At 71.7% G+C, this 227,314-nt stretch carries 202 protein-coding genes, 3 rRNA genes and 2 riboswitches (1 of these 207 only partly in view); of the genes, 101 read left to right on the forward strand and 104 right to left on the reverse strand.

What is annotated here, in order from left to right; translation table 11 throughout:
* The 7 genes in view from OHU35_RS06440 to OHU35_RS06470 are tightly spaced (at most 5 nt apart) and all read left to right on the forward strand, a layout consistent with a single transcriptional unit that may run on beyond the window.
* A protein-coding gene (locus OHU35_RS06440) for an NAD(P)-dependent oxidoreductase (protein WP_189724438.1) crosses the window boundary here: on the forward strand, positions 1-196 show its 3' end. Its footprint begins 830 nt before the window's first position; the window shows 196 of its 1,026 coding nt (coding positions 831-1,026); its start codon lies beyond the left edge, outside the window; it ends in the stop codon at positions 194-196.
* Positions 193-1,467, forward strand: a complete 1,275-nt coding sequence (locus OHU35_RS06445; RefSeq protein ID WP_405504992.1) for a DUF4910 domain-containing protein — start codon at positions 193-195, stop codon at positions 1,465-1,467. Before OHU35_RS06440 ends, OHU35_RS06445 begins: the two co-directional genes overlap by 4 nt.
* A 5-nt stretch (positions 1,468-1,472) precedes the next feature.
* Positions 1,473-2,762, forward strand: coding sequence for a hypothetical protein (locus OHU35_RS06450; protein ID WP_189724440.1), 1,290 nt, complete (start codon positions 1,473-1,475; stop codon positions 2,760-2,762).
* On the forward strand, positions 2,759-3,706 hold the full coding sequence (locus OHU35_RS06455; RefSeq protein WP_189724441.1) for a glycosyltransferase family 2 protein: 948 nt from the start codon (positions 2,759-2,761) through the stop codon (positions 3,704-3,706). The genes OHU35_RS06450 and OHU35_RS06455 overlap by 4 nt, the downstream gene beginning before the upstream one ends.
* On the forward strand, positions 3,703-4,929 hold the full coding sequence (locus OHU35_RS06460; RefSeq protein ID WP_405504993.1) for a polysaccharide pyruvyl transferase family protein: 1,227 nt from the start codon (positions 3,703-3,705) through the stop codon (positions 4,927-4,929). The genes OHU35_RS06455 and OHU35_RS06460 overlap by 4 nt, the downstream gene beginning before the upstream one ends.
* A complete protein-coding gene (locus OHU35_RS06465) occupies positions 4,926-5,486 on the forward strand; it encodes a dTDP-4-dehydrorhamnose 3,5-epimerase (RefSeq protein ID WP_359894988.1) in 561 nt (186 codons plus the stop codon). The genes OHU35_RS06460 and OHU35_RS06465 overlap by 4 nt, the downstream gene beginning before the upstream one ends.
* Positions 5,483-6,817 carry a glutamate-1-semialdehyde 2,1-aminomutase gene (locus tag OHU35_RS06470; protein WP_405504994.1) on the forward strand — a complete coding sequence of 445 codons (1,335 nt, stop codon included), beginning with the start codon at positions 5,483-5,485 and terminating at the stop codon, positions 6,815-6,817. The genes OHU35_RS06465 and OHU35_RS06470 overlap by 4 nt, the downstream gene beginning before the upstream one ends.
* Positions 6,818-6,824: 7 nt before the next feature.
* On the opposite strand, the gene OHU35_RS06475 is transcribed toward OHU35_RS06470, so the two are convergent.
* Complete coding sequence (locus tag OHU35_RS06475) at positions 6,825-7,484, reverse strand: phosphatase PAP2 family protein (RefSeq protein WP_405504995.1); 660 nt, start codon at positions 7,482-7,484, stop codon at positions 6,825-6,827.
* Between the two features lie 159 nt (positions 7,485-7,643).
* On the opposite strand from OHU35_RS06475, the gene OHU35_RS06480 reads away from it, so the two are divergent.
* A complete protein-coding gene (locus OHU35_RS06480; protein ID WP_189724446.1) occupies positions 7,644-8,069 on the forward strand; it encodes a GNAT family N-acetyltransferase in 426 nt (141 codons plus the stop codon).
* Here the strand turns inward: OHU35_RS06480 and OHU35_RS06485 are convergent.
* Genes OHU35_RS06485 through OHU35_RS06495 form a run of 3 tightly spaced genes read right to left on the reverse strand, consistent with a single transcriptional unit; the run spans position 8,066 to position 10,269 of the window.
* Positions 8,066-8,623: a TetR/AcrR family transcriptional regulator gene (locus OHU35_RS06485; RefSeq protein WP_405509179.1), complete on the reverse strand. Its 558-nt coding sequence runs from the start codon at positions 8,621-8,623 to the stop codon at positions 8,066-8,068. The genes OHU35_RS06480 and OHU35_RS06485 overlap by 4 nt on opposite strands.
* Positions 8,624-8,681: 58 nt before the next feature.
* Positions 8,682-10,073 (reverse strand): amidase, encoded by a 1,392-nt coding sequence (locus OHU35_RS06490; RefSeq protein ID WP_189724447.1) that lies wholly within the window; start codon positions 10,071-10,073, stop codon positions 8,682-8,684.
* Positions 10,060-10,269: a hypothetical protein gene (locus tag OHU35_RS06495; RefSeq protein WP_184599577.1), complete on the reverse strand. Its 210-nt coding sequence runs from the start codon at positions 10,267-10,269 to the stop codon at positions 10,060-10,062. The genes OHU35_RS06490 and OHU35_RS06495 overlap by 14 nt, the downstream gene beginning before the upstream one ends.
* Positions 10,270-10,373: 104 nt before the next feature.
* Between OHU35_RS06495 and OHU35_RS06500 the strand changes: the two genes are divergently transcribed.
* The 7 genes from OHU35_RS06500 (at position 10,374) to mug (ending at position 17,027) form a co-directional block, all read left to right on the forward strand.
* On the forward strand, positions 10,374-11,255 hold the full coding sequence (locus OHU35_RS06500; RefSeq protein ID WP_189724449.1) for an MBL fold metallo-hydrolase: 882 nt from the start codon (positions 10,374-10,376) through the stop codon (positions 11,253-11,255).
* A 156-nt stretch (positions 11,256-11,411) separates the two neighbouring features.
* The gene (locus OHU35_RS06505) at positions 11,412-12,752 is read left to right on the forward strand and encodes a hemolysin family protein (RefSeq protein WP_189724450.1); all 1,341 of its coding nucleotides are present in this window, start codon (positions 11,412-11,414) and stop codon (positions 12,750-12,752) included.
* A complete protein-coding gene (locus tag OHU35_RS06510; protein ID WP_189724451.1) occupies positions 12,749-13,762 on the forward strand; it encodes a hemolysin family protein in 1,014 nt (337 codons plus the stop codon). The genes OHU35_RS06505 and OHU35_RS06510 overlap by 4 nt, the downstream gene beginning before the upstream one ends.
* Before the next feature lie 61 nt (positions 13,763-13,823).
* The gene (locus OHU35_RS06515) at positions 13,824-14,597 is read left to right on the forward strand and encodes an SGNH/GDSL hydrolase family protein (protein ID WP_405504996.1); all 774 of its coding nucleotides are present in this window, start codon (positions 13,824-13,826) and stop codon (positions 14,595-14,597) included.
* Positions 14,598-14,603: 6 nt separating this feature from the next.
* Positions 14,604-14,945, forward strand: a complete 342-nt coding sequence (locus tag OHU35_RS06520; protein WP_359894972.1) for a DUF4326 domain-containing protein — start codon at positions 14,604-14,606, stop codon at positions 14,943-14,945.
* A gap of 58 nt (positions 14,946-15,003) precedes the next feature.
* Positions 15,004-16,446, forward strand: coding sequence for an adenylosuccinate lyase (gene purB / locus OHU35_RS06525; protein WP_189724454.1), 1,443 nt, complete (start codon positions 15,004-15,006; stop codon positions 16,444-16,446).
* 8 nt (positions 16,447-16,454) lie between these two features.
* Positions 16,455-17,027 carry a G/U mismatch-specific DNA glycosylase gene (gene mug / locus OHU35_RS06530; protein WP_189724455.1) on the forward strand — a complete coding sequence of 191 codons (573 nt, stop codon included), beginning with the start codon at positions 16,455-16,457 and terminating at the stop codon, positions 17,025-17,027.
* Here mug and OHU35_RS06535 read toward each other — a convergent pair.
* The 3 genes from OHU35_RS06535 to OHU35_RS06545 all read right to left on the reverse strand — a co-directional run bounded on the left by OHU35_RS06535 (position 17,005) and on the right by OHU35_RS06545 (position 19,157).
* Positions 17,005-17,436 (reverse strand): hypothetical protein, encoded by a 432-nt coding sequence (locus tag OHU35_RS06535; protein ID WP_359894970.1) that lies wholly within the window; start codon positions 17,434-17,436, stop codon positions 17,005-17,007. The two genes, mug and OHU35_RS06535, sit on opposite strands and share 23 nt — an antisense overlap.
* A gap of 69 nt (positions 17,437-17,505) precedes the next feature.
* A complete protein-coding gene (locus OHU35_RS06540) occupies positions 17,506-18,234 on the reverse strand; it encodes an ABC transporter permease (RefSeq protein WP_405504997.1) in 729 nt (242 codons plus the stop codon).
* Positions 18,235-18,236: 2 nt separating this feature from the next.
* Positions 18,237-19,157, reverse strand: a complete 921-nt coding sequence (locus OHU35_RS06545; protein WP_359894966.1) for an ABC transporter ATP-binding protein — start codon at positions 19,155-19,157, stop codon at positions 18,237-18,239.
* Between the two features lie 108 nt (positions 19,158-19,265).
* Between OHU35_RS06545 and OHU35_RS06550 the strand changes: the two genes are divergently transcribed.
* The 3 genes from OHU35_RS06550 (at position 19,266) to OHU35_RS06560 (ending at position 22,363) form a co-directional block, all read left to right on the forward strand.
* Positions 19,266-20,441 carry a sensor histidine kinase gene (locus OHU35_RS06550; protein WP_189724459.1) on the forward strand — a complete coding sequence of 392 codons (1,176 nt, stop codon included), beginning with the start codon at positions 19,266-19,268 and terminating at the stop codon, positions 20,439-20,441.
* Positions 20,442-20,455: 14 nt separating this feature from the next.
* On the forward strand, positions 20,456-21,118 hold the full coding sequence (locus OHU35_RS06555; protein WP_189724460.1) for a response regulator transcription factor: 663 nt from the start codon (positions 20,456-20,458) through the stop codon (positions 21,116-21,118).
* A gap of 87 nt (positions 21,119-21,205) precedes the next feature.
* Positions 21,206-22,363, forward strand: coding sequence for an ROK family transcriptional regulator (locus OHU35_RS06560; protein ID WP_405504998.1), 1,158 nt, complete (start codon positions 21,206-21,208; stop codon positions 22,361-22,363).
* Between the two features lie 66 nt (positions 22,364-22,429).
* On the opposite strand, the gene OHU35_RS06565 is transcribed toward OHU35_RS06560, so the two are convergent.
* A complete protein-coding gene (locus OHU35_RS06565; RefSeq protein ID WP_189724462.1) occupies positions 22,430-23,191 on the reverse strand; it encodes a GntR family transcriptional regulator in 762 nt (253 codons plus the stop codon).
* Positions 23,192-23,359: 168 nt separating this feature from the next.
* Entirely contained in the window at positions 23,360-24,244 is an 885-nt protein-coding gene (locus tag OHU35_RS06570; RefSeq protein ID WP_405504999.1) for an RNA polymerase sigma-70 factor, read from the reverse strand.
* Between the two features lie 110 nt (positions 24,245-24,354).
* On the opposite strand from OHU35_RS06570, the gene OHU35_RS06575 reads away from it, so the two are divergent.
* The 5 genes from OHU35_RS06575 to OHU35_RS06595 all read left to right on the forward strand — a co-directional run bounded on the left by OHU35_RS06575 (position 24,355) and on the right by OHU35_RS06595 (position 30,541).
* Positions 24,355-25,008, forward strand: a complete 654-nt coding sequence (locus OHU35_RS06575; protein WP_189724464.1) for an NADPH-dependent F420 reductase — start codon at positions 24,355-24,357, stop codon at positions 25,006-25,008.
* A 107-nt stretch (positions 25,009-25,115) separates the two neighbouring features.
* A complete protein-coding gene (locus OHU35_RS06580) occupies positions 25,116-25,946 on the forward strand; it encodes an alpha/beta fold hydrolase (RefSeq protein WP_189724465.1) in 831 nt (276 codons plus the stop codon).
* Between the two features lie 48 nt (positions 25,947-25,994).
* Positions 25,995-27,434 carry a PLP-dependent aminotransferase family protein gene (locus tag OHU35_RS06585; protein ID WP_405505000.1) on the forward strand — a complete coding sequence of 480 codons (1,440 nt, stop codon included), beginning with the start codon at positions 25,995-25,997 and terminating at the stop codon, positions 27,432-27,434.
* A 138-nt stretch (positions 27,435-27,572) separates the two neighbouring features.
* Positions 27,573-29,147, forward strand: a complete 1,575-nt coding sequence (locus tag OHU35_RS06590) for an alkaline phosphatase D family protein (protein WP_405505001.1) — start codon at positions 27,573-27,575, stop codon at positions 29,145-29,147.
* A gap of 149 nt (positions 29,148-29,296) precedes the next feature.
* Positions 29,297-30,541: a GNAT family N-acetyltransferase gene (locus OHU35_RS06595; protein ID WP_405505003.1), complete on the forward strand. Its 1,245-nt coding sequence runs from the start codon at positions 29,297-29,299 to the stop codon at positions 30,539-30,541.
* Positions 30,542-30,549: 8 nt separating this feature from the next.
* Here OHU35_RS06595 and OHU35_RS06600 read toward each other — a convergent pair whose 3' ends face one another.
* Positions 30,550-31,773 carry a trans-sulfuration enzyme family protein gene (locus OHU35_RS06600; RefSeq protein WP_405505004.1) on the reverse strand — a complete coding sequence of 408 codons (1,224 nt, stop codon included), beginning with the start codon at positions 31,771-31,773 and terminating at the stop codon, positions 30,550-30,552.
* A 60-nt stretch (positions 31,774-31,833) separates the two neighbouring features.
* Here OHU35_RS06600 and OHU35_RS06605 point away from each other — a divergent pair, with 60 nt between their 5' ends.
* Both OHU35_RS06605 and OHU35_RS06610 read left to right on the forward strand, forming a co-directional pair.
* Positions 31,834-32,325 (forward strand): Lrp/AsnC family transcriptional regulator, encoded by a 492-nt coding sequence (locus OHU35_RS06605; RefSeq protein ID WP_189724470.1) that lies wholly within the window; start codon positions 31,834-31,836, stop codon positions 32,323-32,325.
* 31 nt (positions 32,326-32,356) lie between these two features.
* Positions 32,357-34,048 (forward strand): DUF885 domain-containing protein, encoded by a 1,692-nt coding sequence (locus tag OHU35_RS06610; RefSeq protein WP_405505005.1) that lies wholly within the window; start codon positions 32,357-32,359, stop codon positions 34,046-34,048.
* Here the strand turns inward: OHU35_RS06610 and OHU35_RS06615 are convergent, their stop codons facing one another.
* The 5 genes from OHU35_RS06615 to asnB all read right to left on the reverse strand — a co-directional run bounded on the left by OHU35_RS06615 (position 34,049) and on the right by asnB (position 41,809).
* Positions 34,049-34,882, reverse strand: a complete 834-nt coding sequence (locus OHU35_RS06615) for an SDR family oxidoreductase (protein ID WP_405505007.1) — start codon at positions 34,880-34,882, stop codon at positions 34,049-34,051. It lies immediately after the preceding gene.
* A gap of 148 nt (positions 34,883-35,030) precedes the next feature.
* On the reverse strand, positions 35,031-35,549 hold the full coding sequence (locus OHU35_RS06620; RefSeq protein WP_189724473.1) for an immunity 21 family protein: 519 nt from the start codon (positions 35,547-35,549) through the stop codon (positions 35,031-35,033).
* 55 nt (positions 35,550-35,604) lie between these two features.
* Positions 35,605-38,610, reverse strand: a complete 3,006-nt coding sequence (locus OHU35_RS06625; RefSeq protein WP_405505008.1) for an AAA family ATPase — start codon at positions 38,608-38,610, stop codon at positions 35,605-35,607.
* Positions 38,607-39,770, reverse strand: coding sequence for an exonuclease SbcCD subunit D (locus OHU35_RS06630; protein ID WP_359894949.1), 1,164 nt, complete (start codon positions 39,768-39,770; stop codon positions 38,607-38,609). The genes OHU35_RS06625 and OHU35_RS06630 overlap by 4 nt, the downstream gene beginning before the upstream one ends.
* 185 nt (positions 39,771-39,955) lie before the next feature.
* Positions 39,956-41,809 (reverse strand): asparagine synthase (glutamine-hydrolyzing), encoded by a 1,854-nt coding sequence (gene asnB / locus OHU35_RS06635; protein ID WP_405505010.1) that lies wholly within the window; start codon positions 41,807-41,809, stop codon positions 39,956-39,958.
* A 434-nt stretch (positions 41,810-42,243) separates the two neighbouring features.
* Here asnB and OHU35_RS06640 point away from each other — a divergent pair, with 434 nt between their 5' ends.
* The 10 genes from OHU35_RS06640 to OHU35_RS06685 all read left to right on the forward strand — a co-directional run bounded on the left by OHU35_RS06640 (position 42,244) and on the right by OHU35_RS06685 (position 53,402).
* Positions 42,244-43,599, forward strand: a complete 1,356-nt coding sequence (locus tag OHU35_RS06640; protein WP_229872950.1) for a phenylacetate--CoA ligase family protein — start codon at positions 42,244-42,246, stop codon at positions 43,597-43,599.
* Positions 43,596-45,368 carry a prenyltransferase/squalene oxidase repeat-containing protein gene (locus OHU35_RS06645; RefSeq protein ID WP_405505011.1) on the forward strand — a complete coding sequence of 591 codons (1,773 nt, stop codon included), beginning with the start codon at positions 43,596-43,598 and terminating at the stop codon, positions 45,366-45,368. The genes OHU35_RS06640 and OHU35_RS06645 overlap by 4 nt, the downstream gene beginning before the upstream one ends.
* Before the next feature lie 20 nt (positions 45,369-45,388).
* A complete protein-coding gene (locus OHU35_RS06650) occupies positions 45,389-45,823 on the forward strand; it encodes a hypothetical protein (RefSeq protein ID WP_189724478.1) in 435 nt (144 codons plus the stop codon).
* A 55-nt stretch (positions 45,824-45,878) separates the two neighbouring features.
* A complete protein-coding gene (locus OHU35_RS06655; RefSeq protein WP_405505012.1) occupies positions 45,879-46,178 on the forward strand; it encodes an acyl carrier protein in 300 nt (99 codons plus the stop codon).
* Between the two features lie 2 nt (positions 46,179-46,180).
* On the forward strand, positions 46,181-47,200 hold the full coding sequence (locus OHU35_RS06660) for an acyl-CoA synthetase (RefSeq protein WP_189724480.1): 1,020 nt from the start codon (positions 46,181-46,183) through the stop codon (positions 47,198-47,200).
* Positions 47,193-48,587 carry an amidase family protein gene (locus tag OHU35_RS06665; RefSeq protein WP_405505013.1) on the forward strand — a complete coding sequence of 465 codons (1,395 nt, stop codon included), beginning with the start codon at positions 47,193-47,195 and terminating at the stop codon, positions 48,585-48,587. Before OHU35_RS06660 ends, OHU35_RS06665 begins: the two co-directional genes overlap by 8 nt.
* Positions 48,588-48,635: 48 nt before the next feature.
* On the forward strand, positions 48,636-50,207 hold the full coding sequence (locus OHU35_RS06670; protein ID WP_405505014.1) for an aromatic amino acid lyase: 1,572 nt from the start codon (positions 48,636-48,638) through the stop codon (positions 50,205-50,207).
* A gap of 24 nt (positions 50,208-50,231) precedes the next feature.
* The gene (locus OHU35_RS06675; RefSeq protein WP_405505015.1) at positions 50,232-51,419 is read left to right on the forward strand and encodes a 3-deoxy-7-phosphoheptulonate synthase; all 1,188 of its coding nucleotides are present in this window, start codon (positions 50,232-50,234) and stop codon (positions 51,417-51,419) included.
* Between the two features lie 95 nt (positions 51,420-51,514).
* Positions 51,515-52,507, forward strand: coding sequence for an aldo/keto reductase family protein (locus OHU35_RS06680; RefSeq protein ID WP_189724484.1), 993 nt, complete (start codon positions 51,515-51,517; stop codon positions 52,505-52,507).
* A 70-nt stretch (positions 52,508-52,577) separates the two neighbouring features.
* Positions 52,578-53,402 carry an SDR family NAD(P)-dependent oxidoreductase gene (locus OHU35_RS06685; RefSeq protein ID WP_229872951.1) on the forward strand — a complete coding sequence of 275 codons (825 nt, stop codon included), beginning with the start codon at positions 52,578-52,580 and terminating at the stop codon, positions 53,400-53,402.
* A 51-nt stretch (positions 53,403-53,453) separates the two neighbouring features.
* Here OHU35_RS06685 and OHU35_RS06690 read toward each other — a convergent pair whose 3' ends face one another.
* The gene (locus OHU35_RS06690; protein ID WP_189724485.1) at positions 53,454-54,029 is read right to left on the reverse strand and encodes a MarR family winged helix-turn-helix transcriptional regulator; all 576 of its coding nucleotides are present in this window, start codon (positions 54,027-54,029) and stop codon (positions 53,454-53,456) included.
* 92 nt (positions 54,030-54,121) lie between these two features.
* Here OHU35_RS06690 and OHU35_RS06695 point away from each other — a divergent pair, with 92 nt between their 5' ends.
* Positions 54,122-55,720, forward strand: a complete 1,599-nt coding sequence (locus tag OHU35_RS06695; protein WP_229872952.1) for an MFS transporter — start codon at positions 54,122-54,124, stop codon at positions 55,718-55,720.
* Positions 55,721-55,829: 109 nt separating this feature from the next.
* On the opposite strand, the gene OHU35_RS06700 is transcribed toward OHU35_RS06695, so the two are convergent.
* The 6 genes from OHU35_RS06700 to OHU35_RS06725 form a co-directional block, all read right to left on the reverse strand.
* Positions 55,830-56,456, reverse strand: coding sequence for a YigZ family protein (locus OHU35_RS06700; protein WP_189724486.1), 627 nt, complete (start codon positions 56,454-56,456; stop codon positions 55,830-55,832).
* A gap of 48 nt (positions 56,457-56,504) precedes the next feature.
* Complete coding sequence (locus OHU35_RS06705; protein ID WP_189724487.1) at positions 56,505-57,050, reverse strand: histidine phosphatase family protein; 546 nt, start codon at positions 57,048-57,050, stop codon at positions 56,505-56,507.
* Positions 57,047-57,823, reverse strand: a complete 777-nt coding sequence (locus tag OHU35_RS06710; protein WP_405505016.1) for a hypothetical protein — start codon at positions 57,821-57,823, stop codon at positions 57,047-57,049. The genes OHU35_RS06705 and OHU35_RS06710 overlap by 4 nt, the downstream gene beginning before the upstream one ends.
* Positions 57,824-57,896: 73 nt before the next feature.
* A complete protein-coding gene (locus OHU35_RS06715) occupies positions 57,897-58,709 on the reverse strand; it encodes an ABC transporter ATP-binding protein (RefSeq protein ID WP_359894934.1) in 813 nt (270 codons plus the stop codon).
* Complete coding sequence (locus OHU35_RS06720) at positions 58,706-59,719, reverse strand: iron ABC transporter permease (protein WP_189724489.1); 1,014 nt, start codon at positions 59,717-59,719, stop codon at positions 58,706-58,708. The genes OHU35_RS06715 and OHU35_RS06720 overlap by 4 nt, the downstream gene beginning before the upstream one ends.
* Positions 59,716-60,732 (reverse strand): ABC transporter substrate-binding protein, encoded by a 1,017-nt coding sequence (locus OHU35_RS06725; RefSeq protein ID WP_405505017.1) that lies wholly within the window; start codon positions 60,730-60,732, stop codon positions 59,716-59,718. The genes OHU35_RS06720 and OHU35_RS06725 overlap by 4 nt, the downstream gene beginning before the upstream one ends.
* Positions 60,733-60,801: 69 nt before the next feature.
* A riboswitch (cobalamin riboswitch) is annotated at positions 60,802-60,990 on the reverse strand.
* 80 nt (positions 60,991-61,070) lie between these two features.
* Between OHU35_RS06725 and OHU35_RS06730 the strand changes: the two genes are divergently transcribed.
* Complete coding sequence (locus OHU35_RS06730; RefSeq protein ID WP_189724490.1) at positions 61,071-61,484, forward strand: CoA-binding protein; 414 nt, start codon at positions 61,071-61,073, stop codon at positions 61,482-61,484.
* Between the two features lie 8 nt (positions 61,485-61,492).
* Entirely contained in the window at positions 61,493-62,719 is a 1,227-nt protein-coding gene (locus OHU35_RS06735) for a 4-hydroxybenzoate 3-monooxygenase (RefSeq protein WP_405505018.1), read from the forward strand.
* A 1-nt stretch (position 62,720) separates the two neighbouring features.
* Here OHU35_RS06735 and OHU35_RS06740 read toward each other — a convergent pair whose 3' ends face one another.
* A complete protein-coding gene (locus tag OHU35_RS06740; protein ID WP_189724493.1) occupies positions 62,721-63,080 on the reverse strand; it encodes a metalloregulator ArsR/SmtB family transcription factor in 360 nt (119 codons plus the stop codon).
* 62 nt (positions 63,081-63,142) lie between these two features.
* On the opposite strand from OHU35_RS06740, the gene OHU35_RS06745 reads away from it, so the two are divergent.
* Complete coding sequence (locus tag OHU35_RS06745) at positions 63,143-64,171, forward strand: cation diffusion facilitator family transporter (protein WP_359894928.1); 1,029 nt, start codon at positions 63,143-63,145, stop codon at positions 64,169-64,171.
* Between the two features lies 1 nt (position 64,172).
* Here OHU35_RS06745 and OHU35_RS06750 read toward each other — a convergent pair whose 3' ends face one another.
* Positions 64,173-64,730 carry a YbaK/EbsC family protein gene (locus OHU35_RS06750; protein WP_189724495.1) on the reverse strand — a complete coding sequence of 186 codons (558 nt, stop codon included), beginning with the start codon at positions 64,728-64,730 and terminating at the stop codon, positions 64,173-64,175.
* Positions 64,731-64,773: 43 nt separating this feature from the next.
* Positions 64,774-65,346: an XRE family transcriptional regulator gene (locus OHU35_RS06755; protein WP_189724496.1), complete on the reverse strand. Its 573-nt coding sequence runs from the start codon at positions 65,344-65,346 to the stop codon at positions 64,774-64,776.
* 97 nt (positions 65,347-65,443) lie between these two features.
* On the opposite strand from OHU35_RS06755, the gene OHU35_RS06760 reads away from it, so the two are divergent.
* Positions 65,444-66,301 carry a DMT family transporter gene (locus OHU35_RS06760; RefSeq protein WP_359894924.1) on the forward strand — a complete coding sequence of 286 codons (858 nt, stop codon included), beginning with the start codon at positions 65,444-65,446 and terminating at the stop codon, positions 66,299-66,301.
* 2 nt (positions 66,302-66,303) lie between these two features.
* On the opposite strand, the gene OHU35_RS06765 is transcribed toward OHU35_RS06760, so the two are convergent.
* Complete coding sequence (locus tag OHU35_RS06765) at positions 66,304-67,101, reverse strand: acyltransferase (protein ID WP_189724498.1); 798 nt, start codon at positions 67,099-67,101, stop codon at positions 66,304-66,306.
* A gap of 112 nt (positions 67,102-67,213) precedes the next feature.
* Here OHU35_RS06765 and OHU35_RS06770 point away from each other — a divergent pair, with 112 nt between their 5' ends.
* Positions 67,214-67,741 (forward strand): gamma carbonic anhydrase family protein, encoded by a 528-nt coding sequence (locus OHU35_RS06770; RefSeq protein ID WP_189724595.1) that lies wholly within the window; start codon positions 67,214-67,216, stop codon positions 67,739-67,741.
* A gap of 16 nt (positions 67,742-67,757) precedes the next feature.
* On the opposite strand, the gene OHU35_RS06775 is transcribed toward OHU35_RS06770, so the two are convergent.
* The 4 genes from OHU35_RS06775 to OHU35_RS06790 form a co-directional block, all read right to left on the reverse strand.
* Positions 67,758-68,384: a DedA family protein gene (locus OHU35_RS06775; protein ID WP_189724499.1), complete on the reverse strand. Its 627-nt coding sequence runs from the start codon at positions 68,382-68,384 to the stop codon at positions 67,758-67,760.
* A gap of 71 nt (positions 68,385-68,455) precedes the next feature.
* On the reverse strand, positions 68,456-70,843 hold the full coding sequence (locus tag OHU35_RS06780; protein WP_405505019.1) for a phosphoketolase: 2,388 nt from the start codon (positions 70,841-70,843) through the stop codon (positions 68,456-68,458).
* 112 nt (positions 70,844-70,955) lie between these two features.
* On the reverse strand, positions 70,956-73,445 hold the full coding sequence (locus OHU35_RS06785; RefSeq protein ID WP_405505020.1) for a beta-glucosidase: 2,490 nt from the start codon (positions 73,443-73,445) through the stop codon (positions 70,956-70,958).
* A 125-nt stretch (positions 73,446-73,570) separates the two neighbouring features.
* Positions 73,571-75,412, reverse strand: coding sequence for a ricin-type beta-trefoil lectin domain protein (locus OHU35_RS06790; protein ID WP_405505021.1), 1,842 nt, complete (start codon positions 75,410-75,412; stop codon positions 73,571-73,573).
* Positions 75,413-75,762: 350 nt separating this feature from the next.
* Between OHU35_RS06790 and galU the strand changes: the two genes are divergently transcribed.
* Positions 75,763-76,728: a UTP--glucose-1-phosphate uridylyltransferase GalU gene (gene galU / locus OHU35_RS06795; RefSeq protein WP_189724503.1), complete on the forward strand. Its 966-nt coding sequence runs from the start codon at positions 75,763-75,765 to the stop codon at positions 76,726-76,728.
* A gap of 67 nt (positions 76,729-76,795) precedes the next feature.
* On the opposite strand, the gene OHU35_RS06800 is transcribed toward galU, so the two are convergent.
* Positions 76,796-77,248: a DUF4442 domain-containing protein gene (locus tag OHU35_RS06800; RefSeq protein WP_189724504.1), complete on the reverse strand. Its 453-nt coding sequence runs from the start codon at positions 77,246-77,248 to the stop codon at positions 76,796-76,798.
* Positions 77,249-77,411: 163 nt separating this feature from the next.
* Here OHU35_RS06800 and OHU35_RS06805 point away from each other — a divergent pair, with 163 nt between their 5' ends.
* Together OHU35_RS06805 and OHU35_RS06810 are read left to right on the forward strand one after the other, a co-directional pair.
* Positions 77,412-78,428, forward strand: a complete 1,017-nt coding sequence (locus OHU35_RS06805) for a hypothetical protein (RefSeq protein ID WP_189724505.1) — start codon at positions 77,412-77,414, stop codon at positions 78,426-78,428.
* Positions 78,429-78,488: 60 nt separating this feature from the next.
* The gene (locus OHU35_RS06810; RefSeq protein WP_189724506.1) at positions 78,489-79,775 is read left to right on the forward strand and encodes an MFS transporter; all 1,287 of its coding nucleotides are present in this window, start codon (positions 78,489-78,491) and stop codon (positions 79,773-79,775) included.
* Here the strand turns inward: OHU35_RS06810 and OHU35_RS06815 are convergent.
* The gene (locus OHU35_RS06815) at positions 79,737-80,582 is read right to left on the reverse strand and encodes a spermidine synthase (protein ID WP_189724507.1); all 846 of its coding nucleotides are present in this window, start codon (positions 80,580-80,582) and stop codon (positions 79,737-79,739) included. The two genes, OHU35_RS06810 and OHU35_RS06815, sit on opposite strands and share 39 nt — an antisense overlap.
* Before the next feature lie 86 nt (positions 80,583-80,668).
* Entirely contained in the window at positions 80,669-81,838 is a 1,170-nt protein-coding gene (tuf, locus tag OHU35_RS06820) for an elongation factor Tu (RefSeq protein ID WP_405505022.1), read from the reverse strand.
* A gap of 333 nt (positions 81,839-82,171) precedes the next feature.
* On the opposite strand from tuf, the gene OHU35_RS06825 reads away from it, so the two are divergent.
* Positions 82,172-82,963: a TVP38/TMEM64 family protein gene (locus OHU35_RS06825; protein ID WP_189724509.1), complete on the forward strand. Its 792-nt coding sequence runs from the start codon at positions 82,172-82,174 to the stop codon at positions 82,961-82,963.
* A 39-nt stretch (positions 82,964-83,002) separates the two neighbouring features.
* Here OHU35_RS06825 and OHU35_RS06830 read toward each other — a convergent pair whose 3' ends face one another.
* Positions 83,003-84,172 (reverse strand): thiolase family protein, encoded by a 1,170-nt coding sequence (locus OHU35_RS06830; protein ID WP_405505023.1) that lies wholly within the window; start codon positions 84,170-84,172, stop codon positions 83,003-83,005.
* A gap of 104 nt (positions 84,173-84,276) precedes the next feature.
* Between OHU35_RS06830 and OHU35_RS06835 the strand changes: the two genes are divergently transcribed.
* The 5 genes from OHU35_RS06835 to lnt all read left to right on the forward strand — a co-directional run bounded on the left by OHU35_RS06835 (position 84,277) and on the right by lnt (position 88,256).
* Positions 84,277-84,747 carry a helix-turn-helix domain-containing protein gene (locus OHU35_RS06835; RefSeq protein WP_189724511.1) on the forward strand — a complete coding sequence of 157 codons (471 nt, stop codon included), beginning with the start codon at positions 84,277-84,279 and terminating at the stop codon, positions 84,745-84,747.
* Between the two features lie 159 nt (positions 84,748-84,906).
* Positions 84,907-85,782 carry an undecaprenyl-diphosphate phosphatase gene (locus OHU35_RS06840; protein WP_359894910.1) on the forward strand — a complete coding sequence of 292 codons (876 nt, stop codon included), beginning with the start codon at positions 84,907-84,909 and terminating at the stop codon, positions 85,780-85,782.
* 97 nt (positions 85,783-85,879) lie between these two features.
* On the forward strand, positions 85,880-86,059 hold the full coding sequence (locus tag OHU35_RS06845; protein WP_184599516.1) for a hypothetical protein: 180 nt from the start codon (positions 85,880-85,882) through the stop codon (positions 86,057-86,059).
* Between the two features lie 82 nt (positions 86,060-86,141).
* The gene (locus tag OHU35_RS06850; RefSeq protein ID WP_189724513.1) at positions 86,142-86,612 is read left to right on the forward strand and encodes a nuclear transport factor 2 family protein; all 471 of its coding nucleotides are present in this window, start codon (positions 86,142-86,144) and stop codon (positions 86,610-86,612) included.
* A 69-nt stretch (positions 86,613-86,681) separates the two neighbouring features.
* Positions 86,682-88,256: an apolipoprotein N-acyltransferase gene (gene lnt, locus OHU35_RS06855; protein ID WP_405505024.1), complete on the forward strand. Its 1,575-nt coding sequence runs from the start codon at positions 86,682-86,684 to the stop codon at positions 88,254-88,256.
* On the opposite strand, the gene OHU35_RS06860 is transcribed toward lnt, so the two are convergent.
* Positions 88,180-89,085 carry a Gfo/Idh/MocA family protein gene (locus OHU35_RS06860; RefSeq protein ID WP_405505025.1) on the reverse strand — a complete coding sequence of 302 codons (906 nt, stop codon included), beginning with the start codon at positions 89,083-89,085 and terminating at the stop codon, positions 88,180-88,182. The two genes, lnt and OHU35_RS06860, sit on opposite strands and share 77 nt — an antisense overlap.
* Positions 89,082-90,317 carry an FAD-dependent monooxygenase gene (locus tag OHU35_RS06865; RefSeq protein ID WP_189724516.1) on the reverse strand — a complete coding sequence of 412 codons (1,236 nt, stop codon included), beginning with the start codon at positions 90,315-90,317 and terminating at the stop codon, positions 89,082-89,084. Before OHU35_RS06865 ends, OHU35_RS06860 begins: the two co-directional genes overlap by 4 nt.
* An 86-nt stretch (positions 90,318-90,403) precedes the next feature.
* Between OHU35_RS06865 and OHU35_RS06870 the strand changes: the two genes are divergently transcribed.
* The 3 genes from OHU35_RS06870 (at position 90,404) to OHU35_RS06880 (ending at position 92,171) form a co-directional block, all read left to right on the forward strand.
* Entirely contained in the window at positions 90,404-90,994 is a 591-nt protein-coding gene (locus tag OHU35_RS06870) for a TetR/AcrR family transcriptional regulator (protein ID WP_405505026.1), read from the forward strand.
* A 42-nt stretch (positions 90,995-91,036) separates the two neighbouring features.
* Positions 91,037-91,555 (forward strand): DinB family protein, encoded by a 519-nt coding sequence (locus tag OHU35_RS06875; RefSeq protein WP_359894903.1) that lies wholly within the window; start codon positions 91,037-91,039, stop codon positions 91,553-91,555.
* Between the two features lie 112 nt (positions 91,556-91,667).
* Entirely contained in the window at positions 91,668-92,171 is a 504-nt protein-coding gene (locus OHU35_RS06880) for a hypothetical protein (protein ID WP_189724519.1), read from the forward strand.
* 26 nt (positions 92,172-92,197) lie between these two features.
* Here OHU35_RS06880 and OHU35_RS06885 read toward each other — a convergent pair whose 3' ends face one another.
* From OHU35_RS06885 to OHU35_RS06915, 7 genes are all read right to left on the reverse strand, one after another.
* Positions 92,198-92,710, reverse strand: a complete 513-nt coding sequence (locus tag OHU35_RS06885; protein ID WP_189724520.1) for a hypothetical protein — start codon at positions 92,708-92,710, stop codon at positions 92,198-92,200.
* A gap of 128 nt (positions 92,711-92,838) precedes the next feature.
* Positions 92,839-93,522, reverse strand: coding sequence for a uracil-DNA glycosylase (gene ung, locus OHU35_RS06890; RefSeq protein WP_405505027.1), 684 nt, complete (start codon positions 93,520-93,522; stop codon positions 92,839-92,841).
* A gap of 95 nt (positions 93,523-93,617) precedes the next feature.
* Complete coding sequence (locus OHU35_RS06895; RefSeq protein WP_405505028.1) at positions 93,618-95,204, reverse strand: ABC transporter substrate-binding protein; 1,587 nt, start codon at positions 95,202-95,204, stop codon at positions 93,618-93,620.
* A 189-nt stretch (positions 95,205-95,393) separates the two neighbouring features.
* Complete coding sequence (locus tag OHU35_RS06900; protein WP_189724523.1) at positions 95,394-96,152, reverse strand: SDR family oxidoreductase; 759 nt, start codon at positions 96,150-96,152, stop codon at positions 95,394-95,396.
* A gap of 12 nt (positions 96,153-96,164) precedes the next feature.
* Positions 96,165-96,926 (reverse strand): 3-oxoacyl-ACP reductase FabG, encoded by a 762-nt coding sequence (gene fabG / locus OHU35_RS06905; protein ID WP_189724524.1) that lies wholly within the window; start codon positions 96,924-96,926, stop codon positions 96,165-96,167.
* A gap of 102 nt (positions 96,927-97,028) precedes the next feature.
* Complete coding sequence (locus OHU35_RS06910; protein ID WP_189724525.1) at positions 97,029-97,442, reverse strand: DUF3037 domain-containing protein; 414 nt, start codon at positions 97,440-97,442, stop codon at positions 97,029-97,031.
* Complete coding sequence (locus OHU35_RS06915; protein WP_405505029.1) at positions 97,439-98,194, reverse strand: HipA family kinase; 756 nt, start codon at positions 98,192-98,194, stop codon at positions 97,439-97,441. The genes OHU35_RS06910 and OHU35_RS06915 overlap by 4 nt, the downstream gene beginning before the upstream one ends.
* Positions 98,195-98,390: 196 nt before the next feature.
* Between OHU35_RS06915 and OHU35_RS06920 the strand changes: the two genes are divergently transcribed.
* Entirely contained in the window at positions 98,391-98,879 is a 489-nt protein-coding gene (locus tag OHU35_RS06920) for a Rieske (2Fe-2S) protein (protein ID WP_359894896.1), read from the forward strand.
* Here OHU35_RS06920 and OHU35_RS06925 read toward each other — a convergent pair.
* Positions 98,866-99,516 (reverse strand): cysteine hydrolase, encoded by a 651-nt coding sequence (locus OHU35_RS06925; protein WP_405505030.1) that lies wholly within the window; start codon positions 99,514-99,516, stop codon positions 98,866-98,868. The two genes, OHU35_RS06920 and OHU35_RS06925, sit on opposite strands and share 14 nt — an antisense overlap.
* A 137-nt stretch (positions 99,517-99,653) precedes the next feature.
* Here OHU35_RS06925 and OHU35_RS06930 point away from each other — a divergent pair, with 137 nt between their 5' ends.
* Positions 99,654-100,124, forward strand: coding sequence for a pyridoxamine 5'-phosphate oxidase family protein (locus OHU35_RS06930; protein ID WP_189724529.1), 471 nt, complete (start codon positions 99,654-99,656; stop codon positions 100,122-100,124).
* A gap of 85 nt (positions 100,125-100,209) precedes the next feature.
* On the opposite strand, the gene OHU35_RS06935 is transcribed toward OHU35_RS06930, so the two are convergent.
* Entirely contained in the window at positions 100,210-101,112 is a 903-nt protein-coding gene (locus OHU35_RS06935; RefSeq protein ID WP_359894893.1) for a LysR family transcriptional regulator, read from the reverse strand.
* Positions 101,113-101,187: 75 nt separating this feature from the next.
* On the opposite strand from OHU35_RS06935, the gene OHU35_RS06940 reads away from it, so the two are divergent.
* The gene (locus OHU35_RS06940) at positions 101,188-102,147 is read left to right on the forward strand and encodes a DMT family transporter (protein ID WP_189724531.1); all 960 of its coding nucleotides are present in this window, start codon (positions 101,188-101,190) and stop codon (positions 102,145-102,147) included.
* On the opposite strand, the gene OHU35_RS06945 is transcribed toward OHU35_RS06940, so the two are convergent.
* On the reverse strand, positions 102,138-103,499 hold the full coding sequence (locus OHU35_RS06945) for an aminotransferase class I/II-fold pyridoxal phosphate-dependent enzyme (protein ID WP_233878800.1): 1,362 nt from the start codon (positions 103,497-103,499) through the stop codon (positions 102,138-102,140). The two genes, OHU35_RS06940 and OHU35_RS06945, sit on opposite strands and share 10 nt — an antisense overlap.
* Positions 103,500-103,535: 36 nt before the next feature.
* Here OHU35_RS06945 and OHU35_RS06950 point away from each other — a divergent pair, with 36 nt between their 5' ends.
* The gene (locus tag OHU35_RS06950) at positions 103,536-104,216 is read left to right on the forward strand and encodes a pyridoxamine 5'-phosphate oxidase family protein (RefSeq protein ID WP_189724533.1); all 681 of its coding nucleotides are present in this window, start codon (positions 103,536-103,538) and stop codon (positions 104,214-104,216) included.
* 48 nt (positions 104,217-104,264) lie between these two features.
* Here OHU35_RS06950 and OHU35_RS06955 read toward each other — a convergent pair whose 3' ends face one another.
* From OHU35_RS06955 to OHU35_RS06965, 3 genes are all read right to left on the reverse strand, one after another.
* Positions 104,265-105,209 carry a DMT family transporter gene (locus OHU35_RS06955; protein ID WP_233878799.1) on the reverse strand — a complete coding sequence of 315 codons (945 nt, stop codon included), beginning with the start codon at positions 105,207-105,209 and terminating at the stop codon, positions 104,265-104,267.
* Positions 105,210-105,427: 218 nt separating this feature from the next.
* On the reverse strand, positions 105,428-106,432 hold the full coding sequence (locus OHU35_RS06960) for a DMT family transporter (RefSeq protein ID WP_189724535.1): 1,005 nt from the start codon (positions 106,430-106,432) through the stop codon (positions 105,428-105,430).
* A gap of 85 nt (positions 106,433-106,517) precedes the next feature.
* Positions 106,518-107,066: a Clp protease N-terminal domain-containing protein gene (locus OHU35_RS06965; protein WP_405505031.1), complete on the reverse strand. Its 549-nt coding sequence runs from the start codon at positions 107,064-107,066 to the stop codon at positions 106,518-106,520.
* 217 nt (positions 107,067-107,283) lie between these two features.
* Between OHU35_RS06965 and OHU35_RS06970 the strand changes: the two genes are divergently transcribed.
* Complete coding sequence (locus OHU35_RS06970) at positions 107,284-107,712, forward strand: SRPBCC family protein (protein ID WP_405505032.1); 429 nt, start codon at positions 107,284-107,286, stop codon at positions 107,710-107,712.
* A gap of 66 nt (positions 107,713-107,778) precedes the next feature.
* On the opposite strand, the gene OHU35_RS06975 is transcribed toward OHU35_RS06970, so the two are convergent.
* The 3 genes from OHU35_RS06975 to OHU35_RS06985 form a co-directional block, all read right to left on the reverse strand.
* On the reverse strand, positions 107,779-108,414 hold the full coding sequence (locus tag OHU35_RS06975; protein ID WP_359894885.1) for a PadR family transcriptional regulator: 636 nt from the start codon (positions 108,412-108,414) through the stop codon (positions 107,779-107,781).
* A gap of 95 nt (positions 108,415-108,509) precedes the next feature.
* Positions 108,510-109,514, reverse strand: coding sequence for a HEAT repeat domain-containing protein (locus OHU35_RS06980; protein WP_405505033.1), 1,005 nt, complete (start codon positions 109,512-109,514; stop codon positions 108,510-108,512).
* Positions 109,515-109,520: 6 nt separating this feature from the next.
* Positions 109,521-110,189, reverse strand: coding sequence for a HEAT repeat domain-containing protein (locus tag OHU35_RS06985; RefSeq protein WP_405509181.1), 669 nt, complete (start codon positions 110,187-110,189; stop codon positions 109,521-109,523).
* 160 nt (positions 110,190-110,349) lie between these two features.
* On the opposite strand from OHU35_RS06985, the gene OHU35_RS06990 reads away from it, so the two are divergent.
* Positions 110,350-111,168 (forward strand): PhzF family phenazine biosynthesis protein, encoded by an 819-nt coding sequence (locus OHU35_RS06990; protein WP_359894883.1) that lies wholly within the window; start codon positions 110,350-110,352, stop codon positions 111,166-111,168.
* Between the two features lie 61 nt (positions 111,169-111,229).
* Here the strand turns inward: OHU35_RS06990 and OHU35_RS06995 are convergent, their stop codons facing one another.
* Complete coding sequence (locus OHU35_RS06995) at positions 111,230-112,033, reverse strand: CPBP family intramembrane glutamic endopeptidase (protein ID WP_189724541.1); 804 nt, start codon at positions 112,031-112,033, stop codon at positions 111,230-111,232.
* Positions 112,034-112,114: 81 nt separating this feature from the next.
* Complete coding sequence (locus OHU35_RS07000; protein WP_189724542.1) at positions 112,115-113,632, reverse strand: glutamate-cysteine ligase family protein; 1,518 nt, start codon at positions 113,630-113,632, stop codon at positions 112,115-112,117.
* A 562-nt stretch (positions 113,633-114,194) separates the two neighbouring features.
* Here OHU35_RS07000 and OHU35_RS07005 point away from each other — a divergent pair.
* The 3 genes from OHU35_RS07005 to OHU35_RS07015 all read left to right on the forward strand — a co-directional run bounded on the left by OHU35_RS07005 (position 114,195) and on the right by OHU35_RS07015 (position 116,617).
* Positions 114,195-114,779 (forward strand): hypothetical protein, encoded by a 585-nt coding sequence (locus tag OHU35_RS07005; protein WP_189724543.1) that lies wholly within the window; start codon positions 114,195-114,197, stop codon positions 114,777-114,779.
* A 388-nt stretch (positions 114,780-115,167) separates the two neighbouring features.
* Positions 115,168-115,374 carry a DUF5999 family protein gene (locus OHU35_RS07010; protein ID WP_189724544.1) on the forward strand — a complete coding sequence of 69 codons (207 nt, stop codon included), beginning with the start codon at positions 115,168-115,170 and terminating at the stop codon, positions 115,372-115,374.
* Between the two features lie 211 nt (positions 115,375-115,585).
* Positions 115,586-116,617, forward strand: coding sequence for a LacI family DNA-binding transcriptional regulator (locus OHU35_RS07015; protein WP_405505034.1), 1,032 nt, complete (start codon positions 115,586-115,588; stop codon positions 116,615-116,617).
* 105 nt (positions 116,618-116,722) lie between these two features.
* On the opposite strand, the gene OHU35_RS07020 is transcribed toward OHU35_RS07015, so the two are convergent.
* From OHU35_RS07020 to OHU35_RS07035, 4 genes are all read right to left on the reverse strand, one after another.
* Positions 116,723-117,787 carry an endo-1,4-beta-xylanase gene (locus tag OHU35_RS07020; protein WP_189724546.1) on the reverse strand — a complete coding sequence of 355 codons (1,065 nt, stop codon included), beginning with the start codon at positions 117,785-117,787 and terminating at the stop codon, positions 116,723-116,725.
* Positions 117,788-117,860: 73 nt separating this feature from the next.
* A complete protein-coding gene (locus OHU35_RS07025; RefSeq protein WP_229872965.1) occupies positions 117,861-118,625 on the reverse strand; it encodes a carbohydrate ABC transporter permease in 765 nt (254 codons plus the stop codon).
* A 71-nt stretch (positions 118,626-118,696) separates the two neighbouring features.
* Positions 118,697-119,695 (reverse strand): carbohydrate ABC transporter permease, encoded by a 999-nt coding sequence (locus OHU35_RS07030; protein ID WP_405505035.1) that lies wholly within the window; start codon positions 119,693-119,695, stop codon positions 118,697-118,699.
* Between the two features lie 6 nt (positions 119,696-119,701).
* Complete coding sequence (locus tag OHU35_RS07035) at positions 119,702-120,994, reverse strand: extracellular solute-binding protein (RefSeq protein WP_189724597.1); 1,293 nt, start codon at positions 120,992-120,994, stop codon at positions 119,702-119,704.
* 445 nt (positions 120,995-121,439) lie between these two features.
* Between OHU35_RS07035 and OHU35_RS07040 the strand changes: the two genes are divergently transcribed.
* Positions 121,440-123,419: an APC family permease gene (locus tag OHU35_RS07040; RefSeq protein ID WP_405505036.1), complete on the forward strand. Its 1,980-nt coding sequence runs from the start codon at positions 121,440-121,442 to the stop codon at positions 123,417-123,419.
* Positions 123,420-123,425: 6 nt separating this feature from the next.
* On the opposite strand, the gene OHU35_RS07045 is transcribed toward OHU35_RS07040, so the two are convergent.
* Positions 123,426-123,992, reverse strand: a complete 567-nt coding sequence (locus OHU35_RS07045) for a DUF1707 domain-containing protein (RefSeq protein ID WP_372498810.1) — start codon at positions 123,990-123,992, stop codon at positions 123,426-123,428.
* A gap of 166 nt (positions 123,993-124,158) precedes the next feature.
* Here OHU35_RS07045 and OHU35_RS07050 point away from each other — a divergent pair, with 166 nt between their 5' ends.
* From OHU35_RS07050 to OHU35_RS07070, 5 genes are all read left to right on the forward strand, one after another.
* A complete protein-coding gene (locus tag OHU35_RS07050; protein ID WP_189724551.1) occupies positions 124,159-124,554 on the forward strand; it encodes a molybdopterin-binding protein in 396 nt (131 codons plus the stop codon).
* Positions 124,555-124,714: 160 nt separating this feature from the next.
* Positions 124,715-125,530, forward strand: coding sequence for a molybdate ABC transporter substrate-binding protein (modA, locus tag OHU35_RS07055; protein WP_189724552.1), 816 nt, complete (start codon positions 124,715-124,717; stop codon positions 125,528-125,530).
* Complete coding sequence (locus tag OHU35_RS07060; RefSeq protein WP_372498809.1) at positions 125,527-126,363, forward strand: ABC transporter permease; 837 nt, start codon at positions 125,527-125,529, stop codon at positions 126,361-126,363. The genes modA and OHU35_RS07060 overlap by 4 nt, the downstream gene beginning before the upstream one ends.
* A 19-nt stretch (positions 126,364-126,382) precedes the next feature.
* Positions 126,383-127,468 carry an ABC transporter ATP-binding protein gene (locus OHU35_RS07065; RefSeq protein WP_359894873.1) on the forward strand — a complete coding sequence of 362 codons (1,086 nt, stop codon included), beginning with the start codon at positions 126,383-126,385 and terminating at the stop codon, positions 127,466-127,468.
* Positions 127,469-127,494: 26 nt separating this feature from the next.
* Positions 127,495-127,914: a TOBE domain-containing protein gene (locus OHU35_RS07070; protein WP_359894871.1), complete on the forward strand. Its 420-nt coding sequence runs from the start codon at positions 127,495-127,497 to the stop codon at positions 127,912-127,914.
* 84 nt (positions 127,915-127,998) lie between these two features.
* On the opposite strand, the gene gcvP is transcribed toward OHU35_RS07070, so the two are convergent.
* The gene (gene gcvP, locus OHU35_RS07075; protein ID WP_359894869.1) at positions 127,999-130,887 is read right to left on the reverse strand and encodes an aminomethyl-transferring glycine dehydrogenase; all 2,889 of its coding nucleotides are present in this window, start codon (positions 130,885-130,887) and stop codon (positions 127,999-128,001) included.
* Between the two features lie 176 nt (positions 130,888-131,063).
* Positions 131,064-131,159, reverse strand: a riboswitch (glycine riboswitch).
* Positions 131,160-131,272: 113 nt separating this feature from the next.
* On the opposite strand from gcvP, the gene OHU35_RS07080 reads away from it, so the two are divergent.
* Complete coding sequence (locus OHU35_RS07080; protein WP_189724556.1) at positions 131,273-131,647, forward strand: PRC-barrel domain-containing protein; 375 nt, start codon at positions 131,273-131,275, stop codon at positions 131,645-131,647.
* Positions 131,648-131,664: 17 nt separating this feature from the next.
* Here OHU35_RS07080 and OHU35_RS07085 read toward each other — a convergent pair whose 3' ends face one another.
* The 13 genes from OHU35_RS07085 to OHU35_RS07145 all read right to left on the reverse strand — a co-directional run bounded on the left by OHU35_RS07085 (position 131,665) and on the right by OHU35_RS07145 (position 147,335).
* On the reverse strand, positions 131,665-133,068 hold the full coding sequence (locus OHU35_RS07085; protein ID WP_405505037.1) for a DNA polymerase IV: 1,404 nt from the start codon (positions 133,066-133,068) through the stop codon (positions 131,665-131,667).
* A gap of 134 nt (positions 133,069-133,202) precedes the next feature.
* Positions 133,203-133,886, reverse strand: coding sequence for a MerR family transcriptional regulator (locus OHU35_RS07090; protein ID WP_359894867.1), 684 nt, complete (start codon positions 133,884-133,886; stop codon positions 133,203-133,205).
* A gap of 314 nt (positions 133,887-134,200) precedes the next feature.
* Positions 134,201-134,674 carry a bifunctional nuclease family protein gene (locus tag OHU35_RS07095; RefSeq protein ID WP_003988851.1) on the reverse strand — a complete coding sequence of 158 codons (474 nt, stop codon included), beginning with the start codon at positions 134,672-134,674 and terminating at the stop codon, positions 134,201-134,203.
* Between the two features lie 85 nt (positions 134,675-134,759).
* Positions 134,760-135,500, reverse strand: coding sequence for a MerR family transcriptional regulator (locus OHU35_RS07100; protein ID WP_189724559.1), 741 nt, complete (start codon positions 135,498-135,500; stop codon positions 134,760-134,762).
* 53 nt (positions 135,501-135,553) lie between these two features.
* A complete protein-coding gene (locus tag OHU35_RS07105; protein WP_189724560.1) occupies positions 135,554-136,501 on the reverse strand; it encodes an FHA domain-containing protein in 948 nt (315 codons plus the stop codon).
* A gap of 61 nt (positions 136,502-136,562) precedes the next feature.
* Entirely contained in the window at positions 136,563-137,501 is a 939-nt protein-coding gene (locus OHU35_RS07110) for a DUF881 domain-containing protein (protein ID WP_189724561.1), read from the reverse strand.
* A 5-nt stretch (positions 137,502-137,506) separates the two neighbouring features.
* The gene (locus OHU35_RS07115) at positions 137,507-137,839 is read right to left on the reverse strand and encodes a small basic family protein (protein WP_003988855.1); all 333 of its coding nucleotides are present in this window, start codon (positions 137,837-137,839) and stop codon (positions 137,507-137,509) included.
* Positions 137,836-138,747 carry a DUF881 domain-containing protein gene (locus OHU35_RS07120; RefSeq protein WP_405505038.1) on the reverse strand — a complete coding sequence of 304 codons (912 nt, stop codon included), beginning with the start codon at positions 138,745-138,747 and terminating at the stop codon, positions 137,836-137,838. Before OHU35_RS07120 ends, OHU35_RS07115 begins: the two co-directional genes overlap by 4 nt.
* 98 nt (positions 138,748-138,845) lie before the next feature.
* On the reverse strand, positions 138,846-141,341 hold the full coding sequence (locus tag OHU35_RS07125; RefSeq protein WP_359894862.1) for a mannose-1-phosphate guanyltransferase: 2,496 nt from the start codon (positions 141,339-141,341) through the stop codon (positions 138,846-138,848).
* A 115-nt stretch (positions 141,342-141,456) separates the two neighbouring features.
* Positions 141,457-142,065: a CDP-alcohol phosphatidyltransferase family protein gene (locus OHU35_RS07130; RefSeq protein WP_184599460.1), complete on the reverse strand. Its 609-nt coding sequence runs from the start codon at positions 142,063-142,065 to the stop codon at positions 141,457-141,459.
* Between the two features lie 109 nt (positions 142,066-142,174).
* Positions 142,175-142,291 (reverse strand): 5S ribosomal RNA (rrf, locus tag OHU35_RS07135).
* Between the two features lie 91 nt (positions 142,292-142,382).
* A 23S ribosomal RNA gene (locus OHU35_RS07140) occupies positions 142,383-145,504 on the reverse strand.
* A 305-nt stretch (positions 145,505-145,809) separates the two neighbouring features.
* Positions 145,810-147,335: ribosomal RNA gene (locus tag OHU35_RS07145) — 16S ribosomal RNA — on the reverse strand.
* The 16S, 23S and 5S rRNA genes sit together here, the layout of an rRNA operon.
* Positions 147,336-147,885: 550 nt before the next feature.
* Here OHU35_RS07145 and OHU35_RS07150 point away from each other — a divergent pair.
* Both OHU35_RS07150 and ptsP read left to right on the forward strand, forming a co-directional pair.
* The gene (locus OHU35_RS07150) at positions 147,886-148,335 is read left to right on the forward strand and encodes a PTS glucose transporter subunit IIA (RefSeq protein ID WP_189726335.1); all 450 of its coding nucleotides are present in this window, start codon (positions 147,886-147,888) and stop codon (positions 148,333-148,335) included.
* A 78-nt stretch (positions 148,336-148,413) separates the two neighbouring features.
* Positions 148,414-150,084 carry a phosphoenolpyruvate--protein phosphotransferase gene (ptsP, locus tag OHU35_RS07155; RefSeq protein WP_189726336.1) on the forward strand — a complete coding sequence of 557 codons (1,671 nt, stop codon included), beginning with the start codon at positions 148,414-148,416 and terminating at the stop codon, positions 150,082-150,084.
* A 69-nt stretch (positions 150,085-150,153) separates the two neighbouring features.
* On the opposite strand, the gene OHU35_RS07160 is transcribed toward ptsP, so the two are convergent.
* Both OHU35_RS07160 and OHU35_RS07165 read right to left on the reverse strand, forming a co-directional pair.
* Positions 150,154-151,044, reverse strand: a complete 891-nt coding sequence (locus tag OHU35_RS07160; protein WP_189726337.1) for a hypothetical protein — start codon at positions 151,042-151,044, stop codon at positions 150,154-150,156.
* 192 nt (positions 151,045-151,236) lie between these two features.
* Positions 151,237-153,204 carry an acetoacetate--CoA ligase gene (locus OHU35_RS07165; protein ID WP_405505039.1) on the reverse strand — a complete coding sequence of 656 codons (1,968 nt, stop codon included), beginning with the start codon at positions 153,202-153,204 and terminating at the stop codon, positions 151,237-151,239.
* Between the two features lie 212 nt (positions 153,205-153,416).
* On the opposite strand from OHU35_RS07165, the gene OHU35_RS07170 reads away from it, so the two are divergent.
* Positions 153,417-155,783 carry a TIM-barrel domain-containing protein gene (locus tag OHU35_RS07170; RefSeq protein WP_189726339.1) on the forward strand — a complete coding sequence of 789 codons (2,367 nt, stop codon included), beginning with the start codon at positions 153,417-153,419 and terminating at the stop codon, positions 155,781-155,783.
* Positions 155,784-155,785: 2 nt separating this feature from the next.
* On the opposite strand, the gene OHU35_RS07175 is transcribed toward OHU35_RS07170, so the two are convergent.
* Positions 155,786-156,322 (reverse strand): NUDIX domain-containing protein, encoded by a 537-nt coding sequence (locus tag OHU35_RS07175; RefSeq protein ID WP_189726340.1) that lies wholly within the window; start codon positions 156,320-156,322, stop codon positions 155,786-155,788.
* Positions 156,323-156,369: 47 nt separating this feature from the next.
* Positions 156,370-157,179 carry a M15 family metallopeptidase gene (locus OHU35_RS07180; protein ID WP_189726341.1) on the reverse strand — a complete coding sequence of 270 codons (810 nt, stop codon included), beginning with the start codon at positions 157,177-157,179 and terminating at the stop codon, positions 156,370-156,372.
* Between the two features lie 129 nt (positions 157,180-157,308).
* Between OHU35_RS07180 and OHU35_RS07185 the strand changes: the two genes are divergently transcribed.
* The 5 genes from OHU35_RS07185 (at position 157,309) to glpK (ending at position 163,827) form a co-directional block, all read left to right on the forward strand.
* The gene (locus tag OHU35_RS07185) at positions 157,309-157,734 is read left to right on the forward strand and encodes a Zn-ribbon domain-containing OB-fold protein (RefSeq protein ID WP_405509182.1); all 426 of its coding nucleotides are present in this window, start codon (positions 157,309-157,311) and stop codon (positions 157,732-157,734) included.
* Positions 157,731-158,921: a lipid-transfer protein gene (locus OHU35_RS07190; RefSeq protein ID WP_405505040.1), complete on the forward strand. Its 1,191-nt coding sequence runs from the start codon at positions 157,731-157,733 to the stop codon at positions 158,919-158,921. The genes OHU35_RS07185 and OHU35_RS07190 overlap by 4 nt, the downstream gene beginning before the upstream one ends.
* Positions 158,922-159,120: 199 nt before the next feature.
* The gene (locus OHU35_RS07195) at positions 159,121-160,773 is read left to right on the forward strand and encodes an EAL domain-containing protein (protein ID WP_405505041.1); all 1,653 of its coding nucleotides are present in this window, start codon (positions 159,121-159,123) and stop codon (positions 160,771-160,773) included.
* Positions 160,774-161,492: 719 nt separating this feature from the next.
* Positions 161,493-162,287, forward strand: a complete 795-nt coding sequence (locus tag OHU35_RS07200) for an MIP/aquaporin family protein (protein WP_189726344.1) — start codon at positions 161,493-161,495, stop codon at positions 162,285-162,287.
* Between the two features lie 19 nt (positions 162,288-162,306).
* A complete protein-coding gene (glpK, locus tag OHU35_RS07205; protein ID WP_189726345.1) occupies positions 162,307-163,827 on the forward strand; it encodes a glycerol kinase GlpK in 1,521 nt (506 codons plus the stop codon).
* An 87-nt stretch (positions 163,828-163,914) separates the two neighbouring features.
* On the opposite strand, the gene OHU35_RS07210 is transcribed toward glpK, so the two are convergent.
* Genes OHU35_RS07210 through OHU35_RS07230 form a run of 5 tightly spaced genes read right to left on the reverse strand, consistent with a single transcriptional unit; the run spans position 163,915 to position 172,035 of the window.
* Positions 163,915-164,520 carry an ATP/GTP-binding protein gene (locus OHU35_RS07210; RefSeq protein ID WP_189726346.1) on the reverse strand — a complete coding sequence of 202 codons (606 nt, stop codon included), beginning with the start codon at positions 164,518-164,520 and terminating at the stop codon, positions 163,915-163,917.
* A complete protein-coding gene (locus OHU35_RS07215) occupies positions 164,501-168,151 on the reverse strand; it encodes a hydantoinase B/oxoprolinase family protein (protein ID WP_189726347.1) in 3,651 nt (1,216 codons plus the stop codon). The genes OHU35_RS07210 and OHU35_RS07215 overlap by 20 nt, the downstream gene beginning before the upstream one ends.
* 24 nt (positions 168,152-168,175) lie before the next feature.
* Positions 168,176-168,571 carry a DUF742 domain-containing protein gene (locus tag OHU35_RS07220; protein WP_189726348.1) on the reverse strand — a complete coding sequence of 132 codons (396 nt, stop codon included), beginning with the start codon at positions 168,569-168,571 and terminating at the stop codon, positions 168,176-168,178.
* A gap of 9 nt (positions 168,572-168,580) precedes the next feature.
* Positions 168,581-169,015 carry a roadblock/LC7 domain-containing protein gene (locus tag OHU35_RS07225; RefSeq protein ID WP_030247150.1) on the reverse strand — a complete coding sequence of 145 codons (435 nt, stop codon included), beginning with the start codon at positions 169,013-169,015 and terminating at the stop codon, positions 168,581-168,583.
* A complete protein-coding gene (locus OHU35_RS07230) occupies positions 169,012-172,035 on the reverse strand; it encodes a nitrate- and nitrite sensing domain-containing protein (protein ID WP_189726349.1) in 3,024 nt (1,007 codons plus the stop codon). The genes OHU35_RS07225 and OHU35_RS07230 overlap by 4 nt, the downstream gene beginning before the upstream one ends.
* A 420-nt stretch (positions 172,036-172,455) precedes the next feature.
* Between OHU35_RS07230 and OHU35_RS07235 the strand changes: the two genes are divergently transcribed.
* Positions 172,456-173,019, forward strand: coding sequence for a hypothetical protein (locus tag OHU35_RS07235; protein ID WP_359896576.1), 564 nt, complete (start codon positions 172,456-172,458; stop codon positions 173,017-173,019).
* A gap of 78 nt (positions 173,020-173,097) precedes the next feature.
* On the opposite strand, the gene OHU35_RS07240 is transcribed toward OHU35_RS07235, so the two are convergent.
* Positions 173,098-174,288: an FAD-dependent oxidoreductase gene (locus tag OHU35_RS07240; RefSeq protein WP_359896545.1), complete on the reverse strand. Its 1,191-nt coding sequence runs from the start codon at positions 174,286-174,288 to the stop codon at positions 173,098-173,100.
* 199 nt (positions 174,289-174,487) lie between these two features.
* Positions 174,488-174,811, reverse strand: coding sequence for a bifunctional 3-phenylpropionate/cinnamic acid dioxygenase ferredoxin subunit (locus OHU35_RS07245; RefSeq protein ID WP_184597050.1), 324 nt, complete (start codon positions 174,809-174,811; stop codon positions 174,488-174,490).
* A gap of 314 nt (positions 174,812-175,125) precedes the next feature.
* Here OHU35_RS07245 and OHU35_RS07250 point away from each other — a divergent pair, with 314 nt between their 5' ends.
* The 7 genes from OHU35_RS07250 to OHU35_RS07280 all read left to right on the forward strand — a co-directional run bounded on the left by OHU35_RS07250 (position 175,126) and on the right by OHU35_RS07280 (position 185,708).
* Entirely contained in the window at positions 175,126-175,968 is an 843-nt protein-coding gene (locus tag OHU35_RS07250; RefSeq protein WP_189726352.1) for an IclR family transcriptional regulator, read from the forward strand.
* A gap of 216 nt (positions 175,969-176,184) precedes the next feature.
* The gene (locus OHU35_RS07255; protein ID WP_189726353.1) at positions 176,185-177,270 is read left to right on the forward strand and encodes an S-(hydroxymethyl)mycothiol dehydrogenase; all 1,086 of its coding nucleotides are present in this window, start codon (positions 176,185-176,187) and stop codon (positions 177,268-177,270) included.
* 138 nt (positions 177,271-177,408) lie between these two features.
* A complete protein-coding gene (locus OHU35_RS07260; RefSeq protein WP_189726354.1) occupies positions 177,409-179,859 on the forward strand; it encodes an FAD-dependent oxidoreductase in 2,451 nt (816 codons plus the stop codon).
* A gap of 96 nt (positions 179,860-179,955) precedes the next feature.
* Positions 179,956-181,098, forward strand: a complete 1,143-nt coding sequence (locus OHU35_RS07265; protein WP_405505042.1) for an aromatic ring-hydroxylating dioxygenase subunit alpha — start codon at positions 179,956-179,958, stop codon at positions 181,096-181,098.
* Positions 181,079-182,545, forward strand: coding sequence for an aldehyde dehydrogenase family protein (locus tag OHU35_RS07270; RefSeq protein ID WP_189726356.1), 1,467 nt, complete (start codon positions 181,079-181,081; stop codon positions 182,543-182,545). Before OHU35_RS07265 ends, OHU35_RS07270 begins: the two co-directional genes overlap by 20 nt.
* A gap of 39 nt (positions 182,546-182,584) precedes the next feature.
* Positions 182,585-184,147 (forward strand): APC family permease, encoded by a 1,563-nt coding sequence (locus OHU35_RS07275; RefSeq protein ID WP_189726357.1) that lies wholly within the window; start codon positions 182,585-182,587, stop codon positions 184,145-184,147.
* A gap of 10 nt (positions 184,148-184,157) precedes the next feature.
* The gene (locus tag OHU35_RS07280) at positions 184,158-185,708 is read left to right on the forward strand and encodes a GMC family oxidoreductase (RefSeq protein ID WP_405505043.1); all 1,551 of its coding nucleotides are present in this window, start codon (positions 184,158-184,160) and stop codon (positions 185,706-185,708) included.
* Between the two features lie 72 nt (positions 185,709-185,780).
* Here the strand turns inward: OHU35_RS07280 and OHU35_RS07285 are convergent, their stop codons facing one another.
* The 4 genes from OHU35_RS07285 to OHU35_RS07300 form a co-directional block, all read right to left on the reverse strand.
* Positions 185,781-190,418, reverse strand: a complete 4,638-nt coding sequence (locus OHU35_RS07285) for a hypothetical protein (RefSeq protein ID WP_405505044.1) — start codon at positions 190,416-190,418, stop codon at positions 185,781-185,783.
* Between the two features lie 56 nt (positions 190,419-190,474).
* Positions 190,475-191,356 (reverse strand): hypothetical protein, encoded by an 882-nt coding sequence (locus OHU35_RS07290; protein WP_189726360.1) that lies wholly within the window; start codon positions 191,354-191,356, stop codon positions 190,475-190,477.
* A 50-nt stretch (positions 191,357-191,406) separates the two neighbouring features.
* Positions 191,407-192,933 (reverse strand): hypothetical protein, encoded by a 1,527-nt coding sequence (locus tag OHU35_RS07295; RefSeq protein WP_189726361.1) that lies wholly within the window; start codon positions 192,931-192,933, stop codon positions 191,407-191,409.
* A gap of 69 nt (positions 192,934-193,002) precedes the next feature.
* Entirely contained in the window at positions 193,003-193,698 is a 696-nt protein-coding gene (locus tag OHU35_RS07300; protein ID WP_405505045.1) for a GntR family transcriptional regulator, read from the reverse strand.
* A gap of 171 nt (positions 193,699-193,869) precedes the next feature.
* On the opposite strand from OHU35_RS07300, the gene OHU35_RS07305 reads away from it, so the two are divergent.
* From OHU35_RS07305 to OHU35_RS07325, 5 genes are read left to right on the forward strand one after another with little or no spacing between them, the layout of a single operon-like run.
* The gene (locus OHU35_RS07305) at positions 193,870-195,171 is read left to right on the forward strand and encodes an MFS transporter (RefSeq protein ID WP_359896535.1); all 1,302 of its coding nucleotides are present in this window, start codon (positions 193,870-193,872) and stop codon (positions 195,169-195,171) included.
* An 11-nt stretch (positions 195,172-195,182) separates the two neighbouring features.
* Entirely contained in the window at positions 195,183-196,004 is an 822-nt protein-coding gene (locus OHU35_RS07310) for a putative hydro-lyase (RefSeq protein ID WP_405509184.1), read from the forward strand.
* Positions 196,005-196,019: 15 nt separating this feature from the next.
* Complete coding sequence (locus OHU35_RS07315) at positions 196,020-196,778, forward strand: LamB/YcsF family protein (RefSeq protein ID WP_405505046.1); 759 nt, start codon at positions 196,020-196,022, stop codon at positions 196,776-196,778.
* Positions 196,775-197,392, forward strand: a complete 618-nt coding sequence (locus tag OHU35_RS07320) for an allophanate hydrolase subunit 1 (protein WP_189726365.1) — start codon at positions 196,775-196,777, stop codon at positions 197,390-197,392. Before OHU35_RS07315 ends, OHU35_RS07320 begins: the two co-directional genes overlap by 4 nt.
* A complete protein-coding gene (locus tag OHU35_RS07325; protein ID WP_189726366.1) occupies positions 197,389-198,258 on the forward strand; it encodes a biotin-dependent carboxyltransferase family protein in 870 nt (289 codons plus the stop codon). Before OHU35_RS07320 ends, OHU35_RS07325 begins: the two co-directional genes overlap by 4 nt.
* A gap of 33 nt (positions 198,259-198,291) precedes the next feature.
* Here the strand turns inward: OHU35_RS07325 and OHU35_RS07330 are convergent, their stop codons facing one another.
* The 5 genes from OHU35_RS07330 to OHU35_RS07350 form a co-directional block, all read right to left on the reverse strand.
* The gene (locus OHU35_RS07330; protein WP_405505047.1) at positions 198,292-199,158 is read right to left on the reverse strand and encodes an SGNH/GDSL hydrolase family protein; all 867 of its coding nucleotides are present in this window, start codon (positions 199,156-199,158) and stop codon (positions 198,292-198,294) included.
* Positions 199,155-200,345 carry a glycosyltransferase gene (locus tag OHU35_RS07335; protein ID WP_189726368.1) on the reverse strand — a complete coding sequence of 397 codons (1,191 nt, stop codon included), beginning with the start codon at positions 200,343-200,345 and terminating at the stop codon, positions 199,155-199,157. The genes OHU35_RS07330 and OHU35_RS07335 overlap by 4 nt, the downstream gene beginning before the upstream one ends.
* Positions 200,342-201,469, reverse strand: coding sequence for a glycosyltransferase family 4 protein (locus OHU35_RS07340; RefSeq protein WP_405505048.1), 1,128 nt, complete (start codon positions 201,467-201,469; stop codon positions 200,342-200,344). Before OHU35_RS07340 ends, OHU35_RS07335 begins: the two co-directional genes overlap by 4 nt.
* 187 nt (positions 201,470-201,656) lie before the next feature.
* Positions 201,657-203,075, reverse strand: a complete 1,419-nt coding sequence (locus tag OHU35_RS07345; RefSeq protein WP_405505049.1) for a HEAT repeat domain-containing protein — start codon at positions 203,073-203,075, stop codon at positions 201,657-201,659.
* A 300-nt stretch (positions 203,076-203,375) separates the two neighbouring features.
* Positions 203,376-203,768 (reverse strand): ankyrin repeat domain-containing protein, encoded by a 393-nt coding sequence (locus OHU35_RS07350; RefSeq protein ID WP_359896521.1) that lies wholly within the window; start codon positions 203,766-203,768, stop codon positions 203,376-203,378.
* Positions 203,769-204,066: 298 nt separating this feature from the next.
* Here OHU35_RS07350 and OHU35_RS07355 point away from each other — a divergent pair, with 298 nt between their 5' ends.
* Together OHU35_RS07355 and OHU35_RS07360 are read left to right on the forward strand one after the other, a co-directional pair.
* Positions 204,067-204,261, forward strand: coding sequence for a hypothetical protein (locus tag OHU35_RS07355; protein WP_030843336.1), 195 nt, complete (start codon positions 204,067-204,069; stop codon positions 204,259-204,261).
* A gap of 52 nt (positions 204,262-204,313) precedes the next feature.
* On the forward strand, positions 204,314-206,002 hold the full coding sequence (locus OHU35_RS07360) for a hypothetical protein (RefSeq protein WP_189726372.1): 1,689 nt from the start codon (positions 204,314-204,316) through the stop codon (positions 206,000-206,002).
* Positions 206,003-206,038: 36 nt separating this feature from the next.
* Here OHU35_RS07360 and OHU35_RS07365 read toward each other — a convergent pair whose 3' ends face one another.
* On the reverse strand, positions 206,039-207,538 hold the full coding sequence (locus tag OHU35_RS07365; protein ID WP_189726373.1) for a PLP-dependent aminotransferase family protein: 1,500 nt from the start codon (positions 207,536-207,538) through the stop codon (positions 206,039-206,041).
* A gap of 100 nt (positions 207,539-207,638) precedes the next feature.
* Here OHU35_RS07365 and OHU35_RS07370 point away from each other — a divergent pair, with 100 nt between their 5' ends.
* The 4 genes from OHU35_RS07370 (at position 207,639) to OHU35_RS07385 (ending at position 211,107) form a co-directional block, all read left to right on the forward strand.
* Positions 207,639-208,292, forward strand: coding sequence for a YitT family protein (locus OHU35_RS07370; RefSeq protein WP_405505050.1), 654 nt, complete (start codon positions 207,639-207,641; stop codon positions 208,290-208,292).
* A complete protein-coding gene (locus OHU35_RS07375; RefSeq protein WP_359896518.1) occupies positions 208,289-209,056 on the forward strand; it encodes a glycerophosphodiester phosphodiesterase in 768 nt (255 codons plus the stop codon). Before OHU35_RS07370 ends, OHU35_RS07375 begins: the two co-directional genes overlap by 4 nt.
* Before the next feature lie 48 nt (positions 209,057-209,104).
* The gene (locus OHU35_RS07380) at positions 209,105-210,451 is read left to right on the forward strand and encodes an MFS transporter (protein WP_405505051.1); all 1,347 of its coding nucleotides are present in this window, start codon (positions 209,105-209,107) and stop codon (positions 210,449-210,451) included.
* Between the two features lie 278 nt (positions 210,452-210,729).
* Entirely contained in the window at positions 210,730-211,107 is a 378-nt protein-coding gene (locus OHU35_RS07385; RefSeq protein WP_184597099.1) for an RNA polymerase-binding protein RbpA, read from the forward strand.
* A gap of 105 nt (positions 211,108-211,212) precedes the next feature.
* On the opposite strand, the gene fxsA is transcribed toward OHU35_RS07385, so the two are convergent.
* The 4 genes from fxsA to OHU35_RS07405 all read right to left on the reverse strand — a co-directional run bounded on the left by fxsA (position 211,213) and on the right by OHU35_RS07405 (position 215,329).
* On the reverse strand, positions 211,213-211,788 hold the full coding sequence (gene fxsA, locus OHU35_RS07390) for an FxsA family membrane protein (RefSeq protein ID WP_189726377.1): 576 nt from the start codon (positions 211,786-211,788) through the stop codon (positions 211,213-211,215).
* A 95-nt stretch (positions 211,789-211,883) separates the two neighbouring features.
* On the reverse strand, positions 211,884-212,687 hold the full coding sequence (locus tag OHU35_RS07395) for a polyprenol monophosphomannose synthase (RefSeq protein WP_184597102.1): 804 nt from the start codon (positions 212,685-212,687) through the stop codon (positions 211,884-211,886).
* Between the two features lie 533 nt (positions 212,688-213,220).
* Positions 213,221-214,822, reverse strand: a complete 1,602-nt coding sequence (locus tag OHU35_RS07400; RefSeq protein ID WP_405505052.1) for an amidohydrolase — start codon at positions 214,820-214,822, stop codon at positions 213,221-213,223.
* A gap of 66 nt (positions 214,823-214,888) precedes the next feature.
* Positions 214,889-215,329, reverse strand: a complete 441-nt coding sequence (locus OHU35_RS07405) for an Lrp/AsnC family transcriptional regulator (protein WP_039932055.1) — start codon at positions 215,327-215,329, stop codon at positions 214,889-214,891.
* Between the two features lie 268 nt (positions 215,330-215,597).
* Here OHU35_RS07405 and OHU35_RS07410 point away from each other — a divergent pair, with 268 nt between their 5' ends.
* On the forward strand, positions 215,598-216,032 hold the full coding sequence (locus tag OHU35_RS07410) for a hypothetical protein (RefSeq protein ID WP_189726379.1): 435 nt from the start codon (positions 215,598-215,600) through the stop codon (positions 216,030-216,032).
* A 206-nt stretch (positions 216,033-216,238) separates the two neighbouring features.
* A complete protein-coding gene (locus OHU35_RS07415) occupies positions 216,239-216,487 on the forward strand; it encodes a hypothetical protein (protein WP_405505053.1) in 249 nt (82 codons plus the stop codon).
* Here the strand turns inward: OHU35_RS07415 and OHU35_RS07420 are convergent.
* Positions 216,450-217,622 (reverse strand): acyl-CoA dehydrogenase family protein, encoded by a 1,173-nt coding sequence (locus OHU35_RS07420; protein WP_189726380.1) that lies wholly within the window; start codon positions 217,620-217,622, stop codon positions 216,450-216,452. The genes OHU35_RS07415 and OHU35_RS07420 overlap by 38 nt on opposite strands.
* 331 nt (positions 217,623-217,953) lie before the next feature.
* On the opposite strand from OHU35_RS07420, the gene OHU35_RS07425 reads away from it, so the two are divergent.
* On the forward strand, positions 217,954-219,222 hold the full coding sequence (locus OHU35_RS07425; RefSeq protein ID WP_405505054.1) for a glycoside hydrolase family 18 protein: 1,269 nt from the start codon (positions 217,954-217,956) through the stop codon (positions 219,220-219,222).
* A 50-nt stretch (positions 219,223-219,272) separates the two neighbouring features.
* On the opposite strand, the gene OHU35_RS07430 is transcribed toward OHU35_RS07425, so the two are convergent.
* The 3 genes from OHU35_RS07430 to OHU35_RS07440 form a co-directional block, all read right to left on the reverse strand.
* Complete coding sequence (locus OHU35_RS07430) at positions 219,273-219,932, reverse strand: TetR/AcrR family transcriptional regulator (RefSeq protein WP_189726382.1); 660 nt, start codon at positions 219,930-219,932, stop codon at positions 219,273-219,275.
* A gap of 98 nt (positions 219,933-220,030) precedes the next feature.
* On the reverse strand, positions 220,031-220,171 hold the full coding sequence (locus OHU35_RS07435) for an SCO1431 family membrane protein (RefSeq protein ID WP_189726383.1): 141 nt from the start codon (positions 220,169-220,171) through the stop codon (positions 220,031-220,033).
* 91 nt (positions 220,172-220,262) lie between these two features.
* Positions 220,263-221,648, reverse strand: coding sequence for a peptidase C39 family protein (locus OHU35_RS07440; RefSeq protein WP_359896510.1), 1,386 nt, complete (start codon positions 221,646-221,648; stop codon positions 220,263-220,265).
* 195 nt (positions 221,649-221,843) lie between these two features.
* Here OHU35_RS07440 and OHU35_RS07445 point away from each other — a divergent pair, with 195 nt between their 5' ends.
* Positions 221,844-222,500 carry a uridine kinase gene (locus OHU35_RS07445; RefSeq protein WP_189726679.1) on the forward strand — a complete coding sequence of 219 codons (657 nt, stop codon included), beginning with the start codon at positions 221,844-221,846 and terminating at the stop codon, positions 222,498-222,500.
* Between the two features lie 433 nt (positions 222,501-222,933).
* Positions 222,934-224,796: an AAA family ATPase gene (locus tag OHU35_RS07450; protein ID WP_189726680.1), complete on the forward strand. Its 1,863-nt coding sequence runs from the start codon at positions 222,934-222,936 to the stop codon at positions 224,794-224,796.
* Positions 224,797-224,819: 23 nt separating this feature from the next.
* On the opposite strand, the gene OHU35_RS07455 is transcribed toward OHU35_RS07450, so the two are convergent.
* Both OHU35_RS07455 and OHU35_RS07460 read right to left on the reverse strand, forming a co-directional pair.
* Positions 224,820-225,896: a hemolysin family protein gene (locus tag OHU35_RS07455; RefSeq protein WP_359896509.1), complete on the reverse strand. Its 1,077-nt coding sequence runs from the start codon at positions 225,894-225,896 to the stop codon at positions 224,820-224,822.
* On the reverse strand, positions 225,893-227,227 hold the full coding sequence (locus OHU35_RS07460; protein ID WP_189726386.1) for a hemolysin family protein: 1,335 nt from the start codon (positions 227,225-227,227) through the stop codon (positions 225,893-225,895). Before OHU35_RS07460 ends, OHU35_RS07455 begins: the two co-directional genes overlap by 4 nt.
* Positions 227,228-227,314: the final 87 nt, after the last annotated feature.

The following is a 227,314-nucleotide window of genomic DNA, read 5'->3' on the forward strand; positions in this document are numbered from 1 at the left end:
CTCCCGGTTCCGCGCCGCGATCCCCGGCTTCGACTGCGAGTGGACGGTGAAGCGGGGCGCGCTCGAACTCGCCGACGCCTACCGCGAACACGGGCTGACCCAGGAGGACTTCGAGCGACGCTTCACCCGGCTCGCCGTGCTGCGCGCCGCGTCCGAGGCCGGCACCGTCGACGACACCCTGCGGTGGCGCCGATGACCGCAGTCGGCGAGGAGATGCACGCACTGGTGGAGCGGCTGTACCCGCTCTGCCGGAGCATCACCGGCGACGGCGTGCGCGCCACCCTGGAGATCGTCGGCGAGTACGTCCCGCTGCGGGTGCACGAGGTGCCGACCGGGACTCAGGTGCTCGACTGGACGGTGCCGCAGGAGTGGAACATCCGGGACGCGTACATCGCCGACGCCGGCGGCAGGCGGGTCGTCGACTTCGCCGCGTCCAGCCTGCACGTGCTCGGCTACAGCGTGCCGGTGTCGGCGACCATGCCGCTGGCCGAGCTGCGTGGACACCTGCACACCCTGCCGGACCACCCGAGTTGGGTGCCGTACCGCACCAGCTACTACCAGCCGGAATGGGGTTTCTGCCTGGCCCAGGAGACCTTGGACGCGCTGCCGGACGGCGAGTACGAGGTGTGCGTCGACTCCACCCTCGCGGACGGCCACCTCACCTACGCCGAGCACGTGGTCCCCGGGCAGGTCGCCGACGAGGTGATCGTCTCCTGCCACGTCTGCCACCCGTCGCTGGCCAACGACAACCTGGCCGGCATCGCGGTGGCGACCTTCCTGGCCCGGGCGCTGGCGCGGGAGAAGCCGTACTACACCTACCGGTTCCTGTTCGCGCCCGGCACCATCGGGGCGATCACCTGGCTGGCCCGCAACGCGGAACGGATCGAGCGGGTCAAGCACGGCCTCGTGCTGGCCTGCGCCGGCGACTCGGGCCGACTGACGTACAAACAGAGCAGACGCGGCGACGCGGAGATCGACCGGGTGATGCGGCACGTCCTTGCCGCCTCCGAACGCCCGCACCACGTCAACGAGTTCACCCCGTACGGCTACGACGAGCGGCAGTTCTGCTCGCCCGGGTTCGATCTCGGCGTGGGATCGCTCAGCCGGACCCCGTACGCCGGCTACCCCGAGTACCACACCTCGGCGGACAACCCGGACTTCGTCTCCCCGGAGGCGATGGCGGACACGCTCGCCGTCTGCCGCGAGGCGTTCGCCGTGCTGGACCGCAACCGGCGGTACCTCAACCTCAGCCCCTACGGCGAACCACAGCTGGGCCGACGCGGGTTGTACGACGCGCTCGGCGGCCGCAGCGACACCAAGCAGGCCCAGCTGGCCATGCTCTGGGTGCTCAGCCTCTCCGACGGCGAGCACAGTCTGCTGGACGTCGCCGAGCGGTCCGGGCTGCCGTTCGACACCGTCGCCGCGGCGGCCGGCGCCCTGCACGGCGCCGGGCTGATCAAGGCATGAGGCGGATGACCACCGAGGAGGAGAAGGCGACGGCACCGGCGGGATCCACCCGGCGGGCCTTCGCCGGCCGGCTGTCCTGGGGACTGGCCGACCAGGCGGCCTCCAGTATCAGCAACTTCGCGGTGGGGATCTGCGTGGCACGCTCGCTGGGGGTGACCGCGTTCGGTGTGTTCAGCCTTGCCTGGGTGACCTACGGCGTCGTGCTCAACGTCTCCCGGGGCCTGGCCACCGACCCGCTCGTGGTGCGCTTCAGCGGCGTGTCGGACACGGCCTGGCGCGGGGCGGTGGCCCGGTCGTCGGGCACCGCGCTCGGCGTCGGTGCCGCGATCGGTGCGGCGTGTCTGGTGGCCGGCCTCGCTCTCGGCGGCCAGGTGGGGCCCGCGTTCGCCTGTCTCGGCGTCATGCTGCCGGGGCTGCTGCTCCAAGACGCCTGGCGGTACTCGTTCTTCGCCGCGGGCACGGGGAAGAAGGCGTTCGTCAACGACCTCGTGTGGGGCGTCGCGCTCGTCCCGGCCATGCTGGTGGCGGCCCGGGTCGGCAGCGTGGCCGCTTTCGTGCTCGCCTGGGGCGCGTCCGCCACGGTGGCCGCGGGGTACGGCTACATGCAGTCCGGCATCCTGCCCCGCACGGCCCAGGCAGGCGCGTGGCTCCGCGAGCAGCGCGACCTCGGCTACCGGTACCTCGTCGAGAACGTCAGCCTCAGCGGCGCGAGCCAGCTGCGGGCGTACGGGCTCGGCGCGATCGTCGGGGTCGGGGCGGTGGGTGCGGTCCGGGGCGCCGAGCTCCTGCTCGGCCCGTTCCTCGCCGTGCTGATGGGCCTCTCGCTGGTCACCGTCGCGGAGGCGGCACGGGTGCTGCGGCGGGCCCCGCACCGCCTGGGCAGGTTTTGCCTTCTGCTGGGAGGCGGGCAGGCCGTCGCCGCGCTGCTCTGGGGCGGGGCGCTGCTGCTGATGCCGGACCGGCTCGGCGAGCTCGTGCTCGGCGACGTCTGGCACTCCGCGGCACAGCTCATCGTGCCGGTCACCCTCGGCGTCGCGGGCGCCGGCCTCGGCACCGGCGCGGCGGCCGGGCTGCGCGCGCTCGCCGCGGCCCGGCGCAGCCTGCGCTGCCAGTTGTTCGCCTCCGCCTGCTACGTGGCAGGCGGGCTCGGCGGCGCGGCCCTGGCCGGCACGGTCGGCTCGGCCTGGGGCGTCGCCGCCGCGACCCTCGCCGCCTCCGCCGTGTGGTGGCTCCAGCTGCGCTCCGCCCTGCGCGAGCACCACCAGGACTCCATTCCCGAAGTGAGGACGCCATGACCGCCCGACCCAGGCTGAGCATCGGCCTGCCCGTGTACAACGGCGAGGAGTACCTCGCCGAGTCGCTCGACGCCCTCCTCGGCCAGACCTACGAGGACTTCGAGCTGGTCATCTCCGACAACGCCTCGACCGACGGGACCGAGGAGATCTGCCGCAAGTACGTCGCGCAGGACTCACGCGTCCGGTATCTCCGGCTGCCCCGGAACATCGGCGCCGCGCCGAACCACAACCATGTGTTCACCCAGTGCCGCGGCGAGCTGTTCAAGTGGGCCTCGCACGACGACCTCTACGCCCGCGACCTGCTGCGCCGCTGCGTGGAGGCGCTGGACGAGCGGCCGGACATCGTCCTCGCGCACAGCGACCAGGCGGTCATCGACGGCGATGGGCAGGTGAAGGTCCCGTACGAGTACGGGCTCGCCACCGACTCACGGCACGCACCGGAGCGCTTCCGCAGTTTCCTGTTCGAGCCCGGTGGCGACGACTTCTACGGGGTGATGCGTGCCGACATGCTGCGCCGGGTGCGGCCGCACGACAGCTACCACCACGCGGACCGCACGTTCGTCGCCCAGATCGTCCTCCAGGGGCCCTTCCACCAGGTGCCGGAGCTGCTGTACTTCCGTCGCGACCACCCCACCCGCGCCGAGCGGGCGAACCCGAGCAAGCGTTCCCGGTGCGTCAACCTGGACCCGCGCCGGGCAGGCCCGCTGCACCCGACGCCCCGGCTGCTCGCCGAGTACGTCCTGGGCTTCGTCTCGGCGATCCGGCGGGCGCCGTTGTCCGCGGCCGACCGGCGCGCGTGCTACCGCCACCTGGGCGAGTGGATGACGAGCCGGGTCCGGCCGGGCGCCGGCGAGCGGGTCGAGGACCGCGCCCCGGTCGACCCGGCCAAGCTCACCGTCTCCGTCGACGACCTCGTCGCAGGACGCGAGGGGCGGAAGCCATGAGATCCCCCGTACGCGTCGGGGTGTTCGGCCTGCTCGGCTCCGGCAACCTCGGCAACGACGGATCGCTGGAGGCCGTGCTCGGGTACCTCCGCGCCGAGCACCCGGATGCGGCCGTGGACGCGCTGTGCGGCGGACCCGAGGTCGTCACGGCCCGGTACGGGATCCCCGCGACGCGGCTGCACTGGTACCGCGGGGAGTACCGGACCGCGTCCCGTGCGGGCGCGATCGTGGGCAAGGGGCTGGGCAAACTCGTCGACGTCGTCCGCACCGCCGCCTGGGTGCGCCGGCACGACGTGGTGATCGTGCCGGGCATGGGCGTCCTGGAGGCCACGCTGCCGCTGCGGCCGTGGGGCTTTCCGTACGCGCTGTTCCTGCTCTGCGCGTCCGGCCGGCTGTTCGGCACCAGGGTCGCGCTGGTCGGCGTCGGCGCCGCCCCCATCGGCAACCGCCTGACCCGAACCCTGGTGCGCCGGTCGGCGCGGCTGGCCGCCTACCGCTCGTACCGTGACGCCCCATCCCGCGACGCGCTACGGGAGATGGGCGTGGACACCGCGCGCGACGAGGTCTACCCGGACCTCGCGTTCGCCCTGCCGGCACCACGGCCCGGCGCACCCTCGGTCCCGCCGGGCCCGGTCTGCGTCGGCGTCATGGACTTCCACGGCGGCGACGACGACCGCGCCCGGGCCGAGGAGATCCACCGGCGCTACCTCGACGGGACGACCCGGTTCGTCCGCGCGCTGGCCGAGGACGGCAGGCCGGTCCGGCTGCTCACCGGCGACGAGTGCGACCGGTCCGTGGTCGCCGCGATCCTCGACGCGGTGGACTCGCCGCTGGTCACCGCCGCCGAAACGGCCTCGCTGGCCGACCTGATGAAGGAGACGGCGGCCGCCGACACCGTGGTGGCGACCCGGTACCACAACCTGATCTGCGCCCTGAAGGCCGGCACCCCGACGCTCGCCCTCAGCTACGCGGCGAAGAGCGACGCGCTCATGGACCGGATGGGCCTTGCCACGTACTGCCATCCGGCTCGCGAGGTGGACGCCGACCGGCTGCTGGAGCAGTTCCGGGCGCTGGAGAAGCGATCGGCGGAGCTGCGGCGGACTCTCGCCGAGCGGAACCTGGTCGCCGCCCGGCAACTCCAGGACCAGTTCACCGCCCTGACCGCCGCCCTGTTCCCGGCAACCGACCACGCGCAGGCCCCCACCCGGCAGGAGACTCCATGAAGGCCATCGAAGTCCCGGCGATCGCCGGCGCGTACCGTTTCGAGCCGACCCCGTACGCCGACGAACGCGGCTTCTTCTGCCGCACGTTCGACGCCGACGTGGTCCGCTCGGTGGGCCTCGACCCGGACGCCTTCGTCCAGGACAGCCTGTCCCGCTCGGTCCGGGGCGTGCTGCGCGGCCTGCACCTGCGCTCCGGCGCCGGCGAGGCCAAGCTCGTGCGGTGCTCGTACGGGAGGATCTTCGACGTCGTCGTGGACCTGCGGCCGGACTCGCCGACCTACCGCAACGTGGCCTCCTTCGAGCTGTCCGGCGACACGCAGGTGACCCTGTACATCCCGGCGGGGTGCGCGCACGGCTTCCAGGCGCTGACCGAGACCGCCGACACCTCGTACCGGATCGACCGCCCGCACGATCCCGCCGAGGACGTGACGATCGCCTTCGACGACCCGGAGCTCGCCATTCCCTGGCCGCTGCCGGTCACGTCGATGTCCGGGCGGGACCGGAAGGCGCCGGGTCTCGCCGAGGTCCTGAAGCAGAGAGAGCTGAAGTCAGCGTGAACACCGAAGAGTCCGAAGAGTTCCTCCTGCCCCGGTCGCGGCTGGCGAACGAGCGGCTGCACGCCATGATCCCCGGGGGCGCGCACACGTACGCCAAGGGCGACGACCAGTACCCCGAGAACCTGGCCCCGGTCATCAGCCACGGCCGCGGTGCCCATGTGTGGGACATCGACGGCAACCGCTACATCGAGTACGGGTCAGGGCTGCGGTCGGTCAGCCTCGGCCACGCCCACCCGCGGGTGACCGAGGCGGTACGGCGGGAGATCGACCGCGGCAGCAACTTCGTCCGGCCGTCCATCGTGGAGGTCGAGGCGGCGGAACGCTTCCTGGCCACCGTGCCGACCGCCGAGATGGTGAAGTTCGCGAAGAACGGCTCCGACGCCACCACCGCCGCGGTGCGCCTCGCCCGCGCCGCCACCGGGCGCCCGCGGGTGGCCCTCTGCGCCGACCATCCGTTCTTCTCCACCGACGACTGGTTCATCGGCACCACGCCGATGTCCGCCGGCATTCCGGCGGCGACCAACGAGCTGACCGTGGCATTCCCCTACGGGGACCTGGCCGCCACGGAGGAACTGCTCACCCGGTACCGGGACGAGGTCGCCTGCCTGATCCTCGAACCCGCCACCCACACCGAGCCGCCGCCCGGATACCTGGCCGGCCTGCGCGAGCTGGCCGACCGGCACGGCTGTGTACTGATCTTCGACGAGATGATCACCGGCCTCCGCTGGTCCGAGGCGGGCGCCCAGGGCCTGTACGGCGTCGTCCCCGACCTCTCCACTTTCGGAAAGGCGCTGGGCAACGGGTTCGCCGTCTCCGCACTGGCCGGGCGCCGCGATCTGATGGAACTGGGCGGACTGCGCCACTCCGGCGAACGGGTGTTCCTGCTGTCCACCACGCACGGTGCGGAGACGCACTCGCTCGCCGCCGCGATGGCCGTGCAGACCACCTACGTCGAGGAGGGCATCACCGCGCGGCTGCACACCCTCGGCGAGCGGCTGGCCGCCGGTGTCCGCGACGCGGCGGACAGCATGGGCGTCGGCGACCACGTCGTCGTCCGGGGCCGGGCCAGCAACCTGGTCTTCGCCACCCTCGACGAGAACCGGCAGCCGTCGCAGCAGTACCGCACCCTGTTCCTGCGCCGGCTCCTCGCGGGCGGCATACTGGCCCCGTCGTTCGTGGTGAGCAGCGCGCTCGGCGACGCCGACATCGATCACACCGTCGACGTGGTGGCCCAGGCATGCGCGGTGTACCGGAAGGCACTGGACGCCGCCGACCCCACCCCCTGGCTGGCAGGGCGACCGGTGAAGCCGGTGTTCCGCCGCTTGGCGTGACGTGACGTCAGCGGCGCTGCTGCCAACGGGCGTCGGCCACCCGGTCGATCAGCCAGGCGGTCGCCGGTACCACCGCCAGAGCGGTGCACCAGCCGCCGAGGGCGTCGGTCGGGTAGTGCGCGCCGAGGGCGACCTGCGCCCAGCCCATGGCGATGCCGGCAGCGAGCGCCGTCGCGAGCACGAGTGATGTGCCGGCCGTCCTGCCGAGGCCGAGCCGGCCGGTCGCGAGCAGCGCCACCGCGAGGGCGAGCGCGGTGGCGAAGGCGGTGTGTCCGCTCGGGTAGGACAGGTGCCCGTCGTGGATGGTGCGTCCCACCAGGGGCTTGAGCAGCTTCGTCGTCCCCACGGCCAGGCCGGTGCCGGCGACGACGAGCACCGCCGCGCGAGGCTGTCGCAGGAGCAGACAGCCCGTCACGGTGGCCACGACCAGCGCCGCCGCTCCCACGGGCTCCCCCAAGAAGTCCGTGGCCAGTGCGAGGGACCGCCACGGCGGCCCCGCACCGTCCACCGTCGGCTGGATCCACCCGTCCACCGTGCCGGGCTCGCTGTGTCCGGCGTACAGGACCCCGAGCGCGACGACCACCAGCGCGGCGAGGACCGCGATCAGCCCGAGCCATCCGCGCAGCGGCGGGGGCAGCACCGCGGGCGCCGACCGGTGGGCAGCCATGACCGCTGGGCGCCAACTCCCCACGAACGAGCCCCCCGTCGTGTCCGACCCGGCCCGCGCGGGCGCCGTCGGTCTCCGGTGGCCACCCTAACCAACAGGCGGTGTCCGGGTACTGAAACCCGATCGCCGGACAGGCCGGTGTTCTGCTTGGCTCGCCCCATGAGCGATCTTCACATCCGCTGCGCGACCCTCTCGGACATCGACACCGTACTGCGGTTCTGGCGCGAGGCCGCGGAGGGAACCAGCATCAGCGACGACCACGACGGAGTGGCCCGCCTCATCGCACGAGACCCCGAGGCCCTGCTCCTCGCCGAGCGCGACGGCCTCCTCACCGGCACCGTCATAGCCGGCTTCGACGGATGGCGCTGCTCCGCCTACCGGCTCGCCGTGCACCCCGACCACCGCCGGCAGGGCATCGCCACCGCCCTCCTCGAAGCCGTCGAACAGCGCTTCGCGGCCCTGGGCGGACGACGCGTCGACGCCATGGTCCTGGAAGCCAACGAACAGGCCCACCACACCTGGGACGCGGCCGGCTACCGGCGCGAGGACCACTGGCGGCGCTGGGTCAAGCCCCTCGCCGGCTAGGGAGTGTCTCCGGCCGGTGCGAGAACCCCGGCCACGAGCCGCTGGGCGTAGGCGGCGTCGAGTCCGTCCGGGCGGAAGAGGATGCGGTACATCATGGGCGCGACGACCTGGTCGATCACCGTCTCGACGTCGGGTGTCCGCTCCCCGCGCCCGGCCGCCCGGGTGAGGACGAGGCCGATCTGCTCGGCGGCGTAGGCCGAGCACTGGCCGGCGTTGCCGCCGTCCGGGTCGCCGAGCAGGGCGTCGCGGATGTAGGCGCGGCCGGCCGGCGCGGCCATCTCGTCGAGGAACTGCTCGGCCCAGGCCGTCAGGTCGGCCGGCAGGGCGCCGTGGTCGCCGGGCGTGGTGTCGGGCCGCAGACGCTCGACCGCCACGTCCGACAGCAGTACCTGCAGGTCGCCCCAGCGGCGGTAGATCGTCGACGGTGTCACGCCCGCGCGCTGGGCGACCAGCGGCACCGTCAGGGCGTCCCGGCCCAGCTCCGAGGCGAGTTCGCGCACGGCGGCGTGCACCGATGCCTGGACCCGGGCGCTGCGCCCCCCGGGGCGCACCATCTGTCTGCTCACGGAACCCACCTTAAAGCGAACCCTTTGCGTCTGGGGCGCTGCTCATTCAGGCCGCCGGCGCGAGCTCGCGGGCGGGACGGGTCTGTTCGTAGGCGTGCCCGACCCGCAGGAGCAGCCTCTCCCCGAGCGGCCGGCCCAGGAGCTGCATGCCGATCGGCAGGCCCCCCGTGTCGTGGCCGACCGGTACGGACAGGGACGGCACCCCGGTGATGTTCGCGGGGGCGGAGAGCCGCACATAGGCGTCCGAGACGCCCTCGACGGTGCCGTCGGCCCAGGTGATCGTCTCCTGGCCGGCCTGGACCGCGGTCGCGGGGAGGGTGGGGGCGGCGATCAGGTCGACCTCCCGCAGCATGCTCGCCCACTCCTGCCGCATGAGGGTGCGGGAGCGCTGGGCCCGCAAGTAGTCCCCGGCGGGCATCAGTTCCCCGGCCTCCAGGAGGATGCGGACGTCGGCCTGGTAGAGCTCGGGGACCGTGCGCAGGGTGCTCTCGTGGTAGGCGGTGGCCTCGGGCACCATCAGGCCCCACTGGGTGGCCTGGATGTAGCGGGTCATGGGGATCTCGACGTCGACGAGCCGGGCACCGAGACTCCGGAGCCGGTCGATCGCGCTCCGGACGGCGGCTTCCACCTCCGCGTCGACGTGGTCGAAGTACCAGGTGCGCGGCACCCCGATCCGCAGTCCGCTCAGGTCGGTGCCCTCGGTCGGCCGGTAGTCAGCCGGGGGCGTGGTCAGGGAGGCGGGGTCGCGGGGGTCGTGGCCGGCCAGGGCGTCGAGGACCAGGCCCGCGTCCTCGACGGTGCGGGTGATCGGGCCGACGTGGTCCAGGGACCAGGACAGCGAGGTGACGCCGTGGCGCGGGACGAGGCCGTAGGTCGGCTTGAGGCCGACGACCCCGTTGAGCGCGGCGGGCACCCGGATGGATCCGCCGGTGTCGGTGCCCAGGGCGAAGGTGGCGGCGCCCGCGGCGACGGCGACCGCCGATCCGCCGCTGGAGCCGCCGGCGACCCGGTCGCGGTCCCAGGCGTTGCTGGTCTGCGGGGTGGTCAGCCCGTAGGCGAACTCGTGGGTGTGGGTCTTGCCGACCAGGACGGCTCCGGCGGCCGACAGACGTGCGGCGACGGTGCTGTCGGCGTGCGCGCGGTGGTCGGCCCTGACCCGTGAACTGGCCGACGTCGCCATTCCGGCGGCGTCGATCAGGTCCTTCAGGCCCATCGGGATGCCGTGCAGCGGACCGCGGTAGCGTCCGGCCGCGATGTCCTTCCCGGCCTCGCGGGCGGCCCGGCGGGTGTGCTCGGCGGTGACGGTGACATAGGCCCCGAGCCGCGGCTCGACCTCTTCGACGCGCTCCAGCACGGAGTCCGCCAGCTCGACGGGGGACAGCCGCCGCGCCCGGATCAGGTCGGCGGCGGCGCTGAGGGTCAGTTCATACGGCTGCATCGTGGGCCTCCTGTGCCGCGCGGTAGGCGGGAGCGGGCGGGGTGTCGCCGAAGTCCAGCTCGCGCAGGACGGCGACGACGGAGTGGATGTGGTCGGCGGTGGCCGCGACGGCGGCGTGACGGTCGACGGACAGGACGAGTCCGGCGCGGTGGGCCCAGCGGGCCGCTTCCGGAGGCGTGAGTTCGGTGGAGGACATGGACTCCCCTGAGCTATAAAAGCTAACTGTTTGCGTTAGTGGACTGTAGGACCTACGGTCGACTAAACGCAAACAGATTGCTTTAAGAGTGTAAGGAGAGACAGATGACCACCTGGACCGTGGGCGACGTCGCCGTCCACCGCATCGACGAGGTGGCCCTGCCGCCCGCCACCGGACCGTGGCTGCTCCCCGACGCCACACCGGACGTCGTCGCGGGGCAGGACTGGCTGCGCCCCCACTTCGCGGACGGCGAGGGTGTCCTGCGCCTCGACAGCCACAGCTTCGCGTTCACCGCCGGCGGGCTGCGTGTCCTGGTGGACACGGGCATCGGCAACGGCAAGCAGCGGGCCAATCCCGCCTGGCACGACCTCGACACCGACTATCTGCGGCGCCTCACCGCCGCCGGATTCCCCCCGGACTCGGTGGACTTGGTGATCCTCACCCATCTGCACGCCGACCACGTCGGCTGGAACACCCGGGAGGTGAACGGCGCATGGGTGCCCACCTTCCCGCACGCCCGCTACCTGACCTCCCGCGTCGAGCGGGAGTTCTGGGCCGGGTACGCCATGGACGAGGCTCGCGCGCAGATGTTCCGCGACTCCGTGCTCCCGGTGGAGGAGGCGGGGCGGCTCGACCTCGTCGAGGTCCCCGCCGCAGGCGTCGAAGTCGCCCCGGGTCTGCGCCTGATCCCGACCCCGGGGCACACCCCCGGCCACCTCGCCGTCGAACTGACCAGTCACGGACGGACGGCGCTGATCACCGGCGACTGCGTCCACCACCCCGTCCAGCTCACCCACCCCGGCATCGGCGCCTGCGTGGACATCGACCCCGGGCAGTCCGAGGCCTCGCGCCGCGGGCTGCTCGACTCGCTCGCCGGTACGGACACCCTTCTCCTGGGCACCCACTTCGCGCCGCCGACCGCCGGTAACGTCGTCGCCCACGAGGGCGCCTACCGGCTCGCACCCGTCCCCGCCGACTCGCCCTGAGCACCCCCACGGAAGGACTTTGCCCATCCTTTACCCTTGGATGGCCACTCGGTTCTGCATGAAAGGTTGTGAGCGTCCGCCCATGGGCGAGCCTCCCCGTGCGCGACACCGCGCGTTCCGCCCCGTCCTGGAGAACCATGGAACGGGGGTGAACCGATGACCGAAGTGCTCCTCCTTCTGGCGGCGATCCTGCTCTCGCTCGCCTGCGGCGCCTTCGTGGCGGCCGAGTTCTCCCTCACCACGGTCGAGCGCGCCGAGCTGGAGCAGGCGGTGGAGCGCGGCGAGCGGGGCGCGCAGGGCGCGCTGAAGGCCGTACGGAGCCTGACGTTCCAGCTGTCCGGGGCGCAGCTCGGCATCACCGTCACGAACCTGGTCGTCGGCATGCTCGCCGAGCCGTCGATCGCCGCGCTGATCGCCGGGCCGCTGGAGGACGTGGGTGTCTCGCGGTCGGCGTCGCACAGCCTCGCGCTGGTGCTCGGCACGGCCGCGTCGACGGTGTTCCTGATGGTGGTCGGCGAACTGGTTCCCAAGAACTGGGCGATCTCCTCGCCGCTGGCCGTCGCCAAGACCGTGGGCAACGCCCAGCGCTGGTTCAGCGCCGCGTTCCGGCCCTTCATCACCCACCTCAACAACACGGCGAACCGGATCGTGCGCCGGATCGGTGTGGAGCCCGCCGAGGAGCTGGCCTCGGCACGCGGACCGCAGGAGCTCGCGGCACTGGCCCGGCACTCCGCCAAGGAGGGCGCCCTGGAGGCCGACACCGCCGAGCTGTTCGTGCGGACGCTGAACCTCGCCGACCTGACCGCCGAGAACGTGATGACGCCCCGGGTGCAGGTCGTCGCCCTGGAGGTGCAGGCGACCCTGGAGGACGTGGCCAACGCGACCCGGGCGACCGGCCTGTCCCGTTTCCCCGTCTTCCGCGGGACCCTCGACTCGGTCGTGGGGACCGCGCACGTCAAGGACGTGCTGGCGGTACCGGCCGAGCGCCGGACCCGGATCTTCGTCTCCGAGCTGATGCGCGAACCGCTGCTGGTCCCGGAGACGCTCACCGTCGACCGGCTCCTGGACCGGCTCTCCGGCAAGCGCACGATGGCCGTCGTGATCGACGAGTACGGCGGTACGGCGGGCGTGGCCACCCTGGAGGACATCGTCGAGGAGGTCGTCGGCGAGGTGCGCGACGAGCACGACCCGCACGAGCTGCCGGACCTCGCCGCGGCCGGCACGGACGAGGCCGGCCACGCCCTGTACTCGGCCGACGGCTCCGCGCGCGTGGACCACCTGGAGCGGGTCGGGCTGCGCGCGCCGGAGGGGCCGTACGAGACGCTCGCCGGGCTGGTGGCGACGGTGCTGGGCCGGATACCGGCCGTCGGTGACACCCTCGAGGTCGCCGGCTGGCGGATGGAGGTCCTGGACGCGGCGGGCCGCCGGGCGGCGCGCGTCCGGCTGCGGGCGCCCCTCGACGACGAGAAGCCCGACGAGAAGGGAGCGGAGCTGTGACCGCGGTACAACTGCTGATCGGTCTGGCGACGCTCGTCGTCAACGCCTTCTTCGTCGGCGCCGAGTTCGCGCTGATCTCAGTGCGCCGCAGCCAGATCGAGCCCTACGCCGACCGGGGCGACCGGCGCGCCAAGAGCGTGCTGTGGGGCCTGGAGCACGTGTCGGCGCTGATGGCCGCCGCGCAGCTCGGCATCACGCTGTGCACGCTGGTGCTGGGTGTGGTGGCCGAACCGGCGATCGCGCACCTGCTGGAGCCGGTGTTCCACGCGGTGGGCGTGCCCGCGGGCGCGGGGCACGCGGTGTCCTTCGTGATCGCGCTGGCCCTGGCCACGTATCTGCACATGCTGCTCGGCGAGATGGTGCCGAAGAACATCGCGCTCGCCGAGCCGGTGCGCAGCGCGCTGGCGCTCGGCCCGCCCCTGGTGGCGCTGTCCCGGGCACTGCGCCCGGTGATCTTCACGGTGAACGCCTTCGCCAACACCCTGCTGAAGCTGCTGCGCGTGGAGGCCAGGGAAGAGGTCGCCGCCTCCTACTCGGACGCCCAGATAGCGCAGATCGTGAAGGACTCCAGCGAGGCCGGCCTCATCGACGACCGCGCCCAGGAGCGGCTGCACGACGCACTGGAGCTGGGCCGCCGCCCGGTGCGCGACGTGGTGCTGCCGCTGGAGAGGGTGGTGTACGCGAGCGTGGGCGTCACTCCGGACGAGCTGGAGCAGTTGACGGCGGATTCCGGGTTCTCCCGCTTCCCGGTGGTGGACGAGGGGCGGCGGATCGTCGGCTATCTGCATGTGAAGGACGCCCTGGACGCCGTGGGGCGCGATGTGCCGTTCCGGCTGCGGGACATGCGGCCCATCGCGCGCGTGCGGGAGCACACACCACTGGACGACGTCCTCACCGCGATGCGGGGAAGCCGTACGCACCTCGCGGCTGTCATCGGGGAGGACGGACGGCTGGCCGGTCTGGTGACCATGGAGGACGTACTGCGGGAGCTGTTCGGCCAGCGGACGTGAGCGGGGCCACCGGCGGCCGACCGACTGCTGGGTATGTGCACGGGATACTATTTCCGTCGCCATGCACACGAACCCCACCCACAGCAGCCTCGTCGCCGTCGGCGACTCCTTCACCGAGGGCATGTCGGACCTGTTGACCGACGGCACCTACCGCGGCTGGGCCGACCTGCTCGCCGCACGGATGGCGGCCGGCACACCCGGCTTCCGCTACGCCAACCTCGCGGTGCGAGGCAAGCTGATCCAGCAGATCGTCGACGAGCAGGTGGACGTGGCGGCGGCCATGGAGCCCGATGTGATCACCCTGGTCGGCGGGCTCAACGACACGCTGCGGCCCAAGTGCGACATGGGCCGGGTGCGCGCCCTCCTGGAGGAGGCGGTGGAGCGGCTGGCCCCGTCGTGCAAGCAGCTCGTGCTGATGCGGAGCCCGGGCCGGCGGGGTCCCGTCCTGGAGCGGTTCCGGCCGCGCATGGAGGAGCTGTTCGCCTGCGTCGACGAGCTCGCCGACCGGCACGACGCGATCGTCGTCGACCTCTACGGCGCCCCCTCGCTCGGCGACCCCCGGCTGTGGGACGTGGACCGGCTGCATCTGACGGCCGAGGGCCACCGCCGGGTCGCCGAGGCCGTGTGGCAGACGCTCGGCTACGAGCCCGAGGACACCGAGTGGCGCACGCCGATGCCGACGACGCTGCCGCCGGGCTGGGTCATGCGCCGCGCGGCGGACGTGCGGTTCGCCCGGCAGTACCTGCTGCCCTGGATCGGCCGCCGTCTGACGGGCCGCTCCTCGGGCGACGGGCTGCCGCCGAAGCGCCCCGAGCTGCTGCCGTACGAGCTGTAGGCCCTCATGGCCACGCGGGTGATCAACGTCAGGGGCCGGCTCCACGACTTCGGCCCCCGGCTGGAGCACGCGCCCTCGGACGTGGTCTACGTCGGCCGCCGCTGGACCCTCGGAGGCTGGGACCTCCCCCGGCACCCGCTGTACAACCCCTTCGCCTACGACACCCCGACGAAGAAGCGGGACGGCACGCGCGCCGAGGTGATGGCGAAATACCGGGCGTATCTGCTGGAGCGGCCGGATCTGCTCGTACTGGTGCCCGAGCTGCGCGGCAGGACGCTGGCCTGCTGGTGTGCGCCTGAGCGGTGCCATGCGGAGGTGCTGGCCGAGCTCGCCGAACTCCTCTCGTAGGTTCCGACGAAAAGGCCGGTGCGCTGGCCTGCACGAATCGCCAGTAGAATCCGTGCACGTGACTTCCGCTCCCGCCAAGCCCCGCATCCCGAACGTCCTCGCCGGACGGTACGCCTCCGCCGAGCTCGCCACGCTCTGGTCCCCCGAGCAGAAGGTGAAGCTGGAGCGGCAGCTCTGGCTCGCCGTGCTGCGCGCCCAGAAGGACCTCGGGATCGAGGTGCCGGACGCGGCGCTCGCCGACTACGAGCGTGTCCTCGACACCGTCGACCTGGCCTCCATCGCCGAGCGTGAGAAGGTCACGCGGCACGACGTGAAGGCGCGGATCGAGGAGTTCAACGACCTCGCCGGGCACGAGCACGTGCACAAGGGCATGACCTCCCGCGACCTCACCGAGAACGTCGAGCAGCTGCAGGTCCGCCTCTCGCTGGAGCTGATGCGCGACCGCGCGGTCGCCGTCCTGGCGCGTCTGGGCAAGCTGGCCGGCGAGTACGGCGAGCTGGTCATGGCCGGCCGCTCGCACAACGTCGCCGCGCAGGCCACCACCCTCGGCAAGCGCTTCGCGACCGCCACCGACGAGCTGCTCGTGGCCTACGGCCGCGTCGAGGAGCTGCTGGGCCGCTACCCGCTGCGCGGCATCAAGGGCCCGGTCGGCACCGCGCAGGACATGCTGGACCTGCTGGGCGGAGACGCCTCGAAGCTCGCGGAGCTGGAGCAGCGGATCGCCACGCACCTGGGCTTCTCGCAGGCGTTCACCTCGGTCGGCCAGGTCTACCCGCGCTCCCTGGACTACGAGGTCGTGACGGCGCTGGTGCAGCTGGCGGCGGCGCCGTCGTCGCTGGCGAAGACGGTCCGGCTGATGGCCGGGCACGAGCTGGTCACCGAGGGCTTCAAGCCGGGCCAGGTCGGCTCCTCGGCGATGCCGCACAAGATGAACACCCGCTCCTGCGAGCGCGTCAACGGCCTGATGGTGATCCTGCGCGGCTACGCCTCGATGACCGGCGAGCTGGCGGGCGACCAGTGGAACGAGGGCGACGTGTCCTGCTCGGTGGTGCGCCGGGTCGCGCTGCCGGACGCGTTCTTCGCGCTGGACGGTCTGCTGGAGACGTTCCTGACGGTGCTCGACGAGTTCGGCGCCTTCCCGGCGGTCGTCGCCCGCGAGCTGGACCGGTACCTGCCGTTCCTCGCCACCACCAAGGTGCTGATGGGTTCCGTGCGCGCGGGCGTGGGCCGGGAGCTCGCGCACGAGGCGATCAAGGAGAACGCCGTCGCCTCCGCGCTCGCGATGCGCGAACAGGGCGCCGAGCGCAACGAGCTGCTCGACAAGCTCGCCGCCGACACGCGCATTCCGCTCGACCGCGCCCAGCTGGACGCGCTGATGGCCGACAAGCTGTCCTTCACCGGTGCCGCGGGCGACCAGGTCGCCACCGTGGTCGCCCGGGTCGAGGAGATCGTGAAGCAGCACCCCCAGGCCGCGGGCTACACGCCCGGCGCGATTCTCTGACGCGCCGCATGGCGCGCTTCACCCCCGAGGAGCTGGAAGCCGCCCGCGACCGTGTCGTGCCCGACGTGGTCGCGGACGGTCTGCGGGTGCTGTTCTGCGGGATCAACCCCGGGCTGATGACGGCCGCGACGGGCCATCACTTCGCCCGCCCCGGCAACCGATTCTGGCCGGTACTGCACCGGTCCGGCTTCACGCCGCGGCTGCTGAAGCCGTCCGAACAGCAGGAGTTGCTGTCGTACGGGCTCGGCATCACCAACGTCGTGGCCCGGCCGACCGCTCGGGCGGACGAGCTGAGCGCCGAGGAGTACCGGGAGGGCGGGCGGCTGCTCGCGCTGAAGGCGGAGCGATTGCGGCCGGACTGGCTGGCGGTGGTGGGCGTGACCGCGTACCGCGCCGCGTTCGACGACCGGAAGGCTCAGGTCGGGCCGCAGTCGCGGACGTTCGGGGACACGCGTGTGTGGGTGCTGCCCAACCCGAGCGGGCTGAACGCGCACTGGACGGTCGAGACCATGGCGGAGGAGTTCGGACGGCTGCGGGAAGCCGCCGGGAGCCGATCCCCTACGGCGGGTCCGACTCCGTGACCAGGGCCAGCAGGTGAACCGCGTCCGCCTCGTCCCGGTCCGCGACCGCCACGGCGACCCAGCGGCCGGAGCCCTCCACCTCCCAGAGGTACGCCACACCGGCGCGTGCGCTGAGGTCGGCCCACGGCCGGGGTATCTCCTCGTGCTCGGTGCGCAGCAGGACCGTCCGCAGGTTGTAGGGGTCGGTGTCGCCCCAGCGCGAGGCGAGAAGCTCGTAGACGGCGTCACGGTCCTTCTCGAACTGGTCGATCGTCACCGCCCGGGTCGCGGGGCCGCCGTAGGGCCCGCTCTCTAACACCGCGACGTGGTAGCCGGGTCCCGAGCTGCCGACGTCCGACGGGCCGTGCTCCGCCGGAAAGGGGCGGTAGCACAGCTCGTCGACGAGGGCGATGTGCTGTGCGATGTTCATGGGTCCAGTAAACCCGCCCCCACCGACACTTGGCGGGGACACTCGGCGGGGCATCGACCCCGTTGTCGGTCAGGCGTCCCGGCGGCGCACGCTCCACGCTCCCGCCAGCAGCGAGGCGGCCGTCCAGAGCGTGGTCACGGCGAGCCCCGACCACGGCCCGAGGGACGCCCCGTCGTACGACTCCCGCAGGACCAACTGCCCCGCCTTGTCGGGCAGGAAGTCCGCGACGCTGCCCGTGGCGTCACCGATCACGAACCCTACGACGAGGATGAACGGGATCAACAGCGACAGTGTGGCCACGCCGCTGCGCAGCACGGCGGCCAGCCCGGCGGCGAACAGGGCCATCAGCATGAGGTAGACGCCGCAGCCCACGACACCCCGCACCTGCTCGCCGGTGCCGAGCCCGTCGGCCGCCGAGCCCAGGCTCGCCCGCGCCACGAGGAGAGCGGCGAGAGCCGTCACCAGCCCCACCAGGAGGGCCGGTACGGCGATGACGGCCGCCTTGGCCGCGAACCACCGGCCGCGCCGGGGAACCGCGGCCAGCGAGAGCCGGAGCGCTCCCGACTGGAACTCCGACGACACGGCCATGGCACCGAAGGCGACAGCCGCGATCTGGCCCGGTATGACACCCGAGAGGGACGTGAACAGCGCGTCGAACCCCGGGTCCGACGTCTCGGAGACACCGGCGATCGCGGAGAACGCCGTGGTCGCGGCGAACAGGGCCAGGAGGGCTCCCGGCAGCGAGCGGAGCGTACGGATCTTCAGCCACTCGGAGCGGATGACGGGCGTGAGTTCCATGGTCAGGCCTCCTGGGGCTGGGCGGTGAACTCGGTCTCGGCGGACGTGAGGTCGAAGTAGGCCTGCTCCAAGGTGCCCTCCTCGGCCGCGAGTTCCAGGACCGGCACACCCGCGGCGGAGGCGACGCGGCCGATGTCGTCCACGCGTGCGTGGTGCACGGTCCAGTGACCGTCCGCGTGCTCCTCGGCCTCGTGGCCGTGCCGGGCCAGGACGCCCCGCAGGGCGGCGGGGTCGCTCGTGCGGATGCGTACGCGCGGCCGCACGCGTGCGTGGATGAAGTCCCGCATCGGGGTGTCGGCCAGCAGCCGGCCCCGGCCGAGGACGACGAGGTGGTCCGCGAAGGACGCGGTCTCGTTCATCAGATGGCTGGAGACCAGGACCGTCCGCCCCTCCCCCGCGAGCCGTCGCAGCAACTGCCGGATCCACACGATGCCTTCGGGATCGAGGCCGTTGGACGGCTCGTCCAGCATGACCACCTCGGGGTCGCCCAGCAGGGCGGCGGCGATGCCGAGCCGCTGGCGCATGCCCAGGGAGTACGTCCGTACGCGGCGCCGGGCCACCGACGCCAGGCCGGTTTCCTCCAGTACCTCGTCGACGCGGCGGTCCGGGATGCGGTTGCTCGCCGCCAGGACACGGAGGTGGTCGCGGGCGGTACGGGAGCCGTGCGCCGCCTGTGCGTCGAGCAGGGCGCCGACGTGGCGCAGGGGTTCGCGCAGGGTCGGGTAGCCGCGTCCGCCGATGGTCGCTGAACCGGCGGTCGGCCGGTCCAGGCCGAGCACCAGCCGCATGGTGGTGGACTTCCCCGCGCCGTTGGGGCCGAGGAAGCCGGTGACGCGGCCGGGCAGCACGCGGAACGTGAGGTCGTCGACGGCGCGCTTGGTGCCGAACTCCTTGGTGAGGGACTGGACGTCGATGCTGGTCATGGCAGCAGCCTGGCCGGTCGTGCGGGGTGCGGGCCTCCCCCGGCGGTGGAGATCGCCTCCCCCGTGCGGGGGAGGTCCGTTGTCAGTGGTGGCTGGCACGATGACGCAATGGTCCGCATGCTGCGCCCCCTCACGCGGGCGGTGACGTACACGCGGTGGCTGCACATGTTGGTGGCCATCGTGTGGTCTTCGCTTTGGCTGTTCATCCAGGAGGCGTTGTGGACCCAGATCACGGCAGCCGTGCTGCTCGGGCTCGCGGGCCTCGTGCCCGTCACGCGGGTCGTGGAGGGGTTTCAGGCCAGGCTGCTGCTGACCGGTCATCGGCAGGACGGCGGTGACAGTGGCGAGATCGTGACCACGCCGTCGGTCACATGGGCCGATCGCGGCCGGACGGTGGTGTGGCTGGAGGCGCGGCTGGTCTTCGGCTGGGTCGTGGCCCACCTCTCCGTCCAGTTGCCCCTCCTCGCGATCGACTTGTCGACGACGGCGTTCGGCACCGAGCCCGCCGGCGATGGGTTCGTGCCCGTCAAGGGGCAGCACTGGTGGCACGCCCTGCTCGCCCCCCTGCCACTGCTGCTGCTCGCCGTGGTCGTGGTGGGGGCGGGCCGGCTCATCACCACGCTGGCCAAGCGGCTCCTCGGACCGTCACCCTCCGAGCGGATGGCGGCGCTGGAGGAACGCACCGAACAACTCCTGGAACGCACGCGCATCGCCCGCGAGTTGCACGACTCCATCGGTCACGCGCTCACGGTCGCCGTCGTACAGGCGGGGGCCGCGCGGGCGGCCGGTGACGCGGCGTTCACCGACCGTGCCCTGGTCGCCATCGAGGAGACCGGCCGGGCCGCCCTGGAGGACCTGGAGCGTGTGCTCGGCATCCTGCGCGAGTCGGAGAAGCCGGTGAGCAGCAGGCCGACGCTCGTGGACGCCGACCGTCTGCTGGAGTCCGCGCGTGCCTCCGGGGCGAAGGTCGACGCCGAGGTGACCGGCCCCGTGGACACCGTGCCGGGGCCGGTGTCCCGGGAGGGCTACCGGATCCTCCAGGAGGCACTGACCAATGTGCTGCGGCACGCGGGGGCGGTCCCGGCACAGGTACGTGTCCAGGTCACCGGCGACACCCTCGTCCTCGCGATACGCAACCCGCTGACCGAGCCGATACCCGGCCCTGCCGGACGCGGCAGCGGCCTGCGCGGCATACGCGAGCGCGCCGCCCTGCTCGGCGGACGGGCCAGAACCGGACCCGACGAAGGTGACTGGCAGGTTCATGTCGAACTACCGTTGAGTTGATCTACGCTGTCCGGATGCCGGTCACCGTTCTCCTCGTCGACGACGAACCCCTCGTACGCGCGGGTCTGCGGGCCGTGCTGGAGGCACAGCCCGACATCGAGGTCGTCGGGGAGGCCGCGGACGGGGCTGCGGTGATCCCGCTCGTGCGGCGGCTGCGGCCCGACGTGGTCGCCATGGACGTGCGCATGCCGCTGCTGGACGGTATCGAGGCCACCCGGGCGCTGCTGCGGACGGTCGACGAGCCGCCGCGGATCCTGGTGGTGACGACCTTCGAGAACGACGAGTACGTGTACGAGGCGCTGCGGGCCGGGGCCGACGGGTTTCTGCTCAAGCGGGCCCGGCCGGCCGAGATCGTGCACGCGGTGCGGCTGATCGCCGAGGGCGAGTCGCTGCTGTTCCCGGCCTCGGTGCGGCAGCTCGCCGCCGAGTACGGCGACGACGGCGGGAACCGCGCGGCGCGGGCGGTGATGGAGCGGGCCCAGCTGACCGAGCGCGAGGCCGAGGTGCTGCGGCTGATGGCACGGGGGTTGTCGAACGCGGAGATCGCCGCCCGGCTGGTCGTCGGGACGGAGACCGTGAAGTCGCATGTCAGTGCCGTGCTGGCGAAGTTGGGGGCGCGGGACCGGACCCAGGCGGTGATCGCCGCGTACGAGTCGGGGTTCGTGGCACCGGGCTGATCGGCGAGGCCGGGTCCGGACCCTCGCCGGGGCGCGCCGCGCCGAGTACGATCCGGCCAACACGCGCACGACCTGGGAGGACGGACGGTGGGGCGGCTGACCGGCGGGGATCCCTCGCTGCTGCGAAGGATCAACTCCGCGGTGGTGCTGCACGCGCTGCGTGCCACGGACTGCGCGACGCTGACCGAGATCACCCGGGTGACGGGGCTGTCCCGGCCGACCGTCGAGGGCGTCGTCGAGGGGCTCATCGAGGCCGGGCTCGTCGTCGAGAAGGCGGCCGAGGAGGGTGCCGCACGGCGGCAGGGGCGCCCGGCGCGGCGGTTCCGGTTCCGGGCGGAGGCCGGGCATCTGCTGGGTGTGGAGGTCGGGGCGCACCGGGTGGCCGCGCTGCTGGCCGACCTGGACGGCCGGGTGATCGGCGCCCAGGCCAAGGACGTGTCCGAGACGGCGGGGGCCGACGAGCGGCTGGAGCGGCTGCGCGGGGCGGTCGCCGAGCTGCTGCGGCGGGCCGGTGTCGCACGGGGCTCGCTGCGGGCCGTGGGCGTGGCGACGCCCGGGATCGTCGAGGCGGACGGCACGGTGCGGCTGGGCACCGCGCTGCCGGGGTGGACGGGGCTGCGGCTGGGCGAGCGGCTGAGCCGGTCCTTCAAGTGCCCGGTGCTGGTCGAGAACGACGCCAACGCGGCCGCCGTCGCCGAGCACTGGAAGGGCGCGGCCACCGAGTCGGACGACGTGGTGTTCGTGCTGGCGGGGCTCAGCCCGGGCGCCGGTGCGCTGATCGGGGGGCGGCTGCACCGGGGCTACGGCGGGGCGGCCGGCGAGATCGGCGCACTGCATCTGCTGGGCCGGGAGGTCACGCCGGAGACCCTGCTCTCCACCACCGACGAACCCCTGCACCCGCTCGACGAGCAGGCCGTCGCCGAGGTCTTCGCACAGGCCCGCGAGGGCGACCAGCGGGCCCGCGCGGCAGTCGACCGCTTCCTCCAGCGCCTGGTCCACGACGTGGCGGCCCTCGTCCTCGCCCTCGACCCGGAACTGGTCGTCATCGGCGGCTGGGCAGCGGGCCTCGACGGCGTCCTGGACCCTCTCCGCCAAGAACTCTCCCGCTACTGCCTGCGCCCCCCACAGGTCGCCCTCTCCCGCCTCGGCGACGCGGCAGTGGCGACCGGGGCCCTGCGCCTGGCCCTGGACCACGTGGAGGAACAACTGTTCAGCGTAGAGGGCACGACTACGGCACGCCGGTGAGACATCGCCCCTCAGGGGCACGGGGAACTGCGCGACCAGCCACGACGCACCCGCAGACCGTGACGGTCAGGAAGCCTGCCGCTGAGGCCCGTCGTGAATCTCCACCCCACCCGAGTCACCGAAAGTCAACCGGCACGTGTCAGCACGATACGTGGCCACCGAGAGCGCAGCCGTACGCCCCGCGACAACGAACCGCGTCGTCACCACGAGAACGGGCGCCCCGGGAAGCCGGTCCAGCTCCTTCGCGTCGTCCGCCCCGGCGGAGCCGAGCTCCACCGCGTTCTCCTGCCGCTCCAGCTCCAGCCGCTGCAGCTCACGCAGCACCGCACGCGCGCGTGCCGCTCCGGACGGCGCGTCGATACCGGAGAGCTCGGGCACCGAGGACCGAGGGATGTACAGCAGCTCGGCGGCCACCGGCCGGCCGTTCGACACACGGGAGCGGCGCACGACATGCACGGCCTCGTCACGGCCGGTCTCCAGCGCCTCGGCGACAGCCGCCGACGGCACCGCCGCCGCGCAGTCGACGGGCTGCCAGGCGTCCTCGGAGCCGCCGGGCCAGGTGTGCGGGCCGGTGCCGAGGGAGACGCCCATGCGCGGCGGGGCGACGGTCGTGCCGACACCGCGGCGGCGCTGCAGCCTGCCTTCCAGTTCGAGCTGCTCCAGGGCCTGGCGGAGCGTGGCACGGGCGACGCCGAAGCGGGCCGCGAGGTCGCGCTCGTTGGGCAGGATCTCCCCCACCGAGAATTCCGAGTCGAGCGCTTCACTGAGCACGGTCTTGAGATGCCAGTACTTCGGTTCCGGCACCGATTCCAGCTGCGTGGTCCCCACCCTGTCCTCCGCAATCGCCGTGGTCGGCGGCTTTTTCGCGCCCTTGTTTTTTAAAGGTTGTTTCACTTCTCTGCGACCATAGGACGGCCCTGATCCTTGGTCAAGACCAATGGCCGGGAACGTTCACGGGGCGTTCATGCGAGGCCTATGGGGCTACGGCGGCACCGGCTACTCGACGGCCAGGGACCGGAGCTTGTCGGGGTTCCGGACGATGTAGACCGCTTGGACCCGCCCGTCGGCGACGTCGACCTGGAAGACGGAGTCGGGCTTGCCGCCGGACAGGACGAGCACGGCCGGGCCGCCGTTGAGTTCCAGGAAACGCACGGCGAAGTCCGGGACGCCCTTCCGCGCGGCGCCGACGAGGAAGCGGCCGACCTTGTCCGCGGTCTGCAGGGCCCGCAGCGGCGCCCGCGCCTTGCCGCCGCTGTCGCCGACGAGACGGACGTCCGGGGCGAGGAGCGCCATCAGTCCTTCCAGGTCGCCCTCGGCCGCGGCGGCGAGGAACCGCTCGGTGAGGTCGCGGCGCTGGGCGGGGTCGACCTCGTAGCGGGGCCGCCGCTCCTCGACGTGCCTGCGGGCCCGCCCGGCCAGTTGGCGTACCGCCGGTTCGCCGCGGTCGAGCATGGCGGCGATGTCGGCGTACGGGAAGCCGAAGGCCTCGCGCAGCACGAACACGGCGCGCTCCAGCGGTGACAGCGACTCCAGCACGACGAGGACGGCGAGGGAGACGGAGTCGGCGAGCACGGCCCGCTCTGCGGTGTCCGGCACGGTGTCGCCGAAGTCGGTGACGTACGGCTCGGGCAGCCATGGGCCCACGTAGGTCTCCCCGCGGGACTTGATCTGGCGCAGCCGGTCGATGGCGAGGCGGGTCGTGATCCGTACGAGGTAGCCGCGCGGTTCGCGCACGTCGCCGCGGTCGCTGCCCGACCAGCGCAGCCAGGCCTCCTGGACCACGTCCTCCGCGTCGGCCACGCGGCCCAGCATGCGGTAGGCGACGCCCAGCAGGACGGGGCGGTGTGCTTCGAAGAGGTCGGTCGCGGTCTCGGTGGTCACGGCTCCATCCCAGCCCACCGGTGCGGCCCTGTCCAGGCGGAATCGCCCGTTCCCGGACAGAATGGCCGACAGGACGCCGGTGATCGCCGGCAGCGATCCCGGAGGTGGCGATGCGGTACGCGGTTCTGGGCACGGGAGACGTCGGGCGCACCCTCGGCGCCCGGCTGGTGGAGCTGGGGCACGAGGTACGGCTCGGCTCCCGCACGAGGGACAACCCGGCCGCCGTGGAGTGGGCCTCCGCCGCGGGCGCAGGGGCGGACGCGGGGACGTTCGCCGAGGCGGCGGCGTTCGGCGAGGTCGTGGTGAACGCGGTCGGCGGGCGGGTCGCGCTCGCGGCGCTGGACGCGGTGAGGCCGGAGGACCTCGACGGGAAGATCCTCGTGGACGTCTCCAACCCGCTGGGGTTCGAGGAGGGCGAGCTGCGGCTGTCCCCCGTCGAGTCGGACAGCGTGGGCGAGCAGATCCAGCGGGCTTTCCCGAACGCGCGCGTGGTGAAGACGCTCAACACCATCAACTGCCGGGTGATGGTGGACCCCGGGCGGGTGCCGGGCGAGCACAACGTGTTCGTCTGCGGGGACGACGCGCGCGCCAAGGAGCAGGTGACGGCCCTCCTCGGGGAGTTCGGCTGGCCTCAGGAGCGGGTGCTCGACCTCGGCGGCATCCGGGCCGCGCGCGCCGTGGAGATGTGGCTGCCGCTGTGGGTCGGCCTGATGCAGAAGTTCGGGCACGCGGACTTCAACCTGGAGCTGCGCCGGGCCCGTTGAGCGGCCCGTGGCCGTGAAGGCGGCGACAACTTGGGGCTACCCGCCGGTAGCAATTGCTGACAAGCTGTCTACAGCGTCCGTCAGCGAGTACAGCCGAGGAGCACCCCATGTCCGCCACCGTCTCCTTCAAAGTCGCCTCCGCGCACGGCGAGCAGAACGTCACCCTGTCCTACACGCGCCGGGGCAGCGGCGCCCCGTTGCTCCTGCTGCACGGCATCGGCCACCACCGGCAGGTGTGGGACCCGGTGCTCCCCGCGCTGGCGGCCGAGCGCGATGTGATCGCCGTCGACCTGCCCGGGTGCGGCGAGTCGCCGGCACTGCCGGGCGGCATGGCGCACGACCTGTCGACGATGAACACCGTCCTCACGGCGCTGTGCGAGACGCTGGAGATCGAGCGGCCGCACGTGGCGGGCAACTCACTGGGCGGTCTGCTGGCCCTGGACCTGGCCCGGGCCCGGCTCGTCCGCTCCGTCACCGCGCTGTCCCCCGCCGGGTTCTGGAACGAGGCCGAGCGCCGCTACGCCTTCGCGGTGCTGATGACGATGCGGCAGATCGCCCGGCGGATGCCGCTGCCCGTCGTCGAACGGCTGGCGCGCCCGGCGATCGGCCGGACGCTGCTGACGAGCACCATCTACGCCCGCCCGGGCCGCCGTTCGCCCGAGGCCGTGATCGCCGAGACGCTGGCCCTGGCCCGGGCCCAGGGCTTCTCCGAGACCCTCCGCTCCGGCCGGACCGTGCAGTTCACCGACGACATCGTGGGCACGCCGGTCACCGTGGCCTGGGGCAGCCGGGACCGGCTCCTCATCCCCCGCCAGGGCGTGCGGGCCAAGGGCGTCATCCCCGGGGCCCGGCTGGTACGGCTGCCGGGCTGCGGCCACGTCCCGATGAACGACGACCCGGCGCTGGTCGCCAGGGTCGTCCTCGACGGCAGCCGCTGACCCGTACCGAGGCCCGCGCGCGGCGGGGAGCCTCTAAGGTCTCCCTTCATGAAGCCACCGCAGAGCGCCCCGGGCACCGGTGCCGCGTCCGCCGCCTGGGAGCTTCTGCTCCCCGCCGCCGCGGCACCGGCACGCACGCGTGGCCGGTCCCTCCAGGCGGCGCTGCGCGAGGCGGTCCGCTCGGGTCGGCTCGCGCCGGGCACGCGGTTGCCCTCCAGCCGGGATCTCGCGGCGGACCTGGGGGTGTCGCGGGGGCTGGTCACGGAGGCGTACGAGCAGCTGACAGCGGAGGGCTATCTGCGCAGCGGCCGGGGCGCCGGGACCTGGGTGGGCGCGGCCGCACGGGCCGCCCGGCCGCGGGCGCACGACCTCGCCCCGCGCTCCCCCGGTGCCCGCGCGGACTTCGTGCCCGGCACGCCGGACCTGTCGCTGTTCCCGCGCTCGGCGTGGGCCGCCGCGCAGCGCGATGTACTGGCGGATCTGCCGCACCAGGACCTGGGGTACCCCGATCCGCGCGGGCTGCCCCGGCTGCGCACCGCGCTGGCCGGACTGCTCGCCCGGCGGCGGGGCGTGGTGGCCGACCCCGAGCGGATCGTGGTGGTCTCCGGGGTCGCCCAGGCGACGACCCTGCTCGGTTTCGCGCTGCACGCGCGGGGGGTGCGTGCCGTCGGGGTGGAGGACCCCGGCAGCCCCCAGCACGACGCGCTGTACGCCTCGGCCGGGGTGACCGCCGTGCCGCTGCCCGTGGACGGCGAGGGGGTCGCCCTGGAGCCGTTGCGGGCGTCGGGCGTACGGGCCGTGGTGACGACTCCGGCCCACCAGTTCCCCACCGGCATCGCCTACTCGGCCGACCGCCGTGCCGGGCTGCTGGACTGGGCACGGGAGGTGGACGGCATCGTCCTGGAGGACGACTACGACGGCGACTTCCGCTACGACCGCGCCCCCGTCGGCGCGCTCCAGGGACTCGACCCGGACCATGTCGCCTACACGGGCTCCGTCAGCAAGTCCCTCGCCCCCGGGCTGCGGCTGGGCTGGCTGCTGGTGCCCGAGTCCTGGGCGGAGGAGATCGTCGAACGCAAGCGCACCATGGACCTCGGGCACCCGGCCCTCGACCAGGCCCTGTTCGCCCGGTTCCTGGAACGCGGCGACTACGACCGCCAGCTGCGCCGCTGCCAGCGCGCCTACCGCGAGCGGCGTGACGCGCTGGTCGCCGCCCTGGACGAGCACTTCCCCGGCTCGGAGGTGTCCGGGATCGCCGCGGGCCTGCATGTGATCGCCACGCTGCCGGAGCGGTACGGCCCCGAGGAGCGGTTCCTCGCGCGCGTGGCGGAGGCCGGGGTGGCGGTGCGCCCGCTGTCGTCCTGCACCCACCCGCGGGCCGGGATCGCCGAGACGAAGAAGGTGCGGCTCGTCCTGGGCTACGCCCATGTGCCGCCCGCCCGGATCGCCGAAGGCGTACGCCTGATGGCGCAGGCCGCCACCGGGTGACTCCGGCGGGTTCCCCCGTGCGTGCCGGTTCCCCCGCCTCTGCGGTCAGTTGTTCACTTGGGGTTCGTGTGTGCGCTGCGGCGTGCCAGTAGTTGTGGCTCTGCACACTGGCCGGATCCCGTCCCTGGAGGCGTATCCATGTCACACCGTCCGTTCCCCGGGCGCCGTAGCGTCCTTCGGGGCTCCCTCGCCGCGTCGGCGGCCCTGTCCCTGCCCACCGCTCTCGGAGCGGCGCCGGCCTTCGCCCGGTCCGGGCGTCCGAAGGCGGGGTGGGGTGTGCAGGCGGGAGACGTGACCTGCGACTCCGGGCTGGTGTGGGTGCGGTCCGACCGGCCCGCCCGGATGATCGTCGAGACGTCGGCGACCGAGTCGTTCCGCAACCCGCGCAGATGGCACGGCCCGTTGCTGGGCCCGGGCACGGACTTCACCGGCACGACCCCGCTGCGCGGACTGCCGTCCGGCGAGCAGATCCACTACCGCGTGCTGCTCGCCGACCCGGACGACCCGCGCCGCACCGGCGAGCCGGTCACCGGCAGCTTCCGCACCGCGTCCGCCAAACGCCGCGACGGGGTGCGGTTCGTCTGGTCCGGCGACCTGGCCGGGCAGGGCTGGGGCATCAACCCGGACCTCGGCGGCTACCGGATCTACGAGGCGATGGGCGCCCTGGACCCGGACTTCTTCCTCTGCAGCGGCGACAACATCTACGCCGACGGCCCGCTCACCGGGACCGTGGCCCTGCCCGGCGGGCGGACCTGGCGGAACATCACCACGGAGGAGAAGGCGAAGGTCGCCGAGACCCTGGCGGAGTTCCGCGGCAACTTCCGCTACAACCTCCTGGACGAGAACCTGCGCGCCTTCAACGCCCGGGTCCCGTCCATCATCCAGTGGGACGACCACGAGGTCACCAACAACTGGTACCCGGGCGAGATCCTCGGCGACACCCGGTACACCGAGAAGAACGTGGACGTGCTCGCCTCCCGTGCCCGCCAGGCGTTCTCGGAGTACTTCCCGATCTCGACGCTGCGCCGCCCCGGCGGCCGGGTCCACCGCGTGCAGCACCACGGCCCGCTGCTGGACGTCTTCGTCCTGGACATGCGCACCTACCGCAACGCCAACTCGACGGACGACCAGCCCACCGACCCGCAGGGCATCCTCGGCCGCGAGCAGCTGGAGTGGCTCAAGCGCGAACTGTCCCGCTCCCGGGCGGTGTGGAAGGTGATCGCCTCCGACATGCCGATCGGTCTGGTCGTCCCGGACACCGGTGACGGCAAGCCGAACATCGAGGCCGTCGCGCAGGGCGACCCCGGCAGGCCGCTGGGCCGCGAGCTGCAGATCGCCGAACTGCTGCGGTTCATCAAGCACCGGCGGATCACGGGCACCGTGTGGCTGACGGCCGACGTGCACTACACCTCGGCGCAGCACTACCTGCCGTCGAAGGCGGCCTTCACCGACTTCGAGCCGTTCTGGGAGTTCGTGTCGGGCCCGCTCAACGCCGGCGCCTTCCCGGCGAACACGCTCGACGGCACCTTCGGTCCGGACCGGGTGTTCATCAAGGCGCCGACGACCGCCAACGTCTCGCCCGCCGACGGCTACCAGTTCTTCGGCGAGGTCGACATCGACGGCGGCAGCGGCGAGCTGACGGTCCGTCTGCGCGAGCAGGACGGCACCGTGCTCTTCACGCAGGTGCTCCAGCCGGGCCGGGTCGGCCAGTAGGTTCCCGTGGTGCTGTCCGGTCCGGTAAGTACGGAGCGCAACGTTTGAAGCGTCGACAAAGGGGGCAGACTGCCCCCTTTACCCGCCAGTCACAAAGAGTTCGCGATCACGCAACACCGTTCCGTCACAGTGGGTGCATGACGCGAAAAATGACTGGAGCGACGCACGAGAAGAACAACTGCCGCCCGGCCACCACGATGCGGCGGTTCACCACGGCGCTCCGCGCCTGGCGGACACGACGCCATGAGAACGCGCCGCCGACGGACCATACCGAGTCCCCGGCACCGGAGCCGGTGCCGGGGGCGAGCACGCTGTGGCGGATGCGGACCACGGTGCAGGACGAACCGGGGTCGCTGGCGGCGCTGTGCACGGCCCTCGCCGGGCACGGCGTCGACATCCTGAGCCTGCAGACGCATCCGCTGGCCGACGGCACGGTGGACGAGTTCCTGCTGCGGGCCCCGGGCGAGCTGCCGGCGTCCGGGATCACCACAGCGGTCCGGACGGCCGGCGGCACCGAGACCTGGATCGAGCGGGCCGACGCCCACGACCTGGTGGACGCGCCGACCCGGGTCCTGGGACTCGCCGCCCGCACCGCCCTGGACGCCGCGGAACTGCCGCTGGCCCTGCGGCAGTTGCTGGGCCGCTGCACGATCCGCTCCCAGCCCGCACCGGCCGGCGGCGACCGGGCGCCCGGCGGCGTGCCGGTGGAGGGCGCCCTCGACGACACCGTGCTGCGCCTGCGCGCCCCGGAAGGCGGGGTGATCACCGTGGAGCGGCCGTACCTGCCGTTCACCCCGACCGAGTTCGCCCGGGCCAGGGCCCTGGTGGAACTGGACGCCCGGCTCGGCCCGCGCGTCCCGCACGGCCGGGACGTACTCACCCTCGCCGAGGGCTCCGACATCACCGTGCGCCGGGCCGACACCCGTGATCTGGAGCCGGCCCGGGCCATGCACGAGCGGTGCTCGGACCGCACGCTGAGGCTTCGCTACCACGGTCCGGTCGGCGATGCCGACCGGTATCTGAACCACCTGCTCAGCCCCCGCTTCGGCCGTACGCTCGCCGTGCAGACCGCGTCGGGGCGGGTGGTCGGGCTCGGGCATCTGCTGTGGGACGGCGACGAGACCGAGGTCGCGCTGATCGTCGAGGACGCGTGGCAGCGTCGGGGTGTCGGCGCCGAGTTGCTGCGCAGGCTGGTGGCGATGGCGGTGGACGCCGGGTGCGCGAGTGTGTATGCCGTGACGCAGGCGTCCAACACGGGCATGGTCGCGGCGATGCGGGGGCTGGGGCTTCCTCTCGACTATCAGGTCGAGGAGGGGACGCTGGTGATCACGGCGCGGCTGGGTGAGCCCGTTGCGTCGCGTGCGGGTGAATTGGGGAGTGCCTCAACGCCGTAGGGATGGCGTCAGTCGGCGAGCGCGGGTGCGCTGTGGCTTGTCGCGCCCACGCGGCGGAGCCGCATATCAGCACAGCCCCGCGCCCCGGGGAGGGACCTGTCCAGGTCCCTCCAGAGGTCCTCCACGTCCTCCAAGCCCACCGACATCCTCAACAGCCGGTCGCTCACCCCGGCGTCGCGTCGGTCGTCCGCGTCCACGATGCGGTGGCTGATGGACGCCGGGTGCTGGATGAGGGTGTCGACGCTGCCGAGGCTGACGGCGGGGGTGATGAGGCGGACGCCGGCGATGACCTCGTGCGGGTCGCCGTGCACCTCGAAGGAGACCATCGCGCCGCCGATGCGCGGGTAGTGCACGCGGGCCACTCGCGGGTCGGCGGCCAGGCGGCGGGCGAGTTCGGCGGCGGTGGCGGAGGCGGCCCGGACCCGTACGGGGAGGGTGGACAGCCCGCGCAGCAGCAGGTAGCCGGCCAGCGGGTGCAGCACTCCGCCCGTGGCGAACCGCACCTGGCGCAGCCTGCCCGCGAACTCCTCGTCGCAGGCGATCACGCCTGCCAGCACGTCCCCGTGTCCGCCGAGGTACTTGGTGGCGCTGTGCAGCACCAGCCGCGCACCCTGCTCGGCGGGGCGCTGGAGGACCGGGGTGGCGAAGGTGTTGTCCACGAGCAGCGGGACCGAGCCGCAGGCGTGTGCGACGGCCCGCAGGTCGACCTCGGCCAGCGTGGGGTTGGCCGGGGACTCCACCATGACCAGCCCGGTGTCCGGGCGCAGCGCGTCGGCGATTCCGGCCGGGTCGGTCCAGGTCACCTCCGAGCCCAGCAGCCCGGCGGTCAGCAGATGGTCGCTGCATCCGTAGAGGGGACGTACGGCCACGACGTGCCGCAGCCCCATCGAGGCGCGTACGAGCAGGGCGGCGCTCAGCGCGGCCATGCCGCTGGCGAACGCGACCGCCGCCTCGGTGCCCTCCAGGCGGGCCAGCGCGGTCTCGAAGCGGGCGACGGTCGGATTGCCCAGCCGCCCGTAGACGGGCGGGCCGTCCGGCTCCGAGCCCGTGGCGGCGAACGCGTCGATCCGGGCCGCCTCGCCGCGGCTGTCGTACGACGGGTAGGTGGTGGACAGGTCGATCGGCGGGGCGTGCAGCCCCTGCCGGGCGAGGTCGTCCCGCCCGGCGTGGACGGCCTCGGTGGCGAGTGCCCTCGGTGCGGTTCCCGTGTTCATGTCCATGTCCATGTCCATGGAGGGAAGAGTGAACACTGACCGGTTCTGCTCGGAAGAATGCCGTGTTACGTTCGGCCGATGGCCGAATCTGTCGTACTGGACCCGGTGGATCTCCACCTTCTGCGGCTGTTGCAGAACGACGCCCGGGCGACGTACCGGGATCTCGCCGCGCAGGTGGGCGTGGCGCCGTCGACCTGTCTGGACCGGGTGACCCGGCTGCGCCGCTCGGGCGTGATCCTCGGGCACCGGCTGGAGCTCGATCCGGCCAAGCTCGGGCGAGGCCTGGAGGCGCTGCTGTCGGTGCAGGTCAGGCCGCACCGACGGGAGCTGGTGGGGCCGTTCGTGGAGCGGATCCGCGCACTGGCGGAGTCGCGGACCGTGTTCCACCTGACCGGCCCGGACGACTACCTCGTCCATGTCGCGGTCGCCGACATGGCCGACCTGCAGCGGCTCGTGCTGGACGAGTTCACCTCGCGGCGGGAGGTGGCGCGCGTGGAGACCCGGCTGATCTTCCAGCAGTGGGAGTGCGGACCGCTGCTGCCGCCTTCGCCCTCGGCTCAATCCGGATGACGTGCGCTTCCCGTCGTACGAGGATGGCCGCATGTCTGAGATCAAGAGCCCGCTGCCCCGTGAGGTCGCCGACGCCTATGTCGACGAACTCGTCGCCCTCGACCCGATCACCGGCACGTTCCTCGGCGTGATGGAGAGTTCGAGCAGGCTGCCCGACACCTCGCCCGCGGGCCAGGAGGCGTCCGCGGAGCTGGCGCGCCGGACGCTGGCCCGGCTGGAGGAGGCCGAGCGGCTGCCCGGCGCGGACAGTGAGATCGAACGCCGCTGCGCGCGGCTGCTGCGCGAGCGGCTCAACGCCGAACTCGCCGTGCACGACGCCGAGGAGAGCCTGCGGTCCGTCAGCAACCTGAGCTCCATCGCCCATGCGGTGCGGCAGGTGTTCACCGTGACGCCGGCGCAGACGGAGGAGGACTGGACGGCGATCGCGGAGCGGCTGCGCGCGGTCCCGGCCGCGCTGGAGGGGTACCGGGAGTCCCTGGCGCTCGGCCTGGAGCGGAAGCTGCACGCCGGGCCCCGCGCCACGGCCACGTTCGTGGAGCAGCTCGGCGAGTGGGCCGACGCGGACGGCGCGGGCCACGGCTGGTTCGAGCAGTTCGCGGCCGCGGGCCCCGAGTCCCTGCGGTCCGAGCTGGACACCGCCGCCCGCTCGGCCACCGAGGCGGTCCTGCGGCTGCGCGACTGGATGCGGGACGTGTACGCGCCGGCGATCGAGGGCGCGCCGGACGTGGTGGGCCGGGAGCGGTACGCGCGCTGGGTGCGCTACTTCAACGGCACGGACCTCGACCTGGACGAGGCGTACGCCTACGGCTGGTCCGAGTACCACCGCCTCCTCGGCGAGATGAAGACCGAGGCCGAGAAGATCCTGCCGGGCGCGGCCACGCCGTGGGTGGCGCTGGCGCACCTGGACGAGAACGGCACGCACATCGAGGGCGTCGACGAGGTCCGCGACTGGCTGCAGTCCCTCATGGACGAGGCGATGGACGCACTCGACGGCACCCACTTCGACCTGGCCGAGCGGGTACGCCGGGTGGAGTCGCGCATCGCCCCTCCGGGCAGCGCCGCGGCCCCGTACTACACACCGCCGTCGGACGACTTCTCGCGGCCTGGCTGCACCTGGCTGCCGACCATGGGCGAGACGCGCTTCCCCCTCTACGACCTGGTGTCGACCTGGTACCACGAGGGCGTCCCCGGCCACCACCTCCAGCTGGCCCAGTGGAAGCACGTGGCGCAGGACCTCTCCCGCTACCAGGCGAGCGTCGGCATGGTGAGCGCCAACGCCGAGGGCTGGGCGCTGTACGCGGAGCGGCTGATGGACGAACTGGGCTTCCTGACGGACCCGGAGCGTCGGCTGGGCTATCTGGACGCGCAGATGATGCGGGCCGTGCGCGTCATCATCGACATCGGCATGCACCTGGAGCTGACGATCCCGGACGACTCCCCCTTCCACCCCGGGGAGCGCTGGACGCCCGAGCTGGCGCAGGAGTTCTTCGGCTCGCACAGCAGCCGCCCCGCGGACTTCGTGGAGAGCGAGCTGACGCGCTATCTGTCCATGCCGGGCCAGGCCATCGGCTACAAGCTCGGCGAGCGGGCCTGGTTGCTCGGCCGCGAGAACGCCCGCGCCCGGCACGGCGACGCCTTCGACCCGAAGGCGTGGCACATGGCGGCTCTCTCGCAGGGCTCGCTGGGCCTGGACGACCTGGTGGACGAGCTGTCCGCCCTCTGATCAGCGCCGGAATCCGCCTTCGGAACTGATGACCTCACCGGTGATCCAGCCCGCCTCGTCCGTCGCGAGCCAGGCGATGAGGCGGGCCGGATCGTCGGGCATGCCCCACCGTCCGGAGGGGAATCCGGCCGCCACGGCCTCGTACGCCTCGCCGTTCAGGTAATCGGTGTCGACAGGACCGGGGTTGACGGTGTTCACCGTGATTCCCTGTTCGACGAGGGTGGTCGACAGGGAGCGGGTGATCGAGGCGAGGGCGCCCTTCTGGAGGGCGTAGGCGATCTCGCCGGGCATACCGCCCGCGATGTCCTGGCCTGACGTCATCATCACGACGCGGCCTCCGGGGCCCGGGGTCCGCAGCCGGGCGTGTGCCTGGACGAGCAGCAGGACCGAGCGGGTGTCCACCGCCCAGTGCGTGTCGAGCATCGCCGTGTCGATCTCGTCCAGAGCGCCGTCGAATCCGCTCTGCGCGTGGTTGGCGACGAGGATGTCGAGCCGCCCGCCGAGGGACTCGGCGGCCCTGCCGATCAGTTCGGCGGGCACGGCCGGGTCAGCCAGGTCACCGGGCCCGGCGACGACCCGCGCTTCGGGGTCACCGAGCGCGCCGCGCACGGATTCCAGGACGTCTTCGGGCCGGTCGGCGCCCCAGGGCAGGCCGGCATCGTGCGGCACATGATGATGCAGATAGACACTCGCCCCATAGGCGGCGAGCCGCCGCGCCACGGCATGCCCGATCCCACCGCGCCGACTGGCCCCGGTCACCAGGGCCGTACGGCCACGCAGGGGCAGGGGGTCACGGCGCAGTTCTTCGGGTTCGGGGTGAGGAAGTCGCGGCATACGGATCATCGTGGCCGGGCTTCTCGATCGACGCACACGATTTTCGCCCCTCTTTCAGGGGCGCGGGGCTGTGCTGATCTGCGGCTCCGCCGCGTGGGCGCGATCGGCCACGAACAACCCGCGCACGCCAACGGCCAAGAACCCCCGGCTACCTCGGCGCCACCAACCGAAGCTGCACCAGACCCAGCCACGTCTCGGGCCCCGGCTGCACCCGAGCCGCCCGAACCGCATAACGCCCCGGCTCCAGAACAACCCGCACACGGTCGCTCCCCGAAGGCTCGCCCCCAGGCCAGGCCGCGTCGAACAGAAGGACGGCCCCGGGCACGTCCCAGCTGACCTCCGGCTCCCACTCAGCCGAATCGACAGCCACCGGCACACTCGCCAGCAACTCGCCCTCGGAGTTGCCCGCACACCACCGCACGAACACGCCCTGGTCGGGCAGATAGGCCGTCGAGGCGGGCTCGTCGCCCAGCACCAGCGCCGTGCAGTCGCCGACCGGCAGCAACCCGACGTGTCCGTCCACCTCACAGGCCCGGTCGTAGTCGGACGCCGTCTCCTCGCCGTCCGCGCCCGCCCAGAACGGCAGAACCGTCTCGGGCACCGCTATCAGCGGTCCGCCGCCCGACTCCACCCACTCCACCGTGCCCGGCTCCGCGTATCGCACCATGAGGCAAGAACCTACAACGCTGACTCGCCGCACCGTGCCGCGGGTTAGGGCCTTCTCACAAACCCCCCTGAATGCCGCGCTGCCGCAGCACCGACCCGGACCGGCCCTTCACGACCTCCAGCTGTGCGTGGATCCGCCGTCGCAGGTCGGCCACATGGCTGACGATGCCGACGCTGCGGTCGCGTTCGCGCAGGGAGTCGAGGACGTCGAGGACCTCGTCCAGGGTCTGGTCGTCGAGGCTGCCGAAGCCCTCGTCGATGAAGAGGGTGTCCAGCCGCACGCCGCCCGCCTCGTCCGTGACGACGTCCGCGAGGCCGAGGGCGAGGGCGAGCGAGGCGAAGAACGTCTCGCCGCCCGACAGGGTCGCCGTGTCCCGCTCGCGTCCGGTCCACGCGTCGACGACATGCAGTCCGAGTCCGCTGCGCCCGCGCCCGGTGCGGTCGTCGGAGTGGACGAGGGTGTAGCGGCCGGAGGACATGCGCCGCAGCCGTACGGTCGCGGCGGCGGCGACCTGTTCCAGCCGGGCCGCGAGGACGTACGACTCCAGGCGCATCCGGCGTTCGTTGTCCGCCGAGGTGCCGGCGGTGAGGCCTGCCATGCGGGCGACCCGGTCATACTCCTCGCGCAGCGGCGCCAGTCGGTGCACGGAGGCGGTCGCCCGGGCGGACAGCCGGTCGAGTTCGGCGCAGCGCCGGGCGGCGGCGTCCTGTGCGGAGGCGGCGTCGCGGGTCCGCCGGTCCGCTGCGGAGGCGGCCCGCTCGGCGCTCTCCAGGTCGGCGGGCCGCTGCCGGGCGGCGGCCGCGGTGTCCGCCTCGGCGAGGACGGCCCGTGCGGTGGCCTCCTCGGTCTGCCAGGCGTCCAGCCGCCGTTGCAGCTCGCGGTGGACGGCGTCGTCGAGGAGGGCGTCGGCCGCGGCCTGCGGGGTCTCGAAGCCGGCGCGGAAGGCGGCGTCGGCGAGCCGGGCGTCGGCGTCCTTGAGCCGCTGGGCGGTGTCCTCGGCGGCGCGGGCGGTGTCGGCGGCGTCCGTGAGCAGCGCGGCCCGCCGCTCCAGCTGCGCGGCCCGCGCGGCGACGCTGTCCAGGGTGCCCCTCGCCCGGTCCAGTTCCTCCTCCAGGCCGGCCCGTTCCCGGTCCAGCCGCTCCCGGTGTCCGACCCGGGCGGCGGTCCGCACGGCGGCCTCCTGCCGGGCGGCGACGCGCCGTTCCTGCTCGTGCCCGGCCTGCCGCAGCCGTTCCCGCGCGGAGTGCAGCTCGGCGGCGCCACGGCGGGCCTGCTCGTACTGCTCCTCCAACTCCTCGACTTCGTCGGAGAGTTGCCCGGTGGGTGTGTCACCGGCCTCGGCGGTGGCCGCCGCCAGCGCCTCCCGTACGTCGCCCAGCCGCCGTTCGTCCGCGGTGCGCTGTTCGTCGGCGCGCTGGTAGGCGGCCAGGGCGTGTTCCTCGGCCTCGCGGTCGACGTGCCCGGCGACCTTGCGGGCGGGGGCGGGGTGTTCGGTGGCACCGCAGACGGCGCAGGGCTCGCCGTCGGTGAGGTGCGCGGCCAGTTCGGCGGCGATGCCGGTCAGGCGCTGTTCCTTGAGGTCGAGCCAGTGCTGCTTGGCGCGCAGCATCCGCTCCTGTGCGTCCCGGGCCCGGACGACGGCCTCGTCGGTGTCCTGGGTGAGCCGGTCGCGCCGCCGGGCCGCCGCCAGCCGCTGCCGCGCGGGGTCGCGCCGTACGGCGAGCTGTTCGGCGAGGGAGGCGGCCTGCTGCGCGGAGTCCACCCGGGCCTGGAGACCGGCGCTGGTCTCCTCCCAGCCGTCGAGCCACTCCTCCGCCTCCCGCAGGACGTCCGCGTCGGCGCGCTCCTCGCGGTCCAGGCCGGAGCGTTCGTCGAGGAGTTCGACCAGCCGGCGCTCGGCGCGGCGGGCCGAGTCCAGCCCGCCCAGTTCCTCGGCGGCCCGGCGTGCGGCCGTCGCGAGTCCGGCCGCGCCCGCGTCTGTGAAGCTCTCGGGCAGCAGGGCTCGCGCGCGTGCCTCGGCTGCGGCCGCCCGCCGGTGTTCGGCGTCGGCGGACTCCCGCAGGTCCAGGGCGGGCGCGACCCTCTCGGCCTTGCGGGCCCGCTCCATGCGCGCCTGCGCCTCCCGGTACGCCTCGGCGCCCTCCTCCAGGCGCGTCATCCGCTCCCGCGCCTCGGCGAACCGCCGCTGGAGCCGGGCGAGTTCGCGTACGTCGTCGAGGACGTGGCCGGCGGCGGCCCGCGCTGACTCGGCGGCGGTGAGCGTGCAGTCGGCGACGGTGAGCTGTTCCCGGGCGGTACTGCGGGCGACGGCGGCGGCGCCCAGCACGGCCTCGGCCAGCCCGGGTTCGCCAGGATCCAGGTCCGGCAGCTCCATGGCGTCGCCCGCGGCCTGCTGCATACGGTGGGCGTCGGCCAGCAGCGCGGCGTCGCCCTCCCGCACCTGGGCCTCGGTGGCACGGCGGCGCTCGGCGAGGCGCTTCTCGACGTCGGCGAAGCGCCGGGTGTCGAACAGGCGGCCGAGCAGCTTGCCCCGGGCCTCGGCGTCGGCGCGCAGGAACCGGGCGAAGTCGCCCTGGGGCAACAGCACGACCTGGCAGAACTGCTCCCGGCTCATGCCGAGCAGCTGGGTGACCTCCTCGCCGATCTCCTGGTGGGAGCGGCTGAGGTCCTTCCAGGCCGCGGCCGTCGCGTCGTACTCGTGGAGCCAGGTCTGGGCCTTGTCGAGTGTCGTGCCGGTCCCGCGTTTCTTGGGGCGCTCCCAGGGCGGCTGGCGGGTGACCTCCAACCGGCGTCCGTCGACGGTGAGTTCGAGGGCGACCTCGGTGCGGGTCGCGGGTGCGGCGTGGTCGCTGCGCAGGGTCGCGCCCTGTCCGCCGCCCTGCCGGGCGCCCGGCACCGAGCCGTACAGGGCGTAGCACACGGCGTCGAGGACGGACGTCTTGCCCGCGCCGGTCGGTCCGTGCAGCAGGAACAGCCCGGCCGTCGACAGCTCGTCGAAGTCGACGGTCTGGGTGCCTCCGAAGGGGCCGAAGGCGGTGACCGTGAGCCGGTGCAGCCTCACCGGGCCACCTCCCGTACGGTCTCGTCGGCCCGGACCGCGTCGAACGCGTCCCGCAGCACGCCCTGTTCGTGCGCGTCGGGTCCGGCGCCGCGCACATGGGCGACGAAGTCCTCCGCGATCTGCTGGTCGCTGCGGCCGGCGAGGCGCCGGGCGTACGACACGTCGGGGTCGTCCTCGGTGCGGTCGGGGTCGAAGACGAGGCTGAGCGTGTGCGGGAAGCGCTCGGTGAGCCGGGCCATCGGGTCGGCCGGGCGGACCGGGTCGGTGAGTGTCGCCTCGACCCACGACTCCTCGTGCCGTGTCTGCTCCGGGTCGGCGAGCAGGTCCTCCAGCGTGCCCCGGATCCGGGCGAGGGGGCGCGGCACCGGGCAGTCGACGCGCTCGGCGCTGACAGATCCGTCCTGGCCCAGGTCGACGAGCCACATGCTCTTGCGGTGCTGGGCCTCGGAGAAGGAGTAGGGCAAAGGAGAACCGGAATAACGGACGCGCTCGGTGAGGGTCTGGCAGCCGTGCAGATGCCCGAGCGCCACGTAGTCGACGCCGTCGAACACGCCCGCGGGCACCGCGGCCACGCCGCCGACGGTGATGTCCCGTTCGCTGTCGCTGGGCTCGCCGCCGGTGACGAAGGCGTGCGCGAGGACGACGGAGCGGGTGCCGGGCGCGCGGGTGGCGAGGTCGGCGCGGACCCGGTCCATGGCGGCGGCCAGCACGGCCTCGTGCCCGGCCCTCTCCACGCCGAACTCGTCCTTCACCAGGGCCGGTTCGAGGTACGGCAGCCCGTAGAAGGCGACCTCGCCGTGGGCGTCGGCCAGCACCACCGGGGTACCGGCGGCCGACGGATCGGTCCGCAGATGGATACCGGCCCGCCCGATCAGGCCCGCGCCGACCCCCAGACGGCGGGCCGAGTCGTGGTTCCCGGAGATCATCACGGTCGGCACGCCGAGGTCGGCGAGCCGGTGCAGGGCGTCGTCGAACAGCTCGACCGCGGCGAGCGGCGGAACCGCCCGGTCGTAGACGTCCCCGGACACGACCACCGCGTCCACGGCCCGCTCCCGCACGGTCGCGACGAGCCGGCCGATGAACTCGGCCTGGGCGCCGAGCATGTTCACCCGGTGGAACGACCGGCCGAGGTGCCAGTCGGATGTGTGCAGCAGTCTCACGACACCGCTCCGACCCGCATGCCTCTCCCCGCTACCGCTCCACGACCAGCGCGAGCCAGGACGGCTCACTGTCAGACCCACCACGCTAACGCGTGTGGGCACCTGGTCCACCACGAACCTCGGCCTGCCACTGCCTTCTTCTGCGGCGATTCAGCGGACATATCCTCATCTATGCCGCAGTACTGTCATTCCGGCGCGATGTCGTACTCGCGCATCCACCGGTCGAGGTACAGGGCGGTCTCCAGCCCGTTGCGGCGCAGCTGTGTGTCGTAGTGGCCCTGGGGGTGGTCGAGCATGCGGCCGAGCTCGGTGGCGTCGACGATGTCGAAGGCGGGAGAGGAGCGGTCGGCGAGCAGCGCCTGGGTCCGGGCCCGCAGGTCCTTCTCGTAGAGCCGGTCGGCGGTGGTCGGGTAGGGGCTCTTCCTTCGCTCCAGGACGGACCTGGGCACGATGTCCCGGGTGGCCCGCTTGAGGAGGCCCTTGGGGTCGCCGTCGGGTGTCTTGAGGTCCCAGGGCGTGTTGTGCACGTACTCGACGAGCCGGTGGTCGCAGAAGGGCACGCGGACCTCCAGTCCGGCGGCCATGCTGAGCCGGTCCTTGCGGTCGAGCAGCGCGGGCAGCCAGCGGGTGAGGTGCAGGTGGCTGATCTCACGCATGCGGCGCTCCGACGGGGAGTCGCCGGGCAGGTGCTCGACCTCCCCGAGGGCCTCCTGGTAGCGGTCCGCGCGGTACTGCTCGAAGCGGGTGGCCGCCCGGAAGGCCGGGGAGAGCAGCTCGGGTGTGATCAGCTGCATACGGCTGAGCCAGGGGAACGCCGCCGCCTCGATGACGGCCGGGTCGTGGAACCACGCGTAGCCGCCGAAGACCTCGTCGGCCGACTCGCCGGACAGGGCGACGGTGGAGTGCTCGCGTATCCCCCGGAACAGCAGGTGCAGCGAGGTGTCGACGTCGCCGAAGGTGTACGGCAGGTCATGGGCGCGCAGGACCGCGTCGCGGTTGGCGTCTCGGGTGAGCTCGTCGGCGGACAGCTCGATGAGCCGGTGGTCGGTGCCGATGTGCCGTGCGGCTTCGAGGGCATAGGGGGAGTCGCGCTCCGGCCGGAAGTCGCTGGCCTTGAAGTCGGCTTCGCTGCCGGTGAAGTCCACCGCGAAGGAGCGCACGGGCGGTTCGCCGGCGCGGGCCTGCACCCGGGCGGCCAGCGCGGTGAGCACCGTGGAGTCCAGTCCGCCGGAGAGCAGGGTGCACAGCGGCACGTCGGTGACCATCTGGCGGGAGACGGTGTCCTCCAGCAGGGCCCGCACGGTGTCCGCCGCGGTGCCGAGGTCGTCCTCGTGCGGCTGCCGCCCCAGACTCCAGTACCTCTCGGTCCGCAGCCCCTCGCGGTCGTGGACGGCGACGCAGCCCGGCGGCACTTCCTCGATGTCCCGGTAGGGGGTGACGCCCGGCGACTTCATCAAGCCGAGGAGGTCGGCGAGTCCCTGGCTGTCGAGCCGGGCACGGAAGCGCGGGTGGGCGAGGATCGCCTTCGGTTCGGAGCCGAACAGCACACCGGTCCCGAGCCGTGCGACGTAGAGGGGCTTGATGCCGAGACGGTCGCGCACCAGGAGAAGACGCTCCTCGCGCTCGTCCCACAGCGCGAAGGCGAACATGCCGTTGAGGCGCCTGACGAAGTCCTGGCCCCACTGGAGATAGGCGTGCAGGACGACCTCGGTGTCCGAGCGGGTGCGGAAGGTGTGACCGAACCCACGGAGTTCCTCCCGGAGTTCGCGGAAGTTGTACACCTCGCCGCTGTAACTGAGCACCACGGCCGGCCTGTCCCCGGCGGGCCGGTCCGGCTCGGCGGGCCCCACCATGGGCTGCCTGCCGCCTTCCGGATCGATGATCGCCAGCCGGCGATGTCCGAGGACCGCGTGCGTGCCGACGTGGATTCCGGCGGCGTCCGGCCCTCGGCAGGCCATGGTCCGCACCATCCGTTCTACGCCGTCCACCTCCCGTGTGAGGTCGAGTCCTACGTCGGCCCAGCCTGCGATTCCGCACATGAGAAAGCTCCAACCGGATTCGGATGAGGGTTGCGGACTGCCGGGTAAAACGGCGTGCGATATGCGCTCCAACAGGGCACGAAACCCGCTGTTCGGGCTCGATTAACCGCAGCTTCAAAATGACGCCGGTTTCCCCTCGACGCTCGTCGAGACTAGGCCGGAAAACCAACTCGGGCAACGTACTCGGCAGTAGCCGCTTTACAGCGCCACCAAGGTCGTCGATTTTCGGTCGCACAGGGCTAGTTGAGCCCCCCAGGGCCGGTTGCACGGCTCACCTTTAGTGCTATACGTTCGCTGTGGGTCGGGCTCCTGACCCCTGCGCCACACCCTGAGCTGTGGCTTCCCGACCCTCGCAGGGCGGCCCGTCGAGACCGACGCCACGGGCGCGTACAGCCCCTCCTTCTTCCCGGCTGTGCGCAAGCGACAAGCGATAATTGAGCGAGGTTCGTGTGATCCTGCACACCGACAAACGCCAGACAATACTTCGTGAGGCACAGGACGAGATAAGGGAGAATCAAGGCCGCATCCCGGCCGAGTACTTCTACACGGAAAAGCTCTCCGCGGCTTGGCAACGCGCGCGCGGAACAAGGGCTTACGGCGCAGGTGAGAGCCGCGCCGATATCGGGGAGTTCTCCCTCGACCGTTTCCGGGACCTGCCCGTGACGCCGCGCGAGTCACTCAAGGCGCGGCCCCTGGACTTCGCGGCGGTATCGCCGACGGAGGCCTCGAAGTACTACGAGACCACCGGCACCACGGGGCAGCCCACGCCCACCCCGCGCCGGGCCGAGGACACCATCTGGAACACCGTCTCGGTGGCCGAGGCGTGGCGCCCGCTGCTCGGCTCCGACGAGCGCGTGGTGATCCTGCTGCCGTCCGACATCGTCCCGGTGGCGGATCTGGTCGCCGGGGTCTGCGAGTACCTCGACCACGCGCACATCCGGGCCTATCCGTTCGCCACGGGCATCTCCGACTGGGACCGGCTGGAGTCGATGTGGCGCACCTACCGCCCCACCACGGTGTTCGTCGCCCCGGGCGTGGCCCTCCAGTTCACCCGGCTGCTGGCCCAGCGCGGGCAGCTGGACGAACTCAACTCCTCGGTCGAGCGGCTGATGCTGCTCGGCGAGGTCAACACCGCTCCCTTCCGCGCCCGGCTGGGCCGGTGGTGGAACGCCGATGTCTACGACGCCAGTTACGGCAGCACGGAGACCGGCACGCTGGCCGCCGCCTGCGCGCACGGCCGCCAGCACCTGCTGCCGGCCGCCACCTACTTCGAACTCGCCACGCCCGAGGGCGTCGTCCCGCTGCACGACCGGGGCGGCCACGAGCAGGGACGGCTCGTCGTCACCCCGCTCAACGCGCACGCCAGGCCGCTGCTGCGGCTCGACACCGGCGACGAGGTGTCCGTCGAGGCGGACTGCCCGTGCGGCAGCGCGGCGCCCGGGATCACCGTCCACGGACGCTCGAGCGACGGCCTGCGCGTGCGCGGCACGCCGCTGTCGGTACGTGCCGTCGAGGAGGTCGTCTACGGCGTCACCGACGCCACCGGCTACCTGCTGGAGGTGGACAGCGAGGGCACCTACGCCCGGCTGCTCCTGGAGCGCGGCATCGGCGCCGGGCGGGACGGCGAGCCCGAGGAGTGCCGGCGCGTCCAGGCCAGGTCCGAGGAGCTGCTGGGGCTGCGCTGGGACGGAGTGGTGTTCGTCAACTCCCTGCCCGCCAACACCAAGAGCGGAGCCTCGCAGAAGAGCTGGAAGCGGTCCAACATCCGGGAAGTGGAGGTCGCGCGATGACCGCCACCGTGACGACGACCGCCCCCCGCGCGCCGCGGGGCCGGGGTGTGTCAGGCGGCGAACCCGACCTGTGGTGCACCTATGCCGCCGTGCGGACGCTGGCCTGGCTGGACCGCGGCGACACCGTCACCGACCCGGACGGCACCGCCGCCTATCTGACCGGCCGGCGCAACGCCGACGGCGGTTACGCCTGGAGCCGGGGCATGCTCTCCGACGCCTGGGCCACCTTCTACTGCACCCAGGCGCTGCGCGACATGGGCCGCCCGGTGCCCGGCACCGAGGCCACCGCCCGCTGGCTGGAGCGCACCTGGTCCGGCGACGCCTACGCGATGCTCCCCGGGCAGGCCCCGGACGTGTGGGCCACCCACTTCTCCGCCCGCACGGCCGTCGAACTGTGCGGCGGCCCGGTGCCCGACCGCGCCCGGCTGCTGGACTGGCTGAGCCGGCTCCAGTGCGCCGAGGGCGGACTGAGCTGGTCCCCCGAGGACGCCCGGCGCGGCAAGGCCGACGTACGGGCCTGCTACTACGGGGTGATGGCCTGGCGGGCCGCCACGGACAACGGCGCCTCGGGAGAGCCGCCGTGGGACGTGGATGCGCTCGCCGACTGGTTGCGCGACCGCCAGGGCGAGGAGGGCGGCTTCCGGTTCGCGCCCGCCGCCGAGGTGCCCTGCCTGTGGGCGACGTACCGGGCCGTGGGCGCGCTCGCGGCGCTCGGCCGGACGCCTCGTGATCCCGACGGCTGCCAGGAGTGGGTCATGCGCCGGCGCGGGCCCTCCGGCGCCTTCGTCCGCTGGGACGGGTACGACGTCGAGGACGTCTGGGCCTCCTTCTGTGCCGTGGGCACGCTCAAGGCGCTCGGCGCGCCCCTCGCCCCCGTCGCCGACGCCGTCACCGCCCGCATCGCCGAACTGGGCTGCCCCGGGGGCGGCTACACCTACCGGGAACCCGGGGTCGCGGCAGACGCCCTGTCCACGGCCGCCGCCGTGCTCTCGGCCGGCCCCGCGGCCCCGCGCCCGGACGAGGTGCGCTGGCTGGAGGGCTGCCAACTGCCCAACGAGGGCGGCGTGATGTACATGCCGGGCCGGGGCAGTGAGGTGCGCTGCACCCTGTGGGCCCTCGCGGCCGGAGCGTTCGCCGAGGACCGGGCGGCCCGGCACCGGATCGCCGACTGGCTGGCCGAACTCCAGAACGCCGACGGCGGGTTCGGCTACTGGGAAGGGCGCGGGTCCGACCTGGTGTCCACGGCCGCCGCGGTGGAGACGGCGGCCCTGCTCGGCGGACCGGACGGGCTCGGCCTCGACCTCGCCGGCGCCCTCGCCTTCGTCGACTCCTGCCGCACCGCCGAGGGTGAGCCGTTCGCGCACGGCAACGTGCCGGGCGCCGAACCGGGCCTGCGCCCGGCCCTTCAGGCCCAGCGCGTCCGGCTGCTCCTCGGCCCCGGCCTCGCCCCGCCCGACGAGGCCCGCGAGGCCGTCGGCGTCCTGCTCGCCCGCCATCGCGTGCGCGGCGGCGGCTACGCGGGCGAGGGCAACCGGGTCCCCGACCTGCTGTCCACCTACGAGGCGGTGCTGGCGGCCGACCGGGCCGGGCTCGCTCTCGACACCGGGCACGTCTCCGCGTTCACCGACCGGGTGCGCGGCACCGACGGCACCGCCTGGAGCCCGCTGGCCCCCGGCGGCGGAGGGCCGCTCGCCGACTGTCTCGGCACCCTGCTGACCCGGCGCCTGGCCGCGGACCCCGGCGCGCTGCCGGCCCTCGCCCTGTCCTGAACCGCCGAACCGGAGACCACGTGCCCACGATCACCATCCGTACCCCCGAACTCCCCGTACCCCGCCGTCGCGCCGTCGCGCTGCGCCTCACCCGCTGGCTCACCGCCCAGGGCGTCCAGGCCGGTCACGTCGTCGTGCGTTTTGAACCCACCGAGGAGAGCACGGTCTTCTCCGGCGGGATGCCGGTCGAGGCCCTGCCGCACGACGGGGACGCCGACGGCTCCGTCCCGCGCCACGCGTCGGTGACGTGCTGTGTGGGACCCGACCGCGACGACGCCTTCCGCGACGGGCTCGCCCGTTGCGTCACCGAGGCGCTCGGCGCCGACGCCCGAACCCCCTTCTGCTACCTGGAGTTCCGGCCGACCTCGCCCTCCGACGTCTACCTCGGCGCCGGCGAGGGGCTGCGCCGGGCCGACGGCACCGCCGTGGGACCCGCGCCGGCCGCCGCCGTCTGACCGCACCGGCGCCCGCACCTCACCACCCCATGTACCACCAGCAAGGAGTACGACCATGACCACGACCCTCCCCTCCCGCGAAGAGATCCACGACCGGACCCGTGCCGTCCTGGCCACCCGCATCGGCGACGCCTTCACCGATGTCCCCTCCGACGCCGAACTCCAGACGGCGCTCGGTGAGCGCTACGACAGCCTCACCGCCATGGAGTGCATCTCCGCCATCGAGAGCGAGTTCGGGATCGAGGTGGACTTCGTCGCCGACGACGTCCGCTTCTGGTTCTCCAGCGTGGAGCGGATGGTGCGCTTCACCCACGAGCGCCTGGAGGACACGGCGGCCCTCGGGCTCGGGAGCTGACCGTGCCGGACATCGCCTTCGCCACCTCCGGCAGCACCGGCCCGCCGGTGACCTGGCTGCGCACCGAGGCCCAGTTACACGCCGAGGCGGCGCTGGTGCACGACGTGGTGCTGGGTTCCGCCCGGTTCGGCCGCATCGTGTCGTACGCGCCTCCCGGCCACCTCTACGGCCGGCTGTACGGGCGGGAGCTGCCCCGGCTCGAGGACGTCCCGGTGACCGGACTGTGGGACGAGCCCCTCACCGTGCCGCCGCTCGACGACGGCGTTCCCACTCTGCTGGTCTGTCTGCCCTCCACGTGGCAGCTGCTCGCCCGGCACACGGCGGCCCTGGCCCGGCACGGCCGGGTGACGGCCCTGCACAGCACCGGCCCGGCCACGCCTGCGGCCCACCAGGTCGCCGAACGCCTCGCGGACACCGGCTTCCGGGCGTACGAGCTGCTCGGCTCCACCGAGACCGGGGCCGTCGCCCACCGCCCGGTCGCCGGTGAGCACACGGGAGGCCTGCCCTGGCGCCTGCTGCCCGACGTGGAGGTGCTGCCCGGCGGCGTCGCGGACGGCGACGGAACGGTCCAGCGGCTGAGGGTCACCAGTCCTCGGCTGGCCCGCCGTACCGGCACCGAAGCGCCCCCGGACGACTGGGAGTTGCCCGATCTCGTCGCGCCGGTGACTCCGCGCACCTTCCACCATGTGGGGCGAGCGTCCCGGCTGGTCAAGGTGAACGGAGTGCGCTGCGACCTGGCCCGCGTGGAGGACCTGGCCCGCGCCGGCTGCCCCGGCCTCGACCTCGTCTGCGCGCCGGTCAGCGACCCGGTCCGGGGAGAGCACTACGAGGTGTTCTACGCCGGGCCCGCGTCGGTCGACCCGGCGGAGCTGCGCCGGCGGCTGGGGCGGCTCCCCTCGGGGCTGCCCGCGCCGCGCGCCGTGCACCGCGTACCCCGTATCCCCCGCAGCGCCACCGGCAAGGTCCTCACCGCCGAGCTCACCGCCACCGCACACCCCGCCCAGGAGGCCGAGCATGTCTGAAGCCCCCACACCGCAGGACGCGATCACCGACTACGCGCACAAGGCGCGCTGGAACACCGCGCCCGAGGCGCCGCGGCCGGGCGCACCGATGGCGCTGCCGTTGCCGGAGAGGGTGGCGGCCCGGACCCGGGGCGCGCTGACCGCCGAGGAGTGGCGCACCGCGGAGGCCGACTGGTCGGACCGGGCCGACGCCCGCTACCGGGCGACCGTCCAGCGCGCCCCGCTCGGCACGGACGCCCCACCGGTGCGCGTGGGGGTGAAGGACACCGTGGACGTCGCCGGTCTCCCCACCCGGCTGGGCCTGCGGGGCCACCGTCACCACGCCCGCGCCTCGAACCCGGCGATCGCCGCCCTGCCGCCCGAACTCGCGGCCGTGACCGCCAAAGTCGTCACCACCGAGCTCAACATCGGGGTGGGGTCGGAGTGCGTCAACCCGTACATTCCGCGGATCGACCCGGGCGGCTCCAGCACCGGTACGGCCGTGTCGGTGGCCGCCGGCATCTGCGACCTCGGCCTCGGCACGGACGTGCTGGGCTCGGTGCGCTGGCCCGCCGGGCAGTGCGGAACGGTGGGACTGCGGATGACGCAGCGCCCCTCCCTGCTGGAGGGGGTCTTCCCGCTCTCCCCGCCGATGGACGCCCTCGGCTGGGTCACCCGCGGCGCGGCGGACCTCGCGTACCTGTGGCCGCTCCTCGGACTCGACCGGCTCGGCTCGCAGCGCCCGGCCGGCGAGGGCCCGTACCGGATCGGTGTCGTCGCGAACGCCGAAGGGCCCGAGGGCACCTGCGGGCCCGTCATGCGCGGGGCGCTGGAGACGGCCTGTGGGCATCTGGAGGCGAGCGGTCAGAAGGTCGGCCCGGTGCGGGCCGACGACCTGTGGGCGCTGCGCGGACCCGCCTGGGAGCTGTGCGCGCGGCAGGCCTGGGACGCCTACCAGGTGTGGCGGCCCTGGGTGCCCGCCGACCTGCACGAGACCACCCGGGGCGCGCTGGAGGTGGGTGCCAAGGTCACGGACGAGCGCTACGCCTGGATCCTGGAGCGCCTGGCGCACACCCGCGCCACGGTCGAGGGCGACTTCGACGCCGCGGGCGTCGACGCCTGGCTGCTGCCCCTGGACCCGGCCGCCCCGCCGGACCTGGCCGCCGCCGACGCCCGGATGTCGACCATCCCGTCCCCCGAGGACCCCGACTACGACCTGCGCGTGGCCTACACACCGCTCGCCAGCTTCGCCGGGCTGCCCGCGCTCACCCTGCCCGTCGCCCGGGACGAGCGCGGCGCGCCGCTGTGCGTCCAGCTCATCGCCCGCCGCGACCACGAACCGCTGCTGATCCGGCTGGCCGGACTGCTGGAGGAGGCGGTCGGCCCGCTCGGCTTCCGGCCGAGCTGAGACGGCGGGCCCGCACATCCGCCCACCCCAGGACGACGGAAGGCAGTCATGCCCCTCCCCCGCTCATCCGACGACAGCCGATCGCCCGACACCCGGGTGCGTGCCCTGCTGGACCGCAGCACCGCCCCACTGGAACCGACATCCGCCGAACAGACCCGTATGGCGGCGGCCCGCCGCACCCTGGCCGGCCTCGACGGCTCCCGGCACGTCTACGGCGTCACCCACGGCTTTGGACCGCTGGTGGACCATCCCGCCGACCCGGACCCGGCCCGTCAGGGGACCGGCCTCATCTCCCACCTGGCCACCGGGCAGGGGGATCCGCTGCCGCCCGAGGTGACCCGCACCATGGTCTGGCTACGGCTGCGCGGCATGGCCCTGGGGCACTCCGCCGTCGCGCCGGAGACATGGCGGCGCCTCGCCGACCTGGTGAACGCGGGCTTCGTCCCCGTGGTGCCGAGCGAAGGCAGCCTGAGTGCGAGCGGCGACCTGGTGCCCCTGGCCCACGCCGCACTGGCGTTCGCCGCGGACGGCGCGGGACAGGCATGGTGCCAGGGCCCCGCGGACGGGTGGCGGCGTGAGGACGCGTCGGCCGTACTGGCCGCCCTGGACCTGCCGCCCGTCGAATGGGAGGCCCGGTCGGCACTCGCCTTCGTCAACGGCAGCAGCGCCTGCCTGGCCCGCGCCCTGCACACCCACCGGGAACTCGGCGCGCTCACCCGGGCCGCCGCGGTGGTCACCGGCCGTACGGCCGCCCTGCTCGGCGCCTCGGGCGAACCCTACGAGGACGCTCTCCAGCGGGTGCGCAACCAGCCCGGGCAGCGCACGGCCGCCGCGTGGATCCGGGCCGAACGCACCGCCTCCGGCGCCGGGACCGGCACGGCCCCCGGCCCGGACCGGCCGCTCCAGGAGCGCTATTCGCTGCGGTGCGCCCCGCAGGTCCTGGGGGCCGTCCTGGACCAACTGGATCTCCAGGGCTCGGTCCTGGCCGACGAGGCCGAGGGGTGCAGCGACAACCCCGTGCTCGTCGACGGCACCCTGCTGCACGGCGGCAACTTCCACGCCGCGCCCGTCGCGTTCGTCTCCGAGACGCACGCCTGCGGTGTCCACCAGGTGGCCCACCTGCTGGAGCGGCAGCTCGCCCTGGTGCTGGACCCGGCCGCCAACGGCGGTCTGCCGCCGCTGCTGACGCCGCGGCCCGGCGCCGGGAGCGGCTTCGCGGGGGTGCAGATCGCCGCGAGTTCCCATCTGAGCCGGCTGCGTCAGCTGGGCCATCCGGCGTCTATGACGGCCGTACCGACCAATCTGCACAACCAGGACCAGGTGCCGCTCGCCCTCAACAGCGCCAACGCCGTCGCTCAGATGACCGAACGGGCCTGGTGGATCCTCGGCTCACTGCTCCTCGCGGTCAACCAGCTCGCCCACCTGACGGGACACCAGGACCGGGAGGAGGGACGGCTGTGGCGGGAGCTGCGGGAGGAGTTCCCGCCCCTGGACCGGGACCGTCCGCTCGCCGAGGAGATCACCAGGGCGGCCGGGCGGGCCCGGGCCCGATTCCTGCCGCTCGCCGTCACCGACCCCGACGCCACCCACGCGGAAGCCCGTCACGCCGCGGCGGTGTGACGCCCACATCCACGGAGGAGAACCATGACCGCCACGCGCCTGCTGTTGCCGGCCCGTGCCCTGCAGCAGCCCGAATGGGCCTCGCTCGACGAACTCAAGGACGTCCTGCTCTCCCTGGAGGCCAAGCCACCCTTGGTGGACGCCACCGCCTGCGCCGACCTCACCGTCGAACTCGGACGAGCCGCCCGCGGCGAGGCCTTCGTGCTGCAGGCCGGAGAGTGCGCCGAGCGGTTCGCCGACGCCAACCCCGAGACCGTGCTCGCCAAGACGGACGAACTGCACCGGCTGGCCGACGAGTTCACCGACGCCAGCGGTCTTCCCGCCGTCCGGATGGGGCGGATCGCCGGGCAGTACGCCAAGCCGCGCTCCAGCGCGACCGAGACCCTGCCCGACGGCACCGTGCTGCCCGTCTACCGCGGGGACGCCGTCAACGCCCCCGAGCCCACCCCGGCGGCGCGCACCGCGCTGCCGTCCCGGCTGCTGCTGGCCCACCGCAACGCCGGTACGACCCTGAGCACCCTGCTCGAACGGGACCTGGGCCTGGCCGGGCGGACGGCGTCCCAGCGCACGTACGCGGGGCACGAGGCGCTGCTCCTGGAGTACGAGCAGGCCCTGGTGCGCCCCGACGCGGACGGGGGCCGCTACGGCTCCTCCGGCCACTTCCTGTGGATCGGCGACCGGACCCGTCAGCCCGACCATCAGCACGTGCAGTTCGCGGCGTCGGTCAGCAACCCGGTCGGTGTCAAGATCGGCCCCAAGGCCTCACCTGAGGACGTCCGCACGCTGGTGCGCATGCTCGGCGATCCGCGCCGTCCCGGCAGGCTCTCCCTGATCGTGCGCATGGGCCGGGACCACATCGGCCCGAAGCTGACCGCCCTGCTGGGGGCGCTCGGTGACGAGGCCGCCGGCGTGGCCTGGATCTGCGACCCGATGCACGGCAACACCCGGGTCAACGGCGCCGGGCAGAAGAGCCGCGTGGTCGGTGACGTCGTCGCGGAGATCGAGGGCTTCGTGTCGGCTCTGCACGCGCACGGCCTGCGGCCGGCCGGTCTGATGCTGGAGACGGCCCACGGCCCTGTCACCGAGTGCGTCGACACGGCGGCGGAACTGGCCTCGACCACGCCCCTGCCCCGCTACGAGTCGGCCTGCGACCCGCGGCTGAGCCCGCACCAGGCCGGCGAGGTGGTGGCCCGTACGGCGGAACTGCTGTGAGGCGGCGCGCCACCGCGCCCGCACGCGCGCCGCCGGGGCGCTCGGCGGCATCCGAATCCGAGAGAAAGAACCAGACCCAAGAAGGGGAACAGCAGATGGAGTTCCGCCGGCTCGGCCAGAGCGGCCTCGTGATCAGCGAGATCGCCTACGGCAACTGGATCACCCACGGTGCCCAGATCGACGAGGAGGCGGCGCACGCCTGCGTGCGCGCCGCGCTCGACGCGGGCATCACCACGTTCGACACGGCCGACGTGTATTCCGAGACCCGCGCCGAGACCGTGCTCGGCAAGGCGCTCGCCGGTCAGCGGCGCGAGGGTCTCGTGCTCGCCACCAAGGTGTGCCACCCGGTGGGGCCCGGCCCCAACGACCGCGGGCTGTCCCGCAAGCACGTCGTCGAGGGCTGCGAGGGGTCGCTGCGGCGGCTCGGCACCGACTACGTCGACCTCTACTACGCGCACCGCTACGACCCGGCCGTTCCGCTCGAGGAGACCATGCTGGCCTTCGCGGACCTGGTCCGCTCGGGCAAGGTCCTCTACATCGGCGTGAGCGAGTGGACCGCCGAGCAGATCAGCCGCGCCGCCGGCCTCGCCAGGGAGCTGCGCGTCCCGCTGGTGGCCAGCCAGCCGCAGTACTCCATGCTGTGGCGGGTCATCGAGTCCCAGGTCGTGCCCGCCTGCGAGCGGGAGGGACTCGGGCAGGTCGTCTGGTCGCCGCTCGCCCAGGGCATCCTGAGCGGCAAGTACCTGCCCGGCGCCGCGGCACCGGCGGGGTCCCGGGCGAGCGCCGAGGCGGGCAAGGGCTTCGTCGACATGCTGGTCGGCCACTGGATGAACGACGAGGGGGCGCTGCGGGCCGTGCAGGAACTGGGGCCGGTCGCCTCGGACCTCGGACTGACGATGAGCCAGCTCGCGGTCGCCTGGGTCCTCCAGAACCCCTCCGTATCCGCGGCCATCATCGGCGCGAGCCGTCCCGAGCAGGTCAAGGAGAACGCCGCGGCCTCCGGCGTGCGTCTGGAACCGGCTGTGCTGGACCGGATCGACGAGATCCTCTCGGCGTACATCGTGCGGGACCCGGCGAGGACGGGCTGACCTGTCGCGGGGCCGGTCGCGGGAACAAGTGGGACACACGGACGGGGGCCGACAGCGCAGGGAGAGGAGCATGAACGGCGTGGACGACACGGACGCCGCGGGCGGCGCACGGGAGGTGGGCCGTCCCGGATCCTCCGGAAGGGCGGTGATCGTGACCGGCGGCAGCCGGGGGCTCGGGCGGGAGACCACGCTCCGGCTCGCCGCGCAGGGATGCGATCTCGCCGTGTGCGGCCGCGACGCCGCCTCGCTGGAGGCGGTGGCCGAGGAGGTGCGCGCCCGGCACGGTCGCACCCTCCACACGGAGCGTCTTGACGTGCTCGACGAGTCCGCCCTCGCGGCGTTCGTACGGGAGTCGGCCGCCCGGCTCGGCCGGGTGCACGGCCTCGTGACCGTCGCGGGCGGGGCGCGCGGCACGGACCTGCGCGACACGGAGCCGTCCGACTGGGACCTGACGTGCCGGCTGAACGTCACCCATCCGGCGATCGCCCTGCGCGAGGCCGCCGACCACCTGGCCGGAACAGGGGGCAGCGCCGTGCTGGTCTCCTCCGTCTCCGGCTGGAAGCCCGCCCCGCCCGCCCAGTACGCGGCGGCGAAGGCCGCGCAGATCCACATGGCCTCCTCCCTCGCCCGTGAGCTGGGGCCGCGAGGGGTCCGGGTCAACTGCGTGTCGCCCGGCTCGATGCTGATCGAGGGCAAGGGCTGGGCCAGGCTCCGGGACGAGGACCCGCGGGCCTACCACGCGTTCGAGAAGGAGTTTCCCGGCGGCCGCCTGGTCGATCCGCGGGATGTCGCCGAGGTGATCGCCTTCCTGCTCTCGGACCGGGCCCGGGGCGTCAACGGCGCGAACATCCCGGTGGACGGCGGCCAGAACGCACCGAGCGCCTACGGCTACTGAGCCGGTCCCGGCCGGGAACAGGGCGATGTTCCCGGCCGGGACGCCCGGACCTCAGCCGTCCAGGCCCTCGTGCCCCACATGGGAAACACCCTGCACATTCAGCTGGTCCTGCACATCGTCGAGCAGTTCCCGCAGCAACTCGGCGAGCGCCTCGCGCCGCTCCGGGCCCAGGCGTTCCAGGAGCTGTGCCTCGCGGGCGAGCACCCGGTCCACGGTGCGCTCCACCAACTCGTGTCCCGCCGGGGTCAGTTCGACCAGGACGGCGCGGCTGCGGCCGGGGGCGGGGCGGCGGGTGACCAGGTCGTCGCGCTCGGCGCGCGCGACCCGCTGCGAGATGGCACCCGCGGTGACCAGGGAGTGCACGGCGAGATCCCGGGTGCTCATGGTGTAGGGCTTCCCGCTGCGGCGCAGCACGCTGAGCAGGTCGAGGGTGGCCGGGTCGACCCCCGCCTCGGCGAGCACCCGCCGGCGGTCGTCACCGAAGTGCTTGGCGAGCTGCCAGATCCTCGTGACCACGCCGATGGAACCCACCGGAGTCTGGGGCCGCTCACGGCTCCAGGCAGCCGCGATGGCGTCCGCCGGGTCTTCTCCAGCCGGCCGGCGATCGCTTTCCTCTGATGCCCTCATGAGCTCACCCTCCACACTGACCTGCTACATTTAGATCTGAATTTAGCACTAAACATGCGCGCTCCGGCGCACCGTCGAAACCGAGTGGTGATATGCGCACAGAGACACGGAAAGCGAGTCCGAAGGCCGGGACAGCGGCCGGGGCCGCCACCGCGACCGGCCCTCCCCGAGCCACCGGGCGGGACTGGGCGGGACTCACCGTGGTCCTGCTCGCGATGTTCATGAGCCAGATCGACATGTTCATCGTGAACGTCGCGGCTCCGGGGATCCAGGCCGACCTGAACGCCGGGTTCGGCCAGCTCCAGTTCGTCATCGACGGTTACGTGATCGCCTACGCAGCGGGCATGGTAACCGGCGGCCGGCTCGGCGACCGGATCGGCCGCAAGCGCACCTTCCAGTACGGGGTGGCCACCTTCACCCTGACCTCCCTGTTGTGCGCGCTCGCGCCCAGCCCGGGCACGCTGATCGCCGCCCGGGTGCTGCAGGGCCTGTCGGCCGCGGTGATGACACCGCAGGTGCTCTCCCTCATCCGGGCCGTCTTCGTGCACGAGCGCGACCGGGCCCGAGCGGTCGGGGCCTACGGTGCCTCCATCGGCGCGGGCGTCATCGCCGGCCTCGTCGGCGGCGGCCTGCTGCTCGACCTCGACGTGGCCGGTCTGGGCTGGCGCATGATCTTCCTGATCAACGTGCCGATCGGCGCGGCGATCCTGTGCGCCGCCGTGCCCGCGGTCACCGAGAGCCGCAGCGCCGATCTGCCGCGGCTCGACATCATCGGCGCCGTCTTCACCGCCGTGCTGCTGCCGCTCGTGCTCATTCCGCTGATCCTCGGCGGTGAGCACGGCTGGCCCTGGTGGACGTACGGCTGCTTCGCCCTCAGCGCGGCCGGCGCCGTGGCCTTCCTGCGCTGGGAGCGCCGGACGGAGGACCGGGGCAACGACCCGCTGCTGCCGAGCCGGCTGCTGCGGGCCAAGGGCTTCCCACTGAGCATGGGCACCGTACTGCTGTTCTTCTCCGGCAACGCCGGGCTGTTCCTGGTCCTCACGTACCACCTCCAGTCGGGCCTCCGGCTGACGCCGCTGGCCGCGAGCATGGTCTTCGTGCCGCTCGGCCTCGGCTTCATCGTCGCCTCGGCGGCCTGCCGCAGGCTCGCCGCCCGGTTCGGCATCGGGGTGTCGGTGGCGGGCGGCCTCGTCATGGCGGTCTCGCTCGCGGCCGTGCCCGCCGTCACCGGCCTGGACGGCACCAGCCAGGCGATCGGGCTCGCGGCGGTGATGGGGGTCTCCGGATTCGGGCAGGGCCTGGTCGTCGCGCCCCTGGTGGACACCGTCCTCTCCCGGGTCCACCCGGACGACGCCGGCGCCGGATCGGGTGTGCTGAACACCGTCACCCAGGCGGGCATGGCCTTCGGTGTAGCGGTCATCGGGGCCCTGTACCGCGGCTTCCTGGGGACCAATCCACAAGCGCCGGGTCCGGACACCGGCCTGGCCGACTTCGCGGAGGCCTTCGACCTCACCGCGTACGTCCTCGCGGCACTCGCCGTCGGCACCGCACTGCTCGCCGTACGGCTGGGCCGCGTTCCCGCCGGCACGCAAGCCACTGCGGGTGCGCGTGCTGAAGAAGGCGTCCAGGGCCCGGCCGACCGCTCCGCCGTATGCCCGGACGAGGCCACCGGCACCGAAACGGACCGGTGACCACCGTCCGCGGCAGGCGGCCGACACCCGCCGTCCCGCCCGCTCGGCCGGACCGGCCGAGCGGGCGGGACAGGTGCTGGTGCGCAACGGCCTCGGTGGTGACCGCGCGTCAGGCGTCGCCGTACGCCTCCCCGCCCGGTTCGAACCCGGCCGTCCCGGCGGTCGTGTCGGCGAGCCACGCCCGGAAGGCGTCCACATCGGCGTCCGGGAGGGCGAGTTCGATCGTGACCGCCTCGCCGTAGCGCACGTCCCGTACCTCGCGGCCGGTGGTGCGCAGGTCGTTCTCCAGCCTGCCCGCCCGCTGGTGGTCGACGGTGACGGTGGCCAGGCGGAACCGGCGGAGGGTGCGCGAGCCGAGGGTGTCCAGGGCCTCGCCGACCGCTCCCCCGTACGCCCGGATGAGGCCGCCGGCGCCGAGCTTGACGCCGCCGAAGTAGCGGGTGACGACGGCGACGACGTACCGCATGTCCCGGCGCAGCAGCATCTGGAGCATGGGGACGCCCGCGGTGCCGCCGGGTTCGCCGTCGTCGCTCGCCTTCTGGACCGAGGCGTCGGCGCCGATGACGTAGGCCCAGCAGTTGTGGTTGGCCGCGGCGTGCTCCTTGCGGACCGCGGCGATGAAGTCCTGGGCCTCCTGCTCGGTGGCCGCCGGGGCGAGGGCGCACAGGAAGCGGGAGCGGTTGACCTCGGTCTCGTGCACGCCCGCGCGGGCGACCGTGCGGTATTCGTCCTGCATCCGGCCAGCCTATGCGGGCGCCCGGGAGCGGCCCGGGCCGGTCCGCCGCTACTCCTTCTTCCGGCCCCGGGGCACGATCACGGACGTGAGCAGCGCGGTGCCGGGGGTGAGGGACCGCCAGGTCGCGCCGCGCCAGGACAGGACGGCGATCGCCGAGGTGGGGAACTTCGTACGGACCCGCTCCAGGGTGTCGTCGAGCCCGTCGGCGGCGAGCGCCACGACCAGTTCCTCCAGGCCGGGGTTGTGCCCGATCAGCAGCAGCGTCTCCACCTCCGCGGGCACCTCGTGCACGACGGCGAGCAGGCCGGAGGGGCCCGCGGCGTACAGCCGCCGGTCGTGGGTGACCGGCGGGGGCGTGCCCCACTGGCCGGCGGCCAGGTCCCAGGTCCGGCGCGCGCGTACGGCCGTGGAGCACAGCGCGAGGTCCGGCAGGCAGTCGGCCTCGGCCAGGGCACGCCCGGCCGCGGGGGCGTCCCGGCGGCCGCGCGGGGCGAGGGGGCGTTCGTGGTCGGCGACGTCCACGGGCCAGGCGGACTTGGCGTGCCGCAGGACGACCAGGCGGCGCAGGGGGCCGGCTCCGGCGCGCTCGATCATGACGGGGATCCCAGGTCGCGGGTGAGGTCGAGGCCGAGGAGCCGGTCGGCGTACGCGTACGTCTCGAAGCGCGCGCCGTCGGGCAGCTCCGGCTCGGTCTCGACATGGCGCAGGACATCCAGTACCCGGGGCACGTCCAGGTCATCCTCCCAGGCGTCGCGCAACCGCCGGCGCACCTCGTCGGGGACGGGCCGCGAGGGCAGCCGGGCCCACCGGGCGACCGCGCCGCGCCACCGGGCGAGGGTGCCCCGGGCCTCGTCGAGCGCGGCCGCGTCCAGCCGGGCGGGGGCACTGTGGTGCCGGGTGAGCAGGGCGAGACGCAGAACACCGGGGTCGGTGCCGGCGTCGGTGCCGTCCGGTGTGCCCGGGTTCTCGGGATGCGCGGGGGCGACATCGATCCGCACTCCGTCGGTCGCCGACCCGCCCTCGACGGCCACATGGATGACCTGGGCCTCGCCCAGCCCGGCACTCACGTCGGGGCTGTCCTCGAAGGGCCGGATGCCGAGCGCCGCGGCGCTCGCGCGCAGCTCCGCCTGTTGTCGCCCCCCGGTCAGCAGTGCCCACACCGGTGTGCCACCGAGCTCCAGGGTCCGGACGAGCAGGTCGGCGACGAGCAGTACCCGCAGGCCCGTCGTGTCGAAGCCGGGCGCGTGCACCTCGACACGGGTCAGGCCCCGGCGGGCCGGGGCGGCGTCGACCGGCTCGCCGCTACGGGCGTCGATGATGCGCAGCACGAGGCGAGCGTAGGCGGGTGGGCGGGCACACGCAGGCATGTTCGGCGTTTTCAGGCCACCGTGGCGGGAAGCACCCCACCAATGGCGTGCCCGGCGCCAGGGCCGGCAGGCCTCAGGACAGCGTGCCCAGGAAGCGCACGTGGGGCCGCTGTTCGGGTCCTTCGCGGCTGACCGCGGCCCGCACCCCGTACACCTCCGCGATGAGCTCTTCGGTGAGGACGTCACCCGGAGCACCGCCCGCGACGACCGTCCCCCCGCACAGGACGACGACCCGGTCGCAGTACATCGCCGCGAGGTTGAGGTCGTGCAGCGCGACGACGGTGGTGACCGGCAGGCCCGTGACCAGGGCGAGCAGGTCCAGCTGGTGGTGGATGTCGAGGTGGTTGGTGGGCTCGTCCAGGAGGAGCTCCCGGGGTTCCTGCGCGAGCGCGCGGGCGATCTGCACCCGCTGGCGTTCGCCGCCCGAGAGGGTGTGCCAGGGCTGGCCGGCACGGGCGGCGAGGCCGGTGCGCTCCAGGGCGGCGCGAATCGCCCGCTCGTCGTCCGCCGAGGCGGGTGCCCAGGCGCGGCGGTGCGGGACGCGGCCCAGCCGTACGACGTCCAGGACCGTCAACTCGACCTGTGTGTCGGCCTGTTGCTCGACCATGGCGAGGCGGCGGGCGACGGTACGGCGGGGCAGGTCGCCCAGCGGGGTGCCGTCGAGGGTGACGACTCCGGCGGTCGGCGTGAGCAGCCCGGCCAGCAGCCGCAGCAGCGTGGACTTGCCGGAGCCGTTGGGGCCGAGGACACCGACGGTGGAGCCGGGTTCCGGGGCGAGGGCGACGCCGTCGAGGATGAGGCGCCCGTCGGCACGGCGGCTGACCCGGTCCGCCCGGAGCCCGGCCCGCACCGGCGCCCGCGTCTCACTGGTGTGTGTCTCGGTCACCGCACCCTCCGCGTCCGGTAGAGCACCGCCACGAACGCCGGCACCCCGATCAGCGATGTCACGACCCCCACCGGCACCTCCTGCGGATCCAGGACCGTACGGGCCAGGGTGTCGACCCAGACCAGGAACACCGCACCGGCGAGGGCGGTGACCGGCAGCAGCCGGGCGTGCCCGGGTCCGGCCAGGGCCCGGGCGGCGTGCGGCAGGACCAGCCCGACGAAGCCGATCGCCCCGGCCGAGCTGACCAGCGCGGCCGTGAGCAGGGCCGTGACGCACAACAGCACCAGGCGGGTGCGGGCCACGGACACCCCGAGCGCGGCCGCCGCGTCCTGCCCGAAGGCGAAGGCGTCGAGGGTACGGGCGTACGACAGGCACACCACCAGCGCCACGGCCAGGACGGCGAAGCACAGCCACACGTCGGTCCAGCCGGCCCCGCCGAGCGAGCCCAGGAGCCAGAACAGCACGCCCCGGGTCGTCTCGGCGTCGGCGGCGGTCAGCACGACGAAGGAGGTGAGCGCGGAGAAGAGCTGCATGGCGGCGACGCCCGCGAGGACGACGCGGTCGGTGGTGTCGCCGAGGGTGTGGCTGAGCAGCAGGACCAGCGCGAAGGAGACCAGGGCGCCGAGGAACGCGCCCGCGGACACCGAGACGGCACCGCCGCCCACGCCCAGCACGACGATGACGACCGCGCCGGTGGAGGCGCCCGAGGACACCCCGAGCACGAACGGATCGGCGAGCGGGTTGCGCAGCAGCGACTGCATCACCGCCCCGCACACGGCGAGTCCCGCCCCGCACACGGCCGCGAGCAGGGTGCGCGGCAGCCGCAGCTGCCAGACGATCCCGTCCCGGATCGGCGTCAGGTCGGAGCTGCCGAGCCCGATATGCGCCGCGACGACGGACCACACGTCCCCGACCCGGATGTCGGCCGGCCCGATGGTGATCGCCAGGGCCACGGAGACCACCAGCAGCAAGGCGCCCGCGACACCGAGCGCCGGTCCGCGGACGGTCACTTCACGAGCCCGAACTCACGCAGTCCGGCCGCGACCTTCTCCACGCCCTCGACGGTGCGGATGGTCGGGTTCATGGCCTGCCCGCTGAGCAGCACGTACCGCTTGTGCTTGACGGCGTCCATGTTCTCGGTGACCGGGTTGGACTCCAGGAAGGCGATCTTCTTGGCGGCCGACTCGGCGGTCTCCGAGTTGCGGGTCAGATCGCCGATGACGAGGACGTCGGGGTTACGGTCGGCGACCGTCTCCCAGTTGACCTGCGGCCACTCCTCGTGCGTGTCGTCGAAGGCGTTCTTGGCGCCGAGGGCGCGGGTCATGATGCCGGGCGCTCCGCAGCAGCCGGCCATGTAGGGCGACTCGGAGTTGGCGAACCAGTACAGAAGGGAGACGTCGGAGGCGTCGATGCCCTGCGTGGCCTTCTTCATCCGCTGCTGGAGGGAGGCCACGAGCTTGTCGCCGCGGTCCTGCACTCCGAACACGGTCGCGAGGTCCCGCACCTCGCCGTAGACGGCGTCGATGCCCAGCGCCTTGTCGCGCTTGCCGTCGCCGCCGCCCGAGTTGTCCTTGCCGGCGCAGTCGGACGGGGAGACGTACGTGGGCACGCCGAGCTTCTCGAACTGGTCGCGGGTGGCGACGCCGCCCGTGCCGAGGGTGGAGACGAAGGACGCGGCGACGAAATCGGGCTCGGAGTCCAGGACCCGCTCGAAGGAGGGGTTGTTCTCGGCGATGCGCGACACCTTCGCGTTGGCCTTCTCCAGCCCCTTCATCACGGGGTCGGTCCAGGTGGCCGTGCCCGCTATTCGGTCGGCGAGGCCGAGGGAGAGCAGGATCTCGGTGGTGCCCTGGTTGAGGGAGACGGCGTGCCGGGGCGCCTTGTCGACCCGGACCTTCCGGCCGCAGTTGTCGAGGGTGGCGGACGCCTCGGCCGTGGGGGGCTTCGAGCCTCCGCAGCCGGTCATGATCAGGGAGCAGGCCGCGAGCAGGACGGCGGCACGGGCGGGTCGGGCGAGGGGCAAGGAAACCAGTCCTCAGACGTCGAGGGCCCGATCGCGGAGCCCGGTCGTACGGTGCTCCCCCGCCGCCGGCCGGCCGCGGGGGCCGCCAGCAGGTCTTCGGACTCGGGTTCACCCGGTGCGGGGCGCCTTCCCGTACGACACGAGCCGTTCAGTGGCAGAGGCCCCGCCCGTCCCCCTCACCGCTGCGCGTCAGTTCCGGATTCGCACCGGATTCCCTGACCCACGTACATGGGTTCGACTGGCCTCGGCAAGCTATCACGGAGGGGTCGGGGAATCACCGCGCACCCTGCGTCGTTGCCCGGACAGCAGCTCTTCCGCGACTCCCGAGGAGGCCGCCGGTGTACGGCGACGACGCAACGATCCGCAGGATCCTCACCGAGCTCGGCGACACCTGGGCCGTGGTGGGCCTTTCGTCGAACCGGCAGCGCGCGGCGTACGGCGTCGCCGCGGTGCTCCAGCGGTACGGCAAGCGCGTCGTGCCCGTGCATCCCAAGGCGGAGACCGTGCACGGCGAGCAGGGGTACGCGAGTCTGGCGGACATCCCCTTCGACGTGGACGTCGTGGACGTGTTCGTGAACAGCGACCTCGCCGGGGCGGTCGCGGATGAGGCGGTCGCGAAGGGCGCCGGGGCGGTGTGGTTCCAGCTCGGCGTCATCGACGAGGCGGCGTACGACCGCACCCGGGCCGCGGGCCTGGAGATGGTGATGGACCGCTGCCCGGCGATCGAGATCCCGCGGCTCGGGCCTTCATAATTGAACGCATGACCCACGCCGCCTCCACCCCTTCGAACTCCGATGCTCCGCAACACTTCCCCGTCGTCGTGGTGGGCGCCGGTCCCGCCGGGCTGACCGTCGGCAACATCCTGCGGGCCGCCTCCGTGGACTGCCTGGTGCTGGAGACCGAGACCCGGGAGTTCATCGAACAGCGGCCCCGGGCCGGGGTCATCGAGGAGTGGGCCGTACGCGGCCTGGAGAAGCGGGGCCTCGCCCGGAACCTGCTGGACCGCGCGGAGCTGCACACCGCGTGCGAGTTCCGCTTCGACGGGGAGCGGTACCGGTTCCACTACGGCGAGATGACGGGCAGTCATCACTTCGTCTACCCGCAGCCGTTGCTGGTGACGGACCTGGTGCGCGAGTACGCCGACGTGCGCGGCGGGGAGATCCGCTTCGGGGTCCGGGACGTCGAGGTGCACGACATCGACACCGACCGGCCGTCCGTGTCGTACACCTGCCCGGAGACGGGTGAACAGCGGGTCGTGCACGGCGACTTCGTGGCCGGCTGCGACGGGGCGCGCGGAGTGACGCGGGCCTCGCTGCCGCCGGAGCGGGTCCGGGTCGCGCGCCACGACTACGGCGTCGGCTGGCTGGCGCTGCTCGCCGAGGCCCCGCCGTCGGCCGACTGCGTGCTGTTCGGCTGTCACGAGAACGGCTTCGCGGGCCAGATGCCCCGCAGCCCGGAGGTGACCCGCTACTACCTCCAGTGCCCGCCGGGCGACGACCCGGAGAACTGGCCGCACGAGCGCGTCTGGGCGGAGCTCCAGCAGCGGCTCGGGGCGGCCGGTGTGCCTCCGCTGACGGAGGGGCGGCTGATCGAGAAGCGCGTGCTGGACATGCACGACTACGTGGTCGAGCCGATGGTGCACGGCCGGCTCCACCTCGCGGGCGACGCGGCCCATCTGGTGGCCCCCATCGCCGCCAAGGGCATGAACCTCGCCCTGCACGACGCCTTCCTGCTCGGCGACGCCCTGGTGGCCCACCTGACCATGGGTGACGACAGCGGTCTGGCCGGGTACGCGGAGGCGTGTCTGCGGCGCGTGTGGGACTACCAGGAGTTCTCGCAGTGGCTGTCCGAGGTGTACCACGGCACGGCGGCGGGCGACCCGTTCCGCGCGGGCACCACGCTCGCCCGGCTGCGCCGCCTGTTCACCTCGCCCGCGGCGGCCGCGGCCTTCGCCGAGCGGTATCTGGGGACGGCCACGCGGTACTGACTCAGTCGTGCGGGGGGCGGTCGCTCAGGCGGTGGTCGGCCACGTTCAGCGCCTCGTCCACGAGCCGGCGCAGATGGCCGTCGCGGAGTGAGTAGACCACGCGGCGGCCCTCTTTGCGTGTGTCCACCAGGCCGGCGAGCCGCAGCCGCGCCAGATGCTGACTGACGGCGGGGCGGGCCGCCCCGCACGCCTCCGTGAGGGTCGTGACATCGGCCTCTCCCCTGGTCAGTGCGTGCAGCAGGGCGAGCCGGGTCCGGTCCCCCAGGAGGGCGAGGAGTTCGGCGGCGAGCGCGAACTGTTCCTCGCCGGGGCTGCGCGGGTGCGCATCGTGCGCAGGTGACAGGTGCATGCGTGCGCTCATATGCACATAATGGCCCGGTGGGCGTGTGCACGTCCACTCCCGCGCACCGGAAGGGGACCCACGTGAGCGACCGGCACGAGCACTCCCACCCTCACCACCACCGGCACAGCCTGCGCCACCGGCTGTCCCACCTCTTCACCCCTCACTCCCACGAGACGGCCGACAAGGTCGACTCCGCCCTGGAGTCCTCGGCCCGCGGGATGCGGGCGCTCTGGGTCTCCCTCGCGGTGCTCGGTGTGACGGCCCTGGCCCAGGCGTTCGTGGTGGCCGTCTCCGGCTCGGTGGCACTGCTCGGGGACACCGTGCACAACACCGCCGACGCGCTGACCGCCGTGCCGCTCGGGATCGCCTTCGTGCTGGGCCGGCGCGCGGCCACCCGCCGCTTCACCTACGGCTACGGGCGGGCCGAGGACCTGGCGGGCCTCGTGATCGTGCTGACGATCGCCGCGTCCGCGGCCTTCGCGGGGTGGACCGCGATCGAACGCCTCCTCGACCCGCGCCCGGTCCAGCACGTCCCGGCGGTCGCCGTGGCGGCCCTCGTCGGATGCGCGGGCAACGAGTGGGTGGCCCGCTACCGCATCCGGGTCGGCCGCGCGATCGGCTCGGCCGCGCTGGTCGCCGACGGACTGCACGCCCGCACCGACGGCTTCACCTCCCTGGCCGTGCTGCTGGGCGCCGGCGGCTCGGCCCTGGGCTGGCAACTGGCCGATCCGATCGTGGGGCTGGCGATCACGGCGGCGATCGCGCTGGTGCTGCGGGACGCGGCGCGGGAGGTGTTCCGGCGGGTGATGGACGCGGTCGACCCGGCCCTGGTGGACCGGGCCGAACGGGCCCTGACCGAGGTCCCCGGAGTGCGCGGGGTGGGCGAACTGCGGCTGCGCTGGATCGGGCACCGGCTGCGCGCCGAGGTCGCGGTCGTGGTGGACGGCACCGTGACCGTACGCGAGGCCCACCGGATCGCCGTCGACGCCGAACACGCGCTGCTGCACGCCGTGCCCCGCCTCACCGCCGCCCTGGTCCACGCCGACCCGGCACCGGTCCCGGGCGAGGCCGACCCGCATCTGGCCCTGGCCCACCACACGGTGGCGTAGGTCAGGAGACCCCGAGCTCCTCCAGCACGACAGCGCCCGGCAGTTCCGCGAACGCCTTGCCCGGGACCAGCAGCTTGCCGCGCCGCCGGCCACTGCCGACCAGCACGTACGGCAGGTCGACGACGGCCGCGTCCACCAGCACGGGCCAGCCGTCCGGCAGTCCGAGCGGGGTGATGCCGCCGTACTCCATGCCGGTCTCGCCGGTCGCCGTGTCCATACTGGCGAACGAGGCCTTGCGGGCGCCCAGTTGACGGCGCACGACGCCGTTCACGTCGACCCGGGTGGTGGACAGCACGACGCAGGCGGCGAGCGTGGTCTCGCCGGCGCGCTTGCCCGCGACGACCACGCAGTTCGCGGACCGCTCCAGCAGGTCCCGTCCGTAGTGCTCCACGAAGACGGCGGTGTCGGCCCACTCCGGCTCGGTGTCGACGTAGAGGATCTGGCCGGCGGGGACGCTGCCCGGCCAGTGGCGTACGGCACCGGCGACCGGGCCGGTGAGTTCGTCGAGGCAGGCGGGGGCCGGACGGGCGTCGTCGAAGTGTCCGATGGGTGCGCGCATGACCGCACGCTAACAACAGCGGACCGGCGGCGAACCGGGCGTCTCAGGACACGGGCGGCACCGAGACGGCCATGACCATCTCCATGGGCGCGTCCCCGGTGTTGCCGTAGGTGTGCGGGACGTTGGCCTCGAAGTGGACGCTCGCACCCGCGGGCACGCGGTGCTCGACGCCGTCGACGGTGAGCGTCAGCTCCCCCGCCGTGACGTGGAGCAGTTCGGTCGTGCCGGCGGGGTGCGGGTCCGAGGGGCTGCTCTCGCCGGGCATGAGCCGCCAGTCCCACATCTCCAGCGGGCCGGGCGCCTCCGTGCCCGCGAGCAGCCGGTTGTAGCTGCCGGCCTCGGTGTGCCACAGCCGTACGGCCTGCTCGGCGGGGACGATGTGGACGTTCGGGCCCTTCTCGTAGTCGAGCAGGGTGGTGATGCTGATGCCGAGCGCGTCGCCGATCTTGACGACGGTGCCGAGGCTGGGGTTGGTGCGGGCCTGCTCGATCTGGATGAGCATGCCGCGACTGACGCCTGCCCGGGCGGCGAGCACGTCCAGGGTGAAGCCGCGCACCGCGCGCCAGTGCTTGACGCTGCGCGCCAGGGACTGGGTCAGCAGCTCGAGGTCCGACACGTTCCGTCCAATATTGTGTATGACACAGTGCAGCAGAGTGCACTATGGTGTGGTTGACCTGATCGTTCACTGAACTGTACTGCGAGGCTTCCATCCCATGACAGCGCTCTTCGCCCTGGCCACCAGCCTGCTGTGGGGGCTGGCCGACTTCGGCGGCGGACTGCTGACCCGGCGCACGCCCGCGCTGACGGTGGTCGTGGTCTCGCAGTCGATCGCTGTGGTCGTGCTCGGTGCGGTCGTGGTGGCGACCGGCGGCTGGAGCGAGGCGGGGCCGCAGCTGTGGTTCGCCGTGGCGGCCGGACTCGTCGGGCCGGTGGCGATGCTCGCCTTCTACAAGGCGCTCGCACTGGGTCCGATGGGCGTGGTCTCACCGCTGGGTTCGATCGGCGTGGCCGTGCCGGTCGGCGTCGGCCTGGTGCTGGGCGAGCGCCCCGGCCTGCTGCAGCTCGTCGGCATCCTGGTCGCCGTCGCCGGTGTCTGTCTCGCCGGCGGCCCCCAGTTCCGCGGCGCCCCCGTGCAGCGGCAGGCCATCGCCCTGACCCTCCTCGCGGCGTTCGGCTTCGGCGCGGTGATGGCCCTGATCGCCGAGGCGTCGACCACGCTCACCGGGCTCTTCCTCGCGCTGTTCGTGCAGCGGGTGACGAACGTGACCGCCGGAGGACTCGCACTGCTGGTGTCGGTGCGGCGCGGATCGCCGGCCCTCCCGGCGGACGGCTTCCCCTGGCGCTCCCTGCCCGCGCTCGCCTTCGTCGGCCTCGCGGACGTCGCCGCGAACGGCACCTACTCGATCGCCGCACAGCACGGCCCGGTCACCGTCGCCGCCGTCCTCGCCTCCCTCTACCCGGTGGTGACCGCCGTGGCCGCGCGGGGCCTCCTGCGCGAACGCCTGCGGGCTGTCCAGGCCGCGGGCGCGGGCCTGGCCCTGGTGGGGACGGTCCTCCTGGCATCGGGCTGAGGTCAGGACCCCGGTTCCAGCTCCGCGAGGCCGGCCGCCGCCTCCTCGTCCAGCTCGGCCAGCCGGGCCGCCGTTTCCTCGTCCAGGTCCGACAGCGCGCGCAACTGCTCGGGCGTGACGCCCTCCGGTATCGGCACCGGCGGCGGGGTGCGCAGCGGCGGCTGCCAGCCGTCGGCGGGGGTCCAGCGCCGTACGACGCGGGCCGGCGCGCCCGCCACCACGGCGTGGTCGGGCACCGCGCCCCGGACGACCGCGCCCGCGGCCACCACCACGTTCCGCCCGATCCGGGCGCCCGGCAGGATCACCGCGCCCGTGCCGATCCAGCAGCCGGGCCCGATCTCCACCGGCTCCATCCGCGGCCACTGCTTGCCGATGGGCTCGTGCGGATCGTCGTAGGAGTGGTTCGTGGACGTGACGTACACATACGGACCGAAGTAGCAGTCGCTGCCGATGGTGACCGTCGTGTCCGCGATGACATGGCTGCCGCGGCCCAGGACGACGCCGTCGCCGAGGCGCAGGATCGGGTCGGGGCCGAGATCGAGGTCGGGCATCAGGCCCGCCGTGAGGGTGACCTGCTCGCCGATGATGCAGTGGGCGCCGACATGGATCCAGGGTTCGCCGAAGACGGTGCCGAGCGGGAAGGCGAGCCTGGTACCGGTTCCCATCGCGCCGAAGCGGTAGCGCCCGGGGTGCTCGGCCGTGACGGAGCCCGTGCGCTGCACCCAGGCCCAGCCCGCGTGGACGGCGCGCTGCACTAGGCCTCGCCGCCAGGATGAGAACGTGTTCTTGCGCTTCGGCACGAGGTCACGGTACTCAGCGGTAGCTCACCCCGCGGCGTCGGAGGCCTGTGATCTTCGCCCCACCGGGTGTCGTACGGTTTGCGCGTTGTCTACGACGTTTCTGGAGGCGGACATGGCGCAGCGGGCGATGATCACGGGGATCGGCGGCAGGGAGCCGCAGGTCGATCCGGAGGCGTTCGTGGCGCCGACGGCCTCGGTGATCGGGGGCGTGACGCTGGGCGCGGGGGCGAGTGTCTGGTACGGGGCCGTGGTGCGGGGTGACGTCGAGTCGATCTCCGTCGGCGCCAGCAGCAACGTCCAGGACAACTGCACGCTCCACGCCGACCCGGGGTTCCCCGTGACGGTGGGTGAGCGGGTGTCCATCGGGCACAACGCCGTGGTGCACGGGGCGACCGTCGAGGACGACTGTCTGATCGGCATGGGGGCGACCGTGCTGAACGGGGCCGTGATCGGGGCCGGGTCTCTTGTCGCCGCGCAGGCCCTGGTGCCCCAGGGGATGGTCGTGCCGCCCGGGTCACTGGTGGCGGGGGTTCCCGCGAAGGTCCGGCGGGAGCTGACCGAGGAGGAGCGGCAGGGGGTCACCCTCAACGGCACGATGTATGCCGAGTTGGCCAAGGCACATCGTGAGGTGCACGCGTAGGAAGGAGAAGGACGTCCTACTCCGCGGCAGCCGTTACGGGCTGGGCCTTCTTCGCCTTGCGCTTGATCACCAGCATGGACGTGACGCCGACGAGGACCGCCGCCACCAGGCCCAGCCACGAGAAGCGCTTCAGCCAGGACTCGGCGACGATGCCGACGTAGTAGATGACCGCCGTCGTGCCGCCCGCCCAGACGATGCCGCCGAGGACGTTGGCGATGAGGAACTTCCAGTACGGCATCCGGAGCACACCGGCCAGAGGGCCCGCGAAGATGCGGAGGAGGGCGACGAAGCGGCCGAAGAAGACGGCCCACATGCCCCACTTCTCGAAGGAGCGCTCGGCGGTGGCGATATGGCCCTCGCTGAAGTGCTTGGGGAACTTCTTGCCCAGCCAGGCCAGCAGGGGCCGGCCGCCCTTGCGCCCGATGGCGTAGCCGATGGAGTCACCGATGATCGCGCCGGCCGTGGCGCAGGCGCCGAGGACGACGGGGTCGATGTCGCCGTGCTGGGAGGCGAGCAGCGCGGAGGAGACCAGGATGATCTCGCCCGGCAGCGGGATGCCCAGGCTTTCCAGGCCGATGACCACTCCCACCAGCGCGTAGACGGCGACGGCGGGTACGGTTTCGAGCCACTCCTGGACGTGCAACGCGGGTTCCTTTCCCTGAGCTTCCCTGCGGGCACGGGAAGCCTACCGGGTTGCAGGACGTGCTCCGCGGCTCAGGCGTTCCACGACCACTCGGCGACTTCGGGCAGGTCGGTGCCGTGCTCGCGGATCCAGGCGTGGTGGCGGGTGCGCGCGTCGGCCATCCGCTGGCGTACGGCCGTGGCGCGCACCGCCAGGCCCGGGACGCGGTCGATGACGTCCATCACCAGGCGGTAGCGGTCGAGGTCGTTGCGGACGACCATGTCGAAGGGCGTGGTCGTGGTGCCGGACTCCTTGTAGCCGCGCACGTGCAGGTGCTGGTGCCCGGCGCGGCGGTAGGCGAGGCGGTGGATCAGCCACGGGTAGCCGTGGTAGGCGAAGATCACCGGCTTGTCGGTGGTGAACAGGCCGTCGTACTCGAAGTCGCCCATGCCGTGCGGATGCTCCTCGCGGGGCAGCAGCCGGGCCAGATCGACGACGTTCACCACGCGGACCGCCAGGTCGGGCAGGTACCGGCGCAGCAGGTGCGCGGCGGCCAGGACCTCCTGGGTGGGGACGTCACCGGCGCACGCCAGCACCACGTCGGGTTCCCGGGAGCCGTCCTCGGTGCCCGCCCACTCCCAGCTGCCGGCGCCGCGGGCGCAGTGGACCCGGGCCTCGTCCATCGACAGCCAGTCGAAGCAGGGCTGCTTGCCCGCCACGATGACATTGACGTAATCACGGCTGCGCAAGGCGTGGTCCGCGACGGACAGCAGGGTGTTGGCGTCCGGCGGGAGGTAGACCCGGACGACCTCGGGGCTCTTGTTGAGGATGTGGTCGACGAAGCCGGGGTCCTGGTGGGAGAAGCCGTTGTGGTCCTGCCGCCACACATGCGAGGTCAGCAGGTAGTTGAGGGAGGCGATGGGGGCGCGCCACGGCAGTCGCCGGGAGGTGCGCAGCCACTTGATGTGCTGGTTGACCATCGAGTCGACGATGTGCACGAACGCCTCGTAGCAGGAGAACAGCCCGTGCCGGCCGGTGAGCAGATAGCCCTCCAGCCAGCCCTGGCAGAGGTGTTCGGAGAGGACCTCCATCACCCGGCCGTGCCGGTCCAGGTGCTCGTCGACGGGCAGCGTCCCGGCCTGCCAGGTCTTGCCGCTGGCCTCGAAGACGGCCTGGAGCCGGTTGGAGGCGGTCTCGTCCGGGCCGACGAGGCGGAAGTCACGGCGGTCGGCGGTGTCCCGCATGACCCGGGCGAGGAGGTCGCCCAGGACCCGGGTGGGCTCGTGCGTCGTCGTGCCCGGCTTGTCGACGGGGACGGCGAAGTCGTCCAGGGACGGGACCGGCAGGTCGCGGACCAGCAGTCCGCCGTTGGCGTAGGGGGTGGCGCCGAGCCGCCTGGTGCCCTCGGGGACGCAGTCGAGGACGTCCGCGACCGGGCGGCCCTGGGCGTCGAACAGTTCCTCGGGCCGGTACGAGCGCAGCCAGGCCTCCAGTTGCCGCAGGTGTTCCGGGTTGTCGCGGACGCCGGACAGCGGCACCTGGTGGGAGCGCCAGGTCCCTTCGACCGGCTCGCCGTCCACCTCGGCCGGTCCGGTCCAGCCCTTCGGGGTGCGCAGCACGATCACCGGCCAGTGCGGGCGTTCGGCCACGCCCTCCTCGCGGGCGGCGCGCTGTGCCTCGGCGATGCGGTCGAGGGCGGTGTCCAGGGCGTGGGCCATCGCGCGGTGGACGGTGGCCGGGTCGTCGCCGCTGACGTGGATCGGCTCGTGGCCGTAGCCGCGCAGGAGCGCGTCGAGTTCCGCCTCCGGGATGCGGGACAGCACGGTCGGGTTGGCGATCTTGTAGCCGTTGAGGTGCAGGATCGGCAGGACGGCACCGTCGTGGACGGGGTCGAGGAACTTGTTGGCGTGCCAGGAGCCGGCCAGGGGCCCGGTCTCCGCCTCGCCGTCGCCGATCACACAGGCGACCAGCAGGCCCGGGTTGTCGAGGGCGGCGCCGTAGGCGTGGGCGAGGGAGTAGCCGAGTTCGCCCCCCTCGTGGATCGAGCCGGGGACCTCCGGGGCGACGTGGCTGGGCACGCCGCCGGGGAACGAGAACTGCCTCATCAGCAGCTCCATGCCCGGTGCGTCCCGCGTCGCGTCCGGGTACTTCTCGGTGTAGCTGCCCTCCAGCCAGGAGTTGGCCAGCACCGAGGGCCCGCCGTGGCCCGGACCCCAGACACACAGGGCGTCGAGACCGCGCTTCTTGATCACGCGGTTGAGGTGGGTGTGGACGAGGTTCAGCCCGGGTGAGGTGCCCCAGTGCCCCAGCAGCCGCGGCTTGATGTGCTCGGGCCTGAGCGGCTCGGTCAGCAGGGGGTTCGCCAGCAGATAGATCTGACCCGCCGCCAGGTAGTTGGCGGCCCGCCAGTGGGTGTCCAGCCTGCGCAGCTCCTCGTCGGTCGGTGCGGTCCTGCTGTCCTGGCGCGGGGTCTCGGGCATGAGTGACTCCCTGGGGTTCTGCGACGGCCTCAGGAGGAGTACCAGTTTGTTCCGGTTCGATGCCAGGCGCCTGTCGGCCATGCGGCGCGCGGTGCTCGCGACGCGCCGTGTTTCAGCCGCCCACCCGTACGCTCGTCCGCAACCGCGGATCCCGTGACGACGCCCCGATCCACAGGGTGCGCGGGCCGGTGCCGAGCACCCAGTCGCGGGCCTTCGGGTCCCAGGAGGACAGCGTGCGCGGCTCGACGCGCACGGTGACGCGCCGCTGTTCCCCCGCCCGCAGGGTGAGCCGCCGGTAGCCGGCCAGTACGCGTACCGGCTGGTCGAGCCGGAGGTCAGGGGCCGGTCCCGCGTACACCTGCGGCACGGCCACGCCGTCGCGCGGGCCGGTGTTGCGGACCGTGAAGGCGACGTCCAGGCCGTCGGCCGTCCAGCGCGCGTCCGGGTCCTCGTAGCCGAAGGACGTGTACGACAGTCCGTGGCCGAAGGGGAACAGCGGCGGTACGCCCTCGGCGTCGTACCAGCGGTGGCCGACGTGGACGCCCTCCGTGTACTGCTCGGTGCCGGCCACGCCCGGGTAGCGGCGGGGGTCCCCGGCGACGGGGTGGTGCTCGTCGTCGGCGGGGAAGCTCTGGGTGAGGCGGCCGCCGGGATCGCGGTCGCCGAACAGGACGGCGGCGGTGGCGGCCGCACCCTCCTGGCCCGGGTAGTACATCTGGAGCACGGCGCCGGTGCGTTCCAGCCACGGCATCGACGTGGCGGACGAGGTGTTGAGGACGACGGTGGTGCGCGGGTTGGCCGCCGTCACGGCCTCGATGAGCCGCTCCTGGTTGCCGGGGAGGGCGATGGTCGTACGGTCCTGGCCCTCGATGGCGTCCTCGTAGGCGAACAGGACGACGTCCCGGGCCGCGCGGGCGGCCCGTACGGCCTCCGCGACGTCCTGGGCGCGGGTGGCGGCGGTGATGCGGCGCAGCCGGAACGACTGGCCGGTGTCTCCGCCCTGTGCGGTGATCGACAGCCGGTGCTTTCCCCTGGCCGGCTTCAGGGTCTTGCGGCGCACCGACAGGCCGTCGGCCGCGTGGGTGAGCAGGCCGCCCATGAAGTACTCGTCCCAGCCGGGCACCAGGGGGAACAGTTCCTCGCCGTCGAGGAGGACCTTCGGGCGGAGCGAGGGCGTGCCGGAGTAGTGGAGGACGAACGTCCAGTCGTCGCCGGCCTCGGCGTCGGTCACCGTGAGGGTGCCGTCGTACGTCCAGGTCCGGCCGGCGTCGACGCGCTGGGCCTCGGTGTCGAAGGCGGGATCGAGGGCGCTCGCCGGGAGGGGCTTGCCGAAGGCGTCCTCGCCCAGTGCGTAGGTCACCCGTGCGGCGCGCGACCGGATGGCGTCGAGAGGGCTGTCGGCGTGCTCGGGCACGACGTGGGCGCTGCCGCCGCCGCTGACCAGGGGCCGGGCGCCGGTCGGCCCGATCACCGCCACGCTCCCGCCGGCGGACAGGGGCAGGGTGCCGTGTGCGTTGCGCAGCAGGGTGGCGCCCGCCTCGGCTACCTCGCGTGCGACGGCCGCGCCGGCTTCGGCGTCACGGTCCGGGCGTTGCGGCACGGTGCCGCCGAGCAGCCCGAAGCGGTCCATGACGGTCAGGACGCGACGCACGGCCCGGTCGACGTACCGTTCGGGCACGCCGCCGTCCCGCACGGCCGCGGTGAGGGGCGTGCCGAAGTGGGTGCCGTCGGGCATCTCCATGTCGAGGCCGGCCATGAGGGCCTCGCGCGTGCTGTGCGCGGCGGACCAGTCGGTCATCACCCAGCCGGTGAAGCCCCACCGCTCGCGCAGGACGCCGGTGAGCAGTTCCTCGTTCTCGCAGGCGAAGGTGCCGTTGACCTTGTTGTACGCGCCCATCACCGCACCCGTGCCGGCCGCGACGGCCGCTTCGAAGCCGCGCAGCTCGGTCTCGTGCAGGGTCCGTTCGTCGACGCGCACATCGACGGAGGTGCGGTCGCGCTCCTGGTTGTTGAGCGCGAAGTGCTTGACGGTCGCGATGAGCCCCTCGCCCTGGATGCCCTCGATCTCGGCGGCGACCAGGTGGGCGGAGAGCAGCGGGTCCTCGCTGAAGGTCTCGAAATTGCGGCCGGCGTACGGGGTGCGGATGAGGTTGACCATCGGGGACAGCAGCACGTCCTGGCCGAGGGCGCGGCCCTCCCGTCCGATGACCTGGCCGTAGCGCCTGGCCAGGTCGGGGTCGAAGGCGGAGGCCAGCAGGACGGGGGCGGGCAGGGCGGTGGCATGCCGGGTGACGCGGACACCGGCCGGGCCGTCGGCGAGGCGCAGCGGCGGGATGCCGAGCCGTGCCACGCCGGGGACGTAGCCCGCCTGGCCGAGCGGGCGCGGGTCCGTGGCGCCGTGCAGCAGGGAGATCTTCTCGTCGAGGGTGAGCCGGGCGAGCAGCCCCTCGACCCGGGCGCCGGCGCCCGGGCCGCGTCCGTCCCGCGCGTGCGCACGGGACGCCGGGGCGAACCCGCCGGTGGCCGCCGCGACCACGGCAACCGCTCCACCGAGCAGACGAAGGGCGGACCGCCGGGGGAAACGGGAGACGGTGTCGGTCATGAACGCACTATGCGCCAGGCTCCCCTTCACTTTTCGCCGGACACCACGGTCAGGTCGGGTGAACCTCTCACCACGAACCGGCGCCGGGATCACCCAGGCGGGTGAGCAGGCCGATGCCCCCGGCCCTACGGAAGCGTCGCGGCGTGCGGCGTCAGCGCGGTCCTCGCCACGCCGGTGGTCGCCCGCCCCAGTACATCGGGGCCGGGCACTGCCGTGTCGTCGGGGCCCGGGCCCGGGTCGGGTTCGTCGCAGCAGGCCACCTGGGCGATCCGCGGCTCGTACCGATCCGGCGGGAGCTGCTGCTCGGACTTGGCCCTCGGGGACTGGGGCGGCTGCGCCGACGGGGCATCGGAGTACGGCCCCTTCTTCTCCTGGCGCTTCTCCCGCGGGACGACCTGGGAGTCCTGGGGCCGCTTCTTCCGGGACTCCCCCGCCTCCTCGCGGGCGATGGCCGGTTCCAGCGCCCAGCGTTGCGCCTCGGAACCGTCGCGCCCGGTGACGATCACGTGCCGGCCCTTTCCGGGGGCGACGGCCCGTCCCTTGCCGCCGCGCGGCAGGAGTTCGCCGCGCACGGTCAGGTCGTAGCGCACGACTCCGGCGTGCACGAGGCACCCGGCCAGGCCGACCGACCCCTCGGCCGTGTCCGAGCCGAGGCAGAGCGTCGGGTCGGCGGCGCTGCGCAGCAGGCCGTCGTCCTGGTAGGACCACTGCGGGGACCCGTCGGAGCACGCGGTCAGCACCATACGGGCGTCGGCCCGGACCCGGCCGCCCCGGACGTCGAGGCACAGTCCGGCGTCGAGGTTGCGCAGCCGCCCCCGGGCCACTTCGGCTGGCCGGCCCGCTGAGGCGGCCGACGGGACACCGGCCGGGGACGAATCCGTGGACGAGGATCCCGCGCCGCCCGGGTCGACGGAGTGGCCGCTGACCGCTCCCCAGGTGGCCTGGGGGTCGGCGGTACCGCTCTCCTCCGACCAGCCCCGCGCGGCGAGCAGGGTCGCGAGCAGCACGAGAGAGGTCAGCCCGACCGCGGCGGCCAGCGCCTTGGTGTGTTTCCTCGGAGGCCCGAGCCGGCCGCCCGCCGGCAAGGCGTGCGCCCGCAGGCGGTGGCGGCCACCGGCCGGATGTGCGGGAAGGGCGTTCGGGCCCCCGTCGCGGCCCGGCCGTGATGCGAGGTAGCGGCGGGCGCCCCAGCCGAGCACGGTCTCGACGAGCAGGTCTTCCAGACCGCCCTCGAAATGGCTGAGTTGCTCGGCGGCGTGACGGCAGTAGCGGCAGGCCATGAGATGCCGTTGCACATCCGGCAGCAGAGCCCCGCCCCGGCGCATGGGAACGTCGAGCAAGCGGTTGTAGTACCGGCATTCCTGTGTCGGCGCGAGTTCCCGGTGCGCCCGTACGCACCCCGTCCGGAATTGCTCGCGCGCCTGCTCCAGAGCGGCCGACGCGGTACGGGGGTCCACCCCCAGCAGACCGGCCGGTACGGATATGGGCTCGGCCTCGACCTCCGTGTGCCAGAGCAGGCATTGGGAAGCCCCGGGAAGGGTTCGAAACGCGCGTTCCGCGAGGCGCCGCCTTTCGGGTGTCTTGGGCCGGGCGGCGCGCAGACCTCGGGCACCGACGGGTTTGCGGAGTTCCGGCAGCACGACGGAAATGCCGTCGTCGGCAGCCCACTCCCCGACCGTGTCCCGTACGGCCGCCAGCAGGCGCGGGCGCAGCGCACCGCCGCCCGGCCCGGCGAGTTCCCGGCGGAAAGCTGCGGCGGCCGCCATGGACGCCGAATCCTCCGAGGACGCCAGACAGATCACGGCGTACTCGTAGACGGCCCGCCAGTGCCGCGAGAGCAACAGCGCGACGGCGCGCGGTCCTTCACCGGGTTCGCCGACCCGGGCGAGAAGATTGCGGTCGGACTCCGCGGGCCCTGCTCCGGGTCGCGGCGGGTACGGCGGGCGTGGGGGGTACGGGGATTGCACTGAACCATTTCCTTCCAGCCGCAGACGGCATGCGAATTGCGCGTCCGTCGGAAAGCAGGTGCGTGATTGGTGCATACCTATGCCGCGTCAGCTGCGGACTTGGGTGTGAGGCGGCTCACTTTCGCACATGCGACTCGCAGGTAACAAGGAGTTCGGATGACCCAAGTTCAAAGCGCCGGGAATTCAGATATGTTACCGGCGGTATCCGCACCGGCATTCGAAAATCGCACCGCCCGGTGGCCTCAAGTTGTGTGCACGCAAAGGCGGTTGGTCCACGAAATCTCCAACTCACAGCGCGCTCCCATGCGGCTCTCGGCGCGCTCTCATCTCCGCGGGGCAGCATGGGCCGCATGATCGCCCCCCACCCCTCCACCCCGGTCACCCCCGCCCGAACCGCGCGCACCGTCCGCAAGGCGGTCGTCCCGGCCGCCGGCCTCGGCACCCGCTTCCTGCCCGCCACGAAGGCGACGCCCAAGGAGATGCTGCCGGTCGTCGACAAGCCGGCCATCCAGTACGTCGTCGAGGAGGCGGCAGCGGCGGGACTCGACGACGTCCTGATGGTCACCGGCCGGCACAAGCGAGCCATCGAGGACCACTTCGACCACGCCTTCGAACTGGAGCAGGCCCTCGCCGCCAAGGGCGACACCGTGCGGCTGGACGCGGTGCGCGACCCGGGCCGGCTGGCGAGCATCCACCACATCCGGCAGGGCGACCCGCTCGGCCTCGGCCACGCCGTACTGTGCGCCCGCCGGCACGTCGGCGACCAGCCCTTCGCCGTACTTCTCGGCGACGACCTGATCGACCCGCGCGAGACACTGCTCAGCCGGATGCTCGACGTCCGCGACCGCCATCTCGGCAGCGTGGTCGCCCTGCTGGAGGTCCCGCCGGAGCAGATCCACCTCTACGGCTGCGCCGCCGTCGAACCGACCGGCGAGGAGGACGTCGTCCGTGTCACCGGCCTGGTCGAGAAGCCGGCCCGGCAGGACGCGCCGAGCCGTTACGCCGTCATCGGGCGCTACGTCCTCGACCCGGCCGTCTTCGGCGTCCTGGAGCGCACCCCGCCGGGCCGGGGCGGCGAGATCCAGCTGACCGACGCCCTCCAGGAGCTGGCCGCGGGCGGCACGGTGCACGGAGTCGTCTTCAAGGGCCTGCGCTACGACACCGGGGACAAGGCGGACTATCTGCGCACGGTGGTCCGGCTGGCCTGCGACCGGCCCGATCTGGGGCCGGAGTTCGTGGCGTGGCTCAAGGGCTTCGTCGCGGAGCTGGACGGCGCCCACCTTGCACCCCCCGCACACCGGCACGTCGCCGCCTGAGGCAACGCGAGGGCCCCGGCCCGGGGTTCACCCCCTCGGCCGGGACGTCGGCCACGCGACAGCGGGATCAGCCGTTGGGACGCAGCGTCCAGACGACCGTCATCTCACCGGTGACGGCACCATCGGCCCGCTGGATGGCGATGGCCACCGGAAACTCGGGACGCCCGCCCGCGTCCAGTTCGGCGACGACCTCGGCGGCCGGGCGGCCGAGGGTCGCTGTCGCCGTGACCGCGCCCATCGCCAGCTTCTTGTAGGCGATCTCGGCGCTGACGGCGAGCGGCACGGCACGCGAGAGCTGGTCCCCGAACGCGGCCAGCACGATCGCCCCGCTCGCGGACTCGCCGAGCGTGAACATCGCGCCGGCGTGCGGCCCGCCCACGTGGTTGTGGTAATCGCTCTGATCCGGCAGGGACACCACGGCCCGCTCCGGCGTGGTCTCGAGGAACTCGAGGTTCAGGGTCCGGGCCATGGGCACCGTGGCGGCGAGCATCTCGCCGATGGACATCTGGTCTGCGCTCATGCCCGCATGTTACTCACGAGTAGAGACGGCTGACCAGGCCGTGTGACGACCGCCGCATCGGTCCGCTGCGGGCCGGTTCGCGCCGCATCGTCCCCGCGTTGCTACGTCTCCGTCCACGGGCGGTGACCTAATCGTGTCCGGAGCGCGGCTAGGGTGACTGCCCATGTGGCCAGGACAGCAGCCGCCCGGGGGCGAGCAGAACCCGCAAGCGAACAACCCGTACCAGCAGCCGGGGTACCAGCAACCGAATCCGTACCAGCAGCCGGGCTATCAGCAACAGCAGCCGGGCGCCTACGGGCAGCAGCCGCAGTGGGGCGCCCCGGCGCCGGCCGGCGCGCCCCAGCCGCCGCAGGGCGGTGGCGGCGGCAACCGGACGAAGCTGGTCGCGATCATCGCGGCCACGGCGGTGGTCGTGGCGGCCGGCGTCACCGGCTTCCTGGTGCTGGGCGGCGACAAGGACGACACGGCCGACGGGAAGACGGACAAGAAGCCGACCCGGGCCGCCTCCAAGGAATCCTCCACCGAGCCGAGCGCCTCCGCTTCCGAGGGCAACCCGCGCGGTGGTGAGGAGGAGAAGGCGACCATCCCCGGCTGGAAGGTCGTCGTCAACACGCGCTTCGGCACCGAGTTCGACGTCCCCGCCGACTGGGAGATCGAGACTCCCGGTACCAGCGTGGGCTTCGAGTGGGAGAAGAAGGACGGGGAGATGGATCGCACCAGCGTCACCGCCCCCGCCTATCTGAAGTCCAAGTGGTGCACGAGCGACGACGACAAGGACGGCCGCGAGGACGAGACCGCCCTGGCCACCGTCGGCACCCGCGGTGAGGACGGCGCGAAGACCACGGACGAGGCGGCCGAGACCCGCGTGCCGTGGTGGATCTTCGGCGGCTACACCCAGCCGGACAAGAAGAGCGTGAAGTTCACCAAGCCCAAGCCGTACACCACCAAGTCGGGCATCAAGGGCAGCGTCGCCACGGCGCACTCGGAGAACACCCCCCAGAACGGCAAGTGCGACAGCGACGGCAAGGCGATCACCTTCGCCTTCAAGAACGGCGCGGGCGACTTCGTCACCTGGAACCTGTACGGCGCCAAGGGCGTCAAGGACGAACTGTCCGAGGCGACCGTCCAGAAGATCCTCGGCACCGTGCGCCTCACCAAGGAGGGCCCCCAGGGGGCGTGACCGGCCGGGGCCGCGACAAATTCGTTTGGCAGGGCGGCCGGGCCCCGCGATAGTCACGGGGTGCTGACCACCACCCGTCGCCCCGCCTGGGCCGGCCGCAACTACTCCCTGCTGACCGCCGCCGCGGTCGTCACCAACCTGGGCAGCCACGGCGCCCTGGTCGCGGCGGCGTTCGCCGTTCTCGAAACGGGCGGTGACAGCGGTGACGTCGGCCTGGTCGCGGCGGCGCGGACGCTCCCGCTGGTGCTGTTCCTGCTGATCGGCGGCGCCGTCGCGGACCGGCTGCCCCGGCACCATGTGATGGTCGCGGCCAACGCCCTGAACTGCCTTTCGCAGGCCGCCTTCGCCGCCCTCGTGCTGGCCGGGGAGCCCCTGCTGTGGCAGATGATGCTGCTCGCCGCCCTGGGCGGGACCGGCCAGGCCTTCTTCGGCCCGGCCGCCGAGGGCATGCTGATGTCCTCGGTCGACGGCGAGCAGGCGGGCCGCGCGTTCGCGGTGTTCCGGATGGCGATGCAGGGCGCGGCCCTGGGCGGTGCCGCGCTCGGCGGGGCCATGGTCGCCGCGATCGGGCCCGGCTGGGTGCTCGCGGCGGACGCCGCGGCCTTCGCGCTCGCCGGGGCGCTCCGCGCCTTCCTCGACGTCGGCCACATCGCGCCGCGGGCACCGGGCGGCGGGATGCTCGCCGATCTGCGGGAGGGCTGGCGGGAGTTCGCCGGCCGGCCGTGGCTGTGGGCGATCGTCCTTCAGTTCTCGATCGCCAACGCCGTGGTCGCCGCCGCCGAAGCGGTGTACGGCCCGCTCGTCGCCCGCGACCACCTCGGCGGCGCGGGCCCCTGGGGCCTCGCCCTGGCGGCGTTCGGGGCGGGCACGGTCGCCGGCGCCCTGCTGATGACCCGCTGGAAACCCCGCCGCCTGCTCCTCGCGGGCACCCTGTGCGTGTTCCCCCTGGCCCTGCCCGCGGCCGCACTCGCCGTCCCGGTCCCCATCGGGGTCCTGTTCGTGGTGATGTTCGTCGCGGGCGCGACCGTGGAGGTGTTCGGCGTCTCCTGGATGACGGCCCTGCACCAGGAGATCCCCGAGGACAAGCTCTCCCGCGTCTCGGCGTACGACTGGTTCGGCTCCGTCGCGCTGTCACCGCTCGCCACGGCCGGGGCGGGCCCCGCGGAGGAGGCGTTCGGCCGTACGACGGCGCTGTGGGGCTGCGCGGGCCTGGTCGTCCTGGTCACGGCGGGCGCGCTGTGCGTACCGGACGTACGTGACCTGCGACGCCGGACCACCTCGGTGGCCCAGGGCGGCGTCGAGCACGCGTCAGCCGATACCGAACGCCCCGTCGGGGGGCTCGGGTGACGGCACGGCGTCCTCGTCCCGCACCGCCACCGCGCCCCCGGTGAACTGCCGCAGAGAAACGCCGTGTTCGACCCGGGCCGGAAAGGCGTCGGCGGCCGTGAGCCGCGCGAGAGCGGTCACGTCGACCGCGTGGTGCCCCGCCACGAGCACCGCGTTCCCGAACCGCCGCCCCCGCAGCACCCCCGGCTCGGCGATCAGCACGAGCTCCTCGAACGCCGTCGCCAGGGTGGCCAGCTGGGACCGCAGGAAGGCGAACGGCGCCGCGTCGGGGAGATTGGCGAGATAGACCCCGCCGTCCCGCAGCACCCGCGCGGCCTCACGGACATAGGGAACGGACGTGAGGTGCGCAGGGACCCGCGAACCGCCGAACACGTCGGCGACGATCACATCGGCCGAATCCGCCGCGGCCTTCTCCAGCCAGTCCCGCGCGTCCGCCGCGTGCGACGCGACCCGGGCGCCCTCCGGCAACGGCAGATGCTCGGCCACCATCTCCAGCAGCCCCCTGTCCGCCTCGACGACGTCCTGCCGGGACCCCGGCCGGGTCGCGGCGACGTACCGGGGCAGCGTGAGCGCCCCACCCCCGAGATGCACGACGTCCAGCACCCGCCCCGGCTCCGCCACGACGTCCAGCACATGCCCGAGCCGCCGCGTGTACTCGAACTCCAGATGCGTCGGATCGTCCAGATCGACATACGACTGAGGCGCCCCGTCGACGGTCAGCAACCAGGCCCGCGCCCGATCGACGTCGGGCATCAGCTTGGCGAACCCGTGATCGACGGACCGGGCAACGGGAATGGCTTCCTTCACCCCTCCATTGTGCCGTTTCGCAACGTGCCTCAGGGGCGCGGGGAACTGCGCGACCAGCCACAACGGTCCCGCAGTCCCCCACCACCTCAGCCCACCACGGTCACGGTCCCGGCCCCCACAGTCCTGCCACCCTCACGAATGGCGAACCCGAGCCCCGGCTCCAACGGCACCTCCCGCCCCAACTCCACCGTCATGACAACCGTGTCACCGGGCCGCGCGACGGCGGCCTCACCGAGGTCGACGTCCCCCACCACATCCGCCGTGCGGATGTAGAACTGCGGCCGATACCCGCTGGAGACCGGAGTCGTACGCCCGCCCTCACGCGAGGACAGCACATACACCTGCGCCGTGAACCGACGCCCGGGCACCACACTCCCGGGCGCGGCGACCACATGCCCCCGCCGGACGACGTCCCGCGCCACCCCGCGCAGCAGCAACGCCACGCTGTCCCCGGCCTGCGCCTCCTCCATCGGCCTGCCGAAGGTCTCCAGCCCGGTGACCACCGTCTCGACGGAAGCCCCGAGCACCTCGACCCGGTCCCCGACCCGCACCGTGCCCCGCTCCACCGCACCGGTCACCACGGTCCCCCGCCCGGTGATGGTGAGCACGTTCTCCACGGACAGCAGGAACGGCGCGTCCAGATACCGCTCCGGCATCGGCACATACGTGTCGACCGCGTCGAGCAGCGCGTCGATGGACGCCGTCCAGCGCGGGTCCCCCTCCAGCGCCTTCAGGCCCGAGACGCGTACGACGGGTACCGAGTCACCGCCGTAGCCGTGCGCGGTGAGCAGGTCGCGTACCTCCAGCTCGACCAGGTCGGTCAGCTCCTCGTCCCCCGCGTCGGCCTTGTTGAGGGCGACGACGACGTGGTCGACGCCCACCTGCCGGGCGAGCAGCACGTGTTCGGCGGTCTGCGGCATGAGCCCGTCGAGCGCGGAGACGACGAGGATCGCTCCGTCCAGCTGCGCGGCGCCGGTGACCATGTTCTTGACGTAGTCGGCATGGCCCGGCATGTCGACGTGCGCGTAGTGCCGTGTGTCGGTCTCGTACTCCACGTGCGCGATGTTGATGGTGATGCCGCGCGCCGCCTCCTCGGGCGCCCGGTCGATCCGGTCGAACGGCACGAACGCGCCGTTGCCGCGGTCGGCGAGGACCTTGGTGATGGCAGCGGTCAGGGTGGTCTTGCCGTGGTCGACATGACCCATCGTGCCGATGTTGAGATGCGGTTTCGTACGGACGTAGGCCGTCTTGGACATGGCTGTACCTCGAAGCGTCTAGTCATGAAGTGGGACCCCGAGGACCTGCCCGACCCTCCCCTTGCGGGGTCCGACCGGACGAACCGGAGAGGGTCAGCTTCGGGCGCCGTCTGCAACGGCTGTGGGAGCTACGACGGCAGCCTTCGGGGCATCCGTGACCACGGATGCTGCGAGGGTGAAGGCCTGCCGGAACATGACGCCGATCCTTGCCGACGCTTCACCGCACGTCGAATGGTTTTCGGGGGCCGCACGCAAGACAGCGTTCAACTGCCTGTGACGCTCGTGAGACGAACCATACGGCGATCACACACATATGTCGGTTAGTGTCGCCGGATGCTCGATGCCACCACCCGCTCTGGGGGCACCGCCACGGCCTCTCCCCGGGCCAGCACCGCGGAGCTCGCCGTCGCCGCTTCCCCGGCAACGACCGCCTCGCCCGTCGTACCGACCCGTTTCACCGCACGCTGCACGAGAGCGCTGCTCTCCCCGTGGGCGCGGCTGTCCCTGCTCGTCGCCCTGCTCGCCGGGGGCGCGTGCGCGGTGCTGCTGTTCGAGCCACAGCGGCTGCTGACGGAGGGCTGGCCGCCGCAGCTCGGCGGAGCCGCGGCGGCGGTGGTGTTCGCGGTGGCGTACGGCGTGTGCACCGTCGCGTTCGTGCCGAGGCCGCTGCTGAACCTCGCGGCGGGCGCGCTGTTCGGTTCCCAGCTGGGCACCGGCACGGCTCTGGCGGGCACGGTGCTGGGTGCCGGCATCGCCTTCTGCCTGGGCCGGGCTCTCGGCCAGGACGCCTTGCGGCCGTTGCTGCGCGGGCGTTGGCTGAAGGCCGCGGACGGCCAGCTCAGCCGGCACGGCTTCCGCTCGATGCTGGCGGTGCGGCTGTTCCCCGGTGTGCCGTTCTGGGCCGCGAACTACTGCGCTTCCTTCTCCCGTATGGGCCTGCTGCCGTTCCTGGTGGCGACGGGCCTCGGCTCGATCCCGAACACCGCCGCCTACGTCGTCGCCGGCGCCCGGGCCTCCACTCCGACGTCCCCCGCCTTCCTGATCGCCCTGGCCTGCATCGCCGTGCCCGCGCTGGTGGGCGTGGTGGTGGCGTGGCGCAAGCGGCACCAGCTGCGCCGCCTCTGACGAACCGTTACACCGACTGTGACCGGGGCGCTGCCCCGGTCACACCCGTTCGAGCACGAGGGCGTTGGCGAGCCCGCCCGCCTCGCACATCGTCTGGAGCGCGTACCGGGCGCCCCGTTCCCGCATCGCGTGCACGAGCGTCGTCGTCAGACGGGTCCCGCTCGCGCCGAGGGGATGGCCGAGAGCGATGGCGCCGCCGTGCACGTTGACCCGGGAGAGGTCGGCGCCGGTCTCCTGCTGCCAGGCCAGTACGACACTGGAGAACGCCTCGTTGACCTCGAACAGGTCGATGTCGTCGAGGGTCAGCGACGCCTTGCGCAGCACCTTCTCGGTCGTCGGCACGACGCCGGTCAGCATCAGCAGCGGGTCGGAGCCGGTGACGGCGAAGCTGTGCAGCCGGGCGAGCGGGCGCAGGCCGAGCCGGGCCGCCGTCTCGCTCGACGTGATGAGCACCGCCGAGGCGCCGTCGTTGACCGGGCTGGCGTTGCCCGCCGTGACGTTCCACTCGATCTGCGGGAAGCGTTCGGCGAAACCGGGGTCGTAGTAGGCGGGCTTGAGCCCGGCGAGGATCTCCGTGGTGCTGCCGGGCCGTACGCACTCGTCGCGGGTCACGCCCTCCAGCGGCGCGATCTCGGCGTCGAAGAGCCCGCCCTCCCAGGCCGCGGCTGCCTTCCGGTGCGAGGAGAGCGCGAAGGCGTCCATCCGCTCGCGGCCGATCGACCACTTTGCGGCGATCAGCTCGGCGCTGATGCCTTGCGGGACGAGCCCCTCGGGATAACGCTCGGCGACACCGGGACCGAAGGGGTCCTTGCCCGCGGGCACGTTCGACCACATCGGCACCCGGCTCATCGACTCGACCCCGCAGGCCACGACGAGGTCGTACGCGCCCGAGAGCACGCCCTGCGCCGCGAAGTGCACGGCCTGCTGCGAGGAGCCGCACTGGCGGTCCACGGTGGTCGCGGGCACCGACTCCGGGAAGCCCGCCGAGAGGACGGCGTAGCGGGTGGTGTTCATGGCCTGCTCGCCGACCTGGTCGACGGTGCCGCCGATGACGTCGTCGATCAGCGCCGGGTCGACGCCGGACCGCTCGACGAGGGTGCGCAGGGTGTGGGCGAGCAGCTCCACGGGGTGGACGTGCGCGAGGGCGCCGTTCTCCTTGCCCTTGCCGATCGGGGTGCGTACGGCTTCGACGATGACTGCGTCACGCATGGTGCGGTCCTCCATGACCAACGGGGACTACCAGTGAGTAGGAAATCCGAACTCACCGTAGCCCGGTGGGTTTGAAAATCCAACCCTCTTCTAGACTGAGGCCCATGGCCGCCAGCAAAGACCCGCGCCCCTGCTCCATCGCCGACACCCTCGCGCTCGTGGGCGAGAAGTACTCCCTGCTCGTGCTGCGGGAGGTGTGCCTCGGCAACGGCCGTTTCGATCAGCTGGTGCGCAACATCGGCGCCCCGCGCGACATCCTCGCCACGCGGCTGCGCCGGCTCGTCGACGCCGGGATCCTGACCAAGCGGCCCTACAGCGAGCGCCCGCAGCGCTTCGAGTACCGGCCCTCGCAGGCGGGACTGGAGCTGGAGCCGGTCCTCATGACCCTCATGGCGTGGGGCGACCGCCATCTGCGGACGGCCGGCGACCGCCCGATGGTCCTCGAGCACTCCTGCGGCCGGGCACTCGCCCCGGCCGTCACATGCCGGGCCTGCGGAGACGAGGTGCGCCACGAGGACCTCACGGCCCGCCCCCAGGCGCCCGGCTGGACGGTGACCGGCCCGACGGCGGCCTGATCCGGCCCGCCGCGGACCGCCTTCCAACCCCTGTGTCCCAGGGGGTCATCCGGGGACGCTACGCTTCCCCCTCGGTACACCTGATCCCACGGTCATCTCATACGAAGGCCCGGTGTGCCCGTCGTCCGTCCCGCACCGGCACTTGGACTCCGCTACCTCATGTCTTGGTTCGAATCACTCATCCTCGGACTCGTCCAGGGGCTGACCGAGTTCCTCCCCGTCTCCTCCAGCGCGCATCTGCGGCTGACGGCGGCCTTCTCGGGCTGGGAGGACCCGGGCGCGGCCTTCACGGCGATCACCCAGATCGGCACCGAGGCCGCCGTGCTGATCTACTTCCGCAAGGACATCGGGCGGATCCTGTCCGCGTGGACGCGCTCGCTCACCAACAAGGAACTGCGCGGCGACCCCGACGCGCGGATGGGCTGGCTCGTCATCGTCGGCTCGATCCCGATCGGCGTGCTCGGCGTGACGCTGAAGGACCAGATCGAGGGCCCGTTCCGTGACCTGCGGATCACCGCGACGATGCTGATCGGCATGGGCATCGTCCTGGGCGTCGCCGACCGGCTCGCCGCCCGGGACGAGAAGAGCGGCCGCCACCGCGCGCCCAAGCAGCGCAAGGCCCTGGAGGACCTGGGCGTCCGGGACGGACTCATCTACGGCGCCTGCCAGGCCATGGCCCTGGTCCCCGGCGTCTCCCGCTCCGGCGCCACCATCAGCGGCGGCCTGTTCATGGGCTACACCCGCGAGGCCGCGGCCCGCTACTCCTTCCTGCTCGCCATCCCCGCGGTGCTCGCCTCCGGTGTGTTCGAGCTCAAGGACGCGACGGAGGGCGGCCATGTCTCGTGGGGGCCGACGATCTTCGCGACGGTCATCGCCTTCGCGGTCGGCTACGCGGTGATCGCGTGGTTCATGAAGTTCATCACGACCAAGAGCTTCATGCCGTTCGTCTACTACCGCATCGCCCTCGGCATCCTCATCATCGTCCTGGTGTCGATGGGTGCGCTGAGCCCGCACGCGGCCGAGTCGGCGGGCTGACCCGGCGGCCTGTGATCCGCGTCTCGTGACCAACCGCATAGGGATCCCGTAGCCGTCCGGTAGCGGGCTGTCAGTGGGTGCCCCTAGGCTTGCCCGCATGTCCCCCGATTTCTCGACCCCTGGTTCCGTGCGGTCCGCCGCCGAGGTCAACGAGGAGATCCGTGCGCTGTGGCGGCGCACGGGCGGCAAGCTGTCCGCCGAGGAGCGCGCGGAATACGAGTTCCTGGTCGTCGAGTGGGCGGCCGCGATCCGCGGCGAGGTCGTCGAGGCGGCCTGATCGCCCCCGGCCCCTCCCCACTCAACTGCCCTTTTTCGTCACACCTCTTGGCTCCACCCCCTCCATGGCCAACACTGAGCTGATGACGCAGCGCGTAGAGCTCGCTACCGTGAGGGACCGGCTGGCGGTCGACGAACTGATCACCGAATACGCGGTGGCGGTCGACGACGGTGACTGGGAGGCCTACCGGGGCCTGTTCGCCCCGGAGGGGCGGGCGGACTACCGCTCGGCCGGCGGCATCGAGGGAGAGGCCACGTCAGTCGCCTCCTGGCTCGCCGAGAGCATGCGGCTCTTCACCATGCGGCAGCACCTGATCGTCAACCGGCGGGTGCGCTTCGGGATCTGGGAACAGGACACCGGCGACACGGCCCAGGTCCAGGCCGACTACGTCAACCCCATGGCCACCGCGGGCCCCACTCCCGACTTCGTGTGCGGCGGCCGGTACGCCTTCACCCTGCTGCGCACGGGCGACGGCTGGCGGCTGAGCGCGGTGGTCGTCCAGGAGAAGTGGCGGCGCCTTCCCGAGCGGCGGAAGACACCTGTGATCAACTGACCCGGCGTCCTCTGTCCTAGATCGTCCGCAGGGCGCACACTGGAGGCACCCGCGGGGTAGGAGGCGCCTATGAAGACGCTCGGCCACTGGCTCGCCTCCCCGTGGCGGCGCTCCGCCGCCGCCGTGATCGCTGGCGCTCTTCCCGTACTCGCCTATCCCGCCCCGTCCCTGTGGTGGTGCGCCTACGTCGCGCTGGTCCCCTGGCTCCTGCTGCTGCGCACCGCGCCGACCGGCAAACGCGCGGCGTACGACGGCTGGTGCGGCGGCTTCGGCTTCATGCTGGCGATGCACCACTGGCTGCTGCCCTTCCTGCACGTCTTCACCTTCATCCTCGCCGCGCTGCTCGGCGCCCTGTGGGCCCTGTGGGGCCGGCTCGCACACCGGCTGCTGGCGGGCGCGCCCTCGCGGTGGCGGATCGCGGCCGCGCTCGTCGTCCTGCCGTCCGGCTGGCTGGCCGTCGAGCTGGTCCGCTCCTGGCAGGGCCTCGGCGGCCCCTGGGGCATGCTCGGCTCCAGCCAGTGGCAGGTGGAACCGGCACTGCGGCTCGCCTCGGTCGGCGGTGTATGGCTGCTGAGCTTCCTGCTCGTCGCCGTCAACGTCGCCGTCGCCGTCCTGGTGGCGGTCCGCCGGGCCCGTGTGCCCGCCGTGGCCGGCCTCGTGGCGACAGCCGCCGCCACCTCGGCGGCCTGGTCCTTCTCGCCCCGCCCGGACGTCGACGGCGAGGTCAGGATCGCCGTGGTCCAGCCGGGCGTCATCGACGGCGGCAAGAGCGCGGACCACCGCTTCGACCGGGAGGAACAGCTCACCCGCCGGCTCGCCGGGCAGGACGTCGACCTGATCGTCTGGGGCGAGAGCAGCGTCGGCTTCGACCTCGGGGACCGGCCCGACCTCGCCCGGCGGCTCGCGGCGCTGTCCCGCGCGACGGACGCCGGCATCCTGGTCAACGTCGACGCCCGGCGCTCCGACAAGCCCGGCATCTACAAGAGCTCGATCCTGATCGGCCCGGACGGCCTGACCGGCGAGCGCTACGACAAGATGCGGCTCGTGCCGTTCGGCGAGTACGTCCCGGCCCGCTCCCTGCTCGGCTGGGCCACCTCCGTCGGCAAGGCGGCGGGCGAGGACCGCAGGCGCGGCACCCAGCCGGTCGTGATGAACGTGGGGAACGGGCTGCGCGTCGGCCCGATGGTGTGCTTCGAGACCGCCTTCCCGGACATGACCCGCCACCTCACCCGGGAAGGCGCCGACGTGCTGGTAGGCCAGTCGTCGACGTCCACCTTCCAGCAGAGCTGGGCGCCCGAGCAGCACGCCTCACTGGCCGCGCTGCGTGCCGCCGAGACCGGCCGCCCGATGGTCCACGCGACGCTGACGGGTGTCTCGGCCGTCTACGGCCCGAGCGGACAGCGGGTCGGACCATGGCTCGGGACGGACGCGTCCGCCGCGCAGGTCTACGAGGTCCCCCTCGCCCACGGCACGACACCGTACGTCCGCCTCGGCGACTGGACGGTGCACGGGGCGCTGCTGATCCTCGCCGCCTGGGCCGCCGGCGAGGGTGTACGGAACCTGCGGCTCAGGCGGTCCGCTCCTGAACCGCGCGTACGACCCGCTCGCACAGTTCATGGGTCTCCAGCGCGTCCCGGGCGCTGAGCACCTTCCCCGCACGGACCGCGTCCAGGAACGCCAGGACCGCCTGCTCGATCCCGCGCTGCCGGGCCACCGGAACCCAGTCCCCGCGCCGCCGCACGGTCGGCTGCCCCTTGTGGTCGACCACCTCGGCGAGGTTGATCACCTGCCGCTTGGTGTCCTGCCCGGACACCTCGAGGATCTCCTCTGCCGAACCGCTGAGCCGGTTCATCACACCCAGCGCCGTGAAGCCGTCCCCGGCGAGCTGGAGCACCAGATGGTGCAGCAGACCGTCCCGGACGCGGGCGCGCACGGTCACGTCGTCGATCGCGCCGGGCACCAGGAACCGCAGGGTGTCGACGACGTGGATGAAGTCGTCGAGGATCATCGTGCGCGGCTCCTCCGGCAGCCCGATGCGGTTCTTCTGCATCAGGATCAGCTCGCGCGGATGGTCGGCGCACTGCGTGTAGCCGGGGGCGTGACGCCGGTTGAACCCGACGGCGAGGCTCACCTCCCGCTCCTCGGCGAGCGCCACCAGCCGCGCGGAGTTGTCGAGTTCGTAGGCCAGCGGCTTGTCGACGTACGTCGGTACGCCCGCCTGGAGCAGCCGCGTCACGATCTCCGGATGCACGAGCGTGGGCGCGTGCACGAAGGCCGCGTCGAGGCCTTGGTCCAGGAGGGAGTCGAGGGTGGTGTGCCGCCGCTCGAGCGGGACGTGGAGGCCGTCGGCGACCCGGTCGAGCGTGGCGGGCGTACGGGTCTGCAGGTGCAGTTCGAGCCCGGGCCGGAACGCGAGGACCGGGAGGTAGGCCTTCTGCGCGATGTCGCCGAGTCCGATGCAGCCGACCTTCACGGGGTGCTCTCCTCTAACGGTTGCCTGCCGGGGTCTGCTCGGAGCATACGGCCTCCCCCACTCTCGACTTCGCTCGAGCGGGCGGTGCCCCCAGGAGGCCGCCAGTCGGCGATGCCGTCGAAGCCGCGCAGGAACAGGGCGGGCCCGGCCTTCGACAGCGCGGCCAAGGCCGTGTCGCGTACGGCGATCCCGGCGCGGCTGGTCATGAGGTTGAGCCGGGCGACCTTGACGGCCTTCCGTGCGACGGCGGTCGTACGGGGCAGCCGGGCGGCGGTGTAGGCGGGCAGGTCGTCGCAGTGGTGGGCGAGGACGATCGCGTCCTCGATGGCTTGATTGCCGCCCTGGCCGAGGGTCGGGGGCATGGCGTGCGCGGCGTCGCCGACGAGGGCGACCCGGCCGCGGTGGTAGGCGGGGAGGGGCTCGGCGATGTGGTGGACGTCGTGGCGCAGGACGTCGTCGGGGCGGGCGGCGGCGAGCACGGCGGGGATCGGGTCGTGCCAGTCGCCGAAGCGGCGCAGCAGCTCGGCCTTCTCGTCGTCGGGCGCGTGTCCGCCGGCGGGTGTCATGGCGGCGGCGTAGGCGTAGACGCGGCCGTCCTTGAGCGGGTGCGTGCCCCAGATGCGACCCCTGCCCCAGGTCTCGTGCGAGGCGAACTCGGCGCCGGGGACGGGGATCACGACCCGCCAGGTGGTGAACCCCGAGTACACCGTCCCCGGGTGGCCGGGGAAGAGCGCCCGGCGGACGCCGGACCGGACTCCGTCGCCGCCCACCACCAGCTCGGCCTCCAGCTCGCCGTCCGCGGTGGTGACCCGGGCGGGCCGGTCGGTGTCGCCGCTGTCGGCGAGGGTCGCGGCGGCGTCCGTGCGGACGGCGCCCGGCGGGAGCTGTGCGGCCAGACGCTCGACGAGGGTGGCGCGGTGCAGCAGTACGAGCGGGCCGCCGAACCGCTCGGCGGCGGCGTCGGCCGAGGAGCGCGAGAGCCACCGCCCGGACGGTGTGCGCAGACCGCCGTCCCCCGACCAGGCGGCGAGACCGCGGATCTCGTCGCCGAGACCGAGGACGTCCAGCGCCCGCAGGGAGTTGGGAGCGAGGGAGATGGCGGCGCCGACCGGCTCCAGCGAGCGGGCGCGCTCCAGCACGGTGACCCGCCAGCCGCGCCGGCACAGGCCGGCCGCCGCGGTCAGGCCTCCGATACCGCCGCCGATCACGACGGCCCGCCTCGACTGTGCCATGGCTCCTCCTCGAAACCGCGTCGACTACAGCTGTAGTTCGCATTCGACCTTACTACAGCTGTAGTGAGACGGGTAGCGTGAGCCCCATGTCCGTACGCACCACCGGCCCTTCCCGCGCCGACCTCGTCGCCGACACCGCCCTCGCCCTGCTCGCCGAGCGCGGGATGCGGGGCCTCACGCACCGGGCGGTCGACGAGACGGCCGGACTCCCCCAGGGCTCCACCTCGAACCTCGCGCGGACCCGGCAGGCCCTGCTGGAACTGGCGGTGCGGCGCCTGGCCGACCGCGAGGCCCGGGTCCTGGCCCTGCACGAGATGCCGGACCCGCGGTCCGGGACCGACTCCCTCGCGAACGCCCTGGCCCTGGCGACCCACCGCGCCCTGACGAACCACCGCGCCCTCACGCTCGCCCGCTACGAACTGGCCCTGGAGGCGACCCGCCGCCCCGAGCTGCGGGCCTACTTCGACGCGACGGGCGCCCGCTTCCGTGACCAGCTCACCGCCCTGGTCACGGGGCTGGGCTCGACGGAGCCGGCCCGGCACACGCTGTCGCTGATCGCCTGGGCGGACGGGCTGATGTTCAGCTGCGTCGCGGGGTCGTTCGGTCCCGAGACGCCGAGCCTGGAGGAGGTACGGGCCGGGCTGCGGGAGCTGCTCGCGGGGATGCTCGGCGGCTGAAAACCCCTGGGCCGTCCGGGCGAGTTGGGACAGGATGCGGTCATGACCATCGAGCGCACCGAACCCGCCACCGACGCCGCCGAACGCGCCATGCTGGAAGGCTGGCTCGACTACCACCGGCAGACCCTCGCGTGGAAGTGCGAGGGCCTGAGCGACGAGCAGCTGCGTACCGCCTCCGTGGAGCCCTCTTCGCTGTCCTTGATGGGGCTGGTGCGGCACATGACCGACGTGGAGCGGAACTGGTTCCGCAGGGTGCTGGTGAACGACACCGCCGGTTTCCTCTACTGGAGCGACACCGAGGACGAACCGGACCGCGACTTCCATCTCACCGAGGCGGACACCTGGGAGGAGTCGCACGCCACCTGGCAGGCCGAGATCGAGACCGCCCGGACCAACGCCGCCCGCTTCGCCCTGGACGACCTCTCCGAGGGTAAACACCGCCGCACCGGCGAGCAGTTCAACCTGCGGTGGCTCTACACCCACATGATCGAGGAGTACGCGCGGCACAACGGCCACGCCGACCTGATCCGCGAGTGCCTCGACGGCTCGACCGGCGACTGACGTCACCCAGGACCCACCGGCGACCTCCGTACGGGGCGGGACATCACCCGTGTGGGGCATCCTCCGCCTGTCCGCTGTCCCACCAGGGGCCGGACGCACCAGAGTTGCGCGGGTGCATCGAACGACGACCACAGCGACGCTTCTGGTGACCGTGGCGGTCTCGGCCCTCTCCGGCTGTGTGACGGTCCAGGATCCCCCCGTTCCCGGACCGCCGGCGGCACCGACCCGGCCGCCGGCACCCCGGCCGGAGGAGCAGGTCGTGCAGGCACCGGCCCGGGAGGCCCTGGAACTCATCGAGGGGTCCCGCCGCCCGGAGCCGGCCGCGTCCGCGTCCCGGCACGCCACGCCCCCGGCGGCCTCGCCGCAGGAGGAGCAGCGGCGATCCGGCACCCGCGACGCCCGCCCGCACCCCGCCCGCCCTGAACACCGGCCACCGGCCCCGCGCAGCCCACAGCGGCCACCCGCCGACCTGCCCGACGTCTCGGAATCGGTACGTCAGGACGTCCACAAGAACGTCCCAAAGAACGCGGACGTGTGCGCGCTGGGCAAGCGCTTCGGGGGGTGGCGAGCGGACAGCCCGGAGGCGACCATCTGCCGTGACACGTACCGGCGTTGAACGGCGGGCCGGGCAGGACCTCGACGCTAGGGCCGCTGCCTCGGCGGAGTCCATGCCCCTCCGCCGCCTTCTCCCAGCCGGGACTCCAGCCGTTCGATGGCGGCCCGCACGCCGTCGCCGTACCTGTCGTCGGCGAGGGCGGCGGCCGTTCCCCTGGCCCGTCGCAGATGGGTGCGGGCCGCGTCGCACTGGCCGAGCTTGAGGTAGTCGTCGGCCAGGTTCAGGTGCAGGGAGGGGTAGAACGCGCGCACCGCGAGGGCGCCTTCGGGCGAGGCGGACCGCCCGTCCTCGGAGATCTCCTCCGCCGCCGTCAACGCGCGCAGGTCCCAGGCCAGTTCGTCCCCGGGGTCGTCCTGCGTGTCGGCCAGGTAGTGCGCGAGGGTGCAGCGGTGCAGGGGGTCGCCGTGCTCCCCGATCTCCGCCCAGAGGTCCAGGAACCGGTGCCGGGCCTCCTCCCGGTCCCCCGCGTGGTGCAGCATGACGACCTGCCCGATCCGCGTGAGCACGGTATCCGGCGCCGTCTGCTCCTGTCGCTCCATCGCCACGCCCTCCGCGCACTCGCCGGCTGATCTTCCGACGCTAACCGGAGACGGAGGCGATCCGGCTCAGGCCGGTCCGTACGCACGGGGCCTTCCGGGAGGAAGACCCCGCCGTCCGCCGCCCGTCCTCAGCCCAGGTTCGGGATCGTCCAGTCGATCGGCTCGTGGCCCTGTGCCGCCACCGCCGCCTCGATCTGCGTGAACGGACGTGAGCCGAAGAACTTCTTCGCCGACAGCGGCGACGGATGCGCGCCCTTGACCACCACATGCCGCGACTCGTCGATCAGCGGGAGCTTCTTCTGCGCGTAGTTCCCCCACAACACGAACACCGCCGGGTCGGGCCGCCCGGCCACCGCGCGGATCACGGCGTCCGTGAACCTCTCCCAGCCCCGGCCCTTGTGCGAGTTGGCCTCGCCGCCCCGGACCGTGAGCACCGCGTTGAGCAGCAGGACGCCCTGCTCGGCCCACGGCATCAGATAGCCGTTGTCCGGGATCGGCGCGCCCAGTTCCTCGTGCATCTCCTTGTAGATGTTCCGCAGGGACGGCGGGGTCCGCACACCGGGCCGGACCGAGAAGCACAGCCCGTGCCCCTGGCCCTCGCCGTGGTAGGGGTCCTGACCGAGGATCAGGACCTTCACCTTCTCGTACGGCGTGGCGTCCAGCGCGGCGAAGACCTCCTCGCGCGGCGGATACACCGGACCCTTCGCCCGCTCCTCCTCGACGAACTCCGTCAGCTCCTTGAAATAGGGCTGCTGCAGCTCGTCGCCCAGAACCCCGCGCCAGGACTCGGGCAGCATGGCGGTGTCGGTCACGTCAACGTCCTCACGATGTGCGGTCACTTCCAGGCCTCAGAACCTACAGGCGACCACTGACAACGTGCCGGGGAACGCCCGGTGTGCCGACCCGCCTACCAGGCGGTCTTGCGGTGCAGCTCCCACAACATCATGATCGTCGACGGGTCCAGGGCCCGTTCCGCGCCCGAGACGTCCCGGCTGGCGGCCACGTACTGCCTGCCCTGCCACAGCGGCAGCAGTCGCGCGTCGTCCACCAGGATCCGCTGGGCCTCCTCGAACTCCTTCTCCACGTTCGCGCGGTCGCTCTCCCGGCGCGACCGGGGCAGCAGGTCGCCGGTGATCTCGGGGGCCGGGTAGGGCGTACCCAGGGCGTTCTGCTCGCCGACGAACGGCGCGATGAAGTTCTCGGCGTCCGGGAAGTCGGGGAACCAGCCACGCCCGAACACCGGGTACTCGCCCTTCTGGTAGCCCTCGACGTAGGTCTTCCAGGGGCGGCTCTTCAGGCTGATCGTGAAGAGGCCGGAGTCCTCGAGCTGGCGCTTCAGCTCCTTGAACTCCTCGGCGGTCTCGGAGCCGTAGCGGTCGCTCGTGTACCAGAAGGTGAGCGGGACCCGCTGGTTGATGCCGGCGCCGCTGAGGATCTCGCGGGCCTTGTCGACGTCGGGGTCGCCGTAGTCGTCGAAGAAGCCCGTGGTGTGGCCCGTGAGGCCCTTGGGGACCATGGAGTACAGCGGGTCGACGGTGTCCTTGTAGACCTTGTGGGTGATCGCCGCCCGGTCGATGACCTGCGCGATGGCCTGGCGCACGGGCTTGCGCTTGGCCCAGGAGTCCTTCGGGTTGAACACCAGGTAGTTGATGTCCGTGCCCGAGCCCTCGACGAGCTGGATCTCCTCCTCGTTGGAGGTCTTGCTCTGGAGGTCGACGACGTCGCCGGCGGCGAGACCGCGGTAGGTCACGTCGATCTGCTCGTCGCGCAGGGCCTTGACCATGGCGCCGGAGTCCTGGAAGTAGCGGATGGTCACCGCGTCGTTCCGGCGCTCCGCGTAGCCCTTGTAGCCGTCGTTGCGGACGAGGACGGCCTCCTTGCCTTCCTCGTACGAGTCGAGCGTGTAGGGCCCGGACCCGACGGGGTCGCTGCCCTTGCGCAGGGAGTTCTCCGGGTAGGCCTGCGGGGAGACGATCGACATGGCGGGGGTGGCGAGCACGAACGGGAAGGTGGCGTCGGGCTTGTTGAGGTGGAAGATCACCTCACGCTCGTTCGGCGCCTGGACCCGTTCGAGGCTGCCCAGCAGACCGGCGGGACCGCCGTTGACGTTGATCTTGCGGATCCGGTCGATGGAGTACTTGACCGCCTGGGCGTCGAGCGCGTCGCCGTTGGAGAACTTCAGGCCCTCGCGCAGCTCGCAGCGGTACACCTGGTTCGAGGAGTCACTGAAGCCGCACTGCTCGGCGGCGTCCGGCTGGGGATCGCTCGCGCCCGTCGGATAGCTCAGCAGCGTCTGGTAGACGTTGCGGAACAGCTCCCAGGAGCTGTCCCACGACGCTGCGGGATCGAGCGTGCTGGGCGCACTGGTGGTGCCCACGACGATCGGCCCCTCGTCCTCCGGGGTGTCGGACGACAACACGCCACACCCGGCGAGAAGGGACGATATGGACGCGATGGCCGCCACCTGCCGCAGGCATCGGTTCCGGTAGAACACGCGCACGCTCCTCGATCTGCCATACCAAGGGTCGGCAGACCATACCGCAGTGCCCGGCCCGGTGCCCCTCCCGGTGCATGACTCCTTGATCGATAAACCTTTGACGACGTTGTCATCGCCCTTTGCGAGGGCTTTACGTCGGCACGGGCGCCGCCGGTGTCCACGGGCGCCCGTGCCGAGCCGCGTGGATCAGCCCGTGCCGGCGTTGAGGAAGATGCCGCCGTCCACGACGAGCGTCTGGCCGGTGACCCAGTCGGACTGCCCGGAGGTGAGGAACGCGGCCGCGCCGCCGATGTCGGAGGGCACGCCGAGCCGGCCGAGCGGGTAGGCCGCGGCGGCCTCCTCCTCCCGGCCCTCGTACAGGGCCTGCGCGAACTTGGTCTTCACGACGGCCGGGGCGATCGCGTTGACCCGCACCTTGGGCGCGTACTCGTGCGCGAGCTGCACCGTCAGGTTGATCATCGCCGCCTTGCTGATGCCGTACGCGCCGATGAACGGCGAGGGCGAGAGGCCGGCGACCGAGGCGATGTTGACGATGGCGCCGCCGTTGTCCTTCTGCCAGGCGTGCCAGGTCTTCTGGGCGAAGCCCAGCGCGGAGACCACGTTGGTCTCGAAGACCTTGCGCGCGACGTTCAGGTCGAGGTCGGCGATCGGCCCGAACACCGGGTTCGTACCGGCGTTGTTGACCAGGAAGTCGACGCGGCCGAAGGCCTCCATCGTGCGCTCGACGGCGACGGCCTGGTGGGCCTCGTCGTGCGCCTTGCCCGCGACGTAGATCGCGCGGTCGGTGCCGAGCTGTTCGACGGCCTCCTTGAGGGAGTCCTCGTTGCGGCCGGTGACGCACACGCGGTCGCCGCGCGCGACGAGCGCCTCGGCGACGCCGTAGCCGATGCCGCGGCTGCCGCCCGTGACGAGGGCGACCTTGCCGGAAAGTTCCACGGAAGTCATGTCTGTCGTCCTCTAGTCGAGCGGTCCGCCGGCCACGTACAGCACCTGGCCGGAGACGAACCCGGCCGCCTCGCCCGTGAAGAAGGCGATGGCGTTGGCGATGTCGTCCGGCTCACCGACCCGGGCCACCGGGATCTGGGTGGCGGCGGCGGCCTTGAAGTCCTCGAAGCCCATGCCGACGCGGTCGGCGGTGGCCTTGGTCATCTCGGTGGCGATGAAGCCGGGGGCGACGGCGTTGGCGGTCACGCCGAACTTGCCGAGCTCCTTGGCGAGGGTCTTGGTGAAGCCCTGCAGACCCGCCTTGGCCGCGGAGTAGTTCACCTGGCCGCGGTTGCCCAGCGCCGAGGACGACGAGAGGTTGACGATCCGGCCGAATCCCGCGTCCACCATGTGCTTCTGACAGGCCTTGGACATCAGGAAGGCGCCGCGCAGGTGCACGTTCATGACGGTGTCCCAGTCGGAGACGCTCATCTTGAACAGCAGGTTGTCGCGCAGCACGCCCGCGTTGTTGACCAGGATCGTCGGCGCGCCGAGCTCCTCGGCGACACGGGCGATCGCGGCCTCGACCTGGGCCTCGTCGGAGACGTCGGCGCCGACCGCGATGGCCTTGCCGCCCGCCGCGGTGATCTTCTCGACGGTGTCCTTGCAGGCGGCCTCGTCGAGGTCGATCACGGCGACCGCGCGGCCCTCGGCGGCCAGTCGTACGGCGGTGGCGGCACCGATACCGCGCGCGGCACCGGTGACTACGGCGACCCGCTGCTCAGTGGTGGACATGGCTGCTTCTCCTCAGGTGAGCGACCGCTTAGTACCTACAGTGGGTGTGACGCTAGAAGCCCTGGCACGCGGTGTCAACGGCCAGGCGGGGCGTGTGATCCATTACCTGACCAGCAAGTCCAGCAAACGCTCCGTCTCCGCCGCCGGATCCGTGGTCAGCCCGGTGTGTACGGGCCCGGGCTGGACGATCGTCGAGCGGGGGGCGATGAGCCAGCGGAAGCGGCGGCCGGGGTCGTCGCTCGCGGCCTGGCCGGCCGCGGGGCCGCCCGCGCAGATGTGCTCCACGGCGCGCAGCGCGGCCTGGACGCCGGCCACGTCCGCCCGGGGGTCGAGTGCCAGCAGCCGTGCCTCGTCGAGGTGGGTGCGCGCGCCGACGTAGGACTCGGCACGGCAGTAGACGAGGACCCCGGCGTTGACGCACTCGCCGCGTTCGATGCGCGGGACGACGCGCAGGACGGCGTACTCGTAGATCTGGCGGTCCCGCGTCCCGCCCCTGATGATGTGCCGGTCGCTCACTTGGTCCCCTGGATACGGTCGTGGATGACGGCGGCCCGCGCGAGCAGCGGCCGCGCGTAGGCCTGCCTCAGATCGTCCGGCGTGGCGAAGCCGGGCTCGCCGGCCAGCCAGGCGTCCGGGATCCGCGCGGTGACCTCGGCGAGCAGTTCCTCGGTGACCAGGGGCGCCAACTCGGCCGCGGCGGAGGCGACATCGGGCGCGAAGGGCGCCAGGGCATGGTCGGAGGCGTCGTAGGGGCGGGCCGCCGAGGCCTGCGCGCCGGGCCAGTTGTGGTGCCAGATCATGGTCGCGCCGTGGTCGACGAGCCACACCTCGCCCCGCCACACCAGCAGGTTGGGGTTGCGCCAGGACCGGTCGACGTTGTTGACCAGCGCGTCGAACCAGACGATCCGCCCGGCCTCCTCGGGGCTCACCCGGAATGCGAGCGGGTCGAAGCCGAGCGCGCCGGAGAGGAAGTCCATGCCGAGGTTGGTGCCGCCGCTGGACCTGAGCAGGTTCTGCACCTCCTGGTCGGGCTCGCCGAGCCCCAGCTCCGGGTCGAGCTCGACCCTGACCAGGCGGGGCACCCGCAGCCCCAGCCGGCGGGCGAGCTCCCCGCAGACCACCTCGGCGACAAGCGTCTTGCGGCCCTGTCCCGCGCCGCTGAACTTCAGGACGTACATCCCGCGGTCGTCGGCCTCGACGAGTCCCGGCAGCGAACCGCCCTCGCGCAACGGCGCGATGAAACGGGTCGCGATCACTTCCTTGAGCATCGCCCCAGGTTACTGACGCAGCCGGGAACACAGGCGACGGCCTCGCGGCGGCGGGCCGGAACCCGACAGCGAACCGACAGCTCCGCTTTACCCACGCCGTTCCGCGAACGAGTCAGGATCTCGACATTGTCTGAACAGCCGGTCCTCAAGGGCCGTACCTCTCCGCAGATCACGAATCCCCGGAAGGAACGTCAGCATGACCAGCGAATCAGTTCAGCCGATGTCCGGACCGAGCCGCCGTGCCGTCGTGGCGGCAGCTGGCGCGGCGGGGCTCACCGTCGCGCTGACGGCGTGCGGGTCGGAGGACAAGGCGTCCGACCCTGCCACCGAACAGGGCGCCGGCGGCGGGGGCGCCACGAACGAAGGCGGCGGCTCGTCACCCGAGGCCGGGGCCGGTGGCCCGGCACTCGCGAAGACCGCCGACATCCCCGAGGGAAGCGGCAAGATCTTCAAGGACGAGAAGGTCGTGGTCTCCCAGCCGGCCGCGGGCGACTACAAGGCCTTCTCGACGATCTGTACCCACCAGAACTGTCCGATGGTGGATCTCAAGGACGACATCATCTCCTGCACCTGCCACGGCAGTCAGTTCTCCGTCCTCGACGGCAGTGTGAAGAAGGGACCCGCCGTCAAGCCGCTGGAGGCGAAGCAGGTGACCGTGAACGGCGACTCCATCACACTCGCCTGACCCCACGCGCACGCCTCAGACACGCCAGCACCTCGTCCGTGGTCGCGACCGTGGCGACCAACGCGAGGGTGTGGCGGATCATCGCGGGGGTGTACTCGGACGGCACCCCCGCGATGGCGTCCGCCGGGACGACGGCGGTGTAGCCGCGGTTCACGGCGTCGAACACGGCGTTGGGAACGGCCACGTTGGCCGATACGCCGGTGACGATCAGGGTGCGGCAGCCCAGGTTGCGCAGCAGCGGGTCGACATCGGTGCCCTGGAGGGGCGACAGCCCGTGCAGGCGTCGTACGACGAGGTCCTCCTCGGCGACCTCGATCGGGGCGGCGACCCGCACCGCCGGCGTGCCGGACAACTGCTGGACGGGCAGCCGTGCGGCGGCCCGGAAGAGGCGGGCGTTGCGGTTGGCGCCGCGGCCGTCGGGGCGGCGCTCGGCGACGGCGTGCACGACCTGGACGCCGCCTTCGTGGGCGGCGTCCACCAGGCGGGCGACCTTGGCGAGCACGCCGCCGGAGCGGGCCTCGGCGGCGAGTTCGGGCAGTGCGCTGTCCGCTCCGACGACGCCCTCCTGGCACTCGACGGTGAGCAGCACGGTGGTCCGCGGATCGAGGAGTTCGCTGAGCTCTTCGTACGAGGGCACGGTTCCCCCTGGGCGCCGGCGGCGGGTCGGGCGAGCGTAGCCACCGTTGCTAACGGACGGAAGAGCACTCATTCTTTTCTGACGTGATGTCAGAGGATCTCCTCTGACACGACGTGGGAAGAAGAAGGAGGGGGAGCATGACCGTCACGCAGCAGCGCAGGGGCCGGAAGATCATGATGACGCCGGGCGAGCTGGACGATTTCCTCACCACACAGCGCACCTGCCGGGTCGCCACGATCTCGGCCGACGGCGCTCCGCACGTGAGCACGCTGTGGTTCGCCTGGGACGGCGCCTCGATGTGGCTGTACTCGGTCGTACGCAGCAAGCGGTGGACCGACCTCAGGCGCGACCCTCGGGTGGCGATCGTGGTCGACACCGGCGAGGAGTACGACGAGCTGCGCGGCGCCGAGCTGTCCGGCGCAGTCGAGTTCGTGGGCGAGATCCCGCGCACCGGCGAACTGCGCGCCGAACTCGACGTCCCGGAGACGCTGTTCGCCCGGAAGAACTTCGGCCTGGAGGAGATGCCGCACGACGGCCGGCACGCCTGGGTGCGCCTGACACCGCAGAAGATCGTCTCCTGGGACTTCCGCAAGCTCGGGCCTGTCTGACAGATCCCCGCAGGGCGGGCTCCGCGGCGTCTGGTCGCCGCCCGCAGGGCCTTGACCGCAGAACGCGGCAGTGCGCGCGGAGCGCTCAGGTGACGCTCTCCCCCGCCGCCCGCAGGGCCTCGACCGCGGCCCTGATCGACGGGCGGCGGTCGGCGTCCGCGCGCCAGACGACGTACACATGCCGCCGGACCCGCTGCCTGACCGGGACGGTCACGACGCCGTCGGGCACCGGGTGGCGGCCGAGCAGCGGGGCGATGCACACCCCGAGACCGGCGGCGACCAGCCCGAGCTGGGTGTGGGTCTCGGCGGCGCGATGGCCGACGATCGGCTCGATACCCTTCGAGCGGAGCGTGAACATCAGCCACTCGTGGCAGAACTCGCCCTCGCCCCAGGTGATCCACTCGTCGTCGGCGAAGTCGGCGAGGTCCACCTCGTCGCGCCCCGCGAGCCGGTGGTCCACCGGCATGGCGACATCGGCGGGGTCGTCCAGGATCGGCGCCTTGACCAGGCCGTCGGGCAGCGCCATCGGCTTGTTGTACCAGTCGAGCACCACGGCGAGGTCGAGGTCGCCGCGCACGACCGAGGCGATGCCGTGCTCCGGTTCCAGCTCGCAGGAGCGCAGCCGGAGCGCGGGATGCCGCTCGCGCAACGCGGAGAGCGCGTGCGGAAACAGGCCGCGGGCGGCCGTCGGGAACGCCGACAGCCGGAGCTCGCCGACGACCTCCCCGCGCTGCGCCTCCAGGTCGGACCGGGCGAGTTCGACCTGGGACAGGATGCGCGCGGCATGCTCGGCGAGCAGCCGGCCCGCGTCGGTGAGCCGCACGCCCCGGCCGTTCTTGGCGAGGAGTTGCTGGCCGACCTCCCGCTCCAGCTTGGACATCTGCTGGGAGACGGCGGAGGTCGTGATGTGCAGGGCCCCGGCCGCGCCGCTGACCGAGCCGTGCCGCGCGAGGGCGTCGAGGGTACGCAGGCGCTCCAGGTTCAACATATAAGCAATGCTACGCATTATCGGGTGCGAAATCTCGATTGTGCTACGCGGTTCCGCTCCAGCATCGTGGCTTCCATGACCACCGTCACCACCACGCCCGGCCGGGTCGCCACGGCCTCGCCCGTCCGGCCCCGGCGCCGCATCGACTGGCGTCTCCGCTTCGCCGCGCTGTCCCTGATCTGGGGCTTCAGCTTCCTGCTCATCAAGGTGGGCACCCAGGGGTACGCACCGTTCCAGGTCACGCTCGGCCGGCTGGTGTTCGGTACGGCGGTGCTGGCCGCCGCGATGGCCGTGCGCCGTGAGCGGCTGCCGCGCGGGGCGCGCACCTGGGGGCATCTGGCGGTCGCCGCGTTCCTGCTCAACGCCCTGCCGTTCTCGCTGTTCGCGTACGCCGAGCTGACCATCCCGTCCACCCTGGCGGGCATCTGCAACGCGACCTCGCCGCTGTGGGGCATGGCGCTGTCCCTGGTCGCCCTGTCGGAGGACCGCCCCACCCGGGTGCGGGTCGCGGGGCTCGGTCTGGGCTTCCTCGGGGTGCTCACGGTGCTGGGCGCCTGGCAGGGCTTCCACGGCCTGGACGCCACCGGCACGGCCCTGGCCCTGCTGGCCTCCCTCAGCTACCCGATCGGCTGGATCCACGTCCGCCGCACCCTGGCCGGCACGAGCCACTCGCACCTGTCGATGACCGGGGCGCAGCTACTGCTCGCGACGGTCCAACTGGCCGTCGTCACCCCGCTGTTCACCACCCTGCCCAGCGGTGTGCCCGTCGTGCCACTGCTGGCGATCGCCGCCCTGGGCGCCCTGGGCACGGGCCTCGCCGTGCTCCTCCAGTACGGCCTGGTCGCCGAGGTCGGCCCGACGACCGCCCAGATGGTCACCTACTTCATCCCGGTCATCGCCACGGCCGCGGGCGTCGCACTCCTCGGCGAGTCGCTCACCTGGTCGACACCGGTCGGCGCGGTGGTCGTCCTGACGGGCGCGGCCCTCACGCAGGTCCGGCCGAAGTCCCGGACACAGCCGAGGCCTCAGACGTAACTCCGCGCCGGGGCCGGGCCGAGCGCCGAGGAGATCGCGTCGGCCAGCATCTCGATCTCACTCCCCCTCCGGTCCCCGTCCCCGCTCCCGTTCTCGGCGAGCGTCGAGACGGTGACCCGGATGCCGGGCGGTGCGCTCATCCGGAAGCGGGCGCCCGGGGCGACCGCCCAGCCGGCGTGCTGCAGCCGGGCGACGGCTCCGGTCTCGTCCGGCACGGGCACCCACACATTCATGCCGCTGCGCCCGTGTGCCGCGACACCACGTCGGCGGAGCGCTTCGATCAGCGCGTCCCGGCGCCGCCCGTACGCCGCCGCCACCTCGCGCGTGTCCACCGCCCCGTCGGTCCAGAGCCGTACCAGGGCCCGCTGCATCAGCAGGCTCACCCACCCCGGCCCCAGGCGCTGCCGGCCACGGACCCGGTCGACGGTGACGGCGTCGCCGGTGAGCAGGGCGAGGCGCAGATCGGGGCCGTAGGCCTTGGCGGCCGAGCGGACGAAGGCCCAGTGCCGGGTGACGCCGGCGAGGGGGTGGAGGGGGAGGTCGACGATGCCGTGGCCGTGGTCGTCCTCGATCAGCAGGGTCTCCGGGTGTTCCCGGAGCACGGACCGCAGGGCACGCGCGCGCGTGGCGCTCACCGCGGCACCGGTCGGGTTCTGCGCCCGGTCCGTGACGATCAGGGCCCGCGCCCCGGCCTCCAACGCCCGGCGCACGTCCTCGGCGTACGGTCCGTCGTCGTCGACGCCGACGGGGACGGTCCTGAGTCCGAGCGCCGGCACGAGGTCGAGGGTGCGTCCCCAGCCGGGGTCCTCGACGGCGACGGTGTCGCCGGGCTTGAGGTGGGCCGCCAGCACGCGTTCGACACCGTCGAGCGCCCCGGAGACCACCGCGAGCGGCCCGTCCGGTACCCCGTCGGCGTCGAGGCCGGCCCGCGCGAACCGGGCCAGCTCCGGGTCCACGGGGGCCTCTCCATAGAGCACGGGCGCACGGTCGGCCTCGGCGGCCGCCGCCGCGAACGCGGCCGCGAGGGGCGGGAGCAACGCCGGGTCCGGATTACCCGCCGCCACATCACGCACGCCCTCGGGGACGTCCACCCTGATCCGGTCCCGCCCGGTCGTGGCGGGCGCCGGCCGCACCCGGCTGCCGCGCCGGCCGGCGGTCTCGATGACCCCGCGCTCACGCAGGGTCCGGTACGCGGCCGCGACGGTGTTGGGATTCACCCCCAACCGCTCCGCCAACTCCCGCATGGGCGGCAGAAGTTGACCCGGCCGCAGCTCACCGGCCCCCACCGCCCGCTCGACGCTCGCGGAAATGTCCGCTGCGCGGCGCCCACTGATCGGATACTCTCCTAGCACAAAGCCAAGTATGCACTAGTGCAATGGAGAGCGCCAATGCAGGGGACCGCACAGACGCCGTCGCAGCCCGCCACCGCCTACGCCCCGACCGACCGCACCGTCCCCACCCGCTCCCCCGACCGGGCCTCGTACGACAGGGAATTGGTGCACGCGATACTCGACGAGGCCTACGTCTGCCACCTCGGGTTCGTCCGCGACGGCGCGCCGGTCGTGCTGCCCACGCTGTTCGCCCGGGTCGGCGAGCGGCTCTACGTGCACGGCTCGACGGGCTCGCGCCCGCTGCGGGCGGCCGGCCAGGCCGACCCGGGCCTCCCGGTCTGCCTGACCGTCACGCACGTCGACGGCCTGGTCCTGGCCCGCTCGGCCTTCCACCACTCGATCAACTACCGCTCTGTGGTGGTGCACGGCGTCGCCCACGACGTGACGGACCCCGAGGAGAAGCGGCAGGCCCTGGACGCGCTCGTCGACCACGTCGTGCCGGGCCGCGCCGCCGACTCCCGCCCGGCCAACAAGAAGGAACTGGCCGCCACCGCCGTGCTCCGCCTGGACCTGGACGAGGTCTCCGCCAAGCTCCGCACGGGCGGCGTGAACGACGAACCTGAGGACCTCGCCCTCCCGCACTGGGCCGGTGTGGTTCCGGTCCAGAAGACGTACGGCACACCGATCCCCGACCCGGGTCTGGCGCCGGGCACAGAACTGCCCGGGTACCTGCCTTAGGGGCGCGGGGAACTGCGCGACGAGCCACAGATCACCCGCACCCGCCGATCACACCAGCACCCCCGGCTCCACCCGCGCACCCCTCGCCTCACCCATTGCAAGCCCCGCGACCGACCCAAGCATCAGCAGGGCCCCGGCCACCGTCGTGACGGTGAGGTGCTCCCCGAGCAGGACAACGGCCAGCCCCGCCGCGCTCACCGGCTCAAGCAACATGATCACCGAGACGGTGGCAGACCGCACCACGGCCGCCCCGGCGAAGTAGAGGCCGTAGGCAAGGGCCGTGGGCACGGCGGCGACGTACGCCAGCAGCACCAGGAGCCTCCCGGGCTCCTCGGTGTGCGGCAGCAGCCCTTCCGCCCAGGCGAACGGCAGCAGACACAGGCTCGTGACGGCGAAGGCCCCGACGGTCGTCCGGGACGCGTCGGCCTCGCCGTCGCGTCCCCAGCGACGGGTGAGCAGCGTCATCGCGCTGTACCCGCCCGCGGACAGCAGCGCGAGCAGCACACCCCACGGGCGTACGGCCGTACCCCCGCCGCCGAGGACGAGGACCGCGAGCCCCGCGAGGGCACCCGCGACGGCGACGGCTCCGCCCCGGCCCAGGCGTTCGGCCAGGGTCAGCCGGGCGCCGAGCGCGATGAGCACGGGCCCGGCGCCCAGGGTGACGACGGTGGCGACGGCCAGGCCGGTGGCGGAGACGGCCGCGAAGTAGGCCGTCTGGAAGACCGCGAGCCCGAGCCCGGTGACCCCGGTCCGCAGCGCCCGGCGGCCGAGCGGCTCGCGTACGGCCGTCCGGGCGCGCGGCCGCACGAGGCGGACGGCGAGCAGCAGCACGAGACCGGCCGCGCAGCGCCAGAAGGAGAGGGCGACGGGCCCCATGTCACTGGCCCGGTAGACCAGGGAGGCGGCCGCGCCCGCGGTGCCCCAGGCGACACCGGCGACGATCAGATAGAGGAGGCCTCGCCCGATGGGCAGGCCGGAGGCAGTGTTCGACACGTGTTCTCTCCGCAGACGCGCACGACGCGCCGCGCGGAACGAGCGGCGGCGGGTGCGCGGAAGTTCGGGAAGGACCCCGGATCAGCGGGGTCCGCGGACTTCGTCTGCGGGCAGCACCGGCCGGCCCGGCGGCGACATGCCGGGCGCGGTTTCCGGAGGGCCCGCCTCAGGCGGCCGGAGGCGGAAGAACGAGTGCGTCGGACGGCATGATCGGCACCCTAAGCCGCCGTTCCGGGCGTGGACAACTCCCTTTCCGGGCCGCCGCTGGCCACCGGCCGTTCGGAGCCCTTCGCGGGCGTCGAGGACTGCGCGATGAACGCGCCCACCAGCACGATGACGCCACCGGCGATCTGCGGCGCCGACAGGTGCTCGCCGAGCAGGACCCAAGCCAGGACGGTCGCGATGACCGCTTCGAGACAGGCCACGACACCGGCGACCTGCGGGGAGAGCCGGCGTACGGAGACCACGCCGGTGACGTACGCGACGACCGTGGCGACCAGGACGATCCAGGCCAGCAGGACGACGGCGGCGACGGGCGTGCCGTCCATGCGCGCGGTGCCCGTGAGCACGGACCAGTCCATGGTCCAGGGCCGGGCGACGACGGTCAGCACGGCCGCGCCGACGAGCAGGCCGTAGGCGATGACGCCGAGCGGGTCGGGCGCCTCGTCGCCGGCGTCGCTGCCCTGGTCGGAGAGGACGAAGTAGCCGACCTGGCAGCAGGCCGCGCCGAGCGCGAGCAACAGCCCCAGGGCGTCGAAGCCGAGGCCCGACCACACCTCGACGACGCACGCGAGTCCTCCGACCGCGAGGACGACACCGACCGCGGCGGCACGTGTCACGGGCCGCCGCTGCACGAACCGCACCCAGCCGAGCACGAGCGCGGGCGCCAGGTACTCGATGAGCAGCGCCACGCCGACGGGGATACGGGAGAGCGAGGCGAAGTAGAAGGCCTGGACACCGGCGACGGCCAGCAGCCCGAATCCGGCGAGGAGTCCGGGGCGGCGGCGCAGCAGCGCGCGGTGGCGTACGGCGAGCGGCAGCATCACCAGGGCGGCCCCGGTCACGCGCAGCCACACCACGTGCAGCGGGTCGAGGCCCGCCTCGATCAGCGGCTTGGCCGCGACTCCGGATCCGCCGAAGGCGACCGCGGACAGCAGCGCGAGACCGAGCCCCATGCCCCTGCCGCGCCTGCTCGGACTGCTCTCAGACGTACGCACCGGCACATGATGACAGGCCCTGACAGGAGCGTCACCCCCTATGGCACCTGTCTCACTGCCTGGACGGGGCGAACGCTCCGGGCAGGACCGGTCAGTGCGCGGGTTCGCCGCCTCCGGCCCACTCCCCGGGCCGGCCGTCGAGCCGGGCGAGCACCTCGTGCGGGTCGATCCCGGCGCGTCCGAGCACCTCGACCGCGCGCGCCTGCGCGTCGACGACGATCGCCGCGAGCAGGTCGATGCCGCGGGCCGGTCCGCCGCGGCGTGCGGCGCGTTCGCAGGCGTACTCCATCGACGCCGCGGCCAGCGGTGAGAAGCCCGCGCTCTCCGTCACCACGGGGACGGCGCCGGAGTCCTCGACGCCGCTCTGCCAGCGCAGGCCGTAGCCGATGCTGCGCTGGACGAGATAGCCCAGCAGTCGCGCGATCCGCGGTCCGTCACCGAAGACGGCACGCGCCTCGGGGTCGGACTCCAGCAGCGAGTGGAGCAGATGGGCCGTGTCGACCTGCCGGTCCCCGTCCCTGACCGCCCGGCGACGGGCACCACCGATCACCGACGCCAGCTCGTCACTGAGCCTGGCATCGTTCTCTGCGCGGTGGATGCCGTGCTCAGGGGCCAACTGCCGGGGGATACGGGGTTGCACATCCCCTACCCCATCAGTCCCGCGAGCCCGGGTCATCCTCGGCGGGGAGCATTTTCGCGTCCCACAGGAAGTGGACTTCGCCGGCCGGAATCTCCTCCTTACGGAGGAGATCAGGCTGTTTTGCCCGCGGACCCAGCATGTCTGACTGTTCGTCAGTATTGAACATTGCGGCCACCACCGCTACGTTCCGCGACACCCGAGACGAAGAGGTGGTCGCATGGCCGAGGTCAGCGCGGAGGCACGCATCGGGGCGCCGGCCGAGAAGGTGTGGGCCAGGCTCACGGACTGGTCCGCGTACGGCGAGTGGAACGCGACCCACACCAGCTTCCCGGCGGGCGGCCCCGAGAGCCTGGAAGTGGGCGCGACCTTCCAGGAGAACATGCGGCTGATGAACTTCCCGGCCGAGGTGGAGTGGACCGTCGAGGAACTCGAACCGGCCCGGGTGCTCGCCATCCGCGGCCAGGGCCCGATGGCCGTGACCGTCACGACGCGCTACACCCTCACTCCCGACGGCGACGCGACGACGGTCCGCATCGACGGCGAGTTCACGGGTGCGGCGGTGTCGTTGATGGCGGGCAAGCTCAGGGACTCGGCCACGGCGGCCCTGAACGAGTCGCTGCGCAAGCTGGACGGGCTGACGACCTGACACCCCGGCACGAAGAAGCGCCCCCCGGATCGCTCCAGGGGGCGCCTGCGCCACAAGGGGCGGCCCTCAGTCCTCGTCGGCGAGGATCAGGTAGAGCTTCTTACGGGCTTCGTTGATGACGCCGAGCGCCTTCTCCCGCTGCTCCTTGCTGCCGGTCTTCCAGACCTGGCCGAAGGCCTCCATCAGCCCGAAGCCGGCCTGGCGGATCTCGCCGAGGGCCTCCCAGTCGACCCCGCGGGAGGCCTCCTCCCAGGGCGCCTCGGGCCCCTCGTCGGCCGCCGTGCGGCCCGCTTCCGTGAGCGCGAACAGTTTCTTGCCGCCCTCGGACTCGCTGATGATGAGGCCCTCGTCCTCCAGCAGCTGAAGGGTGGGGTACACCGAACCCGGGCTGGGCTTCCACGCCCCGCCGCTGCGCTCGGCGATCTCCTGGATCATCTCGTAGCCGTGCATGGGCCGGTCCTTCAGCAGGGCGAGGATCGAGGCCCGCACGTCACCGCGCCGCGCCCTTCCCCTCGGCCCGCCGCGCCCTCGACCGCCCCAGGGGCCGGGACCGAAGCCCGGACCACCGGGCCCTCCCCAGCCGGGACCACCAGGACCACCGGGCCCGAAGGGACCGAAGGCCGCACGCAGCCCTTCGAAGCCGCCCCGGCCGTGACGCGATCCGCCGTGGCCATGTCCGTGCTCGTAACCGTGGGTACGCATCGCAACCACTCTCCATTCCATCGTTGATCTGTCGCGATGTCTCAACGATATATCGGTAGTGTTCTTATGGCAAGGCCCTGCCGGACCGAGCGGATTCAGCGGGCGTCGCGAATCCCGAGAATGTACGTGGCGGTCAGTGCCACGACGCGGTCTTCGTCCTGGGCCAGATCGGCGAGGGCACGGGACGCCGTGGGTCCCGGGATGTCCGCGAGCGCCTGGGTCAGCCGCCGGCGCGCGGACGGTGCGACGGTGCCGTGGGCGAGGCAGTCGACGAGCCTGGTGGCGATCCGGTCCGCGGACGCGGGGTCACTCGCCAGCGCGCTCAGCGCGTCGGCCGCGTCGACGTCGTTCGCCTCCTCGACGACCATGTCGACGAGCGTCGGGACCGCGTCGGCCACTCCGCGTGCCCCGAGCTCCAGAGCCGCGTACCTGCGGACCACGATGTCGTGATGCGCGAGAGCGTCCTTCAGCAGTGCGGTCGCCTCGCCGTTCGGCATCTCGGCGAGGGACTGGACGGCACGTTTCCTGACCTCGGCCACGGGTGAGCCGAGTCCCTCGGCGAGCAGGGCCGATCCGCCCTCGCCCGATTGCGCCAAAGCCCATCGAAGGGCTCCGGCGACGTTCGGGTCCGTCTCGCTCAACGCTGCCTCGACCAGGGCTTCCACCGGCCACGGAACCTCTTCGACCGAGGACAGGGCCGCGCGCTGGCGCGCCCCGGCGCTCTTCGATCCCAACGCGTGGAGGAGTCCGACGATCTGGAGGACGTCCTCCCAGCCGGCGGGTTCCGCGGCACCGATCCGCCGGAGTCGGGTGAGCAGCTCCGTCTCACTCGCGATGCGCTCTCGCGTCCGGTGGACGAGGTCGTCGACGAGCTCCGAGGGCCGGAAGCCGGGATCGTCCAGCGCGCGCCCGACCTCACGCAGCGACAGCCCCAATGACCGCAGGCTCTCGATGTGGAAGATCCGCCGGATGTCCTCGCCGGAGTACGCGCGATAGCCGGCGTCGGTACGGCCCGTCGGCCGCACCAGGCCGAGCGATTCGTAGTGCCTGAGCATGCGGGCGCTGACCCCGGACCGTCGTGCCACCTCACCGATCAGCACGCTCCGTCATCCTTCCTGGCCGGTCGTGCCGAGGGCGACGACGCGCTTCGCCTCCTCGATCGCGAACTCGAAACCGGCATCCGGGTCGCGCCGCAGCCGTTCCGTCGCGATCGCGTGCTGACGCACACGGGGGTCGGGATCCGTCATCGCGGCGCGCAGGGTCGGCATGACCGCCTCTCCGAGCGCGATCAACGCCCGGCTGAGGCTCGACTGCGTCTCACGCTCACCGCGTCCGAGCTGTGCCGCCAGCACGCCGGCCAGCCCGGCTTCTTCTCCTTCGGGCACGAGGACGACCGCTGCCCGCCAGGCGCTCCGCGCCACCTCGTCGTCGGGGTCGGTCAGAAGCGCCCGTGTGATCGCCGGCCACGCTCGCCGGTCCCCGATCTTGGACAGCGTGTGCAACGCCTGGCTTCGTGCCTGCGTACGCTCCGCGCGGAGTTCGCCCATGAGCTTGGGGACCGTCGTGGACGATGGGTGGCGAGTGAGCGCCCATGTCAGCATTTCGCGCACATGGAAATCGGGCTCGATCGCGCATCGTTCGATGAGCTTGTCGACGAACCGCGGATCCGGGGTCGCGCCGACCGCCAGCGCTGCCTGCAGCCGGACCGACGAGCCGCTGTTCTCCAGCCCTTGGAAAGCCCGCGTCGGGTTCGTGTCCTCTTTCGGCATGGTCATCGGAACCACCTCCTCGGCCACAGTGAAGACCTTGTCACTGTGTCAAGGTCAAGCGGAGCCACACCGAGGAAGCCGATGCGGGCCGGCCAGTCCGTGAACCGGGCCAGGACTCATGAATTGGCCTTGGTCCACGGCCTCGTCGGGCCTCTAGCGTCGGAGCATGCGGATTCGAATCGTCGATGCCTTCACCGACCGTCCCTTCACCGGCAACCCGGCCGGGGTCATGCTCCTGAACGACGCGGACGCCTTCCCGGACGACAGCCGGCTGCAGAACATCGCCCTGGAGGTCAACCACGCCGAGACGGCCTTCGCCCATCCCCTCCCCCAGGGCGGCGAGGCCGACTGGGCGCTGCGCTGGTTCACGCCGGCCGCCGAGGTCGCGATGTGCGGCCACGCGACCCTCGCCACCGCTCATGTCCTGCACACCACCGGCGCCCACGAGGGGCCGGTGCGGTTCGCGACCCGCAGTGGCGTCCTCGTCGCCACGCCCGCCGGCGACGGCTCCGTCACCATGGACTTCCCGACGGCTCCGCTCACCCCGGTCGACCCGCCCCGCGGCCTCGCCGAGGCCCTGGGAGCCGAGCCGCTGACGGTCCTCGACACCGGCCCGAACGTCGGCGATCTGCTCGTCGAGCTCGCCGACGAGAAGACGGTGCACGGCCTCGGCCCCGACCTCAAGGCCCTCGCCACCCACTCCGCCCGCGGCGTCATCGCCACGGCCCGCGCGGAAGACCCCGCCCAGGGCTACGACTTCGTCTCGCGCTGCTTCTTCCCGAACGTCGGCATCGACGAGGACCCGGTGACCGGCAGCGCCCACACCGCGCTCGCCCCGTTCTGGTCCGAGCGTCTGGGCCGCCCGGGCCTCACGGGCCTCCAGGCCTCACGCCGCTCCGGCCGCGTTCGCACGGAACTGCGCGGCGACCGCACCCTGCTGACGGGCAGGGCGGTCACCGTCATCGAGGGCGAGCTGCTGGCCTGAAACGCCGGGCCGTGGGAAACGAGGGGCGTACGACACCGTCGTACGCCCCTCCGCCGGTCGTTCACGCCGTCGGGAGCCACCCGACCTTGCCCGCCAGCAGCGCGTACCCGACGAACGCCCCGATGTCGAGCAGCGAGTGCGCCACCACGAGAGGCCCGACGCGGCCCCAGCGGCGGTACAGGTAGACGAAGACGACGCCCATGGCCAGGTTCCCGATGAAGCCGCCGATGCCCTGGTAGAGGTGGTACGAGCCGCGCAGCACCGAGCTGCCGACCAGCGCGGCCATCGGGGTCCACCCCAGTTGCCCGAGGCGGCGCAGCAGATAGCCGACGACGATCACTTCCTCCAGCACCGCGTTCTGGATCGCGGAGAGGATCAGCACCGGGTACTTCCACCACACGCCGGGCAGCGCCTCCGGCACCACGGTGAGGTTGAAGCCGAGGCCTCGCGCCGCGAGGTAGAAGGCGATGCCGGTGCTGCCGATGACCGCCGCGATCGCCGCGCCGCGGCCGAGGTCGGGCCAGGGACGGGTGCGGTCGAAGCCGATGGTGCGCAGACTCGCGCCCTCGCGCAGCAGGAAGTGCGCGACGAGCGCGACGGGCACGAGCGCCGTGGTGATCCCGAAGAGCTGCCAGGCGAGGTCGAGCCAGGGACGGCCGGGCGCGGCCGAGGCGTTCATCGTGGCCGCCTGGTCCTTGAGCCCGCCGGGCTTGGTGACCGAGCCGATGAAGCTGATCAGGGCGGAGACTCCGCTCGCCCCCAGCGAGAGCGCCAGCACGAGCAGGGTCTCGTTACGGAGCATCCGCCGCGAGAGCCCCTGCTGGGGAATGGAATCGTCGGCCACCGGGCTCGCCTCCGCCTGCACACCTGCCTCCACTTCACCGACCTGTCGGAAACGATCTGTCGGATCAGTATGAAGGCAGCAGGATGTCACCCCGGCGGCGCGTCAGCCCAGCGGCACCGGCTCCGGCAGGCCCACCGGCCAGGTGTGTACCGGATCCCCCTGGTGCATCAGCTCGCGGTAGCGCCGGGTGGTGGCGGCCAGCGCGGCCTCCCGCGTGTGGCCCGCGTCCAGCGCCTTGTGGAAGGTCGCGGCCTGCCAGCTCGCCCCGTTCACCCGGCGCCGGCACCGTTCCTCGATCACGCCCAGGTACAGGTCGCGGTCGGCCGGCTCGACACCCCACGCGTCCAGCCCGGCCTCGGCGAGCGGCAGCAGTTCGTCCCGTACGAGGCTCACCGCGTCGACCTGCGTGGTGCCGCCGTACCGGCCGCGCCGGGGCCAGGTGAAGCGGGCGTCGATGCCGTCCTGGCAGGCGGCGTCGAAGTTGGCGGCGGCCGCCTCGAACGGCAGCCGCGTCCATACCGGCCGGGGCTCCTCGGCGAGGGCACGGACGACGCCGTAGAAGAACGCCGCGTTGGCGACGACGTCGGTGACGGTGGGCCCGGCGGGCAGGACGCGGTTCTCCACACGCAGGTGGGGGACGCCGTCGGCGATGCCGTAGACCGGGCGGTTCCAGCGGTAGATCGTGCCGTTGTGCAGGACGAGCTCGGCGAGCGAGGGGGTGCCGCCCCGGTCGAGCACCTCGAGCGGATCCTCGTCGTCGCAGATCGGCAGCAGCGCCGGGTAGTAGCGGAGGTTCTCCTCGAAGAGGTCGTACGCCGAGGTGACCCAGCGCTCGCCGAACCAGGTGCGCGGCCGGACGCCCTGGGCCTGGAGTTCGGGCGGGCGGGTGTCGGTGGACTGCTGGAACAGCGGGGGCCGCGACTCGCGCCACAGCTCGCGGCCGAACAGGAAGGGCGAGTTGGCGCCGACGGCGATCTGCGCGGCGGCGACCGCCTGGGCCGCGTTCCACACGTCGGCGAACCGGCCCGGGGTGACCTGGAGGTGCAGTTGCACGGAGGTGCAGGCGGCTTCCGGCGCGATGGACTTCGAGGTGCAGGTGAGGTGCTCCACGCCGGCGATGTCGAGGGTGAACTCCTCACCCCGGGCGGCCACGATCTGGTCGTTGAGGAGGGTGTAGCGGTCGACGTCGGAGAGGTTCGACGACACCAGGTCGTCCCGGTCGAGGGTCGGCAGAATGCCGATCATCACGATTCCCGCGTCGACTTCCCCCGCTTTCCGGTCGGCATATGCCAGTGACGTACGGAGTTCCTCCCCGAGCCGGTCGAATACCCGGCCGCCCAGACGGTGTGGTGGAATGTTCACTTCCAGGTTGAACATGGCGAGTTCTGTTTGGAAGTCCCGGCTAGCGATACGTTCCAGGACTTGCGCATTCAACATTTTCGGCATGCCGTCGGTGCCCGCGAGATTCAATTCGATCTCCAGCCCCATGAGGTTCTTCGGGCGATCGAACCGCTTCTCCGCCAGGAGCCGCTCCAAGCCCGTCAGACACCGACGGAGCTTGTCGCGGTAGCGCTGGCGATCGGACAGGTCGAACCGCCCTGCCACGACCTTCTCCCCCATCGAAGCGTCCCTCCTCGGATGATGCGGGCCTCAAGATCCGGCCGCCGGGATCACGGTCAGGTGGAGGATGCCCAGCGAAAGCGATCGATAACGTCCCGGACGGGTCCGCCGACCGCTACGCTGGTCGCGTGTGACCAGTGGCACATTCACTCGGCATGTCGCACAGGACGGGTTTCGGTGTCCACTCGGTGTCCGCGAACTCGTGAAAAACGCCGACGAGAATGGGCCGACCGGTTCGCGGACATTCGCCGAGGTCATCACCTCACACCCCCGCCTGGAATCGGGATAATTCTCGCGTATCGCCGACCGAATGTACCCTTGTTCTACTCACCGGAAACGGCTAGGCGAAACCCAGTCTGATCCCGTGTCGTATAAACTCCGCGGCAAGGCAGAAGCTTGGCGCCCACGGTCGATGGGTCCTGCCGTCGAGTCGGTGATCGGCGGACCCCACCCCCCTCTCGCTCATGAGACCCGGCCCTGCCTCTGTCGACCCTCGTGAGCAGACAGCGCCGTCCGCCCCCGCCCTCGTGCCACCGTGCCTTTGAATGAGAGGCGACCCACCATGCCGCTGCATGTCCCTCCGGCTCCCGCGCCCGCACTCCGCTCCGTCCTGACTGCGCTCTCCTCGCCGACCGCGGTCCGGGAGGCCCGAACTCCCTCCCTGCTCCGCGCCCAGGGACCCGTCGCAGCCGAGCTCCCGCTGCCCGTCCACGTTCTCGACCGGGTCACGGCCGAGGGGGTATCGGCCACCCGGCTGGCCGGGTGGCGCTTCCTGATCCGCTGCGGCGAGCGTGCCGTGGCCGCGGCGGAGACCATGCTGACTCCCGACGGCTGGGCCTTCTCCCATTTCTTCGAAGGCCCGTACATCACCTCCACCGAGCGTGCCCTGCGCCAGGCCGAGACGATGCCGCAGCCGTACCAGCCCCGCCTGCTGTCGGTGCCCGGCCTGTACATGCTGACGCTCTGGCTGCACGAGGACTGCACCGCGGACGGTGCCACCGGCCACCCCGCCGCCACCGACCTGCTCGTCCCGCTGGCGCCCGCGCCTCCCGGCATCGCGGCACATCGCCCGCACCGCGTCGCCGAACTCCTCCCGGTGCTGACCCACCGGGCGACTCCGACGAGACTGCTCGGCTCACCCGCCTGAAAACGCTACGCGCGAAGCCTTCCGCACCCCGTCGCCGAATTCCCGGCGACGGGGTGCGGGCTTTTTATCGCTCGTACGAGCACCTAATAGCTCGTACGAGCCGAAAAGCCCCCCGGCCCGACCTGACTAGCCCTATCCGGCCACTGCGAACCACCCGAAGTGACAGCCCAGTTGGGATGAACCGTCCGCGCGGGTGACGCGTCCTGAATCTGTGAGAAGCGGTGCCGCGAAATCCCTGCGGAATGACGCCCGTGGGGCAACACTGGGTTCCGACGACTTATCACGGGGGGCGGCCATGAACGACACTTCTAGCCGCGGAACAGACACGACGACCGACTCAGACAACTCAGTCACCTCATCCATCACGACAGAGCGAAAGATCCCACCCATGTGCCAGCACCAGACACCATGCTCATCAGCCGAATCCGCCGACCGGGAGTCCGCCCGTCTCGTGGCGCACCACCCGGAACAGGGGTGGAGCCTGCTGTGCAACGGCGTGGTGCTCTTCGAGGACACCGGTGAGCTTCTGCCGGACGGCCGGGTCATCGACCCGCACCGTCCGCTGGCCGGCAGCCAGGTGATGACGGCTGCCTGAGGGCCGCCGGGCGGGGTGACGCCCCGCCCGCAGACATGAGGGGCCGGCCGCGGGACACCCTGCGAACCGGCCCCGACGCATGTCCGGGGGTCGTCACTCCCCGTCACCCGCCGCGACTTCCCGTTCCTGGCTCGTACGCCTTCCCACGGGTGCCCGTTTTCCGGAAGACTCCTGGAAGTTTCGCGGTCACCCGTCGACGGAGGTGGGGCAAGTGGCAGCACGTGAGGCCGACGCCGAGGGCAAGGTCACGATCACGGAGATCGCCCGGCAGGCCGGCGTGTCCGTGCCGACCGTGTCCCGGGTCGTCAACGGCCGGTCCGACGTGTCGCCGCAGACCCGGGCCCGGGTCGAGGAGCTGCTGCGCCGGCACGGCCACCGCAAGCGCCCCGCGGCCCCGGGGACCCGTGCGGCCCTGCTCGACCTGGTCTTCAACGACCTCGACAGTCCCTGGGCCGTGGAGATCATCCGCGGCGTCGAGGAGGTCGCGCACGCGGCCGGGGTCGGCACGGTGGTGTCGGCCATCCACGGGCGGTCGGGCGACGCCCGCGAGTGGATGCGCAACCTCCGGGCCCGCGCGTCCGACGGCGTCATCCTCGTCACGTCGGCGCTGGAGCCGATGCTCCACGAGGAACTGCGGATCCTCGGCGTCCCGCTGGTCGTCGTCGACCCGGCGGGCTCTCCCGCCCTGGACGCGCCCACGATCGGCGCCGCGAACTGGTCGGGCGGCATGGCGGCCACCGAGCATCTGCTGTCCCTCGGCCACCGCCGGATCGGCCTGATCGCCGGCCCACCGCGCCTGCTGTGCTCCCGGGCCCGGCTGGACGGCTACCGGGCGGCCCTCGAAGGCGCCGGTGTCGCGATGGACCCGTCCCTCGTCGTCCCCGGCGACTTCCGCCCCGAGTCCGGTTTCACCGCCTGCAACACTCTGCTCGACCTGCCCGAGCCGCCGACGGCCGTGTTCGCGGCCAGCGACCAGATGGCACTCGGCGCGATCGAGGCACTGCGGCGGCGCGGGCTGCGGGTGCCGCAGGACATGAGCGTGGTCGGTTTCGACGACCTTCCGGAAGTCCGCTGGTCGGCTCCCCCGCTGACCACGATCCGCCAGCCCCTCGCCGACATGGGCAAACTGGCCGCCCGCACGGCCCTCCGCCTGACCCGCGACGAACAACCCGACTCCCCACGGGTGGAACTGGGAACGGACCTGGTGATCCGCGCCAGCACGATGCCCCCGGGGCAAGCCTGACCCGGAGCCGGGCCCGACACCGACCGGACAGCGGCGCCGGCCCACCCCCGGCACATCCCGAACGGCGCCCCGCCGCCCCCCGACAGCAGGGCGCCACCCACCCCGCTACCTCCCCCCGAGCGCCTCACGCAGCGCGAAGTACGCCGGCTTCGGCCTGAGCTGCTCGTCCCACGGCAGGGCCGCGCCCTCGCCCGGGAAGAACGGCGGGATCCAGGAGTACTTGTCGGTGTAGTCCCAGAGGGTGATGCCGACGCACCGGCGTACCGCCAGGCACGCCTCGGTCAGGTCCCGGTACCACTCGGCCTGCTGGGCCAGCTTCTCCTCGGTCGCGGGCAGCTGCATCCGTATGTCGACCTCGGTGAGCGCCGTGTCGAGGCCGAGCCGGGAGAAGCGGCGGAGGTTGTCCTCCAGGGTGGTGGGATAGCCGTACTGGAGGGCGAGGTGGGCCTGGAGGCCGATGCCGTGCAGCGGGACGCCCTTGGCCTTCAGCTCCTTGGCGAGCTTGTGGTACGCGTCGCTCTTCGGGCCGATCCCCTCGATGTTGTAGTCGTTGAGGTAGAGCTTCACGCGCGGATCGGCCTGATGCGCCCAGCGCAGCGCGTCGGCGATGTACCCGGGCCCGAGCGTCTTGTAGAAGACCGACTCCCGGTACGTACCGTCCTCGTTGAACGCCTCGTTGACGACGTCCCAGGCGAACACCTTGCCCCGGTAGTGCCGTACCTCCGCCTGGACGTGCTTCTTCAGCACGGCCCTCAGCTCGGGCGCCGTCCACTCCCGCCCCGTGAGCCACCCGGGCAACTGGCTGTGCCAGACCAGGGTGTGGCCGCGCACCTTCTGCCGGTTGGCACGGGCGAGGTTCACGATCTCGTCGCCCTGGGAGAAGTCGAACACGCCCTGCTGCGGCTCGGTCGCGTACCACTTCATGCCGTTGCCGGGCGTGATCTGGTCGAACTCGCTGCCGAGCAGGGCCTTGTACGGCGCGTCGACGAGCTCGGGATTGTCGGTCGCGCTGCCGAAGTAGCGGCCGTGCCGCTGGGCGAGGTCCGCGAGGGTGGGTTCCTTGCCGTACTCCTCGCCGGCCTGTGCCGCCGGGCCGGTGGCGATGCCTCCGGCCACCAGCACGGCGGCCAGCGCCCCGGCGAGTCTGAGCCGTATGGCGGTCCTGCGCATGGTGCGACTCCTCACGATCAGATCGGATCAGATCAGGTGGGTGGGTGAGCCGGACGTACGTCCGCGGCGCGCGTCAGCCCTTCGTGGCGCCCGCGGTGAGGCCGCCGACGAGTTGCCGCTCGGCGACCGAGTAGAAGGCGAGTGCGGGGACCATGGCCAGCACCAGATAGGCGAAGACCTTGGCGTACTCCGCGGAGTACTGCCCCTGGAACTGCTGCACGCCGATCGGCAGCGTCCACCACTGCGCGTCGGTGAACACCAGCAGCGGCAGGAAGAAGTTGTTCCAGCTGGTGACGACGGCCAGCACCGAGACCGTGCCGAGCGCGGGCCGCGCCATGGGCAGCAGCACCCGCCAGAAGAAGCCGAACGAGCTGCATCCGTCGAGCGTCGCCGCCTCCTCCAGCTCGCCGGGGATCTGCCGGAAGAAGCCCCGCAGGATGATGATGGTCATCGGCAGCCCGAAGGCCGCCTGCGGGAGGATCACGCCGAGGGGGTTGTCCAGCAGGCCAAGGGAGCGCAGCAGCAGGAACAGTGGCAGGGCCGCCACCGCGAACGGGAACATCAGCCCCATCGTGAACAGCGTGAACAGCACCTCCCGGCCACGGAAGGCGAACCGTGCGAAGGAGAAGGCCGACAGGGCCGAGACCGCGACGACCAGGACGGTCGTGCCCACCGCGATCAGCGTGCTGTTGCCGATCAGCCGCCAGAAGTCCCCCGAGCCGAGGATCTGGGTGTAGTTGGAGGTCACCCACGACTCGGGCAGACCGACCGGGTTGCGGGACAGCTCGTCGGTGGACTTGAAGCCGGAGAGCGCGGCGTAGAGCAGGGGGACGGCCATGACCGCGCCGACGACGACCAGGACGAGGTGCAGAGGCACGCTCCCGCCCCTGCGGGACTTCCGACTGACCGTCACTTTCCGTCACCCCGCATGGTCGTGGTGGCCCCTTGCAGGTCGCGCCGGAGCACGAACCGCTGGTAGGCGAGGGCGAAGACGAGGCTGATGCCGAACATGACCACGCTGATCGCGCTGGCGTAGCCGACCTGGTAGCGCTTGAAGCCGTACTGGAACATGGTCACGGCCATGGTCTCGGAGTGGTGGTCGGGGCCGCCCGCGGTGGTCACCCACACCAGGTCGAAGAGCTGGATCGACCCGATGACCGCCAGGAACACGCTGATGCGCAGGGTGGGTGCCAGCAGCGGCAGGGTCACATTGCGGAAGCGCTGCCAGGGACCGGCCCCGTCGATGAGCGCCGCCTCGGTCAGCTCCCTGGGGACGGCCTGGAGTCCGGCCAGGTACAGCATCATGTGGAAGCCGAAGTACTTCCAGGTCATGACCAGGAACAGGGTCGCCATGACCATGGACGGGTCGGCGAACCACTCCCCGCCGAGCCCCTCCAGCCCGAGCCTGCCGAGGAGCTGGTCGGCGAAGCCGTCGTCCGGGGCGAAGATCATGCCGAACAGGACACCGGTGATCGCCTCCGACAGGACGTACGGGGCGAAGAACAGCATCCGGTACACCGCCCGGCCGCGCATGCGCTGGTTGAGCAGGACGGCCATGGCGAGCGCGAACGGCAGCTGCAGGACGAGCGACAGCGCCACGAGGACGAGACAGCGCCACAGGTCGCCCAGGAAGACCTCGTCCTGGAAGAGCCGGGTGAAGTTCTCGCCGCCGATGTAGTCGGAGGGCATGCCGAAGCCGCCCCAGCGAAAGAACGCGGCGTACAGGGCGAACAGCATCGGCAGCAGCACGAGCCCCATGAACAGCACCAGGGCGGGCAGCTGGAAGCCGGTCGCGGTCAGCCAGTTCAGCGCGCGTCGCCGGGCCCGGCTCCGTGCCCGGTCCGCGGCCGGGGGCGGAGGGCCGACATCGGGGCCGGTCCGTTTGTCCGGCAGGAACGTGGAGGTCATCGCCGGCTACTGCTCTTCCTTCGCGGTCCTGGTGATCGACTGGCCGACCTGCTCGGGAGACTTGGAACCGGCGATGAGCGCGGCGACGCTGTCGTTGACCTCCTGGCCGACGGCGGGCGCGTACGCCTGGTCGAGGTAGAGCTGGAAGCCGGTGGCCTTCTTCAACTGCTCCTGTACGGCCTTGATGTTGGGGTCGGCGATGGCGCTCTCGGCCGCCGGGACCACGGGGAGGACGCCGGTCTTCTTGACCAGTTCCAGGTCGGTGGCCTCGGACGCGAAGAACTTCAGGAAGTCGACGGCCGCCTGCGGGGCGCCCCGGCGCAGGGCGTGCCCGCCGCCTCCGCCGAACACCTCGGTGAGGGCGCCCTTGCCGCCCTCGACCTCGGGGAACGGGAAGAAGCCGAGGTCCTTGCCGAGACCCTTGCCCGCGTCGGCCTGCACCACGGGGGCCCACTGACCCATGAGCTCCATGGCGGCCTTGCCGTTGCCGACGGTGGCGGCCTGGCCGGTGGGCGTGGAGTAGGCGGCGCCGAGGTAGCCCTTCTGGAACGGCTGGAGGCCGACGAGTTCGTCGAGGTGCTCTCCCGCCTCGACGAAGGGGGCGCCGGTGAAGTCCTTGTCCTCGTAGGCCTTCTGCAGCGCGTCGGCGCCGGCGGTGCGCATCGCGAGGTAGGCCCAGTAGTACATGCCGGGCCACTTCTCCTTGCCGGCCAGGGCGAGGGGCGTGACCTTGGCGGACTTCAGCTTCCGTACGGCGTCGAGGAAGCCGGCCCACGTGGTCGGGGGCGCGCTGATGCCGGCCTTCTCGAAGAGGGCCTTGTTGTACCAGAAGCCGATCATGCCGATGTCGAACGGGATGCCGTAGACCTTGTCGTCGATCAGGTACGGCTCTCTGGCGACCGGGAGCAGGGCGTCGCCCCACGGCTTGGTGCTGTCCGTGAGGTCCTCGACGAGTCCGGCGTCGACCTGCTGCTTCAGGACTCCGCCGCCCCAGGTGTGGAAGATGTCGGGCAGCTTCCCGGAGGAGGTCAGGGCCGTCATCTTCGACTTGTAGGCGTCGTTCTCCAGCTGGACGATCTTTATCTTGACCTTGGGGTTCTGCGCCTCGAACTTGCGGGCGAGAGCAGCCCACACACTCTTCGCCGGCTCGGTGGTGGAGATGTTCCACCACTCGATCGTGGTCGTCCCCGACGACCCTCCGTCCGAGTCCCCGCCGCATGCGGTCAGGGCCGTCATTGCCAGACCGGCCGCGGCGGAGGCCGCCAGAAAGCCGCGGCGGGACAGTGCCGGGTCGCCCATCATGCTCCTCGAAAGTTTCGGATGAACTCCAGAAAGCTGCGTCGTTGCCGCACCCTAGAGACAGCCGCCAAAGGGTGACAACCCCTCGCGCACGGTGAATCTCCCCGCGAGGCAAGAGCGTGAGAGTGGGCGAAACATTCGGAATGCTTAACGAACCTTACGGAGTCCACCCGGCCTGCGATCACACAGGGTGTTCAGATAGGGACCGGCCGCGGACACCGCGTTGGCGCACGGACGGGCCGCTCGGCAGCCGCCCCACCCGCCCTCAGCTCGGGTTTCCCACTCCCGGCACCCCGACCGGCGGCACCCGACGCCGAGTCTTAACGGAAGCTTGACGCGCCCAGCGCCCACATCCCAGGGCCACGACATCACGCTCCGCTTACGCTGATCGGGCCGTCCAGTGATGGCCGGAAATACCCTGCGCCGCCTCTCGGGAGCACCTTCGATGGCCACCACTGAGCACCTGCCACCGAGCCGTACGGAGCCCGCCCCACCCGGTCGCCTGCGTGCCTGGATGCTGGAGGGCCTGTCCGACATGGGCAAGGGCGGCGGCCACACCGGACCCCACGCCGAACCGGAGCCCCCGCACAAGGGCCAGCCCTGGTGGCGGGTGATGTGCCTGACCGGCGTCGACTACTTCTCCACGCTCGGCTACCAGCCGGGCATCGCGGCCCTGGCCGCCGGACTGCTCTCCCCGATCGCGACGATCGTGCTGGTGATCGTCACGCTGGCGGGCGCCCTGCCGGTCTACCGCCGGGTGGCCGAGGAGAGCCCCCACGGCGAGGGCTCGATCGCGATGCTGGAGCGGCTGCTCTCCTTCTGGCAGGGCAAGCTGTTCGTCCTCACCCTGCTGGGCTTCGCCGCCACCGACTTCCTGATCACCATCACCCTGTCGGCCGCCGACGCCTCCACCCACCTGGTGGAGAACCCGCACCTGAACAGCGCCCTGCACGACAAGCAACTGCTCATCACGCTGATCCTGGTCGCGCTGCTCGGCGCGGTGTTCCTCAAGGGCTTCCTGGAGGCCATCGGCGTCGCGGTCGCCCTGGTGGGCGCCTACCTCGCGCTGAACGCGGTCGTGGTGGCCGTCGGCCTCTACCACGTGGCCACCGCCGGGCATGTGGTCACCGACTGGTCCAGCGCCCTCACCACGCAGCACAGCAACATATTCGCCATGATCGGCGTCGCTCTGCTCGTCTTCCCCAAGCTGGCCCTCGGTCTGTCCGGATTCGAGACCGGCGTGGCCGTGATGCCCCACGTCAAGGGCGACGACGGCGACACGGAGGAGAACCCGAAGGGTCGCATCAGGGACACGAAGAAGCTGCTCACCACGGCCGCTCTCATCATGAGCGTCTTCCTGATCACCACCAGCTTCATCACCACCCTCCTCATCCCCGAGAAGGAGTTCGAGGCGGGCGGCCAGGCCAACGGACGCGCACTGGCCTATCTGGCCCACGACTACCTGGGCAACGCCTTCGGCACCGTCTACGACGTCTCGACGATCGCCATCCTGTGGTTCGCCGGCGCCTCCGCGATGGCGGGCCTGCTCAACCTGATGCCGCGCTACCTCCCCCGCTACGGCATGGCCCCGCACTGGGCCCGCGCCGTGCGCCCGATGGTCATCGTCTTCACCCTGGTCGCGTTCCTGGTCACCTGGATCTTCGACGCCGACGTCAACGCGCAGGGCGGCGCCTACGCCACCGGTGTGCTGGTCCTCATCAGCTCCGCCGCGATCGCGGTGACCATCGCCGCCCGCAAGGCCCGGCAGCGGAACTGGACCATCGGCTTCGCGGTCATCTCCGCGGTGTTCCTCTACACGACCGTGCTCAACGTCATCGAGCGCCCGGACGGCGTGAAGATCGGTGCCTGTTTCATCGCGGGGATCATCCTCGTCTCCCTGCTGTCACGGCTGGCCCGGGCGTTCGAGCTGCGCGTGACCAGCGTGTCGCTGGACGGCATGGCGGAGCGCTTCGTCCGGGACATGGCCAGCCGCAGGATGCGGTTCATCGCCAACGAGCCCGACCGGCGCGACATCGCGGAGTACCGGGACAAGATCGAGCAGATCCGGCAGGACAACGACGTGTCCGGGCAGGAGGACTTCGTCTTCGTCGAGGTGTCGGTCACCGACCCGTCGGAGTTCGAGGCGAGCCTGACCGTACGCGGCGAGGTGCTCCACGGCCGCTACCGCGTTCTGACCCTGGAGTCCTCCTCCGTCCCCAACGCGCTGGCCGCCCTGCTCCTCCACGTGCGCGACACGACCGGCTGCACCCCGCACATCTACTTCGAGTGGACCGAGGGCGGACCCTTCACGAACCTCCTGCGCTTCTTCCTGTTCGGCCAGGGCGAGGTCGCGCCGGTGACCCGCGAGGTCCTGCGCGAGGCGGAACGCGACCGGAAGCGGCGGCCGCGGGTGCACGTCGGCTGACCGGCCTCAGACGCCCGGCCTTCTCCTGCCGAGACCTCTGCGGGGCCGGCGCACCACGACCTGTCCGAAGCTGATCTCGCCGGTGATCCGCACCCGCAGCACGACAGGCGCCTCGGCTGCCCCTCTCGCCCGGCGCGCCTTGATCTTGGAGTAGTTCAGCACCAGCGATCCGGTGTCCACCACGACACCCGGCCGGGTCACCAGCTTCAGGGCACTGCCACCCATCTCCAGGTCGATGTGCAGCGTGTCCTGGGTGATCACCGCGTCGGTGAAGTCGAGCGTCACCTCGCCGAACGACGAACGGATCTCCAGGCGCCGTGGCACCACCCAGGCGTCGCCGCGCCGGGTCGAGGCCCCCTGCTGCTCGATCCGGACGACGTCCTCGGCCTCGACGGGAGTCTCGCCCACCGCCTCGGGCAGATCCGTCGTCAGCACGGCCAGCTCGCCGACCGTACGGGCGGACAGCGCGGCCTCCAGCCGCTCGTCGAGTTCCTCCATGGTCAGCCGGCCGTCGCCCGCGGCGACGCGCAGCACGTCCACGATCCGGTCCCGGTCCGCATGCGAGGCCCTCACCTCGGGCGATCCACCGGTACGCGAGAACTCCCCCGCCATCACAGCCCCCGATCTCCCCGGGCGCGGCACCCGACCCACCCACTCGCCGACTAACGCTATATCGCGTCACACCCGACGGCCAACCCCGCATCCGCCGTTCCCCTCCCCCGCCCCTATCGTGACCGGCATGCAGTCCTACACGATCGGCCAGGCAGCGCGACTGCTCGGCGTGAGCCCGGACACCGCCCGGCGCTGGGCGGACGCGGGCCGCCTCACCACCCACCGCGACGAGGCCGGGCGACGGCTCGTCGACGGACGGGACCTGGCCGCCTTCTCGGTCGAACTCGCCAGGTCCGGCACCACCGAGGAGGACGCCCCGTACACCTCGGCCCGCAACGCCTTCCCCGGCATCGTCACCGCGATCAAACTCGGCGATGTCGCCGCCCAGGTGGAGATCCAGGCCGGCCCCCACCGGCTCGTCTCGCTGCTCACCCGCGAGGCCGTCGAGGAGCTGGGCCTGGAGGTGGGCATCGAGGCGACGGCCCGCGTGAAGTCGACGAACGTCCACATCGACCGCGTCTGAGCCTCGTACGTACGAACGCACATACACACCCGTAGGGCCACTCGCCCTCGCTCATGCGAAGTGACAGGAGACTTCTGCCTCGCAGATGCGTCAGTATGATCGACGTATCGGAAGGGCCCGGCGGGCCCTTCCTCCAGCACACAGAGGGAGTGGCCCCGAGATGACCCGTTCCGCGCACCGGACCCGCCGGATGCTCCAGGTCGCCGGTGTGTCCGCCGCGGCGCTGCTGACCCTGAGCGCCTGCTCCTCCTCCGACACCGGTTCGGACAAGGGCTCCTCGGCGTCCTCGTCGCCGAAGCTCTCCGGCGAGGTCACCGTCTTCGCCGCCGCTTCCCTCAAGGAGAGCTTCACGACGCTGGGCAAGGAGTTCGAGAAGGACCACCCGGGCACCGAGGTCACCTTCAACTTCGGCGGCAGCGACACTCTCGCCGCGAGCATCACCAGCGGCGCCCCGGCCGACGTCTTCGCCGCCGCCAGCCCCAAGACCATGGCGATCGTGACGGACAAGAAGGACGCGGCGGGCACGCCGGCCACCTTCGTCCGCAACCAGCTGGAGATCGCCACTCTGCCGGGCAACCCCGACCGGATCTCCTCCCTGAAGGACCTCACCAGGTCGGGCCTGAAGGTCGTCCTGTGCGACAAGGCGGTCCCGTGCGGTGCCGCCGCCCAGAAGGCGCTGGACGCCGGCGGCCTGAAGCTCACCCCCGTCTCGTACGAACAGGACGTCAAGAGCGCCCTGACCAAGGTCGAGCTGAAGGAGGCCGACGCCGCCGTCGTCTACAAGACCGACGTGCGCGCGGCGGGTGACAAGGTGGAGGGCGTGGAGTTCCCCGAGTCGGCCAAGGCCGTCAACGACTATCCGATCTCCCTGCTCAAGAACGCCCCCAACCCCGACACGGCGAAGGCCTTCATCGCGCTGGTGCGGTCCGCCGAGGGCCAGAAGGTGCTGTCCGGGGCCGGGTTCCTCAAGCCGTGACGAGCACCGACACCGTGGAGAGCCGGCCCCGCCGCGACCGCCCCGGCCGGCGGGGCCGCACGGTGCCGGTGCCCCTGCTGGTGCCGGCCCTGGCCGGCCTGGCCTTCCTGCTGCTGCCCCTGATCGCCCTGCTCGTCCGGGCGCCCTGGCGCAGCCTGCCCGAGCAGCTGACCAGCGCCGAGGTGTGGGAGGCGCTCCGGCTCTCCCTCGTCTGCGCGACGGCGGCGACGGGCCTGAGCCTGGTGGTCGGGGTACCCCTGGCCTGGCTGCTGGCCCGCACGCGGTTCCCCGGGCGCGGTTTCGTGCGAGCCCTGGTGACGCTGCCGCTGGTGCTGCCGCCGGTCGTGGGCGGTGTGGCCCTGCTGCTGGCCTTCGGGCGCAACGGTGTGATCGGGCAGTGGCTCGACTCCTGGTTCGGGATCACCCTGCCGTTCACCACGACGGGTGTGGTCCTCGCCGAGACCTTCGTGGCGATGCCGTTCCTCGTGATCAGCGTGGAGGGCACCCTGCGGGCCGCCGACCCGCGCTACGAGGAGGCGGCCACCACCCTGGGCGCCTCCCGCTTCACCGCGTTCCGCCGGGTCACCCTGCCGCTGATCGCGCCGGGCATCGCGGCCGGTGCCGTGCTGGCCTGGGCCCGGGCGCTCGGCGAGTTCGGCGCGACGATCACCTTCGCGGGCAACTTCCCGGGTCGCACCCAGACCATGCCGCTCGCGGTCTACCTCGCCCTTCAGAACGACCCGGCCGCCGCGATCGCCCTCAGCCTGGTGCTGCTCGCCGTGTCCATCGCGGTCCTCGCGGCCCTGCGCGACCGTTGGATGACGGCCTCCTGACACCCTGGACGTACACCTCATGACCCAGACGACCGACCGCGACGACACGGCACCCGGCCTCCTGACCGAAGGCCTCGACGCCCACCTCGTCGTGGACCGCGGCGCGTTCCGCCTCGACGTCACGCTCACCGCCGCTTCCGGTGACGTCGTCGCGCTGCTCGGGCCCAACGGTGCGGGCAAGACCACCGCCCTGCGCGCCCTCGCGGGCCTCACGCCGCTCACCTCGGGCCATCTGGCACTGGACGGTACGCGGCTGGACCGTACGCCGCCCGAGTCCCGCCCGGTCGGCGTCGTCTTCCAGGACTATCTGCTCTTCCCGCATCTGACCGCCCTGGACAACGTCGCCTTCGGGCCGCGCTGCCGGGGGGCCGGCAAGGCCGAGGCCCGTGCCCAGGCCGCCGAGTGGCTGGACCGGATGGGCCTGGCCGACCACGCCGGCGCCAAGCCCCGCCGCCTCTCCGGCGGCCAGGCCCAGCGCGTGGCCCTGGCCCGGGCCCTGGCCACCCAACCCCGCCTGCTGCTCCTGGACGAGCCTCTCGCCGCCCTCGACGCCCGCACCCGCCTGGAGGTGCGTGCCCAACTCCGGCGCCACCTCGCCGAGTTCGAGGCGGTCGCCGTCCTCGTCACCCACGATCCGCTGGACGCCATGGTGCTGGCAGACCGCCTGGTCGTCGTCGAGCACGGCCACGTCGTCCAGGAGGGCACGCCCTCCGACATCGCCCGCCACCCCCGTACGGACTACATCGCCCGGCTCGTCGGCCTCAACCTGTACCGGGGACGGGCCGAGGGCCACATGGTCCGGCTCGACACGGGCCCGGCCATCACGACCACGGAGGAACTCTCCGGCCCGGCCTTCGTCGCGTTCCCGCCCAGCGCCGTGACGCTGTACCGGGACCGCCCCACCGGCTCCAGCGCCCGCAACCTGTGGCACTGCGAGGTCGCCGGCCTGGAGACGCACGCCGACCAGGTCCGCGCGGACCTCACCGGCGAACTCCCGCTGACGGCCGACCTCACCACGGTCGCCGCGGCCGAACTCGATCTGCACCCCGGCGCACCGGTCTGGGCGGCGGTCAAGGCGACGCAGACACACGCGTACCCGGCATAAGGCACTCATCGGGCTACCGTGCACCCATGAGCCTGAGCATCCGCAACCAGCTCCCCGGCACCGTCACCGCCGTCACGCCGGGCGAGGCCATGGCGACGGTCAGGGTTCGCCTCACCGGCGGCCAGGACCTCACCGCCGCGATCACCCGCGAGGCCGCCGACGACCTCGGTCTCACGCCGGGCACCGCCGTGCGCGCCCTGGTGAAGTCGACGGAGGTCGCGCTGGCCACCGCGCCCGTCGAGGGCCTGTCCATCCGCAACCGGCTCCCCGGTACGGTCACGGGCATCGCGGCCGGCGACGCGATGGCCTCCGTAAGGATCACCGTCGAAGGCGGCGAACTGACGGCGGCAATCACCAAGGACGCCGCGGACGATCTCCGCCTGTCGGCCGGAACCCCCGTCATCGCACTGATCAAGTCGACCGAGGTGTCACTCGCCGTCGCATGACGGAGAGCCCTTGCATGACGCAGAGCCCCTGCACGACGGAGGGGCCCCGCACGGCGGAGCCCCTCCCTCTGACCGGTCGGTCGGTCAGTCCTCGTACGCGTCCAGCGGCGGGCAGGAGCACACCAGGTTCCGGTCACCGAAGGCCTGGTCGATGCGGCGCACCGGCGGCCAGTACTTGTCGGAGGCGGTGACTCCGGCCGGGAAGACGGCCTCCTCACGGCTGTAGGCGTGCTCCCACTCACCGGCGAGCGCGCCGGCGGTGTGCGGGGCGCCCCGCAGCGGGTTGTCGTCCGCGGGCCACGCGCCGGAGCCGACCTTCTCGATCTCCGCCCGGATGGCGATCATCGCCTCGCAGAACCGGTCCAGTTCGGCCAGGTCCTCCGACTCGGTCGGCTCGATCATCAGCGTCCCGGCCACCGGGAACGACATCGTCGGCGCGTGGAAGCCGTAGTCGATGAGCCGCTTGGCGACGTCGTCGACGCTCACGCCGGTCGTCTTGGTCAGCGGCCGCAGGTCGATGATGCACTCGTGCGCGACGAGCCCGCCGGGGCCGGTGTAGAGCACCGGGTAGTGCGGCTCCAGCCGCTTGGCGATGTAGTTGGCGCTGAGCACGGCCACCTGCGTGGCCCGCTTCAGCCCCTCGCCGCCCATCAGCCGAACGTACGCCCACGAGATCGGCAGGATTCCGGCCGAGCCCCACGGCGCCGCGGAGATGGGGCCGACCCCGGTCTCCGGGCCCGCCTCGGGCTGCAGCGGATGGTTCGGCAGATACGGCGCGAGGTGCTCACGCACCGCCACCGGACCGACGCCGGGCCCGCCGCCGCCGTGCGGGATGCAGAAGGTCTTGTGCAGGTTCAGGTGCGAGACGTCCCCGCCGAAGTGCCCCGGCTTGGCGAGCCCCACGAGCGCGTTGAGGTTGGCCCCGTCGACGTAGACCTGCCCGCCCGCCTCGTGCACCTGGGCGCAGATCTCGGAGACGTGCTCCTCGAACACACCGTGGGTGGACGGGTACGTGATCATCAGCACCGCCAGCTCGTCACGGTGCTGCTCGATCTTCGCCCGCAGGTCCTCGACGTCGATCTCGCCGTCCTCGGCGGTCCTGACGACGACGACCTTCATGCCCGCCATCACCGCGCTCGCGGCGTTGGTCCCGTGCGCGGACGAGGGGATCAGGCACACGGTGCGCTGCTCGTCCCCGTTGGCCCGGTGGTACCCGCGTACGGCGAGCAGACCGGCCAGCTCACCCTGCGACCCGGCGTTCGGCTGGAGGGACACCTTGTCGTACCCGGTGACCTCTGCGAGACGCTCCTCCAGCTCGTGGATGAGCGTGAGGTAGCCCTCGGCCTGGCCCGCGGGAGCGAAGGGGTGCAGCTGCCCGAACTCGGGCCAGGTGACCGGCTCCATCTCCGTGGTCGCGTTGAGCTTCATGGTGCAGGAGCCCAGCGGGATCATGCCGCGGTCGAGCGCGTAGTCGCGGTCGGCCAGCCGGCGCAGATAGCGCAGCATGGCGGTCTCGGAGCGGTACTGGTGGAAGACGGGGTGGGTCATGTACTCGTCGGACCGCAGCAGGGCACCGGGAAGGCCGTCCTCCGTGGCGGCGTCCAGCGCCTCGACGACACCCTCGACCCCGAACGCGGCCCATACGGCACGCAGCTGGGCCCGCGTCGTGGTCTCGTCGCACGAGATCGAGACGTGGTCGGCGTCGACGAGACGCAGGTTGACCCCGTTCCGCTCCGCTGCGGTGGCCACGATCTCGGCGGCCCGGCCCTCGACGCGCACGGTCAGGGTGTCGAAGTAGGCGCCGTGCACGACCTCGACACCGCCGTTCGCGAGCCCGGCGGCGAGGACCGTGGCGTACCGGTGGGTGCGCCGCGCGATGCTCCTCAGGCCCTCGGGCCCGTGGTAGACGGCGTACATGCCGGCCATGACGGCGAGCAGCACCTGCGCGGTGCAGATGTTGCTGGTGGCCTTCTCACGACGGATGTGCTGCTCACGCGTCTGCAGCGCCAGCCGGTAGGCCTTGTTCCCGTCGGCGTCCACGGACACGCCCACGAGCCGCCCGGGCAGGCTGCGCGCCATCTTCTCCCCGACGGCCATGTAACCGGCGTGCGGTCCGCCGAAGCCCATCGGCACGCCGAACCGCTGCGTCGTCCCGACCGCGATGTCCGCGCCGAGCTCACCGGGCGACTTCAGCAGGGTCAGCGCGAGCAGGTCGGCGGCGACGGTGACGAGCGCCCCGAGCGCGTGCGCCTGGTCGATGACCGGCTTGACGTCCCGTACGGCTCCGGAGGCGCCCGGGTACTGGATCAGCACGCCGTTGATCTCACGCTCGGCGATCTCGGCGGGGATGCCGTCACTGAGATCGGCGACGACGACCTCGACACCGGTCGGCTCGGCCCGGGTCTCGATCACGGCGATGGTCTGCGGCAACGCGTCCGCGTCGACCAGGAACAGGCCCTTCTTGTTCTTGCCCAGACGCCGCGACAGCGCCATGGCCTCGGCCGCCGCGGTGCCCTCGTCGAGCAGGGAGGCGCCGGAGGTCGGCAGTCCGGTCAGGTCGGCGACCATGGTCTGGAAGTTGAGCAGCGCCTCGAGCCGGCCCTGCGAGATCTCCGGCTGGTATGGCGTGTAGGCCGTGTACCAGGACGGGTTCTCCATGACGTTGCGCATGACGACCGGCGGCGTGAACGTGCCGTAGTAGCCGAGCCCGATCATGGAGCCGAGGACCTGGTTGCGGTCGGCGAGGGAGCGCAGCTCGGCGATCACCTCGGCCTCGCTGCGGGCGCCCGGCAGGTCCAGTGCCTCGGCGCTCTTGATCACGGCCGGGACCGCGGCTGCCGTCAGCTCGTCCAGCGAGCCGTAGCCGACGTGCGCGAGCATCTTGGCGCACGCCTCGTGGTCGGGGCCGATGTGGCGCTGCTCGAAGGGAACTGCCTCTTCGAGTTCGGAGAGCGGAATGCGATGGGCGGTCATATGCGGAGGCCTCCTGGTCTGACACGACCTTCGAGGGGCACCACGGCACGGGTACCCGGACGGCCTCCCCCTCTGTCATGTCAACCTGAGAGCTTCACCGGATCGCCCGAAGGCCTCCGGCTTTCACCGTCGGTGAGAGCGGAAGCCGTGACATCCGCCCTGCTTTCCAGAGTGACCTCGTCCGTGCGGTACGTGGGCCTGAGAGATTCCGGGGAGGATTTGCTCCTTCGGCGCCTCCGATGGTGTCTGGAGGACTCTCCCGCACGGGGTCAGCAGCCGTTGTCAGCCTACCAGCGCGGTCAACGCACGAACCTTCGAGTGGCCGCCTCCTCGATTGTGCCGTTTTGTAGTGGTTACGGATGAGTTGCGACCATGTGGAGGGCCCGTGCGAACCGATATCGATCCGCGCAACCTGATCGGCCGCAAGGCGTTCGACCGCAACGGAACCAGGATCGGCACGATCGACGAGGTCTACCTCGACGACGCCACCGGCGTCCCGGAGTGGGCGGCCATACGGACCGGTCTGTTCAGCAGGGACGCCTTCGTCCCCCTCGAGCCCAGCGAACTGATCGACGGCGCCCTCCACGTGCCCTTCGACCGCGCCCTGATCAAGGACGCTCCCGACTTCGGCGTGGGCCGCCACCTCTCCCCGGAGCAGGAACTCCAGCTCTACCACCACTACGGTCTCGACGTCGCCGCCCCTCCCCCGCTCCAGGACCACCAGTTCGGCAAACTGGCGGGCACGGACGAGACGGCCTGAAGCCCCCGGCGAGCCGCCTAAGGGGCGGCGGACCGCAGCCCCACACCCCCGGAGTCACCATCCGGCGCATGGTCCCCCTCAGGCTCTCGTAACACCAGCGGCAACGGATCCGCCGGCTCCAGCTCCGGATCGTCGACCCGGAAGGTCCGCACCCGCCCAGGCTCCGAGCCGGGCGTCTCGAACCGTACGGTGACCCGCCCCAAGCCGCTGCCCTGCACCCATCCGTGCCCGAACCCGGCGTGCCGCACATCGTGCCCGGCGGGCCAGCGCCGCTCGGCCGGCGCGGGCCGTTCCTCGACCGGCGCCGCGGCGTGCTCCTCGACCGGGCCCTCCGCGACCGCCCGCTCCCCGGCCGCCTGCGCGAACAGGTCCTCCTGCGTGTAGTCGGCGAGCCCGCTGACTCCCACCCCGAGCAGCCGCACGCCGCCCGTCGTGTCGACCGAGTCCAGCAGTCTGGCCGCCGCTTCACGGATCACCCCGGGATCGTCCGTCGGCCCACGCAGCGTCTCGGACCGGGTGCGTGTCGAGAAGTCGTACCGCCGCACCTTCAGCACGATGGTCCGCCCGGACAGCCCGGCCCCGCGCAGCCGCTGTACGCAGCGGTCGGCTAGCCGCTGCACCTCCAGCCCGACCCGCAGCCGGTCGTGGATGTCCACGTCGTAGGTGTCCTCGACCGACACCGACTTCGCTTCCCGCTCCGCCACCACGGGCCGGTCGTCCCGCGCCAGGGCCATGGCGTAGAGGCCGTGTCCGTGCGCCTTCCCCAGCAGCCGGACCAGTTCGTCCTCACCCGCCTCGGCGATCTCCTCGACCGTGGTGATCCCGGCCCGCCGAAGGTGGTCGCCCGTCGCCGGCCCGACCCCCGGCAGGGTCCGCACCGACATCGGCCCCAGCATCGCCCGCTCCGTCCCCGGCTCGATCACCACCAGCCCGTCGGGCTTGGCCTGCTCCGAGGCGATCTTCGCGAGCATCTTGGACGCGGCCAGCCCCACCGACCCCGTGAGCCCCGTGACAGCCCGGATGTCCGCACGCAGCTTCACCCCGGCCAGCCGCGCCGACCGCTCGTCCCAGGCCGTGCCCCCGGCCTCCAGATCCACGAACGCCTCGTCCAGGCTCAGCGGCTCCACCAGCGGCGACAGCGCCCCCAGCAGCTCCATCACCCGCTCGCTGATCGCACGGTAGAACCCGAAGCGCGGCACGAGATACGCGGCGTTGGGCGCGAGCCGCCGGGCCTGTGCCATGGGCAACGCCGAGTGCACCCCGAAGACCCGGGCCTCGTACGACGCGGTCGCGACCACACCCCGCGGCCCGAGTCCGCCCACGACCACGGCCTTCCCGCGCAGACTCGGCTTGGACGCCTGCTCCACCGAGGCGAAGAAGGCATCCATGTCGAGATGCAGGATCGTGGGCGCGGTTCTCACAACTCCGATGCTGCCCTACGCCACTGACAACGCCGTGCCGAACCCTCCAGGCCGCCCCGGGAGATAGCGCTTACAGCCCGGTGCGGAAACGTCCCGCCTCCTGCGGCCGCACGCGCCCCGCACCGTCCAACGGGTCAGACGGCCCGATTCCGCCGCCGCGCCAGCTCGTCCGCCGGGTTGGACCCGACCAGGGTCTCGCCGGTGTCGATCCGCTCCCCGTGCAGCTGGGACAGCGCGCTCTCCACGTCCCGCCACACCACACCCACCGCGATCCCGAAGACGCCCTGCCCCCCTTGGAGCAGGGCGTGGACCTCGTCCGGCGAGGTGCACTCGTAGACCGTCGCACCGTCACTCATCAGCGTCATCCGCTCCAGGTCGCGGAAACCGCGTTCCCTGAGGTGCTGGACCGCCGTGCGGATGTTCTGCAGCGACACCCCGGTGTCGAGGAACCGCTTGACGATCTTCAGGACGACGACGTCCCGGAAGCTGTACAACCGCTGTGTCCCGGACCCATGCGCGGGGCGCACACTCGGCTCGACGAGACCGGTGCGGGCCCAGTAGTCCAGCTGCCGGTAGGTGATACCGGCGGCCGCGCAGGCCGTGGGGCCTCGATAGCCGATCTGCTCGGACGCCATGGACGTCGTCCCTCCGCTGCTCGGCACCGCCGACGGTCGCTGCGGAGCATGATCGGCCGCACCATCGGGCTGGGGATACCCCCCGCCCGAAAGGAGCCGAGAGGCGGGGGGAGCGTACGGACCGCTCGCCCTGAGACTGCGCTCGGGGCCGCCCCCAGCCGTACCGTCGCCGCTGCTTCTCACGCCGACCTCCGTCCTTGACCTGCCTTCTCGACGGTAGGCAGTCACCCGGGGTGCGTCAACGATCGCCACACTCGCCACGCCGAGTGATAATCACCCTAAGAGTGGTTTCCCGTGCCCCACCGCGGGGAAAGGCTAGCCGAATGCCTTCGGCACGGGCCGTGTGACGCTCTCACTCGCCACCGGCACATGCGGGCAATTCACCCGTCACACATACGGCGGCGGCCCTGCCGCGGACTCATCGTCCGCCGGGCCGCCCACGCGTCTCACGACCGCCGCCGCTCCCTGCTGGCACGAAGCTCACCGGCCTCCGGAGCTCACTGGCTGCTGCTGCCGAAGTCCTCCGGGGAGATCTGGTCGAGGAACTCGCGGAACTTCTCCACCTCGTCCTCCTGCTCGTCCGGGATCGCGATGCCGGCGTCGTCGAGGACCGTGTCACTCCCGTAGATCGGCGTCCCGGTGCGCAGGGCCAGCGCTATGGCGTCGGACGGGCGGGCGCTCACCTCGACGCCGCTGGCGAAGACCAGCTCCGCGTAGAAGACGCCCTCACGCAGGTCCGTGATACGCACTTCCGTGAGCTCCTGACCGACGGCTTCCAGCACGTCCTTGAACAGGTCGTGGGTCAGCGGCCGCGCGGGAGCCATGCCCTGCTGGGCGAAGGCGATCGCCGTCGCCTCCCCCGGCCCGATCCAGATGGGGAGGTAACGGTCGCCTCCCACTTCACGCAGCAGCACGATCGGTTGGTTGGAGGGCATTTCGACCCGGACACCTACGACATCGAGCTCGTTCACACAGCAACCCTAGGCCGTGCTCGGGACGTTTGGGTAGTCGGGCCGGGATCGGGCGCCTGATCCGGCCCCCACACGTCCGGCCGGCTCATGGCAGCCGCACCCCGAGCGCCGTCTGCACCAGCGCGGCGTGCAGCTTCACCGTGAGCCCCGCCAGCTCCTTGGTGCGGGCCTCCGCATGAGCCCTGGTCTGCGGGTTCCGGTGCCGCTTCAGCGGGGCCACCACCTGGTCCACGAGCCCGGCCTCGCGGTCGGCGGCGGCCTTCATCACCCGCAGGTGCCGCGGCTCGATCCCGAACCGCCCCAGCTCGGCGACGAGCGCCGCCACCGTGACCGCCTCCGCCTCGTACGCCCCGTCCTCCAGTGGAGTGACCAGCCCGTACGACTCCCACTCCCTGAGCTCCTCCTCGTCCACCCCGGCGGCGGCGAGCAGCTCCTCACGCCCGACCCTGGCAGCCGTGGGCGGCCCCTCGAAGGACTCGGGCGCGGAATCGCCATCACGCTGACGGCCCACGGTCGGCAGCGGGACCGCCTCACCGCGCTCCATGGCCTCCAGGTGCTCGCGGATCACCTTCAGGGGCAGGTAGTGGTCCCGCTGCATCCGCAGGACGTGACCGAGGCGCTCGACGTCGCGGGCGCTGAACTTGCGATACCCCGAGGGAGTCCGCTGTGGCTCGATGAGCCCCTCCGACTCCAGGAAGCGGATCTTGGAGATGGTGACTTCGGGAAACTCGTCGCGCAGCACGTTCAGCACCGTGCCGATGCTCATCAGCCCACTGTCCGTGGCGGCGGCGCCGTGCCCGGCACCGCCGCTCGGTGTATGAAGCATGGACCTTCCCTGACGGACGGACCTTCGCTGGGATTCCCCGGAGGCGGTCCGGGTCAGTAGCCCCGCTGGCTGGCGTAGAAGACCAGCCGGTACTTGCCGATCTGCACCTCGTCACCGTTGCTCACAGCGACCTGGTCGATCCGCTCGCGGTTCACGTACGTGCCGTTCAGGCTGCCCACGTCGGCCACCGTGAACGAGCCGTCCTGACCACGACGGAACTCCACGTGCCGCCGGGAGACCGTCACGTCGTCCAGGAAGATGTCGCTCTGCGGATGACGCCCGGCCGTGGTCAGATCGCCGTCCAGCAGGAAGCGGCTGCCCGAGTTCGGCCCGCGGCGCACGACCAGGAGCGCGGAACCCAGCGGCAGCGCGTCCACGGCCGCCTGCGCCTCGGGAGACAGTGTCGGCGTAGGCGTCTGGCCGGTGGCCTCGGCATCGTAGGCCTCGAGACCGGAGATGGAGATCGTGGAGGTCGTCTCGGACGGACGCTCCGGCGTCGCGCCCGCCCGCAGCGGCGCGCCGCAGTTGGAGCAGAAGCGGCTGTTCTCCGCGTTGCGGTTGCCGCACCTCGTACACACCAGGGCCGACATCGGATCCTCCTGCCGCGGCTGCCCACCGGGGGCATTGGACGCATACGGGTCGGAAAACCCTCCACCCGCACTTGAGGGTTGCCCGAAACCTATGCCGCCGGACTGCGCAGGGTCAACCGACGGCGCGCCCTGACCTCCGGAAACGTCGCCGCCCGGACCGCCGACCTGGTCCCGGAACAGCGGCCGCTGGCCCTCCGCGTCAGGCTGTGCGCGATGACGTGCGGTCGCATTGTCGCTGCCCTCTCGCGGGCTCTTGCCGAACAACTTCGCAAACAACTTCACGGGCGATTCCCCTTGACCGAAACAGACCCGCCCGTGGGGCAGGACGAACCCTGACTGAACACTCTGGCCGACCCGGACATCCTGACAACGTCCGTCTGCACCAGACAGTTTCCACCACGCACCACCCATTCGGTGCGCCGACCCCCCGCAACCTCATGCCCTCGCCGGACGCCGCCCATGCACCGCCGGTTCACTGGGAGGACGACCGAGCGTAGTCAGGCCGCTTCGCAGCTCGCAAGGCGTCCACGACGATCTTGGTCGACCGCTCCACGGTGACGATGGCCTGTTCCTTCTCGAGAGTCTGCACCACGCCTCCGGGGATGTTGAGCGCCGGCTCGAGGTCCTGCGACTTGCCGATGACCTTGAAACGATAGGGCGCGTTGATCTTGTTCCCGTCGACGCTCACACCCTTGCCGGAGTCCGTGAGATACGTGCCGGCGACGACCCGTACACCGTTCACCTGGATCGCCTCGGCACCCGCCGCGCGCAGTTCCTGAACCGCGTCCAGCAGCATGTCGGACTCGACCGTCCCCTTCGTGTCCTCGATGGTCATGGTGATGCCGGGCCCCTGCGCGGCCACCGTGCCCGCCAGGATGCCGAGTTGCCGCTCCTTCTCGATCGTCTGCTTCCGGGCCTCCTCGGCCTGGTCCGAGCTGTTCTCCAGCTCGTCGCGCTGCTTCTCGAGGCCCTGCTTCTCGTCCTCAAGACGCTGGGTACGGTCATCCAGTTCATCGAGGATGCGGACAAGATCTTCCTGGCGCGCACCGCGCAGGGCGCTGTCACTGTCACTGTTCGAGGCCACCTGCACGGCCAGCCCGAAGCCCAGGCCGAACAGCAGCAGCGCGACGATGAGTTGGGCCCGGCTGACCCGCGGCGGCCACAAACCCTGCACCAGCCGCTGCCGACCGGTCAGCCGCGGCTCGGGCGCCGCTTCCGGCTCCGGCTCCAGAGCGGGCACCGGCTCAGGCGCCGACTCGGGCTCCGGGGTGTCCTGGGTGGCGGGCTCCGCCGCGGCCACCTCCTGGGGCAGCTCCTTGCGGAGCCGGTTCCCGGGCTCGCCACTCGCGTCGCGCCGCTCAGCGCGCGGCTCGCCGTTCTCCTCGGCGCGCTTGTCGTCGTGCTCGCTCATCCGCCTCACGCCCGGAACACGTGCCGGCGGATCGCCGCGGCGTTGGAGAAGATCCGGATACCGAGGACGACCACCACACCGGTGGACAGCTGGGCACCCACGCCCAACTTGTCGCCCAGGAACACGATCAACGCGGCCACGACCACGTTCGACAGGAACGACACCACGAAGACCTTGTCGTCGAAGATGCCGTCGAGCATGGCGCGCAGACCGCCGAAGACGGCGTCGAGCGCCGCCACGACAGCGATCGGCAGATAAGGCTCGACCACCGCCGGAACCTCAGGCCGGACCAACAGGCCGGCCACGACTCCCACGACGAGGCCCAGTACGGCGATCACGATGTGCCCTTCTCGCTCTTCTCAGTGCTCGGCTGTGCTGTACGTACGATCACACTCGGTGCGGCGGGCAGCCGGAGGTCGTCCTCCGCGGAGATGGCTGTCCTGACGCCGTAGCTCTCCTGGAGCGCGTTCAGATACAACCCGTCCGCGCTGTTCTGGAACCGCGTGCTCAGCCGCTGCCCGTCCCCCACCGCGAGCACCGTGTACGGCGGCACCAGCGGTTTGTTGTCGACCAGTATCGCGTCCCCCGCGGCCCTGATCGCGGACAGCGCCGTCAGCCGCTGTCCGTTGATGGAGACGGCCTCGGCGCCCGACTCCCACAGCCCGTTGACCACGCGCTGCATGTCCCGGTCACGCACCCGGCCGGTGTCGGAGAACCCGGGGTTCTCGCGCGGGTCGCCGTCACCGCCCGCACCGGTGTCCTTGGCGTCGTTCACCACGAGCTTCACGCCGGGTCCGTGCACCGCGGCGGCGCCGGACATGATGCCCACCAGGTCGGACCCGGCGCTGCCACTGTGCTTCAGCGCCTCGCGCTGCCGGGCGCTCACGTCCGCGCGCAGCTCGTCGACGGAGTCCTCCAGCTTGTCCGCCGCCTCGCTCTCCCGGTCGATGCGGTCGACCAGCTCTTCCCGCTCCTTGGCGACGACCGGCGCGGCGACCCGCGCCTGGGCCGCTCCGACGGTCACGACCAGGGCCGCGAGCACCAGGCCCGCCGCGAGCCCCAGCTTCGCCCTGAGCGTCTTCGGCAGGCCGGCGTCGCCCGCGGCCTTCTTCCGCTCGGCGGCCTCGGCATATCCGTCGTCGAGGCTGTGGTCCATGACGTTGGTGAGCAATGACATGGACGCATCCGGGCGCCGGGGCCGCGTCGGTGTGCTCCGAATGGGGGGTTGCTGCGGCATGCCGCACATCGTCGCACGTCGCGGCCACTACCTCCGAACGGCCCCACCGGCGTGCCGGACAGGCCCCGTTGAGGACACTTGTCCGGCACGCACGCGTGCAGCTGGTTCTACCGGCCTGCGCTGTCCACGACCGCCGACCACTCGTCCAGCAGGGCCTGAGCGGAGGCGTCGTCCGGCCCCTCGGCCCACAGGTGGGTGACAGCCTCCGCCGGGTCGGGCAGCACCATCACCCAGCGCCCGTCGGTCTCCACCACACGCACGCCGTCCGTGGTGTCCACGAAGCGATCTCCGGCCGCCTCGACGACCCGCCGCATCACGAGCCCCTTGACAGCCCACGGGGTCGCCAGGTCCCGCTTCAGGACGTGCGCCCGCGGGATCCGGGCGTCGATCTGGCTGAGCGTGAGCTGCGTCCGCGCCACGAGCCCGATGAGCCGCACGAAGGCCGCGGTGGCGTCGTACACGCTGCTGAACTCGGGGACGATGAACCCGCCCTTGCCGTCACCGCCGAAGATCGTCCCTTCCTCACCACCGACGCGCGTGAGGTCGTCGGGCGAGGTCGTCGTCCACTCGACCTGAGTCCCGTGGTACGCCGCCACCTGCTCGGCGATCCGGGTCGTGGTGACCGGGAGGGCGACCCTGCCGCTACGCCGCTCGGCGGCCACGAGGTCCAGCATCACGAGCAGCGCCCGGTCGTCCTCGATGATGCGCCCCTTCTCGTCGACGAGGGACAGCCGCTCACCGACCGGATCGAACCGCACCCCGAAGGCGGCGCCCGAGGACGCCACGATCTCCCCGAGACGCACCATCCCCGACCGCCGCATGTCGGCCGTCTCCGTCGGCCTGGACTCGTCCAGACCGGGGTTGATCGTCAGCGAGTCGACGCCGAGCTTCCCGAGCAGACTCGGCAGCACGAGTCCCGCGCTGCCGTTGGACGCGTCCACGACGACCTTCAGCCCGGACTCGGAGATGCCCGTCGTGTCGACGTTCCGCAGCAACGAGCCGGTGTACGAGTCGAAGACACTGGCCGGGAAGTGCAGATCCCCGATCTCACCGGGGAACGCCCGTCGGTACTCCTGCCGCGCGAACACCCGGTCCAGCTTCCGCTGGCTGCCCTGCGACAGGTCGGCACCGTTCCCGTCGAAGAACATGATGTCCACGGAGTCCGGCACCCCGGGCGTGGTACGGATCATGATTCCGCCGGCACTGCCCCGCGCGGTCTGCTGCCGGGCCACGGGCAGCGGAACATTCTCCAGATCCCGTACGTCGATGGCACTGGCCTGCAACGCGGAGATCACCGCGCGCTTCAGCGCACGGGCGCCACGCGAATGGTCCCGGGCCGTGGTGACGGTCGAGCCCTTCTTCAGGGTGGTCGCATACGCACCGGCAAGGCGCACGGCCAGCTCCGGCGTGATCTCGACGTTCAGGATTCCGGACACACCGCGGGCTCCGAAGAGGTGCGCCTGCCCCCTGGACTCCCAGATGACCGACGTGTTGACGAAAGCACCGGCTTCGATGGTCTTGAACGGATAGACCCGTACATTGCCCTGGACGATCGATTCTTCACCGATCAGACACTCATCACCGATGACCGCCCCGTCCTCGATGCGCGCCGCGCGCATGATGTCGGTGTTCTTCCCGACCACGCATCCGCGCAGATTGCTGTGCGGCCCCACGTAGACGTTGTCGTGAACGACGGACTTGTGCAGAAAAGCGCCGCTCTTGACCACCACGTTGGAGCCCACGACGGAGTGCTCACGGAGCTCGGCGCCGGCCTCGACCTTGGCGTAGTCCCCGATGTAAAGGGGACCGCGGAGCACGGCGTCGGGATGCACCTCAGCGCCTTCGGCTACCCAGACGCCTGCGGAGATCTCGAACCCGTCGATGTCGACGTCGACCTTGCCCTCCAGGACGTCGGCCTGCGCCTTCACATAGCTCTCGTGGGTGCCGACGTCCTCCCAGTACCCCTCGGCCACATAGCCGTAGACGGGCTTGCCTTCCTTCATCAACTGCGGGAAGACATCACCGGACCAGTCGACGGGCACATCGGGCTCGACGTAGTCGAAGACCTCGGGTTCCATCACGTAGATGCCGGTGTTCACGGTGTCGGAGAAGACCTGGCCCCAGGTGGGCTTCTCGAGGAAGCGCTCCACCTTGCCTTCCTCGTCGACAATGGTGATGCCGAATTCCAGCGGATTGGGAACACGCGTCAGGCAAACCGTGACCAGCGCGCCCTTTTCCTTGTGGAAATTGATGAGCTCGGTGAGGTCGAAATCCGTCAGAGCATCGCCGGAGATGACGAGGAAGGCATCATCTTTCAATGCCTCTTCGGCGTTCTTGACGCTTCCGGCGGTACCGAGTGGCTTCTCCTCATTGGCATAGGTCAGTTCCATACCGAGCTCTTCGCCGTCACCGAAGTAGTTCTTGACGAGCGAGGCCAGGAACTGGACAGTAACCACAGTTTCATTGAGCCCATGCCTTTTGAGCAGCCTCAGAACATGCTCCATGATCGGGCGGTTGGCCACGGGCAGGAGCGGCTTGGGCATGCTTGAGGTCATGGGGCGAAGACGTGTGCCTTCGCCTCCGGCCATCACGACGGCCTTCATGTCGGAAGCGTCCTCCTCTAAGAGACGACGGTCTAGCCGACTTCCCCCGCCAGGATTGTCCCCCAGTTTTCGACCACGGGCCATCGGACAGCCACGGTGGGACCAATCCGCAAGTTCAGTCGGCCATGGCGTCCGCACGGACCAGGCGGCGGACTTGTACCACGTAGAGGACTCCTGCCCACCAGTACAGCGTTGTACCCCATCCGGCGAACGCCCATCCGAAAATAGCAGCCAGTGACGAGATCCAACCACTTCCGTCACTGAGCAGGAGCAGCGGGAAGGCATACATCAGGTTGAAGGTGGCGGCCTTGCCCAGGAAGTTCACCTGCGGCGGCGGATAGCCGTGCCGACGGAGGATGCCCACCATCACCAGCAGAACCAGCTCTCGCGCCAGAAGTGCAGCGGTCAACCAAAGAGGCAGAATCTCGCGCCAGGTGAGACCGACCAAAGTCGAGAGAATGTAGAGCCGGTCGGCCGCGGGGTCGAGAAGCCGGCCGAGGCTGCTGATCTGGTTCCAGCGCCGTGCGAGCTTGCCGTCCAGGTAGTCGCTGATGCCGCTCAGGGCCAGTACCAGAAGGGCCCAGCCGTCACTCTTGGGCCCACCGAACTCAGGCCTCAGAATCAGCCACAGGAAGAGAGGCACGCCAACGAGCCGAGCCATGCTGAGGATGTTCGGGATGGTGAGCACACGGTCCGTCTGGACGCGAGTCTCCTGAACCTCCACCCGGGGGCCTCCTGTGGGAAACGTGCCAACGATGCTCACTGACCCTACCTCAACGCAAAAAAGCTCTGGCTCTCGGGCTGTGTGCCCAAGAGCCAGAGCTCTAAAAGGAGTTCGGCGGCGTCCTACTCTCCCACAGGGTCCCCCCTGCAGTACCATCGGCGCTGAAAGGCTTAGCTTCCGGGTTCGAAATGTAACCGGGCGTTTCCCTAACGCTATAACCACCGAAACACTATGAAACTGTAAACTGCCGCACCATACCGTGACCTGGCATGGGGCTGTTCGTGGTTTCAGAACCAACACAGTGGACGCGAGCAACTGAGGACAAGCCCTCGGCCTATTAGTACCGGTCAACTCCACACGTTACCGTGCTTCCATATCCGGCCTATCAACCCAGTCGTCTACTGGGAGCCTTACCCTCTCAAGGAGGTGGGAATACTCATCTCGAAGCAGGCTTCCCGCTTAGATGCTTTCAGCGGTTATCCCTCCCGAACGTAGCCAACCAGCCATGCCCTTGGCAGAACAACTGGCACACCAGAGGTTCGTCCGTCCCGGTCCTCTCGTACTAGGGACAGCCCTTCTCAATATTCCTACGCGCACAGCGGATAGGGACCGAACTGTCTCACGACGTTCTAAACCCAGCTCGCGTACCGCTTTAATGGGCGAACAGCCCAACCCTTGGGACCGACTCCAGCCCCAGGATGCGACGAGCCGACATCGAGGTGCCAAACCATCCCGTCGATATGGACTCTTGGGGAAGATCAGCCTGTTATCCCCGGGGTACCTTTTATCCGTTGAGCGACGGCGCTTCCACAAGCCACCGCCGGATCACTAGTCCCGACTTTCGTCCCTGCTCGACCCGTCGGTCTCACAGTCAAGCTCCCTTGTGCACTTACACTCAACACCTGATTGCCAACCAGGCTGAGGGAACCTTTGGGCGCCTCCGTTACTCTTTAGGAGGCAACCGCCCCAGTTAAACTACCCATCAGACACTGTCCCTGATCCGGATCACGGACCCAGGTTAGACATCCAGCACGACCAGACTGGTATTTCAACGACGACTCCACCCACACTGGCGTGCGAGTTTCAAAGTCTCCCAGCTATCCTACACAAGCCGAACCGAACACCAATATCAAACTGTAGTAAAGGTCCCGGGGTCTTTCCGTCCTGCTGCGCGAAACGAGCATCTTTACTCGTAGTGCAATTTCACCGGGCCTATGGTTGAGACAGTCGAGAAGTCGTTACGCCATTCGTGCAGGTCGGAACTTACCCGACAAGGAATTTCGCTACCTTAGGATGGTTATAGTTACCACCGCCGTTTACTGGCGCTTAAGTTCTCAGCTTCGCCACCCCGAAGAGTGACTAACCGGTCCCCTTAACGTTCCAGCACCGGGCAGGCGTCAGTCCGTATACATCGCCTTACGGCTTCGCACGGACCTGTGTTTTTAGTAAACAGTCGCTTCTCGCTGGTCTCTGCGGCCACCCCCAGCTCGAGGAGCAAGTCCTCTCACCAGATGTGGCCCCCCTTCTCCCGAAGTTACGGGGGCATTTTGCCGAGTTCCTTAACCATAGTTCACCCGAACGCCTCGGTATTCTCTACCTGACCACCTGAGTCGGTTTAGGGTACGGGCCGCCATGAAACTCGCTAGAGGCTTTTCTCGACAGCATAGGATCATCCACTTCACCACAATCGGCTCGGCATCAGGTCTCAGCCACATGCACGACGGATTTACCTATCGCACGGCCTACACCCTTACCCCGGGACAACCACCGCCCGGGATGGACTACCTTCCTGCGTCACCCCATCACTCACCTACTAACCGCTTGGTCCGGCGGCTCCACCACTTTCCTTTCCCCGAAGGGTCCGGAACGGCTTCACGGCCTTAGCATCACGATGCTCGATGTTTGACGCTTCACAGCGGGTACCGGAATATCAACCGGTTATCCATCGACTACGCCTGTCGGCCTCGCCTTAGGTCCCGACTTACCCTGGGCAGATCAGCTTGACCCAGGAACCCTTAGTCAATCGGCGCAAACGTTTCTCACGTTTGTATCGCTACTCATGCCTGCATTCTCACTCGTGAACCGTCCACAACTCGCTTACGCGGCTGCTTCACCCGGCACACGACGCTCCCCTACCCATCCGTACACCCGTTGGGGCTGTTGTACGAATGACACGACTTCGGCGGTACGCTTGAGCCCCGCTACATTGTCGGCGCGGAATCACTAGACCAGTGAGCTATTACGCACTCTTTCAAGGGTGGCTGCTTCTAAGCCAACCTCCTGGTTGTCTCTGCGACTCCACATCCTTTCCCACTTAGCGTACGCTTAGGGGCCTTAGTCGATGCTCTGGGCTGTTTCCCTCTCGACCATGGAGCTTATCCCCCACAGTCTCACTGCCGCGCTCTCACTTACCGGCATTCGGAGTTTGGCTAAGGTCAGTAACCCGGTAGGGCCCATCGCCTATCCAGTGCTCTACCTCCGGCAAGAAACACGCGACGCTGCACCTAAATGCATTTCGGGGAGAACCAGCTATCACGGAGTTTGATTGGCCTTTCACCCCTAACCACAGGTCATCCCCCAGGTTTTCAACCCTGGTGGGTTCGGTCCTCCACGAAGTCTTACCTCCGCTTCAACCTGCCCATGGCTAGATCACTCCGCTTCGGGTCTTGAGCGTGCTACTAAAACGCCCTATTCGGACTCGCTTTCGCTACGGCTTCCCCACCCGGGTTAACCTCGCAACACACCGCAAACTCGCAGGCTCATTCTTCAAAAGGCACGCAGTCACGAGAATGAAGACAAGTCTTCATTCCGACGCTCCCACGGCTTGTAGGCACACGGTTTCAGGTACTATTTCACTCCGCTCCCGCGGTACTTTTCACCATTCCCTCACGGTACTATCCGCTATCGGTCACCAGGGAATATTTAGGCTTAGCGGGTGGTCCCGCCAGATTCACACGGGATTTCTCGGGCCCCGTGCTACTTGGGTGTCTCTCAAACGAGCCGCTGATGTTTCGACTACGGGGGTCTTACCCTCTACGCCGGACCTTTCGCATGTCCTTCGCCTACATCAACGGTTTCTGACTCGTCCTGTTGCCGGCAGACAACAGAAGAGAGATCCCACAACCCCGTATACGCAACCCCTGCCGGGTCTCACACGCATACGGTTTGGCCTCATCCGGTTTCGCTCGCCACTACTCCCGGAATCACGGTTGTTTTCTCTTCCTGCGGGTACTGAGATGTTTCACTTCCCCGCGTTCCCTCCACACTGCCTATGTGTTCAGCAGTGGGTGACAGCCCATGACGACTGCCGGGTTTCCCCATTCGGAAACCCCCGGATCAAAGCCTGGTTGACGACTCCCCGGGGACTATCGTGGCCTCCCACGTCCTTCATCGGTTCCTGGTGCCAAGGCATCCACCGTGCGCCCTTAAAAACTTGGCCACAGATGCTCGCGTCCACTGTGCAGTTCTCAAACAACGACCAGCCACCCATCACCCCACCCTTTCAGGCGAGTTCACTGGGGCCGGCGACTGAGGAAATTTCGTTCCCTCAGACACCCAACAGCGTGCCCGACACACTCCCCGCTCCCCTCAACGTTCCACACTCAAAGAGCAGTACTAGAAGGAGAAGACGATCAAGTGTGCCGAATAGTCAACGTTCCACCCATGAGCAACCAGCATCAGACATTCGCTGATGTACTGGCCTCTGACCTCACCCCGAAGGGATCGGTAAGAAGTGCTCCTTAGAAAGGAGGTGATCCAGCCGCACCTTCCGGTACGGCTACCTTGTTACGACTTCGTCCCAATCGCCAGTCCCACCTTCGACAGCTCCCTCCCACAAGGGGTTGGGCCACCGGCTTCGGGTGTTACCGACTTTCGTGACGTGACGGGCGGTGTGTACAAGGCCCGGGAACGTATTCACCGCAGCAATGCTGATCTGCGATTACTAGCGACTCCGACTTCATGGGGTCGAGTTGCAGACCCCAATCCGAACTGAGACCGGCTTTTTGAGATTCGCTCCACCTCGCGGTATCGCAGCTCATTGTACCGGCCATTGTAGCACGTGTGCAGCCCAAGACATAAGGGGCATGATGACTTGACGTCGTCCCCACCTTCCTCCGAGTTGACCCCGGCGGTCTCCCGTGAGTCCCCAGCACCACAAGGGCCTGCTGGCAACACGGGACAAGGGTTGCGCTCGTTGCGGGACTTAACCCAACATCTCACGACACGAGCTGACGACAGCCATGCACCACCTGTACACCGACCACAAGGGGGCGCCTGTCTCCAGACGTTTCCGGTGTATGTCAAGCCTTGGTAAGGTTCTTCGCGTTGCGTCGAATTAAGCCACATGCTCCGCCGCTTGTGCGGGCCCCCGTCAATTCCTTTGAGTTTTAGCCTTGCGGCCGTACTCCCCAGGCGGGGCACTTAATGCGTTAGCTGCGGCACGGACAACGTGGAATGTTGCCCACACCTAGTGCCCACCGTTTACGGCGTGGACTACCAGGGTATCTAATCCTGTTCGCTCCCCACGCTTTCGCTCCTCAGCGTCAGTATCGGCCCAGAGATCCGCCTTCGCCACCGGTGTTCCTCCTGATATCTGCGCATTTCACCGCTACACCAGGAATTCCGATCTCCCCTACCGAACTCTAGCCTGCCCGTATCGACTGCAGACCCGGGGTTAAGCCCCGGGCTTTCACAACCGACGTGACAAGCCGCCTACGAGCTCTTTACGCCCAATAATTCCGGACAACGCTCGCGCCCTACGTATTACCGCGGCTGCTGGCACGTAGTTAGCCGGCGCTTCTTCTGCAGGTACCGTCACTTTCGCTTCTTCCCTGCTGAAAGAGGTTTACAACCCGAAGGCCGTCATCCCTCACGCGGCGTCGCTGCATCAGGCTTTCGCCCATTGTGCAATATTCCCCACTGCTGCCTCCCGTAGGAGTCTGGGCCGTGTCTCAGTCCCAGTGTGGCCGGTCGCCCTCTCAGGCCGGCTACCCGTCGTCGCCTTGGTGAGCCATTACCTCACCAACTAGCTGATAGGCCGCGGGCTCATCCTGCACCGCCGGAGCTTTCCACCATCAAAGATGCCCAAGATGGTCAATATCCGGTATTAGACCCCGTTTCCAGGGCTTGTCCCAGAGTGCAGGGCAGATTGCCCACGTGTTACTCACCCGTTCGCCACTAATCCCCACCGAAGTGGTTCATCGTTCGACTTGCATGTGTTAAGCACGCCGCCAGCGTTCGTCCTGAGCCAGGATCAAACTCTCCGTGAATGTGTACCGGTAATCCGGTGCAACACCACGAGAGCGGAACAGTCAGGCGGAATAAGCCCGACCGTTCACAGCGTCCTCGCTGTGTTTTTTCAAAGGAACCTCGTCCCAGCGAATGCTGGAGACGGGGTATCAACATATCTGGCGTTGACTTTTGGCACGCTGTTGAGTTCTCAAGGAACGGTCGCTTCCTTTGTACTCACCCTCTCGGGCTTTCCTCCGGGCGCTTCCCTTCGTTGCTCCAAACTCTATCAGTGTTTTTCCGGCCCTCTGACCACCGTCCTGCAGGCATGCAGAAGATGACCCCGAGATAGGATCTGACAAGTTTGGGTGCTGCCAGGCACGGACACGAAGTAGTGTCGCTCAGCCCCAGGCAGGAGTACGACTGTACACGCGGCCGCGGAGCGCGTGCAAATCCGTTTGCGGTATGGTCTAGACCACTCGGAGTGCCCGCGCGGAACCGGCACTTCAGGTGACATACCCTGCTGAACAGTGTGCCGCCCGGTACCGACAGGGACGGCCCATAACGATCTCCACCCCTGGGAGGCTTCCCATGACCACCGTGACGTCCCCGCTTGCAGGACGCGCCATCGGACTGGCAGCCGTGCCGGATCCCGTCTTCTCCGGGGCCATGGTCGGCCCGGGCACAGCGATCGACCCCGTACGTGAGCCTTCCGAGGCCGTCTCACCCGTGGACGGCGTCATCGTCTCCCTGCACCCGCACGCGTTCGTCGTCGTCGACGAGAGCGGGCACGGCGTGCTCACGCACCTCGGTATCGACACCGTTCAGCTCAACGGCGAGGGTTTCGAGCTGCTGGTGAACAAGGGCGACACCGTCAGGCGCGGTCAGGGCATCGTGCGCTGGAACCCGGCTGCCGTCGAGGCCGCCGGCAAGTCCGCGATCTGCCCGATCGTGGCGCTGGAGGCCACGGCCGAAGCCCTCTCCGATCTTCGTATCGACGGCGATGTGAAGGCCGGCGACAGTCTCTTCCTCTGGAAGTGACGTCAGTGCCGTCGTATGACGGCGAGTAGGACAACCAACACGGCGGCGGGAGCCGCCGCACTATCGGAGACGGGTGAGATGGAGACAACGCTGCGAGGCGTCGGCGTGAGCCACGGTGTGGCGATCGGCGAGGTTCGGCATATGGGAACGGCGGTGCTCGAGCCGCCTGCGAAGCAGATCCCGGCGGACGAGGCGGAGCGTGAACAGGGGCGCGCCCGCAAGGCCGTGGAGGCTGTGGCGGCCGACCTGATGGCGCGCGGCAATCTGGCGGGCGGCGAAGCCCAGGCGGTGCTCGAGGCGCAGGCCATGATGGCCCAGGACCCCGAGCTGATGGCTGACGTGGAACGACGGATCGCCGTCGGCAGCACGGCCGAGCGCGGGGTCTACGACGCGTTCGCCGCGTACCGCGAGCTGCTGGCGGGTGCCGGTGAGTACCTCGCCGGCCGCGTGGCCGACCTCGACGACGTGCGGAATCGAATCGTCGCCCGTCTGCTGGGTGTGCCGATGCCGGGTGTCCCCGACAGCGACGAGCCCTACGTCCTTGTTGCGCGTGACCTCGCGCCTGCCGACACCGCGCTGCTGGACCCGACTCTGGTGCTCGGCTTCGTCACCGAGGAGGGCGGTCCCACCAGCCACAGCGCGATTCTGGCGCGGGCGCTCGGGGTGCCGGCCGTGGTGGCGCTGCCGGGTGCCGGCGAGCTCGCCGAAGGCACGATGATCGCCGTCGACGGCAGCACGGGTGAGATCTTCGTGGACCCGAGTGAGGACAAGAAGGCTGAGCTCGAGGCCGCGGCCGCCGCGCGCAGGGCCGCGCTGGCGGCCTCGACCGGGCCCGGTGCAACGGCGGACGGTCACAAGGTGCCGCTGCTGGCGAACATCGGTGGTCCTGCGGATGTGGAGGCCGCCGTCGAGGCCGGTGCCGAGGGCGTCGGTCTCTTCCGTACCGAGTTCCTCTTCCTGGACGACAGCAAGCAGGCGCCTTCCGAGGAGAAGCAGGTCGCGGCGTACCGGCAGGTGCTCGAGGCGTTCCCCGAGGGGCGTGTCGTGGTGCGGGTGCTGGACGCGGGTGCGGACAAGCCGCTCGACTTCCTGACTCCGGCCGACGAGCCGAACCCGGCGCTCGGCGTGAGGGGCCTGCGGACGCTGCTCGACCACCCGGAGGTCCTGCGCACGCAGCTGACCGCGCTCGCGAAGGCTGTGGAAGGGCTGCCGGTCTATCTCGAGGTCATGGCCCCGATGGTGGCGGACCGCACGGATGCCCGGGCCTTCGCGGACGCGTGCCGTGAGGCTGGGCTGCGGGCGAAGTTCGGCGCGATGGTGGAGATCCCGTCGGCCGCGCTGCGGGCGCGCTCGATCCTGCAGGAGGTGGAGTTCCTGTCGCTTGGGACGAACGACCTGGCGCAGTACACCTTCGCCGCCGACCGTCAGGTAGGTGCGGTCTCCCGTCTGCAGGACCCGTGGCAGCCCGCACTGCTCGACCTGGTGGCACTGTCCGCCGAGTCGGCGAAGGCCGAGGGCAAGAGCTGTGGCGTCTGCGGTGAGGCCGCGTCCGACCCGCTGCTCGCTTGTGTGCTGGCTGGTCTTGGCGTCACCTCTCTTTCGATGGGCGCGGCGTCGATTCCCTACGTCCGGGCGACGCTGGCGAAGTACACGCTGGCGCAGTGCGAGCGGGCCGCTGCGGCGGCTCGTGCGTCGGACAGTGCCGAGGACGCGCGCAGCGCGGCGCAGGCGGTGTTGTCGGGCGAGTAGGCCGGGCTTGGTCGGCCTATGACTGTCCGGGAGGGGCGCTCCACTCAGGTGGGGCGCCCCTCCCGCGTTTCAGTGGTTGTGTCCCCGTGCGGTTTTCTCCTCCCCGAGGTCGGGCGGCTCGCAGTAGTCGACGTTGGATTCCGGGGAGATGAGGTCGCCGGACTCGACGTCGGTGCAGTAGGCGTCGAAGACCTCTCCCGCGGTGAGGGGGTCGAGTCCGTAGGCGCGCAGGCGCCAGCCGTAGACACGGTCGGGCATGGCTGGGGCGCTGGCGCGGATGACGAGTCCACCGGGGCTTTCGGTGGCCAGGCCGAGGGCCAGGACCGTGGTGAACTCGAGAGCTTCGGTCTCGTCCAGTTTCAAAGTGCCGCCCGTGTCGGCTGCATGGAGTGCGGCGATGAGGGTTTCGGGCGGTCCGGTGACGCTGCAGACGAGGTGCCGGTCGCCGGGTGGGGCCGTGTCGAGGATGCGGACGAGAAGGTCCGAGGCCCGGGCGAAGGCGGTACGTCCGAGGTCCTCGCCGCAGGACGTGCAGGCGCCCAGGCGAGCGAGGAGCGTGGTCGCGTACTCCCAGGTGGCCTGCCGCACGCCCTCGTCGACGAGGGCCGCCAGGAGGTCGGCCAGAGGCTGGCCCTCGTACGGGAGAGTCGGGCCTGTCACCGCGAGTTGGGCCGTGAAGCGTGTGCGGCTCGACGGGTTGTCGGGGTCCAGGCTCTTCTGCGTGCAGAACTCGGCGTACTCCTCGGGATCGAAGAGGGCCACCGTGGTGTGGCTGCCCTGCAGGGTCCGTGTCCTGAGGAGGGCCTCGACCTGTTTGAGGTAGGCCGCGTGGTCGTCGAAGGTGAAGCTGCGGTAGCAGCGCATGGCTCGGAAGTCGTGCTCGTCGGTCAGCAGGCCGATGGTGCCGGCGATTTCGCGGTGCAGGACGCGTCGCATGGTCCGGCTGTCGGTGTGCGCCATTGTCTTTCCCCCTGTGCACAGTCGATCAATGCTCACTCACAGTAATCGACGGCACTGACAGCGCGGGCTCGCGGAGGTAGTCGCGAAGGCGTGTGGCCACTAAAGCCGCAGGTCAGCCTGATAGAGCCACCCCCTCCCCCGTCAATGGCTGTGGTGACGGGGAGTGGCTTGGCGCGGCGTGGGCGACCTCGGTCAGGCGCGTTTGCGGGCGAGGTCCTCGTAGAAGGTCAGGAGGTCGAGGTTGTCGATGGAGCCCGGGTTGACCGCCTTCTCCAGTGGGGTGCCTTGGAGGAGGCGTTTGACCGGGACCTCGATGCGCTTGCCGGTGAGGGTGTGCGGGACGCCGGGTACCTCGATGATCTCGTCGGGGACGTGGCGCGGCGAGAGTTGTTCGCGGATGGTCTGCTTGATGCGGTTCAGCAGGGCCTCGTCGAGGGCGGCTCCGGGGGCCAGGTGCACGAAGAGGGGCATCCAGTAGCCGCCGTCGGGCTGCTCGATGCCGATGACGAGGGACTCCCTGATTTCGGGGAGGCGCTCCACGGCTTCGTAGATGTCGGCGGATCCCATGCGTACGCCCTGGCGGTTGAGCGTGGAGTCGGAGCGGCCGTGGATGACGACGGATCCGTGGGAGGTGACGGTGATCCAGTCGCCGTGCCGCCATACGCCGGGGTAGGTGTCGAAGTAGCTGTCGTGGTAGCGGCTGCCGTCGGGGTCGTTCCAGAAGTGGATGGGCATCGACGGCATGGGGTTGGTGACCACGAGTTCGCCGACCTCGTCGACGAGGGGGCTGCCGCTCGGATCCCAGGCCTGTAGGTCGGTGCCGAGGCAGGGGGCCTGGAGCTCGCCGACGTGGACCGGCAGGGTCGGTACGGCTCCGGCGAAGCAGGAGCACACGTCCGTGCCGCCGCTGACGGAGGCGATCCACAGGTCGTCGCGGACCTCGTCGTGGAGCCAGCGGAAGCCGTCGGGTGGCAGGGGCGAGCCGGTGGTGGCGACGCACTGGACGGTGGAGAGGTCGAAGTCGCGGGACGGGTGCACGCCGGCCTTGCGGCAGGCCATGACGTAGGCGGCCGAGGTGCCGTAGAGAGTGGCCCGCGTGCGTTCGGCGATCCGCCACTGGGCGCCGGTGTCCGGGTAGCCGGGGCTGCCGTCGTAGAGGACGATCGTGGTGCCGGTGAGCAGGCCGGAGACGAGGAAGTTCCACATCATCCAGCCGGTCGACGTGTACCAGAAGAAGCGGTCCTCGGGACCCAGGTCGCAGTGCAGGCCCAGTTGCTTGAGGTGCTCGACCAGGATGCCGCCCTGGGACTGGACGATGGCCTTGGGCAGGCCGGTCGTGCCGGAGGAGTAGAGCACCCACAGGGGGTGGTCGAAGGGCACCTGCTCGAAGACGGGGTCCGTGTCGGCGGAGGTGAGGGCCGACCAGTCGAGGGCCCCTTCGGGTGCCTCGGTGCCGAGGAGCGGGATGTGGATGACGGCGCGCAGGGTGGGCAGTTCGCTGCGCAGTTCGGCGACGGTCTCTCGTCGGTCGTGCTCCTTGCCGCCGTAGCGGTAGCCGTCGACCGTGAACAGCACGACGGGTTCGACCTGCTGGAAGCGGTCGAGGACGCTGCGGGCGCCGAAGTCGGGCGCACAGGAGGTCCAGACGCCGCCCACGGCGGCTGTGGCGAGGAGGGCGACCACGGCCTGGGGGACGTTGGGGAGGTAGCCGCTGACGCGGTCCCCGGGGCGTACGCCGAGGGCGCGCAGCTCGGCGGCCAGGGAGCCGACCTGGCGGCGTAGCTCGGCCCAGGTGACAGGGCGTGGTTCGTGCGTCTCGTCGACGTACAGGAGGGCCGGTTCGTCCGCGCGGCTGTCGGCCGCGCGCAGGGCGTGTTCGGCGTAGTTGAGGGTCGCCCCGGGGAACCACTGGGCGCCTGGCATCGCTCGGTCTCCGAGCACGCGCGCGTACGGTGTCGAGAAGCGGACGTCGAACCACTCGGTGACGGCTTTCCAGAAGGCGTCCAGGTCGTCGACGGACCAGCGCTGGAGAGCCGCGTAGCCGCCCTCGGCGGGGGCGCCGTGGTGCTCGGCGACCCAGGCCTGGAACCTGGTGATCCGTGCCCGGTCGATGCGCTCGGGGTCTGGCTGCCAGAGCGGCTGGGGACTAACGGTCGACATGGTCGGCTCCCGGACTGTGCGCGTCGTGTGCGTCCTCTGCGCACGGGCTGGGGTGTGCGCGTGACGCGGCTGGCACGGACAATGCCATGTGATCGACTTCGGCACCAGGGTGCGTCCCACATAGTCCGCCTCGTGAAGATGTGGTCCTGACACGGGTGAACGGCAGTTGAACGCCACGCACGTGTGGCGCGGTCAATGGCAGGGTGAGCAGCATGAACGGTCGTGACCTGGTGCGTTCGGTGAAAGCGGTGGGCTCGGTGGGGGCAGCGCAGGGTGTGCGTACCGTACGAGCAGCGTGGCGCAGGCGGCGGGCCGACGCCACCGGGCTGCCGTCGCGCGGGGCGGAGCGTGCGCGCGTGCCCGGGCCCGTGCAGGAGGTGGAGCCGGGGCCGGGGGGCGGTGTCGTCCGGTTCAGCCGGTCGGAGCTGCGGATTCTCGTCGCCGTGAACGGGGCTGTCTTCTGGGGCTGGGACGGGGCGGAGCCCGAGCCGTCGTACGCGCTGGCCGGCCGCTGTCCGGAGCCCGATCCCCGGGCGGTGCTGGAGCCGGACAAGGACGGCGGCTGGCGGGTGGTGGCCGAGCGGGTGACGGTCGTCGTCTCGCGGCACGGCGCGGTGGAGGTGCTCACGCCCGGTGGCGTGACCCTGCGGCGTGATCTGCCGCCGCGGTGGTGGGAGCCGGTCGGTGGCGGCCCGGCGCGGTGGTCGCAGCGGTCGGAGGTGGCTGCCGACGCGCGGTTCTTCGGCCTGGGTGGACGTGCCGGGGGTCCGCGGCTGCCGGACGGTACGTACCGGCTGTGGAACACCGACCCCGGCCACGCCTTCGCGCCGGGCGACGACCCCCTGTACATCACGATGCCGGTGCAGCTGGTGGTGTCCGACGGCGGTACGCATCTGGCGTTCCACGACAGCTCGTGGGACGGCACGGTGACGCTGCGCGAGGGCGAGGAGGGCGCGGGTTCCGGGCACGACCGCGGCGGGACGAGCGAGCTGCGGATGGACGGCGGTCCGCTGCGCTGCTGGGTGATGGTGGGCACTCCCGCGCGCGTGCTGCTCGCCTGGGCCTCGCTCACGGGGGCGCCCGCGCTGCCCCCGGCGTGGGCGCTCGGCCACCAGCACGCGCGGTGGGGGTTCGGCAGCGAGCAGGAGGTGCGGCGGATCGCCGCGGGCTATGTGGAGCACGGTCTGCCGCTCGACGCCGTGCACCTGGACATCGATCACCTCGACGCGCATCAGGTGTTCACCGTCGACCAGGACCGCTTCCCGAAGCTGCCCGTTCTGGCCGAGGAGCTCCGGCGGGACGGCATCCGGCTGGTGTCGATCGTCGACCCGGCCGTCAAGGCCCTGCCCGGCAATGCCGTGTACGACGGCGGTACGGCCGAGGACGCGTTCGTGCGGGACGCGTCGGGGCAGGTCGTGAAGGGAGTCGTGTGGCCCGGGGAGGCGGTGTTTCCCGACTTCACGCACGCGCGTGTGCGTGAGTGGTGGGGCGGCCTCTACGAGGAGCGGCTCGCGCAGGGGTTCTCGGGTTTCTGGCACGACATGAACGAGCCCACGTCGTTCGCCGCGTTCGGGGAGTCGACGCTGCCGCGCTCGGCGCGGCACTCCCTGGAGGGGCGGGGCGGTGACCATCGTGAGGCGCACAACGTGTACGCGCTGTGCATGGCCAGGGCGGGCTTCGAAGGGCTGCGGAAACTCGCGCCCCAGGAGCGGCCGTTCCTGTTCTCTCGCTCCGGGTGGGCCGGCATGCAGCGCTATGGGGGCACGTGGTCGGGGGACGTGGCCACCGGCTGGCCGGGGCTGCGGGCGTCCTTGGCGCTGGTGATGGGGCTCGGGCTGTGCGGCGTTCCGTACTCGGGGCCGGACGTCGGAGGCTTCGACGGGGATCCTTCACCCGAGCTGTATCTGCGGTGGTTCCAGCTGGGCGCGTATCTGCCGCTGTTCCGTACGCACGCGAGTCTGCGGGCGGGGCGCCGGGAGCCCTGGGAGTTCGGTCCCGAGGTGCTGGAGCACGCGCGCGTGGCGCTCGTCGAACGCCGGCGGCTGCTGCCGTACTTCATGACGCTGGCGCATCTGGCGCGGCGTACCGGAGCACCGTACGTACGGCCCCTGTGGTGGGCTGCGCCGGAGGATCGGACGCTGCGTGACTGCGACGACGCCTTCCTGCTGGGCGACAGCCTGCTGGTGGCGCCGGTGCTGGACCCCGGCGCGGACCGGCGGGCGGTGCAGCTGCCGCGGGGGCGGTGGTACGACATGGTGACGGAGCGGGCGTACGAGGGGCCGGCGCAGGTGCTCGTGGACGCCCCCCTGTCGCGCATCCCCGTGTTCGCGCGCGCGGGTGCCGTTCTTCCCGTACTCGGGGAGGACGGCGGACTCGCCCTGGAGGTGTGGGCGCCCGCCCGCGGACGGACCGGGGGCGGGCTGGTCGTGCCGGACGGGGGCGAGGGAGGGGACGAGCCGGAGATCGAGCGCTACACCGCTCGGTGGATGGGCTCGCGGGTGGTCGTCGAGCGGGAAGGTGAGGACGGCGGGAGCGAGCTGTCCTACCCGGTGCGCGTCCGCGGTGCCGGGGGACGCTGAGCTCAGATGTACCGGCCCTCGAACCAGGCCCGTACGGCCACGGTGTGCAAGGGGAAGGCGAGCTCGTCCGCCCTGCGCAGGAGGTGCCAGCCCTCCGTCTCGTCTGTGGCGGCTGAGGGCGGCAGGCTTTCGACCGGGCGTTCCGGTAGGAGACCGAACAGCAGCAGGTGCCCGTCGGGCGAGCTCATGGCGTCGACGAGCCGTACCTCGCGGGCGGCCGCGTCGATGCCGGTTTCCTCCTTGAGTTCGCGTACGACGGCCTGCCGCCAGTCCTCCCGGTCGTCGATGTAGCCGCCGGGCAGGGCCGTGCCCCCGCGCGCGGGAGCGACGGTTCGGGTGATGACGACCAGGGCGGTGCCCTTGGTGTCGTACACGGGCTGGAGGGCCACCGCGACCGGGAGTGGATTGCGGTAGGCCACGGCGCCGCAGGCCGGGCAGGTGCGGGGCCAGCCGGAGACGCCCTCTCCGTAGGGCGCGCCGCAGCTCGAACAGTGGGAGTCCGGCGCGGAGTTGGAACTGGAGTGCTGAGTTTCGGACACGCGGCGGACTGTAGCCGATCACGGAGAGGGCGTCTCGGGCAGGCGGCTCAGTGGGCGCCGGTGAGCGACTTCCTGGACACGGGGAAGTCGAAGTAGGTGTCCGGGTAGGGCTCGGGCTTGTAGGTGTAGTGCCACCACTCTTCTGCCAGGTTCACGAAGCCGAGGCCTTCCAGGGCGCTCTTGAGCAGCAGCCGATTGGCGCGCTGTTCACCCTGGATGCGTGGGTCGAGGGTGTGCGAAAGGGTGTCGAAGCAGTCGAAGCCGGTCCCCATGTCGATCGAGTTGTCGGGGAACCGCTCGCCCTTGGGTGCGAAGCACGGCACCAGGGGCTCTTCGGGGTCGTACGGCCGGGTCGGCTTCGCCGGCAGCCTGACCAGTGTGATGTCCAGGGTCGATCCGCGACTGTGGCCGGACTTCTCGGCGATGTAGCCGTCGGCGAAGAGCCGGGTCTTGTCGACGTTCGGGTAGAACTCGCCTTTCATCGCCTCGTCGTCGAGGTCCTCGGCCCAGCGGACGAAGTGGTCCACCGCCCGCTGCGGCCGGTAGCAGTCGTACACCTTGAGTGTGTAGCCCTGGCGCAGGAGCTTCCTCTGGGCCTTGTGGAGGGCTTGTGCGGCGGGGCGGGTGAGGATGCAGGTCGGCTGGAGGTAGCCGTCGATGCGTTCGCCGACGAAGTTGTGCGGGGTGACGTAGCGCATCTCCTGGATGATCGTCGGGTCCACGCTTCTCAGCGCCACGAAGTCCTTAGGTGCCTTGGGCTCGGTCTTGGCCTGGGCGGTCGCGGTGGAGGCGGTCGCTGCCAGCAAGGCGGCGAACGCCGTGATGAGGCCGCGTGCCACGGTGGTGAGTCGTGTCATGGCCCTTGCATCTACCAGGAGACGGCCCCGCCGGGGAAGGGATGCCCAATTCCGGATGACCGTGGCAGACTTCTGACGTTCCGTCAGATCTGGCTGCGGGGAGGGACTGTGTCGCGTACACGAACACCTGTGGTGGCGGGGTGGTTCGCCGGGGACGGTGACGCCTTCCGGCTGCTCGGCACGCGCTGTGCGGCGTGCGCCTCGGTCTTCTTCCCGCGTGAGGACCACCACTGCCGCAACCCCTCCTGCACGGGCGGGGAGTTGGAAGAGGTCGCACTGTCGCGACGGGGGCGCATCTGGTCGTTCACGGACAGCCGGTATCGACCACCGTCACCCTATGTGAGCGATCCGGAACTTCCGTGGGAGCCGTGCGCGTTGATCGCTGTGGAGCTGGAGGCCGAGCGGATCGTGGTGCTGGGACAGGCGGCTCCCAGGGTCACCGTCGCGGATCTGACGGTGGGTATGGAGGCGGAGGTCGTGCCCGGAGTGCTCCATGAGGACGCGGAGACGGCCTGGACGACGTGGCACTGGCGGCCGACGGGGGTGAAGGCATGACGGAAGAGGTGGCGGTGCTCGGCGCGGGCATGCACCCGTGGGGCAAGTGGGGGCGGAGCTTCGTCGAGTACGGCGTCGCGGCGGCCCAGGCGGCGCTCGCCGACGCCGGGCTGGATTGGCGGGACATCGGCTCGATCATCGGGGCGGACACCGTGCGTGGCGGCTATCCGGGGTATGTCGCCGGAGCGACGTTCGCGAAAGCACTGGGCTGGCAGGGGGCCCGGGTCACGAGCGTGTACGCGGCGTGCGCCTCCGGGGCGCAGGCCGTCGACACCGCACGGGCCCAGATACTCTCCGGACTCGCCGACGCGGCGCTCGTGGTGGGGGCCGATGCCGCTCCCAAGGGATTCTTCCGCCCCGCGGGCGGGGACCGGCCCGACGATCCCGACTGGCTGCGCTTCCGGATCCTCGGGGCGACCAACCCGGTGTACTTCGGGTTGTACGCCCGGCGGCGCATGGCTCTGCACGGCGACACGACGGATGACTTCGCGCAGGTGAAGGTGAAGAACGCCGCGATGGGCGCGCTGAACCCCAAGGCGCGCTACCGCAGCCCGGTCACCGCCGAGGAGGTCTCCGCCTCCGCTGTCGTCGCCGATCCGCTGCGGCTGCTCGACATCTGTGCGACCTCCGACGGCGGTGCGGCGCTGGTGCTTTCGAGCATGGAGTTCGCGCGGCGGCACGGGCACGCGGAGCCGGTGCGGATCCGGGCCGTGTCCACGGTGACGCCGCGTTACCCGAACACCGTGCTGGACCTGCCGGACATCGCCACGGACTCCGCGGTGGCGGTGGATCCCCCCGGCGAGACGTTCCGGAGGTCGATCGCCCGGGCGGCCTACGAGGAGGCGGGAGTCGGGCCGGAGGACCTGTCACTGGCCGAGGTCTACGACCTGTCCACGGCGCTCGAGTTGCAGTGGTACGAGGACTTGGGGCTGTGCGGCGAGGGCGAGGGCGTGAAGCTGCTGAGGGACGGGGCGACGGCACTGGGCGGGCGAATACCGGTGAACGTCAGCGGTGGGCTGGCCTCCTTCGGCGAGGCGGTGCCGGCGCAGGCGATCGCCCAGGTGTGCGAGCTGGCCTGGCAGTTGAGGGGCGACGCGGGTGACCGGCAGGTCGCTGGAGCGCGCGTGGGTATCAGCGCGAACCAGGGGCTGTTCGGGCACGGGTCGGCGGTGATCGCGGTTCGGTGATCGCGGTGCCGGACGCTTGCGTGGGCCGGAGCGGGAGGCGGCACAGGGCCGGAGGCGGCACAGGGCGGTGCCGTCGCGGGTGAGCTGGTCGTGCGGCCGCCGCAGGCCTTGGTCATACGCTGTGTGACCACGCCGGAATCCTGCGTGAACGTCTCATGAACTGCGCTTGGGCGTGCGCCGGTGGAGTCATCATGCTGCCGTGCACTCCTGGACGGATACTCTCCGCTTCGCCTTCCAGCCGGTGGTCAATCTGACGACCGGCGCGGTCGCGGGGCTGGAGATACTCGCCCGCCCGGAGACCGGCGACATCCTGGCCGAGGCCCGCCGGGATCCCGAGCTCGACTGCCGGCTGGCGGTGTCGGCGGTCCGCGCGGCGGTGCGCAAGGAGACCCTGCTTCCGCTGTTCGTCAACGTGTTCGCCGGCACCCTCGCCGACCTCGGCGGCCTCCCTTCACTGCACGCCGCCGTGCGCGAGGCGGGACGGCTGCCGTGGGAGGTGACGATCGACGTCTGTCCGCCGTACACGCACGTGCCGCAGCAGGCACTACTGGAGGCGGTGACCGCGCTGCGCGGCCAGGGCTTCCGGATCTGCGCGGACGGCGTCGGGGACGGGGACGTGCCCTTGCGGCTGCTCTCGGACATCGCGCCCGGCCTGGTGAAGCTGGACGCGTCGCTGCTGGCGCGGCCGGCCGTGGTGCGGTCGATGCGGACGCTGTGCGACGAACTGGGGGCGCTCCTGGCGGTCGAGGGCGTGGAGACCGAAGGCCAATGCGCGGCGGCGCTGGCGGCCGGGGCGCAGCTGGCACAGGGCGAGCTGTTCGCGCCACCGGCGCGGCTGCCCGCCGCGGATGTCTACGTCCCGCCCCGCTCCCCCGCCGACATGGCCGTGCCGCGATCCGGGCCGTCGGTGCGGGAGTTCGTGCGGCCCGCGGCGCTGCTGCCCGCCACGGCGTCCGCGGGTCAGGTGCGAGCCCTGCTGACGGGGTCGCCGGACGTGTCAGGGGTGCTGCTCGTGGACACCGCGGGGGTGCCGGTCCGGTCCGTGCACCGGTCCCGCTTCCTGCTGTCGATGTCGGGGCGCTACGGGCATGCCCTGTACGCCGACCGGCCCGCGGCGAAGCTCGGCGACCCGCCGCGGACGGTGGGCGTCGACGCCACCGCCTGGGAGGTCCTGGACGTGGTGGCGGTCGGCGGGCGGGACCGTACGTCGGACGATGTGGCCGTCGTGGACGAGTACGGGCGGTGTGTGGGGGTCGTACGGCTCGCGGACCTGGTGCGAGCCCTGGCCGAAACCCGAGTGGAGGAAGCGGCGGGGCTCAATCCGCTGACGCGTCTGCCCGGCTCGGACGCGATCACCGGTGAGGTGGACCGGCGGATCGCGGCCGGGCGGCCGTTCGCGCTCAGCTGGCTGGATGTCGATCACTTCAAGCAGGTCAACGACGGGGCCGGCTTCGCGGCGGGAGACGAGCTGATCCGGGCGGTCGGGCGGGCGCTGCAGCAGGCCGCGATGGACAGCGCGCGCGTGGGGCACATCGGTGGGGACGACTTCCTGGTGCTCGCCGATCCGGAGGGTCTCGATCCGCTGGCCGCCGCTGTGCTGGACGCCCCCTGGTCGGCGGGGGGACGGCCGGTCACGCTGTCGCTCGCCACGGTGCTGTGCGCGCCGGGCACTGTGACGGACCACCGGCAGGCGGCGGCCTGCCTGGCACCGCTGAAGAAGGCGGCGAAGTCGTTGCGCGGGGCGAGCTGGGTGCTGGGCCGGGCGGGACTGCCCGGACACGAGACCCGCCGGGGCGCCGAGCCGGCACCGGCACCTGCGGGGTGTGGGGTGGCGGAGCCGGGTGGGGCTTGAGAGGGGCGTGCCAGGGTGCCCGAGCCACGCAGAGACGGACTGCTGCACGTACTGGGCTGTGAGAGGGGTCCGTGCGGACGCTCATGGGGCTCTGGCGCTGCCGCGCGACGGTGCCTGAGCGGGGTGGTGATCGGCCTCTGTCAGGGCCCCGCAGCGGGCCTAAGGCCGTCCGTGACTCGTCCGGTTGAGAAACCGCCAGGTCAGGTGGATGCTGGTGGCTAGCAAGCGAGGAGTCAGGTGCGGCTGGGCCAGTGCCGACAGTCGGAGCTCAGCGGAGGCCGGACACCACCAGCAGAGCCTCGCGCGGGTATCCAAGCCGCGCGGTGGCCCCGACCAGATCTGAACAACGACCCGACCGAGCGCCGTCAGGCCGTGCAACCGGCCACCCGGCCCGGCAGGAGCCCGGTCGGCCGTCACATGGCCGTCAACCGTTGCGGTCGGCGACCTTGACGCCCCTTGGGTGCCGGTGAACACTTCCGGTGTCAGTCGACATCGCCGTACATAATCGGCGTATTCCGGCACTGCGGCGCGTGGGCGCGCCTGCGCCAAGGCCCATTCCTCCACGGGCGATTCGGCTGCGACGGCACGCTCGTCACGGATGCCGGGCGGGGCACGGGATCGCGGTATCTCCCTGCCTTCGGCTGAAGTCGCCATGGGAAACGCACCCTGCACGTGAGGACCGGGGCGGGACCGTCCCGGGCCACGGCCTAGGAGCCGCCATGACTAACGGAGATATCTTCTTCGGCGAGATGATCGGCACGGCGATCCTGATCCTGTTCGGCGCCGGTGTGTGTGCCGCCGTCACCCTCAGGTTCTCGAAAGCACGGGCCTCCGGGTGGATCGTGATCGCGTTCGGCTGGGGCTTCGGCGTACTGGCCGGCGCGTACACCGCCGCTCCCCTCTCCGGAGGGGTCATCAACCCGGCCGTCACCTTCGGTCTCGCCGTCGACACCGGCGTGTGGAGCAAGGTCTGGGTCTATCTGCTGGGCCAGATCACCGGCGCCATGATCGGTGCGGTCCTGTGCTACCTCGTGTACTACGCCCAGTTCGCGGCCAACGTGCGGCAGACGGGCACCACGGAGGGCACAGCGGACGAACCTCTTCCGACGCTGGGCATCTTCTCCACGATCCCGGAGATCCGGAACCCGGTCGCCAACCTGGTCACCGAGATCCTCGCCACCATCGCCCTGGTGTTGCCCATCCTCGCCCTGGTCGGCCAGGACAGGCACGTGGAGGGCATCGGCATCGGCCTGGTCCCGGGCGGCGGCGGCATCTACGGGTCCGGTATCGCGATCCTTCTGGTGTCCCTCCTGGTTGTCGGCATCGGCCTGTCCCTGGGCGGTCCGACCGGTTACGCCATCAACCCGGCACGTGACCTCGGCCCGCGCATCATCCACGCCTTCCTGCCGATCCCGAACAAGGGCACCTCCGACTGGGGTTACTCGTGGATCCCCGTCGTCGGCCCACTGATCGGCGGACTGCTCGGCGGTGTCATCTACAACGCAGCCTTCTGAACCAGCCCAAGGGGTAGCCATGACGGACAACGCAGAAAAGTACGTCGCCGCAATCGACCAGGGCACCACATCGAGCCGCTGCATCGTCTTCAACCAGGACGGCGCGATCGTCGCCGTGGACCAGCGCGAACACCGCCAGATCTTTCCCAAACCGGGATGGGTGGAGCACGACGCCACCGAGATCTGGTCCAAGGTGCAGGCAGTGGTGGCCGGGGCGATCGCCAAGGCCGGACTGCGCGCCGACCAGCTGAGCGCGCTCGGGATCACCAACCAGCGCGAGACGACCCTCCTGTGGGACCGCGCGACGGGAAAGCCGGTGCACAACGCCATCGTGTGGCAGGACACGCGAACGGCGGCGCTGTGCAACCAGCTGGGCGGCTCGGACGGGCAGGACCGGTTCCGCGAGCAGACGGGGCTGCCGCTGGCCACCTACTTCTCCGGGCCCAAGGCCGCCTGGCTGCTCGACAACGTGCCCGATCTGCGGGGGCGTGCCGAACGCGGTGAGATCGCCTTCGGCACGATGGACTCCTGGCTGATCTGGAACCTCACCGGCGGCACGGACGGCGGGCAGCACGTCACCGACGTGACCAACGCGGGCCGCACCATGCTGATGAACCTGGAGACCCTCCAGTGGGACTCCTCGATCCTCTCCGCGATGAACATCCCCGAAGCGATGCTGCCCGAGATCCGGTCCTCCGCCGAGGCGTACGGCACCGCTGTCGGCCAGCTCGCCGGCGTGCCCGTGGCCTCCGCGCTGGGCGACCAGCAGGCGGCCGTGTTCGGCCAGGCCTGCTACGACGTGGGCACGGCGAAGAACACGTACGGCACGGGAAGCTTCCTGCTGCTCAACACCGGCAACCGCCCGGTGCCGTCGAAGAGCGGTCTGCTGACGACGATGGGCTACAAGATCGGCAGTGAGGCGCCGGTCTACTGTCTGGAGGGGTCGATAGCCATAACGGGCGCGCTGGTCCAGTGGTTCCGCGACCAGCTCGGCATCATCCGGACCGCCGACGAGATCGAGCCCCTGGCGGCGAGCGTGGAGGACAACGGCGGCTCGTACATCGTGCCGGCGTTCTCGGGCCTGTTCGCGCCGTACTGGCGCTCCGACGCGCGTGGCGTGATCACCGGGCTCACCCGGTACGTCACGAAGGCACACCTCGCGCGTGCGGTGCTGGAGGCGACGAGCTGGCAGACGCGCGAGGTCGTGGATGCCATGTACCAGGACTCGGGGGTGCAGATCACCACCCTGAAGGTCGACGGCGGCATGACGAAGAACAACCTGCTCATGCAGCACCAGGCGGACGTGCTCGATGTCCCCGTGGTGCGGCCCAAGGTCTCCGAGACGACCTGTCTGGGCGCCGCGTACGCGGCCGGTCTGGCCACCGGGGTGTGGAACGACCTGGACGAGCTCAAGGCGCACTGGCAGAAGGACGTCGAGTGGACGCCGTCGATGGAGGCGTCGGTGCGGGACCGCGAGTACCACAACTGGCGCAAGGCCGTGGAGAAGAGCTTCGGCTGGGAGGAGGACGGCGAGAGCTGACCACGCGCGCGTGGGGCCTTGTTTCCGGACTGCGGCCCGTACCCCGGTCGGCGGGGGTGCGGGCCGCACCGGTGGGTCGGGCCCGCGTCAGGTGGTCACCGTGTGGCGTTGGCCGGCCGCGTGTGCCATGGCGTGCTGGACGACGCCGATGAGTGTCTCCTTCACCGACTCGCGGTCGCGCGCGTCGGTCATCAGGAGCGGTACGTCGTCGTCGAGGTCGAGGGCCTGGCGGACGTCCTCGATCGGGTAACGCGGGGCGCCCTCGAAGCAGTTGACGCCGACGAGGAAGGGGATCGAGCGCCGTTCGAAGTAGTCGACGGCGGCGAAGCAGTCCTCCAGGCGGCGGGTGTCGGCGAGCACGACGGCACCGAGCGCGCCTTCGGAGAGCTCGTCCCACATGAACCAGAACCGCTCCTGGCCGGGGGTGCCGAAGAGGTACAGCACCAGGTCTTCGCGGAGGGTGATGCGGCCGAAGTCCATGGCCACGGTCGTGGTGTTCTTGCCTTCCACGCCGCTGGTGTCGTCGATCGGGCGACCGGCCTCGGTGAGCAGTTCCTCGGTGCGCAGCGGCCTGATCTCGCTGACCGCGCCGACGAGCGTGGTCTTGCCCACGCCGAAGCCGCCGGCCACCAGGATCTTGAGCGTGACGGGCTCGACCGGAGGCTTGCCGCGCTCAGAACGCCCGAAGATCATCGATCTCTTCTCCTGCTTGATGGGGGTCGGGCGACGGCGGGCCATAGCCTCCGCCGCCGGGGGTTTCGATGACGAGTACATCGCCGGTGACGACGTCCGCGGAGTCACTGCCGCCTAGTTCGGTCACGGTGCCGTCGGCGTGTTCCACCCGATTGGCACCGAGAGCGCCCGGCTCACCGCCGGCCATGCCGTACGGGGCGACACGCCTGTGCTGGGACAGGGTGGAGACGGTCATGGGCTCCAGGAAGCGGATGCGGCGCACGGCGCCGTCCCCGCCGCGCCACCGGCCGGCGCCGCCACTGCCGCGCCTGACCGCGAACTCCTCGAGGCGCACGGGCAGCCGCCACTCCAGCACCTCGGGGTCGGTGAGGCGTGAGTTGGTCATGTGGGTCTGGACGACAGGTGCGCCGGGGAAGCCGTCGCCCGCGCCGGAGCCCGAGGCGACGGTCTCGTAGTACTGGTGGCGCTCGTTCCCGAAGGTGACGTTGTTCATGGTCCCCGAGCCCTCGGCCTGGACACCGAGCGCGGCGTAGAGGGCACCGGTGATGGCCTGGGAGGTCTCCACGTTGCCGGCGACGACGGCGGCCGGTGGCTCGGGGGCGAGCAGGGAGCCGGGCGGTACGACGATGCTCAGGGGGCGCAGGCAGCCGTCGTTGAGAGGGATCTCGTCGGCGACGAGGGTGCGGAAGACGTACAGGACGGCCGCGTTGACGACCGAGAAGGGCGCGTTGAAGTTGGTGGGCAGCTGCGCCGACGTGCCGGTGAAGTCGATGGTGGCCGCGCGGTTCTCGCGGTCCACGCGCACGCGTACGCGGATGACGGCGCCCGAGTCGGTCTCATAGGCGTAGTCACCGTCGTCGAGGGCGTCGATGACGCGGCGTACGGCCTCTTCCGCGTTGTCCTGGACATGTCTCATGTAGGCCTGGACCACGTCGAGGCCGAAGTCCTCGATCATGCGGCCGACCTCGTCGACGCCCTTCTGGTTGGCGGCGATCTGGGCGCGCAGGTCGGCGAGGTTGGTCTTCGGGTTGCGGGAGGGGTACGGCGCCTCGGTGAGGAGGCGGAGGGTCTCGTCCTCGCGGAAGCGGCCGTCCTCGGCGAGCAGCCAGTTGTCGAAGAGGACGCCCTCCTCCTCGATGGTGCGGCTGTCGGCGGGCATGGAGCCGGGAGCGATGCCGCCGATCTCGGCGTGGTGGCCGCGTGAGGCGACGTAGAAGAGGATCTCCGGGTCACTCTCCGTGACGTTCGACGGTGGGGTGTCGAAGACCGGGGTGATCACGGTGACGTCGGGCAGGTGGGTGCCGCCGTGGTACGGGTCGTTGACGGCGTAGGTGTCGCCCGGGCGCATGCGGGAGCCACGCCGGCGGATGACCTCCTTGACGCTCGTGCCCATCGAGCCCAGGTGGACGGGGATGTGTGGGGCGTTGGCCACCAGGTTTCCGTCCGGGTCGAAGAGGGCGCAGGAGAAGTCCAGGCGCTCTTTGATGTTGACGGACTGGGCGGTGGACTCGAGGCGGGCGCCCATCTGTTCGGCGATGGACATGAAGAGGTTGTTGAAGACCTCAAGCAGAACCGGGTCGACTTTCGTGTCGAGATCGGAACTCTGTGTAATCGCGGCGCGTTCCATGACCAGATGCCCGTCGTCGGTCGCCGCGGCCTGCCAGCCGTCGTCGACGACGGTCGTCGCGCCGGCTTCGGTGATGATCGCCGGGCCGGTGACGGTGCCGCCGGGGGGAAGGCCCTCGCGGCGGTGGAGGGGTACGTCGCGCCAGACGCCGCCCGTGTGGAGGCGGACGGTCTGCGGCGTCGCGGGGCTGCCGTCGGCGGTGGCTTCGTAAGGGGCCAGAGCGGAGAGATCGGGGGGTTCTGTGATGCCGGTGGCTTCGACGGAGAGGGCTTCGACGACGATCGGTCGGTCGAGCGTGAAGGAGTACGTGGCGCGATGACGTTCTTCGAAGGCGTGCCGCATCGTGCCGGGCTCGGTCAGTTCGACGGTGAGGGTGGTGTCGGTGCCGTCGTAGCGCAGCTGCGCGCGGCGGGTGATCTCGATGTGTTCCTCGGGGACGTCCTCGGCGCGGAGTTCGGCGCGTGCCGCGGCTTCCAGGTCTTCGGCGGTCTTGCGGACGCCGGGCATGGAGGCGGGTTCCAGGGGTGCCTCGACGGACTGTTCGCGCATGGCGGTGGTGTCGGCGAGGCCGATGCCGAGTGCGGAGAGAACACCGGCCATGGGCGGCACGAGGACGGTGCGGATACCGAGGGAGTCGGCGACCATGCAGGCGTGCTGGCCGCCGGCGCCGCCGAACGTGGTGAGGGCGTAACGGGTGACGTCGTGGCCCTTCTGGACGGAGATCCGCTTCACGGCCGACGCGATGTTGGCGACGGCGATCTGCAGGAACCCCTCGGCGACCTGTTCGGGGGTGCGGTCGTCGCCGGTCTGCTCGCGGATCTCGCGCGCGAGGGCGGTGAAGCGGTCCCGGACAAGTGCTTCGTCGAGGGGCTCGTCGCCGTTCGCGCCGAACACCTTCGGGAAGTGGGCGGGCTGGATGCGGCCGAGGACGACGTTGGCGTCGGTGACGGCGAGCGGGCCGCCGCCCCGGTAGCAGGCGGGCCCGGGGTCCGCGCCCGCCGAGTCCGGCCCTACGCGGTAGCGGGAGCCGTCGAAGTGCAGGACCGAGCCCCCGCCGGCCGCCACGGTATGGATGTCGAGCATGGGGGCGCGGAGCCGGACGCCGCCGATCCGGCTGGTGAAGACGCGTTCGTACTCCCCCGCGAAGTGGGAGACGTCGGTGGAGGTGCCGCCCATGTCGAAGCCGATGACGCGGTCGAAGCCGGCCAGCTGCGACATCCGGGCCATGCCGACGATGCCACCGGCCGGCCCGGACAGGATGGCGTCCTTGCCGCGGAACTGCCCGGCCTCGGTGAGACCGCCGTTGGACTGCATGAACATCAGCCGTACGCCCTCGAGTTCGTCGGCGACGTGCTGGACGTAGCGGCGCAGCACTGGCGAGAGATAGGCGTCGACGACTGCGGTGTCCCCGCGGGGGACGAGTTTCATCAGAGGGCTGGCCTCGCTGGAGAGCGAGATCTGCGGGAAGCCGATGCGGGCGGCAAGTTCCCCTACGGCCTGTTCGTGGGCGGGGTGGAGGTGGCTGTGCATGCAGACCACGGCCACGGCCCGGATCCCGGCGTCGTACGCCTCCTGGAGGGGCCCGGCGAGGGCGTCGAGGCCGGGCGCGAGCAGGACGGTGCCGTCGGCGGCGATGCGCTCGTCGACCTCGGCGACTCGTTCGTACAGCAGCTCGGGCAGTTCGATGCGGCGCGCGAAGATGCCCGGGCGGTTCTGGTAGGCGATGCGCAGGGCGTCGCGGAAGCCGCGGGTGATGACCAGCAGGGTGCGCTCGCCCTTGCGCTCCAGGAGGGCGTTGGTGGCGACCGTGGTCCCCATGCGTACGGTCTCGACGGGGTCGCCGGAGTCGGCCAGCAGGGTGCGGACGCCCTGGACCGCCGCGTCGGCGTAGCGGGCCGGGTTGTCCGACAGGAGCTTGTGCGTGAGCAGCCGGCCGTCCGGGCGTCGCGCGACGACGTCCGTGAAGGTGCCGCCTCGGTCGACCCAGAACTGCCAGCCTGTCACGTCAGTACCCCGCTTCCGCGCTGCTCACAGCGCCCGGAGGCCGTTGATCACGTCGCGCAGAATACTCTCGTCCGGCAGTTCGGCAGGGGGTACGGGCCGGTTCACATGGACGAATTCCGAGTCCACGAGATCTCCGACGAGGACCCGTACCACCCCGATCGGCAGGTCGAGTTCCGCTGCGAGTTCGGCGACCGACTGCGGGACGTCACGGCACAGCTCGACGATGTCCACATGCTCCGGGGAGAGCATGTGGTCGGCTTCCGGATCGTCCGCGTGCGGTTCCGTGACCACGACCGCGATCAGGTCCAGGCGGTGCTGGCCCTGGCTGCTGGTGCGGCCGCGTGTCATGGCGTACGGACGGACGACCGGTCCGGCTTCGTCGTCGAACCAGTGGCTTCTTCCCTGACCGTCAGCGCTCATGTCATCCCACTACCCGCCTGCGGGCAGATCGGTGCGCGGAGCGGCACCCAGATGCACACCGACCCGCTTCACGAGGAGCGTCATCTCGTAGGCGACCTGGCCGACGTCCGAGTCGGCGTCGGAGAGGACGGCGAGGCAGCTGCCGTCACCGGCGGCGGTCACGAACAGGAAGGCGTCGTCGAGCTCGACGACGGTCTGGCGGACATTGCCGGCCTCGAAGTGGCGCCCCACACCCTTGGCAAGGCTGTGGAAACCGGAGGCCACGGCAGCCAGATGCTCGCTGTCCTCCCTGGTCAGGTCCCTGGACACCCCCGTCGGCAAACCGTCGCCGGAGAGCACGAGGGCCTTGCGGATGCTCGCGACGCGGTCCACCAGGTCGTCGAGGAGCCAGTTCAGCTCCCCCTTGATGGTCGCAGTGTGGCCGGTCGCCTTCGGTGCGGTCATCGACCGTCCCCCTCTGTCGTTCCTTGTCGTGCTGCGCCGCTGTGGGCGGCATCGCCCGCGGCGTTCTCATCACGGCCGCGCTGCCAGCCGCGCTGGAGCGAGGCCATGCGGCTGCGTACTTCCTCGGCGTCGCGTTCGACGGGCTCGGCCTTGTCCTCCGTGAGCGGCTCGGTCCCCCGCTTCAGCTGCGGAGCCAGGTTGGCCTGCCGAACGCGCCGGGGCAGCGGCGTGGTGCCGGAGCCGGTCTCGTGGCGGGTGGGCCCGCCGGTGCTCTCCGGCGCGGGCGCGGAGCGGTGGTCGGGTGCGTCCGGGCCACTGGATGCGATCTCCGCGCGGCGGGTGCGCTTGGGCAGAGCGGGCGGTTCCGACCGGTCGCCGACGGCACTGCCGGGCGTGGCCGGGGATTCGGTGTGGTCGGCGTCCCGCCCGGCCGCGCCGATGGCCGGGCGAGCGGACTCCGTCCCCCGGCGCCGTGCCGGCAGTGGCGGCGGTGCGTCGGTCTGCTCCTCGCCTCGCCGGGTGCCGGCCGAGGAGTCCTCGGTGCGGCGCCGGACCGGAAGCGCGGGCTCCGGCCCGGACCGGCCCGCGGCACGGCCGCTCGCGGACTCCTCGCCCCGCCGACGCGAGGGGAGCGAGGATGCGGCCCCCGATTCCGCTCGGCCGGTGGCCGTGGTGGGCTCCTCGTCGGTCTTCCCTCGACGAGAGCGCTGCTCGGTGACCGGGCGCCCGTGCGAGCTGACCAGCTTGGGGGTGTGGCGGCGGGGCGGAACGGCCGGAGCGCCGACCTCGTCGTCGGTGTCGGTCCGGTCCCGTCCGCCGCGGGCGTCGCTCTGCTGCTGCGGATCGGGGCGGCCGGCTGTCTCGTCCTGGGCGCGGGTGAGGGAGTGGCGGGGGCGAAACAGGGCGCCGTGTCCGCTGTTCTCGTCCTCGAGGGAGCCGGGGAAGCCGCTGAGGGCGTCCAGGTCCACCGGGGCCTCCAGCTCGACCGGGCCGTCCAGGAGGGAGGCAGGCAGGCCTGGACGCTGTGCGGGCGCCTGGGACAGGGCGGCGCGGCGGCTGTCCTGCGGCTCGCTCTCGGTGGCCAGCTGGGGGCGGTCGAGGCGGAACCCGATGCCGTTCGTGTCCGGAATGTCGTCCGTCAGCAGCGCGTCGGGGATGAAGACGACGGCGGTCGTGCCTCCGTACGGGGAGGGCTGCAGGGAGACCCGGACGTTCTGTCGCTGGGCGAGCCGGCTGACCACGAACAGACCGAGCCGGTCGGTGTCGGACAGCTCGAACTCCGGCGTCTCGGCGAGCCGGAGGTTGGCGTCCAGGAGCGCCTCGGCGGCCATTCCGAGGCCGCGGTCGTGGATCTCCAGGGTGAAGCCGTTGGCGACCCGCTCCCCCAGAACCTGGACGGCGGTGTGCGGCGGTGAGAAGACCGTGGCGTTCTCCAGGAGTTCGGCCACGAGATGGGTGAGGTCGGCGACGGCCGGGCCGGTGACGGCGATCCGCGGAAGGCGGCGGACCTCGATGCGTTCGTAGTCCTCGACCTCGGCGACGGCGGCGCGTACGACGTCCATGAGCTGGACGGGCTTGCGCCACTGACGGGAGGGGGCGGCGCCGGAGAGGATCACGAGGCCCTCGGCGTGCCGGCGCATGCGGGTGGTCAGGTGGTCGAGGCGGAACAGGTCGGCGAGTTCCTCGGTGTCCTCGGTCCGGCGCTCCATGGCGTCGAGCAGGGTGAGCTGCCGGTGGAGCAGGACCTGGCTGCGGCGCGCGAGGTTGACGAAGACCTCGGAGACGCCGGCGCGCAGCTCGGCCTGTTTGACGGCGGCTTCGACGGCTGCGCGCTGCAGGGTGTTGAGGGCCTGGCCGACCTCGCCCATCTCGTTCTTGTCGTACTCCAGGTGCGGGACCTCGGTCTCGACGTCGACCTGCTCGCCAGCGGAGAGCCGGCGCATCACGCTGGGCAGCCGCACCCCGGACGCCTCGTGGGCCTCCAGACGCAGCTGCCGCAGATCGCGGATGAGGGTGCGGCCGACGCGCACGGACAGGAAGAGCGAGACCAGGAGCGCGAGCAGGCCGAGTACGCCGGCGATGACGGCCTTGGCGATGACGCCCATGGCCACCGGGTCGACGCGGTCCTGGTAGCGGTCGTTGGCCTGGTCGTTGAGGGTGCCGAGTTCGTCGAGCACGTTGCCGGCGGCGCTGTCCCAGCTCTTCGCGGAGACACCGCGGGGAGCTCCGGACCTGGAGGAGACGGCCGCTTCCTCGGCCACGCGCAGCGGAGCGGAGGAGGCGTTCTTCCAGAAGCTCTCGTAGCGGTCGCGCTCCGCGACGGGCAGCAGCGGCAGATTGGCGTCGTACATCAGGGTGCGCTGGGCCACGAGGTCGGAGATGTCGCGCTCTTCGGAGTGGGAGATCTCGCCGACGATCAGGGCGGAACCAAGGAGGGCGTCCTCACGGGAGAGGAGTTCGCGGGCGCGGGCGAGACTGACCAGCGCGCGGTACTGCTTGTCCAGTTCGACGTTGTCGACCACGTGCAGGTTGGCCAGGAGGACGTAGCACGGGTCGACCAGCCGGTTGTAGAGGTCGAGGGCCTGGGAACGGTTGACTGTGCCGTCCTCGACACTGCTGCGCAGCGACTCGATGCCTTCGAAGGCGTCCAGGACCGCGGTCAGCCGCTCGTCGGTGTCCTCGCCCATCGCGTCGCGCACGTCCGGATTCCGGGCGTTCTCGCGGATGCTGCCGACGGCCTTGTCGGTCGCGGTCCGGCTGCGCCGGAGCGCTGCGAGCCCGTCGGAGGCACGGGGATCGGCAAGGTAGACGAGGGTCTGGCGGCGTTCCTCCTGGAGGACACGGACGGTGTCCTCCATGGGGTAGGCGATCTTCTCCACCACGGACGACACATTGAACAGGTCGGCCGCCTCACGCCCCGTGAGCACCGTGGCGAAGGCCCAGATCGCGCTCAGGGACACCAGCGGCACGAGAAGCAGCGCCACGATCTTCCGGCGGATGGACTTCCCGCGAAAGCGCATGGCCTCCCCCAGCTCGGGCCCCCGGCCTACCGGGGGTACACATGTGCGTCAACAAACGGCGCGAGCCTACTACCGACCCACAGGGAACTCGAAGACCGGTCCGGAAGGTGAACTTCCGCGCCAGCCACGAGGCATGGGGAGTTGTCCGGGCATTGCGGGAGTTGTCTCCCCGAAACCGATGGCGGCCGTGCCGGCCGATCGCCCTGACCTGCCAGGGCGGTTGGCTGAAATTTTTCGGTTCTTGGGAATCTTCGTGGTGGGTTGTTCGTCCTTCTCTACGGGAGATGGGGGCGGAATCGGCCACAGGAGCCGCATCCCGCACCTGGGCGGCGTAAAACAGCGCAAGCCGGGCAGCCACTGGGGAGCACGGGTCTTCGGATGCGAGCGAGCGGTCTGCTGGCGGTGGGGAGTGACACGTTGATGGGCACGGCGGAGCGGCGCGGGACGCCCGGGGCTGGTGGGGCGCATGCGCCGGGGTATCGGAATCGCGAGGCGACTGATCGCGACATTCCGGCTGAGGAGACGATGACCAGGGCTCACGAAAGAGCGGCCCTGGCTCACGAGGTGGGCCGCGGCCGACGCGAGCAGCAGTACAATCGGCCCCTGTGGGTCGAGGAGCCGGCCCGGCGACGGCGGTTGCCGGATCCGGTACGGACGGCGGCCGTGCGGGCGGTGCTCCTCATAGCCTTGACGCTGATCCAGGCGATGGTGGCCTTCCTGTGCACGATGGCGGGGTCCTGGCTGGCGTTCCCCATGGTGATCAGCAGCGTGGTCAGCACGATCGCGGCCACCTGGGGAGCCCTCGACGTGTGGGTGACGCGTCAGGTCTGGAACCAGCGCAACGGCGTGGTGTCCATGCCGAGCAGCACGGCACGGGCCCTGCGCCGCGAGCGGCGCCGGTCCCGACGGCAGGCACGCGCGGCCGTACGGGCCCAGGAGCGGATACGCCGGCGGGGCGGGGCCGGGCAGTTGTCCCACTCGTGAGGGGTGACGGCCGGGTGACCCTGGCGAGGCGTCCGGACCTTGGAGCGGACGCCAGGCCGATGCCCTCGCCGGTACTCCTCACCCTGCGGCGGACTGCACCCGCTCCTCCTCCGCGTCCCGAGCGAGTTCGCGTCGCGCCCGCATGAACGGGCGCGGGCGGTCCACGGCGAGCACCGCGGTCGTCCGGCCGTCCCGCTGGTACCGGGCGAGGAAGCCGCCCTCGGCCGGTGCGCCGTCGGAGAGCTCGCCCTCGGTGATGCGGACGGTGTCGCCGTCCGTGCGCCGCCCGGCGAACTGGATGCGGGCGCCGTACTGATCGGACCAGAAGTAGGGCACGGCGGTCGCGGTCTCGACGGTTCGTCCGGCGAGCAGGTTGGTCACGGCGGCTCTGGGCTGCTGGGTGGCCGACGTCCAGTGCTCGGCGCGGGTGCCGCCGACGCAGGCGACGTCGCCGACGGCGACCACCTGGGGCAGGGTCGTCACGCAGCCGTCGTCGCACAGGACGCCGTCGTGCAGGGCCAGGGCCGAACCGACCAGCCAGGCGGTGTTGGGGGTGGCGCCGATTCCGACGATCACGATGTCGGCGGGGAGGGTGCGGCCGTCGGTGAGGTCCACGCCGGTGACGGTGGTGGTGCCCCGCAGTCCGGTCACTCCGGTGCCGGTGACGAGATCCACCCCGCCGCGGTGGTGCAGTGCGGCGCACACGGCGGCCATCTCGGCGCCGAGTTGGGGCACCAGTGGGAGCGGGGCGGCCTCGACGACGGTGACGGAGTGGCCGAGGGAGGAACAGGAGGACGCGGTCTCGGCGCCGATGAAGCCGCCGCCGATGACGACGACGCGGCACGGGCCACGGGTGAGTTCCTCGCGCAGGGCACGGGCGTCGTCGAGGGTGCGCAGCGTGTGTACGCCGGCGAGGGTGTCGCCGGGGAGACGGCGGGCCGAGGCGCCCGTGGCGATGACGACACCGTCGGTGGACACGGTGCGGCCGTCGTCGAGCAGCACGGTGCGGCCGCGGGCGTCGAGGGCGCGGGCACGGACGCCGAGGATCCACTCGGCGCCGAGTTCGGCGGTCTCCTCGGTGTCGGTGAGGGCGAGTTGGGTCTCGTCGGCTCGGCCGGTGAGGAAGTCCTTGGAGAGGGGTGGCCGGTCGTAGGGGTGGTGAGGTTCGTCGCCGACGATCACCAGACGCCCGTCGTAGCCCTGGGCACGCAGTTCCCGGGCCGCGTACAGGCCGGAGAGGGAGGCGCCGACGATGGTCACGGTTCGCATGCGGCATGCCTCCTCGCGGCGTCCCACGCACTCGCCTCATCGATCGCGGCACGCCTGATCACGGCAACCGCACTGCCGGCTCGGCCCTCTGCGGGCCCACTGCCGGCGTCCGGGGCGTCGGCTCCGCCACTGGTGAGGAGCCTGTTCCCTGCTGCCGGCGGGCGGGCCGCACCGCTCGCGCCGCCTTCGCGTTTCGCGTTCACGCGGCCGTCCCCTCCTCCGCTGCGAGGTGGACGTGGATGAGGCCGTCTTCGACGGTGACGCTGTGGGTGCGGACGGCGCGACGGGCCGGGAGGCAGGTCGGGCGGCCCGTGCGCAGGTCGAACGAGGCGGCGTGCAGCGGGCATTCGACCAGGCAGCCCTCCAGCCAGCCCTCGGAGAGGGAGGCGTCCTGGTGGGTGCAGGTGTCGTCGATGGCGTAGAGGTCACCGTCGTCGGTGTGGAACACGGCGACGGGCGGTGTCGTCTCGATGCGGACTGATTCGCCCTTGGGGAGGTCTTCGAGGCGGCAGACGGGAATCACGGGCCCCCCTTTCGGTCCGGGACGTGGCCGGACCGTTCGGCCAGACTGTAGGCAGTTCATTGAGTGCCACGGACCGGGGCGGGTCCGGGCACGGAGAGGTGTGTTGGTGCCGTCGTCCGGTCGCGCCGTCAGGACCGAGTCCCCCTGCCGGGAGCTCGTCCCCTTCCGAGATCCGGACGCTTCGGTAACATGATGTTTCACATGGCGCATTGGCAAGCGCTATACGCAACAGAATCCGGGCGGGGCGACCGTCGCGTCAAGGGTTTCCCGAAGATGCGGCCCAAACAGGGCCGACAGGTGGTGAGAGTTCAGCCATGACCCGCACGCAGAAGCAGTCCGACCGCGACGAGAACCCGACGGAGAACCCCGCGGAGAGCACGGCGAAGCCGGGTGGCAGAGGCGCGGCGAGTGCCGTCCAGTCGGTGGATCGCGCCGTGAGCGTCCTGGAGATCCTCGCCCGGCACGGTGAGGCGGGCGTCACCGAGATCGCCGACGAGCTGGACGTGCACAAGTCCACGGCGTTCCGGCTCCTCGGCGTCCTGGAGAACCGCGGCCTGGTGGCCCAGGCGAAGGACCGCGGCAAGTACTACCTGGGAGCCGGCGTACTGCGCCTCGCGGGGGCGGCGGCAGTGCGGCTGGACGTCTCCCAGGAGGGCGTCCCGGTGTGCCGGGAACTCGCCGATGAGCTGGGCGAGACGGTCAACATCGCGGTCCTGGACGACGACGCGGCGGTCAACATCATGCAGGCCCGGGGCACCGCCTCCGTCACCGCGCAGAACTGGCTCGGCCGCCGCACCCCGCTGCACGCCACGTCCAGCGGCAAGGTGCTGTTCGCCCATATGCCGCCGACCCTGCGCGAGGGCCTGCTGGCGCGCCCGCTGCACCGCTTCACGGAGCGCACGGTCACGGTCGCGTCCATGCTGCGCGGCGAGTTGGACACCGTCGTGCAGCAGGGCTACGCGATCACGGTCGAGGAGCTGGAGATCGGCCTCGCGGCGGCGGCGTCGCCCATCCGCTCGCACGACGGCAAGGTCATCGCGTCGCTCAGTGTCTCGGGGCCGGTGTACCGGCTGAGCCAGGAGCGGCTGCCCGAGCTGGCGAAGCGTACGGAGGCGGCTGCGGCCGAACTGTCCCGTCGTATGGGATACGGCTTCTGACGTAGTCCGGGCCGGTCGGCCGGGACGTAGGGAACACAGCGCGGGACCAGGTGAGATCCCTGGTCCCGCGCTGTTGTGTGTCCGGTGTGTTTCGACCGTCCCGTTCCGTTTTCCAAGGCTTGACTCGTACCTCTTGACGGCTCCTTGATGCGATTCCCACTATGTTCCCCATCGCGCAACCCATCGTGCATTGCGCAACAGCAGAGGAGCGTGGTCGTGCCACACGAGGTCCGTGCCGCAGTCGCTGTCAAGAAAGGCGCACCCGTCGAGGTGCAGACGATCGTGGTTCCCGATCCCGGACCCGGAGAGGTCCTGGTCACCGTGCAGGCGTGCGGGGTGTGCCACACGGATCTGCACTACCGGGAGGGCGCGATCACGGACGACTTCCCGTTCCTGCTCGGCCATGAGGCGGCCGGCACGATCGAGGCGGTCGGCGAGGGCGTCACCGAGCTCAAACCCGGCGACTATGTGGTGCTCGCCTGGCGTGCTCCGTGCGGCAGTTGCCGTTCCTGTCGCCGTGGCCGCCCCTGGTACTGCTTCGACTCCCGCAACGCCGCCCAGCCGATGACCCTGCTGGACGGCACGCCGCTCACCAACGCCCTCGGTATCGGTGCCTTCGCCGAGAAGACGCTGGTCGCGGCGGGCCAGGCGGTGAAGATCGACCCGGCCGCGCGCCCGGAGGCCGCGGGGCTCATCGGCTGCGGGGTGATGGCGGGCTACGGCGCCGCCGTCAACACCGGCAAGGTCGGCCGGGGAGACTCGGTCGCCGTGATCGGCTGCGGCGGCGTCGGCAACGCGGCGATCGCGGGCGCCTGCCTCAACGGCGCCATGAAGGTCATCGCCGTGGACATCGACGACCGGAAGCTCGACCAGGCGGAGAAGTTCGGCGCCACCCACACCGTCAACTCCCGGGGCACCGACCCGGTCGAGGCGGTGCGGGAACTCACCGACGGCTTCGGCGTCGACATCGCGATCGACGCGGTGGGCCGCCCGGAGACGTTCACGCAGGCCTTCTACATGCGCGACCACGCGGGCCTGCTGGTCCAGGTCGGCGTGCCCTCCCCCGAGATGAAGGTCGAGCTGCCGCTGATCGACGTGTTCTCGCGGGGCGGCGCGATCAAGTCGTCCTGGTACGGCGACTGTCTGCCGAGCCGCGACTTCCCGTTCCTCGTCGGCCAGTACCTGTACGGGCTGCTGGACCTGAACGCCTTCGTCAGCGAGACCATCGCGCTGGACCAGGTGGAGGAGGCGTTCGCGAGGATGCACCGGGGTGAGGTGCTGCGCTCGGTGGTGGTCCTGTGAGCAGGGCGCGGGTAAGCGCACCAGCTCCCTGAAACGCCCCGGGACTCCGCGCGGCTCCCCGCAGCACGCACACCCCCGCAGACCCGACGCCCCATTCCCCCAGCGCGTTCATCCATCCCGGCAAGGACAAGGAGGGGCATGTCCAGCACACCCAAAATCCCCCGCGTGGTCGTCATCGGTGCCGGCATCGTCGGCTGTTCCCTCGCCGACGAGCTGACCGCCCGCGGCTGGACCGACGTCACCGTTCTCGAACAGGGGCCCCTGCCCGCCCCGGGCGGCTCCACCTCGCACGCACCCGGCCTCGTCTTCCAGACCAGCCCCTCGAAGACCCTCACCGCCCTCGCCCGGTACACGGTCGAGAAGTTCACCTCGCTCGACGTCGACGGCGTCTCCTGCTTCAACCAGGTCGGCGGCCTGGAACTGGCCACCACCCCCGAGCGCCTCGCCGAGCTGCACCGCAGGGCCGGTTACGCCGCCGCCTGGGGCGTGCGCGGCGAGATCGTCGGCGCCGCGCGCTGCAAGGAACTGTGGCCCCTGATCGACGAGTCGGTGGTCCTCGGCGGGTTCCACACCCCGGACGACGGCCTGGCCCGCGCCCTGCTCGCCGCCCGCGCCCAGATGGCACGGGCCACCGAGCGGGGCGCCCGCTTCCTGGACCGGCACACGGTCACCGGCATCGAGCGGCAGAACGGCAGGGTCACCGAAGTCGTCACCGACCGGGGCACCTTCCCGGCCGACCACGTCGTCTCGGCGGCCGGTTTCTGGGGCCCGGTCATCGGCCGTATGGCCGGGGTCGACGTCCCTCTGCAGCCGCTCGCCCACCAGTACGCGAGGACCAGGCCCCTCCCCGAGCTGAACGGTGCCACCGCGGAGGCCTCGAAGCCGATCCTCCGCTTCCAGGACCGCGACCTCTACTTCCGTGAGCACACCGACCGGATCGGCATCGGCTCCTACGCCCACCGGCCCCTGCCCGTCGACCCCTTCGCGGTCCTGCCCTACGACGAGGCCCGCGCCCGGCACATGGACATGCCGTCCTCCTATCCCTTCACGGAGGAGGACTGGGCCCCCAGCTGGGCCGACTGCCACCGCCTCATGCCCGCCCTGCGCGACACCGAGATCGAGGCGGGCTTCAACGGCGTCTTCTCCTTCACCCCGGACGGCATGCCGGTCCTCGGCGAGTCCCGGACGCTGCGCGGCTTCTGGCTGGCCGAGGCCGTCTGGGTCACGCACTCGGCCGGTGTCGCCAAGGCCGTCGCCGAGTGGATGGTGGACGGGCGGCCGTCGATCGACCTGCACGAGTGCGACCTCACGCGCTTCGAGGAGGCGCAGCGTTCACCGTCGTACGTCCGTGACCGGGGTTCGCAGCAGTTCGTCGAGGTGTACGACGTCATCCATCCGCTGCAGCCGATGGAGCGGCCCCGGCCGCTGCGGGTCAGCCCCTTCCACGCCCGTCAGCAGCGGCTCGGCGCGTACTTCCTGGAGGGCGGCGGCTGGGAACGGCCGCACTGGTACGAGGCGAACGCCCCGCTCGTGGACGCCCTCGGGCCCCTCCCCGAGCGCGACGCCTGGTCGGCCCGCCACTGGTCTCCCATCGCGGCGGCCGAGGCCAGGGCGACGCGCGAGGGCGTCGCCCTCTACGACATGACGCCCCTGCGCCGCCTCGAGGTCACCGGTCCCGGAGCCCTCGGCTTCCTGGACCGTATGACCAGCAACAACCTCCGCAAGAAGCCCGGCGCGGTCACCTACACCCTCCTCCTCGACGAGACGGGCGGCATCCGCTCCGACCTGACCGTGGCGCGCCTCGCCCCCGACCGCTTCCAGGTCGGCGCCAACTCCCCCGCCGACCTGGACCGGCTGCTGCGCCACGCGCCCGCGGACGTCCACATCCGGGACATCACCTCCGGCACCTGCTGCGTCGGTGTGTGGGGCCCGCTCGCCCGTGATCTCGTCCAGCCGCTCACCCCCGACGACTTCTCGCACGAGGCCTTCGGCTACTTCCGCGCGAGGGAGACGTACATCGGGCATGTCCCGGTGACCGCCATGCGGCTGAGTTACGTCGGCGAGCTCGGCTGGGAGCTGTACACCACCGCCGACCTGGGGCTCCGGCTCTGGGACACGCTGTGGGAGGCCGGCCGGGACCTCGGCGTGGTCGCGGCGGGCCGCTCGGCCTTCAACTCGCTGCGCCTGGAGAAGGGCTATCGGGCCTGGGGCGTCGACATGACCGACGAGCACGATCCGTTCGAGGCGGGCGTCGGCTTCGCGGTCCGTATGGACAAGGAGGACTTCGTCGGCAGGGCCGCGCTGGCCGAGGCCGGCGAGCCCGGCCGCCGCCTCACCCCCCTCCTCCTCGACGACCCCGCCGCCGTCGTCCTCGGCAAGGAGCCCGTGTACGTCGACGGTGCTCCCGCCGGCTACGTCACCAGCGCGTCGTACGGCTACACACTCGGCCGCTGCGTCGCGTACGCCTGGCTGCCCGCCCCTCTCGCCACGGGGACGGGCGTGCACATCGAGTACTTCGGCGAGAAGGTGCCCGCCACGGTCGCCGACGAGCCGCTGTTCGACCCGAAGATGACGCGCATCCGCCGCTAGGAGGCATGCCTTGTCCCCCAGTCACGACGCGATCGCCACCACCACCCCCGTCTCCCTCTCCCGCCTCGCCGCCGCGCCCGTCCGAGGAGCACGCACGTGACGACGACCCCGATCACCCCGAGCCTGATCACCACCCTCCCCGGGCGCTACTACACCGACCCGGACGTCTTCCGACAGGAGCAGGAGCACATCTTCGAGTCGATGTGGTTCTGCGCGGTCCGCAGCTCCGACCTGGACCGGCCCGGCGCCTTCCGCACCGTCCAGGTCGGCCGCGAGAGCGTCATCATCACCCGTACCCGCAAGGGCGAACTGCGCGCCTTCCTCAACGTCTGCCGCCACCGCGGGGCGCGCCTGTGCACGGAGGAGTCGGGCGAGAACCGCCGCACGCTCCAGTGCCCGTACCACGCCTGGACGTACGACCTCGACGGCAAGTTGATCGCCGCACCCAACTTGATCAAGATGCCGGACGTCGATCGTGTCGCGTACGGGTTGATCAATGTCGCTCTGCGTGAGTGGCTCGGCTACGCCTGGGTGTGCCTGGTGGACGAACCGCCCTCCTTCGAGGAGACGGTCGTGCAGGCGGCCGTCGAGCGGCTCAGTGACGTCGCGGCGATCGAGCACTACGGCACGGAGAACCTCGCGCTCGGCAAACGCATCACCTATGACGTGAAGGCGAACTGGAAGCTGATCGTCGAGAACTTCATGGAGTGCTACCACTGTGCGACGATCCACCCCGAACTGACCGAGGTGCTGCCGGAGTTCGCCGACGGGTACGCCGCCCAGTACTACGTGGGCCACGGCGCCGAGTTCGGCGACGAGGTCAAGGGCTTCACCGTCGACGGCAGCGAGGGCTTCGGCAGGCTTCCGGCCGTGGGCGCCGACCAGGACCGCCGCTACTACGCCATCACGATCAAGCCGGCGGTCTTCGTGAACCTCGTCCCGGACCACGTCATCCTGCACCGCATGTTCCCGCTCGCCGAGGACCGCACGGTCGTCGAGTGTGACTGGCTGTACGCGCCCGACGTGGTGGAGTCAGGGGCGGACGTGTCGAGGTCCGTGGAGCTCTTCCATCGGGTGAACCTCCAAGATTTTGAGGCCTGTGAACGAACGCAGCCGGCGATGGCTTCCCGGGCGTACCGAAAAGGAGGTGTACTCGTGCCCAACGAGCACCACATCGGGATCTTCCACGAGTGGCTCGTCGAACGGCTGGGAGGCGCGCATGCCGGACCTGTTCATTGACGGTGAGTGGCGGGGCGCCCTCGACGAGCGCACCCGTGAGATCCGCTGCCCGGCCGACGGTTCCCTGGTCGGGGTCGTGGACGAGGCCGGCGGCAAGGACACGGTGGAGGCGATCGCCGCGGCCCGCCGGGCCTTCGACGAGGGGCGCTGGCCGCGGACCCCGGCGCACGAACGCGGCGACCTGCTGCTGCGCGTCGCGGACCTCCTCGCACGGGGCAAGGCGGCCCTCGCCCGCGCGGAGTCCCTGGACACGGGCAAGCGGCTCGTGGAGAGCGAGTACGACATCGACGACGTCGCGAACTGCTTCCGCTACTTCGGGCGGCTGGTGGCGAGCGAGTCCGGGCGGGTCGTCGACACGGGCAGGGCGGACGTCGACAGCCGGGTGGTGCACGAGCCGGTCGGCGTGTGCGGGCTGATCACGCCCTGGAACTATCCGCTCCTGCAGACGGCGTGGAAGGTCGCCCCGGCTCTCGCGGCCGGGAACACCTTCGTGCTCAAGCCGAGCGAGCTGACTCCGCACACCGCGATCCACCTGGTGCGGCTGCTGGCGGAGGCCGGGCTTCCGCCGGGCGCCGCCAATCTGGTCCTCGGAGCGGGCCCGGAAGCGGGCGCCCCGCTCGGCGACCATCCGGACGTGGACCTCGTCTCCTTCACGGGCGGCCTGGAGACCGGCCGCCGGCTGATGGCCGCCGCCGCCGGGACGGTGAAGAAGGTGGCCCTCGAACTCGGCGGCAAGAACCCGAACATCGTCTTCGCCGACGCCGGCTTCGAGGCCGCCGTCGACATGGCGCTGACGGCCGTGTTCCTGCACTCGGGTCAGGTGTGCTCGGCCGGCACGCGGCTGCTCGTCGAGGACTCCCTGCACGACCGCTTCGTGGACGAGGTCGTACGACGGGCGCGGGAGATCCGGCTGGGCGGGCCGTTCGACGAGCGGGCCCGGACCGGGCCGCTGATCTCGGCCGCGCACCGGGCCAAGGTCGAGGCCTACGTGGCGAGGGGCGTGGCGGAGGGTGCGGTGCTGCGGTGCGGCGGCTCGCGCCCGGACCGGGAGGACCTGGCCGGCGGCTTCTACTACCCGCCCACCGTGCTGGACGAGTGCGCCTCGGGCATGTCCGTGGTCCAGGAGGAGTCCTTCGGTCCCGTCCTCACCGTCGAGCGGTTCACGGGCGAGGAGGAGGCCGTACGTCTCGCCAACGACACGATCTACGGTCTCGCGGGCGCCGTGTGGACGAGCGACGAGGCCCGGGCGGCGCGGGTCGCGGAGCGGCTGCGCCTCGGAACGGTCTGGATCAACGACTTCCACCCCTACGTTCCGCAGGCGGAATGGGGCGGTTTCAAGCAGTCCGGCTTCGGACGCGAACTCGGGCCCGCGGGGCTCGCCGAGTATCGCGAGACGAAGCACATATGGCGCAACACCCGTCCCACACCCCAGGGTTGGTTCGAATGATCGAATCCGCCCCGAGGAACACCCATTGAGGAACCGCCCATGAGACCGACCGCGCAGTCCACAGACGCCCCCGGCCAGGACGACGCCGAACTCACCGAGTTCGGCTACAGACCCGAGCTCAAGCGCACCCTCGGCAACTTCCACACCTTCGCCGCCGGGATCAGCTACATATCGATCCTGACCGGCACCTTCCAGCTGTTCTACTTCGGCTACGGCAGCGGCGGCCCCGCCTACTGGTGGTCGTGGCCGATGGTCTTCGTCGGCCAGTTCATGGTCGCGCTCTGCTTCGCGGAGCTCGCCGCCCGCTATCCCGTCGCGGGCTCCGTATACAACTGGTCGAAGAAGATAGGCAATCCGCATCTGGGCTGGCTCGCCGGCTGGATGATGCTGATCGCCTCGATCGTGTCCATCGCGGCCGTGGCGCTGGCCTACCAGTTGACCCTGCCGCAGATCTCGTCGTTCTTCCAGTTCGTGGGGGACGGCACCGGTACGTACGACGTGGCGACCAACGCGGTCATCCTGGCCGCGGTGTTGATCCTGTTCACCACCCTGGTGAACGCCTTCGGCGTCAAGTTGATGGCCAGGATCAACACGGCGGGCGTGTTCATCGAGTTGATCGCCACTGTCGTATTGATCGTCCTGTTCGCGGTCCACATCACGCGTGGCCCGCAGGTCGTCATGGAGACGCACGGCACCGGCGCGGGGTACGGAAACGGGTACCTGGGTGCCTTCCTGGTGGCCTCACTGGCCTCCGCGTATGTCATGTACGGCTTCGACACCGCCGCCTCGCTCGGCGAGGAGTCCCTCGACCCGACCCGGAACGCACCGCGCGCGATCATCCGCGCGATCGTCGCGTCCTTCGTGCTCGGCGGTCTGATCCTGCTGCTCGCGCTGATGAGCGTGTCCAGCCTCAAGGGTGAGAAGCTGTCCACCGACGGTCTGCAGTACATCGTCCTGGACGTGCTCGGCCCGACGGCCGGCAAGGCGATGCTGTGGTGCGTGCTGATCGCGGTGACGGTGTGCGCCCTGGCGGTCCACACGGCCGCAGTCCGGCTGGCGTTCGCGATGGCCCGCGACAACAACCTGCCCGCGTCCTCGAAGCTGGCCAAGTGCCACCCGCGGTTCCAGACGCCGGTCCTGCCGACCGTGATCATCGGGATCCTCGCGCTGGCGATCCTGGTGGTCAACATCCGCCAGCCGCAGATCTTCACCGTCGTCACCAGCATCGGCATCATCATGATCTACCTCGCCTACCTGGGCGTCACGGTGCCGCTGCTGGTCGCCCGGCTGCGCGGAAAGTGGCAGCCCGCGAGCGAGGGCCGCTTCTCCCTGGGCCGCTGGGGCCTGCCGGTCAACATCCTGGCCGTGCTCTGGGGCGGGGCCATGACGCTCAACCTCATCTGGCCGCGGGCCGCGGTCTACAACGCCGCGGCTCCCTACCACTGGTACCTGCGCTGGGGCGCGGTGCTGTTCGTCGCCGTCATCGCGGGCGGCGGCTTCGCCTACTACTGGTTCGTCCAGCGGCACCGGACCGGCGTGCTCGCCGAGCACCGCTCGGACACCACGGCCTCGTCTCCCCTTACCGCCCCGGCGGCCGACTGAAGGAGGACCCATGAGTACGCATGAGTTCGACTATGTCGTGGTCGGCGGCGGCACCGCGGGCAACGTGGTGGCGGCCCGGCTGTCCGAGGACCCCTCCGTCACGGTGTGTGTGCTGGAGGCCGGCCCGAGCGACGTCGGCGACGACGACGTCCTGCGGCTGGAGCGCTGGATGGGGCTGCTGGAGTCCGGCTACGACTGGGACTATCCGGTCGAACCGCAGGCCAGCGGCAACAGCTTCATGCGGCACGCCCGGGCGAAGGTGCTCGGCGGCTGCTCCTCCCACAACTCCTGCATCGCCTTCTGGGCACCCGCCGAGGACCTCGACGACTGGGCGGCCGCGGGCTGTACGGGCTGGAGCGCGGCCGACCTGTACCCGCTGTACCGGCGGCTGGAGAACAACGACGCGCCCGGCGACCACCACGGCCGCACCGGCCCGGTGAAGCTGCGCACGCTGAAGAGCGACGACCCGTGCGGCACGGCCCTGCTGGAGGCGTGCGCGCAGGCCGGCATCCCCACGGTCGCCTTCAACACGGGCCGGACGGTCGTCCGGGGCGCCAACTGGTTCCAGATCAACTCCGACGAGAACAACATCCGCCAGTCGTCCTCGGTCGCCTACCTGCACCCGATCCTCGGCAAGCGGCCCAACCTGGAGGTACGCACGGGAGTACGGGCCAAGCAGCTGGTGCTCGACGGGCGGCGTTGCGTGGGCGCCGAGTACCTCGACCCGGATCTGATCCACACCCGGACCGTACGGGCCCGGCGCGAGGTGATCGTCTCGTGCGGGGCGATCGACTCGCCGAAGCTGCTGATGCTGTCGGGCATCGGACCGGCCGGGCACCTGCGCGAGGTCGGCGTCGAGACGGTCGTGGACGCGCCGGGCGTCGGCGAGAACCTCCAGGACCACCCCGAGGGCGTGATCATGTGGGAGGCCCGGCAGCCGATGACCACCACGTCCAGCCAGTGGTGGGAAGCGGGCGTCTTCTACGACACCGAGCCGGGGCTCGACCGGCCGGATCTGATGTTCCACTACGGGTCCGTGCCGTTCGACATGAACACCGCCCGGCACGGCTACCCCACCTCCGAGAACGCCTTCTGCCTCACGCCCAACGTGACCCGCGCGCGGTCGCGGGGCACGGTGCGGCTGCGGACGCGGGACTACCGGGACAAGCCGAGGGTGGATCCGCGGTACTTCACGCACGAGCACGATGTGCGGGTGATGACATACGGGCTGAGGCTGGCCCGGCGGATCGCCGAGCAGCCCGCGCTGGGCGGCTGGGCGGGGGCGGAGCTGGCGCCCGGCCCGGACGTGCGGACGGATGAGGAACTGCTCGGCTACATCCACCAGACGCACAACACCGTCTATCACCCGTCCTGCACGGTGAAGATGGGTGCGGACGACGACCCTTCGGCCCCCTTGGACGCGCGACTGCGGGTCAAGGGGGTTCAGGGGCTGCGGGTGGCCGACGGGTCGGTTATGCCGGATCTGGTCACCGTCAATCCATGCATCACGACCATGATGATCGGCGAGAAGTGCGCGGATCTGCTGCGGGAGGACGCGTAGCGGAGCGCCTCGGGGGCGCGGGGAACTGCGCGGCCGGTCACGACGTGCCCGCGGTTCCCCACTGCCCCGCAGCTACGGAGTGCTCGACGCCGGGCGCTTGAACATCCGCGTGGCCGTGATCTCGCTGTGTGAGGCTTCCCCGGCGGGAGTCTCACGCGGCAGGCCCGGGCGGAGGTGTTCCTCGACGCTGATGTACTTCAGGCCGGCCCGCAGGTCGGCGTCGTTGCGCATGCGGATGACGAGGGGGAACTCGGCCAGCGCGGTGGTGTCGAACAGACCCGTGGTGTACAGGAGCTGGACACCCAGCGCGTCCGACACCGCCCGCTGGAGTTCCAGCAGGTACGTGGCGTTGGCGCGGCCGATGGGGTTGTCGAGGAACAGGGTGCCGGCGTGCCGGTGCTTGTCGCGGCCCCGGTCGTTGCTCCGCAGCGCGGCCATCGTGCAGTACAGGGCGATGGCAGCGGTCAGGAGCTGACCGCCCGAGAAGACGTCGCCCATCTGCCCGACGGGGACCCGCTCGGCGCGCAGCACCGCGTCGGGCTTGAGGATCTCGACGGCGACGCCCTTGGGCTGCAGCGCCGCGGCGACACCCCGCAGCAGCAGGGACATGCCGTCACGCCGCAGGTCGGAGTTCTTCTTGACGGCCGCGCGGGTCGCCTCGTCGATGACCTCGCCCAGCCGCTCGGTGAGCGTGGCCTGGTCGGGCTCCTCGAAGCGGATGCGGAGGAACTCCTGTCCCGACCACTCGCCGAGGCCCTCCGGGAGGCGGGAGAGCCGCTGCGCGGAGCGCAGGGTGGCCAGGGCCGACTCGACGAGGCCGCGCAGACGGTCCACGATCGAGTCGCGGTTGCGCTCCAGCTGCTCCAGTTCGTCCGTCAGGACCCGGAGCCGGGGCGCGAAGGCGTCTGCCCACTTCTGGGCGTGCTCGGGCAGCGCGGAGGCGGGCAGTTCGCGGATCTGCTGCCGTGCCGGGGTGCGGACCTGCTCGTAGCGCGTGGAGTTGGCGTGCCGGACGAGGATGTCGCTGGCCTCGCGGACGGCGGCCTCGGCGGCGGACAGGTCGGCTGCGCAGCCGCGCAGGGAGCGGCGGGCCTCGGCGGCCGACTGCCGGGCCTCCTCCGGGCTGCCGGGGTAGGCATCGGGCTCTTCGTGTTCCTCGTCCGTGGCGTGCTCGCGCAGCAGGTCGCGGAGCATGGCGGCGATCTCGTCGAACCCGCCCGCCGCGTCCTCGGCCGAGCGGTGGGCGTCGAGGAGTTCGGTGTGCGCGTCCCGTGCCTGGTTCAGTGCCTCGGTGTGGGAGGCGAGTTCGCCTGTGGCCGTGCGCAGCAGGGTCTGCGCGTGCTCGGCGTCGCGGGGCTGCGCGTCCTCGGGGAGTTCGGTGTGGGCCTCGCCGTCCTCGGGCGCGTGCCGTTCGGCCTCGCCGCGCAGCCGCCCGAGCTGCTCGCTCGCGTTCGACACACGGGTCTCCAGGAGCTGGACCAGCTCCTCGGCCCGGGCGGCGGCGGCCTGGCGGCTGGGTCCGTCGGAGCCGTCGGGCGATTCGAGGAGCTGCTCCGCGCGCGTACGGACCTTGTTGCTCAGCCGGTCCAGTTCCGCACGGGCCGCGCTCTCGTCGCTCTCCGCGCGGGCCTGTTCGGCCCGCAGGTCGGCGCCCACGCCGACCTTCTCGTACACCTGGGACGCGGCCCGGTAGGCCTCGCGCAGGGCGGGCAGGGAGGCCTTCGGGGTCTGGGTCTCGTCCTCGGGCACGTCGTCGGGGGCGCCCGCGATCTCGGAGCGCTCGGCGCGCAGCGCGCGGGCGGTGCGGCGCGCGTCGTCGGCGGCGCGCTGGGCGGCGCGCCGGTCCTCGTCGGCGGCGCGGGCGCGCTCCAGACAGGTCTGGGCGCCCGCCTCGGCCTCGGTCGCCTCGTCGGCCAGTTCCCTCAGCTTGACCTGCCAGCCGGCCCGCTCGCGCAGCCGGAAGGCGAGCCCGGCGAGGGCGTCGGCGGAGCGGCGGGCCTTCTGGGCGGCCTCCTGCCGCTCGTCCCGGACCCGGGCGGCCTCGGCTGCGGTCTCGTCGGCCTCGGCCCGCACCGTGCGCCCCTCGGCCAGCTCGGCCTCCGACTCCTCGGCGAACGTGCGGGTGTCGTGTGCCGCCCGGGCCAGTTCGGCCAGCCGGCCGGCGGGGCAGCCGGTGCGCCAGGACGCGAGCCGGGCGGCCAGCTCGCGGTCCTTGCCGAGGCGGGCGGCGAGCGCGCGGATCTCCTCGTCCCGCTCGGTCGCCCGGGAGCGCAGCGCCTGCCGCTCCTCGTCGGCGGCGTGCTCGTCGTGCATGGCCGGGTTCGGCGGGATGAGGAACACGTCGCCGCTGTCGGTGTCCGGGGCGGGGGTCGGGGCGAGCAGGGCGGCTGCCGTGCCCACGGCCACGGCGGAGCGAGGCAGCAGCGCCGCGTCGCCCAGCGCCTCCCGGGCGCGTGCGTGGGAGTCGGGGTCGGTGATGATCACGCCGTCGACGAGTTCGGGCCGGGCGGCCAGCACACGGGCGTGGTCGGCCGGGTCGACGGCCTGGGCGAGATAGCGCCAGCCGGGCAGCGCGGGGATGCCGTGCTCGCCGAGGTACTCGACCGTGGCCAGCACGTCCGGGCCGGGCGGCAGCAGGCCGCCGTCACCGAGCGCGCCGAGGATCCGGGAGTCGTCGGCGGCGGCCGTACGCAGGTCGAAGAGCTGGCGTTCGGCGGAGCCGACGGCGTCGTCGAGCAGGTCGCGCAGGTCGTCGGCGAAGCGGTCGAGCTCCTCGGGGGTGAGCCTCTGTTCGCCAGACGCGGGGGGCATGGCCGGCTCGCTGTCCGAGCCGTGGCGGGGCTGCGGGATGCCCGGCCGGGTCTCGGAGGTCAGGCTCAGCAGCTCCGCCAGCCGCTCCTCCCCCGCCAGCGCCTCGGCGGTGCGGCGCTCGGCCTCGTAGGACCGCTCCGCCGCCGTGGCCGCGTCCGCAGCGCGAGCCGCGGTGAGTTCCGCGCGGGTCTCGGTGGCGGCTGCCTCGCGCGCGTGTTCCGTGGCCCGGTGGGACGCCTCGCGGGCCGCGTCCCAGGCCGCGACGGCGGTCTTCTCGGCGTCGCTGGCGGCGAGGGCCGCGCGGGCCGGATCGGCGTCGGGCGCGCTGTCGTCGAGCCAGCCGGCCCGTACCGCCTCGGCGGTCTCCTGCTCGACCTCGGCGAGGCGCTGCTTGAGGTGCCCGACCTCGCTGCGGGCGCGCTGTGCCTCGGTGGCGGCGGCGGTGGAGTCGCGGTAGGCCGAGTCGCTGACCTCCTGGAGGCCGGCGGAGCGCTCCTCCTCCTCGTCGGCGAGGTTCTCGGCGTTTCCCGCGGCCGCGTGCAGGGCCCGTACGAGATCGACGGCTGCCTTGGAGCGGGCGGCCAGCGCGGGGGCGGCGTCGCGCTCCGCCTCCTGGATCGCGGCGGACACCCGGGCGACGCGGTCAGCGGCGGCGCGGTGGCGCAGTACGGCCTCGGCGGCCTGCCACGCGGAGTACAGCGTGCGGGCGTCGGCGAGCTCGCGCTTCTGCGCGGCGGCGGACTTCTCGGCCGCGGCGAGGGCCAGCGAGGCGTGCCGGTAGGCGAGTTCGGCGGAGATCAGCGCGCTGCGCTCGCGGGCCGCCTCGGCGTGTGTGACCGCGTACGCGGCGGCGGTGACCCGCTGCGCCAGGTCGGCGGCCCGGGTCCGCTCCTGAACGCCACGCGCGGACAGCCTGCGGGCCAGGTTCCGCGTACGCCGCTCGGCTCCGGCGTGGATGTCCCGCGCGCGGGTGCGGGCCTCGGCGGCCTCGACGATCCGCCCGAGCAGGTCGACCGATCCGGCGGTGAAGTCGCGTTCGGCGATCAGCTCGGCGCGCCGGCCGAGCTTGTTGCCGAAGCCGCCCACCAGGTCGGCGAGTCCGTCGGTGTCGCGGGTGTCGGTGACGGCACGCAGCAGCAGATCGGTGAAGTCGGCGTCCTTCTTGACCGCGAAGAGGCCGGCGGCCTCGCCCTCGTCGGCATTCATCTCCCGCTGGTAGCGGAAGAGTTCAGGGTCGAGGCCGAGATCGCCCAGGTGCTCGATCCAGCGGTCGTGGATCTCCTCCCAGTGCACCTCCAGGTGCGGGTAGGTCTTGCCCGCCTCCGTGAGGGCGTCGCGGAAGCCCTTCATGGTGCGACGCCGGCCGCGTGCGCCGGACTGGCCCTCGACCGGGGCCCGTACGGCGGTGGACTCGGCCACGGGGAGGTTGTCGAGGCTCAGTCCGGGCCCGGGGCGGAAGGAGTACCAGGCCTCGGCGAACTTCCGCGGGTCGTTGGAGACCTGCCGCCCGCGCCACTCGCTGACCTTGCCGACGACGACGCACTCGCCGGTCAGCACGTGCTGCCATTCCAGCGCGACGTGTCCGCAGTCGTCGGCGAGCAGGAACTTGCGCAGCACGCCGGAGCTGGCGCCGCCGAGCGTGTTCCGGTGGCCCGGCAGCATCACGGAGAAGATCAGCTTGAGCAGCACCGACTTGCCGCCGCCGTTCTCCAGGAAGAGCACGCCGGCGGGCGCGGGCCTGCGCGGCGGGCCGACGGGCTCCTCCTCGAAGAACTCCGCCTGCGTGGGCGCGGGGTCGGGCACGGTCTCGCCCACACCGCGCAGGTCAAGCACGGTGTCGGCGTAGCGCGCACCGGCGGGCCCGATGGAGTAGAGGCGGACCCGGGACAGCTCGTACATGGCGGACTCTCGTAAGTCTTCGGCAGGTCGGGGAAGTCGGGCAGGGCGGCGGAGGCCTAGGACGAGTGGAACGGCAGCCCGGCGTCGGCCACCAGCTCCAGGTCGTCGCTCTCCTCGGCGGGCAGCAGCGTCGGTGTGCCGTCGGTGACCGGGACGACGCCCAGCTCCAGCAGCTCGGCCATCGCGGCACTGCCGGCCATGTCGCGCACCTGGAGCTGGTAGCGGGCGGTGGTGCGGTACGTGCCGCCGTTGTCGTCGCCGGTGCGCTGGAGGAAGCCTGATTCGGTGAGGAAGGCGACGGCCTTGGCGACGATGCCGGTGGTCGAACCGGCGAGCCGGCGCGCGTCCTTGGTGGCACCGGTCGCGCTGCGCCGCACCCAGATCCGCCAGGCGGCCTCCAGGCCGGGCGTGTCGGTGGCGGGGTCGGTGTTCTCGCCCTGCTCGGCGGCGCGCTCCTCCAGGCGGCGGCAGGCCTGGCGCACGAAGGCGTCGACGCCGTTGACCGTGACCCGGCCGATGTAGCCGTCGTCGGCGAGGTCCTCCGGGCGCGGGAACGCCATGGCGGCGACGGCGAGATGGGCGAGCCCGTGCAGGAAACGGTCGCCGCCGTCGGCGGACGTACGACGCGCGTAGTCGCCCATGCGCACGGCGAACACCGAGTCCTCGGCAGCGGTCACGGCCATGCCCGCGCGCGGGGACACCTCCAGCACGATGAGCCCCAGACCGGTGGCCACGGCGTCGGCGAGCCGCGCGAACGGCGGGTCCTCGCGGTAGCGCCGCAGCAGGTCCGCGTACTCCTGGTCGCGGGCGGGCTGCAGCTTGGGCTGCAACCCGAAGGACACGAGCCGCGCCGCGTCGGCGGCGTCGGCGGGGGTGACGGCGGCGGTGGCCGTCGGGGCCGGTCCCTCCGGCTCACTCCACTCGACGTGCTCGCTCACGGTCGGGGCTCCTTGTTCCTCTGGTACTCACTCATGCCGCTGGTACTCGCTCATGCCGCTTCGGTCCGATCCGCCGCCATCCCCGCCGCGTCCAGCAGCGCCGTCCCGACGATCAGGTCCGCCCCGCCGAACTCCGGGTCATCGAGCTCGGCTCCGTCGTCCACGGCGAAGAGCAGCTTCTGCTCGCCCTGCCGATAAGCCGTACCGACCGGCGGGCTGGCCGCGTGCACCGCCAGCAGGGCCACCAGGTAGGGCAGTTCGGGATCCTGGCGGCGGGCCTCGGCGAGCAGCCCGGACAGCCGGCGCGGGGCGTCGGCCGGCAGGTCGAGCAGCTCCTGCGCGGCCGCCATCTGCTCCTCGCTGAACCGGCTGTCGTCGGGCGTGGCGATGACATCCGGCTCGGGCATCTCCGCGCCCAGGTGCTCCCGCTCCACCGGCGGCGTCAGCAGTATGTCGACAAGGTCCCCGACCCGGACGGACACCGGCGTGCGCAGCCCGGTGCCGCGGGCGAAGAAGGCGTCCGTGACGCGGACGGCCCGCTCGAGCGACAGCGGCAGGACGGGGGCGACGAGATGGCCGTAGAGGTCGATCCCCGCCGTGGTCATCGGGGTGGCGAAGGCCTGCCGGTCCTGCTCGGCGCGGAACAGCGGTCCGGCCTCGAGCAGCCGGGACTGCAACTGGGTGTGCCGGCGGATGCAGTCCTTGACGATGTCGACGAGCTCGGCGGCCCGGCGCTTGTGCTCGGGGTCCTCGGACTCGTCACGGGCCTTGCGGATGTTGGTCAGGATCGCGTTCTCGTGGCGATAGCGGTCGGCGACGTGCTCCAGGGCCTCGGCGATCATGTCGGGCACGGTGCTCAGCCAGTCCACCGCGCGCACGTTGCGCCGGGTCGCGTCGAGAGCCCTGCGGAGGGTCTCCGAGTACTGCACGGTGCGGTAGCGGGCCTGTTCGGCCGCGAGCTGGGCGTCGGCGAGCCGGCCGCGGCTGATCAGCACCTCCAGCTTGACCTCGGCGGCGATCTGCGCGCTGGTGACATCGGTGTCGAGGGCGCCGACGAGGACGTTGACCGCCTCGTCCGTCGTACGGAGATACACCGTGCCGCCGGGGCCGGGGACCTCCTCGATCAGCTTGAAGTCGTAGTCACGGCGCACATATGTGCCGTCCGCCCCGAATGTGCCGTACACCGCGCGGAAGCCGCGGTCGACGCTGCCGACGTTGATCAGGTTCTCCAGGACCCAGCGGGCCACCCGCTCGTGCTCGGCGGCGGGCCGCCGCGGCGCCTGCGCGGCGATGCGCGGGATGAGGCGGGCGACGATCTGGTCGTGGTCCGCGCCCGTGTCGAAGTCCATGTTCAGGGTGACGAGGTCGATGGCCGCGAGCGCGACCTCCGCCATGCCGTACACCGAGTACTCACCCGCGAGGTTGGCCTTGCGCGCGTCCAGGTCGTGCAGCGGTGCCGTGCAGGCGAGCGCGCGCAGGCGCCGCGCCAGGCCCTCGTCGGCGGCCGGCCCCGGCGCGGGGCGCGGCCCCGCGCTGAGCTGGGGCGGAACGCTGTCCGTCGATGCAGGCGAAGTCACGGTGCACAGACTAGGTCCTGGGTCTGACAACCACCCAAACGACGCGGGTACGCCCCCTCGGCGGCCCCGTCAGCCGTCCTCGCCGACCCGCCGCCGGTACACCTCCACGACCCGCTCCAGCGAGTCGTCCAGATAGCCGGCGAGCAGACGCTCGGCCTTGCCGCGCTCCCCGGCCTGAAGGGCTTCAAGAATCGCGATATTCCGTGCGATGTACGGTTCGTGCAGCCGCTGCGGCTCGTCCACCACATGGAAGGCGAGCCGCAGTTCGGCGAAGACGCTCCGCATCAGCTCGTCGGTGCGCTCGCTCACGGCGAGGGCGACCAGCTCCCGGTGGAAGTGGATGTTGGCCGTACCCACCCCCTTCCAGTCACCTTCCCGGGCCGCCCGCCGCCCCTCGGCGACGGCACCGGCGAGCCCGTCGAGGCCGTACGGCGGCTCGCCGAGGCCGCGGACGACGGCGCACTCGACGAGCCGGCGGGTGCGGTAGATGTCCTCCACGTCCTCCACGGTCAGGACCCGGACGAAGACGCCCCGGTTCAGCTCGTGGACGAGCAGGCGTTCGTGTGTGAGCAGGCGGAACGCCTCGCGCAGCGTGTTGCGGGAGACGCCGAGCGCACCGCCGATGCTGTCCTCCGACAGGCGCGTCCCGGGCGGGAAATAGCCCTCGGCGATCCGGCTTCTGAGGATGTCCGAGACGCGTTCGGCGGTGCTGGTGCGCCCCAGGAGAGCCCGGTCGTCGGCGAGGTCCTTCAGCTGCTCTGCCATGCCGGAATTCAATCGCAGATCACAAGAAGAACCAACATGGGTATTGAGGGATCGTTGAACAATCCCCTACGGTGCTACGCACGGCGTCGCCTCCCCCACCGCGGCGCCGACCGCTTCCGCACGGCACGGCTCACCCCGAAGCACCCCCCGTCCTCCCTCTGCGAGGTGCCCATGAGCACGACCCCTCCACCGCAGTCCCTGACCGACGACACACGCCCCGACGCGGCCGAACGCACCGCCGACGACGGGGCGTTCGGCTGGCTGCGCGCCCTCGGCCCGCGTGGCCGCCGCGCGTTCGCCGGTGCCTTCGGCGGCTATGCCCTCGACTCGTACGACTACTTCACGCTGCCGCTGAGCATGGTCGCGCTGTCCGCCTACTTCGGCCTGAACAGCGGCCAGACCGGTCTCTTCACCACGGTCACGCTGGTGGTCTCCGCGATCGGCGGCGCCCTCGCGGGCGTCCTCGCGGACCGCATCGGCCGGGTGAAGGCGCTGATGATCACGGTGATCACGTACGCCGTCTTCACCGTCGCCTGCGGCTTCGCGCCCAACTACGAGACGCTGCTGGTCTTCCGCGCCCTCCAGGGCCTCGGCTTCGGCGGCGAGTGGGCGGTCGGCGCGATCCTCGTCGCCGAGTACGCGAGCGCCAGGCACCGGGGCCGCACGCTCGGCGCGATCCAGAGCTCCTGGGCCGTGGGCTGGGGCCTCGCCGTGATCGCCTACACGCTGGTCTTCTCGGTGGCCGGCGACGACCTGGCCTGGCGCATCATGTTCTGGACCGGGGCGCTGCCCGCGCTGCTCGTCATCTGGCTGCGGCGCAGTGTGCACGACGCGCCCGAGGCCGCCGCCGCTCGTGAGCAGAGCGCGGACAAGGGTTCCTTCACGGCGATCTTCAAGCCCGGACTGCTGCGCACGACGATCTTCGCAGGGCTGCTCTCGACCGGTGTCCAGGGCGGCTACTACACGCTGGCCACCTGGGTGCCGACGTACCTGAAGTCCGAGCGGGAGCTGTCCGTCGTCGGCACCGGCGGCTATCTGACCTTTCTGATATCGGGCGCCTTCATCGGCTACCTCACCGGCGGCTATCTCACCGACAAGCTGGGCCGCAAGCGCAACATCTGGCTCTTCGCCCTGCTGTCGGCGATCTGCATCCTGGCGTACGCGAACATCCCGAGCGGCGCCAACACCCTGCTCCTGGTACTCGGTTTCCCGCTCGGGTTCTGCATGTCGGCGATCTTCAGCGGATTCGGCTCCTACCTGAGCGAGCTGTACCCGACGGCGGTACGCGGCACGGGGCAGGGCTTCACGTACAACACCGGGCGCGCGGTGGGCGCCGTGTTCCCGACGATGGTCGGTTTCCTGGCCGACAGCTGGGGCGTCGGCGGCGCACTGGTCTTCGGGGCGATCGGCTACGGCCTCGCGGCGCTGGCGCTGCTCGGGCTGCCGGAGACGCGCGGGAAGGAGCTCACGTGAACTCCACGCCGATCACCGAGACCGAGGACCGCCCCGTGGTGCTCGTCGACGAGCACGCGCACGCGTGGAACCCGGAAACGGCCCGCGCCCGCTTCCGGGAGGGCCTGACGGGCCCCACGGCCGGGGTCGCGGCCGGCCACACCCAGGTCAACCTCATATCGGTGCCCGCCGACTGGGCCTACGACATGCTGCTGTTCTGCCAGCGCAACCCCAAGCCCTGCCCGGTCCTCGACGTCACGGACGCCGGATCCTGGACCACCGTGCTCGCCGACGGCGCGGATCTGCGCACCGACCTGCCGCGCTACCGGGTGTGGCGGGACGGCGAACTGGTGGACGAACCGACCGCCGTGCGCGCGTACTGGCGGGACGACCTGGTGTCGTTCCTGATCGGATGCAGCTTCACCTTCGAGTGGGCGCTGAGCGAGGCGGGCGTCCCGATCCGCCACGTCGAGCAGGGCCGCAACGTCCCGATGTACGTGACGAGTCGGCAGTGCCGTCCGGCGGGGCGGCTGCACGGACCGCTGGTGGTGTCCATGCGGCCGGTGCCGCCCCCGCACCTGGCCGCGGCGATCCGCGAGAGCAGCCTGCTGCCGGCGGTGCACGGCAGCCCCGTGCACTGCGGCGATCCGTCGGGGCTCGGCATCGACGACCTCGGCCGTCCCGACTTCGGCGACCCGGTGGACACCGAACCGGACGACATCCCGGTGTTCTGGGCCTGCGGAGTGACCCCGCAGGCGGCCGTGATGGCCTCGCGTCCGCCGTTCGCCCTCACGCACGCCCCGGGGCAGATGTTCCTCACCGACGCCCGCGACGAGCAGTACCGCGTGGCCTGACAGGAGATGCGACACGTGACCTCGATCGACCTGAACGCCGACCTCGGCGAGGGCTTCGGCCGCTGGCGGCTCACCGACGACGAACGGCTGCTGCCGGTGGTCACCAGCGCCAATGTGGCGTGCGGCTTCCACGCCGGGGACGCGGCCACCATGCGCCGGGTGTGCGAGCTTGCGGCCGAGCGCGGGGTGCGGATCGGCGCCCAGGTGTCCTACCGGGACCTGGCCGGGTTCGGGCGGCGCGCGATGGACGTGCCGTCCGCCGAGCTGGCGGCCGAAGTGGCCTACCAGATCGGTGCACTGGAGGTCTTCGCCCGCGCCGCGGGCTCCCGCGTGGCCTACGTCAAACCGCACGGCGCGCTCTACAACCGTGTCGTGCACGACGAGGAGCAGGCCGCCGCGGTCGTCGACGGGGTGCTCCTCGCGGATGCCGCGCTGCCCGTGCTGGGCCTGCCCGGCTCGCGTCTGCTCGGCCTGGCGGGCAAGGCCGGACTGCCCGTCGTCACGGAGGCGTTCGCGGACCGGGCGTACACCGACGCGGGCACGCTGGTGCCGCGCACGCGGGACGGGGCCGTGGTCACCGACCCGGAGGCCGTCGTGGAGCGGTCCCTGGGCCTGGCCCGCTCCGGCGAGGTCTCCTCCCACTCGGGGACACGGATCGAGGTACGCGCGCGTTCCCTGTGCCTGCACGGTGACACGCCCGGCGCGGTGGAGCTGGCGCGCCGGGTGCGGGAACGGCTGGAGTCGTCGGGGATCCGGGTGGAGGCCTTCGCATGAAGGTCCGGCCCGTCGGCGAGGACGCGCTGCTCGTCGAGGTCGCCTCGGGCGACGAGGCCCAGGCCCTGCACGCGGAGCTGCTGCGACGCCGCGCGGAGGGCTCGCTGTCGGCCCGTGAGATCGTCCCCGCGGCCCGTACGGTCCTCCTCGACGGCCTCGACTCCCCCGCCCGGCTGGCCGCCGAACTGACCGCCGCCGAACTGCCGCCCGCTCCGCCACGCGCGCGTGAGGTGGTCGAGATCCCTCTGCGGTACGACGGCCCGGACCTGGCGGATGTCGCCGCGCACTGGGGCGTGCCGGAGCGGGAGGTCGCCCGCATCCACGCGGAGACGGAGTTCCGGGTCGCCTTCTGCGGCTTCGCGCCCGGCTTCGGCTATCTCACCGGGCTCCCGTCGCGCTACGACGTCCCGCGCCGGGCCACCCCGCGCACGGCCGTCCCCGCCGGGTCGGTGGCGCTGGCGGGCCCGTACACGGGCGTGTATCCGCGCTCGTCGCCGGGCGGCTGGCAGCTGATCGGCACGACGGACACCGTCCTGTGGGACCACGCGCGGGTGCCGGCCGCGCTGCTATCGCCCGGCACGCGTGTGCGGTTCGTACCCGAGGCGGGGTCATGACGGATCGTGCCCTCGCCGTCGTCCGGGCCGGGGCCCTGACCACCGTGCAGGACCTCGGCCGCCCCGGGCACGCCCATCTCGGCGTCCCCCGCTCCGGTGCCCTGGACGGGCCGGCCGCGGACCTCGTCAACCGGCTGGTCGGCAATCCGCCCGGGGCGGCCGTGCTGGAGACGACGCTCAACGGCTGTGCCGTGCGCCCCCGTTCGACGGTCACGATCGCGGTGGCGGGCGCGCACTGCCGGGTCACGATGGACGGCCGGCCCGTCCCCTGGGGTGCGCCGGTGCGCGTGCCCGCCGGGGCGCTGCTGGACGTGGGCCCGGCCGTGTCGGGCGTCCGCGCCTACGTGGGTCTCTCCGGGGGCATCGCCGTCGAGCCCGTGCTCGGCAGCCGTTCGACGGACCTGCTGTCGGGGCTCGGCCCGGCCCTGCTCACGGACGGCACGGTGCTGCCGCTGGGCCGGCCGACCGGTGTGCACGCGCGCGTGGACGTCGCCCCGCAGCCGGCGCCGCCGGCCGAACTGGTCCTGCGGGTGACACTCGGCCCGCGCGACGACTGGTTCACGCCGGAGGCCGTACGCGCCTTCCTCTCACGCGCCTACCGGGTGTCCGCCGCCGGCAACCGCATCGGGCTGCGCACGGAGGGCCCCGCCCTGGAGCGGGCCCGGCACGGTGAACTCCCCAGCGAGGGCATGGTGCTGGGCGCGGTCCAGGTCCCGCCCGACGGCAGGCCGGTGGTGTTCCTGGCCGACCATCCGACCACCGGGGGCTATCCGGTGATCGCGGTGGTCCGAGCCGCCGACCTTCCGGCCGCCGCCCAGGCGGTCCCGGGCACGCCGGTCCGTTTCGTGGCCGTACGGCGTCGCTGAACCGTCCGGACCGGGCCGGTCACCTCTGATCGGTCAGGCCGCGTCCGCCTGCTCCGCCACCGACAGCGCGGCCAGTGCGGCAGACACGGCCGCGGAGGCCCGCAGGTCGAGCCGGGCGCTGGTCCCCCGGGCTCGGTGCCGTAGTTCGTCGGCGGCCAGTGTCAGGAGCTGGGGCAGCAGGTCGGTGCAGCGGCGCGCCACCCAGCCGGTACCGGCCGTGGCCAGCCACCACAGGCTCGCCGACCTCGTCGGGACGGGGAAGTCGGGCTCGGGCGAGGGCGCACGCCCCGTCGCGAGGCCGTGCTCCGCGAGCAGCGCGTGGAAGCGCAGGGCCAGTTGCCGGTGTCCCCGCTCGCCGGGGTGCAGCCGGTCCGCGCTCCACATGGCGCGGTCCGTGGTCCAGTCGCCCTGGCACGCGTGCAGGTGCAGGGCCTCGTATCGGTCGGACAGGGCATGGACGACCGCGTTCACGGCCCGTTGCCGCCGCGCCAGCGGATGGGCCAGCGCCCCCGGCAGGCCGAGCATCGTGCCCGGGTCGGGCAGGCACGCGGTGAGCAGGACCGCGCCCTGTTCGGTGCAGGCCTGGTACACCCGGTCGAGCCGGGCCGCGACGGCCTGGATGTCGAAGGTGCAGCGCAGGGTGTCGTTGACGCCGACGACGACGGACACGAGCTCGGGCCGCAGCTCCAGCGCGGCGGGCAGCTGCCGCTCCAGCACGTCCCGGGTCTGCGCCCCGCTCACCGCGAGGTTGGTGAACCGGGCGGGCCCCTCGGCGAGCCCGTCGGCGAGCAGCGCGGCCCAGCCGCGCCACCCGTCGCCGACGGGGTCCCCCACGCCCTCGGTCAGCGAGTCGCCGAGGGCCACGAAACGCGGGGTTCCCACGAACCGCGGGGGTCTCATGCCACGCCTCCGGGCACGTACGGGCGCACGGGGACGGCCGCGTCGTGCGCGGCGAGGAAGGCGTCGACCGCCGCGTTCCACCCGAAGCACTCCGCACGCGCGCGTGCGGCCTCGCGCCGGTCCGCCTCCAGGCCTTCCAGCAGCAGGTCAACGGCGTCCGCGAAGGCCTCCCCGTGATCCGCCGCGACGGACCCGGCGGAGCCGATCACCTCCGACAGCGCGGACGACGCGCTCGCCACCACGGGCGTGCCACACGCCATGGCCTCCAGCGCGGCGAGCCCGAAGGTCTCGGCGGGCCCCGGTGCCAGGGCGACATCGGCGGACGCCTGGAGCGCGCCGAGCAGCCCGCGGTCGGAGACATGCCCGAGGAAGGTGACCGGCAAGGCGCTCTCACGTGCCCGCTGTTCGAGCCGCGCGCGCAGCGGACCGTCGCCCGCCACCACCAGCACCGCCCGTCGCCCGCGCCGACGCAGCGTCTCCAGGGCGTCCAGCGCCGTGCCGGGCCGCTTCTCCACGGACAGCCGCGAGCACATCACGAGCAGCGTCTCGTCCACGCGCGCGTGCCGCGCCCGCAGCTCCGGATCGCGCAGCGCCGGGTGCCGCTGCACCAGGTCGACGCCCAGCGGGGCCCGGACGACGTTGCGTGCCCCGATCCGCACGAACTCCCGCTCGGCGAACTCGGTGGTGCACACCACGCGCGCGTACGTGTGGGCCGTACGGACGTTGAGGGCGTCGGCGGCACGCCGGGCGGCCCCCTCGGGCAGGCCCCAGGTGCGCAGCACGCCGTCGGCGGTCTCGTGGGAGACCATCACGGCCGGGACCCGGGCGCGCCGCGCCCACTTGCCGGTCCACCTGAGGGTCGTACGGTCGGACACCTCCAGCCGGTCCGGAGCCAGTTCCTCGAGGAGCCGGGCCACCCGCCGCTTGTCGGCGAGGACGCGGTAGCCGCCGGTGCCGGGCAGCAGCGGTCCGGGGAGGGTGATCACCCGCCCCTGCTCGGTCTCGCGGTCGCTCATCCGCTCGCCGGGGACGACGAGGACGGGCTCGTGCCCCGCTTCCTTGAAGCCCTTGCCGAGTTCACGCAGGGCGGTGCGCAGACCGCCGGACGCGGGTGCGACGAAGTTGGCGAGCCGGACGATCCGCAGCGACTGGCGGCTGCCGTGGTCGCTCGAACGCGAGCCGTTCATGCCGCCACCACCGTCCTGCGCCCGGCGAGCACGTTCGCGTAGTGCCCGATCAGCTGGTCGCCGACGGCAGCCCAGGTGCGGCCCTCGACCGTGGCGCGCCCGGCGGCGCCGAAGGCGGCCCGCAGTCCGGGATCGGCGGCCAGGGACCGCACCGCGTCCCGTACGGCCATCGCGTCGTGCGGCGGCACCAGCAGCCCGGTGTGCCCGTGCGCGACCAGGTCCAGCGGCCCGCCCGCGGCGGGCGCCACGACCGGCAGACCGCTGGCCATGGCCTCCTGCACGGTCTGGCAGAAGGTCTCGAAGGGACCCGTGTGCGCGAAGACGTCGAGCGAGGCGAAGACCCGGGCGAGATCGTCACCGGTGCGGCGGCCGAGGAAGACCGCGCCGGGCAGAGCCTGCTCCAGGCCGGGCCGGCTGGGGCCGTCGCCGACGATCACGACCCGGACGCCCTCCAGGCCGCAGACACCGGCGAGAAGTTCGACGTGCTTCTCGGGGGCGAGCCGGCCGACGTAGCCGACGATCAGCTCGCCGTTCGGGGCCAGCTCGCGGCGCAGGGTCTCGTCGCGGCGGTCCGGCCGGAAACGTTCGGTGTCGACGCCGCGCGGCCACAGCTTGACCCGGGGCACCTGGTGCGTCTCCAGGTCGTTGAGGGCAGCGCTGGACGGGGCGAGGGTGAGGTCGGCGGCGCCGTGGACGGAGCGGATGCGCCGCCAGGCGGCGGCCTCTCCGGCGCCCATGTACGTACGGGCGTATCCGGCCAGGTCGGTCTGGTAGACGGCGACGGCGGGGACGCCGAGGCGGGCGGCGGCCGCCATGCCGCGCACGCCGAGGACGAAGGGGCTGGCGAGGTGGACGACATCGGCACGGTGCTCGACGAGGGTGGCGGCCAGGCGGCGGCTGGGGAGGGCGACGCGGACCTGGGGGTAGCCGGGGAGCGGGAGGGAGGGGACGTGGACGACGCGGCACGGCGCGGAGGCGTCGGGCTTGTTGCCGGGCGCCGGGGCCGGGGCCACGACGACGGGATGGTGACCGCGATCGACGAGGTGCCGGGCGGTCTGGAGCGCGCAGTGGGCCACGCCGTTCACGTCGGGGGGAAAGGATTCGGTCACGATGACGACACGCATACCGGTGTTGTCGCCGGGCCGGACGTGGCCGCGTCAACGTGGATCTTTCCGAACGAGGAACGTCCTATGAGCGTTCTGAGGTGCACCCGCGCAGGTCAGGCCGCGTCCATGCGCTCCTGACCCGCGAGTCACCCCTCGTTCACCCGGGCGGCCTGATTCCGCCCTGGCGTCCTGGAACGGAGGGGGGTCACACAGCGGTCTCCTCGGGACCGATCCGGCTGCGTACGGCCGTCTGGACCTCGGCCTCCTCGGCCGGGTCGGCGGCGAGCCGGCGCAGCCGCTCCACGACCCGGGTGTCGCCGGTCTCGGCGTGCCGGGCCGCGATCTCGCGGGTGGTCTCCTCGCAGTCCCACAGGCATTCGACGGCGAAGCCGGTGGCGAAGGAGGGGTCGGTGGCGGCGAGGGCCCGGGCGGCCCGGCCGCGCAGATGGGACGAGGCGGTCTCGCGGTAGACGTGGCGGAGCACGGGTGCGGCGCAGGCGATGCCGAGCCGTCCGGTGCCGTCGACCAGGGTCCACAGGGTCGGCGCGTCGGGGCCTTCGCCGCGCACCGCCTCCCGTAGCGCCGCGAGGACCAGGTCCCGGTCGTGCACCCCGCCCAGGCAGGCGAGGACGCGTCCGGCGGCGGCACCCAGCTCGTCGGGCCGGTGCACCCAGCCGCGCGCCCGGTCCACGGCGGTGAGACTGCGCATCCGTTCGAAGGCGTCGACGGCGGCTTCCACGACGACCGTCGAGCCGGTGGCCACGGCGCCCTCGATCAGGTCGAGGGCGTCGGGGTCGTTGCCTTCGGCGAGGTAGCGCAGGGCGGTGCACCGGGCTCCGTCGCCGCCGTCCTTCGCGGCCTGGACGATCTCGGCCCGGTCCTCGGGCCCCGCCACGGCGGTGAGGCAGCGGGCGGCCGGGACGTGGAGTGCGGCGCCCCGGTCCAGGCCCTGCTGGGCCCATTCGAAGACGGCCTGCACGCTCCATCCGGGGCGCGGGCCCGTCGGCCGCATCTGCCGCTGCCAGCGGTCGAAGCAGCCGGCCTCGTGGGCGGCACGCACGCGTGTGGAGACGGATTCGCGCGGATCCTCGGCCCACAGCCGCCACGGCCGGGGCTCGAAGGCATCGCGGACGGTGGCGGCCAGCTCGGCCTCGCCCTCCGGATCGGCCGGGAACCGGGCGAGGACGGGCGCGGCGAGGGCCCGCAGGCCGGCGTCGTCGTCCCTGAGGGCGAGTTCGTCGAGGGCCCAGGCCCAGTTCGAGCCGTGGGCGGCGTACCTGCGCAGCAGTTCGAGCGCGTCCCGCCTGCCGTAGGAGGCGAGGTGCCCGAGGACGGCGAGAGCGAGCCCGGTGCGTGACTCTTCGGTGTCGAGGACGTCCTCGGCGTCGAAGAGGTGGGCCTCGATCGCGTCCAGCTCGCCGTTCAGGTCGAGGTAGAGGCGGGCGTAGTAGAGGGAGCGGTTCTCCACCTGCCAGTCGTGGCGGGGATCGCGCAGCACACAGTGGTTCAACGCCGCGAGCGCCTCGGGGCGCGGGGCGGTGAGCGCGTGCAGCGTGCCGTCGCCGCGGCCCCGCTGGAGCAGGCCGAGCAGCGTACCGCTGGGCGCTATGACCGGATCGAACATGGGAAACAGCCTCACATCAAGCGTCGACGCAACCGGGGACGTGTACTACCTGGCCGCGCGACAACACGTCGGAGTGCCCGCCGTTTCCTGCTTGCTGTAGACCATCTTCCTCTGCCTCTCGTCGGTGGCCCCTGCGGACCGCGTCACGGCCCGCGCGGTGCGGCAACACCTGCCCAACCATCACGTCCGTGAACCACGTCGTCATGATGACCCGGCTGTTCCGTCTGCCGCGACCGAAATTTCGGCGGCCCTGTACCGCCTCCCCCGTTTTCTGTGTCGTTCCAGGTCAGCCTGGTGGGCTCAGCGCTCGCCGAACAGTTCGAGCAATTCCGTCCGGCCGAACATCCGGGCCGTGTCGACGGCCGAGGGCGTGCCGGCGGACGGATCGGCGCCGCCCTCCAGGAGTGCCCTGATCACTTCGGTCTCGCCCTTGAAGGCCGCTCCCGCGATGGGGGTCTGGCCTCGGTCGTTCACCCGGTCGGCCTCGGCGCCTCGGGCGAGCAGCGCGCGCACCGCGTCGGAATGGCCGTGATAGGCGGCGAGCATCACGAGCGAGTCGCCGCGGTCATTGGTGAGGTTGGCCGGAACACCCGCGTCGACATAGGCCACGAGCGCCTCGGTCCGTCCCCGCCGGGCCAGATCGAAGATCTTGGTCGCCAGCTCCACGACCTCGGGGTCGGGGACTTCGGTCATCGGCCGGACCGCCTCTCCACTGCTCATCACGCCGGGTGCGCACGTCTGCGAGCGGTGCAGCCGTACGAGTGAATCGCCAGGGTACTGGCTCGCGCGGCACATGACCCGATGTGCCCGAGGTAAAGATCACCACAGACCCGGGCGAGCACAACACCCCAGCTCGACCGGTTCCGGGACCACTCCGCAGCCCGGGGGAAACCACCCCATTCCCACCCAGTTGCACCTTTTATCGCACGGATACATCCTGTGAGCCTGGAAGTACTCATGGTGACTGTCCCCGCGAACCAGGAGAACCCAAATGATCCTCTCCATCTCAGGTGTGGTCCTGCTCGGCATCGTCGTCTTCATCTTCTTCCGCAAGGACGGCCTCAAGGCGTCGCACGCCGTGGTCGCGATGCTCTTCGGCTTCTACCTGGCCAGCACGGCCATCGCCCCGAGCATCAAGGCAGGCGGCGAGAGCCTGGCGAGCCTCCTCGGCGGAATCAAGTTCTGACGGCCCCGCACCCCGTACGCATCCCGCCCGTACGCACTCTCTGGAGGCAGCAGTGTCCCGGCGCCCCCTCCCCCGCATTCTGAGCAACGGCAGCGCGCAGCTCGTCCGGAGCCGGGAGCTGGCCCGGACGGCCGCCGACAGCGCCACCGACGTCCTCCACCCGCTGATCACGCTCACCCGCGGTCTGCGCCGGCTGGCAGCGGCCGGACGGCGCAGATGGAGCGAGACCCCCAAGGAGAAACGGGGAGCGCTGCTGTTCCTGGCGGCCTCCGTCATCCTGGTCGTGGCGCTGATGCCGTACGGACCGTTGCTCGCCGCCATCACCCTGATGGCGGCGGCCGCATGGCAGGGCCGGGAACGCGCCGCTTCGGCGTCCGACGGGCCGGACGAGTCGCAGGCCCAGCGCCTGCAGTCCCTGTACGAGGCGCTCGTGCCGTACTTCTCCACCGCCGAGGACCCCGAGCCCCTGTACTCCCACGGCGGCACCTGGGAGAAGGCCTTCCCCACCTACGCCTTCGACGGCACCGGCCGGATCTCGCACCTGGTGATCCACTACCCGGCGTACTTCGCCGACGGCGAGGCCGAGCCCCGCGCCCGGATCGAGGGCCTGCTCGCGGCCAAGTCGGGCCGGGGGCGCGAATACCACTTCTCGTGGGAAGAGGAAGGCAACCAGTTGACGGTCAGCGTGCTCACGCCGCTCGCCGTCGACATCGCCGCCCAGCGCTTCGTCACCGCTCCGGGCGAGACGGTCCTCGGCTTCACCGACCCCACCAGGGTCCAGCGCACCCTGCCCCTGGGCCACGGCGAACAGCAGCGGGACGTGCCCCCGGTCCTCTGGCGCACGGGCCTGCGCTCCACCGAGCCCCATCTGCTCGCCCTCGGCCAGCCGGGCACCGGCACCTCGACCCTGCTGCGGTCCATCGCCCTGCAGGCCCTCCAGCACGGCGACGTGGTGATCGTCGACGGCGGCGGCACCGGCGAGTACGCCTGCCTGACCGGCCGGGACGGCGTGCTGGCCGTGGAATGCGGCCTCCCCGGAGTGCTGGCGAGCCTGGAGTGGGCCGCGACCGAGACCGAGCGCCGGCTGATCGCCGCCAACCGTGCCCACCAGGCGGGCCACCCGCCGCCGGACGACACCAAGCGTCCCCTGTGGATCCTCCTGGACCGTCCCACGGCGTTCACCCACCTGGCCGCCGCCCAGGACCGCAAGGACCCGCAGTCCCTCCTCCAGGTCCCCCTCCGGCACGGCCGCCCGGCGAACGTGACGGTGGTCGTGGCCGAGCAGCTGGACACCATGGAGGCCCTCGGCGAACCGGTACGCCAGCACACCCGCGCGCGCGTGGTCCTCGGCCCGGCGACGGCCGAGCAGCTCGAGTCCGTCCTGGGCGCGCCCCCGCACACCACCCCCGTCGAGGAGGTCCCGCCCGGCCGCGGCTACGCCCGCCTCGGCATGGGCCCGGTCCACCGCCTCCAGGTCCCGGCCACACCGAACCCCTACGACGACGCCACGTCCGACGCCCACCGCCAGGCGGTCCTGGACCTCCTCCCGCCGCGCACGACACCGGCGGACGGGGAGACCGTCCCCGAGCCGGAGGGGACGGAGGCGGAGCCGCTCACGACGGACCCGAAGCCGGAACCCGTGCCGGATCCGGTACCGGTCCTGACGAAGCCGAAGGACTCGATTCCGAATCCGGTACCGGTTCTGACGAAGCCGGCGAAGACGAGAGCGAAGGCGACCTAGCCACGCCGGGCGACCCGGCCACGCCCACGCGGAGCGCTACGCCACGAACGTCCGCGGCGCCTCTCCGGCCCCCGCACCGCCCTCCTCCACGATCCGCGCCGCCGCGGCCAACCGCACAGCCGCCTCCTCGGCCACCGCACCGCCCACGGTGAACGGCAGCCGCACATACCCCTCGAACGCCCCGTCCACGCCGAACCGCGGCCCGGACGGCACCCGCACCCCCACCCGCTCCCCCGCCTCGGCGAGCCGCGACCCGGAAAGCCCCCCGGTCCGCACCCACAGCGTCAAACCACCCCGGGGCACCTCGAACTCCCACCCGGGCAGCTCGCGCCGCACCGCCGCCACGAGCGCGTCGCGGTTCTCCCGCGCCTGCTCCCGCCGCACCTCCACGGCCTGCTCCCAGCCCCCCGTCCCGAACAGCCAGTTGACGGCCAGCTGCTCCAGCACGGGCGTGCCGAGGTCGGCGTAGGCCCGCGCGGCGACCAGACTGCGGATCACGTCCGGCGCGGCCCGCACCCATCCGATGCGCATCCCGGCCCAGAACGCCTTGCTCGCCGACCCCACCGTGATCACCGTGGACCCGGCCCGGTCGAAGGAACACACCGGCTTCGGCATCCGCACATCCGGGTCGAGCCACAGCTCGCTCATCGTCTCGTCGGCGATCAGCACGGTCCCCGCGGAGCGCGCCGCGTCCACCAGCCGCCGCCGCTGGTCCTCGTCGGCGAGCGCACCGGTCGGGTTGTGGAAGTCGGCGACGACGTACGCGATCCGGGGCGCGGCGTCCCGCAGGACCTGCCGCCAGCGGTCCATGTCCCAGCCGGTGAGCCCCTCGGCCATCGCGACGGGCACCAGCCGGGCCCCGGCCTCCCGCATCAGCTGGAGGATGTTGGCGTACGAGGGCGACTCGACGGCGATGCGCTCACCCCGCCCGGCGAACAGATGACAGATCGCGTCGATCGCACCCATCGCCCCGGTCGTCACCATGATCTGCTCGGGCATGGTCGGGATCCCGCGCGCGGTGTACCGCTCGGCGATCATCGACCGCAGCGCCGGCAGCCCGGCGGGATAGTCGCCGTGCGTGTGCGCGTACGGCGGCAGTTCCTCAAGGGCACCCTGCACGGCCCGGGTCAGCCACGGCTCGGGGGCCGGCAGCGCAGCACAGCCCAGGTCGATCATCGAGCCGAGGGTCTCGGGCGGCAGGGGTTCCAGGCCGCGCGCGGGCAGCGGGTTCCCCGCGGGTACGGCGGTCCAGCTGCCCGCACCGCGCCGGGACTCGAGGAAGCCCTCGCTGCGCAGCGCCTCGTACGCGGCGGCGACGGTCGTACGGCTGACGGTCAGGGAGAGGGCGAGTTCCCTTTCGGCGGGCAGCCTGGCGGCCACCGGGATCCGTCCTTCGAGCACCAGCAGGCGGATGCCGTCGGCGAGCGCGCGGTAGGCGGGCGGCCGGCGCGTACCGGGCCCTGCCGGGCGCTCCTGCTGGGAGTTGAGCAGCCGGGCCAGCTGCGCCGCACCCACGGCCGAAGTCCACTGCGCCATCGGAATCAGTCCACCTTCCCCGGATTGGCCATGGATGACCTCTCCATCCAAGCCACAGGGTGTCATGCATCAGTCCACTGACACCACAGGGGGGCACATCATGTCCACGCGGCGCCATCTCACCCGGCGGCTGACCCAGCTCTACGCCGGTCTCGCGCTGTACGGCGCGAGTTCGGCGCTGCTCGTCCGGTCGGGGCTCGGGCTGGAGCCGTGGAACGTGCTGCACCAGGGCCTCGCCGAGCGGACGGGGCTGTCGATCGGCGTGGTGCTGACGATCGTGGGCGCGGCGGTGCTGCTCACCTGGATCCCGCTGCGCCAGCGGCCGGGCCTGGGCACGGTGTCCAACGTGCTGGTCATCGGCATGGCGATGGACGCGACGCTGGCCCTGGTGCCCGACGCGCACAGCCCGCTGCCGCGCGTGACGCTGATGGTGACGGGGATCGTCCTGAACGGCGCGGCGACCGGCCTGTACATCGCGGCGCGCTTCGGCCCGGGTCCGCGCGACGGCCTCATGACGGGCCTGCACCAGCGCACGGGGGTCTCGATCCGCCTGGTGCGCACGGCCATCGAGTTCACGGTGGTGGCGACGGGCTTCGCCCTGGGCGGCACCGTCGGCATCGGCACCCTCCTGTACGCGGTCTCGATCGGCCCGCTCGCCCAGCTGTTCCTGCGCGTGTTCGCCGTCCCCCCGGCATCCGGCGGCAGCACGGTCGTTGCCACCGGTCAACCCCGAGGAGCGATACTGCGTCCGTGACCCCGCGGATACGCCATCCCTATCTCGACCATCCCGGCCCGATCGCCTTCGCCCACCGGGGCGGGGCCGCTGACGGCCTGGAGAACACCGCGCGGCAGTTCCGGTGCGCCGTCGAGGCGGGCTACCGGTACATCGAGACCGACGTCCACACCACCCGGGACGGCAAGCTCGTCGCCTTCCACGACGCGACCCTGGACCGGGTGACGGACGGTGCGGGCCGGATCGCCGACCTGCCGTGGCAGGAGGTACGCCAGGCGCGCGTGGCGGGCGAGGAACCGCTGCCCCTCTTCGAGGAGCTCCTGGAGACCTTCCCCGACGTGCGCTGGAACGTCGACGTCAAGGCGGAGGCCGCCCTGTTGCCCTTCCTGGACCTGGTCGGGCGCACGGACTCCTGGGACCGGATCTGCCTCGGCTCGTTCTCCGAGGCACGCGTGGTGCGCGCCCAGCGGCTGGCCGGCCCGCGCCTGGCCACGTCGTACGGCACCCGGGGGGTGCTCAGTCTGCGGCTGCGTTCCTGGGGGCTGCCCGCGGCGGTGCGCCGCTCGGCGGTCGCCGCACAGGTCCCCGAGATCCAGTCCGGCATCCAGGTCGTGGACCGCCGCTTCCTCCACGCCGCCCATGCGCGCGGGCTCCAGGTGCACGTGTGGACCGTCAACGACCCCGAGGGCATGCACCGGCTTCTGGACCTGGGTGTGGATGGCATCATGACCGATCACATCGACACGTTGCGCAAGGTCATGGAGGACCGCGGCGTCTGGGTCTGACACCCCGCCCCGCCGCCTCCGCGCGTTCACGGGGAAGCGAGGGCACGGGTGGGCACCGACACCGTGCGGACACCGCCGGACGACGGGGCGGCGGATCTCAGACGCGAGCAGCGCGGCTGGTACTTCTACGACTGGGCGTGCTCCGTCTACTCGACGAGCGTGCTCACCGTCTTCCTGGGCCCCTATCTGACATCGGTCGCCGAGTCGGCGGCCGATGCCGATGGGTATGTCCACCCCCTCGGGATCCCGGTGCGCGCCGGGTCCTTCTTCGCGTACTCGGTGTCCCTGTCGGTGATCGTGGCCGTGCTGGTGATGCCCCTGGTGGGCGCCGCGGCCGACCGCACCGGCCGCAAGAAGCCCCTGCTCGCGGCCGCCGCCTACCTGGGGGCCACGGCCACGGCCGCCATGTTCTTCCTGGACGGCGACCGCTATCTGCTCGGCGGGGCCCTCCTGGTCGTCGCGAACGCGGCGCAGTCCGTGGCGATGATGCTCTACAACTCCTATCTCCCGCAGATCGCCCCGCCCGAGCAACGGGACGCGGTCTCCTCCCGCGGCTGGGCCTTCGGCTACGCGGCGGGTTCCCTGGTCCTCGTCGTCAATCTCGTCCTCTATACCGGGCACGAGAGTTTCGGCATCTCCGAGAGCACGGCGGTCCGCATCTGCCTGGCGTCGGCCGGCCTGTGGTGGGGTGCGTTCGCCCTCATCCCGCTCCGGCGGCTGCGCGATCGCAGGTCCGCCGCGCGCGAGGCGGCCCTCCCCGGCTTCCGGCAGCTCGCGGCGACCGTCCGCGACATGCGCCGCCACCCGCTGACCCTGGCCTTCCTGCTCGCCTACCTCGTCTACAACGACGGCGTCCAGACGGTGATCTCCCAGGCCTCGGTCTACGGCTCGAAGGAACTGGGCCTCGGGCAGTCCACGCTGATCGGCGCCATCCTGCTGGTGCAGGTGCTGGCGGTGGCGGGCGCGCTGGCGATGGGCAGACTGGCGCGGACGTACGGGGCCAAGCGCACGATCCTCGGCTCGCTCGTCGCGTGGACGGTGACGCTGGCGGCCGGATACTTCCTGCCGGCCGGGGCGCCGGTGTGGTTCTTCGTCCTGGCCGCCGGGATCGGCCTGGTCCTCGGCGGCAGCCAGGCGCTGTCCCGCTCCCTGTTCTCCCATCTCGTCCCGCCCGGCAAGGAGGCCGAATACTTCTCGGCGTACGAGATGAGCGACCGCGGCATGAGCTGGCTCGGGCCGCTGCTGTTCGGGCTCACCTACCAGCTGACCGGGAGCTACCGGGACGCGATCATCTCGCTGGTGGGCTTCTTCGTCATCGGATTCGTCCTGCTCGCCCGGGTACCCGTGGGGCGTGCGATCCGCGAAGCGGGGAATCCGGTTCCTGACAGGATTTAGCACTCGGCGCGAAAGGGCTGTAGTGTACGCGTTTGGCCTGCCAGGCGTACCGTTACTGCGCGTCAAAGATGCCGAAACGCTAGGTTACATCTGCTAGCAGATGTGACAAACCGGGCGCTGGTGGGTACTGCAAGGGTTGACAAGGCTGCGGCTACGACGGCGACGCATGACCCGGAACGGGACTCGGAACGGGAATCTTTACCGCCGACCGGACGTTGACCGGATGACGACGACAGCGACACCTGTCCTGTGGGCGACAAGCCCGGGAGGCACGATTCATGAGTGAGCGAGCTCTTCGCGGCACGCGCCTCGTGGTGACCAGCTACGAGACGGACCGCGGCATCGACTTGGCTCCGCGCCAGGCCGTGGAGTACGCATGCGAGAAGGGGCACCGGTTCGAGATGCCCTTCTCGGTCGAGGCGGAGATCCCGCCGGAGTGGGAGTGCAAGGTCTGCGGGGCCCAGGCACTCCTCGTGGACGGCGATGTCCCGGAAGAGAAGAAGGGCAAGCCCGCGCGTACGCATTGGGACATGCTGATGGAGCGGCGCACCCGTGAGGAACTCGAAGAGGTCCTCGAGGAGCGCCTGGCGGTTCTGCGCTCCGGTGCGATGAACATCGCGATTCATCCCCGGGACAGCAGCCGCAAGTCGGCCTGACCCCCTCAGGGCCCGGCCGAACAGCGCATCAGAACCGCGGGCGCCGTACGTCACGTACGGCGCCCGCGGTTCTTGTCGTGCGCGTGTGCCCGGCTGCCGGGACGCTCAGTGCGTCAGCGGCGGGCGCGGCTCCTTGGGGGCGTCGCCCGGCTCGTCCCTGATGACCTCGCCCTGGACGACCTTGCCGTCGGGACGGTACATCCGGGCCTGCTGGAATGCCCCGCCCAGGGTGCTCGGGTCGGCCTCGCGGAGCTTGCGCTCGAAGGTGCGCTCCGCGGAGCGGCTCACGGCCTTCTGGACCGGCGGCAGCAGCAGGAGCAGACCCACCGCGTCCGACACCAGACCGGGGATCATCAGCAGCAGACCGCCCAGCATCATCAGGCCGTTGCCCTCGCTGTTCGGCCGGGCCGCCGCCGGCATCGCGCCGCTCTGCTGCTGTTGCAGCGCCTCGGAGAGGTTCCGGAAGGCGCGCCGGCCGGCCCGCTTGATCACGACCGAGCCGAGAACGAGGCCCGCGAGCAGGACGAGGAAGACCACCAGCCCGCTGGACGCCCCCGCGACCACCGTGAGCAGCCAGATCTCCAGCACGAGCCACGCGGCGAGCCCCAACGGCAGGAACGTACGCAGCCGGGAGCGCCGGGGCCGGGCAGGGGTACCGGGGGTCTGAGCGCCAGTCGTCATGCCTCCAGTGTGCCTGGACCCGGCTCAGTCCGGGATAAGGGCAGATCAGCCGCTCCCACGAGCGCCCCGGAGGTCCGCTACGCCCCAGAGGTCCGCTAGGGCTTGGCCGGCTTGCCGCCGCGCCCCGTGACCTTGCCGACCCGCTCCCCCACGCCCCACGCCGTGACCCGCCACAGCGCCTCGACGAGGATGTCGCGGCTCATCTTGGAGTCGCCGAGTTCGCGCTCGACGAAGGTGATCGGCACCTCGACGACGTGGTAGCCGGCCTTGACCGAGCGACGCGCGAGGTCGACCTGGAAGCAGTAGCCCTGCGAGGCGACCTCCTCGAGGCCGAGGCCCTCCAGGGTCTCGCGGCGGAAGGCCCGGTAGCCGCCTGTGATGTCGCGCAGCGGCAGGTCGAGCGCGAGCCGGGAGTAGAGGCTGCCGCCCCGGGAGATCACCTCGCGGGACTTCGGCCAGTTCACCACCCGGCCGCCGGGCACCCAGCGCGAGCCGAGCACCAGGTCGGCGCTCTTGAGGGCGGTGAGCAGACGGGGCAGTTCCTCGGGCTGGTGGGAGCCGTCGGCGTCCATCTCGATCAGCACGCCGTAGTCGCGCTCCAGGCCCCAGCGGAAGCCCGCCAGGTAGGCGGCGCCCAGGCCCTCCTTGCCCTTGCGGTGCAGCACGTGGACGTGGTCGTCCTCCACCGTCAGCTCGTCGGCCAGCTTGCCCGTGCCGTCCGGGCTGTTGTCGTCGGCCACGAGTACGTGCGCCTCGGGGACGGCCTCGCGCACCCGGCCGACGATGCTCTTGATGTTCTCCGCCTCGTTGTAGGTCGGGATGATCACCAAGGCCGTGCCGAGCGGGCCGAACTTCCTCCCCTGGGCTCCTGCCGCGAGGGTTCCGTCGCCGTCGTTCACTGATGCCCCTTCAAGTCCGTACGCAGGGATCCACCATAGTGGGCCCGGCCTGCGATGACGTGACAGGACGTTCGAACGGTGGTGTCGAATCCGCAAGGCGCGGGTAAGAATGCGCTTTCGCGGGCGAGCGTGCGGGCGGATGGGGGCCCGGCGCCCTTCGGGCCGACCTGGGACCCGCTGGATGCGGATCGACCGAAAGCCGTTGTCTACTGAGCGTCCGGGCCCCTCCCGGGTCACACCTCCCCGACCGGCCGGAACGTTCCCTCGGCGCTGTACCGGCCTGAGCCTGGCTCCCAGTCGCGGTGCCCGGTGCGGCACACCGTCCCTGACCCGGCGGCGCTGCGGCGAGTGCGCGGACGTTCCCGGTCGGGCGTCCGGTGGTGGACTCCGCCGAACCTACCGGCCACCTGCGGCCGCCTGTCAACAGCCGTTTGACCTGCGCATCTCCCGGCAAAGGCCTGGTCAGTGCGGAGGATTCCCAGGTCGCGCGCCGGGGGCGCGGCACACGATCGCGTGCGCGCCACCCCCGTAGATCACTCGCCCGGCCGTACGAAGACCGTGCGTCCGCCCACCACGGTGCGCAGACAGACGGGCAGGTCGCGGCCCGGGGTCAGGTCGGGCAGACCCGGGGTGCCGGAGCGGGGATCCGTCGACCAGCGGGCGACCCGGTCGTCCGGGGCCTGCACCACGAGCTCGCCGGTGTGCCACACCGCGTAGTCGGCGGGGGCGCCCGGCACCAGGACGCCCGCGTCGTCCCGCCCCACGGCCCGCCAGCCGCCGCGCGTGTGCGCCGTGAACGCGGCGCGCACGGAGACGCGGTGCTCCGGCGTGCGGTGGAATGCGGCGGCCCGGACCGTGCCCCACGGGTCGAGCGGGGTGACCGGGCTGTCGGAGCCGAAGGCGAGCGGGACACCGGCGCGCAACAGGGCGGCGAACGGGTTCAGCGCACGCGCCCGCTCGACGCCCAGCCGCTGCGCGTACATGCCGTCCTCGCCGCCCCACAGGGCGTCGAACGCGGGCTGCACGGAGGCGGTGAGGCCGAGCTCGGCGAAGGCCGCGATCGCGTCCGGGGTGAGCATCTCGGCGTGCTCGACGCGATGGCGGGCGGCGCGGACACGGGCGAGGCCCAGCTTCTCGGCGGCGGCGCGCACGCCCTCGACCACGGCGTCCACCGCCGCGTCGCCGATGGCGTGGAACCCGGCCTGGAGACCCGCCTCGGTGCAGGCCACGACATGGACGGCCACGGCGGCGGCGTCCAGGTAGGCATTGCCCCGGTGCCCGGCGTCGGCGTACGGCTGGTGCAGGCAGGCCGTGTGCGAGCCGAGGGCGCCGTCGACGAACAGGTCGCCCGCGGCGCCGATCGCGCCCAGCTCCCGCGCCTTGGCGACGTCCCGCTCGGCCCAGTAGCCGACGACGCGCGGCCCGGGTTCCCCGGCGGCGAGGCGCAGCAGGCCGGTGAAGTCGTCCTCGGAGGAGATCTCCGGGCCGGCGCACTCGTGGACGGTGCCGATGCCGAGCGAGACGGCGTGCGCGAGCGCGGCGCGCTGTGCGTCGACGCGCTGCTCGGGCGTTACGGCCGCGAACGCGGCGGCCCGTACGGCGTGGTGGGCGTCGGCGGTGAGCGGTCCGTCCGCCCGGGCGACGTCGGGAACCAGGTCGAGCAGGGCCGTGGTGACGACCGCCGAGTGGACGTCGATCCGGCTGAGGTAGAGGGGCCGGTGCCCGGCGGCCTCGTCCAGCTCCGCACGCGTCGGGGGGCGGCCGCCGGGCCAGCGGGCGGCGTCCCAGCCGTGTCCGAGCAGGACGCGGTCGTCCGGGCGGGAGGCGGCGAAGTCCCGTACGAGGGTCAGGGCGGCCTCGAGAGAGGGAGCGGCGGACAGATCGAGGCCGGTGAGCGCGAGACCGGTGGCGGTGGTGTGCACATGCGCATCGGTGAACGCCGGAGTGACCAGCGCGCCGTCGAGGTCGATCACCTCGTCGACCCCGTCCACGAAGGCGTCGGCGGCCCCCTCCGACCCCACCCAGGCAACCTGCCCACGTTCCACGACCATCGCGGTGGCGAACGGATCGGCAGGGCTGTGGACCTCTCCACGACGGAGCAGGACGGTTTTCGACGGGGCGCTGGACTCACTCATGGACAACAGTCTCGCGCCTGACCCCGATCACTCCGAACAAGGGTCGCCTTCAGCGCCCGGCGGCGATCAGATGCGCGGCGGCCGCGCCTCGTACGGCGTGGACAACACCACCGTCGTCCGCGTCGAGACCCCCGCCAACGACCGCACCCGGGCCAGCAGTTCCTCCAGCTCGTGCGGCGTCGCGACGCGCACCTTGAGGATGTAGTTCTCGTCGCCGGCGACACTGTGGCACGCCTCGATCTCCGGCACGCCCGCGAGCCGCTCCGCGATGTCGTCAGGCGCGCTGGGGTCGAACGGTTTGACCGAGATGAACGCGGTCATGGGCAGCCCGACGGCCTCCGGGTCGACGACCGCGGCATAGCCGCGGATGACGCCGCGCTGCTCCAGCCGGCGCACCCGCTGGTGCACGGCCGACGTGGACAGACCCGTGGCCTTGCCCAGGTCGGTGTAGCTCATCCGCCCGTCCTTGACGAGCAGCTGCACGATCTGTCGGTCCAGCTCCTCCATGGCGCAAGAACCTACAGTGCGGTTGATCTCCTCGGATACCTGAGCAGCCCAGGTCATGCCCGGTTCGTGATGTGGCCGGAAGCCGACGGTCAGCCGTCCGGGGGACAAATCCACCGCAGTGGGCACTTGCGCGCGGCATGTGACGAACGCCACAGGGTTCGAACGGTCTCCGTGATGTTCTCGTGATTACCGCCGAGAGGGGACGGGAAGTGCTTGCTGTGGTCGAGGCCGCAGTGCCTGAACGGCCCAGTCCGAGGGGGAGAACCCAATGCAGAGTCTTAAGCGCCCTGGTCGCACCGCGCCCAAGCGGCCGCAGCTCGTCGTCGAGCCCGAGCCGGAGGGCGTCGAACCCGACACCTTCGACGACGAGCTCGACGCCTACGACACCTTCGAGATGTTCCGGGTCGTCTGCCCGGACTGCGCTCAGCCAATCGCGCTGCTGGCGGACGAAGAGGTTCTGCCGGAGCACGCGCTGTGCGCCTCGCCGTGGAACCCGTTCGGTCTCACGGTCTGTGCCGGCACCGGCCGCAGGGCCACGGACGCCCGCCCCGCGGACGAGTCCGCGGATCCTCAGGAGCAGGACACCGCCCTGCTGTTGACGCTCCCTCAGGGGCTCGACTGGCGGACGCAGCCCTTCTCGCACGTCGGCGGCCCGGGCTCGCGCCCGATCAGGGTCCCCGTCCTGCGCCCCGAAGCAGCCTGAGCGCGGGCCTTCCCGGCCCGCTCGCTCCACCTCAGTGAGTGAACCGCACCATGGCTCGCAGGGTGCCGTGGTGCGGTTCAGTGAGTCCGGAGCACATGGGCGGCGCGCGCTCCCCGGTCCCTCGCGGAGCGACCAGGGGCAGCCCTGAACGCACGCCCGATTCCACCATCCGGTGACCTGTCCGGCCTCCGCCGCGTTGCCCTGGTATGACCCCCATCTCCTCAGCGACCGGGCGTCAGCGCCTCCTCTTCGTCCCGGCACCCGCAGAATCGGTTCGGCCGACCACGCCGCGCTATCAGGACCCGCCGATCTACCGCGACTTGATGCGGACCTGGGCCGAGGGCGGCCGCACCTTGCCGGGCCGGCACGACCCGGAGTGGATGCGGCTCGCGGCGCCCTGGCGGGGCCTCGACCAGTTCAGCGTTCCTCTGGACCCACGAGATGGCGGGCGATGACCATCCGCTGGATCTGGTTGGTGCCCTCGACGATCTGCAGCACCTTGGCCTCGCGCATGTAGCGCTCGGCCGGGAAGTCGGCGGTGTAGCCGTAGCCGCCGAGGATCTGCACGGCGTCGGTGGTGACCCGCATCGCCGTGTCGGTGCAGTGCAGCTTGGCCATGGCCGCCTGCCGGGCGAACGGCCGGCCCGCGTCCCGCAGCCGCGCCGCCGCGAGGTAGAGCGCACGGCCCGCCTCGATCTGCGTCGCCATGTCGGCGAGCATGAAGCGCAGCCCCTGGAAGTCGGCGATCGCCTTCCCGAACTGACGCCTTTCGGCCGCGTACACCAGGGCCTCGTCGAGCGCCGCCTGCGCCACGCCGATCGCGCACGCCGCGATGCCGAGCCGCCCGGAGTCGAGCGCCGACAGGGCGATCGCGAAGCCCTGCCCCTCCTCACCGATGCGACGGTCGTCGGAGATCCGCACACCGTCGAAGTGGACCTGGGCGGTGGGCGAGCCCTTCATGCCCATCTTCTTCTCGGGCGCCGCCGCGCTCACCCCCGGCGCGTCGCCGGGCACCAGGAACGCGGTGATCCCGCGCGGGCCCTCCTCGCCGGTGCGCGCCATGACCGTGTAGAAGTCGGCGATCCCGCCGTGAGTGATCCAGGCCTTGGTGCCGGTGATCACCCAGCCGTCGCCGTCCCGCACGGCCTTGGTGCGCAGGGCCGCCGCGTCCGATCCGGAGTGCGGCTCGGAGAGGCAGTAGGCGCCGAGCATGCCGCCGCCGAGCATCCCGGGCAGGTGCTCGACCTGCTGCTCCTTGGTGCCGTAGGCCGCGAGCGCGTAGGAGGACAGGGTGTGCACGCTGACGCCGAGGCCGACCGTGAGGCGGGCCGCGGAGAGCTCTTCGAGGGCCTGGAGATAGACCTCGTACGGCTGGTCGCCGCCGCCGTACTCGGACGCGTACGGCAGGCCGAGCAGGCCGGAGTGCGAGAGCAGGGTGAACAGGTCCCGCGGGAAGCGGCCGGCGTCCTCCTCCTCGGCCGCCTTCGGGGTGATCTCCTGCCGCGCGATGTCACGGACGAGTGAGATCAGCTCCCGGGCCTCCTCCGTGGGCAGTTGTCGGTCCACCGGCTGCGGGGCGCGGTCGGGCATGGCGACGCTCTCCTCCCTGTCGGGCACTGGCGGACGGGCCCGTGGGTGGGGGCGGCGCCGCCGGGTCGTTCTGCTGCCTGGCCGATGCTTGCAGTCCCGGGTCTCGGAAGCTGCTGACCAGCGGCTGTGCGCAGTGAGTATGCCCGATCGGAGGCATCCCGTCACCAGTTAACGACCGCTTACTTCAGGTAATGCCGGAGCACGTCCGCCGGATCGAAATTGGTCCGCACCATTGACCGCACTGGTCTAGTCCTCCTACCGTTTCGCTTCACCGATTCATCGCGTTCATGCCAATCGGCACGCGTTCCCTCTCCCCACGAGGAGACACCGGATGCACACCCCCCACCGCTCCCGCTTCCGGGCCATCGTGTCCGCGGCCTGTTGCGCCGTCCTCGGCGCCGGTCTCCTGGCCGGCGCGGGCACCTCGACCGCCACCGCGGCGACCTCGGCTCAGGAGGCCGCCGCGGCATCGAAGGCCGCACCCGGCTCCAAGGCCGCCGGCTCCAAGGTCATCGGGTACTTCACCGAATGGGGCACCTACGACCGCAAGTACTACGTCAAGAACATCGAGACGTCCGGCTCGGCGACGAAGCTCACCCACATCAACTACGCCTTCGGCAACGTCACCGGCGGCAAGTGCGCGATGGGCGACGCCTACGCGGCCACCGACCGGGCCTACACCGCCGCCGAGTCCGTCGACGGCAAGGCCGACACCTGGGACCAGCCGCTGCGCGGCACCTTCAACCAGCTGCGCGAGCTGAAGCAGAAGCACCCGAACCTCAAGGTCCTGTGGTCCTTCGGCGGCTGGACCTGGTCGGGCGGCTTCGGCGAGGCCGCCAGGAACCCGGCCGCCTTCGCCCAGTCCTGCTACGACCTGGTCGAGAACTCCAAGTGGGCCGATGTCTTCGACGGCATCGACATCGACTGGGAGTACCCGAACGCCTGCGGTGCCACCTGCGACACCAGCGGCAAGGCGGCCTTCCGCAACCTGACGCAGGCCCTGCGCGCCAAGTTCGGCTCCAGGAACCTCGTCACCGCGGCGATCACCGCCGACGCCACCCCGGGCGGCAAGATCGACGCGGCGGACTACGCGGGCGCCGCCCCGTACGTCGACTGGTACAACCCGATGACGTACGACTTCTTCGGCGCCTGGGACGCCGCAGGACCGACGGCCCCGCACTCTCCGCTGACCTCGTACTCCGGCATTCCGAAGGCGAACTTCCACACGTCGGCGACCATCGCGAAGCTCAAGGGCCTCGGCATCCCCGCCTCGAAGCTGCTGCTCGGCATCGGCTTCTACGGCCGCGGCTGGACGGGTGTCACCCAGTCGGCCCCCGGCGGCACCGCGACCGGCCCGGCGTCGGGCACGTACGAGCAGGGCATCGACGACTACAAGGTGCTCAAGTCCAAGTGCCCGGCGACGGGGACGGTGGCCGGCACGGCGTACGCCAAGTGCGGGAACAACTGGTGGAGTTACGACACCCCGGCGACCATCGGGACCAAGATGACGTACAAGGACCAGCAGGGTCTGGGCGGCACGTTCTTCTGGGAGCTGAGCGGCGACACGGCGAACGGTGAGCTGATCAAGGCCATCAAGTAAGGCGGGGCGACCGGGGGCGGAGGGACCGTGACGGGCCCTCCGCCCCCGTCTCACGCGTCCTGGCGGGCGGCCGCCTGCGGGGCCGGGTAGGCGGGGTCCAGGTCCTCGATCGCGCGCAGGGCGCCGCCGAGGCCCTTCACCAGCAGCTCGCACATGGTCTCGCGGGGCAGTTCGGGGCGGTCGATCCATTCGAGGGTGGCGCCCTCGACGCTGCACACCCAGGCCAGCAGGCCCATCCGCGCCAGCGGGGTGATGTCGACGCGGCCGTACGCGCCCTCGGCGATGGTGGCGACGATGGCCTCGCGCACCCCGTCCCTGATGGCGTGCACCTCGGTGTCGAAGCCGACCCCGCCGCTGACGATCGTGCGGTACGCGGCCTGGTGGTGCTCCGCATAGCGCAGATAGCTGTCGATCGTGCGCTGGACACGGTCGACCGGGGGCAGTTCGAGTCCGCTCGCCGCCAGGGTGACCAGGTCGGTGACCGAGTCCTGGATGATGGCCAGGTAGTAGCCCCGCTTGGACTGGAAGTAGTAGTAGATGAGCCCCTTGGCGACGTGTGCCTGCCGGGCGATGTCGTCCATCGAGAGGGCGTCGTAGGACGTGTCGGCGAACAACCTCCGGCCGATGGCGATGAGTTCGGCACGGCGCGCCAGCGAGCGCTCGGTGCCGCGGGCTCTGGGGCGCGCGGCAGGCTGTTGACTGATATTCAATTTCGACCCTGGTTCCAGGCGGGCGAGGAGGGACATCCGCAGTATGGCAGGTCGGAGGGCCGGGTCGTGGGTCAGGTCACAGCGCTCCGGGCCGAGGGTCAGAGCAGCCCGAGCTGGGTCACGAGCATCGCGACGACCACGACGAGCGTCCAGCCCATGACGTGCTCGACGATCTTCGGGCCGTCGTCCTTGGGGCCGCCCGTGCGGACGCCGTCGGCGGTGGCTGAGTGTGCGGTCATGGCTTCTCGCTGATCCGGTGGGGCGGACGGACTTCCCCCGAAGTTCCGCCCACCTTGCCACCCGGAGCGGCTTTTGCGGCCGAGAGCTTGGTCACACGCGTACGCCCACGGCTGTCAGCGCCTTGCGCTGGGCCGCGGTCGGGCGCGCCGGGAAGTACAGGTAGCAGACGCCGCCGGTGCCGGAGACGACCTTGCCGGAGGCGTTGTACCGCTTGGTCCGCAGCCAGATGTTCTCCCACTCGCGCCGCCGGTAGACGCGCCGCACGGCCTGGTTGCTCGCCGAGGCGGGGTCGTTGGCGATCACGTCGCCGGAGGCGGTGAAGCCGATGACGGTCATCAGGTGCCCGGCGGTGCCGTACCCGGCGCCGGTCAGCTCCTCCTTCAGGAAGGACTGGGACGTTATGGCCGGGATGCCCGCCGCGATCAGCGTCTCCAGGTCGGTGAGCGAGCCGAGCCGGGTGACCACGGCCTGGAGGTCCTTGAACGTGGCCGCGTAGGCGGCGTTGAACGGCCAGTTGCCGCAGCCCGCGTACTGGTGGTCGTAGGTGAAGCGGGCCGCGTGGCACACCTGCGGATCGGCGAACGAGGGATCCACCCAGGCCAGCTGCTTCGGGGTGAGCCGGCCGCCCCAGTACTCGACGATCATCTGGGAGGAGGTCGGGCTGCACCAGGCCTCGCCGCCGTTGTCGTACTCGGGGTACTGGCCCTTGTGGATCTCCTGCGAGTACCGCGGGACGACCAGTTCCTTCGCGAGGCCGGGCGCGGACGCCGGGACGGTGAACCGGTCGGGGACGTCGGAACCCATCGCGCCGAGCCGCCACACGGTGGGCGTGGCCTTGGTGCCCGGCTTGCGGTACAGGGTCAGACGCAGCCGGCAGGAGGCCAGGCGCAGGCCCGTCGCCGGGTCGTCGACGGCCAGCGTGTCCGTCCAGACGGTGCTCTTGCCGTCGCTCTGGTCGTCGACCGAGGTGCGCCGGATGTCCTGGTCGCCCGCGGCCCAGCGGCCCATCACGTACCAGGGGCTGCTGGTGCCGTCGGTGTAGGTGCCCTTGAGCTCGGCCTGGATCCAGGTGCCGGCCGGGGTGCGCGCGTTCCAGGAGACGATCGCCTCCGTCGCGGGGACGGCGAGCCGGTGGACGGGGGACGTCCAGGTGCCGTACTCCCAAGGGGCGGTGGTACCGGTGTGCGGGTCCTTGTAGTCGGCAGTTCCGGCGGGCTTCGCGATCACCAGACCCGGGCGGGAGCCCGCGACGGCACGGGTACCCCGGGCGGTGCCGCCGCGCCAGTCGTCGTACGAGGCCCAGGCCCGGTTGTCCACGGTGCGGGCCGGGACCGCCCGGGCGGGGTCCACGGCGTCGGTGTCGGTCGTCATGGAGATCTCGGTGTCGGCGGCCGCCGGACCCGCGCTCGCGGTGACGGCGGCGGCGACCGCGGCGGCCAGGACGGTTCTGCGGGACGGCTGTTCGGCTCTGCTCATGGCGGGGACCCCCGGATGTCGGAGTCGGGCAGGGGCGGGGCAGGTCCGTTGCACGGTCGGTCGCACATGCGTGTGCGCCACATATGAGCACAGCCCGCCGGGTCTAGCCAGCACTTCGACCCGCGCCACGCCCACCAATATTGGCGTCGACCAGTGGCAGGCGCCGAGGGCACCGTCGTTAGAGTGCTGCGCGAGATGAATCCGTCCTTCCGCCCCGCACCGGGGTCCGCCGTCCGTGACCTGGCCTCCCGGATCCGCCGCCTTTCCCCCTCCTGCGGCCCGGTCCGGCTCGTCGGCGTCGACGGGCACGCCGGATCCGGGAAGACCACGTTCGCCGAGCAGTTGGCCGGAGCGCTCGGCGGCGCGCCGGTGCTGCGCCTCGACGACATCGCCAGCCACGACGAACTGTTCGGCTGGACCGGACGGCTGCTGGACCAGGTGATCGAGCCGCTGGCCGGCGGCCGGACCGCGCACTACGCCCCCTACGACTGGCGGGCCCGCCGCTTCGGGCCTCCGCACCCCCTGCCGCCCGCGCCGGTGATCCTCGTCGAGGGTGTCGGGGCGGGACGCCGGGCGCTGCGCCCCCGCCTGGCCCTGCTGCTGTGGATGGAGCTGCCGCGCGAGGAGGCCTGGGCGCGGGGACGGTCGCGGGACGGGGAGGAACAGCGGGAGTTCTGGAACGGATGGGTCCCGGCGGAGCGCAGGCATTTCGCCGACGATCCCTCGCGGCCCTTCGCCGATCTCCTGGTACGGCAGGGAGAGAAGGGGTACGAGGTGTTTCCGGGACCTGCTGGGACGGTTGGACCGGACCAGTCCCTCACGCACGGTGACGGACCGCCCGCAGTGTGCTGACCTTGTGAAGGCGCTTGCGGTGCAACTTGCCGGAGTGCTTCAACTCGGCTTGACCGGTGGGCCGTACAGGACTTACGTTCTCAATGTGCGGCCATTCGGAGCCGCCCACAGACGCGAAGCCCCCGGTTGTTCCCCCGTGATCGGGGGCTTCGTTCTGTCTTCTTCCGTTTTTCCGGGCCCCGCGAGGCGCGGAACGCTCACACTCGGTCACCGTGCGCGAGTGCGCTGCATCCGCTCCCACCTCGCCGAACGGCCCGTGCGGCACCCTTCGGGCGCGCCGCCCCCGCAGGTACGATGCCCTCGTCGCGACCTACGGACGGTGGCTCCGCGCACCTCGCAACTCCGGTCCGTGGCACAGCGGTTCGAGCAGGGCAGCCGGCTGGGGGGACGGCTCGTTGGCATACCGACGGGGGCACGGTTCGTGGGGGACGTGATGGACTTCGGCACGCAGGGCCCGCAGGCCCCGGCCGACCTCGCCTGGCTGCGAGGCGTCGATGCCTACACCATGGGCGCCTATCCGCAGGCGGAGGAGGAGTTCCGCTCCGCCGTGCGGATGGACCCCGGGATGGCCGACGGCTGGCTCGGGCTGCACGCGCTGCGCGTCGACACGACGACCGCGCTGCTCAGGATGTTCCGGCACCGGGACCGCTTCGGGGAGCAGCGCTCCCGCTACCGCCGCACCCTCAACTCCTGGTATTGGCTGGGCTGGTGGGTGCAGCCGGTGCTGGAGAGCCCCCGCGACCTGCTGCTCGCGCACGCCTCGCACTGGCTGGACGGCCGCCACGTCCCCGAGCTGGACCGGGCCCTCGCCGGACTGCCGCCGGTGGACACCGACGCCCAGGTCCGCTTCCTGCACGCCTGCCGCGCCTATCTGGTCAAGGACTGGGAGCAGCTGGTCCGCCACACCGACCCGCTCCTCGACGACCCGATGCTCGGCATCGAGGCGGGGCTCTTCGGCGGCATGGCCCGGGTCCGTCTGGAGATGTACGGCCAGGCCGAACCGCTGCTGTCCGCCGCGCTGATGCGCTGCCGCAGCGAGCAGCCCCAGCGCAAGGAGCTGCGCTACTGGCTGGCCCGCGCACACGAGGGCACCGGCCGCAGCGCCGCCGCACTCCCCCTGTACCGGGCCGTGCACCGCGTCGACCCGGCCTTCATGGACACCTCGGCCCGGCTCGCCGCGATCGCCGAGGGCGACGGGTACGACGACTCCACCGACCTCGCGGCGATCACGCTCCCGGGCCTCGGCCAGGACACGGTGGACGGGCCGGACGGATTCGACCCGCTCTTCGGCACCGAGGGCCGCGACCTGCGACTGCCCGACCTCGAGCCGCCGGGCTCCGCTCCCCTGCCGCCGGAGACGGACCCGGCCGTGCGCGAGAAGTTCTCCCCGGCACCGTCCCTGCCCGCCGGGCCCACCGATCCCGCGTTACTGGAGGAGGCACTCGCCGAGCTGGAGCGCATGGTGGGGCTGGAGCCGGTGAAACGCCAGGTCAAGGCGTTGTCGGCGCAGCTGAACATGGCCCGGCTGCGGGCCGGGCAGGGCCTGCCGGTCCAGCCGCCCAAGCGGCACTTCGTCTTCTCCGGCCCCTCCGGCACCGGCAAGACCACCGTCGCCCGTATCCTCGGCCGCGTCTTCTACGCCCTCGGGCTGCTCGGCGGCGACCACCTCGTGGAGGCCCAGCGGGCCGACCTGGTCGGCGAGTACCTCGGGCAGACGGCCGTGAAGGCCAACGAACTGATCGACTCGGCCCTCGGCGGCGTCCTCTTCGTCGACGAGGCGTACTCGCTGTCCAACTCCGGCTACGGCAAGGGCGACGCGTACGGCGACGAGGCGCTCCAGGTGCTGCTGAAGCGGGCGGAGGACAACCGCGACCATCTCGTGGTGATCCTGGCCGGCTACCCGGAGGGCATGGACCGCCTGCTCGCCGCGAACCCCGGGCTGTCCTCCCGCTTCACCACCCGCGTCGACTTCCCCTCCTACCGTCCCCTCGAACTCACCGAGATCGGCAAGGTACTCGCCGCGGAGAACGGCGACCTGTGGGACGAGGAGTCCCTCGACGAGCTGCGGTCCATCGCCGGGCATGTGGTCGACCAGGGATGGATCGACGAGCTGGGCAACGGGCGGTTCCTGCGGACGCTGTACGAGAAGAGCTGTGCGTACCGGGATCTGCGGCTGTCCGTGTATCCCGGGGTGTTGGGCAGGGAGGACCTGGCGACGTTGCGGTTGCCGGACCTGATGCAGGCGTACGGGGAGGTGCTGTCCGGGCGGGGGCCGCAGGATCCGCCCGGACTGTGAGAAGCGGCGTGGGGCGGCTGGGCCTACGTCGCCAGAACCTCCTCGCCGGACCTCGGCTCGGTCAGCCTGATCTCGGGGACTTCCCGGTGCGCGGGATCGCGCACCTCCCCCACCAGCAGCTCCAGGACATCCTCCAGCGCGACCAGGCCGAGCACCTTCCCCGACCCGTCGGCCACCTGGGCCAGGTGCGTCGCGGCCCGCCGCATCACCGTCAGCGCGTCGTCCAGCGGCAGCTCGGACCGCAGCGTCGTCATGGGCCGCCACAACTGCTGCGGCACGGCCCGGTCGGAGTGCTCCAGGTCCAGGACGTCCTTCACATGCAGATAGCCCATGAACGCCCCGTTCTCCGCCGCGACCGGGAACCGGGAGTACCCGGTCCGGGCCGTGAGCTCGACGATGCGCCCAGGGGTGACGGACGGGCTGACCGTCACCAGGGACTCGCGCTTCAGCAGGACGTCCGTCACCGGGCGCGAGCCCAGCTCCAGGGCGTCCTCCAGGCGTTCGGCCTCCTCGGGGTCGAGCAGGCCCGCCTGGCCGGCGTCCTCCACCAGCCGGTTGAGCTGCTCGCTGGTGAAGACGGCCTCGACCTCGTCCTTGGGCTCGACGTGGAAGAGCCGCAGGATGCCCTGGGAGACCGCGCCGAGCGCGGCGGTGATCGGCTTGCAGAACCGGGCGAACCAGACCAGGCCGGGGCTGAGCCACAGCGCGACCTTCTCGGGGGCCGCCATCGCCAGGTTCTTCGGGACCATCTCGCCGATGACGAGGTGGAAGAAGACCACCGCGGCGAGGGCGATGACGTAGGTCAGCGGGTGGATCATGCCGTGCGGCAGGTGGATCCACTCGAAGACCGGCTCCAGCAGGTGCGCGACGGTCGGTTCGGCGACCGCGCCGAGGGTGAGGGAGCAGATCGTGATGCCGAACTGGGCCGCCGCCATCATCTGCGGCAGCCGCTCCAGCCCGTACAGGACCTGCCGGGCGCGGGCGGTGCCGAGCGGTTCGATCTGGCTGCGGCGTACGGAGACGAGCGCGAACTCGGCACCGACGAAGAAGCCGTTGGCGAGCACGAGCAGCGCGGCGAAGAGAAGTTGGAGCACGCTCATCGGACGGCCTCCACCAGTGCGGCCACCGGGGCCGTGCGCACGATCCGGACCCGCTCCGCGCGGTAGTGGCCGACCTGGCGCACCGACAGCCGCCAGCCGGGCAGCTCCGCCTTGTCGCCGACGGCCGGGATACGGCCCAGCAGATCGGCGATCAGGCCCGCGACGGTCTCGTACGGGCCTTCCGGCACGTCGAGGCCTATGCGCAGCAGGATGTCGACACGGCAGCTGCCGTCGACGTCCCAGGCGGGCCTGCCGTCCTCCGGCGGTGCGGAGGCCAGCTCGGGCAGGTCGTGTCCGTCGTGCTCGTCACGGACCTCGCCGACGATCTCCTCGACGATGTCCTCCAGCGTGACGACACCGGCCGTGCCGCCGTACTCGTCGACGACGACCGCGATGGGCTGCTCGCTGCGCAGGCGGGCGAGCAGCGGCCGTACGGGCAGCGTCTCGGGGACGAGCAGCGCCGGGCGGGCGATGCGGCCGACGGGGGTGCGCAGCCGGTCCCCCACGGGCACGGCCAGGGCGTCCTTGAGGTGGACCATGCCGACCACCTCGTCGATCTTCTCCCGGTAGACGGGGAAGCGGGACAGGCCCGTGGCCCGGGTCAGGTTGACCACGTCCTCGGCGGTGGCCGAGGACTGCAGGGCGCTGACCTTCACACGCGGCGTCATCACGTGCTGCGCGGTCAGCTCACCCAGCGACAGGGTTCTGACGAAGAGGTCGGCCGTGTCCTGTTCCAGGGCACCGGCCCGGGCCGAGTGACGGGCCAGGGAGACGAGTTCGCCGGGGGTGCGGGCGGAGGCCAGCTCCTCGGCGGGCTCGATGCCCAGGGCGCGTACGAGCCGGTTCGCGACGGCGTTGAGGCCGGCGATGACCGGGCGGAACAGCCGGGCGAAGACATGCTGCGGGCCCGCGACGAAGCGCGCGACCTGGAGCGGCCTGGACACCGCCCAGTTCTTGGGCAGGAGCTCGCCGATCACCATCTGCACGGCGGAGGCCAGCAGCATGCCGACGACGACCGTCACACCGGAGACGGCTCCCTCGGGGATGCCGATCGAGGTGAACGGGCCGTGCAGCAGCTCCGCGAGCGCCGGTTCGGCGAGCATGCCGACGACGAGGGAGGTGATGGTGATGCCCAGCTGGGTGCCGGAGAGCTGGAAGGACAGTTCCTTGAGCGACTCGACGACGCGGTGGGCGCGCCGGTCGCCCTCGGCGGCGGCCTTCTCGGCCTCGGGCCGCTCGACCGTCACGAGTCCGAACTCGGCCGCCACGAAGAATCCGTTGGCGAGAATCAGCAGGAACGCGGCTGCCAGGAGCAGCAGGGGGGTGGTCATGATGCCGCCGCCTCCACACGGTCGCGTACCCCGAAAACGGGGTCCGCGCTATGTCGGCAGGGGGCGGCGCAGGTACTACAGGACGAT

It is taken from the genome of Streptomyces purpurascens, from assembly GCF_045040895.1.
In the GTDB taxonomy this organism is placed as follows: Bacteria; Actinomycetota; Actinomycetes; order Streptomycetales; family Streptomycetaceae; genus Streptomyces; species Streptomyces purpurascens.

Bases quoted from the DNA above. Each gene is read 5' to 3' on its own strand.
- OHU35_RS06690 (WP_189724485.1), bottom strand. From the start codon at position 54,029: ATGAGGGCATCAGAGGAAAGCGATCGCCGGCCGGCTGGAGAAGACCCG.
- OHU35_RS07220 (WP_189726348.1), bottom strand. From the start codon at position 168,571: ATGAGCGCTGACGGTCAGGGAAGAAGCCACTGGTTCGACGACGAAGCC.
- OHU35_RS06830 (WP_405505023.1), bottom strand. From the start codon at position 84,172: ATGCGTGACGCAGTCATCGTCGAAGCCGTACGCACCCCGATCGGCAAG.
- OHU35_RS06845 (WP_184599516.1), top strand. From the start codon at position 85,880: ATGTCCCCCGATTTCTCGACCCCTGGTTCCGTGCGGTCCGCCGCCGAG.
- OHU35_RS06480 (WP_189724446.1), top strand. From the start codon at position 7,644: ATGAGCGATCTTCACATCCGCTGCGCGACCCTCTCGGACATCGACACC.
- OHU35_RS07330 (WP_405505047.1), bottom strand. From the start codon at position 199,158: ATGAGACCCCCGCGGTTCGTGGGAACCCCGCGTTTCGTGGCCCTCGGC.
- OHU35_RS06655 (WP_405505012.1), top strand. From the start codon at position 45,879: ATGACCACGACCCTCCCCTCCCGCGAAGAGATCCACGACCGGACCCGT.
- OHU35_RS06990 (WP_359894883.1), top strand. From the start codon at position 110,350: ATGCGGATTCGAATCGTCGATGCCTTCACCGACCGTCCCTTCACCGGC.
- OHU35_RS07100 (WP_189724559.1), bottom strand. From the start codon at position 135,500: ATGCTTCATACACCGAGCGGCGGTGCCGGGCACGGCGCCGCCGCCACG.
- OHU35_RS07150 (WP_189726335.1), top strand. From the start codon at position 147,886: ATGACCACCGTGACGTCCCCGCTTGCAGGACGCGCCATCGGACTGGCA.
- OHU35_RS06555 (WP_189724460.1), top strand. From the start codon at position 20,456: ATGCCGGTCACCGTTCTCCTCGTCGACGACGAACCCCTCGTACGCGCG.
- OHU35_RS06505 (WP_189724450.1), top strand. From the start codon at position 11,412: ATGACCGAAGTGCTCCTCCTTCTGGCGGCGATCCTGCTCTCGCTCGCC.
- OHU35_RS07340 (WP_405505048.1), bottom strand. From the start codon at position 201,469: ATGCGTGTCGTCATCGTGACCGAATCCTTTCCCCCCGACGTGAACGGC.
- OHU35_RS07065 (WP_359894873.1), top strand. From the start codon at position 126,383: ATGACCCAGACGACCGACCGCGACGACACGGCACCCGGCCTCCTGACC.
- OHU35_RS07335 (WP_189726368.1), bottom strand. From the start codon at position 200,345: ATGAACGGCTCGCGTTCGAGCGACCACGGCAGCCGCCAGTCGCTGCGG.
- mug (WP_189724455.1), top strand. From the start codon at position 16,455: ATGGCGCGCTTCACCCCCGAGGAGCTGGAAGCCGCCCGCGACCGTGTC.
- OHU35_RS06875 (WP_359894903.1), top strand. From the start codon at position 91,037: ATGACCATCGAGCGCACCGAACCCGCCACCGACGCCGCCGAACGCGCC.
- OHU35_RS06580 (WP_189724465.1), top strand. From the start codon at position 25,116: ATGTCCGCCACCGTCTCCTTCAAAGTCGCCTCCGCGCACGGCGAGCAG.
- OHU35_RS06535 (WP_359894970.1), bottom strand. From the start codon at position 17,436: ATGAACATCGCACAGCACATCGCCCTCGTCGACGAGCTGTGCTACCGC.
- OHU35_RS06750 (WP_189724495.1), bottom strand. From the start codon at position 64,730: ATGCGCGCACCCATCGGACACTTCGACGACGCCCGTCCGGCCCCCGCC.
- OHU35_RS07280 (WP_405505043.1), top strand. From the start codon at position 184,158: ATGAGTACGCATGAGTTCGACTATGTCGTGGTCGGCGGCGGCACCGCG.
- OHU35_RS06520 (WP_359894972.1), top strand. From the start codon at position 14,604: ATGGCCACGCGGGTGATCAACGTCAGGGGCCGGCTCCACGACTTCGGC.
- OHU35_RS06700 (WP_189724486.1), bottom strand. From the start codon at position 56,456: ATGCAGGACGAATACCGCACGGTCGCCCGCGCGGGCGTGCACGAGACC.
- OHU35_RS07105 (WP_189724560.1), bottom strand. From the start codon at position 136,501: ATGGGTGGTGCGTGGTGGAAACTGTCTGGTGCAGACGGACGTTGTCAG.
- OHU35_RS06915 (WP_405505029.1), bottom strand. From the start codon at position 98,194: ATGCTCAAGGAAGTGATCGCGACCCGTTTCATCGCGCCGTTGCGCGAG.
- OHU35_RS07030 (WP_405505035.1), bottom strand. From the start codon at position 119,695: ATGACCTCCACGTTCCTGCCGGACAAACGGACCGGCCCCGATGTCGGC.
- OHU35_RS07120 (WP_405505038.1), bottom strand. From the start codon at position 138,747: ATGTGCGGCATGCCGCAGCAACCCCCCATTCGGAGCACACCGACGCGG.
- OHU35_RS06680 (WP_189724484.1), top strand. From the start codon at position 51,515: ATGGAGTTCCGCCGGCTCGGCCAGAGCGGCCTCGTGATCAGCGAGATC.
- OHU35_RS06620 (WP_189724473.1), bottom strand. From the start codon at position 35,549: ATGGTGCGATACGCGGAGCCGGGCACGGTGGAGTGGGTGGAGTCGGGC.
- OHU35_RS07370 (WP_405505050.1), top strand. From the start codon at position 207,639: ATGTCCACGCGGCGCCATCTCACCCGGCGGCTGACCCAGCTCTACGCC.
- OHU35_RS07445 (WP_189726679.1), top strand. From the start codon at position 221,844: ATGAATCCGTCCTTCCGCCCCGCACCGGGGTCCGCCGTCCGTGACCTG.
- OHU35_RS06835 (WP_189724511.1), top strand. From the start codon at position 84,277: ATGGCCGCCAGCAAAGACCCGCGCCCCTGCTCCATCGCCGACACCCTC.
- OHU35_RS06705 (WP_189724487.1), bottom strand. From the start codon at position 57,050: ATGATCGAGCGCGCCGGAGCCGGCCCCCTGCGCCGCCTGGTCGTCCTG.
- OHU35_RS07235 (WP_359896576.1), top strand. From the start codon at position 172,456: ATGGGCACGGCGGAGCGGCGCGGGACGCCCGGGGCTGGTGGGGCGCAT.
- OHU35_RS07350 (WP_359896521.1), bottom strand. From the start codon at position 203,768: ATGACCGAAGTCCCCGACCCCGAGGTCGTGGAGCTGGCGACCAAGATC.
- lnt (WP_405505024.1), top strand. From the start codon at position 86,682: ATGAAGACGCTCGGCCACTGGCTCGCCTCCCCGTGGCGGCGCTCCGCC.
- OHU35_RS07250 (WP_189726352.1), top strand. From the start codon at position 175,126: ATGACCCGCACGCAGAAGCAGTCCGACCGCGACGAGAACCCGACGGAG.
- ptsP (WP_189726336.1), top strand. From the start codon at position 148,414: ATGGAGACAACGCTGCGAGGCGTCGGCGTGAGCCACGGTGTGGCGATC.
- OHU35_RS06840 (WP_359894910.1), top strand. From the start codon at position 84,907: ATGTCTTGGTTCGAATCACTCATCCTCGGACTCGTCCAGGGGCTGACC.
- OHU35_RS06760 (WP_359894924.1), top strand. From the start codon at position 65,444: ATGACAGCGCTCTTCGCCCTGGCCACCAGCCTGCTGTGGGGGCTGGCC.
- OHU35_RS07040 (WP_405505036.1), top strand. From the start codon at position 121,440: ATGGCCACCACTGAGCACCTGCCACCGAGCCGTACGGAGCCCGCCCCA.
- OHU35_RS07165 (WP_405505039.1), bottom strand. From the start codon at position 153,204: ATGTCGACCGTTAGTCCCCAGCCGCTCTGGCAGCCAGACCCCGAGCGC.
- OHU35_RS07320 (WP_189726365.1), top strand. From the start codon at position 196,775: ATGAAGGTCCGGCCCGTCGGCGAGGACGCGCTGCTCGTCGAGGTCGCC.
- OHU35_RS07435 (WP_189726383.1), bottom strand. From the start codon at position 220,171: ATGACCGCACACTCAGCCACCGCCGACGGCGTCCGCACGGGCGGCCCC.
- OHU35_RS06610 (WP_405505005.1), top strand. From the start codon at position 32,357: ATGTCTGAGATCAAGAGCCCGCTGCCCCGTGAGGTCGCCGACGCCTAT.
- OHU35_RS07000 (WP_189724542.1), bottom strand. From the start codon at position 113,632: ATGGGGGAGAAGGTCGTGGCAGGGCGGTTCGACCTGTCCGATCGCCAG.
- OHU35_RS06695 (WP_229872952.1), top strand. From the start codon at position 54,122: ATGCGCACAGAGACACGGAAAGCGAGTCCGAAGGCCGGGACAGCGGCC.
- OHU35_RS06585 (WP_405505000.1), top strand. From the start codon at position 25,995: ATGAAGCCACCGCAGAGCGCCCCGGGCACCGGTGCCGCGTCCGCCGCC.
- OHU35_RS06940 (WP_189724531.1), top strand. From the start codon at position 101,188: ATGACCACCGTCACCACCACGCCCGGCCGGGTCGCCACGGCCTCGCCC.
- OHU35_RS07035 (WP_189724597.1), bottom strand. From the start codon at position 120,994: ATGGGCGACCCGGCACTGTCCCGCCGCGGCTTTCTGGCGGCCTCCGCC.
- OHU35_RS06900 (WP_189724523.1), bottom strand. From the start codon at position 96,152: ATGACTTCCGTGGAACTTTCCGGCAAGGTCGCCCTCGTCACGGGCGGC.
- tuf (WP_405505022.1), bottom strand. From the start codon at position 81,838: ATGTCCAAGACGGCCTACGTCCGTACGAAACCGCATCTCAACATCGGC.
- OHU35_RS07440 (WP_359896510.1), bottom strand. From the start codon at position 221,648: ATGAGCAGAGCCGAACAGCCGTCCCGCAGAACCGTCCTGGCCGCCGCG.
- galU (WP_189724503.1), top strand. From the start codon at position 75,763: ATGATCGCCCCCCACCCCTCCACCCCGGTCACCCCCGCCCGAACCGCG.
- OHU35_RS06885 (WP_189724520.1), bottom strand. From the start codon at position 92,710: ATGGAGCGACAGGAGCAGACGGCGCCGGATACCGTGCTCACGCGGATC.
- OHU35_RS06805 (WP_189724505.1), top strand. From the start codon at position 77,412: ATGTGGCCAGGACAGCAGCCGCCCGGGGGCGAGCAGAACCCGCAAGCG.
- OHU35_RS07285 (WP_405505044.1), bottom strand. From the start codon at position 190,418: ATGTACGAGCTGTCCCGGGTCCGCCTCTACTCCATCGGGCCCGCCGGT.
- OHU35_RS07415 (WP_405505053.1), top strand. From the start codon at position 216,239: ATGACCCCCATCTCCTCAGCGACCGGGCGTCAGCGCCTCCTCTTCGTC.
- OHU35_RS07450 (WP_189726680.1), top strand. From the start codon at position 222,934: ATGGACTTCGGCACGCAGGGCCCGCAGGCCCCGGCCGACCTCGCCTGG.
- OHU35_RS07405 (WP_039932055.1), bottom strand. From the start codon at position 215,329: ATGGAGGAGCTGGACCGACAGATCGTGCAGCTGCTCGTCAAGGACGGG.
- OHU35_RS07460 (WP_189726386.1), bottom strand. From the start codon at position 227,227: ATGACCACCCCCCTGCTGCTCCTGGCAGCCGCGTTCCTGCTGATTCTC.
- OHU35_RS06930 (WP_189724529.1), top strand. From the start codon at position 99,654: ATGACCGTCACGCAGCAGCGCAGGGGCCGGAAGATCATGATGACGCCG.
- OHU35_RS07210 (WP_189726346.1), bottom strand. From the start codon at position 164,520: ATGATCTTCGGGCGTTCTGAGCGCGGCAAGCCTCCGGTCGAGCCCGTC.
- OHU35_RS06545 (WP_359894966.1), bottom strand. From the start codon at position 19,157: ATGACCAGCATCGACGTCCAGTCCCTCACCAAGGAGTTCGGCACCAAG.
- OHU35_RS06465 (WP_359894988.1), top strand. From the start codon at position 4,926: ATGAAGGCCATCGAAGTCCCGGCGATCGCCGGCGCGTACCGTTTCGAG.
- OHU35_RS06785 (WP_405505020.1), bottom strand. From the start codon at position 73,445: ATGACCGACACCGTCTCCCGTTTCCCCCGGCGGTCCGCCCTTCGTCTG.
- OHU35_RS06455 (WP_189724441.1), top strand. From the start codon at position 2,759: ATGACCGCCCGACCCAGGCTGAGCATCGGCCTGCCCGTGTACAACGGC.
- asnB (WP_405505010.1), bottom strand. From the start codon at position 41,809: ATGTGCGGAATCGCAGGCTGGGCCGACGTAGGACTCGACCTCACACGG.
- OHU35_RS07160 (WP_189726337.1), bottom strand. From the start codon at position 151,044: ATGGCGCACACCGACAGCCGGACCATGCGACGCGTCCTGCACCGCGAA.
- OHU35_RS07020 (WP_189724546.1), bottom strand. From the start codon at position 117,787: ATGCGCAGGACCGCCATACGGCTCAGACTCGCCGGGGCGCTGGCCGCC.
- OHU35_RS07005 (WP_189724543.1), top strand. From the start codon at position 114,195: ATGCCGCTGCATGTCCCTCCGGCTCCCGCGCCCGCACTCCGCTCCGTC.
- OHU35_RS07110 (WP_189724561.1), bottom strand. From the start codon at position 137,501: ATGAGCGAGCACGACGACAAGCGCGCCGAGGAGAACGGCGAGCCGCGC.
- OHU35_RS06460 (WP_405504993.1), top strand. From the start codon at position 3,703: ATGAGATCCCCCGTACGCGTCGGGGTGTTCGGCCTGCTCGGCTCCGGC.
- modA (WP_189724552.1), top strand. From the start codon at position 124,715: ATGACCCGTTCCGCGCACCGGACCCGCCGGATGCTCCAGGTCGCCGGT.
- OHU35_RS07180 (WP_189726341.1), bottom strand. From the start codon at position 157,179: ATGACACGACTCACCACCGTGGCACGCGGCCTCATCACGGCGTTCGCC.
- OHU35_RS06575 (WP_189724464.1), top strand. From the start codon at position 24,355: ATGCGGTACGCGGTTCTGGGCACGGGAGACGTCGGGCGCACCCTCGGC.
- OHU35_RS06825 (WP_189724509.1), top strand. From the start codon at position 82,172: ATGCTCGATGCCACCACCCGCTCTGGGGGCACCGCCACGGCCTCTCCC.
- OHU35_RS06540 (WP_405504997.1), bottom strand. From the start codon at position 18,234: ATGGAACTCACGCCCGTCATCCGCTCCGAGTGGCTGAAGATCCGTACG.
- OHU35_RS06670 (WP_405505014.1), top strand. From the start codon at position 48,636: ATGCCCCTCCCCCGCTCATCCGACGACAGCCGATCGCCCGACACCCGG.
- gcvP (WP_359894869.1), bottom strand. From the start codon at position 130,887: ATGACCGCCCATCGCATTCCGCTCTCCGAACTCGAAGAGGCAGTTCCC.
- OHU35_RS06605 (WP_189724470.1), top strand. From the start codon at position 31,834: ATGGCCGAATCTGTCGTACTGGACCCGGTGGATCTCCACCTTCTGCGG.
- fxsA (WP_189726377.1), bottom strand. From the start codon at position 211,788: ATGACGACTGGCGCTCAGACCCCCGGTACCCCTGCCCGGCCCCGGCGC.
- OHU35_RS07355 (WP_030843336.1), top strand. From the start codon at position 204,067: ATGATCCTCTCCATCTCAGGTGTGGTCCTGCTCGGCATCGTCGTCTTC.
- OHU35_RS07300 (WP_405505045.1), bottom strand. From the start codon at position 193,698: ATGGCAGAGCAGCTGAAGGACCTCGCCGACGACCGGGCTCTCCTGGGG.
- OHU35_RS07050 (WP_189724551.1), top strand. From the start codon at position 124,159: ATGCAGTCCTACACGATCGGCCAGGCAGCGCGACTGCTCGGCGTGAGC.
- OHU35_RS06490 (WP_189724447.1), bottom strand. From the start codon at position 10,073: ATGCAGCCGTATGAACTGACCCTCAGCGCCGCCGCCGACCTGATCCGG.
- OHU35_RS06970 (WP_405505032.1), top strand. From the start codon at position 107,284: ATGGCCGAGGTCAGCGCGGAGGCACGCATCGGGGCGCCGGCCGAGAAG.
- OHU35_RS07025 (WP_229872965.1), bottom strand. From the start codon at position 118,625: ATGGCCGTCCCCCTGCTCTACGCCGCGCTCTCCGGCTTCAAGTCCACC.
- OHU35_RS07345 (WP_405505049.1), bottom strand. From the start codon at position 203,075: ATGTTCGATCCGGTCATAGCGCCCAGCGGTACGCTGCTCGGCCTGCTC.
- OHU35_RS07305 (WP_359896535.1), top strand. From the start codon at position 193,870: ATGAGCACGACCCCTCCACCGCAGTCCCTGACCGACGACACACGCCCC.
- OHU35_RS07125 (WP_359894862.1), bottom strand. From the start codon at position 141,341: ATGAAGGCCGTCGTGATGGCCGGAGGCGAAGGCACACGTCTTCGCCCC.
- glpK (WP_189726345.1), top strand. From the start codon at position 162,307: ATGACGGACAACGCAGAAAAGTACGTCGCCGCAATCGACCAGGGCACC.
- OHU35_RS06485 (WP_405509179.1), bottom strand. From the start codon at position 8,623: ATGGTGCGCCCCGGGGGGCGCAGCGCCCGGGTCCAGGCATCGGTGCAC.
- OHU35_RS06920 (WP_359894896.1), top strand. From the start codon at position 98,391: ATGACCAGCGAATCAGTTCAGCCGATGTCCGGACCGAGCCGCCGTGCC.
- OHU35_RS07275 (WP_189726357.1), top strand. From the start codon at position 182,585: ATGAGACCGACCGCGCAGTCCACAGACGCCCCCGGCCAGGACGACGCC.
- OHU35_RS07270 (WP_189726356.1), top strand. From the start codon at position 181,079: ATGCCGGACCTGTTCATTGACGGTGAGTGGCGGGGCGCCCTCGACGAG.
- OHU35_RS06600 (WP_405505004.1), bottom strand. From the start codon at position 31,773: ATGGACATGGACATGGACATGAACACGGGAACCGCACCGAGGGCACTC.
- OHU35_RS06935 (WP_359894893.1), bottom strand. From the start codon at position 101,112: ATGTTGAACCTGGAGCGCCTGCGTACCCTCGACGCCCTCGCGCGGCAC.
- OHU35_RS06665 (WP_405505013.1), top strand. From the start codon at position 47,193: ATGTCTGAAGCCCCCACACCGCAGGACGCGATCACCGACTACGCGCAC.
- OHU35_RS07170 (WP_189726339.1), top strand. From the start codon at position 153,417: ATGAACGGTCGTGACCTGGTGCGTTCGGTGAAAGCGGTGGGCTCGGTG.
- OHU35_RS06445 (WP_405504992.1), top strand. From the start codon at position 193: ATGACCGCAGTCGGCGAGGAGATGCACGCACTGGTGGAGCGGCTGTAC.
- OHU35_RS06550 (WP_189724459.1), top strand. From the start codon at position 19,266: ATGGTCCGCATGCTGCGCCCCCTCACGCGGGCGGTGACGTACACGCGG.
- OHU35_RS06985 (WP_405509181.1), bottom strand. From the start codon at position 110,189: ATGACCATGCCGAAAGAGGACACGAACCCGACGCGGGCTTTCCAAGGG.
- OHU35_RS06735 (WP_405505018.1), top strand. From the start codon at position 61,493: ATGACCCACGCCGCCTCCACCCCTTCGAACTCCGATGCTCCGCAACAC.
- OHU35_RS06685 (WP_229872951.1), top strand. From the start codon at position 52,578: ATGAACGGCGTGGACGACACGGACGCCGCGGGCGGCGCACGGGAGGTG.
- OHU35_RS06615 (WP_405505007.1), bottom strand. From the start codon at position 34,882: ATGCCGCGACTTCCTCACCCCGAACCCGAAGAACTGCGCCGTGACCCC.
- OHU35_RS07200 (WP_189726344.1), top strand. From the start codon at position 161,493: ATGACTAACGGAGATATCTTCTTCGGCGAGATGATCGGCACGGCGATC.
- OHU35_RS06740 (WP_189724493.1), bottom strand. From the start codon at position 63,080: ATGAGCGCACGCATGCACCTGTCACCTGCGCACGATGCGCACCCGCGC.
- OHU35_RS07365 (WP_189726373.1), bottom strand. From the start codon at position 207,538: ATGGCGCAGTGGACTTCGGCCGTGGGTGCGGCGCAGCTGGCCCGGCTG.
- OHU35_RS07260 (WP_189726354.1), top strand. From the start codon at position 177,409: ATGTCCAGCACACCCAAAATCCCCCGCGTGGTCGTCATCGGTGCCGGC.
- OHU35_RS06780 (WP_405505019.1), bottom strand. From the start codon at position 70,843: ATGCCCGAGACCCCGCGCCAGGACAGCAGGACCGCACCGACCGACGAG.
- OHU35_RS06645 (WP_405505011.1), top strand. From the start codon at position 43,596: ATGACCGCCACCGTGACGACGACCGCCCCCCGCGCGCCGCGGGGCCGG.
- OHU35_RS06870 (WP_405505026.1), top strand. From the start codon at position 90,404: ATGTCCGTACGCACCACCGGCCCTTCCCGCGCCGACCTCGTCGCCGAC.
- OHU35_RS07420 (WP_189726380.1), bottom strand. From the start codon at position 217,622: ATGCCCGACCGCGCCCCGCAGCCGGTGGACCGACAACTGCCCACGGAG.
- OHU35_RS07240 (WP_359896545.1), bottom strand. From the start codon at position 174,288: ATGCGAACCGTGACCATCGTCGGCGCCTCCCTCTCCGGCCTGTACGCG.
- OHU35_RS07010 (WP_189724544.1), top strand. From the start codon at position 115,168: ATGTGCCAGCACCAGACACCATGCTCATCAGCCGAATCCGCCGACCGG.
- OHU35_RS07325 (WP_189726366.1), top strand. From the start codon at position 197,389: ATGACGGATCGTGCCCTCGCCGTCGTCCGGGCCGGGGCCCTGACCACC.
- OHU35_RS06675 (WP_405505015.1), top strand. From the start codon at position 50,232: ATGACCGCCACGCGCCTGCTGTTGCCGGCCCGTGCCCTGCAGCAGCCC.
- OHU35_RS07410 (WP_189726379.1), top strand. From the start codon at position 215,598: ATGCAGAGTCTTAAGCGCCCTGGTCGCACCGCGCCCAAGCGGCCGCAG.
- OHU35_RS06590 (WP_405505001.1), top strand. From the start codon at position 27,573: ATGTCACACCGTCCGTTCCCCGGGCGCCGTAGCGTCCTTCGGGGCTCC.
- OHU35_RS06495 (WP_184599577.1), bottom strand. From the start codon at position 10,269: ATGTCCTCCACCGAACTCACGCCTCCGGAAGCGGCCCGCTGGGCCCAC.
- OHU35_RS06595 (WP_405505003.1), top strand. From the start codon at position 29,297: ATGACTGGAGCGACGCACGAGAAGAACAACTGCCGCCCGGCCACCACG.
- OHU35_RS07455 (WP_359896509.1), bottom strand. From the start codon at position 225,896: ATGAGCGTGCTCCAACTTCTCTTCGCCGCGCTGCTCGTGCTCGCCAAC.
- OHU35_RS06975 (WP_359894885.1), bottom strand. From the start codon at position 108,414: ATGCGTACCCACGGTTACGAGCACGGACATGGCCACGGCGGATCGCGT.
- OHU35_RS06710 (WP_405505016.1), bottom strand. From the start codon at position 57,823: ATGCCTGCGTGTGCCCGCCCACCCGCCTACGCTCGCCTCGTGCTGCGC.
- OHU35_RS06450 (WP_189724440.1), top strand. From the start codon at position 1,473: ATGACCACCGAGGAGGAGAAGGCGACGGCACCGGCGGGATCCACCCGG.
- OHU35_RS07225 (WP_030247150.1), bottom strand. From the start codon at position 169,015: ATGACCGCACCGAAGGCGACCGGCCACACTGCGACCATCAAGGGGGAG.
- OHU35_RS06515 (WP_405504996.1), top strand. From the start codon at position 13,824: ATGCACACGAACCCCACCCACAGCAGCCTCGTCGCCGTCGGCGACTCC.
- OHU35_RS06800 (WP_189724504.1), bottom strand. From the start codon at position 77,248: ATGAGCGCAGACCAGATGTCCATCGGCGAGATGCTCGCCGCCACGGTG.
- OHU35_RS07230 (WP_189726349.1), bottom strand. From the start codon at position 172,035: ATGCGCTTTCGCGGGAAGTCCATCCGCCGGAAGATCGTGGCGCTGCTT.
- OHU35_RS06475 (WP_405504995.1), bottom strand. From the start codon at position 7,484: ATGGCTGCCCACCGGTCGGCGCCCGCGGTGCTGCCCCCGCCGCTGCGC.
- OHU35_RS06950 (WP_189724533.1), top strand. From the start codon at position 103,536: ATGCAGGGGACCGCACAGACGCCGTCGCAGCCCGCCACCGCCTACGCC.
- OHU35_RS06850 (WP_189724513.1), top strand. From the start codon at position 86,142: ATGACGCAGCGCGTAGAGCTCGCTACCGTGAGGGACCGGCTGGCGGTC.
- fabG (WP_189724524.1), bottom strand. From the start codon at position 96,926: ATGTCCACCACTGAGCAGCGGGTCGCCGTAGTCACCGGTGCCGCGCGC.
- OHU35_RS06500 (WP_189724449.1), top strand. From the start codon at position 10,374: ATGACCACCTGGACCGTGGGCGACGTCGCCGTCCACCGCATCGACGAG.
- OHU35_RS07400 (WP_405505052.1), bottom strand. From the start codon at position 214,822: ATGAGTGAGTCCAGCGCCCCGTCGAAAACCGTCCTGCTCCGTCGTGGA.
- OHU35_RS07070 (WP_359894871.1), top strand. From the start codon at position 127,495: ATGAGCCTGAGCATCCGCAACCAGCTCCCCGGCACCGTCACCGCCGTC.
- OHU35_RS07385 (WP_184597099.1), top strand. From the start codon at position 210,730: ATGAGTGAGCGAGCTCTTCGCGGCACGCGCCTCGTGGTGACCAGCTAC.
- OHU35_RS06770 (WP_189724595.1), top strand. From the start codon at position 67,214: ATGGCGCAGCGGGCGATGATCACGGGGATCGGCGGCAGGGAGCCGCAG.
- OHU35_RS07425 (WP_405505054.1), top strand. From the start codon at position 217,954: ATGCACACCCCCCACCGCTCCCGCTTCCGGGCCATCGTGTCCGCGGCC.
- OHU35_RS06865 (WP_189724516.1), bottom strand. From the start codon at position 90,317: ATGGCACAGTCGAGGCGGGCCGTCGTGATCGGCGGCGGTATCGGAGGC.
- OHU35_RS07190 (WP_405505040.1), top strand. From the start codon at position 157,731: ATGACGGAAGAGGTGGCGGTGCTCGGCGCGGGCATGCACCCGTGGGGC.